Annotated in this window: 216 protein-coding genes and 1 other RNA gene (2 of these 217 running past the window's edge); 117 read left to right on the top strand and 100 right to left on the bottom strand. The window is 37.1% G+C overall.

The features are described from left to right. A protein-coding gene (locus F0Q01_RS05125) for a putative ABC transporter permease (protein WP_090486924.1) crosses the window boundary here: on the bottom strand, positions 1-463 show its 5' portion. 329 nt of this gene lie to the left of the window's left edge; 463 of the gene's 792 nt are visible here — the first part of the coding sequence; the start codon lies at positions 461-463; its stop codon lies off the left edge, out of view. A gap of 149 nt (positions 464-612) precedes the next feature. Between F0Q01_RS05125 and F0Q01_RS05120 the strand changes: the two genes are divergently transcribed. The 8 genes from F0Q01_RS05120 (at position 613) to F0Q01_RS05085 (ending at position 7,365) form a co-directional block, all read left to right on the top strand. Continuing rightward, entirely contained in the window at positions 613-1,122 is a 510-nt protein-coding gene (locus tag F0Q01_RS05120) for a hypothetical protein (RefSeq protein WP_242869191.1), read from the top strand. A gap of 85 nt (positions 1,123-1,207) precedes the next feature. Continuing rightward, on the top strand, positions 1,208-1,450 hold the full coding sequence (gene secG, locus F0Q01_RS05115) for a preprotein translocase subunit SecG (RefSeq protein WP_090149465.1): 243 nt from the start codon (positions 1,208-1,210) through the stop codon (positions 1,448-1,450). Between the two features lie 73 nt (positions 1,451-1,523). Then, positions 1,524-3,779 (top strand): ribonuclease R, encoded by a 2,256-nt coding sequence (gene rnr / locus F0Q01_RS05110; RefSeq protein ID WP_090486921.1) that lies wholly within the window; start codon positions 1,524-1,526, stop codon positions 3,777-3,779. A gap of 25 nt (positions 3,780-3,804) precedes the next feature. Next, complete coding sequence (gene smpB, locus F0Q01_RS05105) at positions 3,805-4,269, top strand: SsrA-binding protein SmpB (RefSeq protein ID WP_090486918.1); 465 nt, start codon at positions 3,805-3,807, stop codon at positions 4,267-4,269. 7 nt (positions 4,270-4,276) lie between these two features. After that, entirely contained in the window at positions 4,277-4,831 is a 555-nt protein-coding gene (locus tag F0Q01_RS05100) for a Maf family protein (RefSeq protein WP_090150009.1), read from the top strand. A 170-nt stretch (positions 4,832-5,001) separates the two neighbouring features. After that, positions 5,002-5,343: a transfer-messenger RNA gene (gene ssrA, locus F0Q01_RS05095) on the top strand. A 75-nt stretch (positions 5,344-5,418) separates the two neighbouring features. Continuing rightward, the gene (gene cobI / locus F0Q01_RS05090) at positions 5,419-6,108 is read left to right on the top strand and encodes a precorrin-2 C(20)-methyltransferase (RefSeq protein ID WP_090486915.1); all 690 of its coding nucleotides are present in this window, start codon (positions 5,419-5,421) and stop codon (positions 6,106-6,108) included. A 126-nt stretch (positions 6,109-6,234) separates the two neighbouring features. Next, positions 6,235-7,365, top strand: a complete 1,131-nt coding sequence (locus F0Q01_RS05085) for a D-alanyl-D-alanine carboxypeptidase family protein (RefSeq protein WP_090486912.1) — start codon at positions 6,235-6,237, stop codon at positions 7,363-7,365. 61 nt (positions 7,366-7,426) lie between these two features. On the opposite strand, the gene F0Q01_RS05080 is transcribed toward F0Q01_RS05085, so the two are convergent. Next, on the bottom strand, positions 7,427-8,077 hold the full coding sequence (locus F0Q01_RS05080) for an HAD family hydrolase (protein WP_090149480.1): 651 nt from the start codon (positions 8,075-8,077) through the stop codon (positions 7,427-7,429). A gap of 142 nt (positions 8,078-8,219) precedes the next feature. Between F0Q01_RS05080 and F0Q01_RS05075 the strand changes: the two genes are divergently transcribed. Both F0Q01_RS05075 and F0Q01_RS05070 read left to right on the top strand, forming a co-directional pair. Beyond that, a complete protein-coding gene (locus F0Q01_RS05075; protein ID WP_090149482.1) occupies positions 8,220-8,747 on the top strand; it encodes a GNAT family N-acetyltransferase in 528 nt (175 codons plus the stop codon). A 3-nt stretch (positions 8,748-8,750) separates the two neighbouring features. Next, on the top strand, positions 8,751-9,761 hold the full coding sequence (locus tag F0Q01_RS05070; RefSeq protein WP_090486908.1) for a glycoside hydrolase family 25 protein: 1,011 nt from the start codon (positions 8,751-8,753) through the stop codon (positions 9,759-9,761). Between the two features lie 46 nt (positions 9,762-9,807). Here F0Q01_RS05070 and F0Q01_RS05065 read toward each other — a convergent pair whose 3' ends face one another. After that, positions 9,808-10,896 (bottom strand): pyridoxal phosphate-dependent aminotransferase, encoded by a 1,089-nt coding sequence (locus F0Q01_RS05065; protein WP_090149489.1) that lies wholly within the window; start codon positions 10,894-10,896, stop codon positions 9,808-9,810. Positions 10,897-11,084: 188 nt separating this feature from the next. Here F0Q01_RS05065 and F0Q01_RS05060 point away from each other — a divergent pair, with 188 nt between their 5' ends. Genes F0Q01_RS05060 through F0Q01_RS05045 form a run of 4 tightly spaced genes read left to right on the top strand, consistent with a single transcriptional unit; the run spans position 11,085 to position 17,939 of the window. Continuing rightward, the gene (locus F0Q01_RS05060) at positions 11,085-14,618 is read left to right on the top strand and encodes a DUF5717 family protein (RefSeq protein ID WP_090486905.1); all 3,534 of its coding nucleotides are present in this window, start codon (positions 11,085-11,087) and stop codon (positions 14,616-14,618) included. A gap of 19 nt (positions 14,619-14,637) precedes the next feature. Next, complete coding sequence (locus tag F0Q01_RS05055; protein ID WP_090486901.1) at positions 14,638-15,870, top strand: DUF5716 family protein; 1,233 nt, start codon at positions 14,638-14,640, stop codon at positions 15,868-15,870. 8 nt (positions 15,871-15,878) lie between these two features. Beyond that, positions 15,879-16,712 (top strand): hypothetical protein, encoded by an 834-nt coding sequence (locus F0Q01_RS05050; RefSeq protein ID WP_143001105.1) that lies wholly within the window; start codon positions 15,879-15,881, stop codon positions 16,710-16,712. A gap of 15 nt (positions 16,713-16,727) precedes the next feature. Further along, on the top strand, positions 16,728-17,939 hold the full coding sequence (locus tag F0Q01_RS05045; protein WP_090486897.1) for a hypothetical protein: 1,212 nt from the start codon (positions 16,728-16,730) through the stop codon (positions 17,937-17,939). Here the strand turns inward: F0Q01_RS05045 and F0Q01_RS05040 are convergent, their stop codons facing one another. Beyond that, positions 17,940-19,025 carry an endonuclease/exonuclease/phosphatase family protein gene (locus F0Q01_RS05040; protein ID WP_090486894.1) on the bottom strand — a complete coding sequence of 362 codons (1,086 nt, stop codon included), beginning with the start codon at positions 19,023-19,025 and terminating at the stop codon, positions 17,940-17,942. A gap of 124 nt (positions 19,026-19,149) precedes the next feature. Between F0Q01_RS05040 and F0Q01_RS05035 the strand changes: the two genes are divergently transcribed. The 14 genes from F0Q01_RS05035 to F0Q01_RS04970 all read left to right on the top strand — a co-directional run bounded on the left by F0Q01_RS05035 (position 19,150) and on the right by F0Q01_RS04970 (position 34,914). Further along, on the top strand, positions 19,150-20,385 hold the full coding sequence (locus F0Q01_RS05035) for an MFS transporter (RefSeq protein WP_090486891.1): 1,236 nt from the start codon (positions 19,150-19,152) through the stop codon (positions 20,383-20,385). A 67-nt stretch (positions 20,386-20,452) separates the two neighbouring features. Beyond that, the gene (locus F0Q01_RS05030; protein WP_090486888.1) at positions 20,453-21,064 is read left to right on the top strand and encodes a hypothetical protein; all 612 of its coding nucleotides are present in this window, start codon (positions 20,453-20,455) and stop codon (positions 21,062-21,064) included. Between the two features lie 36 nt (positions 21,065-21,100). Further along, positions 21,101-21,790, top strand: a complete 690-nt coding sequence (locus F0Q01_RS05025; RefSeq protein ID WP_090149511.1) for a response regulator transcription factor — start codon at positions 21,101-21,103, stop codon at positions 21,788-21,790. 121 nt (positions 21,791-21,911) lie between these two features. Next, positions 21,912-23,279: a sensor histidine kinase gene (locus F0Q01_RS05020; RefSeq protein WP_163927150.1), complete on the top strand. Its 1,368-nt coding sequence runs from the start codon at positions 21,912-21,914 to the stop codon at positions 23,277-23,279. Between the two features lie 83 nt (positions 23,280-23,362). Further along, entirely contained in the window at positions 23,363-24,124 is a 762-nt protein-coding gene (locus tag F0Q01_RS05015; RefSeq protein WP_090486882.1) for a hypothetical protein, read from the top strand. Between the two features lie 33 nt (positions 24,125-24,157). After that, the gene (locus F0Q01_RS05010) at positions 24,158-25,081 is read left to right on the top strand and encodes a chemotaxis protein (RefSeq protein WP_090486879.1); all 924 of its coding nucleotides are present in this window, start codon (positions 24,158-24,160) and stop codon (positions 25,079-25,081) included. Positions 25,082-25,156: 75 nt separating this feature from the next. After that, on the top strand, positions 25,157-27,127 hold the full coding sequence (locus F0Q01_RS05005; RefSeq protein WP_090486876.1) for a hypothetical protein: 1,971 nt from the start codon (positions 25,157-25,159) through the stop codon (positions 27,125-27,127). Then, on the top strand, positions 27,124-27,729 hold the full coding sequence (gene hisH, locus F0Q01_RS05000) for an imidazole glycerol phosphate synthase subunit HisH (RefSeq protein WP_090486873.1): 606 nt from the start codon (positions 27,124-27,126) through the stop codon (positions 27,727-27,729). The genes F0Q01_RS05005 and hisH overlap by 4 nt, the downstream gene beginning before the upstream one ends. A gap of 16 nt (positions 27,730-27,745) precedes the next feature. Continuing rightward, entirely contained in the window at positions 27,746-28,507 is a 762-nt protein-coding gene (gene hisF / locus F0Q01_RS04995) for an imidazole glycerol phosphate synthase subunit HisF (RefSeq protein ID WP_090486871.1), read from the top strand. A 128-nt stretch (positions 28,508-28,635) separates the two neighbouring features. Next, on the top strand, positions 28,636-29,406 hold the full coding sequence (locus F0Q01_RS04990; protein ID WP_090486867.1) for a hypothetical protein: 771 nt from the start codon (positions 28,636-28,638) through the stop codon (positions 29,404-29,406). Between the two features lie 120 nt (positions 29,407-29,526). After that, positions 29,527-30,240, top strand: a complete 714-nt coding sequence (locus F0Q01_RS04985; protein ID WP_090486864.1) for an IMP cyclohydrolase — start codon at positions 29,527-29,529, stop codon at positions 30,238-30,240. Between the two features lie 188 nt (positions 30,241-30,428). Then, positions 30,429-31,607, top strand: a complete 1,179-nt coding sequence (locus F0Q01_RS04980) for a phosphoribosylaminoimidazolecarboxamide formyltransferase (protein ID WP_090149534.1) — start codon at positions 30,429-30,431, stop codon at positions 31,605-31,607. A 217-nt stretch (positions 31,608-31,824) separates the two neighbouring features. Continuing rightward, positions 31,825-33,129: an ABC transporter substrate-binding protein gene (locus tag F0Q01_RS04975; protein ID WP_090486861.1), complete on the top strand. Its 1,305-nt coding sequence runs from the start codon at positions 31,825-31,827 to the stop codon at positions 33,127-33,129. A gap of 15 nt (positions 33,130-33,144) precedes the next feature. Next, entirely contained in the window at positions 33,145-34,914 is a 1,770-nt protein-coding gene (locus tag F0Q01_RS04970; protein ID WP_090486858.1) for a methyl-accepting chemotaxis protein, read from the top strand. Between the two features lie 38 nt (positions 34,915-34,952). Here F0Q01_RS04970 and F0Q01_RS04965 read toward each other — a convergent pair whose 3' ends face one another. Then, on the bottom strand, positions 34,953-36,125 hold the full coding sequence (locus F0Q01_RS04965) for a nucleotidyltransferase family protein (protein ID WP_090486854.1): 1,173 nt from the start codon (positions 36,123-36,125) through the stop codon (positions 34,953-34,955). Between the two features lie 130 nt (positions 36,126-36,255). Between F0Q01_RS04965 and F0Q01_RS04960 the strand changes: the two genes are divergently transcribed. From F0Q01_RS04960 to F0Q01_RS04550, 83 genes are all read left to right on the top strand, one after another. Beyond that, positions 36,256-37,449 carry an acetate/propionate family kinase gene (locus tag F0Q01_RS04960; RefSeq protein ID WP_090486850.1) on the top strand — a complete coding sequence of 398 codons (1,194 nt, stop codon included), beginning with the start codon at positions 36,256-36,258 and terminating at the stop codon, positions 37,447-37,449. A gap of 102 nt (positions 37,450-37,551) precedes the next feature. Then, entirely contained in the window at positions 37,552-38,082 is a 531-nt protein-coding gene (locus F0Q01_RS04955) for a YceD family protein (protein WP_090149546.1), read from the top strand. A 1-nt stretch (position 38,083) separates the two neighbouring features. Continuing rightward, the gene (rpmF, locus tag F0Q01_RS04950) at positions 38,084-38,263 is read left to right on the top strand and encodes a 50S ribosomal protein L32 (protein WP_090149549.1); all 180 of its coding nucleotides are present in this window, start codon (positions 38,084-38,086) and stop codon (positions 38,261-38,263) included. Positions 38,264-38,361: 98 nt separating this feature from the next. Further along, positions 38,362-39,381 (top strand): phosphate acyltransferase PlsX, encoded by a 1,020-nt coding sequence (gene plsX, locus F0Q01_RS04945; protein WP_090486846.1) that lies wholly within the window; start codon positions 38,362-38,364, stop codon positions 39,379-39,381. 2 nt (positions 39,382-39,383) lie between these two features. Continuing rightward, positions 39,384-39,620, top strand: coding sequence for an acyl carrier protein (gene acpP / locus F0Q01_RS04940; RefSeq protein WP_090149554.1), 237 nt, complete (start codon positions 39,384-39,386; stop codon positions 39,618-39,620). A 132-nt stretch (positions 39,621-39,752) separates the two neighbouring features. After that, the gene (gene rnc / locus F0Q01_RS04935) at positions 39,753-40,454 is read left to right on the top strand and encodes a ribonuclease III (RefSeq protein ID WP_090149557.1); all 702 of its coding nucleotides are present in this window, start codon (positions 39,753-39,755) and stop codon (positions 40,452-40,454) included. A 23-nt stretch (positions 40,455-40,477) separates the two neighbouring features. Next, positions 40,478-44,038 (top strand): chromosome segregation protein SMC, encoded by a 3,561-nt coding sequence (smc, locus tag F0Q01_RS04930; RefSeq protein WP_090486843.1) that lies wholly within the window; start codon positions 40,478-40,480, stop codon positions 44,036-44,038. Between the two features lie 12 nt (positions 44,039-44,050). After that, entirely contained in the window at positions 44,051-44,977 is a 927-nt protein-coding gene (gene ftsY / locus F0Q01_RS04925) for a signal recognition particle-docking protein FtsY (protein WP_090149565.1), read from the top strand. Between the two features lie 41 nt (positions 44,978-45,018). Continuing rightward, positions 45,019-46,230 (top strand): threonine ammonia-lyase, encoded by a 1,212-nt coding sequence (gene ilvA / locus F0Q01_RS04920; protein ID WP_090149568.1) that lies wholly within the window; start codon positions 45,019-45,021, stop codon positions 46,228-46,230. A gap of 80 nt (positions 46,231-46,310) precedes the next feature. Further along, positions 46,311-46,646: a YlxM family DNA-binding protein gene (gene ylxM, locus F0Q01_RS04915; RefSeq protein ID WP_090149570.1), complete on the top strand. Its 336-nt coding sequence runs from the start codon at positions 46,311-46,313 to the stop codon at positions 46,644-46,646. A gap of 3 nt (positions 46,647-46,649) precedes the next feature. After that, a complete protein-coding gene (gene ffh, locus F0Q01_RS04910) occupies positions 46,650-47,987 on the top strand; it encodes a signal recognition particle protein (protein ID WP_090149573.1) in 1,338 nt (445 codons plus the stop codon). A gap of 46 nt (positions 47,988-48,033) precedes the next feature. Continuing rightward, positions 48,034-48,276, top strand: a complete 243-nt coding sequence (rpsP, locus tag F0Q01_RS04905) for a 30S ribosomal protein S16 (protein WP_015549838.1) — start codon at positions 48,034-48,036, stop codon at positions 48,274-48,276. Positions 48,277-48,304: 28 nt separating this feature from the next. After that, on the top strand, positions 48,305-48,541 hold the full coding sequence (locus tag F0Q01_RS04900; RefSeq protein WP_033154032.1) for a KH domain-containing protein: 237 nt from the start codon (positions 48,305-48,307) through the stop codon (positions 48,539-48,541). A 67-nt stretch (positions 48,542-48,608) separates the two neighbouring features. Continuing rightward, on the top strand, positions 48,609-49,127 hold the full coding sequence (rimM, locus tag F0Q01_RS04895) for a ribosome maturation factor RimM (RefSeq protein WP_090486840.1): 519 nt from the start codon (positions 48,609-48,611) through the stop codon (positions 49,125-49,127). 1 nt (position 49,128) lies between these two features. After that, complete coding sequence (gene trmD, locus F0Q01_RS04890; protein ID WP_090486837.1) at positions 49,129-49,830, top strand: tRNA (guanosine(37)-N1)-methyltransferase TrmD; 702 nt, start codon at positions 49,129-49,131, stop codon at positions 49,828-49,830. Between the two features lie 105 nt (positions 49,831-49,935). Further along, positions 49,936-50,286, top strand: a complete 351-nt coding sequence (rplS, locus tag F0Q01_RS04885) for a 50S ribosomal protein L19 (RefSeq protein ID WP_028246997.1) — start codon at positions 49,936-49,938, stop codon at positions 50,284-50,286. Between the two features lie 108 nt (positions 50,287-50,394). Continuing rightward, positions 50,395-50,991: a signal peptidase I gene (lepB, locus tag F0Q01_RS04880; protein ID WP_090486834.1), complete on the top strand. Its 597-nt coding sequence runs from the start codon at positions 50,395-50,397 to the stop codon at positions 50,989-50,991. A 6-nt stretch (positions 50,992-50,997) separates the two neighbouring features. After that, complete coding sequence (ylqF, locus tag F0Q01_RS04875) at positions 50,998-51,837, top strand: ribosome biogenesis GTPase YlqF (protein WP_090149587.1); 840 nt, start codon at positions 50,998-51,000, stop codon at positions 51,835-51,837. A gap of 157 nt (positions 51,838-51,994) precedes the next feature. Beyond that, complete coding sequence (gene lepB / locus F0Q01_RS04870) at positions 51,995-52,582, top strand: signal peptidase I (protein WP_090487637.1); 588 nt, start codon at positions 51,995-51,997, stop codon at positions 52,580-52,582. Position 52,583: 1 nt separating this feature from the next. Continuing rightward, positions 52,584-53,348: a ribonuclease HII gene (locus F0Q01_RS04865; protein ID WP_090150012.1), complete on the top strand. Its 765-nt coding sequence runs from the start codon at positions 52,584-52,586 to the stop codon at positions 53,346-53,348. A 19-nt stretch (positions 53,349-53,367) separates the two neighbouring features. After that, positions 53,368-55,233, top strand: a complete 1,866-nt coding sequence (locus tag F0Q01_RS04860) for a flagellar hook-length control protein FliK (protein WP_090486832.1) — start codon at positions 53,368-53,370, stop codon at positions 55,231-55,233. A 2-nt stretch (positions 55,234-55,235) separates the two neighbouring features. Continuing rightward, on the top strand, positions 55,236-55,523 hold the full coding sequence (locus F0Q01_RS04855; protein ID WP_090150017.1) for an EscU/YscU/HrcU family type III secretion system export apparatus switch protein: 288 nt from the start codon (positions 55,236-55,238) through the stop codon (positions 55,521-55,523). Positions 55,524-55,532: 9 nt separating this feature from the next. Further along, on the top strand, positions 55,533-55,892 hold the full coding sequence (locus F0Q01_RS04850) for a YraN family protein (protein ID WP_090149594.1): 360 nt from the start codon (positions 55,533-55,535) through the stop codon (positions 55,890-55,892). Beyond that, positions 55,886-57,205, top strand: a complete 1,320-nt coding sequence (locus tag F0Q01_RS04845; protein WP_090149598.1) for a DUF512 domain-containing protein — start codon at positions 55,886-55,888, stop codon at positions 57,203-57,205. The genes F0Q01_RS04850 and F0Q01_RS04845 overlap by 7 nt, the downstream gene beginning before the upstream one ends. Positions 57,206-57,420: 215 nt before the next feature. Beyond that, positions 57,421-58,746 (top strand): ribosome biogenesis GTPase Der, encoded by a 1,326-nt coding sequence (gene der / locus F0Q01_RS04840; protein WP_090486829.1) that lies wholly within the window; start codon positions 57,421-57,423, stop codon positions 58,744-58,746. Continuing rightward, positions 58,746-59,420, top strand: a complete 675-nt coding sequence (gene plsY, locus F0Q01_RS04835) for a glycerol-3-phosphate 1-O-acyltransferase PlsY (protein WP_090486827.1) — start codon at positions 58,746-58,748, stop codon at positions 59,418-59,420. Before der ends, plsY begins: the two co-directional genes overlap by 1 nt. 16 nt (positions 59,421-59,436) lie before the next feature. Then, the gene (locus F0Q01_RS04830) at positions 59,437-60,444 is read left to right on the top strand and encodes an NAD(P)H-dependent glycerol-3-phosphate dehydrogenase (RefSeq protein WP_090486824.1); all 1,008 of its coding nucleotides are present in this window, start codon (positions 59,437-59,439) and stop codon (positions 60,442-60,444) included. Between the two features lie 154 nt (positions 60,445-60,598). Further along, the gene (locus tag F0Q01_RS04825; protein WP_090486821.1) at positions 60,599-62,638 is read left to right on the top strand and encodes a SpoIIE family protein phosphatase; all 2,040 of its coding nucleotides are present in this window, start codon (positions 60,599-60,601) and stop codon (positions 62,636-62,638) included. A gap of 11 nt (positions 62,639-62,649) precedes the next feature. After that, positions 62,650-64,152: an NAD-dependent dihydropyrimidine dehydrogenase subunit PreA gene (preA, locus tag F0Q01_RS04820; protein WP_090486817.1), complete on the top strand. Its 1,503-nt coding sequence runs from the start codon at positions 62,650-62,652 to the stop codon at positions 64,150-64,152. 42 nt (positions 64,153-64,194) lie between these two features. Further along, entirely contained in the window at positions 64,195-65,322 is a 1,128-nt protein-coding gene (locus F0Q01_RS04815; RefSeq protein WP_090486814.1) for a hypothetical protein, read from the top strand. A 166-nt stretch (positions 65,323-65,488) separates the two neighbouring features. After that, on the top strand, positions 65,489-66,574 hold the full coding sequence (locus F0Q01_RS04810) for a hypothetical protein (protein WP_090486811.1): 1,086 nt from the start codon (positions 65,489-65,491) through the stop codon (positions 66,572-66,574). A 206-nt stretch (positions 66,575-66,780) separates the two neighbouring features. Further along, positions 66,781-68,904, top strand: a complete 2,124-nt coding sequence (gene nrdD, locus F0Q01_RS04805) for an anaerobic ribonucleoside-triphosphate reductase (protein WP_090486808.1) — start codon at positions 66,781-66,783, stop codon at positions 68,902-68,904. A 122-nt stretch (positions 68,905-69,026) separates the two neighbouring features. Further along, positions 69,027-69,518, top strand: coding sequence for an anaerobic ribonucleoside-triphosphate reductase activating protein (gene nrdG / locus F0Q01_RS04800; RefSeq protein ID WP_090149622.1), 492 nt, complete (start codon positions 69,027-69,029; stop codon positions 69,516-69,518). Positions 69,519-69,536: 18 nt separating this feature from the next. Continuing rightward, entirely contained in the window at positions 69,537-69,974 is a 438-nt protein-coding gene (gene dut / locus F0Q01_RS04795) for a dUTP diphosphatase (RefSeq protein WP_090486805.1), read from the top strand. A gap of 77 nt (positions 69,975-70,051) precedes the next feature. Beyond that, positions 70,052-71,977: a DNA gyrase/topoisomerase IV subunit B gene (locus F0Q01_RS04790; protein ID WP_090149628.1), complete on the top strand. Its 1,926-nt coding sequence runs from the start codon at positions 70,052-70,054 to the stop codon at positions 71,975-71,977. Between the two features lie 79 nt (positions 71,978-72,056). Further along, on the top strand, positions 72,057-74,297 hold the full coding sequence (locus F0Q01_RS04785) for a DNA gyrase/topoisomerase IV subunit A (RefSeq protein ID WP_090486802.1): 2,241 nt from the start codon (positions 72,057-72,059) through the stop codon (positions 74,295-74,297). After that, positions 74,294-74,947 (top strand): HAD hydrolase-like protein, encoded by a 654-nt coding sequence (locus tag F0Q01_RS04780; RefSeq protein ID WP_090149634.1) that lies wholly within the window; start codon positions 74,294-74,296, stop codon positions 74,945-74,947. Before F0Q01_RS04785 ends, F0Q01_RS04780 begins: the two co-directional genes overlap by 4 nt. Then, positions 74,934-75,575, top strand: a complete 642-nt coding sequence (locus F0Q01_RS04775) for a CPBP family intramembrane glutamic endopeptidase (RefSeq protein ID WP_163927148.1) — start codon at positions 74,934-74,936, stop codon at positions 75,573-75,575. The genes F0Q01_RS04780 and F0Q01_RS04775 overlap by 14 nt, the downstream gene beginning before the upstream one ends. Positions 75,576-75,584: 9 nt before the next feature. Continuing rightward, positions 75,585-76,307, top strand: a complete 723-nt coding sequence (locus tag F0Q01_RS04770) for a DUF308 domain-containing protein (protein ID WP_090486795.1) — start codon at positions 75,585-75,587, stop codon at positions 76,305-76,307. 190 nt (positions 76,308-76,497) lie between these two features. Then, positions 76,498-76,782 carry a co-chaperone GroES gene (locus F0Q01_RS04765; protein WP_015549795.1) on the top strand — a complete coding sequence of 95 codons (285 nt, stop codon included), beginning with the start codon at positions 76,498-76,500 and terminating at the stop codon, positions 76,780-76,782. 26 nt (positions 76,783-76,808) lie between these two features. Beyond that, positions 76,809-78,443 (top strand): chaperonin GroEL, encoded by a 1,635-nt coding sequence (gene groL / locus F0Q01_RS04760; protein WP_090149643.1) that lies wholly within the window; start codon positions 76,809-76,811, stop codon positions 78,441-78,443. A gap of 262 nt (positions 78,444-78,705) precedes the next feature. Next, the gene (locus F0Q01_RS04755; RefSeq protein WP_090486792.1) at positions 78,706-79,578 is read left to right on the top strand and encodes a DegV family protein; all 873 of its coding nucleotides are present in this window, start codon (positions 78,706-78,708) and stop codon (positions 79,576-79,578) included. Positions 79,579-79,618: 40 nt separating this feature from the next. Beyond that, positions 79,619-80,893 (top strand): adenylosuccinate synthase, encoded by a 1,275-nt coding sequence (locus F0Q01_RS04750; RefSeq protein ID WP_090149648.1) that lies wholly within the window; start codon positions 79,619-79,621, stop codon positions 80,891-80,893. Between the two features lie 191 nt (positions 80,894-81,084). Next, complete coding sequence (locus tag F0Q01_RS04745) at positions 81,085-81,732, top strand: DUF4340 domain-containing protein (protein ID WP_090486789.1); 648 nt, start codon at positions 81,085-81,087, stop codon at positions 81,730-81,732. Between the two features lie 136 nt (positions 81,733-81,868). Continuing rightward, positions 81,869-82,135 (top strand): 30S ribosomal protein S15, encoded by a 267-nt coding sequence (rpsO, locus tag F0Q01_RS04740; RefSeq protein ID WP_090149654.1) that lies wholly within the window; start codon positions 81,869-81,871, stop codon positions 82,133-82,135. Positions 82,136-82,296: 161 nt separating this feature from the next. Next, on the top strand, positions 82,297-84,378 hold the full coding sequence (locus F0Q01_RS04735) for a polyribonucleotide nucleotidyltransferase (RefSeq protein ID WP_090149657.1): 2,082 nt from the start codon (positions 82,297-82,299) through the stop codon (positions 84,376-84,378). A 63-nt stretch (positions 84,379-84,441) separates the two neighbouring features. Continuing rightward, positions 84,442-86,346 (top strand): ABC-F family ATP-binding cassette domain-containing protein, encoded by a 1,905-nt coding sequence (locus F0Q01_RS04730; protein WP_090486786.1) that lies wholly within the window; start codon positions 84,442-84,444, stop codon positions 86,344-86,346. Positions 86,347-86,405: 59 nt separating this feature from the next. Continuing rightward, positions 86,406-87,038 carry a redox-sensing transcriptional repressor Rex gene (locus tag F0Q01_RS04725; protein ID WP_090149662.1) on the top strand — a complete coding sequence of 211 codons (633 nt, stop codon included), beginning with the start codon at positions 86,406-86,408 and terminating at the stop codon, positions 87,036-87,038. An 8-nt stretch (positions 87,039-87,046) separates the two neighbouring features. After that, positions 87,047-87,814, top strand: a complete 768-nt coding sequence (locus F0Q01_RS04720) for a hypothetical protein (RefSeq protein WP_090486782.1) — start codon at positions 87,047-87,049, stop codon at positions 87,812-87,814. A 96-nt stretch (positions 87,815-87,910) separates the two neighbouring features. After that, complete coding sequence (locus F0Q01_RS04715; RefSeq protein WP_090149666.1) at positions 87,911-88,795, top strand: hemolysin family protein; 885 nt, start codon at positions 87,911-87,913, stop codon at positions 88,793-88,795. 61 nt (positions 88,796-88,856) lie between these two features. Next, on the top strand, positions 88,857-89,585 hold the full coding sequence (locus tag F0Q01_RS04710) for a YebC/PmpR family DNA-binding transcriptional regulator (RefSeq protein ID WP_090149667.1): 729 nt from the start codon (positions 88,857-88,859) through the stop codon (positions 89,583-89,585). 136 nt (positions 89,586-89,721) lie between these two features. Continuing rightward, positions 89,722-91,170, top strand: a complete 1,449-nt coding sequence (locus F0Q01_RS04705) for a glycogen synthase (protein ID WP_090149669.1) — start codon at positions 89,722-89,724, stop codon at positions 91,168-91,170. Positions 91,171-91,188: 18 nt separating this feature from the next. Beyond that, on the top strand, positions 91,189-93,888 hold the full coding sequence (locus F0Q01_RS04700; protein WP_242941829.1) for a DNA translocase FtsK: 2,700 nt from the start codon (positions 91,189-91,191) through the stop codon (positions 93,886-93,888). Between the two features lie 16 nt (positions 93,889-93,904). After that, a complete protein-coding gene (locus F0Q01_RS04695) occupies positions 93,905-95,575 on the top strand; it encodes a formate--tetrahydrofolate ligase (protein WP_090149672.1) in 1,671 nt (556 codons plus the stop codon). 6 nt (positions 95,576-95,581) lie between these two features. Beyond that, the gene (locus tag F0Q01_RS04690; protein ID WP_090486779.1) at positions 95,582-96,733 is read left to right on the top strand and encodes a chitobiase/beta-hexosaminidase C-terminal domain-containing protein; all 1,152 of its coding nucleotides are present in this window, start codon (positions 95,582-95,584) and stop codon (positions 96,731-96,733) included. A gap of 214 nt (positions 96,734-96,947) precedes the next feature. Continuing rightward, a complete protein-coding gene (gene rlmH, locus F0Q01_RS04685) occupies positions 96,948-97,427 on the top strand; it encodes a 23S rRNA (pseudouridine(1915)-N(3))-methyltransferase RlmH (protein WP_090486776.1) in 480 nt (159 codons plus the stop codon). Positions 97,428-97,448: 21 nt separating this feature from the next. Then, positions 97,449-98,753, top strand: coding sequence for a pyrimidine-nucleoside phosphorylase (locus F0Q01_RS04680; RefSeq protein WP_090486773.1), 1,305 nt, complete (start codon positions 97,449-97,451; stop codon positions 98,751-98,753). Position 98,754: 1 nt separating this feature from the next. Continuing rightward, on the top strand, positions 98,755-99,744 hold the full coding sequence (locus F0Q01_RS04675) for a PhoH family protein (protein WP_090486770.1): 990 nt from the start codon (positions 98,755-98,757) through the stop codon (positions 99,742-99,744). Continuing rightward, positions 99,741-100,946, top strand: a complete 1,206-nt coding sequence (locus F0Q01_RS04670; RefSeq protein WP_090486768.1) for a hypothetical protein — start codon at positions 99,741-99,743, stop codon at positions 100,944-100,946. Before F0Q01_RS04675 ends, F0Q01_RS04670 begins: the two co-directional genes overlap by 4 nt. Then, a complete protein-coding gene (gene ybeY, locus F0Q01_RS04665; RefSeq protein ID WP_090149687.1) occupies positions 100,930-101,427 on the top strand; it encodes an rRNA maturation RNase YbeY in 498 nt (165 codons plus the stop codon). The genes F0Q01_RS04670 and ybeY overlap by 17 nt, the downstream gene beginning before the upstream one ends. A gap of 20 nt (positions 101,428-101,447) precedes the next feature. Beyond that, positions 101,448-102,593 (top strand): DUF3048 domain-containing protein, encoded by a 1,146-nt coding sequence (locus F0Q01_RS04660; RefSeq protein ID WP_090149690.1) that lies wholly within the window; start codon positions 101,448-101,450, stop codon positions 102,591-102,593. A 5-nt stretch (positions 102,594-102,598) separates the two neighbouring features. Continuing rightward, a complete protein-coding gene (locus F0Q01_RS04655; RefSeq protein ID WP_090486765.1) occupies positions 102,599-104,281 on the top strand; it encodes a putative polysaccharide biosynthesis protein in 1,683 nt (560 codons plus the stop codon). A 4-nt stretch (positions 104,282-104,285) separates the two neighbouring features. Then, positions 104,286-105,503, top strand: a complete 1,218-nt coding sequence (locus F0Q01_RS04650; protein ID WP_090486762.1) for an aminoacetone oxidase family FAD-binding enzyme — start codon at positions 104,286-104,288, stop codon at positions 105,501-105,503. Beyond that, entirely contained in the window at positions 105,503-107,083 is a 1,581-nt protein-coding gene (locus tag F0Q01_RS04645) for an NAD(P)/FAD-dependent oxidoreductase (RefSeq protein WP_090486759.1), read from the top strand. The genes F0Q01_RS04650 and F0Q01_RS04645 overlap by 1 nt, the downstream gene beginning before the upstream one ends. 12 nt (positions 107,084-107,095) lie before the next feature. Further along, positions 107,096-109,705 (top strand): DNA mismatch repair protein MutS, encoded by a 2,610-nt coding sequence (gene mutS / locus F0Q01_RS04640; protein ID WP_330388694.1) that lies wholly within the window; start codon positions 107,096-107,098, stop codon positions 109,703-109,705. Continuing rightward, a complete protein-coding gene (mutL, locus tag F0Q01_RS04635; protein WP_090486756.1) occupies positions 109,705-111,633 on the top strand; it encodes a DNA mismatch repair endonuclease MutL in 1,929 nt (642 codons plus the stop codon). The genes mutS and mutL overlap by 1 nt, the downstream gene beginning before the upstream one ends. Further along, positions 111,633-112,571, top strand: a complete 939-nt coding sequence (gene miaA / locus F0Q01_RS04630) for a tRNA (adenosine(37)-N6)-dimethylallyltransferase MiaA (protein WP_090486753.1) — start codon at positions 111,633-111,635, stop codon at positions 112,569-112,571. Before mutL ends, miaA begins: the two co-directional genes overlap by 1 nt. Position 112,572: 1 nt before the next feature. Next, positions 112,573-113,859: an aminotransferase class I/II-fold pyridoxal phosphate-dependent enzyme gene (locus F0Q01_RS04625; RefSeq protein WP_330388693.1), complete on the top strand. Its 1,287-nt coding sequence runs from the start codon at positions 112,573-112,575 to the stop codon at positions 113,857-113,859. 49 nt (positions 113,860-113,908) lie between these two features. Continuing rightward, positions 113,909-114,922: a rod shape-determining protein gene (gene mreB / locus F0Q01_RS04620; RefSeq protein ID WP_176753650.1), complete on the top strand. Its 1,014-nt coding sequence runs from the start codon at positions 113,909-113,911 to the stop codon at positions 114,920-114,922. 14 nt (positions 114,923-114,936) lie between these two features. After that, positions 114,937-115,800 (top strand): rod shape-determining protein MreC, encoded by an 864-nt coding sequence (mreC, locus tag F0Q01_RS04615; RefSeq protein WP_090149714.1) that lies wholly within the window; start codon positions 114,937-114,939, stop codon positions 115,798-115,800. Then, positions 115,793-116,338 (top strand): rod shape-determining protein MreD, encoded by a 546-nt coding sequence (mreD, locus tag F0Q01_RS04610; protein ID WP_163927146.1) that lies wholly within the window; start codon positions 115,793-115,795, stop codon positions 116,336-116,338. Before mreC ends, mreD begins: the two co-directional genes overlap by 8 nt. Beyond that, positions 116,325-119,174, top strand: coding sequence for a penicillin-binding transpeptidase domain-containing protein (locus F0Q01_RS04605; RefSeq protein ID WP_330388692.1), 2,850 nt, complete (start codon positions 116,325-116,327; stop codon positions 119,172-119,174). Before mreD ends, F0Q01_RS04605 begins: the two co-directional genes overlap by 14 nt. A gap of 19 nt (positions 119,175-119,193) precedes the next feature. Beyond that, complete coding sequence (locus F0Q01_RS04600) at positions 119,194-119,874, top strand: septum site-determining protein MinC (protein ID WP_090149717.1); 681 nt, start codon at positions 119,194-119,196, stop codon at positions 119,872-119,874. Further along, on the top strand, positions 119,874-120,989 hold the full coding sequence (locus F0Q01_RS04595) for an FtsW/RodA/SpoVE family cell cycle protein (RefSeq protein ID WP_163927144.1): 1,116 nt from the start codon (positions 119,874-119,876) through the stop codon (positions 120,987-120,989). The genes F0Q01_RS04600 and F0Q01_RS04595 overlap by 1 nt, the downstream gene beginning before the upstream one ends. Next, complete coding sequence (locus F0Q01_RS04590) at positions 120,990-121,385, top strand: methylglyoxal synthase (protein WP_090149724.1); 396 nt, start codon at positions 120,990-120,992, stop codon at positions 121,383-121,385. Further along, entirely contained in the window at positions 121,369-122,352 is a 984-nt protein-coding gene (locus tag F0Q01_RS04585) for a D-alanyl-D-alanine carboxypeptidase family protein (RefSeq protein WP_242941828.1), read from the top strand. The genes F0Q01_RS04590 and F0Q01_RS04585 overlap by 17 nt, the downstream gene beginning before the upstream one ends. 64 nt (positions 122,353-122,416) lie before the next feature. After that, positions 122,417-122,839, top strand: coding sequence for a twitching motility protein PilT (locus tag F0Q01_RS04580; RefSeq protein WP_090149727.1), 423 nt, complete (start codon positions 122,417-122,419; stop codon positions 122,837-122,839). Positions 122,840-122,893: 54 nt separating this feature from the next. Next, the gene (locus F0Q01_RS04575; RefSeq protein ID WP_090486742.1) at positions 122,894-124,300 is read left to right on the top strand and encodes an HlyD family efflux transporter periplasmic adaptor subunit; all 1,407 of its coding nucleotides are present in this window, start codon (positions 122,894-122,896) and stop codon (positions 124,298-124,300) included. A 10-nt stretch (positions 124,301-124,310) separates the two neighbouring features. Then, positions 124,311-125,015 carry a YggS family pyridoxal phosphate-dependent enzyme gene (locus tag F0Q01_RS04570; RefSeq protein WP_090486739.1) on the top strand — a complete coding sequence of 235 codons (705 nt, stop codon included), beginning with the start codon at positions 124,311-124,313 and terminating at the stop codon, positions 125,013-125,015. Between the two features lie 20 nt (positions 125,016-125,035). Further along, a complete protein-coding gene (locus tag F0Q01_RS04565) occupies positions 125,036-125,548 on the top strand; it encodes a cell division protein SepF (protein WP_090149737.1) in 513 nt (170 codons plus the stop codon). A 68-nt stretch (positions 125,549-125,616) separates the two neighbouring features. Further along, complete coding sequence (gene aroB / locus F0Q01_RS04560) at positions 125,617-126,708, top strand: 3-dehydroquinate synthase (RefSeq protein ID WP_090486736.1); 1,092 nt, start codon at positions 125,617-125,619, stop codon at positions 126,706-126,708. Beyond that, positions 126,708-127,232: a signal peptidase II gene (gene lspA, locus F0Q01_RS04555; protein ID WP_090486733.1), complete on the top strand. Its 525-nt coding sequence runs from the start codon at positions 126,708-126,710 to the stop codon at positions 127,230-127,232. Before aroB ends, lspA begins: the two co-directional genes overlap by 1 nt. A gap of 1 nt (position 127,233) precedes the next feature. After that, a complete protein-coding gene (locus F0Q01_RS04550; protein ID WP_090149746.1) occupies positions 127,234-128,154 on the top strand; it encodes an RluA family pseudouridine synthase in 921 nt (306 codons plus the stop codon). A gap of 38 nt (positions 128,155-128,192) precedes the next feature. Here the strand turns inward: F0Q01_RS04550 and F0Q01_RS04545 are convergent, their stop codons facing one another. From F0Q01_RS04545 to F0Q01_RS04525, 5 genes are all read right to left on the bottom strand, one after another. Then, the gene (locus tag F0Q01_RS04545) at positions 128,193-129,257 is read right to left on the bottom strand and encodes a tyrosine-type recombinase/integrase (RefSeq protein ID WP_090486731.1); all 1,065 of its coding nucleotides are present in this window, start codon (positions 129,255-129,257) and stop codon (positions 128,193-128,195) included. Between the two features lie 243 nt (positions 129,258-129,500). Next, entirely contained in the window at positions 129,501-129,716 is a 216-nt protein-coding gene (locus F0Q01_RS04540; protein ID WP_090486729.1) for a PF20097 family protein, read from the bottom strand. 87 nt (positions 129,717-129,803) lie between these two features. Continuing rightward, the gene (locus F0Q01_RS04535; RefSeq protein ID WP_090486724.1) at positions 129,804-130,112 is read right to left on the bottom strand and encodes a hypothetical protein; all 309 of its coding nucleotides are present in this window, start codon (positions 130,110-130,112) and stop codon (positions 129,804-129,806) included. 206 nt (positions 130,113-130,318) lie between these two features. Continuing rightward, the gene (locus F0Q01_RS04530; RefSeq protein WP_090486721.1) at positions 130,319-130,513 is read right to left on the bottom strand and encodes a hypothetical protein; all 195 of its coding nucleotides are present in this window, start codon (positions 130,511-130,513) and stop codon (positions 130,319-130,321) included. Positions 130,514-130,524: 11 nt separating this feature from the next. Beyond that, positions 130,525-130,746: a hypothetical protein gene (locus F0Q01_RS04525; protein WP_090486719.1), complete on the bottom strand. Its 222-nt coding sequence runs from the start codon at positions 130,744-130,746 to the stop codon at positions 130,525-130,527. Positions 130,747-131,033: 287 nt separating this feature from the next. Between F0Q01_RS04525 and F0Q01_RS04520 the strand changes: the two genes are divergently transcribed. Continuing rightward, positions 131,034-132,008, top strand: a complete 975-nt coding sequence (locus F0Q01_RS04520; protein WP_090486716.1) for a bile acid:sodium symporter family protein — start codon at positions 131,034-131,036, stop codon at positions 132,006-132,008. A 45-nt stretch (positions 132,009-132,053) separates the two neighbouring features. Here the strand turns inward: F0Q01_RS04520 and F0Q01_RS04515 are convergent, their stop codons facing one another. The 5 genes from F0Q01_RS04515 to F0Q01_RS04495 all read right to left on the bottom strand — a co-directional run bounded on the left by F0Q01_RS04515 (position 132,054) and on the right by F0Q01_RS04495 (position 135,160). Further along, positions 132,054-132,245: a PspC domain-containing protein gene (locus F0Q01_RS04515; RefSeq protein ID WP_090486713.1), complete on the bottom strand. Its 192-nt coding sequence runs from the start codon at positions 132,243-132,245 to the stop codon at positions 132,054-132,056. Positions 132,246-132,301: 56 nt separating this feature from the next. Next, a complete protein-coding gene (locus tag F0Q01_RS04510) occupies positions 132,302-132,754 on the bottom strand; it encodes a GAF domain-containing protein (RefSeq protein ID WP_090486707.1) in 453 nt (150 codons plus the stop codon). Positions 132,755-132,936: 182 nt separating this feature from the next. Further along, a complete protein-coding gene (locus tag F0Q01_RS04505; RefSeq protein WP_090486704.1) occupies positions 132,937-133,812 on the bottom strand; it encodes a Gfo/Idh/MocA family protein in 876 nt (291 codons plus the stop codon). Between the two features lie 176 nt (positions 133,813-133,988). Further along, positions 133,989-134,738 carry a lysophospholipid acyltransferase family protein gene (locus tag F0Q01_RS04500; RefSeq protein ID WP_090486701.1) on the bottom strand — a complete coding sequence of 250 codons (750 nt, stop codon included), beginning with the start codon at positions 134,736-134,738 and terminating at the stop codon, positions 133,989-133,991. Between the two features lie 92 nt (positions 134,739-134,830). Further along, the gene (locus F0Q01_RS04495; protein WP_163927142.1) at positions 134,831-135,160 is read right to left on the bottom strand and encodes a LysM peptidoglycan-binding domain-containing protein; all 330 of its coding nucleotides are present in this window, start codon (positions 135,158-135,160) and stop codon (positions 134,831-134,833) included. Positions 135,161-135,330: 170 nt separating this feature from the next. On the opposite strand from F0Q01_RS04495, the gene lexA reads away from it, so the two are divergent. Continuing rightward, positions 135,331-135,945: a transcriptional repressor LexA gene (gene lexA / locus F0Q01_RS04490; protein WP_090149778.1), complete on the top strand. Its 615-nt coding sequence runs from the start codon at positions 135,331-135,333 to the stop codon at positions 135,943-135,945. Between the two features lie 187 nt (positions 135,946-136,132). On the opposite strand, the gene rsfS is transcribed toward lexA, so the two are convergent. From rsfS to F0Q01_RS04340, 30 genes are all read right to left on the bottom strand, one after another. Beyond that, the gene (gene rsfS / locus F0Q01_RS04485; RefSeq protein WP_090149781.1) at positions 136,133-136,480 is read right to left on the bottom strand and encodes a ribosome silencing factor; all 348 of its coding nucleotides are present in this window, start codon (positions 136,478-136,480) and stop codon (positions 136,133-136,135) included. Position 136,481: 1 nt separating this feature from the next. Beyond that, on the bottom strand, positions 136,482-137,675 hold the full coding sequence (nadD, locus tag F0Q01_RS04480) for a nicotinate (nicotinamide) nucleotide adenylyltransferase (protein ID WP_090486696.1): 1,194 nt from the start codon (positions 137,673-137,675) through the stop codon (positions 136,482-136,484). A gap of 9 nt (positions 137,676-137,684) precedes the next feature. After that, positions 137,685-137,972, bottom strand: a complete 288-nt coding sequence (locus F0Q01_RS04475; protein ID WP_090149787.1) for a YhbY family RNA-binding protein — start codon at positions 137,970-137,972, stop codon at positions 137,685-137,687. A 13-nt stretch (positions 137,973-137,985) separates the two neighbouring features. Then, positions 137,986-139,269, bottom strand: coding sequence for a GTPase ObgE (obgE, locus tag F0Q01_RS04470; protein ID WP_090486693.1), 1,284 nt, complete (start codon positions 139,267-139,269; stop codon positions 137,986-137,988). Between the two features lie 171 nt (positions 139,270-139,440). Beyond that, on the bottom strand, positions 139,441-139,725 hold the full coding sequence (gene rpmA / locus F0Q01_RS04465) for a 50S ribosomal protein L27 (protein WP_015549701.1): 285 nt from the start codon (positions 139,723-139,725) through the stop codon (positions 139,441-139,443). Between the two features lie 3 nt (positions 139,726-139,728). Next, on the bottom strand, positions 139,729-140,055 hold the full coding sequence (locus F0Q01_RS04460; protein WP_090486690.1) for a ribosomal-processing cysteine protease Prp: 327 nt from the start codon (positions 140,053-140,055) through the stop codon (positions 139,729-139,731). A 2-nt stretch (positions 140,056-140,057) separates the two neighbouring features. After that, complete coding sequence (gene rplU / locus F0Q01_RS04455) at positions 140,058-140,366, bottom strand: 50S ribosomal protein L21 (RefSeq protein ID WP_090149795.1); 309 nt, start codon at positions 140,364-140,366, stop codon at positions 140,058-140,060. A gap of 183 nt (positions 140,367-140,549) precedes the next feature. After that, positions 140,550-140,918, bottom strand: a complete 369-nt coding sequence (locus tag F0Q01_RS04450) for a hypothetical protein (protein WP_090486687.1) — start codon at positions 140,916-140,918, stop codon at positions 140,550-140,552. A 33-nt stretch (positions 140,919-140,951) separates the two neighbouring features. After that, positions 140,952-141,557 (bottom strand): thermonuclease family protein, encoded by a 606-nt coding sequence (locus F0Q01_RS04445; RefSeq protein WP_163927140.1) that lies wholly within the window; start codon positions 141,555-141,557, stop codon positions 140,952-140,954. A gap of 30 nt (positions 141,558-141,587) precedes the next feature. After that, complete coding sequence (locus tag F0Q01_RS04440) at positions 141,588-142,472, bottom strand: ribonuclease E/G (protein ID WP_090486680.1); 885 nt, start codon at positions 142,470-142,472, stop codon at positions 141,588-141,590. Continuing rightward, the gene (locus tag F0Q01_RS04435; RefSeq protein ID WP_090486677.1) at positions 142,462-143,178 is read right to left on the bottom strand and encodes a TIGR03936 family radical SAM-associated protein; all 717 of its coding nucleotides are present in this window, start codon (positions 143,176-143,178) and stop codon (positions 142,462-142,464) included. Before F0Q01_RS04435 ends, F0Q01_RS04440 begins: the two co-directional genes overlap by 11 nt. After that, entirely contained in the window at positions 143,168-145,036 is a 1,869-nt protein-coding gene (locus F0Q01_RS04430) for a TIGR03960 family B12-binding radical SAM protein (RefSeq protein ID WP_090486674.1), read from the bottom strand. Before F0Q01_RS04430 ends, F0Q01_RS04435 begins: the two co-directional genes overlap by 11 nt. 4 nt (positions 145,037-145,040) lie before the next feature. Continuing rightward, on the bottom strand, positions 145,041-146,321 hold the full coding sequence (gene hisIE / locus F0Q01_RS04425) for a bifunctional phosphoribosyl-AMP cyclohydrolase/phosphoribosyl-ATP diphosphatase HisIE (protein ID WP_090486672.1): 1,281 nt from the start codon (positions 146,319-146,321) through the stop codon (positions 145,041-145,043). A gap of 18 nt (positions 146,322-146,339) precedes the next feature. After that, entirely contained in the window at positions 146,340-146,936 is a 597-nt protein-coding gene (gene hisB / locus F0Q01_RS04420) for an imidazoleglycerol-phosphate dehydratase HisB (protein WP_090149814.1), read from the bottom strand. Positions 146,937-147,047: 111 nt separating this feature from the next. Continuing rightward, positions 147,048-148,340, bottom strand: a complete 1,293-nt coding sequence (hisD, locus tag F0Q01_RS04415; protein WP_090486669.1) for a histidinol dehydrogenase — start codon at positions 148,338-148,340, stop codon at positions 147,048-147,050. Continuing rightward, entirely contained in the window at positions 148,327-148,983 is a 657-nt protein-coding gene (gene hisG / locus F0Q01_RS04410) for an ATP phosphoribosyltransferase (RefSeq protein WP_090149821.1), read from the bottom strand. The genes hisD and hisG overlap by 14 nt, the downstream gene beginning before the upstream one ends. Next, the gene (gene hisZ, locus F0Q01_RS04405; RefSeq protein WP_090149827.1) at positions 148,973-149,968 is read right to left on the bottom strand and encodes an ATP phosphoribosyltransferase regulatory subunit; all 996 of its coding nucleotides are present in this window, start codon (positions 149,966-149,968) and stop codon (positions 148,973-148,975) included. The genes hisG and hisZ overlap by 11 nt, the downstream gene beginning before the upstream one ends. A gap of 76 nt (positions 149,969-150,044) precedes the next feature. Further along, on the bottom strand, positions 150,045-150,581 hold the full coding sequence (locus F0Q01_RS04400) for a Holliday junction resolvase RecU (RefSeq protein ID WP_090486667.1): 537 nt from the start codon (positions 150,579-150,581) through the stop codon (positions 150,045-150,047). Beyond that, positions 150,568-151,503 carry an RluA family pseudouridine synthase gene (locus F0Q01_RS04395; protein ID WP_090486665.1) on the bottom strand — a complete coding sequence of 312 codons (936 nt, stop codon included), beginning with the start codon at positions 151,501-151,503 and terminating at the stop codon, positions 150,568-150,570. Before F0Q01_RS04395 ends, F0Q01_RS04400 begins: the two co-directional genes overlap by 14 nt. Beyond that, a complete protein-coding gene (locus tag F0Q01_RS04390; protein WP_090486661.1) occupies positions 151,472-153,415 on the bottom strand; it encodes a YgiQ family radical SAM protein in 1,944 nt (647 codons plus the stop codon). Before F0Q01_RS04390 ends, F0Q01_RS04395 begins: the two co-directional genes overlap by 32 nt. Positions 153,416-153,486: 71 nt before the next feature. Next, complete coding sequence (locus F0Q01_RS04385) at positions 153,487-154,197, bottom strand: ATPase (protein WP_176753653.1); 711 nt, start codon at positions 154,195-154,197, stop codon at positions 153,487-153,489. A 5-nt stretch (positions 154,198-154,202) separates the two neighbouring features. Continuing rightward, positions 154,203-154,691 carry a pantetheine-phosphate adenylyltransferase gene (gene coaD / locus F0Q01_RS04380; RefSeq protein ID WP_090486658.1) on the bottom strand — a complete coding sequence of 163 codons (489 nt, stop codon included), beginning with the start codon at positions 154,689-154,691 and terminating at the stop codon, positions 154,203-154,205. Position 154,692: 1 nt separating this feature from the next. Continuing rightward, positions 154,693-155,244, bottom strand: coding sequence for a 16S rRNA (guanine(966)-N(2))-methyltransferase RsmD (rsmD, locus tag F0Q01_RS04375; protein ID WP_090149843.1), 552 nt, complete (start codon positions 155,242-155,244; stop codon positions 154,693-154,695). A gap of 3 nt (positions 155,245-155,247) precedes the next feature. Beyond that, positions 155,248-155,721: a CinA family protein gene (locus F0Q01_RS04370; RefSeq protein ID WP_090486654.1), complete on the bottom strand. Its 474-nt coding sequence runs from the start codon at positions 155,719-155,721 to the stop codon at positions 155,248-155,250. Continuing rightward, positions 155,721-156,272 (bottom strand): CDP-diacylglycerol--glycerol-3-phosphate 3-phosphatidyltransferase, encoded by a 552-nt coding sequence (gene pgsA, locus F0Q01_RS04365; RefSeq protein WP_090486651.1) that lies wholly within the window; start codon positions 156,270-156,272, stop codon positions 155,721-155,723. Before pgsA ends, F0Q01_RS04370 begins: the two co-directional genes overlap by 1 nt. Further along, the gene (gene rimO / locus F0Q01_RS04360) at positions 156,269-157,597 is read right to left on the bottom strand and encodes a 30S ribosomal protein S12 methylthiotransferase RimO (RefSeq protein WP_090486648.1); all 1,329 of its coding nucleotides are present in this window, start codon (positions 157,595-157,597) and stop codon (positions 156,269-156,271) included. Before rimO ends, pgsA begins: the two co-directional genes overlap by 4 nt. Before the next feature lie 3 nt (positions 157,598-157,600). After that, positions 157,601-157,843 carry a DNA-directed RNA polymerase subunit omega gene (rpoZ, locus tag F0Q01_RS04355; protein ID WP_090149852.1) on the bottom strand — a complete coding sequence of 81 codons (243 nt, stop codon included), beginning with the start codon at positions 157,841-157,843 and terminating at the stop codon, positions 157,601-157,603. A gap of 2 nt (positions 157,844-157,845) precedes the next feature. Next, the gene (gene gmk, locus F0Q01_RS04350) at positions 157,846-158,481 is read right to left on the bottom strand and encodes a guanylate kinase (protein ID WP_090150035.1); all 636 of its coding nucleotides are present in this window, start codon (positions 158,479-158,481) and stop codon (positions 157,846-157,848) included. Beyond that, positions 158,474-158,737 (bottom strand): extracellular matrix/biofilm biosynthesis regulator RemA family protein, encoded by a 264-nt coding sequence (locus F0Q01_RS04345; protein WP_090486645.1) that lies wholly within the window; start codon positions 158,735-158,737, stop codon positions 158,474-158,476. The genes gmk and F0Q01_RS04345 overlap by 8 nt, the downstream gene beginning before the upstream one ends. A gap of 2 nt (positions 158,738-158,739) precedes the next feature. Next, complete coding sequence (locus F0Q01_RS04340) at positions 158,740-159,651, bottom strand: YicC/YloC family endoribonuclease (RefSeq protein WP_242941827.1); 912 nt, start codon at positions 159,649-159,651, stop codon at positions 158,740-158,742. A 96-nt stretch (positions 159,652-159,747) separates the two neighbouring features. Between F0Q01_RS04340 and F0Q01_RS04335 the strand changes: the two genes are divergently transcribed. Beyond that, complete coding sequence (locus tag F0Q01_RS04335) at positions 159,748-161,499, top strand: Rqc2 family fibronectin-binding protein (RefSeq protein ID WP_090486642.1); 1,752 nt, start codon at positions 159,748-159,750, stop codon at positions 161,497-161,499. Here the strand turns inward: F0Q01_RS04335 and recG are convergent. From recG to rsxC, 21 genes are all read right to left on the bottom strand, one after another. After that, positions 161,467-163,518 (bottom strand): ATP-dependent DNA helicase RecG, encoded by a 2,052-nt coding sequence (recG, locus tag F0Q01_RS04330; protein ID WP_243150646.1) that lies wholly within the window; start codon positions 163,516-163,518, stop codon positions 161,467-161,469. The two genes, F0Q01_RS04335 and recG, sit on opposite strands and share 33 nt — an antisense overlap. 1 nt (position 163,519) lies before the next feature. After that, a complete protein-coding gene (locus tag F0Q01_RS04325) occupies positions 163,520-165,031 on the bottom strand; it encodes a DAK2 domain-containing protein (protein WP_090486636.1) in 1,512 nt (503 codons plus the stop codon). Positions 165,032-165,045: 14 nt separating this feature from the next. Next, positions 165,046-165,405 carry an Asp23/Gls24 family envelope stress response protein gene (locus F0Q01_RS04320; protein ID WP_090486633.1) on the bottom strand — a complete coding sequence of 120 codons (360 nt, stop codon included), beginning with the start codon at positions 165,403-165,405 and terminating at the stop codon, positions 165,046-165,048. A gap of 191 nt (positions 165,406-165,596) precedes the next feature. Continuing rightward, positions 165,597-165,782 carry a 50S ribosomal protein L28 gene (rpmB, locus tag F0Q01_RS04315; protein ID WP_015549663.1) on the bottom strand — a complete coding sequence of 62 codons (186 nt, stop codon included), beginning with the start codon at positions 165,780-165,782 and terminating at the stop codon, positions 165,597-165,599. A gap of 104 nt (positions 165,783-165,886) precedes the next feature. Beyond that, positions 165,887-167,320, bottom strand: a complete 1,434-nt coding sequence (locus F0Q01_RS04310) for a peptidoglycan D,D-transpeptidase FtsI family protein (protein WP_090486630.1) — start codon at positions 167,318-167,320, stop codon at positions 165,887-165,889. Further along, complete coding sequence (locus tag F0Q01_RS04305) at positions 167,310-168,641, bottom strand: FtsW/RodA/SpoVE family cell cycle protein (protein WP_090486627.1); 1,332 nt, start codon at positions 168,639-168,641, stop codon at positions 167,310-167,312. The genes F0Q01_RS04310 and F0Q01_RS04305 overlap by 11 nt, the downstream gene beginning before the upstream one ends. A gap of 2 nt (positions 168,642-168,643) precedes the next feature. Then, positions 168,644-170,755, bottom strand: a complete 2,112-nt coding sequence (locus F0Q01_RS04300; RefSeq protein ID WP_090486625.1) for a peptidase U32 family protein — start codon at positions 170,753-170,755, stop codon at positions 168,644-168,646. 44 nt (positions 170,756-170,799) lie between these two features. Beyond that, positions 170,800-171,225 carry a cell division protein ZapA gene (locus tag F0Q01_RS04295; protein ID WP_090149874.1) on the bottom strand — a complete coding sequence of 142 codons (426 nt, stop codon included), beginning with the start codon at positions 171,223-171,225 and terminating at the stop codon, positions 170,800-170,802. 108 nt (positions 171,226-171,333) lie between these two features. Then, positions 171,334-172,347, bottom strand: a complete 1,014-nt coding sequence (gene ruvB / locus F0Q01_RS04290) for a Holliday junction branch migration DNA helicase RuvB (RefSeq protein WP_090149876.1) — start codon at positions 172,345-172,347, stop codon at positions 171,334-171,336. 15 nt (positions 172,348-172,362) lie between these two features. Next, the gene (gene ruvA, locus F0Q01_RS04285; RefSeq protein WP_090486623.1) at positions 172,363-172,977 is read right to left on the bottom strand and encodes a Holliday junction branch migration protein RuvA; all 615 of its coding nucleotides are present in this window, start codon (positions 172,975-172,977) and stop codon (positions 172,363-172,365) included. A 25-nt stretch (positions 172,978-173,002) separates the two neighbouring features. Beyond that, positions 173,003-174,433, bottom strand: coding sequence for a tRNA (N6-isopentenyl adenosine(37)-C2)-methylthiotransferase MiaB (gene miaB, locus F0Q01_RS04280; RefSeq protein WP_090486620.1), 1,431 nt, complete (start codon positions 174,431-174,433; stop codon positions 173,003-173,005). A gap of 18 nt (positions 174,434-174,451) precedes the next feature. Further along, positions 174,452-175,696 carry a glutamate-5-semialdehyde dehydrogenase gene (locus F0Q01_RS04275; protein WP_090486616.1) on the bottom strand — a complete coding sequence of 415 codons (1,245 nt, stop codon included), beginning with the start codon at positions 175,694-175,696 and terminating at the stop codon, positions 174,452-174,454. After that, complete coding sequence (locus tag F0Q01_RS04270) at positions 175,693-176,286, bottom strand: 5-formyltetrahydrofolate cyclo-ligase (protein ID WP_090486610.1); 594 nt, start codon at positions 176,284-176,286, stop codon at positions 175,693-175,695. Before F0Q01_RS04270 ends, F0Q01_RS04275 begins: the two co-directional genes overlap by 4 nt. Further along, the gene (locus F0Q01_RS04265) at positions 176,267-176,488 is read right to left on the bottom strand and encodes a DUF896 domain-containing protein (protein WP_205467949.1); all 222 of its coding nucleotides are present in this window, start codon (positions 176,486-176,488) and stop codon (positions 176,267-176,269) included. The genes F0Q01_RS04270 and F0Q01_RS04265 overlap by 20 nt, the downstream gene beginning before the upstream one ends. A gap of 2 nt (positions 176,489-176,490) precedes the next feature. Beyond that, on the bottom strand, positions 176,491-177,324 hold the full coding sequence (gene proB / locus F0Q01_RS04260; RefSeq protein WP_090149890.1) for a glutamate 5-kinase: 834 nt from the start codon (positions 177,322-177,324) through the stop codon (positions 176,491-176,493). Between the two features lie 252 nt (positions 177,325-177,576). After that, positions 177,577-178,368, bottom strand: a complete 792-nt coding sequence (locus tag F0Q01_RS04255; RefSeq protein WP_090149893.1) for an RnfABCDGE type electron transport complex subunit B — start codon at positions 178,366-178,368, stop codon at positions 177,577-177,579. 13 nt (positions 178,369-178,381) lie between these two features. Then, entirely contained in the window at positions 178,382-178,966 is a 585-nt protein-coding gene (rsxA, locus tag F0Q01_RS04250) for an electron transport complex subunit RsxA (protein ID WP_090149896.1), read from the bottom strand. Beyond that, positions 178,966-179,832: an electron transport complex subunit RsxE gene (gene rsxE / locus F0Q01_RS04245; RefSeq protein WP_090486607.1), complete on the bottom strand. Its 867-nt coding sequence runs from the start codon at positions 179,830-179,832 to the stop codon at positions 178,966-178,968. Before rsxE ends, rsxA begins: the two co-directional genes overlap by 1 nt. Beyond that, entirely contained in the window at positions 179,832-180,449 is a 618-nt protein-coding gene (locus tag F0Q01_RS04240; protein WP_090486603.1) for an RnfABCDGE type electron transport complex subunit G, read from the bottom strand. Before F0Q01_RS04240 ends, rsxE begins: the two co-directional genes overlap by 1 nt. Continuing rightward, positions 180,442-181,398 carry an RnfABCDGE type electron transport complex subunit D gene (locus F0Q01_RS04235; RefSeq protein ID WP_090486600.1) on the bottom strand — a complete coding sequence of 319 codons (957 nt, stop codon included), beginning with the start codon at positions 181,396-181,398 and terminating at the stop codon, positions 180,442-180,444. The genes F0Q01_RS04240 and F0Q01_RS04235 overlap by 8 nt, the downstream gene beginning before the upstream one ends. 17 nt (positions 181,399-181,415) lie before the next feature. Further along, the gene (gene rsxC / locus F0Q01_RS04230; RefSeq protein WP_090486597.1) at positions 181,416-182,735 is read right to left on the bottom strand and encodes an electron transport complex subunit RsxC; all 1,320 of its coding nucleotides are present in this window, start codon (positions 182,733-182,735) and stop codon (positions 181,416-181,418) included. Positions 182,736-182,923: 188 nt separating this feature from the next. On the opposite strand from rsxC, the gene F0Q01_RS04225 reads away from it, so the two are divergent. Then, positions 182,924-183,985 carry a ribonuclease H-like domain-containing protein gene (locus F0Q01_RS04225; RefSeq protein ID WP_090486594.1) on the top strand — a complete coding sequence of 354 codons (1,062 nt, stop codon included), beginning with the start codon at positions 182,924-182,926 and terminating at the stop codon, positions 183,983-183,985. Positions 183,986-184,057: 72 nt separating this feature from the next. On the opposite strand, the gene F0Q01_RS04220 is transcribed toward F0Q01_RS04225, so the two are convergent. From F0Q01_RS04220 to F0Q01_RS04125, 20 genes are all read right to left on the bottom strand, one after another. Continuing rightward, entirely contained in the window at positions 184,058-184,831 is a 774-nt protein-coding gene (locus F0Q01_RS04220) for a CheR family methyltransferase (protein ID WP_090486591.1), read from the bottom strand. 183 nt (positions 184,832-185,014) lie between these two features. Further along, the gene (gene rpsA, locus F0Q01_RS04215; RefSeq protein ID WP_090486588.1) at positions 185,015-186,133 is read right to left on the bottom strand and encodes a 30S ribosomal protein S1; all 1,119 of its coding nucleotides are present in this window, start codon (positions 186,131-186,133) and stop codon (positions 185,015-185,017) included. Beyond that, positions 186,121-186,966 (bottom strand): 4-hydroxy-3-methylbut-2-enyl diphosphate reductase, encoded by an 846-nt coding sequence (ispH, locus tag F0Q01_RS04210; protein ID WP_090486585.1) that lies wholly within the window; start codon positions 186,964-186,966, stop codon positions 186,121-186,123. The genes rpsA and ispH overlap by 13 nt, the downstream gene beginning before the upstream one ends. Positions 186,967-186,993: 27 nt before the next feature. Beyond that, positions 186,994-187,653, bottom strand: coding sequence for a (d)CMP kinase (gene cmk / locus F0Q01_RS04205; protein WP_090486581.1), 660 nt, complete (start codon positions 187,651-187,653; stop codon positions 186,994-186,996). Positions 187,654-187,673: 20 nt separating this feature from the next. Continuing rightward, positions 187,674-188,903 (bottom strand): NAD(P)/FAD-dependent oxidoreductase, encoded by a 1,230-nt coding sequence (locus F0Q01_RS04200; protein ID WP_090486579.1) that lies wholly within the window; start codon positions 188,901-188,903, stop codon positions 187,674-187,676. Next, entirely contained in the window at positions 188,903-189,817 is a 915-nt protein-coding gene (locus F0Q01_RS04195) for a MurR/RpiR family transcriptional regulator (protein ID WP_090149931.1), read from the bottom strand. The genes F0Q01_RS04200 and F0Q01_RS04195 overlap by 1 nt, the downstream gene beginning before the upstream one ends. An 88-nt stretch (positions 189,818-189,905) precedes the next feature. Continuing rightward, positions 189,906-191,324: an oxaloacetate decarboxylase subunit alpha gene (locus F0Q01_RS04190; RefSeq protein WP_090486576.1), complete on the bottom strand. Its 1,419-nt coding sequence runs from the start codon at positions 191,322-191,324 to the stop codon at positions 189,906-189,908. A 13-nt stretch (positions 191,325-191,337) separates the two neighbouring features. Further along, entirely contained in the window at positions 191,338-192,486 is a 1,149-nt protein-coding gene (locus F0Q01_RS04185) for a sodium ion-translocating decarboxylase subunit beta (protein ID WP_090486573.1), read from the bottom strand. A gap of 14 nt (positions 192,487-192,500) precedes the next feature. Beyond that, entirely contained in the window at positions 192,501-192,854 is a 354-nt protein-coding gene (locus F0Q01_RS04180) for a biotin/lipoyl-containing protein (RefSeq protein WP_090149940.1), read from the bottom strand. A gap of 22 nt (positions 192,855-192,876) precedes the next feature. Continuing rightward, positions 192,877-193,803, bottom strand: a complete 927-nt coding sequence (locus tag F0Q01_RS04175) for an OadG family protein (protein ID WP_090486570.1) — start codon at positions 193,801-193,803, stop codon at positions 192,877-192,879. Between the two features lie 18 nt (positions 193,804-193,821). Continuing rightward, positions 193,822-195,147, bottom strand: a complete 1,326-nt coding sequence (locus tag F0Q01_RS04170; protein ID WP_090149946.1) for a carboxyl transferase domain-containing protein — start codon at positions 195,145-195,147, stop codon at positions 193,822-193,824. A gap of 141 nt (positions 195,148-195,288) precedes the next feature. After that, a complete protein-coding gene (scpB, locus tag F0Q01_RS04165; protein ID WP_090150046.1) occupies positions 195,289-195,861 on the bottom strand; it encodes an SMC-Scp complex subunit ScpB in 573 nt (190 codons plus the stop codon). A gap of 98 nt (positions 195,862-195,959) precedes the next feature. Further along, positions 195,960-196,715, bottom strand: coding sequence for a segregation and condensation protein A (locus F0Q01_RS04160; RefSeq protein WP_090149949.1), 756 nt, complete (start codon positions 196,713-196,715; stop codon positions 195,960-195,962). Positions 196,716-196,836: 121 nt separating this feature from the next. Further along, entirely contained in the window at positions 196,837-198,042 is a 1,206-nt protein-coding gene (locus F0Q01_RS04155) for an NADP-dependent isocitrate dehydrogenase (protein ID WP_090486567.1), read from the bottom strand. Between the two features lie 47 nt (positions 198,043-198,089). Then, a complete protein-coding gene (locus F0Q01_RS04150; RefSeq protein ID WP_090486564.1) occupies positions 198,090-200,525 on the bottom strand; it encodes a hypothetical protein in 2,436 nt (811 codons plus the stop codon). Positions 200,526-200,581: 56 nt separating this feature from the next. Further along, positions 200,582-202,987, bottom strand: a complete 2,406-nt coding sequence (gene leuS / locus F0Q01_RS04145; protein WP_090486561.1) for a leucine--tRNA ligase — start codon at positions 202,985-202,987, stop codon at positions 200,582-200,584. A gap of 98 nt (positions 202,988-203,085) precedes the next feature. Then, positions 203,086-205,521 (bottom strand): hypothetical protein, encoded by a 2,436-nt coding sequence (locus F0Q01_RS04140; RefSeq protein ID WP_143096635.1) that lies wholly within the window; start codon positions 205,519-205,521, stop codon positions 203,086-203,088. 73 nt (positions 205,522-205,594) lie between these two features. Then, positions 205,595-206,410, bottom strand: a complete 816-nt coding sequence (locus tag F0Q01_RS04135) for a hypothetical protein (protein ID WP_090486555.1) — start codon at positions 206,408-206,410, stop codon at positions 205,595-205,597. A 46-nt stretch (positions 206,411-206,456) separates the two neighbouring features. Further along, entirely contained in the window at positions 206,457-207,332 is an 876-nt protein-coding gene (locus F0Q01_RS04130; RefSeq protein ID WP_090486553.1) for a hypothetical protein, read from the bottom strand. A gap of 126 nt (positions 207,333-207,458) precedes the next feature. Further along, positions 207,459-209,555 (bottom strand): elongation factor G, encoded by a 2,097-nt coding sequence (locus F0Q01_RS04125; RefSeq protein WP_090149964.1) that lies wholly within the window; start codon positions 209,553-209,555, stop codon positions 207,459-207,461. Positions 209,556-209,746: 191 nt separating this feature from the next. Between F0Q01_RS04125 and F0Q01_RS04120 the strand changes: the two genes are divergently transcribed. Both F0Q01_RS04120 and aroA read left to right on the top strand, forming a co-directional pair. Beyond that, a complete protein-coding gene (locus tag F0Q01_RS04120) occupies positions 209,747-210,847 on the top strand; it encodes a prephenate dehydrogenase (RefSeq protein ID WP_090486550.1) in 1,101 nt (366 codons plus the stop codon). Further along, positions 210,847-212,127: a 3-phosphoshikimate 1-carboxyvinyltransferase gene (aroA, locus tag F0Q01_RS04115; RefSeq protein WP_090486546.1), complete on the top strand. Its 1,281-nt coding sequence runs from the start codon at positions 210,847-210,849 to the stop codon at positions 212,125-212,127. Before F0Q01_RS04120 ends, aroA begins: the two co-directional genes overlap by 1 nt. A gap of 51 nt (positions 212,128-212,178) precedes the next feature. Here the strand turns inward: aroA and F0Q01_RS04110 are convergent, their stop codons facing one another. The 14 genes from F0Q01_RS04110 to F0Q01_RS04045 all read right to left on the bottom strand — a co-directional run. Next, positions 212,179-212,808, bottom strand: coding sequence for a hypothetical protein (locus F0Q01_RS04110; RefSeq protein ID WP_090486544.1), 630 nt, complete (start codon positions 212,806-212,808; stop codon positions 212,179-212,181). A gap of 1 nt (position 212,809) precedes the next feature. Beyond that, complete coding sequence (locus F0Q01_RS04105; protein ID WP_090486541.1) at positions 212,810-213,571, bottom strand: WG repeat-containing protein; 762 nt, start codon at positions 213,569-213,571, stop codon at positions 212,810-212,812. A 20-nt stretch (positions 213,572-213,591) separates the two neighbouring features. After that, on the bottom strand, positions 213,592-214,773 hold the full coding sequence (locus F0Q01_RS04100) for an esterase/lipase family protein (RefSeq protein ID WP_090486537.1): 1,182 nt from the start codon (positions 214,771-214,773) through the stop codon (positions 213,592-213,594). Between the two features lie 125 nt (positions 214,774-214,898). Then, entirely contained in the window at positions 214,899-216,101 is a 1,203-nt protein-coding gene (locus tag F0Q01_RS04095; protein WP_090486534.1) for an XAC2610-related protein, read from the bottom strand. A gap of 47 nt (positions 216,102-216,148) precedes the next feature. Beyond that, the gene (locus tag F0Q01_RS04090; protein ID WP_090486531.1) at positions 216,149-218,359 is read right to left on the bottom strand and encodes a hypothetical protein; all 2,211 of its coding nucleotides are present in this window, start codon (positions 218,357-218,359) and stop codon (positions 216,149-216,151) included. A gap of 43 nt (positions 218,360-218,402) precedes the next feature. Then, positions 218,403-220,925: a WG repeat-containing protein gene (locus F0Q01_RS04085; RefSeq protein WP_090486528.1), complete on the bottom strand. Its 2,523-nt coding sequence runs from the start codon at positions 220,923-220,925 to the stop codon at positions 218,403-218,405. A 32-nt stretch (positions 220,926-220,957) separates the two neighbouring features. Further along, on the bottom strand, positions 220,958-223,480 hold the full coding sequence (locus F0Q01_RS04080; RefSeq protein ID WP_090486525.1) for a DUF1287 domain-containing protein: 2,523 nt from the start codon (positions 223,478-223,480) through the stop codon (positions 220,958-220,960). 36 nt (positions 223,481-223,516) lie between these two features. Beyond that, entirely contained in the window at positions 223,517-224,722 is a 1,206-nt protein-coding gene (locus tag F0Q01_RS04075) for a 2-hydroxyacyl-CoA dehydratase (protein ID WP_090486522.1), read from the bottom strand. A gap of 6 nt (positions 224,723-224,728) precedes the next feature. After that, positions 224,729-226,225 carry a hypothetical protein gene (locus F0Q01_RS04070; RefSeq protein WP_090486519.1) on the bottom strand — a complete coding sequence of 499 codons (1,497 nt, stop codon included), beginning with the start codon at positions 226,223-226,225 and terminating at the stop codon, positions 224,729-224,731. Between the two features lie 213 nt (positions 226,226-226,438). Then, positions 226,439-227,419, bottom strand: a complete 981-nt coding sequence (locus tag F0Q01_RS04065; RefSeq protein WP_090486516.1) for a hypothetical protein — start codon at positions 227,417-227,419, stop codon at positions 226,439-226,441. Between the two features lie 137 nt (positions 227,420-227,556). After that, the gene (locus F0Q01_RS04060) at positions 227,557-228,333 is read right to left on the bottom strand and encodes a hypothetical protein (protein WP_090486513.1); all 777 of its coding nucleotides are present in this window, start codon (positions 228,331-228,333) and stop codon (positions 227,557-227,559) included. A gap of 232 nt (positions 228,334-228,565) precedes the next feature. Further along, positions 228,566-229,075 (bottom strand): SEC-C metal-binding domain-containing protein, encoded by a 510-nt coding sequence (locus tag F0Q01_RS04055; RefSeq protein WP_090150914.1) that lies wholly within the window; start codon positions 229,073-229,075, stop codon positions 228,566-228,568. Between the two features lie 170 nt (positions 229,076-229,245). Next, positions 229,246-230,316, bottom strand: a complete 1,071-nt coding sequence (locus tag F0Q01_RS04050; protein WP_090486510.1) for a C40 family peptidase — start codon at positions 230,314-230,316, stop codon at positions 229,246-229,248. 121 nt (positions 230,317-230,437) lie between these two features. Beyond that, positions 230,438-230,686: the 3' portion of a bifunctional riboflavin kinase/FAD synthetase gene (locus F0Q01_RS04045; protein ID WP_090486507.1), read on the bottom strand. 672 nt of this gene lie beyond the right edge of the window; only the last 249 of its 921 coding nucleotides appear in the window; the start codon falls outside the window, past its right edge — the gene reads right to left on this strand; it ends in the stop codon at positions 230,438-230,440.

Raw genomic sequence — 230,686 nt, 5'->3', positions numbered from 1 at the left:
ATAGTAAGGCTAAAAGCTCTACCAATAATTGAGGTATCATATCAACTACATGAATTACTGGAGGTTCAATAAATTGAGTAACTATGATTCCTGCAATTCCAAAGCATACAGTAAAGATTAGACATACTCGTCCGTTTATGTTCAGTGGAAGATGAGAATAATCCCACCATCTAGCATGAAATCTTTTTTCTAATAAATATGAAGTGGAATATTCAAGTATGAATGAGCCGATAGCACATCCTAAAAAGATAGTAAGATAGGATGGGTGTGAAAAGCGCTGGATTGGCAAGTCCACAAATAAAAACTGGGCAGATATTGCGCCCACTCCGTATAGTGGAATACATGGGCCATAGAGGAATCCGCGATTCTCCCAGGCCTTTTCACTGACTGTGCAGTAGATAGTCTCATAAATCCATCCAAAGAAACTGTATATTATAAAACAAACAAAATATTTACTTAGCATTTTTCTCCCCGCTTTGATTAGTTAAATAATTTTACGCATTTATGTTAGTATAAATTACATTGTTATAAAATTAAAGATGTTCATAGTTTTTTCTTATTAAGATGATAAGATAATACTAACTGTAGGCTGCATTAAAGGGTGGTGTTAATATGCTAGGTATTAATTCAGCATATAATGTAGTAGGTCAGCCAAATGGACTGACATTCAGCGAGAATAAAGTTGCAAAAGAAATAAAGCTACAAGGTGGAAATGAGGCTTTAGCCAAGAACTATGCTTCCGAAAAAGCGGCAAAGAGAGCTGGAGTCATAGAGTGCGAAACATGTGCAAACAGAAAATATCAGGATGGCAGTGATGAAAATGTTTCCTTTAAATCGGCACAACATGTTTCGCCTGAGGCTGCAGGCGCTAGGGTTAGAGGTCATGAGCAGGAGCACGTAAACAATGCTTATGACAAGGCGGCAAAAGAAGGTGGCAAAGTCATCAATGCCTCTGTAGCCATTCATACTGCTATATGTCCTGAGTGTGGAAGAACCTACGTGTCTGGTGGTACTACAACCACTCAGATTAAATATCCTAATGAGGATAATCCTTATCAAAAATCAAGAAAAGCAGCAGATGAAGGTGCCCTTGCAGGAATGAATTTTGATGCTAAACTTTAAGGGGTTGAAATACTCGAAACGCTATGATATACTTCAAATGTTGCGAAAGATGTAGCAAATAATTAACCCCTAAATAGGAGGCAATATGCAGACTTTAAGATATGTTTTAATCGGTTTATTAATAGCAATTTGTGTGGTACTCACAGTTATAATATTATTCCAAGAAGGAAAGCAGAATGGACTTGGCTCATTATCAGGCCAGCAGTTCGATTCATACTGGAGCCGTAATAAGGGACGTTCTAGAGAGGGATTACTTGTTAAACTTACAAGTGTTTGTGTTATCCTTTTCTTCGTTCTTTCAGCAGTTCTTAATATTAAGAGTTTTTAATAACTAAGTATGTTATGCCACCCTGTTGGGTGGCTTTTCGTGTTTTATTAGAGGGTAATTACTAGGAGATTATATGAACGAATTTGAAAAACAAAAGCATTTTTTGATGGATGTCTTTAAGAGTCAGGCTTATATCCCTATGAAGAAAAAGGATTTAGAGATATTGCTTGATGTACCTAAGGACAAGAGGGCTGAGTTCGCTATGGTTCTCGATGAACTTGTAGGTCAGGGGCAGGTGGAGATTACAAAGCGTGGCAAGTATCAGATACCTGAAAATCGACCAAAGTTCATTAAGACGAAGGATCATCGTTCCAAAAAGCCTACTAAGGCTGAGCAGGCTTCTAAAAAGCAGTCATTAAATGCAGTTGCAAAAAAGGCTAATCAGCCTAAATATGACAATATAGAACCAGACATTATCGGTAGATTTATTTCTCACAAGGATGGCTTCGGCTTCATAGAGGTTGAGGGTCAGGAGGAAGATTACTTCGTTGGTAGAGATAATACTGGCTTTGCTATGCAAGATGACATAGTTGCTGCGGTATTGACTTTTGGAGCACCTGGCAAGCGTCAGGAGGCCAAGGTCATTAGGATTATCACCCACGGCTTTTCGGATGTTGTTGGTACATACGAGAAGAGTGAGAATTTTGGATTTGTTATTGCAGATAGTCAAAAGCTTGGAAGAGATATTTTTATCCCGGCAGGTAGAGATTTAAATGCTGTCACAGGTCACAAGGTAGTATGTCACATTGATGACTATGGTGATGATAGCCACAAGCCTGAGGGACACATCACTGAGATTTTAGGTCACAAAAATGATCCGGGGGTTGATATTTTATCTATTATCCGTAGCTTCGGCATTGAGACAGAGTTCCCTGATAAGGTGATTAAGCAGGCTTCTACTGTAGCTAAGCCAGTTTCCGAGGCTGATATGGCTGGGCGTAATGATATTAGAGATTTGTGTGTCATTACTATTGATGGCGAAGACACCAAGGACATTGACGATGGAGTTTCACTTGTTAAGGATGGTGATAACTACGTATTAGGAGTCCATATTGCTGATGTTACCAACTATGTGCAGGAGTCTTCGGCACTTGATGTGGAGGCTCTAAAGCGTGGTACTTCCGTTTATCTGGCAGATAGAGTTATACCAATGCTTCCACATACTCTTTCCAATGGTATGTGTTCCCTTAATGAGGGGGAGGATAGACTAGCCCTTTCTTGTATCATGACATTTAATCCTAAGGGAGAGCTTGTTGATCACGAGATTTGCGAGTCGGTTATCCATAGCAACCATCGTATGACTTATACGGATGTGTATGCTATGATGACAGGTGATGAGGATACTAGAGCAAAGTACTCTGATATAGCGGAGATGATTGATGAGATGGCTCAGCTTTCAAAGATTCTCAGGGCTAAGCGTAAGAAGAGAGGGGCTATCGACTTTGATTTTCCAGAGACTCATATTTTAATAGATGAGAATGGAAAGGTGGTTGGACTTGCACCATATGAGCGCAATGACGCTCACAAGCTTATTGAGGATTTTATGCTTGCAGCCAATGAAACAGTTGCCGAGCATTTTCAGCTTATGGAATCCCCATTTGTTTATCGTGTTCATGGTGCGCCAGATCCTGAGAAAATGCAGACATTAGGTAGATTCCTTGGCGCATGTGGCTATGCTCTAAAGGGTAAGACTGACAATATTCATCCAAAGGAAATCCAAAAGATGCTGGAGTCTCTTTCAGGCCATGAGGATGAGGCTGTCATTACAAAGATGACTCTTCGCAGTATGCAACAGGCTAAGTATGATACAGAGTGCAAGGGCCACTTTGGTCTTGCGGCAAAATACTATTGTCATTTTACTTCGCCAATCAGACGCTATCCTGATTTGCAGATTCACAGAATTATTAAGGATCATCTTCGAGGTCGCATGAATGAGAGAAAGATTTCTCATTATGAGTCTATTTTGCCAGAGGTTGCAATGCAGACCAGCAAGCTGGAGCGTAGAGCAGAGGACTGTGAGCGAGAGGTGGACAAGCTCAAGATGGTTCAGTTTATGAAGGAATTCATTGGAGAAGAGTTCAATGGTACTATTTCATCAATAACAGGCTGGGGTATGTATGTAGAGCTTGAGAACACAGTTGAGGGACTTGTGCATGTTTCTACTCTCTATGATGATCATTATGAGTTTATAGAGGAGAATCTCACCTTAGTTGGAGAACGCACAGGTCGTATATTTAAGCTAGGACAGCCAGTACGAGTGATACTTGACTCTGTAGATGAACAGGCAAGGACAATCGATTTTATTCTTGACGAATTCAAGAGATTTTAATAACTGACGGACTTGGAGATTATGTATGAATAAAGAAGGCAGAAAGTTAATTGCAAATAATAAAAAGGCCTATCATGAGTATTTCATGGAGGAAGAGTATGAGGCAGGTATTGAGCTTCATGGCACTGAGGTTAAGTCCATGAGATTAGGACAGTGCTCCATTAAGGAGGCCTTTGTAAGAATTGATAATGGGCAGATTTACATCTATCAGATGCATGTAAATCCTTACGAAAAGGGAAATATTTTCAACAGAGACCCACTTCGCCCTAGAAAGTTGCTTATGCATAAGGCAGAGATTAATCGTCTTTTCAGCAAGATAAAAGAAAGTGGATATACAATAGTTCCCCTTGAGGTATATCTTAACAATGGCCTTGTTAAGGTGAAAATCGCTCTTGCCAAAGGTAAAAAGCTTTATGACAAGAGAGCTGATATTCAAAAGAAGGATATGAAGCGAGAGGCTGAGCGAGACTATAAATTGTCTTTAAGATAAGGTGAGGATTATGGAGATTATTTTGGCATCAGGTTCACCAAGACGACGTGAGCTACTTTCACAGGCTGGAATTGATTATATTGTTAAGCCTGCAGATATAGATGAAAATACAAAAGAGACTTTACCATCAAAGGTGGTAGAGGATTTAAGCAAAAGTAAGGCTATTGCAGTGTCTAAAGACAACCCAGGACGTGTTGTTCTGGCGGCAGATACAGTAGTTGCTTTTGACAATAGGATTCTTGGCAAGCCAAAGGATGAGGAGGACGCTTTTGAGATGCTTTCAGCCCTTTCAGGCAGGACTCATCAGGTTTATACAGGAGTGACTATTATTGATGAAGCTGGAAATGTTAATACATTTTCTGAGTGTACAGATGTGGAGATGTATGAGAATTCACCGGAGCTGATTCGCTCATACATTGCATCTAAAGAACCAATGGATAAGGCTGGTGCTTATGGCATTCAGGGGCTAGGGGCTATTCTGGTCAAGAGTATTTCCGGAGACTACAATAATGTGGTTGGATTGCCTCTTGCTAAAGTTTATCGCGAGCTTTATAATAAATAACGCTTATGTTTTGGGCATTAGAGAAACTTGCTCAGCATAAAGAATTTATTTTGGGCTAGTCATGGTTTCGACAAATGTGCCACAGAACTCGAACAAAGTGAGAGGAATGTGGTGCTAGTATCCGAAGGATACATTAAGGAGAAACCAGCTTAGTTAAAAATATTTATTTTGGGCTAGTCATGGTTTCGACAGGGGTCATGCAGCGGAAGAAGCGAGTCCCACGCTAATGGGTTAAATGGGCAAACTTAAAATTAAACGCTGATAATAAATTAGCATACGCTGCCTAAGCGCAGCAGTCTGACCTAGGGCACCTACACCTTAGGACCCAGACTTCGACTTTGTAGGAAACGACGTTATCAAAGCTTTGCGATAGCGGGCGTATCATGAAGCTACTAAAGCACATATCCTGTTTGTAGGAGCTGTGTGGAGGGAATGTAAAAATACAAACTACACTCGTAGAAGGGCCGGGAATTGGCTTTTGGACACGGGTTCGACTCCCGTCTAGTCCACTATTTTAAAAGATCAGATACATTTGTGGTATCTGATTTTTTTTACATGTAGATTATTAAAATGGAGGATAGAAAGAAATGAAGGGAATAGCTTATGGCGTAGGAGTAGGACCAGGAGACCCTGAGTTAATGACACTTAAGGCCATTCGTATGATTCGTGAAAATGATATTATAGCGGTTCCAGGAAAGAACCCTAAGGAGTCTGTTGCATATAAAATAGCCGAGGCGGTTGTTCCTGAAATTTCTGAGAAAACACTTATCCCTATTTATATGCCTATGGTAAAGGATAGGGAATTAATAAAACAAGAACATGAAAAAGGTGCCAAATTAATAGAGTCATATCTTGACCAAGGGAAGAACGTTGTCTATCTAACCCTTGGGGATGTGACAATCTATTGTACTTTCAGTTATTTGCAGCATATTCTAGAGGACGATGGTTATGAGGTGAAACTTGTCAGTGGCATACCTTCATTTTGTGCGGCTGCCGCAAGACTTAATTTGCCACTTGTTGAATGGGATGAGCCTCTTCATATAATTCCGGCTGTTCATAAAGAGGATGAATCTCTTGAATATGAAGGCAACTACGTTCTTATGAAATCTGCAAGTCATATGAAAGAAGTTAAGGAGCTATTGTCTGCAAAAAATATGCAGGTTCAGGCCGTAGAAAACTGTAGTATGGATAATGAAAAGATATATAGAGAGCTTTCTGAAATACCTGATGATACAGGATATTTTTCTCTTATTATTGCCAAGAATCAATCAGTCTAAAATAGATAAAGAAGATTATATATTTAATTTATACAAATGTTACGGAAAGTCTGTTCTGAATTGAAGACATGATGCGTCAATGTTAAAATTTTTTATAAGTTAGGGGAGAGGGAGAAGTTTTTTGTTATGAGTAATTATAGAAGACGAAGTACCATGTCTTACGAAGAGCGACGAGTATATCGTAGACGTAAGAGATTAATACGAAGAATACAGGTTTATGCTGAAATAGCATTTATTTCTATAGCAATTTTTGTGGTTGGCAGTTTCATTGTTTCTCATATAAAGGGCAATAACAAGACTATGACAGTGGCAGCCGAGGAAAAGGCAGCTGCTGAGGAGAAAAAAGAAAAAACTGGTCTGAAGGTATCTTCAGGTGATGTGGATCCTGATGCAGCCAAGGAAGATGCTTCTGCCGAGGAAGCGGAGGAAGTTAGCGGTTCTGTTGGTGCATATAGCGCAAAAGAAACAGGAGATACTGTTCAAATTAGCGGCGATGTTGTCAGTGAGTATGCCATTTTGATAAACAATAACACCAAAGAAATCGTCGGTGAAAGAAATGGTAATGAAAGAATAGTGCCAGCGTCTATGACGAAGGTAATGACTGTTCTTGTTGCATCAAAGCATATTTCTCCAGACAAACTGGATGATAAGGTGACTATGTCTCATGAGGCAGTTGATTATTCTTATGCAGGCGAGGGCTCAACATCTGGATTTGTTGAAGAAGAGGAAATGACGGTTAGAGATTTGTTCTACGGAACTATTCTTCCTTCTGGTGGAGATGCTGCTGCACAGCTTGCAATGTATGTTGCAGGTGATATTGACGGTTTTGTTGATATGATGAATGAAGAAGCTAAAAATATGGGACTTAAGGATAGTCATTTTACTAATCCAGTAGGATTCCATGCTGATGATCACTATAGCACTCCATACGATATTTCAATAATCATGATGGCGGCTCTTGATGATGAATTTTGCAGAGAGGTTTTAACTACTAAGGTTTACAATTCTACTGCTACTAACGTTAATCCTGAGGGAATTACAATTTCTAACTGGTTCCTTCGCCGAATTGAGGACAAGGATATTGGCGGTACAATTCTTGGTGCTAAAACGGGATACGTAGATCAATCAGGAAGCTGCGCAGTTAGCTCCATGACTTCTGAAAGTGGAGCGGAATACATCTGCTGTACAGCTAAATCAACTAGCTCTTGGCGATGCATCGATGATCATGTAGCTATTTACAAGGCTTATGCTAAGTAAGGCCATTATTTAATTACAATATTTGAACACTAAAATAGGCACTGAATTCAGTGCCTATTTCTTATTTGATTACATCTAATAATTTGTCTATTGAGTCTATGAATGCCACCGGCTTAAATTCTTTTAAGTCTTCCATATCTCGAAAACCGTAAGTGCATAGTACATAGTCTAGTCCGGAGTTTTCTGCAGTTGTTGCATCTACATCAGAGTCCCCTACATAAAGAACTTTTGATTTATCATTTGCACCAAGTGCTTTTAGTGCCATGTTGATTGGCTCAGGATCTGGCTTTCTTGCGTGATTTCCATCATCTCCAATTGCAATTGTTATATGTGGCTTGAAGTAGTCCTCTAGTAGAGAATTGGTGGCTGTCTGACCTTTGTTAGTTACAATGGCCATATTAATTCCCATAGAAGCAAGTTTTTCGGTGGTTTCAAGTATGCCTGGGTATGGCTTGGTTTTGATTCTGTTATGGTGATTATAATAATCGATAAATTCATTTAAAAAATCATCGAATCCTTCCTGATTTTCTCCATTTGGAAGGGCTCGTGTAACTAGCATTCTAAGTCCATTTCCTACAAATTGCCTAACGCTTTCAATTGGATGTGTAGGATAGTTATATTTTGAAAGCATGTAATTAATGCTGTCGGTAAGATCCTCTAGGGTATATAAAAGAGTTCCGTCTAAATCAAAGAGTATAGTGTTATATTTCATTTTTTACCTCGTGCTTCTTTTGGATTATCCTTAATACTTATAAGACTATTTGCTATTTTTGTAAAGTCATAAGGGTTCTTCCATTGACCCTATTTTTAATATTTGTTAGAATTTTTTTATCGTTTTATTTAGGAGATAAGCAATGGAATTTACCATTAGAGAGGCTGAGATTAGTGATGCCTCAGCTATCAGAGATATTTATGGTTACTATGTAGCCAATTCATTCGTTACTTTTTCAGAGGTCAATGGTTCTATTCAGGACTATGAGGATTCAATAGTTGAAACAAAAAAAGCATATCCTTATATTGTGGCATGTGATGAATCAGGCAAGGTCATTGGTATGGCCTATGCTGGTCAGATTAGACATCACGATGCCTACAAGTTTTCTGTAGAATCTACTATTTACACCTCACCAGAGGTTCCTAAAAAAGCTGGGATTGGACGTGCATTGTACGAGGAATTAGAACGCAGATTATCAGCTATTGGTTACAAGTATATGTACGGTGTAATCACAGATGATAATGTTGCAAGCATTGCTTTTCACAAGGCTCTTGGCTTTGAAGAAGTAGGACATTTTACTAACATAGGTTACAAATTCGGAGAATGGAAGGGGATTGTGTGGTATCGCAAGCAGATAGGTTCGCTTGATGATATGACATTAAAATTATAAGTTATGAGAAGAGCATTTCGTTATTTCTTGGTATCAATTCTATCTATTATTTTGACATTGGTTGCAGTTGGGGTAATTTATATTGTCGCAGACACTCACAACCGTATTCAGGTTAAGACTGGCAAGTCATACACTAGCGAGGAAGTTGAGGCTCTCATTGAAGAGGCCAAGGAAGAGGGCATAGATCAGGGTAAAATATCTGTTCTTGCCAATCTTAAGGGCTCACTTGAGGATGGTTCATCAGTTATTGCAGTTCTCAAGTCATTTTATCCTGATTATATAGTTGTAGCAGCTAATAATAGATACAATTTCGTAGAGATAGATGATTCATTGGCTAAAAATGAATATAAAGTTGAAAATTTGTCGGTAGATGAGACTACTGGTAGATACTCTTATTCAGATGGACAGACTGTTTCTAGATTTGGAATTGATGTGTCATCCCATCAGGGAGATATTGATTGGGAGGCAGTTGCTGCTGATGGAGTAGAGTTTGTTTTTGTCAGAGCTTTGTATAGGGGCTATGGCACAGGAAAGCTCATGGTTGATGAGAAATGTGTAGAGAATATAGAGGGAGCACAGGCTGCCGGACTTGATGTTGGCGTATATGTTTTTTCTCAGGCCATCAACGAGGCTGAGGTAGTGGAAGAGGCTGCCACAGTTTTAAATATACTAGATGGTTATGAGCTACAATTACCTATAGTGTTTGACGTGGAAAAAGTTGCTGCAAAAGATGCTCGTACTAACATTCTTTCTGTTGATGAACGTACAAATCTTACAAAAGTATTTTTGAATACAGTTGAGGGTGCTGGTTATGACACGATGATATATCATAACACTGAAATGGGGGCTATGCTTTTAGATTTGAACCAGCTTACTGACTATAAAAAATGGTTTGCGGGATACAATCAGGAGTTTTATTGGCCTTATGAATTTGATCTCTGGCAGTATACAGAGTCAGGCCATGTAAATGGTATCGAAGGAAGCGTTGATATGGATATTTGGCTTAAGCCTTAATATGAAAAGACCTTTTGTGAAAACAAAAGGTCTTTTTTAGTGCTATTTAATTTAAAAGTAAGTCTACAAGACGGTCATTGTCTTTAGGATTCATAAAGCAGAATCTAATGTAATTCTCGCCTAGATAAGGGAAAGTAGAACAGTCTCTTATCATAAGACCGGCTCTAATGCATTTATCAAATAAGTCATTGCTGGTAATTCCATCCTCAAGAATTTTCAATAGCATAAAATTACCATGTGGCCAATATGGCTTGAATCTAGAGCTCTTTTCAAAAATATCGTATAGACGATTTCTCTCTGATGCGATAAGTGAACGAGTGGCCTCTATGTATTTGGTATCTGAAAACATAAGTGTTCCAGCAATAACAGCAATAGAGTTGATTGTCCAAGGATCTTTTCTTTGGTTCATAACTGACATCAAATCTGAATTAGAGCAGATGGCGTATCCAAGCCTAAGACCTGGAGCTGCAAAAAACTTCGATGTACCGCGAAGTATTGCAATATTGCCGTAGGTGCGAGTGAGGCTCACCGATGAAACTTCTTTTATGTTTTCAGCAAACTCAACATAAGTTTCATCCACCATTACAAATATGTCGCATTCCTTGCAGGCATCAAGTATTTTTCTCATGTCATGATTGTTAATTGCAGTACCTGTAGGGTTATTTGGATTACATATAACAAGCATATCAATATCCTCTGACAGCTTGCTTATAAAGTGGTTAACATCTAAAACAAAGTCGTTTTCCTCTCTGAGAGGGTAATAGATTGTCTTGCCTCCCTCTAGAGCAATTTCACGTTCGTATTCAGAGTAGGTAGGGCCTAAGATTAATGCCTTCTTTGGCTTTTCAATTTGGATGAAAAGGGAAATAAGCTCTGTAGAACCATTTCCTACAATGATATTGTCTGTCTCTGTGCCGCAGTACTCTGCAATACATTTTCTAAGCTGAACATAATCTCTGTCAGGATATGTAGTGATGCAGTCAATATTTTTAGCAATGCCATCTCTAAGGTTAGGAGAGATGCCAAGTGGATTTACATTAGCAGAAAAGCTTATGATGTCCTCTTTTTTTATGCCATAAATTTGCTCAATTTTTTCTAAGTCACTTCCGTGAAAATGATCCTTGTGTTTTATCATGATTTCTCCTTGAAATATAAGCATTTTTTTAAACATCTACATAATAGCACCGACTAGACTAAATATCCATAAGTTTGTTATGGATAACGTTTGAAAACACAACATGTTGTGCTATAATTGACTATGAATATGCTAGGATTAGTGTGCAAAGGCTTATTTTTGCAAACTAATATGAAAGAGGTAATGTTTTGAGAAAAAGAATCTATCGAATTTCAGAGGATAAATTCGGCGACTTAAAACCAAATATTGAGTTTGATGTTGAGCAAATCCATGAGACTTGCTTTATTCATGATTCTTTTTCAGGGGAGATTTCTTTTAAGAGTCTTAATGATGTAAAAATCAGAGGTGTAATTTATTGCACCAATCCATACATCAAAATCCAGGAACCTTTATTTGACAGTGTTAATGTTAAAATTCACTATACAGTTGATGATTTAAATTTTAAAGTTGGGGAGGAATTAAAGGGTGATTTTGTAATTGTTGCGGTAGGAGTTGAAAATTATATTCCTTTTACAATTAGCTATATTAAGCCACCTCTTATTTCCTCAAATGGAGAGATTCGTACTCTTCAAGAATATGCAGACTTTGCTCAGAATAGATTTACAGAGGCTGTTTCTCTTTTCTATTCAGATCGTTTTGCTAATTTTATATTAGATATGGACAAGCGTACCCGTCTTTTGTACAGGGGATTTAAGGCGGCGCCTATTTCTGCTATCAATGTTGACGAGTTTTTAGTTTCATGTGGACTCAAAGAGAAGATGACCTTTGACCTAGATGAAAGATGTGATAAATACTACGAGATTAATGAAAATATAAAAGGTGAAATAGAGATTACCAGATCTACTTGGGGCTATATTGATATTGCTGTTTCTTGTGATGCTGACTTTGTGTCTATTGATAAGAGCCATATTACATCTGACTTTTTCTTGGGCTCTATCTTTACCATGAATTACTATGTTCACAAGGAAAAGATGCATGCTGGTCTTAATTACGCACGCATTTCATTTGATTATCGTAATATTCATAGGGAGATTACAATCCTTGCCACTGCGGACAAGGAAGGCACTGTCCTTGATACAGTTTCCCATGAGACTAATCTTATCAAGCTTAATGCATGTCGTCTCTATGAGGATTTCAGACTTAGAAATATTACTACAGGCCAGTGGTGCACTAAGACTCTTGAGATGATTGATTCATTGGCACCAGATCTTGCAGATGATAATTATATCCTTCTGATGAAGGCTCTTTTATACGTGACTAACAATCAAAAGCAGGAGGCCCTTTGGATTATTCAGGATCTAAAGCGTACAATCGAGGATAAGGGCAGCGGTGACTGGGCGTTTTTGCTTTATATTTGCACTCTTATTGAGCGTGAGGAAGGTTATGTAGATAGGCTTACTGAGACTATTGAGTCTATTTTTAGAGAGCATTATGACGATGTTAGGATTTTTTGGTTCCTCCTTTTCCTCAGAAAAGAATACATTAAAAATCCTACAGCCAAGCTTCGAGATATAGGAGAGTGGATTAGCGATGGCTATGATTCGCCTCTTTTGTATATTGAGGCATACTATATATTTGTTCAGGACCCATATTTGATTTCTGGGTTTGACGAGCTTACTGTCAAAATACTTAACTGGGCGCGGAAGAAAAAGGCTATTAACAATGACATAGCTATTCAGATGGTTCATGTTCTTGAAACTGAGCGCACATATAACCCAATGGTGCTTCCTATTTTGGAGGAGTGCTACAAGGTATATCCTGATTTGAAATTATTGCTTGGCATTGTTACATATTTGCTTAAGGCCAACTATGTAGAGGATAGATTCCTTAAGTGGTTCAAGCTGGCTATAGATTCTAATTTGCATGTGTCTGGCCTTTTTGAGGCTTACATGGAGAGTCTTCCAGACTATTCAGTTGATAAGCTGCCTAAGCTTCTCACCATGTTCTTTAAATACAATAATGAGCTTTCACCTGAGAAAAAGGCTCTTTTGTATGCCAATATTATTTTGCACAAGAGCGAGGATCCAGAGACCTATGAGCAGTATGAGTCTGCCATTGAGACATTTGCGCTTGAGCAGTTAAAAATAGGTCGTCTTGATGATAATCTGGCAGTTTGCTATCAGCGCCTCATGGAGATGGGAATATTTGATTCTGAGATTGCTCGTCTTGTTTCTGAACTTGCATTTAAGAAAAAGATTGCAGTTATCAATTCTGATGTTAATAGAATTTTTCTCTATCAGGATGAGTTTAAGGCGCCTACTATTGCCAATATTTCCGACCACAAGGCATATTTTCCTTATATCGGGAAAAAGGGTGTTATTTTCCTAGAGGATGAAAATGGATTTTTGTTTGTGGATGAGGATGCCTATTTGATAGAGGATGTTATTCATCCAGAAGCTTACATGGGTACACTTAGAAGCCTTACTCCTTTAAATCTTCCTTATGCCATTATGGATTTGGAAAATAAGGGTGAGATTAATGAAAAATCAGAGCAGGATGCAGATGAGGCGGAGTTACTCATTAACGCTAAGCAGCTTTCTGCTGATTATCTTAGAAAGCTTTATCCTAAGATTATCGAGATTCTTCGTTTTAATGACCGAGAGGCTGTCATTGAAAAGCATTTTATGAATGAGGCAGATCTTACCTCTTTAGATGCAGCCACAATAGCCTCTGTGCTTGAGGTATTTATCTATAGAAGCAAGTACGAAGAAGCTTACTATATGATTAAAAACACCAATGCTACCTCTCTTGATAATGGGGCAGCGAAAAAGCTATGCCAGTTTATGATTAATCAAAATCCTGAAAAGTTAGATGACTTCTTAGTTGGGCTTGTAGCTCATTTAACAGAAGAGGGATTATATCATAGTGATATGATTCGTTATCTAATTCGTTTTTACGTAGGTCCTACAAAGACTATGATGAAGGTTTTTGATAATGCCTACGAAAAGGGCGAGGATGTGGTTGAGTTTGCTGAGCGAATTATCACCCAGGTTCTTTATAGAGATTTCCTTCCAGAAGGAATAATGGATATTTTTGAGGCTTATGCTGCTCGCAAGAACAATAAGATGATTGTGGAGGCATTCCTTACTTACCAGGCACATGCGTACCTTTCTGATGGACAGGAGATTCCGGAGATTATTTTCTCTTATATTTACAATAGATATAAAAAGGGACTTGCTGTCAATGAGAGTATGAGAATTGCCCTTTTGAAATATCTATGCACCTCAAAGGATTTGGATGAGGATGATATGGAGATGCTTGATATCCTCCTGGCTGACGCAATCCTTAGAAATCAATATTTTGGTTTCTTTGCAGGATGCAATCAGGAGCTTAAAATCAAATATCATCTCTATGACAAGCATTTTATTGAGTTTAACAGTGACCCACGTCAGTCAATTACCATCGCCTACTCTGTAAATGGTGGTCAGGCAGTGGAAGAGGATATGATAGAGATGTACGATGGCTTGTACGTAAAGCAGTTTATTCTGTTTTATGGGGATGAGCTTAAATACGAGATCTATTGTGACGAACAGTCGGAGGAGCCTCTTAAGAGTGATACATTTGTAGCTAGTGATGAGTTAGACAACACAACTGGCAGATATGCTCTGATGAATGACATTTCTCGATATAGCCTGTATGGAGAAATGGAAGCTCTTGCAGCTTCAATGAAGAAATATCAAGGGCTTGAGACAGTTACCAATAATATTTTCTCAATATTATAATATTGAGTGAAGGAGTTTTATGAGTTCAGAGGGAGCTTTTTTAGGAATTGATATAAGCGCTAAATCTACCGTCGTTAGCCTTTATAAGGCCGATATGGCAGAGCCTTCTACTGTTAGTACAGTACTTGGAGAAGAATGTTATTCTATTCCTACTACTGTGGCTAAGAGAGTTGGCATGAGCCAATGGTTTTTCGGTGATGAGGCCATCAAACGCAGTCGCACAAAAGAGGCTGTTTTAGTTGAAGACCTTTTTACTCTTGCGCTGAAAAAGGATATGGTTTTTATCGATGATTCTTCCTATGAAGCCCAGGATTTACTTGTTATTTTCTTCAATAAGATTTTTTCTATTCCAGGTCCTATGGCTGCGATGGACAGTATCGATAAGCTGATAATTTGCGTCGAGCAGGTTAGCCTTGAAATCATGGAGCTTATGAATTATGTGGCATCTAAGCTTGGCTTTTCATCTAAGCAGCTGATGTTAATTGATAGAAATGAGTGTTTCTATTATTATGCTCTTTCGCAAAAGCCAGAATTATTCTTATACAAGGTGGCCCTTTTTGATTATAGTGGCTCCAATGTTGTCTCTTGTGTTTTAAACAGAAATCAAAGTACAAGACCACAGCTTATTACGCTTGATGTGGCCAACCATGGTGATATCATAGACAACCGTGACGAGCTTTTCGAGAAGATTGTTACAGATACAATTGGCAATGAGCTTTACTCAGCCGTCTATCTTGTCGGAGATGGTTTTGATGGTGATTGGATGAAATCATCTCTTACCAAATTGTGCAAGGGACGAAAGGTATTCTTAGGTAAGAATCTCTATTCAAAGGGAGCATGTTACGCAGGGTACATAAAAGAAGGAAATAGAGATTGGCCATTTATATTTATTGGCGACAACGACCTTAAGATGAATCTTTCAATTAAGATTCTTGATAACAATGTGATGAAGTTTTATACACTCATAGATGCTGGACAGAGCTGGTATGATGTAAAGGGTGAGTGTGAGGTTATCCTTGATGGAGAGCCAGAAATAGAATTTTTCATTCAAAGACCTGAGTCTAGAGAGGCTCATACAGAGGTTCTTGAACTTACAGATATGCCAAAGAGAGAAAATAGAACTACTAGACTTCGTATTGAGGCTAGTCCTATTTCTGATGTTGCTGTTTCTATCGCAATTACGGATTTGGGATTTGGGGAGATATCTGCAGCTTCTGGTAAAAAATGGGAGCATATTATATCTATTAAGTAGGGTGTTTTATGAGTACATTAATTATTTGCAAAAACTCAATAGCGGCTTCACCTTATTACATTGAGGAGGCGTCCTTGAATGTATACTCTTTGGAAGAACTTAGTTATTATATTTTAAACAATGTATATCTATTATCTTCCAAGTTGATGAGCCCAGAACTATGTAATTGGATTGGTCGAGAGCTTAAGAATCAGACTCTTTCAAAAGAGCTTCTTGGACTAGTTCAAAGCAATGCACCTTTACATATTTTTGTAGGACACATACTAAGCGCCAATGGTTATTCTTCAAATAAGGAGATTAAGGATGTTTTATCTATTATTTCCACATTCGAGAATAAATCAGAACCAGAGCGAAGAAAGCTTCGCGCTGATAGGCTAATGGCTGGAGACAAGCTTATAGATGCAGTATATGAGTATGAGACGCTTCTTGCTGATGATTTAACCAAGCAGATGTCTGCAGTGACAGAGGGAGATGTGTACCACAATTTAGGTTGCGCTTTTGCTAAGCTGTTTCTGTTTGATGAGGCTATCAAGTGTTTTGATGAGGGATACAAGAGAAATCATAAAAAACAGACATTATATTGTCTTTTGTATGCCAATAAATGTGCTCACAATGAAGAAGGCTTTCAGGAGTTTGTAAAGAAATATCAGGTTCCTAATGATGAAATTTATGAGGTTAACAATATTATCTTAGGGGCTACCAACAACGAAAAGATAGTAGATTTTGACAGGGCTATTAATGATTTACTTTCAGATGATTCCAATCGCCAGTCCTCTAGGGAGGTAATGACTAATATAATTAATAGTTGGAAGAAGGAATATATTAAGCTTTGTAAAATATAATTCGGGAGAGTCTAAATGGGTTTATTTACAAATCGTAAAAAGAAAAAGGAACTTAAGGCAGCTAAAATCGATGATGCTTTCAGCAGAGTCTATTCTCAAATTGAAGGCATTGACACTTGGAATCCTAAAAAACTTGAGCACTATATTTTGGATTCCTGTGAGCAGATTATTGCCTCCACCAAAGAATTAGAGAAGCAAAAGACAGAGTATAGAATTGTCACTCAGTATCTTAACGACATCAAAGCTATCGAGAATATGCCTAAGGAAGAGGCGAAGATACTTAGGAACACAGCTTCTAAAATCTGCGAGCTTGAGGAAAGCATTCTCAGTTCAAAGGGTGTTTCTCGAAACATTACCGAGGAACAATTCGAGGTGATTTCCAGCGATGAAAAGGATATGCCGGAGATTATTAATCGATATATAGATAACGAGATTTATCAGGCTAAAATCAAGCGAAGCCTTTCATATATGGAAGGGGAGAAGAGCCGTTGGGAAATCGAAAGAGAAGAGCTTAGAGAGCAGAAAAAGCTATTTAAGAAAATGGCCTCTATCATTATGGTTAGTTTTATGGCGCTTTTAATGCTACTTTACGTTATGTACAATGCAGCTCAGAGCTCTGCCAAGGCAGATATTTATATATGGGTGTATATAGTATTATTTATATGCGCTACCAGCGGTTTTATTGTATTCCTTAGACAAAACTCCATTGTTAAAGGAAACCACCAAGCGATAGTTCATCTCAATCAGGCAATAAGCGTATTGAATGTTGAGAGAATGAAGTACGTTAATGTCACCAATGGCATTGAGTACATAAAAGACAAATATCACGTTTCTTCAGCTGCTGAACTACAGTATGTTTGGGAACAGTATCAGGACAAGATTCGAGATCAAAAGAGATATATTCAAAACAATTATGATCTTGAGTTTTACAACGATAAGCTTGAGAGAATTCTTTCTGAGATAGGTCTTGCTGATGACAAAATATGGCTTAATCAGGTAAATGCTTTGATTAACCGTCAGGATATGTCAGAGTGTCGTCATAGACTTGTTATGAGACGCAAGAAAATCAGAGATAGAATAGAAGATCATAGAAGAATTGTCCAAGAAGAAAGAGATGAAATAGATAGGCTCATGACTGAGCATGAGCACTATCTTCCTGAAATTCAGGAAATCATCAAATCTGTTGATAAGCTATGTGGCACTAGCCCTAAGGCTAGCCAAGCTTAATTATTTCAAAATGAAGTCCATGTAGACTGGATTGTGGTCTGAGTATTTAAACTCTGCATTTAAAACATTTGCATCAACGAGTTCTACGTTTGATGAGATGATAAATCCGTCTACAGTTAGTACAAATGTATTCTCAGTATATGGTGCATCTGCGTTACGGCAAGATGGAGCTGGATTGTATTCATCAATTGGACCTACTATTTCAAATGAATCTGGCAAGAGCTCAGTTGGGAATGTTTTTGCCCAAGGATGGCTTTCCTTATCGCCTCCGAAATATTCAGAGGAATCACCTAATAGATCCTTATTCATGTCGCCACCTACTATTACGTAGTTGCCAGCATCATATTCAGCTTGCATATCTTCTGTAAGCATTTTGATTTGATTTACAGCAGTACTTGGGTCGGTTGTATATGCAGAAAGATGTACGTTGAAAAGGACTAGTTGTTTACCGTTATCTACGTCTATATAGTTTTTTGCGTAGCAGCGATCTAAATCTAAGAATTTAGAGAATCCAGTTTCAATAGGAAGCTGTCGGCGAACAGAATCATTTATTGTGACACTGCTCACTGTTAAAAGTCCTGATTTTGACTTGCCATGTGGTTGAGTCAATGGATACATTAAAAATGGACTATCGTAGTTTACAGCAAATGTACAGCTTGTATCTTTTGTGTTTTCAGATATTACCTGTGTGAGAAGCGCTGCTTCGTCTACATGGTATGAGCGAGTGGAATCAATATCCACTTCCTGAAAGAGATAAAAGTCAGGTTCTAAAGACTGACAGAGTTTAGCTTCATTTGTGATATTGTTGTTTACTGCCTCTTTTGAGAAGGCCCATGACTCTGTGCCTCCATCCATGAAAAATGAAAAGTCATCGGAGTAGGCACCAAATCCTACATTTGCAGAGGATACTCTATAGGTTTGACCGACATTAATTTTATCTGTTGGATTGCCACTGTTTGAAATATCAAGAGATAGATTGTCATCTATCCTGTGGTATGCGATAAATAAGTAAGCAAAATAACCTAATACAATCAATATAAGTGAGAGTAATAGAATTAGTAACGATTTGATTGTTTTTTTCATCATAAGTAATAATTTGTGTTCCTTTCTAAAAATTGATTGTTACATTCTATCACATTATACACGTATAGTGAATTTTTGATATATTTCTACAGATTTACTATAATGTAATAAAAGGAGAGTTAATATTATGCTAGAAAGATTAAAGACATCAAATGACTTCCGATTAAATTTCCAGTATTTTTTATTACAGGGATTTTATTGGATGATAGTGTGCTGTGCTATTAGTTTGGGCTCAGCTTACCTATCGGACAGAGGGTATTCTACTGCAGGAATAGGAATACTTTTTGCACTTGCTTTTGCAATGGCTGCTATTTTACAGCCAATTATTTCAATTAATACAGATAATTCTAGCCGCTATACAGTAGTGGATGTACTTACAGTTCTTGGTATTATTGTTACTATTGATATGTTTCTTGCTTGCACTACATCAGGAAAGTCTATAGCTACAGGGCTTACATTCTTTATTGGTGTTATGTTTGCACAGCTTGTACAGCCATTTCTAAATGCTCTTAATTTCTTCATCGAAGACCGTGGCGTTGAGATGAATTATGGCGTTGCTAGAGCAAACGGTTCGTTGTTTTTCTTTGTCATTAGTTTGGTGGCAGGAAATTTAATGAAGGCTTCTTCGGAGCGTGTTCTTCCAATACTTGGATTTATTGCTTCAGTTGGATTTATGTCTATACTCATTTGGCTTAGATATACTCTTAGTAAATCATCTAAGTCTTTCGCAAAAGAATACGATCCATTTGAGAAAAGACAGGTTGGAGAGGAAATCACAGTTAAGACAGTCAAGAAATTTATTTCAGATAACATGGCTTTCTTTGTAATCATGATTGGTGTTACATGCTTTTTCTTCGGACATGTTTTAATTAATAACTTTGTTTATCAGATTACAAGTCACGTAGGTGGAGATGAGGCTGATACAGGTGGAATCTTAGCACTTGCTGCTTTGGTTGAACTTCCAGCAATGATTTTATTCAACAAGATAAAATATAGATATAGCACTAAGCTTTTATTTGGAATTTCAGCATTTTTCTTCTTTGTTAAGATTTTATTTACAGCATTAGCTTCAACTGTTGGCATGCTTTACTTTAGTATGATTTTCCAGGCCCTTGCTTTTGCACTTTTCATTCCAGCATCTGTTCATTTTGTCGATGAGTTTATGCCTGCTAAGGATTCAGTTAAGGGACAGGCATTCCTTGTAGTTGCCATGACACTTGCTAATGCTCTTGCAAGTTTTGTTGGAGGCGGCTGCATGTATACCTTCGGTGTCACATTCTCATTATGGTTCAGTACAGTTATTACATTGGCTGGCGTTGTGGTTTGTATTTGCGGACTTTTCAGAATAAATGCAAAAAAATAAAGATATTGATAGATTTTTTTGTCTATAATTGCTAATATATTAATATAATCATTTTCAGGTAAAAGATATGGCAAAATATAATATAGGTGGATATATCTTTAACGATGAGGAAAGCGCAAAGAAGGCAGCTAAGGAGCTTAAGACTGTAGAGTATATTCTTGGTCAGATAAAAGAAGCTGACGAGAAGACAGTTCTTCAGATTTACAACAAGCTTCTTAAACAGCGCTTGTTTTCAACTGAAATTGGATTGGGGTTTTTATCTCAACTTCGGCAGAATTTATTAGTTTCAGGGATGTTTGCTGAAGATGAGGTTGAAGATGTATATACGATAGGGGAACAAGAGTTACAGTCAGAATCTGATGAAAAGGGTGATGATGATTCTGATGCTCAAGAAAAAAATAGGGTGCTTTCTAAATCTGATACTAGTCCAGAGCTAAAACAGATTAGAAAGTTAAAAATCATTAATAGCGTACTTATAGTTGTTTCGCTTACACTTCTGTTATGTGTCATAGGTATGTTTTATGTCAGTAGCACAATTAACAGTCCTACGATACTTAATTACGAAGAGACTATTACTGATCAGTATTCTACCTGGAAGCAGGAGCTTGATGAAAGGGAAGCCGAGTTAAAAGCTCGTGAGAAGGCTCTTGAAGAAAGGGAAAACTCTTCAGTTCAATAGAGGAACAAATAATTATTCAAGGATGGGGTTGGTGTTATGTCGAAGAACAAAATTCTTGTGGCTGATGATGAGAGCCGAATGAGAAAGCTCATCAAGGATTATTTAGTAAGAGAGGATTACGAGGTAGTAGAGGCTGAAAATGGAGAACAAGCTCTTGATATCTTCTACATGGATAGTGACATTTCACTTATCATATTAGATGTCATGATGCCGAAAGTTGATGGCTTTGCTGTACTCAAGGAAATCAGAGAGACGTCTTCAATTCCTGTTTTAATGCTTACAGCCAAGGGCGAGGAGAATGATGTCCTTAATGGATTTGAGCTTGGTGCAGACGAGTACATTAACAAGCCATTTTCTCCAAAGATTCTTATGGCACGTGTTAATGCAGTGCTTAGAAGAAGCGCAGATGAGTCTGTAGGCAAGAAGGTTGTTGAAGCAGGCGGTATTCAGCTTGATGTGGATGCACATGTAGCTACTAATGATGGAGCTCCAGTTGAACTTTCTGTTAAGGAGTTCGAGCTTCTTTATTACTTCATCAACAACGAAGGTATTGCTCTTTCCAGAGAGAAAATCCTCAATCATGTATGGGATTATGATTACTTCGGAGATGCAAGAACTATCGATACACACGTTAAAAAGCTTCGCAGCAAACTAGACGACAAAGGAAATTATATTAAGACTATTTGGGGCATGGGGTATAAGTTTGAAGTCGATGCAAAGGTCTAATAAAATTAATCGCCAAATTGTAGGATTGATAGCAACTATATTTCTAGGAACACTAGTATTAATTAGTCTGCTAACAGCCTACTTTTTAGGCGATTATTATTTGCGCCAAAAAAAGAAGGATATGCGCTCAGTTTTTAATGAGCTTAAGGTAATGCAAGAGGATGGCAATCTATATGAAGAGGATAATCAGATGCCCTTGACTGCATTATTTGATAGATATTCTGTTTACGTAATTATATTAGGACCTGACGGTGAATCTCTCGTAAAATCTAATTCTGATCCTGAGGTGCTTAGCCAGCAACTCAGCTTTTCTATGTATTCAAAAGATGATTCTGTCAAGATTCTTCAGACCACAGATGAATATCAGATTTTTACCTGTAAGTTTCCAGGAGCAGATGATAGGTATTTAGTTTTTAGAGGATGCCTTCCTGATGGAAGTATTGTATTTATGCGTACTTCATACGCTGGAATATCTCGTACATTACACATTACCAATAGATTTTTCTTATTCATGGTTGTGGTTGCTCTTGGTATTTCCACTGTAATTAGTCATTACGTAATTAAGAGCTTTTCAAAGCCTCTTTATGGGATTATTGATATTACTAAAAGAATTTCCAACTTTGATTTTCAAGCTAGATACTATCCGCAAAGGGTCTACAATGAGCTTGATGATTTGGGCGAGCATATAAATGAAATGTCCACAACCCTTAAGCGTGCTATTGAGCAACTTAGGGATGCCAATGAAAGCTTAAAGCATGATTTGGAAGTTAGAGAAGAGACAGAGAATATGCGTAAGGAATTTGTCTCAAATGTTTCCCATGAGCTTAAGACTCCAATTGCATTGATTCAAGGTTATGCTGAGGGCCTCCAGGAAGGTATTATGGAGGATGAAAATAGCCGTCAGATTTATCTTGATATCATTATCGACGAAGCCAACAAGATGAATAGACTTGTTCGAGAGATGCTTATTTTGAATCAGCTTGAAGCTGGACAGATGAATATCGATTATGTTGATTTCAACCTTACTGAGATGATTGATAGCGTAGTGGATAGCAACAAGATTAATTTTGAAGCTCAGAATATTACCTATTCATTTATTAATAAAGAAGAGTGCTATGTCCATGCTGACGAGTTCTTGGTAGAGCAGGTTATTACCAACTTTATCAGCAATGCCATTCACTATGTTTTGAATGAGAATGTTATAAATGTTAAGTACGAATTTGTAAAAAAAGGAAAAGTTCGAATTAGTGTATTCAATTCAGGCAATAATATTTCCAAGAAAGATATTAAACATATTTGGGAAAAATTTTACAAGGCTGACAAGGCCAGAAGCCGTGAATATGGCGGAAGTGGTATAGGTTTGTCAGTAGTAAAAGCCACTATGGATTTGCTACACGAAAAATATGGTGTGGATAATTTGGAAAATGGTGTGGAATTTTGGTTCGAATTATCTCTTGCAAAAGATACAAAAACCACCAAAAATTCATAGAATTTTCTGATTTTTCATGTTGAACAATACACATTTTAATGCTAACATACCATTAATGATTAGTTTATTATTGGGAGTATGGCATGAAAATTAAAAGATGTATGCTTTTGATTTGTGTAAGTTGCATTTCTCTTTTAGCAACAGGCTGCGGTGAGCCTCTTTATACTATGACAGCGGAAGAGGAATCAATTATTACCCTATATGCATCTAAAACTGTTTCGAAATTTAACAAGAATCAGACTACTGGTATCTGTAATGCAAGAGTTAAGGCTGGAGAGCTTGAAGAGGGATACGAGGCAGCGGTAGACGAGGAAAATCCTTCTGAAGAACATCCTGTAGATGAAGAAAATGTACAGATTGATCCAGAGACTGGTGAGCCTATAGAGACACCTGATGACACTGAATCATCCACTTCTGAAGATGGGGGTTCAGATGCCGGTTTGTCATTTACCGATGCAGTAGATATTGAAGGAGTTACATTTGATTGTTCATCCTTTGATGTAGCTACCGAATTTAAGCCTTCACAGAGTTTTGTGCTCACTGAGGTAAATGGCAAGAAATACGTTATTTTATACGTAACTGCGACTAATACAACTGATTCGGCAGTAGATTTTTCAAATTATACGGATAGGGAATACAGCCTATCCATAAATGGAGGAGAAAAGGTTTCCACCCAATTTACTCCAGTATCTAATGATTTAGCTAGATTTGATGGTTCTCTGGCGGCTGGTGCATCAAAAGATATGATTTTGGTGTTCTCATTCAGCAATTCGTCAGTAGAAGATATATCATCACTTGAGCTTTATGTTACAAGCGATGGCACAACAAGAGGGACAACAATATAAATCTTTTTGATTTATAAATGAGAGGAGATTTGCATGGATACTAATATTTTATTGGAATCAGGCACTAATGAGCTGGAGGTTCTCGAGTTCAAAGTTGGCAAAAATTTCTACGGAATTAACGTTGCCAAGATCAGGGAGATTTTGTTATATCAACAGGTTACGCCGTTGCCAAACGCGCACCCTTGTATTGAAGGAATCTTCATGCCTAGAGATATTATGATTTCTGTCATTTCTCTTCGCAAATGTTTAAATATTACTGATGAAGCTCCTAATGATGGATTGTTCATCATTACTAACTTCAACAGTTTAAACACTGCTTTCCATGTTGATGAGGTTCTTGGAATTCATCGTGTATCATGGGAAGACATCATTAAGCCAGATGCAACTATTAGCTCTGATGAATCTGGAGTTTCTACAGGTGTTATTAAGCTTGAGGATAGACTTGTTGTTATCCTTGACTTCGAGAAGATCGTTACAGACATCAATCCAGAGACTGGTCTTAAGGTTTCCGAGATGGATGATTATGAGACTCGTGATAGAAGTAAATCACCTATCTTACTTTGCGAGGATTCACCACTTCTTTCAAAGCTTATTGTTGAGTGCTTGAAGAAGGCTGGTTATACCAATCTTATTGTCAACATGAATGGTCAAGAGGGTTGGGATAAGCTGGTTGAATTCCATCAGAGAGGTACAGTTCTTGATGATGTCCACCTTATTATTACTGATATTGAAATGCCCCTTATGGACGGTCACAGACTTTGCAAGCTTGTAAAGGAAAATGACACATTAAAGAATATACCAGTTATCATTTTCTCATCTCTTATCAATGATGAGATTAGAAGAAAAGGTGAAAGTCTTGGTGCTGATGCGCAGCTTACAAAGCCTGAAATTGGAAAATTGATTGCAGTTGTAGATGAGCTTGTTGCTAAGTACGAGGATGCTCGAAAGGGCAAATAATTTAATTTCTCAGGGGTATGCCAAGCATACCCCTTATTTTAAATAAACAAAATCCTTGTTTTGGGAGGATATATTATGTCTCAGTCAGAAGACTACCTTGATGGACTATTAAATTCAATAAATAAAGCAAAGACTGATGCAGATGAGGTGCAAGAGAGAGTTACAAGCACTAACCAAAAGATTTTGGAAAGCCGTAAAGCTGTTGCACCAGAGGAGGATTTCTTTACTGCTACGGGAATAGATGCCAGTGCCCTTGAGGACATGAAGCCTAAGAGTTCCCATCCTTACCTCAGAAAAGTATTATCTGAGGAGGATTTTTTGCGCCAATTTGAGGAAGAATTAGGTGTTGATGATGCCGATTCATTTATAAGTGATTTTGAACAGGAAATAGATGAGGAGGAGCGTATTTTCCAGGAGACAGGACAGATACCTGAATCGGAAAATGTGGTTGGAGCACTCCTTGATAATATAAAAACAGTCGTATCAGATGCCCATAAGCAGATGGATGAAGATGATGCTGTATCTAATTACGACACAATAGCAGAAGAAACTGAGGCTTCATCAGCGGATGATTCTACTGATGATAGTGCTGATGATTCTATGATTGGCGGATTTGATTTAGAGGCACTTATGAATGCGGATGACTCTGAGGAACCGGCTGATTCGGATAATGGTTCAGAGGCTGAAGAGGGCTCTTTGGACGGAGTAGATTTAGCTGGAGACGAGCCAATTAAATTAGCAGATGATGACGAAATAGACTTGTCAGAGTTTATGACTGAGGATTCGACAGAAGAGGAATCTGATTTAGGTGGCCTTGAACTAGAATCTGAGGAATCTTCTGACGAAGACGACTTTGGATTTTCACTTGATGATGCTACCTCTGATGTTGAGGAGGAGCCTCTTGATGATTCACTTAAGGAGTTTTTACCAGATGAGATGGATGCTTTAGATGAGGCTCTTTATGGAGACGGAGAGGAGCCTAATCTTTCTGGCGAAGATGATATGGATTTGGAGAATCTTCTAGATGGAGATGACGAAGATCTTCTTGATATTCAATCCCTTTTAAGTGGCGACGAAGAAGGTGCTGCTGAGGGCGCTGAAATTGATGAGTCGGCAGAAGCATCTGCGGATGAACCTGCTGATAATGGCGGTAAAAAAGGCAAAAAAGATAAGAAGAAAAAAGAGAAAAAGAAAAAGGGTGAGAAAACATCAAATCCATTTTTACAGAAGTTAGCACTTCTTATTTTTGGAGCTCCAGATGAGGATGAAATAGCAGAGATGGAGGCCGCTGCAGCTACTTCCTCTACTGTTGAGATTACCTATGATGAAGATGGTAATCCTATAATTCCTGAGGGTGGCGCAGAGGACCCTAAGGCCAAAAAGAAGCGAGAAAAGGAAGAAAAGAAAAAGGCTAAGGAAGCTGCTAAAAAGGAGAAAGCTAAGGAAAAGGGCGACAAAAAGGAAAAACCTAAGAAAGAGCCAAAACCTAAAAAAGAGAAAAAGCCAAAGGAGCCAGATAATTCTCCTAAAATTCCTATTTCCATTATTGCAACATTTTTGGTATTATCTATATCAATAATTAGTGTAGTAATGGTTGGAATGACTTTTACAGGCTTGAAACGTCACATGGCAGAGGCCAAAGATGACTTTGCTGCTGGCAATTATATTTCAGCATACGAAAAGCTTAATGGTTTCCCTATGGATGACGAAGAAGTTATCCTCATGAGAAATCAAGCGCGTACTCTTGCTGATTTACAGCAGTGTCAGGATGAATTCGATACATTTATTATGTACAAGCAGTACAATTACGCGTTGGATTCACTTATAAAGGGCGTTGGTCGTTATGACAAGTACAAGGATAATGCTGTTGAATATGGCATTTCCGAGCAGTACGATGCATACGGAGAAAAGCTTATTCAGGAGCTTGCAGACAATTTTGGATTGACTGCTGAACAGGCCCTTGAGATTTATAAACAGCCTAACAGACATTACTATACTATAGAACTTAGAAAGGTGCTGAGAGGCTTAGGGTTACCGGATTTATGATAGCAATACTAGATTATGATGCAGGAAATATTAAAAGTGTAGAAAAAGCATTTAAAATCCTTGGTGAGGAAACTATCCTCACCAGGGATTTTAGTGTAATTGAAAGAGCTGACAGACTGGTTCTTCCAGGGGTTGGCTCTTTTGCTGATGCTATGGGACATTTAAAGAAATATGAGCTTGATAAGGCTATTGAAGAGTTTGTTGCTAGTGGCAAGCCATTTATAGGTATTTGCCTTGGCCTTCAGCTTTTATTTGATTCCTCAGAAGAGTCACCTGGTGTTGAGGGACTTCATCTCTTGGATGGCGTGGTTAAAAGAATCCCTGATGGAGAGGGAATCAAGGTTCCTCACATTGGCTGGAATTCTCTTGATTTTCCAAATGAAGGCCGTCTATTTAAGGGAATTGATGAGGGCTCATTTGTTTATTTCGTTCATTCATATTATTTGGAGGCTGCTGACCCTTCTATAGTTAAGGCTACAACTGAGTACGGCTGTCATATACATGCTTCAGTTGAAAAAGATAATGTCTTTGCTTGTCAGTTCCATCCAGAAAAGTCCTCAGCTGTTGGACTTCAGATACTTAAGAATTTTGCCAATGTTTAAAGGTTGAGGTGTTAATATGTTTACAAAAAGAATTATCCCATGTTTGGATGTAAAAGATGGGCGTGTTGTAAAGGGCGTTAATTTTGTTGATTTAAGAGATGCAGGTGATCCTGTTGAAATTGCTGCAGCATACGATAAGGCTGGAGCAGACGAGGTAGTATTTCTTGATATTACAGCATCTTCTGACCATAGAAATACAGTTGTAGATATGGTTCGTCGTGTGGCTGAGCAGGTATTTATTCCATTTACTGTTGGTGGCGGAATTCGCACTGTTGATGATTTCAAGGCACTACTTAGAGAGGGAGCTGACAAGATTTCAGTTAACTCAGCAGCTATAGATAATCCTAGACTTATTTCAGATGCTGCAGACAAGTTTGGCAGCCAGTGCGTTGTGGTTGCTATCGATGCTAAAAAGCGTGCTGATGGAAGTGGATTTAATATTTTTAAACATGGCGGACGCTTGGATTGCGGTATTGACGCAGTGGAGTGGGCTATAAAGTGCGAGAAGCTTGGAGCAGGAGAGATTCTTCTTACATCTATGGATCAGGATGGTACAAAGGCAGGATTTGATTTGGAATTGACCAAGGCGATTTCTTCATCTGTAAATATTCCAGTTATTGCTTCAGGTGGTGCAGGAGAAAAGAAACATTTCCTAGAGGCTCTTACAGTAGGTGGTGCTGAGGCGGCTCTTGCAGCTTCATTGTTCCACTATAAGGAGCTTGAGATTAATGATTTAAAGGCATACTTACGTGAGAATAATGTACCAGTACGCTTGTAGATGTTGATTTGAGCATAACAGTTTCAACACAAATATATAGTATTATAATTACAAGTATAAACAAAAGTGGGTTAATAGACATAAGGAACAGGGAAGTTCGAGGTTTTATTGTCAAAGGAGTGATGTATATGTCTCTAAATATTAATTCAAATAACAATTCTTTTTATTCACTTTTTGGAGGAAGTTCTTCTAATTCCAACACTATTTTTGGCGGTTTGGAAGGTTCCATTGGTAGTTTGTCTCAGCTTAGATCAGGTTCCTATGGGAAGTTGATTAAGTCTTATTATGCCAAATATGATTCTGATGGAAATTTAAAGAGTGAAGGTTCAAAGAAATCAAAAGCAGAGACTGGTAATTTAGGTCAGATTAGAAATGAATCTGCAGCTTTAAATAAGGCTACAGATAAGCTCTTGTCTAAAGGCAAGGATTCTATTTGGAACAAGGTAGAGACCAAAGATGAAGATGGCAAGGTAACATCTGATTACGACAAGGATAAAATATATAACGCTGTTAATGACTATATTAAGGCGTATAATTCCCTTGTTGATATAGGAAAGAATGCTGAGGGTACAGGCGTATTGACTCAGCTTGCTTCAATGGTTACTACAAGTGCCAAGGCCGTTAATACTCTTGGTAAGGTAGGTATTTCAATTGATACTGCAAATCATCTTAACATCGATGAGGATTTCTTCAAGAATAAGGCTAACATGACTTATGCTAAGGATTTGTTTAATGGAACAGGAAGCTATGCATATCAGGTAGCAACCAAGGCATCAATGGCTAATTCATACGCAAGCAATGAACTTGCAAGTATTACTGGCAAGAAGTCATATACAGACCAAGGTTCATATGCAATTTCTGCAGATGACGTAATTAGAAAATTTAATGAAACTACATAGATATTTTGGAAGTTAGCATTTATTCCCCTGGTTAGATTATTAACCGGGGGATTTTTATGTGGACTTATTTCATGGGTTCGGTTATAATTTTGTGCGGAAAATGTAATTAAGGAGGAACCCATGGTAGTAAAATCTTTAGCAAGAGAATTATCAGAAACCAGTTATCCGGGCAGAGGCATTGTCATTGGTAGATCATCAGATGGTACCAAGGCTGTCGCTGCCTATTTTATTATGGGACGTTCTGAGAATTCGAGAAACAGAGTATTCGTAGAGGATGGTGAGGGCATTAGAACACAGGCCTTTGACCCATCAAAGCTTACCGACCCTAGTCTTATCATTTATGCGCCTGTACGCGTGCTTGGTAATGACACAATTGTCACAAACGGTGATCAGACTGATACTATTTATGATTATATGAAGTCAGGTGAGACATTTGAGCAGACACTTCGCAGACGCGAGTTTGAGCCAGATGGTCCTAATTACACACCTCGTATTTCAGGTCTTCTTCACGTTGAAAACGGTGAGTTTTCTTATTTAATGTCTATTCTTAAATCTAACATGGGTGACGCTGATTCATGTAACAGATACACCTTTGATTATTCTAATCCTAAGGCTGGTTCAGGCCGTTTTATTCACACATATATGAATGATGGAAATCCACTTCCTTCATACGAAGGCGAGCCAACTCCAGTTGAAATTTCAGGAGATATCGATGAGTTTACCAATATGATTTGGACAAACCTCAACGAGGATAACAAAGTATCTCTTTTCGTAAGATATATCGATATCGCTACAGGCATGTACGAAACAAGAATTATTAATAAGAATAAATAGAGATGACGTGTTAGCCGAGTGGAACAATATCCAAGGCTTGAGAGCGTGATGGAATTATGTAGTAAGACATAATGTAAGATTTATATTAAGCCAGTAGCTATCAATCTCTATGTGTTGCCGTAAGGAACATGTAGTGACTGTAGGCAATATCATAGGATTGAGAGCGTAACTGGCTGGATTGGAGAATTATGAAAGAATTAGAGTTAAAGTATGGCTGTAACCCAAATCAGAAGCCAAGTAGAATCTATATGGAAGAAGGCGACCTTCCAATCGAAGTTTTATCTGGCAAGCCAGGTTACATCAATTTTTTAGATGCGTTTAACGGCTGGCAGCTTGTTTCAGAGCTTAAGAAGGCTACAGGTCTTGCAGCTGCAACTTCATTTAAGCATGTATCACCAGCTGGCGCAGCTGTGGGACTTCCTCTTTCAGATGTAGAGCGCAAGATTTACTGGTGCGATGACCTTGATATGGAGTTTACTCCACTTGCTAATGCTTATGCTAGAGCTAGAGGCGCTGATAGAATGTCTTCATTTGGTGATTTTATTTCCCTTTCAGATGTTTGTGATGTTGCTACAGCAAAGCTTATTAAGCGTGAGGTTTCTGACGGTGTTATCGCTCCTGGATATGAGCCTGAGGCACTTGAGATTTTAAAGGCTAAAAAGAACGGCAACTACGCAGTAATCAAAATTGATCCAAATTATGTTCCAAAGCAGCTTGAGAGAAAGGAAGTATTTGGTATCACATTTGAGCAGGGTAGAAACGAGCTTGTTATCAATGATGATTTCTTTGCTAATATTGTTACTGAGAACAAGGATCTTCCAGAACAGGCTAAGATTGATCTTGCAATTGCAATGATTACTCTTAAGTATACACAGTCAAATTCAGTTTGCTATGTAAAGGATGGCCAGGCAATTGGTATCGGTGCTGGACAGCAGTCTAGAATTCACTGTACTCGTCTTGCTGGACAGAAAGCTGACAACTGGTGGCTTCGTCAGTCTCCAAAGGTTCTTGGCCTTGATTTTGTTGATGGAATTAAGAGAGCTGATAGAGACAATGCTATCGACCTTTACATTGGTGATGAGTTTGAGGATGTTATCGGTGATGATGTATGGGCCAAGACATTTAAGACTCGTCCATCAGAGTTCACAAAAGCTGAGAAGCGTGCTTGGCTTGATAAGCTTACAGGAGTTTCTGTAGGTTCTGATGCATTCTTCCCATTCGGTGACAATATTGAGCGTGCTCACAAGTCTGGTGTACAGTATGTTGCACAGCCAGGTGGCTCTGTTAGAGATGACAATGTTATCGAGACTTGTAACAAATATGGAATGGTTATGAGTTTCACAGGTCTTAGATTATTCCATCACTAAAATTAATTTATAAGAACTTCGCTTTTTAAGCGGGGTTCTTTTTTATTTGCTACAAACTATCACTTTATCCACACATCAACAAAATTCTCAATTTATTCACAGATATCTTTGAATGTCTTCACAACTAAAGAACGAGGGTCTTGTAAAATCTATATTAGATAATTCTAACTGCTTTTATAGTTTTAGCAGATATAGATATGTATTGGAGGGGACATTCATGAAAAGATTTTACGTATTATTTTTATCGCTAATATTAGTATGTGGACTTTTTGCTGGATGCAAGAAATCAGGAGGAGCTAAAGAGGCTGCCCAGGATAATTCTGAGAAACACATTACATTGTTTAATGTAAAAAGTGAGGTTAATACTCAGATTGAAGAATTAGCTGCAGCCTATACTGCAGAAACTGGTGTAGAGGTTACAGTGCTTTCTGTGCAGGCAGGCGTTGATGCATCAGCCACTATCAAGGGATATTATCTATCAGATCAAATGCCAGATATCATAGCCTGCGAGGCTTCCGGCTTTGGTAACTGGGAAGGTCTGCTTGTTGATATGAGTGATCAGGATTGGGCTAGCCGTACTAGTGCAGCTTATGTTGATGCAAATTATGGAACAATTGGATTCCCATATACAACTGAGGCAATTGGACTTGCATACAATGCAGATATATTAAGTAAATGCGGAGTGGATCCAGCTTCTATAACAGGGCCTGATGCCTTAAGATCAGCATTTGAAAAAGTTGATGCAAACAAAGAGGCTCTTGGACTAAAAGCTGTGGTTGGATATTATGCAGAACCAAAAGATTTGGGATGGTCTGCAGGAAACCATATTTTTGGCGCGTATTTAGATTCCGGATTGGGACGAGATGATAGCACATATATTGATGGATTAGCTGAAAATAATAAAGTTGATTCTTCTAGATTCATGGATTATGCAGCTATGATTGGTATGTTTAATCAATACTCAGATCCTGAATTTGTAACAACAGGAACTTATGACCAGCAGGTTGAAAATTTTGCTGCAGGTAAGTATGCGTTCATTACACAGGGGTCTTGGATTGGTGCATCTTTAACAGGAAATTTCTCTTCTCAGTACCAAGCGGCAGGAAGCTTTAAAGTGGGTATGGTTCCTTATGCATTTGAAGATGGCATGGACACAATTATGACCTCAGCACCTCAATGGTGGGCAGTTCCAAAGGAAGGAAATGTGGAAGAGGCACTTGCATTCTTGCAGTGGTGTTCTGAGGATAAAGGACAGCAGATGCTTGTTGAAAATGCAGGATTTGTAAGCCCGTTTACAGATTGCAAGTATGTGGCTAATGATCCATTTGCTCAGACAATTTCAGATTATATAGCTGCTGATAAAACTTCTAATTGGCACTGGATGCAATTACCAGAAGGCTGTGGAAATAGTGATGATGGACTTTGTTACTGTTTCTATGAATATGCTGCCGGAGAGGTAGATGCTAATGGATTTATGAATAGAGTAAACGGCGTTATTGCTGATTACTATGCTAGACAGTAGAAAGGGGGAAATGAAATGGCTAAGAATTCTAATAACAATGCAAAAGTAAGTGGTATTAATTCAATCGTAGTTCAAATTTCAGCCCTCAATTTAGGAATGCTAATTGCTTTCCTTATTGTCATGGCACTTATTATGAATGCTATGAATAAATCTACCACAAGCAGTATTGAGATGTTTGATTCTATGATGGAGCTTACATCTCATGAGGCTAATTTAAAGACTGACATTATGTCATACTACGATCAGGTTACAGGATATGTTGCTTCTAATTCTGTTGAAACGCAAGGAGCATTACTTCCTCAGCTTGATGTAGCTAAATCTGCAATAGAGCAGGATATTGCTGATTTGAATAATGATTTTAGTACTTATAATAATGAGTCAGCAAAAAATCAGATGCTTGAAATTGAAGAGCAGTATAAGAAGTTGTGTGAGTATATTGATAATGCTATAGCAAAATGTGATGCGGGAGATCAGACTAATGCCTATAAGATTTTATTTGATAAGGCAGAGATTCAAAAGGTCGCAATAATTCATTCTACAAAGGTTCTTGATACTGCTGTTCAAGATAATGCTAAAAATACAAAGACAATGATGAATGATTTGCTTTCTAGCGGAACTATTGTTTCCATTATTGGTACAGCAATTGTTCTTATTCTTATTGTTCTTAACTTCATCATTACTTATGTTACAGTAGTTAAAAGGATTAAATCTATTAGTGATGAGGTTAATGGAATTATTAGAAAGATTGAAATGGGTGAAGGCGATCTTACAGCAAGAATCAACACTAAGACAAAGTCAGAGCTTATGTATATCAAAAACGGTATCAATCTTTTTATTGCTACATTGCAAGGCATCATGAAAGATGTGAAAGATGGTACTATAGTTCTTTCTGAAAGTTCTGAGCAGGTTAGCTCACAGCTTCGAATTGCAGATGATAATGTAACCAATTCATCTGCTGCACTTGAAGAGCTATCAGCAAATATGGAGTCTGTTGTTGGTATCCTCGAATCAATTAACGAGCGAGTTGATGATGTAAAACAGGCAGCACAGAGAATTACAGACCAGGCTAATGTTGGAACTGAAACTGCTAACGAAATTAAGCAAGAAGCAGACGAGCTTCAGGTTAAAGTTAATGTTAAGAAGGCAGATGCAGGCGATAGAGTTGCTATCCTTTCTGAGACACTTACTAAGTCGGTTAAGGAATCTGAAAAGGTTAGTCAGATTACAGATCTTACAGATGATATCTTAGATATAGCTAGTCAGACAAATCTTCTTGCTCTTAATGCTTCGATTGAGGCGGCTCGTGCCGGTGAGGCAGGAAAGGGATTTGCTGTTGTAGCAGATGAAATTAGTTCCCTTGCTGCAAATTCAAGACAGACAGCTGCAACTATTCAGGATATTGCTAACGAGGTTACTGCCGCAGTTAACAATCTTGCTAAGAATGCCCAAGAAGCTCTTGATTTCATTAACGGAACTGTTATCGGTGACTACAATGAATATGTAGACACTGGCGAGAAATATGGTAAGACAGCTGATGTAATGAATGAGATGCTTACAGAGTTTAGCGAAAAAGCTGATAGCCTTAATGAAATCATGCAAGCCATGGTTGAATCTGTTGACACTATCACAAATTCAGTTCAGGAAAGTTCTCTTGCAATTAATATGAGTGCTGAAAACTCAACTGAAATCGTTACAGGTATCAAGAAAATCTTTGATGCCATGGACAGAAATACAGAGGTTACAGAGCAGCTTAACGATACAACCCAGAAATTTAAGTCATTATAAAACAAAAATGCCGGCATCTTTTGAAGGTGCTGGCATTTTTAAATATTTACTAATTCGAATTTTCTTGTGTATTCTGTAGGGGAAGAAGTGCATGTTTTTGAGGTCACTATTGCCCTTAGAATATCGCTGGAAAGAATATCATATTTATTAATTATAGAATTATCAGGAGCTGTTAAAAGAGGTGCAGCTCCTTTTTCTTTTATTTTAGAAAGGATAGTGCTGCCATTTTTGCTGAACCCAAGCATTCTTATATAGGTGCAATATCCCTTTTCTTTGGCAGCCTTAAAATCTGAATCTGTAATTCCTATAAGTATGTGGCATAGAGCACGGCTTATGCGAGAATACTCCATATTCTTGCTTTTAAGTAACTGACAGAAGGATGTGAAATCAGTATAGTCATTAAGTTTGTTTTTTATTCTATCGGATAGGTCACTATTGCAATCCAAGTATTCATCAAATGAGTCAGTTGTAATAAGTTTATAATGTAACATTTCAGAAACGTCCTCTGAATAGATAAAAGTGCTGTTTTCATAAAGGTTTTTTGCCTCCAGGGGGATGGCTTCGTACTCCTTGTGGAGCTTGTAATGCTGGCGTATAGAGCTAGCTGAGCTTAAATCTCCAGATAGACTTAGGTCTTCGTATTTGTTTCCTTGTCTTTTCATTACAGCAACATCCATAGAAAGGCTATGCTCATTGATATATCTACAATATTCAAGTCCTAAAATATTATTAGGAGATGATATTAATTCTTCATCTAGAAATGTCTTTAATGCTTTTGCTCTTGCAGTGGCATAGCTAATGCCTTGGGACATGAGGCTGTTTACTTCATTATTGAAATCGCCAGATTGCTCTAGCTCAAGAAGTTTTCTGCTTTCGCTAATAAATAATTCCCTATTGTCGCACTCACCGGAAAATAAAAGGGTATCTACGACGCCAGAGCTTGCAAGGAGCTGTACACCTGCTGATGCAAATTCTCGTGCAGAAGATGTGGCAAAAATGGTTGGAATTTCAAGTACGATATCGGCACCACATAATAGGGCAGCCTTAGCTCTCGTGTATTTATCGAAGCAGGCTATTTCGCCTCTTTGAGTAAAGGAACCGGACATGGCAACTATAATCTGGTCAGCTTTTAAAACAGATTTAGCGTATTCGATTTGAAGTTTGTGACCATTGTGAAATGGATTGTATTCTGCCACGATTCCAACTACCATTTTTGTTCCTCCGAAAATACTTTTTATAGGTGAATTATACTATAAAATTCTATTGTTATGTATTTTTTTAGTGCTATAATATTAAATGTATTTTTTTGTATTTTAAAGAAAGAAAGGAATATATATTATTATGAAGATTTTAGTTATCAACTGTGGTAGCTCATCTCTTAAGTATCAGGTAATTGACTCAGAGAGCGAGCAAGTACTTTGCAAGGGCCTTTGCGAGAGAATTGGTATCGATGGTCGTATCGTATATCAGAAGGCTGGACTTGATAAGGAGATTACAGACATTCCAATGCCTACTCACAAAGAGGCTGTAGCAGCAGTTATTGATGCTATTACTAATGCTAGTACTGGTGCTATTGCATCACTTGACGAGATTGATGCTGTAGGTCACAGAGTTGTACATGGCGGTGAGAAGTTCGCAGCTTCAGCTCTTATCACAGATGAGATGATTAAGGTTGTAGAAGAGTGCAATGACCTTGCTCCACTTCACAATCCAGCAAATATTATTGGTATTAATGCATGTCGTGAGCTTATGCCAGGTAAGCCACAGGTAGGCGTATTCGATACAGCTTTCCATCAGACAATGCCTCAGGAAGCATACATGTATGCTGTTCCTTACAAGTATTATGAGCAGTACGGAGTTCGTCGCTACGGTTTCCACGGTACTAGCCATAGCTATGTATCAAAGAGAGTATGCGAGTTCGCTGGTGCAGATATCAACAACTCTAAGATTATTGTATGTCACATTGGTAACGGTGCTTCTTGCTGTGCAGTATTAAATGGCAAGTCAGTAGACACTTCAATGGGTCTTTCTCCACTTGAGGGCCTTGTTATGGGTACACGTTCTGGTGATATCGATCCTTCAGCTGTTGAGTACATGGCTAAGAAAGAGGGACTTGATTTTGCAGGTGTTATGAATGTTCTTAACAAGGAGTCTGGTGCACTTGGTATTTCTGGTCTTTCATCAGATTTCAGAGATCTTCTTGCAGCTTCTGCAGAGGGCAATAAGAGAGCACAGCTTGCTATGGACATGATTGCATATCGTATTGCTAAGTATGTCGGTGCATATGCTGCAGCTATGAATGGTGTAGATATGATTTGCTTCACAGCTGGTCTTGGAGAGAACAATGCAGGCCTTCGTCAGGCTGTATGTGATCACCTTGGATTTATGGGTGTAGAGCTTGATGCTTCTAGAAATGATGGCCCTTCAGAGGACAAGCTTATCTCTTCTGATTCTTCAAAGGTTAAGGTATTCGTTATCCCTACAAATGAAGAGGTTATGATTGCAAGAGATACAGCAGCTATCGTTTCTAAATAATTGTTAAATGAATTTTTAAATAATGTGTTAAAATTTGCAGAAAGTGTTTGACAAGCATATTTTAGCTATGTATAATTGACAAAGTGTGGATAGGAGATATTTATGAAGATTTCTATTAAGGATATTACTTCATTACCTGATCAAAATAAGAAATTTACTGGAGTTTGCGACATACATGAGTTTTCTTATCTTGGCAGTGATTTTTCTATCAGTCACGTAGAGCCATTTGATGTAGTTCTATCTATGATTGGCACAGGCAAGCTTCATATTACCTTTAGTACTAAATGTACTATCGTAGGTGCTTGTGATAGATGCTTGAGTCAGGTATCATTTGATATTCCTGTTGTGGCTGATGAGACTGTTGAAGTTTCAGAAGGACAGGTAGTTACTGATGATGATATTGGTCCTTACTCATTTGTTGATGGTGAGGAGATTGATATAGATGAACTCATTTTAGACGAGATCTTAGTGAATTTCCCGGCAAAGATATTGTGCCAGGATGACTGTAAGGGTATATGCCCAGTCTGTGGTAAGAATCGCAACTTAGAGCCTTGCCAGTGTGATGATACAGTTTTAGATCCTAGAATGGCACAATTTTTAGATGTCTTTAATAGCTTTAAGGAGGTGAAATAGCATGTCTATTTGTCCAAAGAACAAATCTTCTAAGGGAAGAAGAGATAAAAGAAGAGCAAACTGGAAAATGAGCAACCCAACACTTGTTAAGTGTTCTAAGTGCGGTGAGCTTATGGTTCCACATAGAGTTTGCAAAGCTTGCGGATCATACAACAAGAAAGAGATCGTAGCAGTAGATTAATTCAAAGCCTCTCGGTTATGCCGAGAGGTTTTTATTTGAATTGAATTATTCTTTTATATAAAGTATACTTTTATAAGTATGTTAGAAAGGATAATAGTATGAGCAATTTGACTGTTGTTGCACTTGATGCAATGGGCGGTGATAACGCACCTTCAGCTATGGTTCAGGGTGCTGTTAATGCCGTTAATGAGAGTAAAGAAGTTAAGGTTGTTCTTGTTGGTAAGGAGGACGTGATTAAGGCTGAACTTGCTAATCATTCTTATCCAGCAGAGCAGATTGAGATAAAAAATGCTACAGAGGTTATTGAGACTGCAGAACACCCAGTTATGGCCATAAAAAAGAAAAAGGATTCCTCTATGGTTGTAGGCCTTCATCTTGTTAAGGAAGGTCAGGTAGATGCACTTGTTTCAGCTGGTAATTCTGGTGCACTTCTTGTAGGTGGACTTGGTATTGTTGGACGTATCAGGGGTATTGAGCGTTCTCCATTCGGAGCTCTTATTCCTACTAAGACTGGTGTTACACTTCTTGTAGATTCAGGTTCTAATGTAGATTGTCGTAGCAGCCACTTAGTACAGTTTGCTAAGATGGGCAGCATCTATATGGAAAAGGCACTTGGCATTAAAAATCCTAAGGTAGCCCTTGTTAACAATGGCGCCGAAGAGGAAAAGGGCAATGCTCTTGTTAAGGAGACTATGCCTCTTCTTAAAGAGTGCGATAGTATTAATTTCGTAGGTGGCATTGAGGCCAGAGAGATTCCAGCAGGTACAGTTGATGTTGTAGTCTGCGATGGATTTGTAGGCAATGCTATTCTTAAAACTTTCGAGGGTGTGGCTAGTACACTTCTTTCTGTGTTTAAGGAGGGATTGACATCTAATTTATTGTCAAAGATTGGTGCGGCACTTGCGCTTCCTTCACTTAAAAACAAGCTTAAGGCTTTTGACGCCACACAGTACGGTGGAGCTCCACTTCTTGGACTTAATGGTCTTGTTGTTAAGACTCACGGTAGTGCCAAGGCTTTAGAGGTTAGAAACACTATTTTCCAGTGCGTGACTTTTAAGGAGCAAAAGATTAATGATCATATCAAAGAAAATATAGTTATAGAGAAAAAGGAGGACTAGAAATGGAATTCGATTTATTAAAGGAGATTATTGCAGAGGTTCTTAATGTAGACACTGCAGAGATCAAGGAGAGCACTACATTTGTAGATGACCTTGGAGCTGATTCTCTTGATGTATTCCAGATTATCATGGGTGTTGAGGAGAAACTCAATATCGAAGTTGATACAGACGCTGCTGAGAAGCTTTCTACAGTTGGTGATGCTGTTGAGCTTATCAAGAAGACAGTTGCAGAAAAATAAGAATTAAATATATGCGCATTGACGATTTTTTTCGTTGGTGCGCGTGTTTTTGAGTATCCAGTTATCTGGATGCTTTCTTTAAACTCAAAAGGTTTTACCTTTTAGGTACCTTAATGAAATGGAGAGATTATTTTGAAGGATTTAAAAGAATTTCAAAAGACAATCGGCTATGAGTTTAGAGACGAAAGCTTATTACGACAGGCCCTTACCCATAGCTCATACGCTAATGAGCATCATTTGAAAAAGTTCTCTGACAATGAGAGACTTGAGTTTTTGGGAGATGCGGTTCTCGAGATAGTATCGAGTGAGTTTTTGTATCTAAATTACACCGATCTCAATGAAGGTAAACTATCAAGACTTAGAGCTAGTATTGTCTGCGAGCCTACTCTTGCCTATATATGTAAGGAGATTAATCTAGGGGATTATGTCCTTTTATCAAAGGGAGAGGATATGACAGGTGGCAGAAATCGTAAGTCTATTCTTTCAGATGCCTTTGAGGCTACAATCGGTGCTATTTTCTTGGATGGCGGTATGGAGCCAGCCTCTAAATATATTCACCGTTTTGTTTTAAATGATATTGAACATAAGCAGTTGTTCCATGACAGTAAGACTAGATTGCAGGAAGTAATTCAGGCTAATTACAAAGAGCAGATTACATATAGACTTGTATCTGAGTCTGGTCCTGATCACGCCAAGGAATTTAAAGTGCAGGCCCTTGTTGGTAAGCGTGTACTGGGCACTGGTGTTGGTGGCACCAAAAAGGCTGCAGAGCAGGAAGCAGCCTACGAATCACTTATGATGCTTCATAAGGAAGATTCTATAAATATTATTTAATTATAAGTATTAGGGAGAATTGAATGTATCTTAAAAGTATCGAGTTATACGGATTTAAATCTTTTGCTCACAAGATGAAATTCGAATTTCATAATGGAATTACAGGCATTGTAGGTCCGAACGGTTCCGGAAAAAGTAATGTAGCTGATGCTGTTCGCTGGGTTTTAGGCGAGCAGTCTGCTAAGCAGCTTCGTGGTGCATCTATGCAGGATGTAATTTTTGCTGGTACTGAGGCTAGAAAGCCACTTAGCTATGCCTACGTAGCACTTACAATGGACAATTCCGACCATGTGCTTCCTGTTGATTTTGAGGAAGTTACTATTGCACGTCGTGTTTATCGCTCAGGTGAGAGTGAGTATTTACTTAACGGCACACCTTGCCGCCTTAAGGATGTATCTGAGCTTTTCTACGATACTGGTGTAGGTAAAGAGGGTTACTCTATTATTGGACAGGGTCAGATTGAGAAGATTCTTTCTGGTAAGCCAGAAGATAGACGTGAGCTTTTTGATGAGGCTGTTGGTATTGTTAAGTTTAAAAAGAGAAAGGCTGCATCTGTTAAGAAGCTTGAGAGCGAGAGAGAGAATTTAGTTCGTGTTAATGATATTTTATCAGAACAGGAGCGTAGAATTGGACCTCTTGAAAAGCAGTCTGAAGACGCTAAACAATATTTAAAATACAAAGAAGAGCTTAAGAGAATTGATGTTAATTCTTTCATGCTTGAGGTTGATAGATTACAGGCCAACTTAGACGAGGTTGAGAAGAATGCTAGCATTGCCAAAGAGAATATGGAATCTAGCAAGGCTGCCCAGGAGGAGATTCGCGTAAAGTACGATTCTTTAGAGCAGCAGATTACAGAGCTTGATACTCAGATTGAGAATTTAAAGCAGAACCAGTCTGAGTCTACCTTACTGAAGGGCAAGCTTGAGAATGAAATCCTTCTTTTAGAGGAACAGATTCGTTCTGCCAATGTTACAGATGAGAATTTGGCTAGTCGTGTAGCTGAAATCGAAGCTGAAAAGGCTGACAAGGAAAAGCAACTTGCAGAATATGCTCAGGAGAAGACTTCTCTTGATAAGACATTGGAGGAGGCTGTTGAACGTCTTGCTTCTGTTAAAGGTAATTACAGTGAGCTTCAGTCTGCCATTGTTTCTAACAACGAGAAAATCGAGCAGAATAATCAAGCTATTATGGAGCTTCTTAATAATAGAGCTTCTATCAAGTCTAAAGAGCAGCGTCTCGAGACAATGCTTGAACAGACTAATATTCGCAAGGCTAAGCTCAACCAGCGACTTTTAGAGCGCAAGACTCGTGAAGAGGATTTGGATGTTGCTGTAGCTCTTGCTGAGGATGATTTTAAGAATGCTCAGACTCTTTTATTAGAGCTTCAGGACAAGGATAAGGAATTTTCTGAGAAGGCTGCTGAGTGGAAGAGAAAATCTCAAGAGACTTCTGAAAAATTACAGGCTAAAAAGGATGAGTTTGCCCGTGTTCAGACTCGTCTTGAATCTGTTAAGAATATTGCTGAGAGATACGAGGGATATGGTAATTCTACTCGTAAGGTAATGGAGCAAAAGGGCGTTATCGATGGTATAGAGGGTGTTGTTTCTGATCTTATCCACGTAGAGAAGAAATACGAGATGGCTATCGAGACAGCTTTAGGCGGTAACATCCAAAATATTGTTACTGCAGATGAAGCTTGCGCTAAAAAGCTCATTAATTATCTGAAAGAGAACAAGCTTGGTCGTGCTACATTCTTGCCACTTACTTCTGTAGATGGCAGAGGCAATTTCAAGAAGACAGAAGTTTTAAAAGAAAAGGGTGTTTTAGGACTAGCTTCAGAGCTTGTAGATTGCGATAGCAAGTTTGATGGTGTTATAGCATATCTTCTTGGCAGAGTTGTTGTTACTGATCATATTGACTCAGCTATTGCTCTTGCTAAAAAGAACAATTACAGCATTCATATTGTTACTTTAGATGGTGAATATCTGGCCCCAGGTGGTTCTATGGCCGGTGGTCACTTCAAGAACAAATCTAATCTTTTAGGACGTAATCGTGAGATTGAAGAGCTTGATGAGAAGCTAAATGCTATTTCCAAGGAAATGGATGAGCTGAAAAATAGAGCTGATGATATTGAGGCAGCTGCAGCTCTTCTTGATAGCGATAAGGAAGAAAATACTGCTAAGTTAAATGAGGCAGCTATTGCCCTTAATACAGCAAAGCTTGGCCTTGATAGAGCTAACGAGCAGAAGAAAGAATCTCTCACAGCTTACGAGGGTCTTTCTAAGGAATCTGAAGAGTTAGAAGCACAGCTTACAGAGATTGCCTCTGGCAAAAAGGACATCGAATTCGAAAAGAAGGAAAGCGATGATAAGGAAGCCGAACTTAAGGCTGAGATTCAGAGACTTTCTGATGAAGTGGATGAGAAGACCTACATGGAGACTTCTGTTAACAGAACCATGTCTGAGGTTCAAATCGAAGAGGCTAATGCTAGACAGAAGGTTGATTTCGTTCAGCAGAACATTGACCGTATCAATTCTGAGATTGAAAAGGCTGATGCTGATATTGCCTCATTAAAGGAAAATGCGCGTTCTACCAAAGAAGAGACAGAGGCTAAGAAGGCTCGTATTGAGGAGATTAAGAGTACTATTTCAGCATCTGATGAGACATTTGGTCAGCTTGAAGCTGAAATTAAAGAGACTATTGAAAAGCGTGATGCCCTCAATAATTCTCACAAGAATTTCTTTGAGCAGCGTCAGGAGATTTCTGATAGAATCTCAGATTTAGATAAAGAAATATTCCGTCTTGATTCTCAAAAAGAGAAGATTAACGACGCTATTTCATATCAGAACAATTACATGTGGAATGAATATGAGCTTACATATCATTCAGCAGAAGAACTTAAGGATCCTGAGTACAATGATTTAGATCAGATGAAAAAGGATGCTAGCAAGATTAAAAATGCTATTCGTGCAATGGGTAATGTTAATGTCAATGCCATTGAGGAGTTCAAGGAGCTTTCTGAGCGCTACAATTTCCTTAAGGGACAGCACGACGATTTGGTTGAGGCAGAAGCTTCACTTGTTCGTATCATTGATGAGCTGGATGAGGGAATGAGAAAGCAGTTTGCTGAAGGCTTCAAGGATATTAAAAAGCAGTTTGATGCTTCATTTAAGGAGCTTTTTGGTGGCGGTCACGGTACACTTGAGCTTGTTGACGAAGATGACCTTCTTGAGACAGGTATTATTATCAATGCTCAGCCACCTGGAAAGAAGCTTATCAATATGATGCAGATGTCCGGTGGTGAGAAATCACTTACTGCTATTGCACTTTTGTTTGCAATCCAGAATCTTAAGCCTTCACCATTCTGTCTGTTAGACGAGATTGAAGCGGCTCTTGATGATGCTAACGTAGACCGTTTCGCAAATTATTTGCACAAGCTTACTAAGAATACTCAGTTCATTGTTATCACTCACCGTAGAGGTACAATGAATGCAGCTGATAGACTTTTCGGTATTACTATGCAGGAAAAGGGTGTATCAGCACTTGTATCAGTTAACCTTATTGAAGCACAGTTAGATGACTAGTAGAGATTAATTATGGCAGAGAAAATTCCATTTTGGCAGCGCCTTATTAAGGGCCTGACCAAGACAAGAGACAACTTTATCAAATCCATGGATTACATATTTAATGGATTTACAAATATTGATGAGGACTTCTACGAGGAGCTTGAAGAAGTCCTTATCATGGGCGATATAGGCGTACGCACTACTGAGACTATTATCGACGATCTCAAGGACGCTGTTAAAAAAGAGCATATTAAGGAGCCTACCGAATGCAAGGAGTTTCTTATTAATGAAATCAAGCAGCAGATGGCTCTTGATGCCACATCTTATGATTTTGAAAATAAGACAAGTGTGGTACTTGTTATTGGCGTCAATGGTGTTGGTAAGACTACGACTATTGGAAAGCTAGCTGGCAAGCTTACAGCTGCCGGTAAAAAAGTTATGGTTGCTGGAGCGGATACATTTAGAGCAGCTGCTTCCGACCAGTTAAAGGAATGGGCTGATAGAGCTCATGTTGATTTTGTCGGTGGACCTGAGGGTTCTGACCCAGCGGCTGTTGTATTTGACGCTGTTCATGCTGCTAAGGCTAGAGGAGTTGATGTTCTTTTGGTTGATACAGCTGGACGTCTTCACAACAAAAAGAATCTTATGAATGAGCTTTCTAAGATAAACAGTACTATTTCAAAAGAATTTCCAGAGGCATATAGAGAGACTCTTATTGTACTTGATGGTACTACAGGTCAAAATGCCCTTGTTCAAGCTAAAGAATTTTCTGAGGTTACGGATATTTCTGGCATTGTACTCACAAAACTTGACGGAACAGCCAAAGGAGGTATTGCAATTGCAATACAATCTGAGTTAAAATTGCCAGTAAAATATATTGGTGTCGGTGAAACAATAGATGATTTGGAGAAGTTTAATCCAGAAGAGTTCGTCAATGCGTTGTTTTACTCAGAATAGACACTTGTAATCATATAGCAATACAATAGGGAGAAGAAATCATGCTTACATTGGACAAATTTGAAGAAGCCTCTAAGATTGTTACAGAGGTTACCCACGAAACAAAGCTTGTTTACAGCGATTACTTCAGTGAAAAGAGCGGCAATATGGTTTATCTTAAGCCTGAGAATATGCAGCTTACTGGAGCTTATAAGTTAAGAGGTGCTTATTACAAAATTAGCACACTTACTGATGAGGAGAGAAGTAAGGGACTTATTACAGCATCTGCTGGTAATCACGCACAGGGCGTTGCTTACGCAGCATCTAAGTACGGAGTTAAGGCTACAATCGTTATGCCAACAACAACACCTTTGATTAAGGTTAATCGTACAAAGAGCTATGGTGCTGATGTTGTTTTATACGGAGATGTTTACGACGAGGCTTGCGAGTATGCTTACAAGCTTGCCGATGAGCATGGTTATACATTTATTCATCCATTTGATGATTTAGCTGTGGCTACAGGACAGGGTACTATTGCAATGGAAGTATTTAAGGAGCTTCCACTTGTAGAATATATTCTTGTTCCAATTGGTGGCGGCGGTCTTGCTACTGGTGTTTCTACATTAGCTAAGCTTCTTAACCCTAAGATTAAGGTTATCGGTGTTGAGCCTAGCGGAGCAGCTTCCCTTAAGGAGTCATTTGCAAAGGGAGAGGTTTCTACACTTTCTTCTGTTAATACTATTGCAGATGGTACTGCAGTTAAGACACCAGGAACAAAGATTTTCCCATATCTTCAGAAGAATATTGATGAGATTATCACTGTTGATGATGATGAGCTTATCGTAGCTTTCCTTGATATGGTAGAGAATCACAAGATGATTGTTGAAAATTCTGGACTTCTTACAGTTGCGGCATTAAATCATCTTGGATTTAAGGACAAGAGAGTTGTTTCTATTCTTTCTGGTGGTAACATGGATGTTATTACAATGTCATCAGTTGTTCAGCAGGGACTTATCTTTAGAGATAGAATATTTACAGTTTCTGTTCTTCTTCCTGATAAGCCAGGTATGCTTGCAAAGGTAGCTCAGGTAATTGCTGACAATCAGGGTAATGTTATCAAGCTTGAGCACAATCAGTTTGTTACTACAAACCGTTCGGCAGCTGTTGAGCTTCGTATTACTCTTGAGGCATTTGGCCCAGATCACAAGCAGCAGATTCTTAATGCTTTGGATGAAGGCGGCTACAAGCCAAAGATTGTTAGAACTTCATTATAAAAAATATTGGGTGTCAAGTAATTGTACTTGACACTTTCTTTTTTATATAGTATATTAGTCTCCGGTGATAAAGGAGAGTCATGGAAGATAAGATTAAATCAGGATTTTTATATGATTTCTATGGCGAGCTTCTAACGGAGCGTCAGCGTAGTGTTTATGAGATGAGTGTTTTAGATGATTTGTCTTTATCAGAGATAGCTGATACTCTTTCTATTTCTAGACAGGGAGTTCACGACTTGCTTAAGCGAGTGGACCATCAGCTAGAAGAGTATGAAGCGAAGCTTCATTTAGTTGAAAAGTTTATGAATATCAGAAGTGATGTCATTTCTATTAATGAATTGACAAAGGGACAGGCGGATGCCCACACCATGGCAGAGATTTCCCGACTTTCTAGTTTGATTTTAGAGGAATTATAATATATGGCTTTTGATTCACTTTCAGAAAAGCTTCAAGGGGTTTTTAAAAATCTTAGAAGCAAGGGTAGACTTAGCGAGGCTGATGTCAAGGCAGCTCTCAAAGAAGTTAAGATGGCCCTTCTTGAGGCGGATGTTAATTTTAAAGTTGTAAAGCAATTTACAAACACTGTTACAGAGAGAGCTATTGGCTCAGATGTAATGAATGGCCTTAATCCAGGTCAGATGGTTATTAAGATAGTTAACGAAGAGCTTGTTAATCTTATGGGCTCGGAGGTTACTGATATTACTTATGGAACTGGTGGTGCCATCACTACTATTATGATGGTTGGTCTCCAGGGTGCTGGTAAGACTACCACCACAGCTAAGCTTGCTGGTAAGGTCAAGCAGCGCGGCAAAAAGCCACTACTTGTTGCATGTGATATCTACAGACCTGCCGCTATTGAGCAGTTACAGGTCAATGGTAAAAAGCAGGATGTGGAGGTTTTTTCACTAGGACAGGAAAAGCCACTTAAGATTGCCAAAGAGGCAATGGATTACGCTAAGAAGAACGGATTTGATGTGGTTATCTTCGATACTGCCGGCCGTCTTCATATAGATGAGGATATGATGAATGAGCTTGAGTCAATCAAGAGCAATATTGATATCCTTAACACAATTTTAGTAGTTGATGCCATGACTGGTCAGGATGCTGTTAATGTATCTCAGACATTTGATGAGAAGATTGGCATTGACGGTGTTATCATCACAAAGCTTGATGGTGATACACGAGGTGGTGCAGCTCTTTCAATTAAGGCTGTCACTGGCAAGCCTATTTTGTACGCTGGTATGGGCGAGAAGCTTTCTGACTTGGAGCAGTTCCATCCAGATCGTATGGCAAGCCGTATCCTTGGAATGGGAGATGTCCTTTCTCTCATTGAAAAGGCAGAGGCAGAGATTGATAAGGATGCAGCTATTGCCCTTTCTAAAAAGGTTAAAAAGGCTTCCTTTGATTTCAATGACTATCTCACATCTATGGCTCAGATGAAGAAGCTTGGTGGACTTACTTCTATACTTGGTATGATGCCTGGCATTAATTCATCTCAGATGGCGCAGCTTGAGAATGCAGTAGACGATAAGAAGCTTGCTCATATAGAGGCAATCATTCTTTCTATGACACCTGCAGAGCGTGAGAATCCAAAATTACTAAATCCTAGCAGAAAGCACAGAATTGCTGCTGGAGCTGGTTTAGATATAGCAGAGGTAAATCGTTTCATCAAACAATTTGAACAATCAAAGAAGATGATGAAGCAAATGCCAAATATGATGGGCAAAGGTAGACGCGGAATGCGCTTCCCATTTTAGTCCATGACCATTTATTTTATATTTATTGTTTTAGGAGGAAATAAAAATGGCAGTAAAGATTAGATTAAAGAGAATGGGTCAGAAGAAGAGACCAATCTACAGAATCGTTGTAGCAGATGCAAGAGCACCACGTGATGGTAGAAACATTGACGAGATCGGTACATATGATCCAAATCAGGAGCCAGCTGAGGTTACAGTTGATGCTGAGGCAGCTAAGAAGTGGATTGCTAATGGTGCAAAGCCAACTGAGACAGTAGCAAGACTTTTCAAGCAGGCAGGCGTTCAGTAAACATCTCGAAAGGAAAAGGATAATAGTGATGAAAGAATTAGTTGAAGTAATTGCTAAGTCACTTGTAGACAATCCTGAGGAGGTTGTAGTTTCAGAAAAGGAAGACGCTAAGTCAATTGTTGTTGAGCTTCGCGTTGCCCCTTCTGATATGGGTAAGGTTATTGGAAAGCAGGGCAGAATTGCCAAGGCTATCCGCGCTGTGGTAAAGGCTGCAGCCTCAAAGATTGACAAGAAGGTTATCGTTGATATTGTAGACGTTGACTAGTTATTTGGGCCTGATTTTTATCAGGCCTGTTTTACTTAATAGGAACTCTATTATACAGGAGTAGAATTTGGAAGATTTATATCAAGTAGGATCAATTACACAGACACACGGTATTAGAGGAGAGGTTAAGGTATTCCCTCTTACTGATGACATATCCCGTTTTAAGAATATGAAGAACTTGCTTTTGGATGGAGGCAAGGATGGTTATATTAGCCTTGAGGTTGAAAATGCTCGTCCTCAAAAGAATCTTGTTATTCTTAAATTCAAAGGTATTGATAATATCAATGATATTGAAAAATACAAGGGACAGGGACTATACGTAACAAAGGAAAACAGAGTTGAACTTAAGGACGACGAGTACTTTATTGCTGATTTGATTGGCTGCGAAGTATATGTTGATGCAGACTCTGATAAAAAGTTCGGTACTATTTCTGATGTTATGGAAACAGGTGCTAACGACGTATATGAAATCACTCTGGAAAATGGAAAGACAGTTTTAGTTCCAGCTATTAAGGAGTGCATTTTAAATGTTGATATCGAAGGCGGCAGAGTTGATATTCATTTATTGGAAGGATTGATGGACTAATATGAAGTTTTATATTTTAACATTATTTCCTGAGATGATTGAAGATGCCTTAAATACCAGCATCTTAGGTCGTGCTAAAAAAGCAGGCTCTATTTCCTTTGAGGCTATTAACATCCGTGATTATACACTTGATAAGCATAAAAAGGTTGATGATTATCCATACGGTGGAGGTGCTGGAATGGTTATGCAGGCACAGCCTATATACGACGCTTATCAGGCTGTTTGCCAAAAGGCAGGCCACAAGGTTCACTGTATATATTTGACACCACAGGGCAAGCTTTTTAACCAAACTGACGCCAAGGAATTAGCCCTTATGGAAGATATCTGTCTATTGTGCGGTCACTACGAGGGCATTGATGAGCGAGTTTTAGAGGAAATCGTCGATGAATATTATTCTATAGGTGATTATGTTCTCACTGGCGGTGAGCTTCCAAGTTTAGTTATGATAGATGCTATATCTAGAATGGTTCCAGGTGTTCTTACAAATGCTGAATCAGGCGAGGATGAGTCATTAGAGAACAATTTGCTTGAGTATCCTCAGTATTCTAGACCGGAAGTTTGGAATGACCGAAGGGTACCGCCTATTTTGCTTTCTGGAGACCACGCTAAAGTAGATGCTTGGCGTAAGGAGCAATCTATTGAGCGAACAAAAGAAAGAAGACCTGATTTATATCAAAAATATTTGGAAAATTCGGTTGATTAATAAGATTAACCGTGTTATTATACTATAGTTGCTAAAAGAAGAGATGGTCCGCTGATCTACAATAAAGTATTTCAAGAACGTCGCGAGTGTTTAGGAGGATTTAAAATGAACGCAAACGAGATTATTAGAAACATTGAAGCTGCTGAGCTTAAGGCAGAGTTACCTGAGTTTCAGGTAGGTGACACTGTAAAGGTTTACGGCCGTATCGTCGAGGGTAACCGTACTCGTACACAGGTATTCGAGGGTACAGTTATTAAGAGACAGGGTGGAAGCAACCGTGAGACATTCACAGTTCGTAAGTCATCTAACGGTGTAGGCGTAGAGAAGACTTGGCCACTTCACAGCCCTAACGTTGAGAAGATCGAAGTAGTTCGTAAGGGTAAAGTTCGTAGAGCTAAGCTTTACTACCTCAGAGATCTCACAGGTAAGAAGGCAAAGGTTAAGGAGAGAATCTAATCTCGAAATAAGTAGGACAGTCACCTTGTGTGGCTGTTCTTTTATTTTTAATGGAAATTATATGCAAAGTGCGGTATATTTATACTATAAATTATAAAGGAATTTTGTATGTTTTTATCAATTAAGAGATTCTTCAGTAGGATTTTTTCCAGAAGAAAAGATGGACTGAATTTCAACAGACGTCGTAGAAAAATTAATTTCGAAAAATTGAGATATGTTCTCATCTATGCATTGGAACTTGCTTGTGTAATTGGACTTGCTTATGGTGTGGTATTGGCATTTGGCAAACAGGTGGAATGTTCTAACTCATCTATGGAGCCTACCTATAATACATCCGATAAATTACTTGTAAATACAATTGCTTACAATTTATCTAGTCCAGAGTCCGGGGATGTAATTGCGTTCAAACCAAAGGCTAATGTTAATGCTAGTTATTCTGTTAAGCGCGTAATAGCAGTTCCTGGTGATACGATTTATATCAACAAGGGTCGTGTCTACATTAATGATGAATTATACAAAGAGGCTATAGAAGTTGAGAGAATAGAGAATCCAGGTATTGCTGCATCGCCTATTACACTTAGGGATGACCAGTATTTCGTACTTGGAGACAATCGTAATTCTTCTGAGGATTCTCGTTATGAGAGTATTGGCTTTGTTTCTTCAGAAGATATTTTAGGAAAGGTATGGATTAGATATCCATTTTAGGTGATTATGGAATTTCAGTGGTATCCAGGGCATATGACCAAGGCAAAGCGTCAGATGCAGGAAGATATTAAACTTATTGATTTAGTAATAGAGGTTATTGATGCCAGATGTCCTGTATCTAGTCGTAATCCAGATATTAATGGACTGGCTTCTGGCAAACTTAGACTTATTTTACTTAATAAATCAGACTTAGCTGACAAGGAAGCTAACAAAAAGTGGGTTGAATATTTTAAAGGTCAGGGCTTCTATGTAGTGGAGCTTGACTCTAGAGACAGAAAGAATATGAAGGGCGTACAGGCTACTTTAGATGAGGTCTGCGCAGCCAAATTTGAGAGAGATAGAAAGCGTGGAATTAAGAATCGTCCAGTTAGAGCGATGGTTGTAGGTATTCCTAATGTAGGCAAGTCTACATTTATCAATTCTTTTGCAGGTCGTTCTGTTGCTAAGACTGGCAATAAGCCAGGTGTTACAAAGGGCAAGCAGTGGATTAAGCTTAATAAATCAGTTGAGCTTTTAGATACTCCAGGTATCTTATGGCCAAAGTTTGAGGACAATACAGTAGGTTTACATCTTGCATTTATTGGCTCTATCAATGATGCCATTATTGAGACTAGAGAGCTTTCACTTGAGCTTGCTGATTTCTTAAAGGAGACTTATCCTGGCATTCTCAACAAGAGATATGAGGTGGATGAATCGGCTGTTAATCATGAGATTATTACGGAGATTGCAGCTAAGAGAAACTTTGTAAAAAAGGGTTCGGAGTTAGATTTTGATAAGGCGGCAGCGGTTTTAATTGACGAGTTTAGAAGTGGTAATTTAGGAAATATTACACTGGAGAGGCCATAAAATGAAGGTTATTGACTTTAACGAAGAAGAACAACTTATAAAAAAGGACATCGAAAGGGCTAGAGCCAATATGAAGGACGTAGAAGACCTTTCTGATTTTGGTTCCACAAAGGAAAAGAAAACGCCTGAAAAAAAGACTTCTGATTCAAAGAAGAAGATGAAGAAGGAAGAGGAAGAAGAGCCTTTGACTTCAAAGGCTATTATCAAAGAGGTCATAAGTGTCATTTTAAATGTACTTATTTGCTTTTTGGTGGTTTTTTTAATCACTCAGTTTGTAGGTCAGAGAACTGTTGTAAGTGGCAGATCTATGGAGGATACACTTCAGGATAGAGACAATCTTATCGTTGACAAGATTAGCTACAGATTCCATGATCCTAATCGATTTGATGTGATTATTTTCCCTCATGATGAGTCTGGCATTGGTGGAGAGGAAAAAGATACTTTCTATATCAAGCGTGTTATAGGTCTTCCAGGTGAGACAGTTCGTATAGATGGTTCCGGTAACATTTATATTAACGATATTCTTCTTGAGGAGACATATGGTACAGAGGTTATGGCTAATCCGGGTATGGCCAGTAATGAGATGATTCTAGGACCTGATGAATATTTTGTCCTTGGAGATAATCGTAACAATAGTACAGATTCTAGAATGATTGGACCTATTAACAGGGATATTATTGTGGGAAAGGCATGGCTAAGAGTATATCCATTTAAATCATTTGGCTTAGTCGACAACATTGAATAACATGAGCGAGAAGAAGATTTCAGAGATTCAAAAGGAATATAAGGATGCCAGCATAGATTTTCTTCCAGATTTTATAGAAGAATACATCAATGATGGCAGACCAGGTGTTTCCAAAATTATTGGACAGGCTCAAAAGAAGATGGAAAAGCTTCGATTAGAGCGTGAGCGTATTGAAAAGCTCAAAGAGTTTGAGAAAAAATACTGGGAAAAATACGATTATATTGGAGGCATAGATGAGGTTGGAAGAGGTCCACTTGCTGGTCCTGTTGTAACTGCCTGTGTAGTGCTTCCAAAGGATTGTGATATCTTATACATTAATGATTCCAAAAAGCTTACAGCTGCTAAGCGCGAAGAGCTTTATGACGAAATAATGGAAAAGGCAGTGTCTGTTTCCATTGGCGTGGTTTCTGAAAATAGAATCGATGAAATTAATATTTTACAGGCTACCTATGAGGCTATGAGACAGGCAATTAAGGAAAGCAAGGTACAGCCGCAGCTTTTACTTAATGATGCTGTTACAATTCCAGAGGTGGATATTCCACAGGTGGCTATTATAAAGGGTGATGCAAAGTCTATTTCTATTGGGGCAGCAAGTATTATTGCTAAGGTCACTAGAGATAGGATGATGGTTGATTACGATAAGATTTATCCAGAATATAATTTCGCATCCAATAAAGGATATGGCTCAGCGGAGCATATAGCGGCTCTTAAGGAGAATGGACCATGTCCAATTCATAGAAAATCATTTATTGGAAATTTTGTTTAGTTCTATATATAGGTGAGTTATGAATATTAACACTGGATTTAATCCATACAACTCAAACTATGTTAATAATGCGGATTTGACCAAGATGAGTCAGAGTCAATCATTGACAGGTTCTCCTCAGGATTCTCTCAAAGAGGGGGAGATTTTTGAGGGTTCTGTTAATAGTATTGATAATGGCAAGGTTACTATTGGCTTAGCCAATGGTCAGACTATGACTGCTAGATTGGATAGCGGCGTTAGTCTTTTGGAGGGGCAATCCGTATTTTTTCAGGTAAAGAGTAATGATGGTAATCTTATTCAGATTCGCCCTGTATCTCTTGGTTCATTAGATGCTAATCCTACACTTCTCAAGGCCCTAGATATGGCCAATATCGCAGCCACAGAGCGCACAATAAATATGGTAAATTCCATGATGCAACACTCTCTTTCAATTAGTCCGGAAAGTCTTGCTGCCATGAATCGTGCCATGATCAACAATCCTGGTGTAGATCCACAGACTCTTGTTACTATGTCAAAATATGGCATGGAAATGACTCCTGAGAATGTAAACATGTTCCAGAACTATGCTAATGACAAGGCTCTTATTATTGATAATTTCGATACTATTTCTGAAATGCTCCCAGAGCTTATGTCTTCAAAAGAGCTGTCAGCATCAGATGTTATTAGCATTAATAATTCTATCAGAGAGATATTTATTCCGGAGGTTGCAGTTTCTGAAGAGGCTGTGGTTGCTTCTGAGCAGGCCAATCCTCAGGCAGGACAGACTCCGGTTGTAGATACTGCGGTTACTAATGAGGCAAATACTAATCAATCAAACAATATAGAAGTTAATCCTCAAAGTGCTGCCCAGGTCAAGGATGCTGTTATTAATAATGCTCAGGATGAAGTAATTGATATAGTTAATCAGAATCCTAATTCGGAGCAGGCAGCAAAGGCACAAGGAATTGTTCCTGAAAGTGAAATCCTTACTAATTCAAAAGTTGATATCAACCAGCAGGTTATTATCAATGAAAATGAAGCATCTAATCAAGTGCTAAATAGTTTTGCTGGAGAAAAGCAGATTACATCTTTTAATACCTTGCTTAATTCACTTCCTGATTTTCCAAAGGACAATTTGCAGATATTCAGTGAAGATGGAAGCCTTAGAGCTGATGCAGACATTAATCAAGTTTTTAAGGAGATTACTGATTACTTTAATAATCATCCTGATATTCCAAAAGAGACTTTAAATGATATAATACGAGAGCCTCTTTACAAGGGAATTCTTAAAAATATTATTGCCAACAGTTTTGCTATGGAGCCTAAGGATATTACAAAGCCAGGTGAGATATCAAAGCTTTATGAGCGAGTCTTAAAACAGACAGAAGCTTTAGAGAGACTTATGGCATCATTTTCCGGGAAGGCTGCAGAGACAATTAAGAATCAGACTGCAGAGATTCGACAGAATATTAATTTTATGAATTCTGCAAATGAAATGTATAATTTCGTTCAGATTCCTCTTAAGATGTACAATCAGAACACTGACAGTATGCTTTATGTTCGACAGAACAAAAAGAGCAGCTATGAGGCTGGTGAAGAGATTACTGCATTTTTGCATTTTGATATGGAACATTTAGGTTCTACAGATGTTTTTATTCGTTTGAAAGAGAATAATGTAGGTTGCAAATGGAATTTGGCTAGCGAAGAGTCAATGAAGCTTATTGAGGATAATCTAGATATTCTTACAGCTAGACTTGAGGCTAAGGGCTTTTCTGTCAAATCAGAAGTCACTTGTGGTGAGCCAAAGACCTCCTTTGTAGAGGATTTCTTGGGTGCGCCTCCTGTTTCTACAGAGGACAGGGCTGAGGGATTAGTGCATAGATATAGCTTTGATATGAGGGCATAATGATGGCTGAAAAAAAGGAATTCGACAAAAATAAAACAGCGGTGGCCCTTGCCTATGAGGCTGGAGATAGTGCTCCTAGAATACTTGCTTCAGGCAAAGGATATGTTGCTGAGCAGATAATTGAAGAGGCTAAAAAAGCTGATGTTCCTTTTTATCAGGACAATGAATTGGCTGAGACCCTTAGCAAGCTTGATATAGGAGATGCGATTCCTCCGGAGCTGTATGAGGTTGTTGCAGAGATTTTGGTCTTTGTTAACGATATGGAAAAGATAAAATCTAAGTTAGGATAGAGGTAAATATTGAATTATAGAAGGCAAGGAAATGCTTTTGAAAAGCTTGCTGCAGAATATTTAAAAGAACAAGGTCTTAAGATAATTAAGCTTAATTTCTATTGTAAAATGGGAGAAGTAGATATAATTGCTATGGATGGCGATTATCTAGTTTTTATAGAAGTTAAGTATCGCAAGTCATCTTCCAAGGGTTCTGCACTTTCTGCTGTTACTTTTGGAAAGATGAAAAAGATTTCGAGAGTGGCTGATTTTTATATGTATAGCCACAAAATAAGTGGCGACACGCCAGTTAGATTTGATGTAGTTGCAATTGAGGAAGGACATTTGACGCACCTTAAAAATGCGTTTGAGTATATACCGGTATGTTAAATAGTAGTCATAAAATTAAAGAGATAACGCCTGGCAGTCCAGCTGATTTGGCTGGGCTTAAATCAGGAGACATTATCACTAAAATTAATAATGTAGAGCTGGTGGATATTTTTGACTATCATTATTATTCTGATGATGCCAATATCACGGTTGAGCTATTGCATGAGGATGGCACCACAACATCAGTACTTGTTCCCAAGGAAGATGGTGAGGACCTTGGAGTTATCTTTTGTAATGGTCTTATGGATGATTACAAATCATGCTCCAATAAATGTGCTTTTTGCTTTATTGATCAGATGCCACCGGGCATGCGAGAGACTTTATATTTCAAAGATGATGACACACGTCTTTCATTTTTGCAGGGTAACTATGTTACTTTGACAAATATGAAGATGGCTGATTTAGATAGAATTATTGCCTACAAGTTAGGCCCTATTAATATTTCTGTTCATGCAACCAACCCAGAACTTAGGGTTAAGCTTTTACATAATAGATTTGCAGGAGATATTCTTGAAAAAATAGAAAAGCTTTACCATGCAGAGATTCCTATGAATGCCCAGGTTGTTTCCTGCCCAGGGCTCAATGACGGGCCAGAGCTAGATAGGACTATTTCAGATTTGCTTCAGTTTGCCCCTGTTATGGGCTCTATGTCAGTTGTTCCTGTGGGAGTTACTAAATTTAGAGAGGGACTTTTTCCACTTCGCACATATACAGCTGAGGAAGCAGGAAGGGTTATTGACCAGATTGAGCATTGGCAGAATGTGGCAATGGAGCGTGTGGGCAATCACTTTGTCCAGGCTTCAGATGAATGGTATATATTAGCAGGACGACCACTTCCTGAGGCTGATAGATATGATGGATTTATTCAGCTTGAAAATGGCGTTGGTATGCTTAGGCTTTTAAAAGAAGAGGTTCTTGATGCCTTAGAGGATATAAAAAAGCCACTGTTTATGAAAAAGCGTCATGTGACTATTGCTACAGGAAAGCTTGCTGCACCTTTTATGAGGCAGCTTGCTGATTTAGTTACTGAGAAGTTTAATAAGGTTACCGTTGATGTTGTCTGCATTAGAAACGATTTCTTCGGTGAAGAAATAACTGTATCAGGTCTTATAACTGGGCAGGATTTAATCGCTCAGCTTAAGGACAGAGATCTAGGAGATAATCTTTTGCTGTCATGTACAATGCTTAGGGCTCAAGAGGAGGTTTTCCTTGATGATATAACACTTTCTGAGCTTGAGTCGGCTTTACAAGTTAAGGCTCGTATTGTACAATCAGACGGTCGCGATTTAGTTTGTGCAATTATTGGACGATAGTTTTTGTAATCATGGGACTTTAGGTTGAGAAAAAATCTTACGTTAACAATGATTAGTCATTCACCGCTCGACTAACACGTCTCGCTCGAGAATGCTAATACATTGTTAACTAGATTTTGTCTTAGATATATTGCAATTGATAAATAAATCGCTGTTTCGATTTTTGGATTATAATGTAAGAATTTGATTATGATTTTTTAGAGGAGATATAAATTATGGCAAGACCAGTTGTGGCTATTGTTGGCCGCCCAAATGTTGGAAAATCTACGCTGTTTAATGCCCTTGCTGGTGAGCGTATTTCTATAGTTAAAGACACTCCAGGTGTTACAAGAGATAGAATCTATGCTGATGTTAGTTGGCTTAATTATGATTTCACTATGATTGACACTGGAGGTATTGAGCCAGATTCTAAAGATATTATTCTTTCTCAGATGAGAGAGCAGGCTCAGATTGCTATTGATACAGCTGATGTGATTATTTTCCTTGTGGATGTTAAGCAGGGACTTCAGGATAGTGATTCAAAGGTAGCAGATATGCTTCGCCGCAGTCACAAGCCAGTTATTTTAGTTGTCAATAAGGTGGATAGTTTCGAGCGAGATATGGCTGATGTTTATGAGTTCTATAATCTCGGTATCGGCGATCCAATTCCAGTTTCTGCATCATCTCGCCTTGGCTTTGGTGATATGCTTGATAAGGTTGTTGAGTATTTCCCCGAGCCATCTGAAAATGAGGAAGAGGACGATACTCCTAGAATTGCAGTTATTGGTAAGCCAAATGTAGGTAAGTCATCTCTTATCAACAAGCTTTGCGGTGAGGAGCGTGTTATTGTATCGGATATTGCAGGTACTACTAGAGATGCTGTAGATACAAGGGTTCGTTACAATCATAAGGACTACATTTTCATTGATACTGCAGGACTTAGACGTAAGAGCAAGATAAAAGAGGATCTTGAGAGATATTCTATAGTTAGAGCTGTTGCATCTGTTGAGAAGGCTGATGTAGTTATCATTATGATTGATGCTACTGAAGGTGTTACTGAACAGGATGCTAAAATTGCAGGTATTGCCCATGAACGTGGAAAGGGTATAATTATTTGTGTAAATAAGTGGGATGCCATCGAGAAGAATGACAAGACCATGAAAGAACATGAGACTAAGATTCGTCAGATTCTTTCGTTTATGCCTTATGCATCTATTCTTTTTATTTCGGTCAAGAGCGGTCAGCGTCTTGGTAAGATATATGAGACAATTGATGCAGTTATCGAGAACAACTCTATGCGTATTGCCACTGGTGTTCTCAATGAAATTGTTACTGAGGCAGTTGCTCTTCAGCAGCCACCTACAGATAAGGGTAAGAGACTTAAAATTTTCTATACAACACAGGTTGCGGTTAAGCCTCCTACATTCGTTATATTCGTAAATGAGAAATACTTGATGCATTTCTCATACGTACGATACCTTGAGAATCGAATCAGAGATGCATTCGGATTTGAAGGCACATCTTTGAAATTTATAATTAGAGAGAGAAAGGAAAACGAATAATGACAAGTGGGGAAATAATTGGAAGAATTGTAGCGGTAATTATTGGATATTGTTTTGGAATGATCCTTATGGGATATCTTATTGGCAAGTCTAAGAATATCGATTTGACAAAAGTCGGAAGTGGTAATGTTGGTTCTACTAACACTATGAGAAATTTAGGTGTTCCAGCTGGCCTTATTACTCTTTTATGGGATTGTACAAAATGCATTGTTGCTGTTGTTTTTGTATGGCTGACATTCCATAGATTTTTTGAAGATACAAATATTTACATGGTTTATGCAGGACTTGGTACTGTGCTTGGTCATGATTTTCCATGCTATATGCATTTTAAGGGCGGCAAGGGAGTTGCATCTACACTTGGATTTATTATTGCATTATTCCCAATAGGTGTGCCTATTCCAGCGGTTATCTTCATTGGAATAGTAGCAATCACTAGATACGTATCACTTGGCTCTATTATTGGAGTACTTTCATTTGCTGCTGAGATGATTGTGTTTGCTCTTTGCGATGTTAAGTCTGTCACTGGCAGATTCCAGGGTAGAGAGTTGACAGAAGTGCTTGTTATTTGCTGTTTTGTTTCAGCTCTTTCAATAGCACTTCATCATGCAAATATTAAGCGTTTACTTTCAGGCAATGAAAATAAATTTTCATTCCACCCAGAAACTAGAGCATAGAAACTAGAGGTATTTAATGGCTAGAATTAGTGTAATTGGAGCTGGTAGCTGGGGTGTAGCCCTTGCTGTTATGCTCAACAAAAACGGTCACGATGTTAAGGTATGGTCACATCGTCAGTCTCAAGTAGACCAGATGAATGATACCCATACTAGCGACAAAATAAAGGGAGTGAGACTTCCTGATTCAATGAGCTTTACTGCTGATATAGAGGATGCAGCTAAGACAGCTGATGTTATTTTAATGGCAGTTCCATCTAAGGCTACTCGCGAGACAGCAGAGAAGATCAAGCCTTTTGTCAATGACAATCAGATTTTCATCACTGTAACAAAGGGTATCGAGGAAGAGACTCTTTTTACGCAGACAGAGATTTTGGAAGACGTTCTTGGCAGTGAGAAACGTATATGCGTACTTTCTGGACCAAGCCACGCTGAGGAGGTAGTTACTTTCAAACCTACACTTGTGGTGGCAGGCTCTACAGATCGTCAGACATCTCTATTTGTTCAGAACTTATTTATGAACAAGTACTTTAGAGTTTATTCATCCCCTGATGTTAAGGGAATTGAAGTTGGTGCTGCGCTTAAGAATGTCATTGCTCTTGCTGCAGGTATGTCAGATGGACTTGGCTTTGGAGATAATGCTAAGGCAGCTTTAATTACTCGTGGTATCAAGGAGATTTCAGCTCTTGCAGTGGCAATGGGCGGACAGGCAGAGACTCTTTCAGGCCTTACTGGTGTAGGTGACTTAATTGTTACATGCTCATCTATGCATTCTAGAAATAGAATGGCTGGTTTTTACATTGGCCAGGGTATGACAAAGGACGAGGCTATGGAAAAGGTTGCCATGGTAGTAGAGGGTGTGTTCTCTGCAAAGGCAGCTATGAAGCTAGCTAAAAAATATGATATTGAGATGCCAATCGTAGAGGTTGTTAATGCTGTTTTATTTGATGGTATGTCTGTTAAGGATGCAGTATACGAGCTGATGACTAGATCTAAGAAGGATGAAACCGACGAATTAGAATGGTAATTATTTTGGGCAGGCCCTTTAGGGCTTGCCTTTTTTATTAGGAAACAATAGAGTTTTGCAAGACAAAACTCTATTGTGTTACATGGAATGTTAATGGAATTTTCACACAATTCAATAATAGAGAATGATAATATAAACGTATGAGGTAGAGTATATGTTTATAATGATATTGAAAATGTCTGGTCTGACTATACTCTATCTATTTCTTACGGCAATTCTTTGGCGTTGGACCAGAATCAGGGGGTTAAATAAGACAAGAAAGCTTATTGTAGGTGTTGCATTTGGAATAAGCTCAATTTTGTCTACTCATTTTGGCGTACCCTATGAACATATGGTTATTAATATAAGAGATGTTGGCCCGCTTGCCGCCGGATTATTCTTTTCTCCTGGGGCAGGTATACTTGCTGGTCTTATTGGCGGTATTGAAAGATATATCGTTGGTACGTTTTTGGGTGTGGGTTCATATACAAGGATTGCTTGTAGCGTATCTACATGCCTAGCAGGCTTTGTTGCACTGGGGATGAATAGTGCTGTCTTTAAAGGCCGTAAGCCTTCTCCATTCTACGCATTTTTTATGGGCTCTGTTATGGAAGTTTTCCATATGTATGTGGTTTTCTTAACTCATAGAGACGATATGAGAATGGCTTTCATGGTTGTCGATACCTGTTCTATTCCTATGATTATTTTCACTGGTATCTGCCTTGCTCTTATATCTATTATGCTTCAGGTTTTTACAGGAGAGTGGACCAATCCTCTGAAAAAACAAGACGAAGAGTCTATTTCTGTTTCACAAAAGTTCCAGCGTTGGCTTTTTATAATTACATCTATTGTTATACTTGGAAGCTTTATTATTACATTTTTGATTCAAAATCAGGCAGCATTTCAAGATGGTAAAAATACACTTATTTCAAACGCTCAGTCCATAGGAACCTCTTATATGGAAAATAGGCTGGTGATTGAACATGATAGCAATGTTCAATTCCAGATAATAGCAAAGGATGGTGTGGTCTTAAGAGGAGAACATACTGGGGAAGCTGTACCGTCCAATGAATTTGAAAAATATAAGGCGAATATTGAAAAAATATATTCTGGGAAGTTTTGGGGAAAGAATAGTCTCATCTATATTAGCCAGGTTTATGATGGGGATTATGTTGTTGCTGCAATGGAAAAAGATGAGGTTTATTGGCATAGAAATGCAGAAGCTTACGAAATCGCATTTGCGGATATTCTTTTGTTTACCGTTATTTATGTGTTGATCGCTTTTCTTGTAAATCAGATAGTAGTAAACAATATTAGGCTTATTAATGCATCTTTAAGCAAGATTACAAACGGTGATTTAAATGAGGTGGTTACGGTCAGAAGTTCCTCTGAGTTTGCTTCACTTTCAGACGATATCAATCAGACTGTTTTGACTCTAAAAGGCTATATAGCTGCTGCAGAAAAAAGAATAGAAAGAGAGCTGATTCTTGCAAAAACCATTCAGGAATCCGCCCTTCCTAAAGTATTTAATTTTCCTGGTGAAAAGAAATTTGATTTGTTTGCATATATGAAAACAGCAAAGGAAGTAGGTGGGGATTTCTACGACTTTTTCCTTGTAGATAGAGATAAGCTTTGTCTTGTGATTGCTGATGTTTCTGGAAAGGGAATTCCTGCAGCCTTGTTCATGATGCGAAGCAAAACTGCAATCAGGAGTTTGGCAGAGTCTGGTTCATCTCCTGAAGAAATTATATATAGGGCTAATAATACCCTTTGCGAAGGCAACGATGCTGAGATGTTTGTGACAGTTTGGATTGGAATTATCGATCTAAAGACTGGTGTAATGAAATGTGCCAACGCAGGTCATGAGTTTCCGTTTATCAAGCGGCGTGGTGGCGACTATGAGGTAATAAAAGACAAGCATTCTCTTGCAATAGCTGCTATGCCTAATACTAGAGCAACGGAATATGAAATTGTCTTAGAGCCTGGCGATAGGATATTCGTATATACGGATGGAATTCCTGAGGCAGTAAATAATAAATTTGAACAGTTTGGAGTGAAAAGAGCTGTTGACTGTCTCAATTCCTTTAAAGGAGTATCTGTCGAAGAATCTCTTAAGAAACTGGCGGATGAAGTGATTTCATTCCAGGGAGATGCAGAGCAATTCGATGATATTACAATGTTAGGCTTTGAGTTTGTTATATATGCTGAAGACTAAAGGAGGCTTGTATGATTTTCAAAAATGTGCTTAGTCGTTCTGATATGATTTCATGCCTTTTGTGCTTGGACCCACCTTGTTCAGAAGCTTGTCCTAAAGGTGATCCTGCAAAAATGCTTAAAAATGTTTGGTTTGACAATCAGGACATTGCAGCAATGAGTCTTCCCTGTATTAATCCCTGCGTAAAGTGTGACGCACCATGTGAGAAGGCCTGTATAAGTAAAAGGAATGTGCAAATTAAAAATATAATTACCAGGCTATCTGATGAAGTTAGACCTGTGGCAGAAATAGAAATACCAGAAAATGAATCTGCCCTTAAATGCGATATTTGCGGTGTGCCTTTGGAAAATCCATTTTTGCTATCTTCATCTGTTGTTTCTTCAACTTATGATATGTGCGCTAGGGCATTTGACGCTGGATGGGCAGGAGCTTGTTTTAAAACCATTTGTTCCTTTGATATTCATGAGGCTTCTCCAAGATTTTCAGCTATTTCTGGAGACAATGGTAGCATAATTGGTTTTAAAAATATTGAGCAGTTATCTGACCATAGTGTTTCTGAAAATATGGAGATATTCAGGAAGCTTAAGAAAAATTATCCTAACAAGGTTATCTTAGCTTCCATAATGGGACAAAATGAGGCTGAATGGGAGTCACTTGCCAAGCTTTGTGAGGAAAATGGTGCTGATGCTATAGAGCTTAATTTTTCATGTCCTAATATGCAAGAAGATGGACTTGGTTCTGATATAGGACAACTTCCGGAGTTGGTTGAGAGATTTACTAAGGCAGCTAAAAGGAGTACTACTATTCCTGTATTTGCAAAGCTTACACCTAATGTGGCAACTATGAGCCCTGCTGCAGAGGCTGCACTTCGTGGGGGCGCTGATGGAATAGCTGCTATTAATACAATAAAGAGTATCACAGGTGTTAATCCATATACTTATGCAGGAGATGCTTCTGTAAGAGGAAAGTCGGTTATAGGTGGTTATAGTGGTAATGCGGTAAAACCCATTGCCCTTCGTTTTATGGCTGAGCTTGGTAAAAACGAAAAGCTTAAGGGCATGCATATTAGTGGTATGGGAGGAATTGAAACTTGGCGAGATGCTCTTGAGTTTATTCTGTTAGGCGCTGGTTCTATTCAGATTACTACAGCGGTTATGCAATATGGATACGGAATTATTGATCAGTTAAAGACTGGACTAAACTATTATTTGGTTCAGATGGGGATTAAATCTGTTAAGGATATTATAGGAGCTGGAATCGATAGTGTAAGTAATACTACAGATGATTTAGAGAGAGATACAGTTTTACTGCCAAAATTTGCTCTTGATAAATGTGTCCACTGTGGTCGATGTGTAGTTTCCTGCAACGATGGCGGACACCAGGCTATTAGTTTTGAAGATAGAATCCCTCATCTTGATGGAAGTAAATGTGTAGGCTGTCATCTGTGCTTACTTGTGTGTCCTGAACACGCAATTTCACATAGTAAGAGAAGGATTAATCGAGGGGATGGTTGATTGTTAATAAGTGTAGGCCGTTTGGGCGATGGAGGGTTTAGTATGAAAAAAAGGATGGCTTTTGTTTTGTCCCTATTAATTTTGTCATTATCAGTGCTTGGTTGTGGCGCTAAAGAAACAGCTGCACCAGCCACAGATACACCAGATGGAGATGTAAATGGTAGCGCAGTAGAGGATGTGGCAGAAGAGCCTGTCGAAAATGCTTCAGTGTCATTGCCACTACCGGCATATAAATATACTGGTGATGAAGAATATTTAGCTGAAATAAGTGATTATCTCATTGACTATTTTGGTAAGGAGGCAGGACTTGATGATTTAGACGTATTGATTCCATATAGTATCATTGTTCAAACTGATGAGAACAGTGACGATGATATTGTTGTATATGGTTCTTTCAATATTGATGGCTACACACTTAGAAACACTACACTTTGCTCAGGTCCTGGAGCTAGAAGCTATGGTATTTTCCATATAAGCAAGGCTGATGGAAATGTTACTATAACAGACGGGCAATTATCTCAGACTTATTACGATATGCAGGATATGTTTAGCCCTATTGAAGGTATGTTGGACAAGATTAATGCATTGTCTGATGAGGATATCGAAAAGGCTCGCGTCAAGTCTATTGAAGAATATGTTACATTAAATAATCTTGGCATTACACAGTGGCAGGACTTTGGTAGAGCTCCTGAGGCAATTGCTGGTGCTACCACATCTGATGAAGATGAGATGTATACATTTAAGAGTAATTTCGATTATGAGATTACTTACGACTTAAGGAAGATAACTCTTTCTTCTATAGGTGAAGAGGGGGATATGTTTGGTAGAGTGGAAAGCGGAGATTTCTATTCTGGTACTTTTATGGTTATCTGTACATCTGCTTATTCAGACCCAGAGAAGGCTGTATATGAAAATAACACTGACATAAATCCTAAGGATTTAGAATTTACAGATACAACAATTGGTTCTTATCCTGCCAAAAGAGCTGAGTGGATTGAAAGAACTGATGATGGCAGTGAGATGAGATATGTGTTATACGGAATTGATGTAAAAGAAACTGTCATTACAGTAAAGCTATCTACTACCCATTCTGAGCATGTTCCAGAGATGAGCATCGAGGAGCTTGATGAGTTCTTTGCAGATACGCTTGCTACCTTTAAATATAACTAGTTACTGCGTGTTTCCTAATTCTTATATTGGATAATAGAATATAGTTTAATTCGTCTAGCTCATTAGAGAAATCTAATGGGCTAGATTTTTTATTTTTTCTATTGATTTTTGTTTACCCGAGTAGTAATATACTACCTAGCTGAGGGAGATATTATTTCTCTACTATATGAATTGTGAAAGGGTTAGAAAATTTATGAATAACAATGAAAAGGTTTTAAAGAGAGCACATAGGGCAAAGATTTTTGCCATTATCAACATTTTGCTTTTAATTGCAATGTTTGTATATGTAAATGTGACAGGGGCGTTTGATATCCAGTGTTTATGGTTTAATAAAGGGTATGATGCTTCAAAGTACGCTTTTTATGTTGCTGCATCAATTTTTGCTATTTCTGCAATTGTAGGATTTATAGTTTACCTGGGTTCAAAGAATTCTCCAGACTGGGAAGGATTAAAGTCAAACGACCCATATACTTTAGAGGACCAGGGTAATAGTATCCGTTCACTTGCTAAGGCAAACGGTGTTAAACTTCCAGTGGTTTTCCCTAGCATGCTTATTTTAATAGTTCCTATTGCAGCATTTCTTTTAATTAATTTTAATGTTATGGGATTTGCTTGGCTTCATAATGGAGGCGATGATGTAGATGTTGATGCCATTCTTGCCAGACAGGAAAAATTAGAAAAAGAAGATAAGGAAGATAAGGACGATAAAGAGGACAAGGACGATTCTAAAGTAGATGAGAAAATCGATCAAAAGGATGTGGATGCAAGGATTGATGCAATGATTAAAATTGGTGAGAAAAGAGGATATAATTGCACATCTGACTTTCTAGATGATACCTATTTTGTTGATTTTCGAACAGAAAATATGCTTGAAGATGAGTCTCTTATGATAATGATAGATGAAGATGGCGAAATTGATATGATGGATTATTCTTGCTATTTCCTTAAGGATCTTTCAAGTGAGGCTAATATTAGAAGATGTGAAGATAAAATAGCTAATTTAACAGATATGGTTGAAGAATTCTATGAGAAAGGATTAATAGATGCCAAAGAATACTATACTAAAGTAGAAGTGTCTGATGAATTTAAGGAAAAAATCGAAAACCATTCCTCTGATGGTGAAGATTTTATTTCTGATTATAGTACTGTGGATACTAAAGACGACTATAACGCGTCTGCTAGTTGCATGTTCCTAGATGACGGAACGGCAATGTTTAATGTTTCGGTATCATATTTTAAATCCAATTATTAATAAATCTCATAGGTATTGCTAACAGATATTTGAATCTTTTGTGAAACTTCATTTAGTGGTGCTGTAATCTATTGACTACTAGATAGTGTGGTGGTAGTATAATTCTATCAACACAATATCTAGTAGTTTATTTGTTTAAAAATCTATATATTGACTGAATTTTTAAAAATTATGTGATATTTTCAATAAATTTCGGAGGTCTGTAAATGGAAAGGTATGTAGTAAAAAAGGACGGGGCGTTAGAGCGGTTTGATGTACAAAAGGTGGTTGAGGCTGTAGGAAAGTCTGCCACACGTGTGCTAGTTAAATTTACTCCTGAGCAGGAGCGTTTCATTTGTCAATTTGTTGAGGAAAGAGTGGAGGAGCTTGGCCTTGAGAAGATTGAGATTGCACAGATGCACAATATTGTTGAGGGTGCTTTGGAACGTGTTAACCCTATGGTGGCGAAAAGTTACAGGGATTACCGCAACTATAAGCAGGATTTCGTCCAGATGTTGGATGATGTTTATAAGAAGTCTCAAAACATCATGTACATCGGTGATAAGGAGAATTCTAATACCGATTCAGCGCTTGTTTCTACAAAGCGTTCATTGATTTTCAATGAGCTTAATCGAGAGCTTTACAAGAAATTTTTCCTTACTACAGAGGAAGTTCAGGCAATCAGAGATGGCTATATTTATATCCATGATATGAATGCTAGACGCGATACCATGAACTGCTGTCTTTTCGATGTTAAGTCAGTTCTTGAGGGCGGATTTGAGATGGGCAATATTTTCTATAATGAGCCTAAGAGCCTCGATGTTGCCTTTGACGTAATCGGAGATATTGTACTTTCGGCAGCAAGCCAGCAGTACGGTGGATTTACTATTCCTCAGGCAGACCAGATTTTGGAGAAGTACGCTCAGAAGTCATACGATAAATATTTGGCTAAATATTTAGATTTAGGCATTGATAAGGATAAGGCTCATGAGGTTTCCATGAGCGAGGTTGAGCGAGAGATGGAGCAGGGCTTCCAGGGCTGGGAGTACAAGTTCAACACAGTTGCATCTAGCCGCGGTGACTATCCATTTATCACTGTTACTATTGGTCTTGGCACATCAGTATTTGCAAAGATGGCTTCAAAGGCTTGTCTTAAGGTTCGCTCAATTGGACAGGGTAAGCCTGGATTTAAAAAGCCTGTTTTATTCCCTAAGATTGTCTTCTTGTATGATGAGAATCTTCACGGACCAGGCAAGGAGCTTGAGGATGTTTTCGAGGCAGGAATTGACTGTTCTAGAAAGACTATGTATCCTGATTGGCTTTCTCTTACAGGTGAGGGTTACATTGCCAGCATGTACAAAAAATATGGCAAGGTTATCTCTCCAATGGGATGTAGAGCCTTTCTTTCTCCTTGGTATGAAAGAGGCGGTATGAAGCCAGCAGATGATAATGACGAGCCAGTATTTATTGGACGTTTCAATATTGGAGCTGTTTCACTTCATCTTCCAATGATTCTTGCTAAGTCTCGTCAGGAATCTAGAGATTTCTACGAGGTGCTTGATTATTACCTTGAGATGATTAGAAAGCTTCACATCCGTACATATGCTTATCTTGGCGAGATGCGTGCATCTACCAATCCACTTGCATATTGCGAGGGCGGTTTCTATGGCGGACATCTTGGATTCCACGACAAGATTAAGCCACTTTTAAAGGCTGCTACAGCTTCATTTGGCATTACAGCTTTTAATGAGCTTCAGGAACTTTACAATGGCAAGTCTCTCGTTGAGGATGGAGATTTTGCAATTGAAGTACTAAAGCATATCAATGAAAAGGTAAACCAGTTTAAGGAAGAAGACGGCAATCTCTACGCTATCTACGGTACACCAGCTGAGAATTTATGCGGACTTCAGGTTAAACAGTTTAGAAATAAATACGGTATTATCGAGCATGTTTCTGATAGAGACTATGTTTCAAATTCTTTCCATTGCCATGTTTCCGAGGATATTACTCCTATTGAGAAACAGGACTTGGAGGGAAGATTCTGGGAGTTGTCTAACGGTGGCAAAATCCAGTATGTCAGATATCCAATTAACTACAATCGCGACGCTGTTAAGACGCTTGTTCGTCGTGCAATGGCTAAGGGCTTTTACGAGGGCGTTAATTTATCGCTTTCATATTGCGATGACTGCGGTCACGAGGAGCTTGAGATGGATGTTTGTCCAGTTTGCGGCAGTAAGAACCTGACCAAGATTGACCGAATGAATGGATATCTTTCATATTCTCGTGTAAAGGGAGATACACGTCTTAATGAAGCAAAGATGGCTGAAATAGCCGACCGTAAATCCATGTAATTTACTAGATTGAGCAAATTCTAGCTAACAATCTATTTGTTCTCTGAAAGTGACATTTTAGTCACTGGAAGAGAATCTAATGATTATGAGCGTAAGGATTTGCGGACTGGAGAATAATAAAGATGAATTATCATAATATAACAAAAGATGACATGCTAAATGGCGACGGCTTGCGCGTTGTTTTATGGGTGGCCGGATGTGACCATCACTGTAAGGAATGTCAGAATCCAATCACGTGGGATCCTGATGGAGGCCTGAAATTTGATCAGGCGGCAAAAGATGAATTATTCGAAGTCTTATCTAGAGATTATATTTCTGGAATTACATTTAGTGGAGGTGACCCATTGTTTCCAGGAAATCGTAGGGAGGTGACGGAGCTTGCCCGGGAGATTAGGGAGAGATTTCCCGGCAAGACCGTCTGGCTCTATACGGGCTTCACTTATGAGGAAATTAAATCTCTTGAAATAATGGAATATTTGGATGTTCTGGTTGACGGAGAATTTGAAATTGATAAGATAGATTTACAGGCAAAATGGAGAGGTAGTATTAATCAGCGGGTTATTGATGTACCTCAGACTAGAAAGCTTAATCAAATAGTTTTGCATGTAGATTAAAAGGGAGATTTTTGAATAATGAATATTAACATAACTAAGCTTACAGATTCTGCAAAGCTTCCAGAGAGAGGTTCTGAGTATGCTGCAGGATATGACTTATTTGCAGATATCACAGAGGAGGTTAAAATCGCTCCACACCAGACTCTTATGATTGGTACTGGTCTTGCTATGGAGATTCCTGTGGGATATTTCGGAGGAGTTTTTGCTAGATCTGGTCTTTCAGCTAAGGAAGGACTTAGACCTGCTAACTGCGTAGGAGTAGTTGACTCGGATTATAGGGGAGAAGTTAAGGTAGCTCTTCACAATGATAGTGAAGTTGAAAGAGTTGTAACACCTGCTGAAAAAATTGCTCAACTTGTAGTTGTACCATTTCTTTCAGTAGAGTTTTCTGAGGTATCTGAGCTTTCAGATACAGCCCGTGGTGAGGGCGGATTTGGTTCCACAGGAAAACATTAGAATGATACTTTGGCGCCTGGCTTTTGTCAGACGCCTTTAGTGCGCTTTATACATATTATTTGAAAGTGAGAAGTTTTATGGCAAAAAAGGTTACCTATGATGAAAGCAGTATATCTGTTTTAGAGGGGCTTGAGGCTGTTAGAAAAAGACCTGGAATGTACATTGGTTCCACCTCTAGAAAGGGCTTGAATCATTTAATTTATGAAATTGTAGACAACTCTGTAGATGAGCATCTAGCAGGAGAGTGCGACACTATCTATGTCACACTTGAAAAGGACGGAAGCTGTACTGTTGAGGATAATGGACGAGGTATTCCAGTTGGAATGCATGCGAAGGGACTTCCTGCTGCACGTTTAGTTTTCTCTACACTTCATGCAGGTGGTAAGTTCGATGATAGTGTATACAAGACTTCCGGCGGTTTGCACGGTGTTGGTTCTTCTGTTGTTAATGCACTTTCAGAGTACATGGACGTAAGTATTTCTCGTGAGGGATATGTACACCATGATAGGTATGAAAGAGGTGTTCCTACAGAAAAGCTTGTAGATGGCTTGCTTCCAAAGATTTCAAAGACTACAAAGCATGGTACAAAGATTAATTTCCTTCCTGATGCTGAGATTTTTGAGAAGACTAACTTTAAAGAAGATGAGGTTAAGTCACGTCTTCATGAGACAGCTTATCTTAACCCAGGACTTACTATTCATTATGCTGATTTGCGTGGTGAGGAGCCTGAGTACCTTACATTTCATGAGCCAGATGGTATTAAGGGCTTTGTTAAGGAGATCAATAAGACAGCTGAGACACTTCATGATGTTATTTACTTCAAGGGCAGTGCTGATGGTATTGAGCTTGAGATAGCTTTCCAGTACTGTAATGAGTTCAAGGAGAACATCCTTGGATTCTGTAACAATATCTATAACTCTGAGGGTGGTACTCATATCACAGGATTTAAGACTGTTCTTACAACAGTTATCAATAATTACGCTAGAGAGCTTGGTATCTTAAAGGAAAAGGATGCCAACTTTACTGGTGCCGATGTTAGGAATGGTATTACCGCTATTGTCAGCATCAAGCATCCTGACCCACGATTTGAAGGACAGACTAAGACAAAACTTGATAATCCTGACGCAGCAAAGGCTACAACAAAGGTTTGCCAGGATGAATTTATCCTATACTTCGATAGAAATTTAGAGACTCTTAAGGCTATTATTTCATGTGCTGAAAAGTCAGCTAAGATTCGTAAATCCGAAGAAAAGGCTAAGACTAATCTTTTGTCTAAGCAGAAGTTTTCATTTGATCAAAATGGTAAGCTTTCTAATTGTGAATCAAGAGATGCTAGCAAGTGCGAGATTTTCATCGTAGAGGGAGATTCCGCTGGTGGTTCAGCCAAAAAGGCTAGAAATAGAATGTATCAGGCTATTATGCCTATTAGAGGTAAGATTCTCAACGTAGAAAAGGCTTCAATGGACAAGGTTCTTGCCAATGCAGAGATTAAGACACTTATCAACGCTTTTGGTTGTGGTTTCTCTGAGGGTTACGGCAATGACTTTGATATTTCAAAGCTTCGGTATGACAAGATAGTAATCATGGCTGATGCCGACGTGGATGGTGCTCATATCTGTACCCTTCTTTTGACATTCTTCTACAGATTTATGCCTGAGCTTATTAGAGAAGGTCATGTTTATATTGCAATGCCACCTCTTTACAAGGCTATTCCTACTAAGGGCGAGGAAGAATATCTTTATGATGATGTTGCCCTTGATAAGTATCGCAAAAAGATGAATGGTAAATCATTTACTCTTCAGCGTTACAAGGGTCTTGGTGAGATGGACGCAGAGCAGCTTTGGGAGACAACTCTTGATCCTGATCGTAGAAAGCTTAAGCTTGTTGAAATCGAGGATGCTCTTATGGCATCAGAGGTTACAGAGCTTCTTATGGGCTCAGATGTTGCTCCACGTAAGGAGTTCATATACAAGCATGCTAGGGAGGCTGAGATTGACGTATAGTCAATTTATATCTCATATACACGCCTTAAAATAAATTGCGTGTTTTCCCGTATAGTATTTAGAAAGGGTTTAATTACTTATGGCACAAGATATTATTAGAACAGAATATTCTGAGATAATGCAAAAATCCTTCATAGATTATTCTATGTCAGTTATTCTTGCCCGTGCAGTACCTGATGTAAGAGATGGTCTTAAGCCAGTACAGCGTCGTACTCTTTATGACATGTACGAATTGAAGGTTGATTATAATAAACCATACAAAAAATCTGCTCGTATCGTGGGTGATACAATGGGTAAATATCACCCACATGGTGATAGCTCTATTTATGAATCACTTGTTGTTATGAGTCAGGACTTTAAAAAGAGTCTTCCACTTGTAGATGGTCATGGTAACTTTGGTTCTATCGAGGGTGATGGAGCTGCTGCCATGCGTTACACTGAGGCTCGTCTTGCTAAGGTGGCTCAGGAAGTTTACCTAGGTGATTTGGATAAAAATGTAGTAGATTTTGTTCCTAACTATGATGAGACTGAAAAGGAGCCAGAGGTACTTCCTGTTAGAGTTCCTAATATTTTAATTAACGGCTCTGACGGTATCGCTGTAGGTATGGTTACATCTATTCCACAGCATAATTTAGGCGAGGTTGTTGATGGCGTTATTGCCTACATGAAGGATCCTGACATTAATACAGCCCAGATGTTATCAATCATCCATGGTCCTGATTTCCCAACAGGAGGAATCATCACCAACAAGGATGATTTGATGGAAATTTATTCTACTGGTGTTGGTAAAATCAAAATTCGTGGTAAGGCTGAGATTGAGAAAATCAAGGGTGGCAAGGAACAGATTGTCATTACAGAGATTCCTTACACTATGATAGGTGCTAATATTGGTAAGTTCCTTAACGATATTTACTCGTTAGTAGAGACTAAAAAGACTAACGACATTACTGATATTTCTAACCAGTCAAAGGGCGAGCAGATTAGAATAATTGTAGAGCTGAGAAAAGGTGCAAACGCTGAAAACGTATTAAATCTTCTTTACAAGAAGACTCGTCTAGAGGATACATTTGGTGTCAACATGCTTGCTGTTGCTGATGGCAAGCCTGAGACTCTTGGCATTGTGCCTATTATCAGACATCATGTTAATTTCCAATATGAGCTTTGCACTAGAAAGTATACTCATCTTCTTGGCAAAGAGCGTGAAAAGAAGGAAATCCAGGAGGGCTTAATCAAGGCTTGTGATGTTATTGATTTGATTATTGAGATTCTCAGAGGCTCAAAGGATGTTAAGCAGGCTAAGGCTTGCTTGGTAGAGGGTATCACTGATGGAATCAAGTTCAAATCAGAGCAGTCTAAGAAGGACGCAGCTCTTCTTAAATTCACAGAGCGTCAGGCCCAAGCTATTCTTGATATGAGATTGCATCGCCTTATCGGTCTTGAAATTGAGGCTCTTAGAGCTGACTATGCCGAGACTATGCAGAAAATCTCTGATTACAACAAGATTCTTGGCTCTCGTGCTGAGATGGCAAAGGTAATCATTAAGGATTTACAGGCAATAAAAAAGGAATATGCAAGAGAGCGCCGTACTGTCATTGATAATGTGGAAGAGGCAGTTGTTGAAGAAAAGCCAATTGAGGTTATTGATGTAGCAGTGCTTATCGACAGATTTGCCTATGCTCGTGTCATTGATATGCCTACATTTGAGCGTAATAAAGATGCTGCAGAGACAGAATCTAAAAAGATTGTATTCTGTAAAAATGTAGACAAGATTTGCCTTTTCACAGAAAAGGGTGATATGCACGCTATAAAGGTTCTTTCCCTTCCATTTGGTAAGTTTAGAGATAAGGGGCAGCCAATTGATACTGCTGAAAAGGGCTCAAAGATTGACCTTACAAAAGAAAACCTTATCTTTGCAGATGCTATGGAAAACATAAAAGATAAAAAGCTTATCTTTGGTACAAAGCAGGGCATGATCAAGGTAGTAGATGGCTCTGAGTTTGATGTTTCTCGTAAGCTTATTGCAGCCACCAAGCTTAATGACAAGGATGAAGTAATCTGCGTTAAGATATTAGAGCCTACTGATACTGTGGTTATGCAGTCAGAAAAGGATATGTTCCTTAGAATCGATGGAGCAACCATCCCTGAAAAGAAGAAAACTGCTGTTGGTGTTAGAGGAATGAAGCTTGCTAAGGGCGATTACCTTACACAGATTCATGTACTTGCTGATGGAGAGGCAAAAGACGTGAAGGTAAAGGGTAAGCCTGTTGCTCTTAATAGACTTCATGTAGGCACTCGCGACACTAAAGGTGTAAAAAAATGATAAAAAATGTTTATTTTGATTTAGATGGAACATTAATTGATTCAGCCCCTAGTATTATTACGGGGCTGAAACTTACTCTTGAAAAGTTTGGGTATGACATACCGGATTTTGCCACATTAAAAAAATGTGTTGGACCACCTTTTACCTATTCTTTTCCAAATTATTTGCATGTTCGTGATGAAGATTTCAAAGAGGCTGTAGCTACTTACAGACATTACTATGACAAAGAAGATGGATGTCTTAATGCCGATGTATTTGAGGGCGTTGAGGGACTTTTGGATTCTTTAGTAAAAAGAGGTTATTGTCTTTTTGTGTGCACTTCAAAACCGGAACCTACAGCACGTAAAATACTTTCCCATCTTGGTATCGATAAGTATTTTACCGAGATATGTGGTGCTACTATGGATGCTAAGATAGATACTAAGGCTCAGGTTATTAATCTATGTTTTGAAAGAGCGCCTTGGCATTTAAAAGAGGAGACTGTTTTGATTGGTGACACAATGTTTGATGTGGATGGAGCTAATCAAGTTGGCATTAAATGTATTGGAATTACTTGGGGCTCTGGTACTAGAGATGATTTATATGAACATGGTGCTATAGAGGTTTTTGATTATCCAGATGAGGTTTTAGATTACATTGAAGGAAATTAAGACTAATCGTTTATTTCAAGTTATATATCCTATTGTTGTTTACTTCCTAGTTTATCAGGTGGGCGTTTCTTTTTTGATTCAGATCTTTGGTGCTAGAATTGGAAAAGTGACTTGTTTGCTGATTGCAGGACTAGTATGTATTATACCTATTTATGCCTTATACAAGAGATATCCTAAATTAATTCCTGAGGATAATTTGGATAGGAAGACTTTGTTTTCCTATGTGATTTGGGTAGTTGGTGTAGTGGCGTTTTCCATAGTACTTAACATTCTATTAACCCATTCATCACTTATTAATTCATCTGAGGGATTTAAGAGAGCAAGTGCCACATTAACTGATGGAAGCATACTTATTAAACTGCTCTGTAGTGGAATAGTAATTCCCATTTTAGAAGAGATTTTAATCAGAGGAATAGTAGTTGGACAGCTTTATTTATGGATTGGAAGATGGCCTGCTATTGTCATCTCTTCAATTTGTTTTGGTATTCTCCACAATAATATAGTACAATTTATTTATGCAATAGCGATTGGCTTTGTGTTGAGTATTATGTATACCAAGCATAAAAGACTTTCTCTTTGTATCATTGCTCACGGATTAATTAATATTATCGTGATTTTATTCAGTTAGGAGGGACCTATGTCTAATTACGAAGAAACTAAACCAGCAAAAGGCGGAGTTATTGCTAATATTTTCGCCGCACTAGCATTTTTAGCATTAGGTATTTGCCTACTTGTTTTGAATGCTGACTCAGTTAGCGATATGATTTATTCATTTGCTTCAATTGCTGTTGGGGCATGTTTTATCTGCTTTGGCGCATATTACATGATTAAATACTTTTTCAAGCAGGAATATAAAAGCATCTGCAATTATGGTTTTACCATGGGTGTTATTTTAGCAATTATTGGTTCTGGATTTTTATTCCTTTCCAATGTTGTTGTAGTATTCCTTGATTTTATTATTATTTTTGCAGGAGCATTGCTTGGAACAATTATGCTTCAGCAGTCATTTGCGCTATTTTACATGAGAAAGGCCACATGGTTCTTAAGCTTTCTCTTTGGAGCATGCTCTATAGCTGCTAGTATTTACTTTGGATTCTTTGAAAAAATAGTATTTTTCTCAGGAAATCTGATTCCTTGCCTTTATTTCATTATTATTGGCGGATTATCACTTCTTTCAATGTTACTTATGGTTATTGGCGTTCATGGTCATAAGAAGGAGGCTAATGTTAAGCCAGCTAAGCATACTGAAGAAGTATCTGCTCCAGAGGATAGTATATTTGAGGACGAACCATCATTTGAAACTCCAGTTGTAGAAAAGGTTGAATTGGAGCCTGGTTCAGATGATTTGTTTGATGAATAATATATATTCATGAGAAAAATAGAGTAAAAAAGAGAAAAAACGAGAAAAAAGTAGGATTCTGTAGAAAATAGCTAAAGTATTTTACTTGCAACTATTAATACAGAATCCTATTATACTTTTTGTGGTTAGCACTCGAAACATTAGAGTGCTAACAGATGAAAATGATTATTATTTTAGGAGGTAATATAAAATGAAGTTAGTTCCATTAACAGATCGCGTTGTATTAAAGCAGTGCGAGGCAGAGGAGACAACTAAGTCTGGAATTATTCTTGCTTCAGCAGCACAGGAAAAGCCACAGGAGGCTCTTGTTATCGCTGTAGGTCCTGGTGGGGTCGTAGACGGTAAGGAAATTACTATGCAGGTTAAAGAAGGTCAGAAGGTTATTTATTCAAAATATGCTGGCACAGAGGTTAAGCTTGAGGGCGAGGAATACATTATTGTTCGCCAGAATGATATTCTTGCAGTAGTTGAATAATTAATATAGAAGAGAGGTAGATTGAGATGGCAAAAGAGATTAAGTACGGCGCAGAGGCAAGACAGGCTCTTGAAGCTGGCGTTGATAAATTAGCAAACACAGTTAGAGTTACTATTGGACCAAAGGGACGTAATGTTGTTCTTGCAAAGTCTTATGGTGCTCCACTTATTACAAATGATGGTGTTACAATTGCAAAGGATGTTGAGCTTGATGATGCATTCGAGAACATGGGAGCTCAGCTTGTAAAGGAAGTTGCTACAAAGACTAACGATGTGGCAGGTGACGGTACTACTACAGCTACAGTTTTAGCACAGGCTATGGTTAAGGAAGGTATGAAGAACCTTGCTGCAGGTGCTAACCCAATCGTTCTTAGAAAGGGTATGAAGAAGGCTGTTGATTGTGCTACAGAGGCAATTCTTGCTATGTCAAAGGCAGTAGATGGCAAGGAGCAGATCGCTAGAGTTGCAGCTATTTCTGCAGGTGATGATGAAGTTGGTCAGATGGTTGCTGATGCAATGGAGAAGGTTTCTAACGATGGTGTTATCACAATCGAAGAGTCTAAGACAATGCAGACAGAGCTTGACCTTGTAGAAGGTATGCAGTTTGATAGAGGTTATATCTCAGCATATATGTGCACAGATATGGATAAGATGGAAGCTAATCTTGATGATCCATATATTCTTATTACAGATAAGAAGATTTCTAATATTCAGGAGCTTCTTCCAGTTCTTGAGCAGATTGTACAGTCTGGTGCTAGACTTCTTATCATTGCTGAGGATATCGAGGGTGAGGCCCTTACAACTCTTATTCTTAACAAGCTCCGTGGTACATTCAATGTAGTGGCTGTTAAGGCTCCAGGTTATGGTGATAGACGTAAGGAGATGCTTCAGGATATTGCTATTCTTACAGGTGGTCAGGTTATTTCTGAGGAAGTTGGTCTTGAGCTTAAGGATACTACACTTGAGCAGCTTGGCCGTGCTAAGTCAGTTAAGGTTAATAAGGAAAACACAGTTATCGTTGATGGTGTAGGCGATAAGGCTGCAATCGAGGCTCGTGTAGCTCAGATTCGTGGTCAGATTGATGAGACTACATCAGAGTTTGATAAGGAAAAGCTTCAGGAGAGACTTGCTAAGCTCGCTGGTGGTGTTGCAGTTATTCGTGTAGGTGCTGCTACTGAGACAGAGATGAAGGAAGCTAAGCTTCGTATGGAGGATGCTTTAAATGCTACACGTGCAGCTGTAGAAGAAGGCGTTATCTCTGGTGGTGGTTCTGCTTATATTCATGTTCAGAAGAAGGTTGCAGAGCTTGCTGATACACTTACAGGTGATGAGAAGACTGGTGCTAATGTAATTGTTAAGGCACTTGAGGCTCCACTTTTCTATATCGCAGCTAATGCTGGCCTTGAAGGCTCAGTTATCATTAACAAGGTTCGTGAGTCAGAAGACGGAATCGGATTCGACGCTTATAATGAGGAGTATGTAAACATGGTTAAGGCTGGTATCCTTGATCCAGTTAAGGTTACACGTACAGCTCTTCAGAATGCAGCTTCTGTTGCATCAACACTTCTTACAACAGAGTCTGTTGTTGCTGACATCAAAGATCCTGCTGCTGACGCAGCTGCAGCCGCAGCCGCTGGGGCAGGAATGGGAGGCATGTATTAAAATCGAATAGGTAGTCATGCTTGCAATAAAAGTAGCTCCTTTCAAAGTTTTTTGAAAGGAGCTACTTTTTTGCTGACTACCTATTCGATTTTAATACATGCCAATAAAACATCATAGTGGCTAAAGCCTCTAGTTTACGTAGTTTCCAATACCACCAAAAAACTTCTTTTTATTGGTGTTAAAGGTTTAAATTAGTTTTCAACTATGTTAATATAATCGTCGGTGCTTTTATTTTAATAGCCAATTTTAATAGAGGTGATTTATGAGCAAAGTAGCAATACTTACAGATAGCAATAGCGGCATTACTCAGGCTGAGTCCAAAGAACTTGGCGTTTTTGTTGAGCCAATGCCTTTTTATATTGATGGTGAATTATATTACGAAGATATTGATTTGACTCAGGACGAGTTTTACCAGAAACTTACTCAGGGCGGAGAGATTAAGACTTCTATGCCTATTACCGGCAATCTTATGGACACTTGGGAGAAGATCCTTGAGGACTATGATGAGCTTGTATATATTCCTATGTCATCAGGTCTTTCTTCATCTTGCGCTACAGCTAAGATGCTTGCAGATGATTATGATGGCAGAGTTGTAGTAGTTGATAATCAGCGTATTTCAGTTACTCAGAAGATGTCTGCATTAGAAGCTAAGAAGCTTGCAGATATGGGTAAGAGTGCTCAGGAGATTTGCGATGCACTTATGGAGATTAAATCCTTATCGACTATTTATATTACTGTAGATACACTTGAATATTTGAAAAAGGGTGGCAGACTTACTCCTGCAGTGGCTGCTATCGGTTCGTTACTTAAGATTAAGCCAGTTCTTTCTATCTATGGAGAGAAGCTTGATAAATATGCTATGGCCCGCACTGTTAAGGCTGCTAAGCAGACTATGATTGAGGCCTTGAAAAAGGACATGGTAGATGTTCTTAAGACTGACAATTTTGATGAGGTGCAGATTTCTATAGCCCATACTCAAAATGAAGAGGCAGCCATAGCTTTTAGAGAAGAACTTCTCAAAGAATTCCCTGTTAAGGATATTTGGATTGATCCGTTATCATTATCAGTTTCATGTCATATTGGACCAGGCGCTCTTGCTTGTACAATTACTAAGAAGCTGGTTGATATAGATTAGTGATTATTTTTAATCATAGGCATTTTCTAGGAGGATAATTATGGTAAAAGCGGTTGTAGGTGCCAATTGGGGCGACGAAGGAAAAGGTAAGATTACTGACATGATGGCTGCAGATGCAGACATTATTGTACGTTTTCAGGGAGGAGCCAACGCAGGACATACTATTAAGAATCATTATGGTAAGTTTGCTCTTCATACATTACCTTCAGGTGTGTTTTATAATCACACCACAAGCATCATTGGCAATGGTGTAGCTCTTAATATTCCTATTCTTATTAAGGAAATTAATTCTATCGTTGAGAAAGGTGTTCCAGCACCAAAGATTTTAGTTTCTGATAGAGCTCAGATCGTTATGCCATATCACATCCTTTTTGATCAGTATGAGGAAGAGCGATTAGGAAAGGCTTCATTTGGTTCAACAAAGAGCGGTATCGCTCCATTCTACTCAGATAAATACGCTAAAATCGGTTACCAGGTTCAGGAACTTTTTGATGAGGACCTTCTTAAGGAAAAAGTTCTCCGTACATGTGACCAGAAGAATGTTCTATTAGAGCATTTATATCACAAGCCACTTCTTACTCCAGAAGAGCTTCTTGATACTTTACATGAGTATAGAGATATGATTGCACCTTATGTATGCGATACTTCTGCTTATCTTTGGAATGCAATCAAAGAGAACAAGACAATCCTTCTTGAGGGACAGCTTGGTACTCTTAAGGATCCAGATCATGGTATTTATCCTATGGTTACATCTTCATCTACACTTGCTCCTTATGGATGCATTGGTGCAGGTATCCCAGCTCAGGAGCTTAAGCAGGTGGTTACTGTATGTAAGGCATATTCTTCAGCAGTTGGTGCTGGTGCATTCGTTTCTGAAATTTTCGGTGATGAGGCAGATGAACTTAGACGTCGCGGTGGTGATGGCGGTGAGTTCGGTGCTACAACAGGTCGTCCTCGTCGTATGGGATGGTTTGACTGCGTCGCTTCTAAATATGGATGTAGAATGCAGGGTACAACAGATGTAGCATTTACAGTAGTTGATGTTCTTGGTTACCTTGATGAGATTCCAGTTTGTGTAGGTTACGAGATTGATGGAGAGGTTACAACAGACTTCCCAGTTACATCTAAGCTCGAGAAGGCTAAGCCAGTGCTTAAGACACTTCCAGGATGGAAATGCGATATTAGCGGTATCAAAAAGTATGAGGATCTTCCTGAGAATTGTCGTAAATATATCGAGTTTATTGAAAAAGAGATTGGATTCCCTATCACAATGGTTTCTAATGGACCAGGTAGAGATGATATCATCTATAGATAATTTAAATATTTTGCCCTGTGGGATTTACCTGCGGGGCTTTTATTATTAGCAGATTGGCAAATTTAAAAGTTTTGTGAAACATTTCGTAAATGACATGAAATAACATAGCTTTTAGTTATAATCATTTTAGTTATTAATTAATTTTACCAGTTTATGTCAGTTGCTATTGTTTTATACATTGGGAGAGTATGATGCTTAAGAACAAAGAAAAAATCTTAAAAATATCTTTATTAACAGTTGGTGTCTTGCTGATTGTTTTGTTTGGAGTATTTATTTTTAAAAAGACTCACACAGAAAATGATATGGATGACAAACAGCCTGTTTCTTCTGAAGAGACAGAAGAGGTTCTTGAAGATGTAGAATTTCCACATGCTGCAGAGCTTGATCAGGCTAGTGAGATTACTGATGATGGAGAACAAATTTTATACCTTCCAAAGGAAGAAATCTATGAATTTTCTATTACTGATGCTAACAACATCCTTTTGAATTTTGAAAAGAAGGATGATAAATGGATTTATGTTGATGATCCTTCTATGGAGATTAATGGGGACAGAATCGACAAGATTCTTAATTATCTTTGCGACATAAGAGTTGTGGATATAATTGAGCTTGATGACGAAGCTGATGCTATGGAGTACGGTCTTAGCCAAGAATCTCCTATGTGCATTATTAAGGATGCTGGAGGTAATGAGATTCTTATATCTATTGGTAATTGCAGTGATGAGAATTGTAATGTGTATTTTGCGTTAAATTATGATTTCTCTACTGTTTATGTTAATAGTGGTAAGCTTTCCAATGTTCTTCAGTACTCTGTTGAGGAGTTACTTAGCCTTTCATAATTTATGAAAGACTTTATTTACAAGAATAATATACTGTGTTAATATATTTCAGGTATTATTTTTACTGTGACTCAGGTTTAGGACACTCCGACCTTCACCTTAGTTACGGCATATTTACAATTTAGGAGGTAATAAAATGATTACAAAAGAGAAGAAGCAGCAGATTATCAATGAGTATGCTAGAACAGCTGGTGATACAGGTTCTCCAGAGGTTCAGATCGCAGTTCTTACAGCTCGTATTTCAGAGCTTACAGAGCATCTTAAGGCTAACCCAGGCGATCATCACAGCCGTCGTGGTATGATGAAGATGGTTGGTAAGAGAAGAAACCTTCTTGCTTACCTTAAGAATACTGACATTGAGAGATATCGTTCAATCATTGAGCGTCTTGGCTTAAGAAAGTAATCTATATGAGCGGAGTAGTTTTACTCCGCTCGTTTTCTAATGTTTAGCGTAAAAGCCCAATCCGAAGCCACTGAATTCTGAGCGAAAGATATAGGAGTCGCTTCGTTTTCAGTAGTTTCGGGTTCGAGCTTAAATATAAAGTATATTTAAAGGAGAAAACCATGAAGACTTTTACAATGGAATTAGCTGGTAGAACACTTCGTGTTGATATCGGCAGAGTTGCAGCTCAGGCTAATGGAGCAGCATTTATTCAGTATGGTGACACAACAGTTCTTTCAACTGCTACTGCATCAGATAAGCCACGTGATGGTATCGATTTCTTCCCACTCTCAGTTGAGTTCGAAGAGAAGACATACGCTGTTGGTAAGATTCCAGGGGGATTTAACAAGAGAGAGGGTAAGGCATCTGAGAATGCTGTTCTTACTTCTCGTGTTATTGATAGACCTATGCGTCCACTTTTCCCAAAGGATTACCGCAACGACGTAACACTTAACAATATGGTTATGGCTGTAGACCCACAGTGCCGTCCAGAGCTTGTTGCTATGCTTGGTGCTGCTATTTCTACATGTATTTCAGATATTCCATTTGATGGCCCTTGTGCTATGACTCAGATGGGTATGGTTGATGGTGAGCTTATTGTCAATCCATCACAGGAGCAGTGGGATAAGGGTGACCTTAAGCTTACTGTTGCTTCTACAAAAGAAAAGGTTATCATGATTGAGGCTGGTGCTAATATCATCCCTGAGGACAAGATGATTGAGGCTATTTACAAGTGTCATGATGTTAACCAGACAATTATTGCATTTATCGAGCAGATGGTTGCCGAGTGTGGCAAGCCAAAGCATGAGTATACATCATGTGCTATTCCAGAGGAGCTCTTTGCAAAGATGAAGGAGCTTGTTCCTCCAGCAGAGATGGAAGAGGCAGTATTCACAGACGAGAAGCAGGTTCGTGAGGAGAACATCCGTCAGATCACTGAGCGTCTTGAAGAGGCATTTGCTGAGAATGAAGAGTGGCTTGCAGTACTTGGTGAGGCTATTTACCAGTACGAGAAGAAGACAGTTCGTAAGATGATTCTTAAGGATCACAAGCGTCCAGATGGACGTCAGCTTGATCAGATTCGTCCACTTGCAGCTGAGGTTGATATTATTCCACGTGTTCACGGTTCTTCAATGTTTACTCGTGGTCAGACACAGATTTGTGATGTTGTAACACTTGCTCCACTTTCTGAAGCACAGAAGATCGATGGACTTGATGCATTTGTTACAGAGAAGAGATATATGCACCACTACAACTTCCCTGCTTATTCAGTAGGTGAGACAAAGCCATCTCGTGGTCCAGGACGTCGTGAGATCGGTCATGGTGCACTTGCTGAGAGAGCACTTCTTCCAGTACTTCCTTCAACAGAGGAGTTCCCATATGCTATTCGTGCCGTTTCAGAGACATTTGAGTCTAACGGTTCTACATCAATGGCTTCTACATGTGCTTCATGTATGTCACTTATGGCTGCTGGTGTTCCACTTAAGGCTATGGTTGCTGGTATTTCATGTGGTCTTGTTACAGGCGATACAGATGACGATTTCGTTCTTCTTACAGATATTCAGGGTCTTGAGGACTTCTTTGGCGACATGGACTTCAAGGTTACAGGTACAAAAGAAGGTATTACAGCTATCCAGATGGATATTAAGATTCATGGTCTTACACGTCCAATCGTTGAGGGCGCTATCGCAAGATGTCGTGAGGCTAGATTCTTCATCATGGACAACTGCATGAGCAAGGCAATCGCTGAGCCACGTAAGGAAGTTGGCGAGTATGCTCCAAAGATTATCCAGCTTACAATTGATCCAGAGAAGATTGGTGATGTAGTTGGACAGCGTGGTAAGACAATCAACGAAATCATTGCTAGATGCGATGTTAAGATTGATATCACTGATGAGGGCAATGTTTCTATCTGCGGTACAGATGCTGCTAAGATGGAAGAAGCTAAGAAGATGATTGAAATCATTACAACTGATTTTGAGAAGGATCAGATCCTTACAGGTAAGGTTGTTAGCATCAAAGAGTTTGGTGCATTCGTTGAATTTGCTCCTGGTAAAGAAGGAATGGTTCACATTTCAAAGATTGCTAAGGAAAGAATTGATAGAGTTGAGGATGTTCTTACACTTGGTGATACTGTTAAGGTTGTTTGCCTTGGCAAGGACAAGATGGGACGCATCAGCTTCTCAATCAAGGATTGTCAGTAATTAATTATTTAGATTTATTGGCGCCTGGCTTTTGGTCAGGCGCTCTTTTTTAGGAATAATACTATGTTATTAAACGTATCTCATATATATAAATCATACGGTGAAGACAATATAATAAAGGATGCGACATTTACTGTTGATGAGGGCTCTAAGGTAGCTATTGTAGGTAACAATGGTACAGGTAAATCTACTTTACTTAAAATTATCATCGGTGAAATAATGGCAGATGATGGTGAAGTTACTCTGAAAAAAGATGCTACAATGGGCTATCTTGCTCAGTATCAAGAGGATGCCTTTAGTTCTAACATTTTAAATACAGTTCTTAGCGCTAGAGAAGATTTACTTTCCATGGAAAAAAGACTTTCTGAAATGGAAAGTATGATGAGTTCAATTGATAATTCTGAAATGGCTAAATTCATGGATGATTATCATAAGTTGCAGCATCAGTTTGATTTGCAGGGTGGGTATACATTCCGCTCTGAGGCTATTGGTATTTTAAAGGGATTAGGCTTTGAACAAGATGATTTTGATAAGAGCATGAACGAGCTTTCAGGTGGTCAAAAGACAAGAGTTTCTCTTGGTAGACTTCTGGCTTCTTCACCTGACTTATTGCTTTTAGATGAGCCTATTAACCATTTGGACTTAAAATCTATTATGTGGTTAGAGGGGTATCTTTCTTCTTACAAGGGAGCAGTGATTATTGTAGCGCACGATAGATATTTCCTTGATAAGATAGCTGACCATGTGGTTGATTTGTCTTACGGTAGGACTAGTGTCTATACCGGTAATTATACTGCCTTCATGCAGCAAAAAGAGATTTATATGATTTCTTATGAGCGCTCTTATGAGAAGCAGCAAAAAGAGATTGAACATCAAAAGGCTGTTATCGATAAGCTTCAGTCTTTTAACAGAGAAAAATCAATCAAGCGAGCAGAGAGCCGCAAAAAGCTTTTGGATAAGATGGATGTGATGGATGCTCCTGATAAGGACATGCCTAAGATGCGACTTACTCTTGAAATAGAAAAAGAAAGTGGTAAGGATGTTCTTGATTTTTCTCATGTGACAAAATTCTACGAGGATAAAAATATCTTCACTGATTTATCATTTGAGGTACACAAAGGTGATAGGATTGCTATTTTAGGTGATAACGGAACAGGTAAGACAACCATCTTAAAGTGTATCAATGGTCTTACTGATTTTGAGTCAGGAGAAATTCGCTTTGGTGCCAATGTTACTGTTGGTTACTATGACCAGGAACAGCAGGGACTCACTGAAACTAATACTATTTTTAGCGAGCTGCATGATGCATATCCATTCTTGACTGAAACAAAGGTAAGAAATACCTTGGCTGCCTTCATGTTCACTGAAGATGATGTATTCAAGAGGATTAGTGATTTGTCCGGTGGAGAAAGAGGACGTGTGTCTTTGGCAAAGCTTATGCTTTCCAAGTCTAATTTACTCATTCTTGATGAGCCTACCAACCATCTTGATATGGATTCTAAGCAGATGCTAGAAGAGGCTCTTAATGAATATGACGGTACACTTTTGTATGTCAGCCACGATCGATATTTCGTAAATAGAACTGCAAATATGATTCTTGAGCTCTCTGATGGAAAGCTTATAAAGTATTTGGGCAATTACGATGATTACATTGCTAAAAAAGAACAGCTTTATGGCACACAGACTGAGTCTGTATCCCTTGGGGCTTCAGAAGAGACTGCAGCTAAGCTTGACTATAAGGAACAGAAGAGAATAGAAGCTGAAAAAAGAAAGCTTCAAAACAAGATTTCTAAAATTGAAGAGGAAATCGAGACCCTTGAATCCAAGAAGGCAGCTATAGAAGAGGAGTTCTTAAAGCCTGAAAATATGACCAATTCTGCCAAGCTTAACGAGCTTACTGCTAAGCAGAAAGAAATAGATTCTCGCCTAGAAGAATTGTACGATGAGTGGGGATTGTTAAATCCTTGACATGCTTTTAGACAGATTTTATAATTAATTTATTGAATAGATTTTAGGAGGCTTACGCTTTGGATAAAAAGATTTCTCAGGCTGTCATCAGGAGATTGCCTAGATATTATCGCTATTTAGGCGAATTATTAGATGATGGTGTGGAAAGAATTTCTTCTAATGATCTAAGTAAGAGGATGCATGTTACCGCATCTCAGATTAGACAGGATTTGAACAATTTTGGTGGCTTTGGTCAGCAAGGCTATGGCTATAATGTTGCTTATCTCCACGAGGAAATTGGAAATATACTTGGTGTTCATGACACCCACAATGTTATTGTTATCGGTGCTGGTAATTTAGGCCAGGCCATAGCAGGATATGTTAAATTTGAGCGAGTTGGATTTAAAATAATTGGACTTTTTGATGTTAATCCAGAGCTCAAAGGCAAAATGGTTAGAGATCTTCCTGTTCAGATGCTAGAGGATCTTCCTGAATTCATTAAGAATAATGATGTTGAGATTGCGGCGCTAACCCTTCCAAAATCAAATGCTAAGGCTACAGCTCTCAAGCTTGTATCTCTTGGCGTCCATGCAATTTGGAATTTTGCCCATGTTGATTTGGATGATATTCCAGATGTGGTTATCGAAAACGTTCATTTGTCTGATAGCTTAATGCAGTTGTCTTATAATATTACTCAGCATAAGAATAAGTAGGTGATTTTATGGGGGAGCATGATTATTCTGCAGCAATTGCTAAAACAAAAGTTCCAATGCTTATATTGGATCAAAAGTGGCATAGATTGTTTGCTCTAGGCGGCAAGCCTAGCAATGTTAAAGAATTAGAAACTAGAGAAAATGACCTTTTAAAGAGAGAGGCAGAGCTTAAAAAGGAGCTGAAAGATTTAAAGAAAGTCAAAGAGAATCTTATGTCTTCTGTTATGTCTAACATGGAAGGCACTTCCGATTTGGTTTCTAAGAAGCTTGATGATGACAAGCGTCTCTTGGAAGAGTGTAAAGAACGCATAGCTTCTGCAGAGGATGAGCTGATGGATATTCCTAATCAGACAGAGGAGGTCAATAAGCAGCTTATGCTTGCCTCCATGGATTATTGCTATGATAAGCTTCGCACTAATTCTCAAGAGGCTGAGGAGATTACCAACTGGATAAAGGATATCCGTGTCCAGCTTAAGAAAAATGTCATTAGAAAGCATAATCGAGAGATTAATAATAAAGAGATTTACTCATATATGCATGATGTTTTTGGTATGGAAGTCCTCAATTTATTCGACTTACAAAATGGGGATTTCTATCTTGGTACAGCTGATGACAAAGCTGACGATAAATCAGCTAAGAAATCTTCTGAGGAGGAGGCCGCAGACCTATCTAATGTTAACTTAGAAGATGTAGATTTAGATGCGGTTTCTAAGGAGACAAAAGAGGATTCTGATGAAATAGATGAGTCTATTGAATCAGCTGAAGAAAATCAATAAATCTATAAAAGACTAGACTTTATAAAGTTTAGTCTTTTTTTATGACTTATGGTAAAATATTAGTGTTAGATTAACCTATTTTTGAAAGGAGTTTATATGGAAGACGGGTCGAATCCCTATATTTTAATTACTGCTTTAGCAGTATTTGCAATTGTTGAACTTATAGGACTTATTATTCTATATCGACGTTCAAAACAGGAAAATGTCACCGAGGAAGATGTTATTTCACTAGTTAACGAGGGCCATGAGGATGGTAATATTCTAGCGTCTGAGGCTGTGATGATTCAAAATATTTTTGAGTTTTCGGATACTGATGTTAAGGATATAATGACCCATCGCAAGAATATAGTTGCCATTGATGGTGAGTCCACATTACGTGAGGCTATTTCATTCATCAATGATAACAATATGAGCCGTTATCCTGTTTATATTGAGGATTTAGACAATATTATAGGTATCTTACACATAAAAGATATCTTAACCTACTATGACAAAGACATTGACAACCTTAAGGTTAAGGATTTAAAGGATTTGATGTCTGTTGCTGAATTTGTGCCTGAGACTCACGGAATCAACACGCTATTTGCTAAGATGCAATCTAAAAAGCGTCACATGGTTATTGTTTTAGATGAGTATGGACAGGTGTCTGGATTGCTTTCTTTAGAGGATATCCTAGAAGAAATCGTAGGTGATATATCTGATGAACATGATGATGACGAGGCGTCCATCGAGGTGAGACCAGATGATACATTTATTATGGATGGTGGCTGCAGTCTGGAGGAGGTAGAAGAGAAAATAGGCGTTAAGCTTTCAGATGATTTCGAGACACTTAATGGCTATCTAATTTCTTTATACGGCAAGATTCCGGAGGATGGCAAGAGTTTCAAACTTGAAGATGATAATTTCGTTTATTTCATTAAAAATGTCACTGAAAAAGTCATTGGAGAGGTTTTTGTTAGAAGGAAAAGTCACGTTGAATAAGTACCCGTGATTTGATATAATTTTTTGAGATTTATTTATAGAAGAGAGGTAAAAGAATTTTATGTCAGGACATTCAAAATTTGCTAACATTAAGCACAAAAAAGAGAAGAATGATGCTGCAAAGGGAAAGATTTTTACAATAATTGGTCGTGAGATTGCTGTAGCAGTTAAGGAAGGCGGTCCAGACCCTAATAATAATTCTAAATTACGCGATGTTATCGCAAAAGCTAAGGCTAACAACGTACCAAACGCTACAATTGAAAATGGTATCAAAAAGGCTGCTGGTGACCAGAATTCAGTTAACTGGGAGTCAGTATCATACGAGGGATACGGTCCAAATGGTACAGCTATTATTGTAGATTGTCTTACAGATAACCGTAATCGTACAGCTGCTAATGTTCGTTCAGCTTTCACTAAGGGCGGCGGAAGCATTGGTACTCCTGGTTGCGTTTCATTTATGTTTGATAAGAAGGGTCAGATTATCATCTCAAAAGAGGATTGCTCTATGGATGCTGATGATCTTATGATGATAGCACTTGATGCAGGTGCTGAGGATTTCTCAGAAGAGGATGACTGCTTCGAAGTTTACACAACTCCAGAGGATTTCTCTGCAGTAAGAGAGGCTCTTGAGGCTGAGAATATTCCTATGGCTGATGCCGAAGTTACAATGGTTCCTCAGACTTATGTTGAGCTTACTGATGAGCAGGATCTCTACAAGATCAACAAGATTCTTGATCTTTTAGATGAAGATGATGATGTTCAGAATGTATATCATAACTGGGATGAGTAAATGATTTTTAACACGAAGTGTTAAAATATCGTTTACCACGACGCAGCTTATTTGCGAAGCAAATCCTGGATGCTGCGTCTTCCATTAAATGAGTGGGTTTCCCAACTAATATAAAGATTAATTGAGGGGTTAGTCGATGAACAAAATACTTTTTGCATCTAGTGAGTGCGTTCCATTTGTTAAAACCGGTGGTTTAGCAGATGTTTGCGGTGCTTTACCTAAAGAATTTTCTAAGGAATATTTTGATGTTAGAGTAGTTTTGCCTTATTACACATTTATTCCTGAGAAATATAAAAAGGATTTTAAATATCTTACTAGTTTTCAAATGAATATGGGACCACTTGTTGGGACAAAGTATGTTGGGGTTTTTGAGTATGAATTAGATGGAGTTATTTTCTATTTCATAGATAATCATGATTATTTTGACTGCTTCTATCCATATTCAGAGGATAGATGGGATTTAGAGAAGTTTATATTTTTTGACAAGGCTGTACTTTCTATGCTTCCACTTATAGGATTTCAGCCTAATCTTATTCATTGTCATGATTGGCAGACAGGCTTCATTCCAGTATACCTTAAGAATGATTTCCAAGGAGATCAGTTCTTCTGGGGGATGAAGTCGGTTATGACTATTCACAATCTTAAGTTTCAGGGTATGTGGGACACTAAGACCGTAGCTGGTATCTCTGGTCTTTCTTATAATTTATTTACCCCTGATAAGCTTGAGTATAAAAAGTGCGGAAACATGCTTAAAGGCGGACTTGTATACGCTGATTATATTACAACAGTTTCTGCTAAATACTGTGACGAAATTCAGATGCCATACTATGGCGAGGGATTAGATGGGCTTCTTAGAGCTCGTCACTATGATATGCAGGGCATTATTAATGGTATTGATAATGAAGTATACAATCCTGCCACAGATTCTAAAATCTACAAGAATTTCGATGTTTCTAATTTTAGACAGAAGAAGAAAATCAATAAGACTAAGCTTCAGGAGGAGCTTGGGCTTGAGGTTGATTCTAAAAAATATATGATAGGTCTTATTTCTCGTCTTACTGACCAAAAGGGATTAGACCTTATTAATTACTGCATAGAAGGCATTGTTGATGACTTTACACAGCTAGTAGTAATTGGAACTGGCGAATCCAAGTATGAGAATATGTTTAGACATTATGCTTGGAAATATCCAGAAAAGATTTCTGCTAATATTTGTTACGATGATGCGCTTGCACACAAGCTTTATGCAGCTGCGGATGCATTTTTAATGCCATCCAGATTCGAGCCTTGTGGCTTGACACAGCTTATTTCATTTAGATATGGAACAGTTCCTATTGTCAGAGAGACTGGCGGTCTTAGTGATACTGTTGAAGCATATAACGAATACATGAAGACAGGAGACGGATTCTCTTTTGCCAATTACAATGGTGACGAGCTTCTCAATACTGTCAACTATAGTAAGTTTATATACTTCGAAAAAAAGGCTCAATGGAATAAGATGATTGAAAGGGGCATGAGTAAAAATTATTCATGGGCCGTACAAAAGGAAAAATACGAGAATATTTATAACTATTTAATTGGTTAATAAATATGAGGTTTTATTTTGGCAACAAAAGGGAAGAATAATTCTACAAGAAAATCAAATACAAAACGTACTAGTTCTAAAAAAAGCAACACTAGGGCAAAATCAAAAAAGGTTGAGGAGAATGAGTTCGAAGACCCATTTTTCCAGGATTCCACTAGAGAGATAATTCTTTGGGGATCCATAGGAATGTGTATTTTGCTCTGTGTTAGCAATTTTGGAATTGGAGGATTAATTGGTAATGCTATAGCTAATTTCTTCTTCGGAGTATTTGGCATTATCCAATATGTTTTACCATTCATGGTAGCATTTTCAGCATTCTTTATAATTTCAAATTATGGTAATAAGGTCGCAATTGCAAAGGTTGTGGCTGGTTTTATTCTGCTTATTTTCATAGCTACATTTGTTGAATTGTTAATGAATGGGCAGGAGATTAAATTGCCACTTGATGCTTTTGCTGCTTCAAAGGAAAGCCACAATGGTGGTGGCCTTATCGGTGGACTTATTGTCTATGGTATTTATGATAGTTTTGGTCTTCTGGGGGCTTATCTTATTGATTTAATCGTTATGATTGTGTGTGTAATCATCATAATCGAAAGATTCGCCTTTGATAGAGTTCAAAGATCCTCTCAATACCATGCTGATAAAGCGGCAGCTAAGCGAAGAGCTAGACGCGAGCGCATGATGATGGAGCGCGAGGCTAATCAGACTCGATTTAATTCAGATAGACAGGCTGTTTTAAATAGAATTCAAGAACAAAAAGAACTTGAGCGTCAACAGATGAATCAAAAGGATGGACCTAGACGTGAGAGAAAATACACTGGTATTACTAGTGATACTACTCTTGCTTCTGATTCCTTTGAATCAGCTGCTTTAGGTGATGGCGTAGACGAGATTCGATTTAATATGGCCGAGGGTGAAAGTGACCTAGAGATTACTAAGACTAGTCGTCACAAGCTTCGTGCTGGAGAAAAGAAGAAGAGCAGCCATAGATTCTCTTCTGAGCAGGAAGCGCCAGCTATTGCTGAGCCAGTACCTCCAGTAGTGTCTACACCTGTAGAAGAGCCTGTAAAAGAGGCGCCTTTTGTTATTAATACACCACAGCCTTCGGAACCGGCAGCTGTTACTTCTGCGCCTGTTGCAGAGGCACCGGTTAAGAAAGATAGAGCATCAGCTGAAGATATTAATAAGACAGCTGACACTATTAGAAATACTATCTCAAGCAGCAGTAATAAGCCTAAAAAGGCCTTTAAGCTTCCGCCTATTTCACTTCTTAAGGATGCTAAGAACACCGGAGGAGATTCGAAAGAATATCTTGCTGAGATGGCAGGCAAGCTTCAGAGGACGCTCAGTAATTTTGGTGTCCAGGCCAATGTAACGGAAGTTACTTTAGGTCCTTCTGTTACCCGTTATGAACTTGAGATTGCAGAGGGGACTAGAGTTTCTAAGGTACTCAATCTGGAGGATGATATTAAGCTTAATATGGCAGTTACTGACGTGCGTATAGAAGCACCTATTCCTGGTAAATCTGCTATTGGTATTGAAGTTCCTAATAAAGTTAAGTCAATGGTTTCATTTAAGGAACTTGTATCTTCTAAGGAATTTAAGGCTGCTAAATCTAAGATATCTTTCTGTGTAGGTAAGGATATTTCAGGTAAGGTAATAGTTGGCAATATTGAGAAGATGCCACATTTACTTATAGCAGGTGCTACTGGATCAGGTAAGTCTGTATGTATTAATACTATTATCATGAGTATTCTTTATCATGCTACTCCTGAAGAAGTTAAGATGATAATGGTTGATCCTAAGATGGTTGAGCTATCTGTTTACAATGGTATTCCACATTTGCTTCTTCCGGTTATTACTGATGCTAAAAAGGCAGCAGGAGCACTTCATTGGGCAGTAAAGGAAATGACAGATAGATACGAGCTTTTAGCGGCAGCTGGAGTTCGTAACATAGAAGGTTTCAATGAAAAGGTATCAACGGATTCTCTTCCTGATTCAATTTCTGAGGATAAGAGACAAAAGATGCCTCAGATTGTAATTATATTGGATGAGGTTGCTGACCTTATGATGGTTGCGGCAGCTGATGTAGAAGATTCTATTGTTCGTTTGGCTCAGCTTGCACGTGCAGCTGGGATTCATTTGATTATTGCTACACAGAAGCCTACTGTTAATGTTATTACAGGCTTAATTAAAGCTAATGTCCCTTCTCGAATTGCTTTTTCTGTTTCATCAGGAAATGATTCGAGAGTTATTCTCGATATGAATGGAGCTGAGGACCTACTTGGTAATGGCGATATGCTTTATGCTCCTCAGAACCTTTCAAAACCTGTCAGAATCCAGGGCGCTTTCGTCAGCGATGACGAGGTAAGTTCCGTTGTTGATTTCCTCAAATCTAATAACGAAGCAGCTGATTATGATTCTGATATTGAGGCTCAAATTCAAAACTCTGAGGCTGCTAGCTCAGCGGTTTCTATCACTGGAGAAATAGACAACTCCAGAGATGCTTTGTTCGCTGAAGCTGGTCGTCTTGTTATAGAAAATCAAAAGGGTTCTATTGGTTACCTTCAAAGAAACTTTAGAATTGGTTTCAATAGAGCGGCTCGTATTATGGATCAACTAGCAGAAGCAGGGGTTGTTGGTCCTGAGATGGGTACTAAACCAAGAGAAATACGTATGTCTATATCAGAGTTTGAGGAACTATTAAAAGCACAGTAAGGGAGTCTATTAGGAAATGAAGTCAGACATTCAAATCGCACAGGAAGCAAAGATGATTCATATCAAGGAGGTTGCTAAGAGCCTTGATATACAAGAGGATGATTTAGAGTTATATGGTAAATATAAAGCTAAATTCTCTGATGAGTTGCTTTCTAAAATCCAAAGCAACAAGGATGGTAAGCTTGTTCTTGTTACTGCCATCAATCCTACACCAGCCGGAGAGGGTAAGACTACAACATCTGTTGGTCTTGGACAGGCTATGGGTGTTCTTGGAAAGAAAGCTTGTCTTGCTCTTAGAGAGCCTTCACTTGGACCTTGTTTTGGTATCAAAGGTGGAGCAGCAGGTGGCGGATATGCCCAGGTTGTACCAATGGAGGATTTAAACCTTCACTTTACAGGCGATTTTCATGCTATTACATCTGCTAATAATCTATTGGCAGCTATGCTTGATAATCATATTCAGCAGGGAAATTCACTTGGAATCGATCCTAGACAGATTGTTTGGAAAAGATGCCTTGACATGAATGATAGAGTCCTTAGAAATATCGTGGTTGGACTTGGTTCAAAAATGGACGGAATGGTTCGAGAGGATCATTTTGTTATTACAGTTGCATCTGAAATTATGGCTATTCTTTGCCTTGCAGATGATATGCATGACCTTAAAAAGCGTCTAGGAAGAATCATCGTTGCATATTCATTTGATGGCAAGCCAGTTACAGCTGATGATTTACAGGCAACTGGCGCTATGGCAGCTTTATTAAAGGATGCCCTCAAGCCTAACCTTATTCAGACACTTGAACATACTCCAGCTATTGTTCACGGTGGTCCTTTTGCAAACATTGCTCATGGATGTAATTCAGTTCGTGCTACTAAGGCATCTATGAAGCTTGCTGATATTACTATTACAGAGGCTGGATTTGGTGCCGATTTAGGTGCTGAGAAATTCTTTGATATTAAGTGTAGAATGGCTGGCCTTAAGCCTGATGCCGTTGTACTTGTGGCAACAATCCGTGCTCTTAAGTACAATGGTGGCGTTCCTAAGGCTGATCTTACTACAGAGAATTTAGATGCTTTGAAAAAGGGTATTGTTAACCTTGAAAAGCACATTGAAAACCTTCAAAAGTATGGAGTTCCAGTAGTAGTAACTCTCAATTCATTTATTACTGATACTGATGCAGAGACTAATTTCGTTAAGGATTTCTGTCAGGAGAGAGGCTGTGAGTTTGCTCTTTCTGAAGTATGGGAAAAAGGTGGAGAAGGCGGTGTTGAACTTGCCAAGAAAGTTCTTTATGTTCTTGAGAACAAGGAGAGCAACTTCAAGCCACTTTATGAGAATAATCTTTCTCTTGAGGACAAGATTAAGACTGTTGCTACTGAGATTTATGGAGCTAGTGATGTTACATATTCAGCTGCAGCATTAAAAGAGCTTAAGAGAATTCAAGAGCTTGGAATGGGTGATTTCCCAGTTTGTATGGCAAAGACTCAGTATTCACTTTCTGATGATGCTTCAAAACTTGGAAGACCTACTGACTTTACAATTAATGTTCGTGAGGTATATGCATCTGCAGGTGCAGGATTTGTAGTTGCTGTTACAGGAAGTATCATGACAATGCCTGGTCTTCCTAAGGTTCCAGCTGCTAATAATATCGACGTTACAGATGACGGAGTAATTACAGGACTTTTCTAATCAACTATGAAATGTAAAAAATGCGGAGAAGAAATTGAATCAAAGCTTTTATACTGCCCAAAATGTGGGGAGCCTATTCAGCTTGTGCCTGATTACGATGTTTTAGAGGAAGAATTATTATCTAGAGTTGTAGAAGATAAGAAAAAAGCCAAAGAAGAAAAGTTTGCTACAGGTGTATATAAAAACACTCCTGAGGCTCCTGAGGCTAAAAAGCTTCCTAAAATCACCACTAAAAAGGTAAACTATTTCGACAAAAAGCATCTTATCCTTTATACAGGTGCATTCTTTGTGGTTTTTATTTTGTTGTTCTGTGTGTTTGGCTCCTATATGGGCAAGCACACATACAACAATTTGATGAATAGTGCTGTTGAAGCAGAAGAGAATGGCAATTATGGCAAGGCTCTTAACTTTTACGAGGAAGCTTATACCATAGATGATGATTCTTTTGAGGCTATTTACGGCTTGGGACGTATGTATTCTCGCCTTAATGAGCATAAAAAGGCTGTAGAGTATCTTTCTAAGGCTAGAGAATTAGACCCTACCAATACTAAGATATACACTTATCTTTTAAACTCATATTCAGCGCTTAAGGATTTAGATAGTATTCACGCATTGGCGGAGCTTGCTCCTAACGATGAAATACGTCAATTGGTTAGCAGTTATTTCGTTACACCACCTACATTTTCTGAAGAAAGTGGTGTTTATGAGGATGATTTGACTATTTTTATTTCAGCTGCTAAAGATTGCCAGATTTTCTATACTGTTAATGGCAAGAATCCAATTACTTCCGGCAAATTATATACCAAAGGAATCACTTTAAAAGAGGGAACTATTGAAATAAAAGCTGTTGCGTTAAATAGTGATGGTGATTACTCAGATGTAGTAAGTGCTTCATATACTGTAGAATATGTTAAGCTTTCCACTCCTGAGGTTACTCCTCAGGCCGGAACTTTCGCTGGCCAGCAGACTATTTCTATTAATGTACCTGATGATTGCACTGCTTATTATTCCCTTGATGGCACTAATCCTCGTGATAATGGTATTCAGTATTCTGGACCGTTTACTTTGACAACTGGTTCCTGTGTTTTATCAGTAATTATTGTTGATTCAAAGGGCAACGAAAGTCCTCTTTACATGGGAGGATATTATATTAATTAAATTTTAGGGATGAATTGATGTTTCACAATTTGTTCACAATTAGCACGTTTTTTAAACATAATTTAATTGTAATATAACATCATCTCGATAAGAGATACATTTTTCATAACATTATTCTCCCTTTGAAAGACACGTCACCGCAGGCGTGTCTTTTGCTTTTTCTTTTATCTATATTTAGTTGTTTAATCCCCCTAAATAGTCTAAAATAAATAGCATGAATGTAAAAATTCTATGCGTAGGAAAAATAAAAGAAAAGTTCTATACACAAGCAATTGATGAGTATGCTAAGCGCCTTTCAAAATACTGTTCTTTAAGCATAATTGAGGTGCCAGATGAGAAGACTTCGGAGAATGCATCTGATACAGAGATGGCTATTGTGAAGGACAAAGAAGGCCAGCGTTTACTTAAGCATATTAATGATAGGGACTTTGTTATCGGTTTAGCAATTCTTGGGCAGCAGTTAGATTCTGTTGCTTTTTCAAAATATATTGAGAATCTTGGTATACAAGGAAATAGTTCCATAGTTTTTGTTATTGGAGGCTCTTTAGGGTTGTCTGATGATGTTTATTCTAGATGCGATTACCAGATTTCTTTTTCAAAGATGACTTTCCCTCATCAGCTTATGCGAGTTATTTTATTAGAACAGATATATAGGGCTATGCGTATTATGAAAAACGAGCCTTATCATAAATAATTACTCTCGGGGGTATAAATCATGAGAATGTATGATTTGATTGAAAAGAAAAAGCTAGGTCAAGAGCTTTCTACAGAAGAAATAAAGGACATTATTGACGGCTACACTAGAGGCGATATTCCTGATTATCAGATATCAGCTTTACTTATGGCCATTTGTTTTAATGGCATGAATGTGAGAGAGCGTTATGACCTTACTATGGCTATGCGCGATTCAGGTGATATTTTAGATTTATCGTCTATAGATGGCGTTAAAATTGACAAGCATTCTACTGGAGGAGTAGGTGATAAAGTTACACTTGTACTTGGACCTATCATCGCTTCAATCGGTGTTCCTGTGGCTAAGATGTCTGGTCGTGGTCTTGGACATACCGGCGGTACTATAGATAAGTTAGAGGCTTTTCCTGGATTTAATGCTTCTCTGTCAGAGGAGGAGTTTATTGATCAGGTTAATTCCATAAAAATTGCAGTTACTGGCCAGTCTAAGAACTTGGCACCAGCAGATAAAAAACTATATGCTCTTCGCGATGTTACAGCTACTGTTGATGAGATTTCTCTTATTACAGGCTCGATTATGTCCAAAAAGCTTGCTGCTGGAACAGACGCAATCGTTCTTGATGTTACAGTAGGTGATGGCGCATTTATGAAAAATAAAGAAGATGCCCTTGAACTTGCTAAATCAATGGTTGATATCGGTAAGAGAGCTAACAAGAAAATAGCAGCTTATCTTACTAATATGGATGAGCCTCTTGGATATGCAGTTGGAAATAATCTTGAGGTTATTGAGGCTATTGAAGCCCTTAAAGGCAATGGACCAGAGGATTTAATGGAAGTTGTTTATGCCCTTGGCTCTCAGATGGTTGTTTTTTCTGGTATTGAAACAGACAAGGCTAAGGCTAGAGCTTTAATGGAAGAGGCTGTTAAAAATGGCAGCGCTTATGCTAAATTTATTGAGTTTATAGAGGCTCAGGGCGGCGATGCTACATATGCAAAGGACATTAACAAGTTTTCTCCAGCAAAATACGTTATTCCGGTTAATGCTGAAATAGATGGATATGTTCATGCTCTTAAGGCAGAGTCTTTTGGACTTGCATCTATGTCTCTAGGCGGTGGTCGAGAGACTTTTGATGATGTTATTGATATGTCAGTAGGCATTATTTTAAATAAAAAGGTAGGAGATTCTATCAAGGCAGGAGAGCCAATTTGCTATATCCATGCAAATGATCAGACAAAGGCGGAACATGCTAAGGATATGATTCTTAAGGCTACTGTTATTTCACCGGATAAATGTGACCACATGAAACTTATTATTGATATTGTTGAATAGTATGAGCGATTTTTCTTTAAATATAAATATTCCAGCTGAGCATATAGATAACATATTTGGCCATTTCGACAAAAATATTAAGGCTATTGAAGATGGCATGAATATTTCCTTTATTCTTCGAGATGACAATATTAAGCTCACTGGAGATAAAGAGCATGTTGAGCATGCCAACATAATTGTCAATGAGCTTTTAGAGTTATCTAAAGCAGGAAATATTATTACAATACAGGATGTAAATTACGTTATGTCAATCGAACAGGAAAAGTTAGAGAATCATGATGTGTCTGAGGCCAGAGGCGAGATTATTTGTCATACCACAAATGGCAAGCCTGTAGCACCTAAGACACTTGGACAAAAGAAATATGTTGATGCAATCACTAATAACATGATTGTATTTGGCGTTGGTCCTGCCGGTACAGGTAAGACTTATCTTGCTATGGCCAAGGCGATTACAGCCTTTAAGAATGAAGAGGTATCCAGAATTATCCTTACTCGACCAGCTATCGAGGCAGGAGAAAAGCTTGGATTTTTACCTGGAGATTTACAGAGCAAGGTTGATCCATACTTGCGTCCACTTTACGACGCTTTATATCAGATTATGGGTGCCGAGGCTTTTCAGCGCAATATGGAGAAGGGGCTTATAGAAGTAGCTCCTCTTGCATACATGAGAGGTCGTACTTTGGATAATGCTTTTATTATCTTAGATGAGGCTCAAAATACTACACCTGCTCAAATGAAGATGTTTTTGACAAGAATCGGATTTGGTTCCAAGGCAGTTATTACTGGTGATCAGACTCAAAAGGATTTACCTAATGGTCAGAAATCTGGTCTAGATGACGCCATGAAGATTCTTAAAAATATTGAGGATATCAAGGTATGCACTTTAGATTCTAAGGATGTTGTTAGACATCCACTTGTACAGAAAATTGTTAACGCCTATGAGGTATATGAAAAAAAGGCTGAAAATAAATCAAGAAGGGCCAAAAAATGAAATATACTAACAGATTCTCTGCAAAACGACTAGGATATTCCCTTGGCATGACAATGATGTTTATTATCGCTAATACTTTGCTTTGTATTTTTTCAGGGGTGTTAGTTGATAAGTATATTTGTCTTGCAGCTATCAATATTTGTTTCTTTCTTCTTTTTATGCTTTTGCTAGCAGATAGAAGATTAAAGGGACATCTTCCAGAGTTCAATTATATTACCTATGGAAAGATTACAGCGGCACTTTTTATAGACTGGATTATAGTGTTTTTATGTGCTTTTTTTGCTCCAGATTTCTTTGCGCCACTTATTATTATTCCGCTTGTCTCTGGATGTGTTTTTGATGATGGATTATCCAATGTTTTAAGCACTTATTTTGTTATTATTATTTCACTTTGCTGTGATTACAGCTTGTACATAGTTCTTTGCTATGTGACTTTAGTATTATTTGGTTCTATTCTCTCTAATTTCATTAAGAGAGAGGAGAATATATATAAGCTATATTCCATAATTTTGATATTCGCTGTTACTACGCTGATATCAACAATCTTTTTCTACTTTAATTTTCTTGAACTTAGGATGACAGATTTTATCTATGGTATCTTTGATGGATTGATTTCTGCTGTTGTGACTATTCTTATAGTTCCTTTGTTCAATAGATTTGTTGTAGAATCACAGACTGATTCTTATGAGGAGTTTCTTAGCCCTGACTATTCCCTTTGTCAGGATATTAGAAAGTTTTCTTATATTGAATATACACATGCACTTAGGGTTTCGCACCTTTGTCGCAAGTGCGCTTCAGCTATTAATGCTAATAGCCAGCTTGCTGCATGTGGAGGTTTTTACTATAGGCTTGGCAAATTAGAAGGGGAGCCGGTTATTGATAATGCAATTAAGCTTGCTAATGACAACTGTTTTCCTGGAGATTTGATTCAGATTTTAGCTGAATATGGTGGTATTGTATTTTTGCCTAGCTCTAAGGAATCAGCTATAGTTCATATGGTAGATTCTGTAGTTACTAAGGTAGAGCTTTTTGATTCGGATTCAATGAGTAGTTCCTGGAATCAAAATATGGTTATATATCAGACAATCAATGAACTTTCTCAGAAGGGTATATATGACAATTCTGGTCTTACAATGAATCAGTTCCTTACCATTAGAGAAATTCTTGCAAATGAGGATATTTTAAATGACAATCTTGATTGAAAATGAAGTAGACGCAAAATTTGATTTTGATTATGAGGATATAGCAAAAAAGGTTATTAACACTTCTATGGATTTACTTAAGTTTCCATTTGAGGCAGAGATTAGCCTTACAATTACTGATGCCAACGGGATTCAAGCTATCAACAAAGAATTCCGTGACATAGATTCAGCTACAGATGTTTTATCTTTTCCAATGGTAGAGTATGAATCTGCTGGAATTTTTGATAAAATAGAAGCTGATGAGGATTTATTCAATCCTGAAACTGGAGAGGTTATTCTTGGGGATATAGTTCTTTGTAAAGAAAGAATTTATTCACAGGCCGAAGAATACGGTCATTCTGTTCTTCGAGAATATGCTTTTCTCATAGCCCATAGTATGTTACATTTATTTGGGTTTGACCATATGACAGAGGATGAAGCCGCTGTCATGGAAGAAAAACAAAGAGAGATTCTAGATGCTCTTGGGATTTCTCGAGACTAAGAAAAGGAGAGACTAATAGTATGAAGAAAAAAATAGTATCAACAATGCTTGTATTTTCTTTGGCTCTTTCATCATTTATTGCTTGCGGAAAGAAGGACGAAGAAGTTGCAGAGAGTGGTCAGACAACTGTTGACGACCAGGAGGGCGTAGAAGCTGTCGATGATTCTGTTGCATTTTGGGAGCAGACATCAGAGGACGGACGTGTAAGAAGTTATCTTACTGGTGAGTGGGTTGATCCTTCTTATGGTAGACAGCGTCCAGTTGCAGTCATGATTGAGAACACTAAGGCTTGCTTACCACAGTATGGTATTGAAAATGCCGGTGTAATCTATGAGTGCGTTGTAGAAGGTGGCATCACTCGTATGATGGCTATTTTTGATGATTATTCTGGTTTAGACCAGATTGGTAATATTCGAAGCTCAAGACCATATTTCGTATATTTTGCTAGTGAATATGATGCAATTTACATGCATGCAGGTGGTAACCCAGCAGCTTTCGAGCTTATCGATGACAAGAATCTTGTAGACAACCTTAATGCTCTTACTCTTGAGGGTTCAAAGGGCAAGGCTGCCGCATATAGAACAGGAAAGTCAGAGCATACTCTCTATACCAATTCAGAGGGTATTGATATAGGTATTGAGAAGCGCAGTTATGATCAGACACTTCCTTCTGATTATGAGCCACACTTTAAGTTTGCTGCCGATGGTAACAATTTAGAGAACGGTGAGGATTGTCAGGCTGTTCAGCTCTATTACTATACTAATAAGCCATATTGGATTTACAACGAGGATGATGGATTATATTACAGATATGAGTTCAATCAGCCACAGGTAGATGCAATTTCTGGTAATCAGCTTACAGCTAAGAATATTATTCTTCAGGATGTTGCATGGTTTACATATCAGGGTTCACAGTACTTAGGATATTTACTTTCATTCAACACTGGTACAGGTAAGTACATCACAAATGGTAAGATGGTAGATATCGTTTGGTCTAAGGATGCTGATACAGAAGTTACTCATTACTACTATGCAGACACCAATGAAGAGATTCAGCTCAATGTTGGTCAGACATGGATTCAGGCTTGTCAGGCTAGTGGCGAGGGTGATTTCAGAAAAGACAACGAGTTTTACGCAAAGAAATCAGATTTTAGCAAGGCAAAATAATACTCATGGCAAGAAGAAGTAAAAATGGCGATGCTAGTTTTATAATGCAAGGTTCCATCCTTGCAATTGCTTCGATTGTTAGCCGTATAGTGGGACTTTTATATAGAGTCCCACTTACAGCTACTATTGGTGATTCAGGAAATGGTTACTATGCAGCCGCCTATGAAATTTATAATATAATATTACTTATTTCATCCTACAGTATACCGCTGGCTGTTTCTAAACTGGTATCTGCTAGAATTGCTAAAGGGCACGTTAAGGACGCAACGAGAGTGTTGCACGGCGCCCTTATTTTTGCGTTTATCAGTGGTGGGTTAGCTGCCGGTGTAGTTTATTTCGGTGCAGAATTTTTTACAGGTGTTATATTAAAGAAATCTTTAGCAGCTATAGCGCTAAAGGTTTTAGCTCCAACCCTTTTAGTTGTAGCGATTTTAGGTGTGTTTAGAGGCTTTTTCCAGGGACTTGGCACTATGATTCCTAGTGCTATTTCCCAGATTGGAGAGCAGATTGTAAATGCTATTGTTTCTGTGGTAGCAGCTAATGCACTTTTTTCTTATGGCAAAAAAGTTGGTGGCGTTTTAGGAGATGTAGACGAATATGCTGCAGCATTTGGCGCCGCAGGTGGTACCCTTGGTACATCCACCGGAGCTTTCTTTGCATTAATTTTTATTCTCTTCATTTTCTATGCCTTTAGCAAGATGCTAAAGAAAATGGTGAAGAGAGATAAGCATAGATCCACAGAGAGTTATTTTGAGATTTTCTCTGTTTTGATTTTGACTATTTTACCAGTACTCTTGAGTACTACGGTTTACAATATTAGTTCCCTAATTGATCAGGGTATTTTTAATAATGTGTCTCTGTTACAGGGATATTCCGAAAAGGAGAGCAATGCGCTTTTTGGTATTTTTGCAGGTAAATATCGAGTCCTAATAAATGTACCTTTGGCGATAGCTTCCGCCATGGCTACGTCTATTGTGCCTAGTCTTACCTCTGCTTTTAACTCAGGTGATGAAAAGCTTGTGAGAAAGCAGGTTAACATGGGTAATCGTTTTGTAATGATAGTTGCTTTCCCATGCGCAGTTGGAATGATGGTTCTATCTAGTCCGATTATGCAGTTATTATTTAATGACAGTTCTAGGACTGCATCAATGATGTTTGTAATCGGTGGATGCTCTATTGTTTTTTATTCACTTTCGACTTTATCCAATGCTATTTTGCAAGGTATTGATAGAATGATAATCCCTGTTAAAAACGCATTTATTGCTCTTGTAGCACATGTTTTAGTGCTTCTTGCGTTGATGTTTATATTTGATTTAAATATCTACGCTGTTGTTGTTGCAAATGCATTTTATGCGCTTATGATGTGCTTTTTAAATCAGTCAGCTGTTTTGAGATATTCAGGAGCCTACATTGATATTAGAAGAGTGGTTTTAGCGCCTTTTGAAGCTTCGGCTATTATGGGAGTTATAGTTTTATTGATGTATAAGACCTTTAATGCGTTATTTGCACTTGCTCTTTCGGTTCGTATAGCTAATGCTATAGCTTGCCTTCTTTCGATTTTAATTGGAGCAATTGTATATTTCCTTGCTTTATTCTTCTTTAAGGGAATAGACGAAGAAACATTACTTAAGTTCCCTGGAGGAGCTAGATTATGCGACATTGCTTACAGCTTACATTTATTGAGGTAATCCAATGAAAGACGAAGAAAAGATCTATGACATTTGCATAGTTGGTGCAGGATTTTCAGGACTTGTTCTGGCGATTAAACTTGCCAGGGCAGGTCTTTTGGTATGTTTAGTAGAATTAAATAGAGTTGTTGGTCGCAGAATCTTATCTACAGGAAATGGTCGCTGCAATTTTACTAATAGTCGTATGGGCAAGGATTATTATTACAGCGAGAGTTCTCTTGATTTTATTGGGGATACTCATGAGAGTCTTAGGACTTTTCTTAGAGAGATAGGTGTTATCGACAAGGCATTAGACGGTTATTATTATCCATTTACTAATCAGGCTAAAACAGTTAGAGATTCACTTGAGGCGGAAATTAATTCGCTTGGTGTGACAGTTCTTCTTGATAACAGGGTTACTGATATATCTAAGGATGATGTTTTTACTGTTACAACCAATAGGGATTCAATTAAATCTAAATACGTTTGTGTTGCTTCAGGTGGTCTTTCTGCAGCTACTCTTGGTTCTTCTAAAATCGGATACAAGATGGCTCAGAAATATAAAATGCATGTTACAAAGCTCGCTCCTTCCCTTGTTGGAGTTCTTTCAAAAGATATCTGTCTCAAGGAATTAGCTGGAGTTAGAGCAATAGGTAATGTTGCTTATAGGGACCACTCGTGTGAAGGCGAGATTCAGTTTAATAAAGACGGTGTTTCTGGTTATCCAGTTATGTGTATTAGCCGTTTTATCGGATTTGATGAGCTTGATAAACGACTTTCAGATATAAAGCTTGATTTCACGCCATATATGAGCGAAGAGGAACTTACATCTGAAATCAGAGATAGATTCAGTAGAAATCCTAGGGCAACTGTAGAAAATGCACTTCTTGGCTTATGCAATGAAAAGATTTTATCTATTGTTATCAGTTATTCAAGGATTTATGGTGATACAGTAGTTGATAAATTAGACGATGAAGATATCGCTAATCTTGTCTATAATTTCAAGTATTTTTCTATTAATGTTACTGGCACCAAGGGATTTGATAGCTCTCAAGTTACTGCTGGAGGTGTATCGCTTCAGGACATTGATACTAATACAATGGAATCCAAGACCTGCAAGGATTTATTTTTTACAGGTGAGGTCCTTGATGTTGATGGTATTTGTGGAGGCTATAACCTGACTTGGGCTTATACATCTGCGGATATTGCGGCTAACGAAATATTAAAAAGGTATAAAAATTAATGTTAAAAGTTGATCAGCTAAAACTTGATATTTCTCATTCTTCAGATGATTTGCTAAGTCTTATTTCAAAAAAGCTTAGGGTTAAATCATCTGATATAACATCTTGGGCTATTCTCAAAAAATCTGTGGATGCCAGGAAAAAGCCGGATGTTTATTTTGTGTACTCGGTTTCTGTTGAACTTGCTGGGAATTTAGAAAAAAAAGTTTTAGATAAGAATAAAAAAGACAATAATATTAACCAATATTCTAAAAAGGAGTATGCGCTTCCAAGGCTTGATAAAGAGCTTCGCCCTATTGTTATTGGGGCCGGTCCGGCAGGTCTTTTTGCAGCCTATGTCTTTGCTCTTAACAATATGCAGCCTATTATTTTTGAACGAGGCAAAGAAGTTGACCAGCGCACTACAGACATTCTTAAGTTTTGGGAGACAGGCGTTTTAGATACTAAATCCAATGTACAGTTTGGAGAGGGTGGAGCAGGTACATTTTCAGACGGTAAGCTTAATACCCTTGTAAATGATAAGCTAGGCAGGAATAAATTTGTTCTTGAGACATTTGTTAAATTTGGAGCTCCTTCCAATATTCTTTATGACTACAAGCCACATATTGGCACAGATGTTTTAAAGGATGTTATTAAGAATTTACGAAATGAGATTATTCGCCTTGGGGGAGAGTTTCATTTTAATTGCCAGGTAACGGATTTCCTTATAGAAGATGGAAAAATAAAGGGAGTATTGGCTGGCGATAAAAAGTATCTTAGCGAAAATGTTGTGCTTGCTATTGGACACAGTGCAAGAGATACCTTCAAAAAGCTTTATGATTTAGGCTTTGATATGGAGGCCAAAGATTTTGCTGTTGGTTTTAGAATAGAACACCCACAGGCCATTATTTCTCAGTCTATGTATGGCCCTAGATTTGACGAATTAGAGCCTGCTGCATATAAGTTGGCTTGTAATCTTGATAATGGAAGAGGTGTATACTCATTTTGTATGTGTCCTGGAGGATATGTGGTCAATTCCTCGTCAGAGGCTAATCGCCTTGTAGTTAATGGAATGAGCTATTCAAAGCGTGATAGCAAAAATGCTAATAGTGCCATAGTTGTTACTGTTGGTGGAAGAGAATTTGATAAAACGAATCCACTTTCCGGTATTGAATATCAGCGTGCTATTGAGAATAAAGCCTTTGAGCTCTGTAATGGTAAAATTCCTCAACAACTTTTTGGAGATTATAAAACCGGCAAGATTTCCTCTAATTATGGGGATTTTGATAGTGTTACAAAGGGCCTTACAGATTTTGGACCATTACATGAGATATTTTCTCAGGAAATAAGGGATTCAATTATTGACGCAATGGGGTTCTTTGGTACTAAAATAAAAGGGTTCGATAGATTAGATTCTATCTTATCTGGTGTTGAAAGTAGGACTTCTTCACCAGTTAGAATCAAACGTAATGAGCTGTTTCAATCAAATGTTAGCGGACTTTATCCATGTGGCGAGGGCGCCGGTTATGCTGGCGGAATTACATCTGCTGCAATGGATGGATTGAAAGTAGCAGAAGCTGTTATAGCAAATAATAAAGAATAGGTGGGAATAATTGTGGCAGAATACACTCCAATGATGCAGGAGTATCTTAAAACTAAATCTGAATATGAAGATTGCATCTTGTTCTATAGATTGGGAGATTTTTACGAGATGTTTTTCGAGGATGCCAAAACTGCTTCTCGAGAGCTAGAGCTTACTCTTACAGGTAAAGCCTGCGGTGCTGAGGAGCGAGCTCCAATGTGTGGAGTTCCTTTTCATGCGGCAGATTCTTATATTAATCGCCTTGTCAGTCGTGGATTTAAGGTGGCTATTTGTGAGCAGGTAGAAGACCCTAAGGAGGCGAAGGGTCTTGTTAAGCGTGAAGTGATTCGTGTAGTTACACCTGGTACCAATATAGACCAGATGGCGCTTGATGAGACTAGCAATAACTATATTATGGCTCTTTTTTATCAAAGAGGCGTATTTGGCGTTGCTGCTTGTGACGTATCTACAGCTGATTTTTATCTTACAGAGGTTGATTCAGTTCGAAAGCTTGTGGATGAGATTTTTAGATTCAATCCTGCTGAGATTATTTATTCTAAATCAATTTTTGAATCTGGAATGGATATTTCTGGTATCACAGAAAAGCTTTCTTGCGCTAGCTCTCTTCTAGATGAGTCTATGTTTGATGATGTTCTTTGCACTAGAGAGATTCTTAGACATTTTAAGGCTCATTCTCTTGAAGGCCTTGGTCTTATGGATTTTTCTATTGGCAAGATTTCTGCAGGAGCTCTTTTGTCATACTTAAAAGAGACTCAGAAATCTGATTTAGCGCATCTTACCCATATCACACCATACACAGACGGTAAGTTTATGCTTCTGGATAATTCCACCAGGAGAAATCTTGAGCTTACTGAGACAATGAGAGATAAGCAAAAGCGCGGTTCTTTATTATGGGTATTAGACAAGACTAAGACAGCTCTTGGTGCTCGTCAGCTCAAGGCATATATAGAGCAGCCACTTATTTCTGTTGATGAGATTATCAAGCGTCAGGATGGAATAGAAGAGCTTAAAAACATGATGATTGATAGAGAAGAGCTTCGTGAGTATCTATCATCTGTTTATGATTTAGAGCGTCTTATTACCAAAATAACTTATCAATCAGCTAATCCTAGAGATTTGATTGCATTTAAACAGTCTATTGGTATGCTTACGCCTATAAAGACTATTTTAAATGGTCTTCATTCTAGAATTCTTTGTAATCTCAATGATGATATTGATGATTTAAAAGATTTGTATGTTCTCATTGATGAGGCCATTATGGAAGAGCCACCTATTTCTTCACGTGATGGTGACATTATTAAGACTGGCTATAATGACGAGGTTGATAGACTTCGAAGTGCTAAAATTGATGGCAAGAAGTGGTTAGCTGACCTTGAGGCTAATGAGAGAGAAAAGACAGGTATCAAAAATCTTAAGATTAAGTTTAACAAGGTTTTTGGATTCTACCTTGAAGTTACTAATTCCTACAAGGATTTAGTACCTGATTATTACGTTAGAAAGCAGACCCTTGCCAATGCAGAGCGTTATTATACGCCTGAGTTAAAGGAACTTGAGGATAGTATTTTAGGAGCAGAGGATAGACTCAATACTATCGAGTATGAGTTTTTCAAGACTGTTAGAGATACCATCGCTTCTCAGGTTGATAGGATTCAAATTACTGCCAAGGCTATAGCAAACCTTGATGCGCTTATTTCTCTTGCTGTTGTAGCAGACAAGAATCACTATATTCGTCCTGTCATTGATAATAGAGGAATAGTTGATATTAAAGAGGGGCGTCATCCTGTTGTTGAGCAGATGATAGATGATGATCAGTTTATTTCAAACGATTGTTACCTTGATTTAGACACTAATACAATCGCTATTATTACAGGTCCTAATATGGCTGGTAAGTCCACCTATATGAGACAGGTGGCACTTATTGTACTCATGGCCCAGATTGGAAGCTTTGTTCCAGCTACAGAGGCTAGAATTGGCGTTGTTGACCGTATATTCACTCGTGTTGGTGCATCAGATGATTTATCTACCGGCCAATCTACTTTCATGGTAGAGATGAATGAGGTTGCTAATATTTTAAATAATGCCACCAATAAATCTCTTTTGATTTTGGATGAAATAGGCCGTGGAACATCTACCTATGATGGACTTTCTATTGCCTGGTCAGTTGTGGAGCATATTGCTTACAATATTGGAGCCAAATCTCTTTTTGCAACCCATTATCATGAGCTTACTGAGCTAGAGGGTCAGATAAAGGGCGTTCATAATTACTGTATTTCAGTTCAAGAGATGGGCGAGGATATTATTTTCCTCAGAAAGATTATTCCAGGTGGTGCAGATCAAAGTTATGGTATTCAGGTAGCTCGTCTTGCAGGTTTACCTGAGGAGGTACTTACAAGAGCACGTACTATTGTTAATTCATTAAATGAAAATGATATTGCTGCGGTAACAGATAAAATTGCTATTCAGGAACATATAGAAGAGAAAATTAAGAATATGTCAGGGGTTACTTTCTCAGAAAAAGAAGCTGATATTATTTCTGAGCTAAAGAATCTTGAAATAACTCAGATTACCCCTCTTGAAGCTATGAATATTCTCTTTGAGTATCATAATAAGGTGAATGAATAATGGGAAAAATTAATGTATTAAGCCAAGAGACAATTGATAAGATTGCTGCAGGAGAGGTGGTTGAAAGACCAGCTTCCGTTGCCAAGGAACTTATTGAAAACAGTATCGACGCTGGTGCTACAGCTATTTCTGTTGAAATAAAAGGCGGAGGTATTGAGTATCTTCGAATTACAGACAATGGAGTCGGCATAGAAAAGGACCAGATTCCGGTGGCATTTCTTCGCCATTCTACCAGTAAAATCAAAGATGCAGAGGACTTAAATAACGTCCATTCTCTTGGATTTAGAGGAGAGGCTCTTTCCTCGATTTCGGCAGTATCAAAAGTTGAGCTTATTACAAAGACTAAAGATAATTTACTTGGTGCAAGTTACATTATAGAAGGAGCCAAGGAAGTATCACTTTCTGATGTTGGCGCCCCAGATGGAACAACATTTATTATTAGGCAGCTATTCTACAATACTCCTGCTAGAAAAAAGTTTTTAAAAGCAGAGAGCACTGAGGGCAGTTATGTTTTTGATGTTGTAGAACATCTTGCTTTATCCCATCCAGAAATTTCATTTAAGCTTATAATTAACGGCAAGGAAAAGCTGATGACATCAGGCAACGGTTCCCTTTCGGATACTATCTACCAGATATATGGTCGCCAGATTGCAGCAAATATTTTAGATATTAGTTATGAGGATGAGCTTTTTTCTATTACAGGATATATTGGCCTTTCTGTTATAGCTAGAGGAAATAGAGCTTTTGAGCATTTCTTTGTAAATGACAGATATATCAAAAGTAATAATCTTTCTCGCGCCTGTGAGGAGGGCTACTACGGATTTTTGATGGGTCATCAATATCCATTTTTTGTATTAAACATCGATTGTATTGATGGTGCTGTGGATGTTAATGTTCATCCTACTAAACAAGAAGTTCGTTTTGAAAACGAATCAAAAGTATGCGAGATTCTTACAAAGGCTATTAATAGCCGCCTCAGAAGAAGAGAAGATGTTGTTGAGGCTAAGGTAGAAGAGGAAAAGCCTAGATTTAACAATACTTTCAATACAATTATTCCTGAGCCAATTGAAAAAACTTCATCTGTAAATAAGAGTTTCTCAGTAGAGAAAGCTACCCCTCTTGATACCAGTAGCGATGAATTAATTGGCGATTATAAATCAGAATCATCTTCTGAACAGGAAATCAAACCAGTTAAGCTACCGGAACCATTTGAAAAGAATAGACTTGAGGCAATCAAGGCAAGTATCACTAGTCAAATCAGAAAAGATACTCCTTATGAGAAAAAGTTTGCTGAGAAGAATAGTGGCGGTGAAAAGTACGAACAAATTAGTTTTCTTACTAGAGAGGCAGTTAAGGAACATAAAATTATCGGTCAAGTTTTTGATACATATTGGATTATTGAATACGATAAAAATATGTATATAATTGACCAGCATGCTGCCCATGAAAAGGTTTTATTTGAAAAAACTATGGCTCGTTTGAAGAATAAAGAAATGACTTCTCAGATGGTTAGTCCACCAGTTATTATTTCTCTTTCACAGCAGGATATTCTTTTATACGAAAGATATCATGAAGCCTTCGAGAGTCTTGGATATAGAGTAGAGTCATTTGGTGGTAATGAGCTTGCAATCACAGCTGTTCCAGGTAACTTATTTAGCTTGGATCCAAAACAGTTTTTCTTGGAGGCACTTGCTGATTGTCAGTCATACAAGGCTTCTGATTCTTTTGATATAATAGTTGAGAGAGTTGCGTCTATGTCTTGTAAGGCTGCTGTTAAGGGTAATAACAGATTATCATTACCTGAGATTAAAACTCTTATAAATGACCTTTTGGAGCTTGATAATCCATATCATTGTCCACATGGTCGACCAACTATGATTTCATTTTCGGAATACGAATTAGCAAAGAAATTTAAAAGGATTGTTTAATGAAAAATTTAGTTATTTTAACAGGTCCAACTGCAGTTGGTAAAACAGCCCTTTCTATTAATCTCGCCAAGGCTATTAATGGCGAGATTATTTCTGCTGACAGTATGCAGGTTTACAAGAAAATGGATATTGGTACAGCTAAAGTTACTCCAGAGGAAATGGACGGAGTTAAGCATTATCTTATCGATGCTATTGAGCCTACAGAAGATTTTCATGTTGTTAGATTTCAAAAGATGGTTCTTGAGGCAATGGATGAAATCTACAGCAAGGGCAAAATTCCAATTATCTGTGGAGGAACAGGCTTTTATATTCAGGCTATTCTATATGATATTCAGTTCACAGAGCAGGAAATTGATGAAAGTTATCGTAAATCGTTAGAGGATTATGCTAATGAATTTGGCAATCAGGCTCTTCACTCAAGGCTTAATGAAGTGGACCCTGAGTCAGCGTCTACAATTCCTGAGGCTAACAGAAAGAGAGTTATTAGAGCAATAGAATATTTCCATCAGACTGGTGAGAAATTTTCGGTTCATAATGAACGTGAAAAACAAAGGACAAGCCCTTACAATTTTGCATATTTTGTGCTAAATGATGATAGAGGATTGCTTTATAATCGTATTGATAAAAGAGTTGATATTATGATGAAAGCAGGTCTTTTAGATGAGGTCAAAATGCTTTTGACCATGGGATGTAAGCCTGGCATGACATCAATGGATGGCATTGGATACAAGGAAATCATTTCTTATCTTGATGGTAATATATCTCTTGAAGATTCTATTGAGCTTATCAAGAAAAACTCTCGCAATTATGCTAAAAGGCAGTTGACATGGTTTAGACGAGAAAAAGAAGTTACATGGCTAGATAAAACAGTTTTAAAAGATGACAGACAGCTTTTGGATTATATTTTGTCTCAGCTTAAAGAGAAAGGAATTATTTAAAGTGTACGAGATTTACAAGGAATTTGGTATTTCAAAGGAAGTATATGAATACGGCAAGGCTATTATTAGTGATTTAGAGCCTAGATTTAAAGAAATTGATCAGGTCGCAGAGTACAATCAGCTTAAAGTTTTAAAAGCTATGCAGGAGCATAAAGTAGCTGCAGAGTGTTTTAATGCATCTACAGGCTATGGATATGATGATGTTGGAAGAGACACACTTGAAAAAGTTTACGCATCTGTTTTTAAGGCTGAGGATGCTCTTGTAAGACCTCAAATTACCTGCGGAACTCATGCACTTGCCCTTGCTTTAATGAGTAATTTGCGTCCAGGAGATGAGCTTTTATCTCCAGTAGGCAAGCCATATGACACTTTAGAAGAGGTAATTGGTATCAGACCATCTAATGGTTCTCTTGCAGAATATGGTATTACATATGCTCAGGTAGATTTACTTGCTGATGGTGGCTTTGATTACGATGGAATTAAGGCAGCTATCAATTCAAAGACAAAGCTTGTTACAATTCAGCGTTCAAAGGGATATGCAAATCGTCCTACACTTTCTGTAGAGCAGATAGGAGAGCTAATCTCATTCATAAAAGGAATTAAGCCAGATATTATTTGCATGGTTGATAACTGCTATGGTGAATTTGTAGAAAAGATTGAACCTACAGAAGTTGGGGCTGATATGTGCGTTGGTTCTCTTATTAAAAATCCAGGTGGTGGACTTGCACCTATAGGCGGATATATTGTTGGCAAAAAAGAATGTATTGAAAATGCAGCACACAGACTTACAAGTCCTGGCCTTGGCAAGGAAGTAGGTGCTTCTCTTGGTATAATGCAGTCATTCTATCAGGGATTTTTCCTAGCACCTACTGTTGTAGCTGGTGCACTTAAGGGAGCTATTTTTGCAGCTAATGTTTATGAGAAGCTTGGCTATTTATGTATACCAAATTCTACTGAACCTAGATACGATATCATTCAGGCGGTATCATTTTTAAAGCCTGAGGGACTTATTGCTTTTTGCGAAGGTATTCAGGCTGCAGCTCCAGTTGATTCTTATGTGACTCCAGAACCATGGGATATGCCAGGTTATGATAGTCAGGTTATTATGGCTGCAGGCGCTTTTGTACAGGGCTCATCTATTGAATTATCTGCGGATGGTCCACTTAGAGCACCATATACTGCATTCTTCCAGGGAGGCTTAACTTGGAATCATGCAAAAATAGGAATCCTTAAGTCCCTTCAAAAACTGGTAGATGCTTGCCTTGTGAACAAAAGTCAACTGTGTTAAACTTTTAAGAGGTTTGTAAAAAGGATTAATAGACATATGGAGGATAATCATGGCCAATTCATTTGGTATTGATATAGGAACCCAGAATCTTAAGATTTTCAGCGGTTCAAATAATCATATCACTAACATTAAGAACACAATTGCAATCGTTAATAAAAATCAGATGTATTCATATGGTGACAATGCCTATTCAATGTTTGAAAAGGCACCTGACACTATTGATGTATCTTTCCCAATCATTTCAGGAGTTATCGCTGATTTTGATAATATGCAGACAATGCTTTTTGAAGTTCTTGAAAAGGACTTAAAAGGCAAGATTAAAGGGGCGGATATTGTTGTAGCTGTTCCTACAGACATTACAGAGGTTGAAAAAAAGGCATTCTCAGATTTATTCAGCAAGTCTAAGAACAAGCCTCATTCAATTAGAGTTTGCGAGAAGCCTATCGCTTGTGCTATAGGAATGGGACTTGATGTTTCTGAACCAACAGGCGTTATGATTGTTGATTTGGGAGCAGATACTACAGAGATTTCTGTTATTTCTTTAGGTGGTCTTGTGCTTTCAGAGCTTCTTCCTTTTGGTGGTAATCAAATTGATGAATCTATCGTTACCTACATGAAGAGAAACTTTAATCTTGTTATAGGTCAAAAGACAGCTAAGCAGTTAAAAGAGGAGATTGGTTCTGCTCAGCCAGGCAGAGGTGAGAAGCTTACTGTTGTAGGTCGTGATGTTGTCAGTGGTCTTCCTATCGAGATGGAAGTTGAGAGTGATACTGTATATAACGCTATGAAGGCTGATTTAGAGAGCTTTTGTACAAATGTTAAGCTTATCCTTGAAAAGGTTCCACCAGAACTTGCAAAGGATATCGTTCATTCAGGAATTTACCTTACAGGTGGTACATCACAGTTACACCAGCTTCAGGATTTATTCTCTGAAGTTACTAATATTAAAGTTAATGATTATGAGGATCCAGAGGAATCATGCGTAAGAGGACTTGGTTCTGTTCTTGCTGATAATAAATATAAGCAGTACGGATATAGCATGAAGACTCGCATCTTTAAATAGAATTTAGAGGTATTATGAGACAAAGAAAATCAGGCGGGGGCCTTGCAAGTAAATATCTACTTACAATACTGTCTATTTTTTGCATTATGCTTTTGTTTGTTAGCTATTCTACTGGTTTTTCCGGTGGTCCACTTGAGACAGTTGCCAATCATCTCTTTATACCTATGCAAAAGGGTATCGATTATATTGGCAGCAGCATTGCTTATTCTTCTGCAGACACCAAGTCAAAAGAGGAACTCATAAAAGAAAATGAGGAGCTTCAAGCTCAAGTAGAATCACTTAATGCACAGATTGATAGCATGGAGCTGAAGCTCAAGGAATTAGATGAACTTCAAGAACTCTATGATCTTGATAAGTCATATTATGATTACGAGACTACAGGAGCTCGAATTATTGGAAGAGGAACAACTAATTGGTTCAATACTTTCACTATTGATAAAGGCAGCAAGGATGGTATTAAAGTCAATATGAACGTTATCGCTGATGGCGGCTTGGTAGGAATCGTTGTATCTGTAGGCGATTCGTATGCTGTAGTACGTTCTATAATCGATGATACATCCAATGTAAGTGCTACAATTTCATCTACTGATGACAATTGTATCGTGTCAGGTTCTCTTGAAAATATGGCATCAAACAATCTTATCAATTTTTCTAATCTATATGATGAAGAGGATAAGGTAGCTATAGGAGATGAGATTGTTACATCTAATATTTCAGATAAATATTTACCAGGTCTGACAATAGGTTATGTGTCATCTGTTACTCCTGATGACAATGATTTGACCAAGTCTGGTACTTTGACTCCAGTGGTTGATTTCAGACATTTGTCAGATGTTTTAGTTGTATTACAACTTAAGGAGTCTTACAAAGTTGAATGATTTTAAGAAACATTTACGAAGAATATCAATCATCGCACTTATAATTTTTATCTGCTATATTTTGCAGACTAGTGTGTTGTCTAGATATCCACTTTCCGGTGTTACCCCTAATATTCTTATTTGCGTTGTAGCTACTTATGGCTTTATGAAGGGTAGACGCTATGGTATTTTAATTGGTTTTTGCACAGGCCTTCTTTTAGATATATATTCAGGTGTCCTTTTTGGATTATATGCTCTTGTATATATGTATATTGGTCTGTTAAATGGTTTATTTAAAAAGCAGTTTTTTGGAGACGATTTAAGACTTCCTATGATTCTCATAGGGACAAGCGACTTGATTTATGGCGTTTTGTCTTATTTCGTCCTGTTTACTATTAGATCTCAGAAGGACTTTTCATTCTACTTTATGAATGTTATTATGCCCGAGGTTGTTTACACACTTGTTGTTTCTATCTTTGTGTATTATGCAATACTGCATATTAACAATTGGATAGAGAAATTTGAGAAGAAAGGTTCTGATAGAATTGGAAATTATTAAGGACTTTTTTATAAATGCATTTTCTTCACGTATTCGTGTCGTTATGGTAGCAATGGTATTTTTTGCTACCGTTCTTGTTTCACGCCTTTTTTATCTTCAGATAATCAATGGTTCTGAATATCAGGACAACTATAATCTGAAGCTCGAGAAAACTGAGTCTATCCCTGCTACTAGGGGCAATATCTATGATAGAAATGGTAATTTGCTCGCTTACAATGAGTTAGTTTATGCCGTAACAATCCAAGATAATGGTACATATTCCAGCAAAACAGAAAAAAGCGAGTCTTTAAATACTGAGATAGCTCAGATTATTTCAAAGCTTGAGGGTAACGGCGATAAAATAGACAATGATTTTGGTATTTATATCGATTCCTCTGGAAATTATCAGTTCTTGTACACTAGCGATACTTTGATTCAGAGATTTAGAGCTGACGTTTTTGGCAAGGCTAATATAGATGATTTGGCCTACAATGAGAAGCTTGGTTTTGATGAGGCTACTGCTACACCGACACAGATTGTTAATTATCTTCAGGGCAGTAGAGTATATAACATTTCTGAAGAGTATGGCAAAAAGCTCAGATATGAAATAATGGTTGTTCGTTACAATATGGGACAGAATTCATATCAAAAATACATTTCGACAGTCATTGCATCAGATGTTTCACAGGAATCTGTAGCCTATATCAAGGAAAATATCAACGAGCTTGTTGGTGTAGATGTAGAACAGCAGTCTGTTAGACGTTATGTTGACAGTGAATATTTTGCTCATATTATTGGTTATACAGGTCAGATTTCTACTGCAGAGTATAAAGAACTATCCGCTAAAGATGATTCAGTAGAGACTACTGATGTTATTGGTAAAATCGGTATCGAAAAGGTGATGAACGATACTCTTGCCGGCAAAAAGGGATATGAAACCCTGTATGTAGATAGTGTTGGTAACACTATAGCTGAAGGTGATCACGTTGCTGCTGTTTCAGGTGACGATGTATATCTTTCTATTGACTATGATTTACAAAAAGCCTCTTATATTTTGCTTGAGCAGGAGATAGCGGGTATTTTATATTCAAAGCTTCGAAATATTAAGAGCTACAAAGTTGAGTCAGACGACGATGTAATTGTGCCTATTTACGATGTCTATTATTCATTTATTAAAAATGGAGTTATAGATATTAATGCTTTTAAGGATGAGTCTGCAAGCGCTACAGAAAAGGCTGTATACTCCGCACATGAATCTAAGCAACAATACGTCTTATCCACTCTAAGGAGCCAGCTCAAGGTAGGAAATGAGACTATCTATAAAGATTTACCTGAAGAATATCAGGCTTATTCTACTTATATTGTCACAACTCTTAAAGCTCTTGGCGTTTTTGATGCCTCTGCTATTGATGCATCTTCTGAAGTACAGATTAACTGGACCAAAGAAGAGATGGCTGTTAATAAATATTTGCTCTACGCCATTGAGAACAACTGGATAGATATTACAAAATACGAAGTTGAGAAGAAATACGCAGATACAGAAGAGCTTTACAATGATTTGATTGATTATGTAATTGATTATCTTAACACTGATGTTGGATTCCAGAAGCTTATTTACAAATATTTGCTTTTAGATGATGGAATAACTGGTAATCAGATATGCATGATTTTATACGATCAGGGTGTTCTTGAAGAAGATGAAGATATGTATTCACGTCTTTCATCTGGCGGTATCACAGCATATGATTTTATGCGTCAAAAGATTAAGTCGCTTGAGATTACACCTGGTCAGATAGCTTTAGATCCTTGTTCAGGTTCTACAGTTATTTTGGATTCAAAAACAGGCGAAGTCTTAGCCATGGTTTCTTATCCTGGCTATGATAATAACAAGCTTGCTAATTCAGTAGATGCTGATTATTATTCATATCTTAATAATACTGCGTCTAATCCGCTTTATAACTATGCAACCCAGCAGCGTACTGCTCCAGGTTCTACTTTCAAGATTGTCAGTGCAACTGCAGGTCTTTCAGAGGGCGTTATTACAACCACCTCAGAAATCGAGGATTTAGGTAAATACATGAAGGTTTCCAACCAGCCTGAATGTTGGATTTATCCTAGTGGCACCCATGGTAGCATTAATGTGTCTGAAGCCATTAGAGATTCTTGTAACTATTTCTTCTACGAAGTAGGTTATAGGCTTGCAGATGGATATAATAAATATGACGATCCTACCGGTATTAAAACAATTACTGATTACGCGTCACTTTATGGTTTGAATGAAACTACAGGTATTGAGATAGAGGAAAATGATCCTCATATTGCGACAGAGTTCCCTGTCATGGCTGCCATTGGTCAGTCTGATAACAACTTTACTACTGTAGGTTTAGCTCGTTATGCTACAGCTATAGCCAGCAGCGGTACTGTATATAATCTTACACTTCTTGATAGTGTAAGAGATTCAGATGGAAAGGTCCTTGAGAGATTTAGTCCATCTGTTAGAAATCATGTAGATGTACTTGATGGTTCTCAATGGAATGCTATTCATTATGGTATGAGAATGGTGTGTGAAAATCTTCATTCCTTTGATAATTTTCAGGTTGAAGTTGCTGGTAAGACTGGTACTGCCCAGCAGTCAAAGACTCGTCCTAGCCACGCTTTATTTATTGGATATGCACCATATGATGATCCTGAAATTGCAATTGCAACTCGTATTGCGTTTGGTTATACATCACATAATGCAGCTGAGGTTTCTAAGGATATTTTGGCTTATTACTTTGGAGTATCAGCTACTGAGGACTTACTTAATGGTGAAGCGACCATGGTTTCAGACTCCTCAGATGAATTTGTACAAGACTAACTAAGGAGTATTTATTATTATGAGTAACGACCCTGTTGTTTTAAAAAGTAATAAATATGGATTATCACTACAATTAGATGCGACTATACCTTTCGAGGAATTAGTTCGAGAGATTTGCAAAAAGTTTGCTCAGTCTGCAGATTTCTTCGGCGAATGTCAGATGATTCTTGAGACTATGGGTCGCGAGCTTTCTACCGAAGAGGGCCTTGTTATAATACAGGCTATTGAGCTTAATTCTAAAATTAAAGTTATACTTTTAAATGAGAATAACGAGCTTAAAGATACTAGAATGCTGGACCAGGTGGACAGATTCTATACAGATGAAATTTTTGAGAATGCTAAGATCATTAGAGGCTCAATTTACAAAGATGATATTGTTACTTCTGATTCTAGTGTAATAGTTCTTGGAGATGTTAAATCTAAGGCAACTATTCAGGCAAAAGGCAATATTATTGTAATGGGCTCTTTACTGGGAACTGCCTACGCTGGATATCCTGATAATACTGGATGTTATATAGTTGCAGGGCAGCTCAATTCTCACAACATTCATATTGGAACTGTTTCTGGTGAGGTTACAGTACAGGAAAAATGGTCTCTTAGAGTTCATAAGAGAGAAGAGGAGCCAGTAGGTATTTCTGTTTGGAATAGAGAGCTTTTAGCAGAGCCTTTAAGTAGTGGTTTATTAAAAAGGATAAAATAATGTTTCATAATTATAAATTTAAGAATCTAGATTTCAAATTAATAATTGCAGTCATAGCCCTTACAATAATTGGCATTTTTGTTATTGGTTCCGCCAATGAGTCCAATCAGCAAAAGCAGATTATTGGTATGATTCTTGGTGTAATTGTTATGAGCGTCATGGCACTGGTCGATTATGATTTTATTCTTCATTTTCACTGGCTATTCTATGGCTTGGTTATTGCTTTGCTTTCATTAGTTCTTTTGGTAGGTGATAAGTCGGGTGGAGCAACAAGATGGATTGAAGTTGGTATCCGTTTTCAGCCTTCTGAGCTGGGTAAGATTCTTCTTATTTTGTTTTTCTCTTGGTTTCTAATGATGCATGAAGAAGATATTAATAAGCCTAAAATTTTAGCTTTTACATTACTTTTATCTTCGGTACCATTATTATTAATAGAAAAAGAACCAGATTTATCTACTACAATTGTCACAATGATGATTATTTGTGTTATGATGTTTGTAGTAGGATTAAGCTATAAATTGGTAGCGATTGTACTTGGTATTTCAATACCTTCTATTGTTATTCTTTTAATACTTGTTTCTAGAGAGGGACAGACTATTTTAAAAGAGTATCAGGGCAATCGAATTCTTGCTTGGCTTAAGCCAGACAAATATCCTTCTAGTTCTTATCAGCAGCAAAATTCTATCATGGCCATAGGTTCAGGTCAGTTATTGGGCAAGGGCTTAGGTAATGATGCTTTTGATTCTGTTAAAAATGGTAATTATATTTCTGAGCCTCATACTGATTTTATTTTTGCAGTAGCAGGAGAGGAACTTGGTTTCTTAGGTTCTGTACTTATAATTGCACTTATTTTCTTTATTACAATTGAGATATTGCTTATTGCAAAAAGGGCAAAGGATATTTCGGGGAAATTGATATGTGTTGGTATGGCTACACTTATTGGCTTCCAGAGCTTCGTTAATATCTGCGTTGTTACTGGTTTATTGCCTAATACTGGTTTGCCATTACCATTTGTATCTTACGGATTGACATCGCTTGTTACCGTATATTTTGGAGTTGGTATTGTGCTTAACGTTGGTCTTCAAGCGAAAAATATAAACGGGAGGCTTTTTTAGATGAATATAGGTTTAGTTGCGCACGATTCTAAGAAGAAGCTTATGCAAAATTTTTGCATAGCTTACCGAGGAATACTTAGCAAGAATGAGATTTTTGCTACAGGTACAACAGGTAGACTTGTTGAAGAGGTGACTAATCTTAGCGTACATAAGTACTTAGCAGGTCACTTAGGAGGCACACAGCAACTTGGTGCACAGATTGAGCAGAATGAGATTGATTTGGTCATTTTCTTGAGAGACCCATTGACAGTTAAGTCTCATGAGCCTGATGTAAATAGTATTGTTCGCATTTGTGATGCGCATAATATACCATTGGCAACCAATCTTGCCACAGCAGAATTATTAATCAAATCATTAGATCGAGGAGACCTTGAGTGGCGTGAAATGTATAAGTAAAGTTTTCAAAATAATTATTACTTGCAGTTTGTGCCTTTCATTGATCGGATGTGGTTCTAATACAAAAGACTCTGTTGCAACATATGATATTTATAATTCGTCTTTTGTATACGGTATTACAAATAATGGTTCTAATTCTAATATACAGTTTTTCAGCGATGGATTGTGTGTAGCAGGAAAAGATGATTTAGGGACATCTGGAGTTGATTCTCAAGTAGCTCAGGCAGGAGGCGCTTTTAATGCAACAGAACAAAGCGTTATATATGCTCAGAATATGCATGAGAAGATGTACCCTGCATCTACTACCAAGATTCTTACAGCATATGTTGCTTGTCTATACGGAGATTTAGATAGCTATGTTACTGTGAGTGAAAATGCCTGCAAACAAGAATCAGATTCTTCCGTAATTGATCTAAAGCCAGGAGATGTTATGTCTCTTAGGGATTTATTATATGGTTTGATCTTGCGTTCTGGTAATGATGCGGCAGTTGCAATAGCAGAATCAATGTGCGGAAGCGAAGAAGAATTTGTAGCTAAAATGAACGAGACTGCTAGAGCACTTGGAGCTACTAATTCCAATTTCGTAACTTCCAATGGATTGCACGATGATAATCATTACACTACAGTCTATGATATGTATTTGATTTTGAATAAAGCTATTCAAAACGAAGAGTTTTATAAGATTTTTACATCTACTAATTACACATGCAATTATACTTCAGGTGGTGAGCCTAAGACTGTTGAATGGAGTACAACTAATCAATATTTAACAAATAGTGTTACTACACCTAGCGGGTTTACAATTTTAGGGGGTAAAACAGGTACAACCGGAGCAGCAGGCTATTGTCTGGTATTATTATCAGAAAACGAAGATAAAGACACAATTATCTCAATTGTATTCAATGCTGACTGCAGATCCAATTTATATCTGTTAATGAGTGAAATTCTTAGTAATTATTGTGTATAATTGTTTAGGTTTTCCTCTTAATATGATATGATATATATATCTTAATAAAGGGAGGTATTTTGCTATGGTGGAAATCATTTCAGGAGAAAAAGGCAAAGGCAAGACAAAGTATTTACTCGACAAGGTAAATACAGACATCAAAAAAGTTGATGGTTCTATTGTCTACATTGACAAAAACACTAAGCACATGTACGAGCTTGATTCCAAGATTCGATTGATTAATATGGGGGATTATCCAATCGATTCTACTGATGAATTTTTAGGTTTTCTTAGTGGTGTGTTATCTCAGAACTCAGATATTCAAGAGGTTTTTCTTGACAGTTTCCTTACAGTATCTTACGTAGATACAAATGAAGGCTTTACATCTGCGATGAATAAGCTGGATAAAATTTGTAATAACTACGACGTTAAATTTGTTATTTCCGTTAGCAAAGATGAAAAAGACCTGCCTGAAAGCGCCAAAGGCAAAATCGTCGTTTCATTATAATAAAAGTAGATATGAGGGGCACTTAAGAGTGTCCCTTTTAATTTGTTTGTTCCTATGAGTAAAAATAGTAAAAAATCTTCACAAAAAGCAACTAAAACAATAATTAGATATCCAAAGCAGTATCATTTTTCAATTGGAATGATAGTTATTGGGGTAATGTGCGTTTACATGGTATATCATTTGTTTACGTATCTTACATCTAATAACGTTACTATATACGAGGTTTCTCAGGGTTCTATTTCATCTAATTTAGAGTATAATGCCCTTGCTATTAGGCAAGAGCAGATTGTCTATGCGGATAATACTGGAGACATTCTTTATCTTTCCGAAAATTTTGGAAAGGTTGGTGCTAAAAGTCAAGTTTATGCCCTTGATACTTCAGGCGAGATTCTTTCTTCAATTGAAGAGGCTAATGAAAATGCTGAAGTAACTCTGGACGAGTCAGACTATGAGAAGCTCCAAAATGTCGTTTCCACTTATATGGTTGATTACGACAATCAGCGCTATGGAAAGACATATGCCTTTAAAACAGAACTAGAGTCACAAGCTGAACAATTATACGCCGTCTCTGCTATTGAAAATATGGGAGATAGCCTAACTGCAGCTATGAATTCTGGAACCTTTAACATTTATTCAAGTCCCACACCAGGATTAATTGTATATTCTATTGATGGATTTGAAGATTTAACTACTGATTCTTTTACTTCTGAATCATTTGATACATCAAAATATACTTCTACTAATCTTAAAGCACAGAAATCTGTGGAGGCAGGCGCGCCAGTTTATAAGCTTATCACATCAGATCACTGGAATCTTATTTGTGAGATTGATAATGACCTGTACGAAGCTCTAAAAGAAGAAACATATTTACAAATTAAATTCTTAGAGGATGATGTTCAAACATGGACTACAATAGCTTTTTCCGAAAAGGCTGGTAAGAGATATATCATTTTATCATTAGATGATTCCATGGACAGATATGCGGATTCCAGATTTGTTCATATTAAATTTATTAATAATAATATTTCTGGTCTTAAAATCCCTAACTCATCTATTGTTGATAAGGATTTTTATAAGATTCCTAAAGCCTATATGGTTCAGGGTAATAATAACGATGATCCTGGATTTATTTTGCAGTCTGATGCAGACAATATTTACATTAATCCTACAATATATTATGAGGATGAGGAGTTCTATTATGTTGATGAGGGTGTTCAGCGAGGCGATAAGATACTAAAGCCTAATTCCAACGAATATTACGTAGTTGGCGCTGATATGGGTACACTTCAAGGTGTTTACAATGTAAATAAAGGATATGCAGTATTTAAGCAAATAGAAATTCTATATCAAAACAATGATTATTCTATTATAAAAACAGGTACTAGCTACGGAATTTCAATGTATGACCATATCGTCTTACAGGGAGATGAGGTAGAAGAGAATACAATCATTAATAATTAGCGAGGTAGTCATGAGAGCAGAAGAATTAAAAGAGAACTTAAAAAGTGTCGAAGAGAGAGTAGCAGCAGCTTGTAAGAGAGCAGGCAGAGATAGAAGTGAAGTTACTTTAATTGCTGTTAGTAAGACAAAACCTGTAGAAGATTTACAGGTTATTTACGATCAGGGAATTCGACAGTTTGGTGAAAATAAAGTTCAGGAGCTTACTGGTAAAATTCCTGAAATGCCAAATGATATTGATTGGCATTTAATTGGGCATCTTCAGAGAAATAAAGTTAAATATATCGTAGATAAAGTTAAGCTTATTCATTCTGTTGATAGCTATCGACTTGCTGAGGAAATTAATATTCAGGCTAAAAAGCATGGTGTAGTTGCTGATATCTTGATTGAGGTTAATGCAGCTAACGAAGCTACAAAGTTTGGAGTTAAGCTTGAGGAAGCAAAAGAACTTTGCAAAGAAATTTCAGAATTAGACGCTGTTCACATCAGAGGTTTGATGACTATCGCACCAAATGTTGTGGTTCCAGAGGAAAATCGAGGGATTTTTCACAAAATAAAGGATTTAGCGGTTGACATAGCCAGCGAAAACTACCATAATATAGATATGGATTTTATATCTATGGGTATGACAAATGATTTTGAAGTAGCCATAGAGGAAGGTGCTACTCATGTAAGAGTTGGCACAGCCATTTTCGGGGAAAGAAACTATGCTTTATAGTTTAAAAGAAGGAGTATGTTATGTTTGAAAGAATGCTTGACGCAATGCATCTTAGCGACGACTATGACGATTACGACGATGATGAATTATATGATGAAGAGGAGAAATCATCCTTCTTTAACAAGTTCTCTAAGAAAGATGATGAGGACAGACGACCAGTTCTAAATAAGCCTTCTGAGAGGGAGACTAGAGCGTCTAAGCCAGCGCCAAAGATTACACCTATGAGAAATAAGGGGAAAGGAACTGTTATGGAGGTATGTGTTATTAGACCATCTTCATTTGAGGATGCTCGAGAGATATCAGAGACACTACTCGCTGATAGAACGGTTCTTCTTAACATGAAGGGCTTAGATTTAGGAGTAGCACAAAGAATCATTGATTTCACTTGCGGTACATGTTACGCAATAGATGGTAACCTTCAGAGAATTGAGGATTACATTTTCATCATTACCCCTGCAGGAGTTGAGTTATCTGGTGATTTAGCAGGAATCGTTGATGCTTTTGACTTTACAGGGATTCAGACAGGATTTTAGTTTATAAGCACCAGAGTCAATCTGGTGCTTTTGTTTATGTGTTGTTTTGACTTACTATAGGAGACATCATGGCAAAAGATATTAATGTAAATTACAACGGACAGTATAGCTATAGCATTTGTATTAGATCTGACTTTAATGATCTTATACCTATGCTTAATGAAAAAGTAAAAAAATCATATGATAAAGTCTGCATAGTTACAGATTCTATTGTTGCTTCTCATTACTTAAGTGATTTGCTAGAGATTTTTAAGAATAATGGTGATGAAGTATATTCTTTTAGCTTTGAAGCAGGTGAAGCATCGAAAACACTCGATACTGTCAGATTCTTATATGAACATTTAATTACTAAGAAGTTTACTCGTAAATCCCTTCTTGTAGCTTTAGGCGGCGGTGTTGTAGGTGATTTGACTGGCTTTGCTGCCAGCACTTTCCTTCGTGGAATTGATTTTATCCAGGTTCCTACTACATTGCTTTCTCAGGTAGACAGTTCTGTTGGTGGTAAGACAGGTGTTGACTTTGACGGCTATAAAAATATGGTAGGAGCATTTTACATGCCTAAGCTTGTATATATGAATCTTTCTACCTTGAAGACACTTGATGACTATAATTTTGCATGTGGTATGGGCGAGGTTATTAAGCATGGTCTCATAGCGGATGCAGATTTTTACAGATGGTTAAGTGAAAATTCAATCAAGCTTAAAGAAAGAGATTTTGATGCTTTAGAATATTGTGTATACACTAATTGCAATATAAAGAGACATGTTGTAGAAATAGATCCTACAGAAAAGGGAATTAGAGCTTATCTCAATTTTGGACATACACTAGGACATGCAATTGAAAAGCATTCTAATTTTACTTTAGGCCATGGTCAGTGCGTTTCTCTTGGAATGATTTGTGCAGGTTATCTATCAGAGAAATTGGGATATATTACAGCAAAGGATAATGAGGAAATCGCTAGAATTTGCCAGTTATATGACTTACCTATTAAGGTAGGAAATATGACTAAGGAACAGGTTCTTGCAGCATCTAAATCTGATAAGAAGATGCAGGGCTCAAAAATCAAATTTACCATTTTAAAAAGTATTGGTGCCGCAGATTCTTATTTAGATTTTACTGATGAAGATTTGCTAGAAGCTATTGAAAAGGTGTTAGAATAATGTTTTACAAGGTTAATAAATGGATATCAATTGTATACAGTCTCATTCTTGTAGGCTTATTAGTTTTACTTGATCAATGGACTAAGCATCTTGCTGTTAGTCACCTGATGAATAAAAGCGATATTATTCTTATACCAAATGTACTACAGTTACATTACTTGGAGAATACTGGCGCAGCTTTTTCTATGCTTGAGGGTAAGCAAACATTCTTTGCAGTGGCAACGCCTGTATTATTAATTCTACTTTTAATAATACTTTTTAGGATGCCACGAGAGAAAAAATACTTATATCTAGATTATATTATTGTCCTAGTTGTTGCAGGTGCAATAGGTAATCATATTGATAGAGTTATTAATAACTATGTAGTAGACTTTATCTATTTTTCTCTTATTAATTTTCCGGTATTTAATATTGCAGATTGTTATGTAACTGTATCCATGATATTATTACTGATATTGATTTTGTTCTATTATAAAGACGAAGATTTAGAAGAAATTAAAAAGAGTATTTTATCAAGAAATTAGTATGGATGAAAGTTTAATCGTAATTGAAGAACCTTCTGATGCAGGCATTCGTATTGATAAATTCCTTGCATCAGCTATACCAGACAAATCACGGAGCCATTATCAAAAAGCTATTGATAATGGCCTTGTTTTGGTTAATGGCAAAACAGTTAAAAGTAAATATCAGACTCGACTAGGTGATGAAATTGTAATTAGTATTGAACCTGTTAAGGAAATAGATATTTTACCTGAGGATATTCCTATAGATATTCTCTATGAAGATAATGATGTAATTGTAGTTAACAAACCAAAGGGCATGGTTGTTCATCCAGCACCTGGTCATTATTCTGGAACTCTTGTCAACGCTTTGATGTTTCATTGCAAGGATTCTTTGTCAGGTATCAATGGTGAGATTAGACCAGGAATTGTTCATAGAATTGATATGAATACAACTGGATCACTTTTAGTTTGCAAAAATGACAAGGCCCATAATGATATAGCAGCACAAATCAAGGTACATTCGGTTAATAGAATCTATAAAGGAATAGTTATTGGTAATTTTAAAGAAGAAGAAGGCACCGTAGATGCCCCAATTGGTCGTAATCCAAAGGATAGAAAGAAAATGGCTGTTGTACCAAACGGACGAGAGGCCGTTACTCATTTTACTGTTTTAGAGCAGTTTAAAGGCTATTCTTATGTACAGTTTAAGCTAGAGACAGGCAGGACACATCAGATACGTGTGCATATGGCTCATATAGGACATCCTCTTTTAGGTGATGATGTCTATGGCAAGCCTGTTAAAAATCTTGAGGGGCAGACTCTTCATGCTCAAACACTTGGGTTCAAGCAGCCTACAACAGGGGAATATGTTGAGGTTAACGCTCCATTGCCTTCTTATTTTGAAGAATTACTTAATAAATATCGTAAGATGACAATTAATTAAAAGGTATAAGCATTAATTTGCTTAGACCCTTATTTTGCTTATTTATCTTTATTTTTAAAATTTACAGCATTTCTCGCCTGTTTTTTGTGTTCATCCTCGATAGCAGCATAGTAATCAATAGTTGTATTTATATTTTCATGTCCTAATACGTCAGCAACTAAGCGAATATCGCCTGTTTCACGATAGAGGGCAGTACCATAAGTACTTCTAAGCTTATGTGGCGTAATTTTCTTGTTAGGAACCACCATTTTCGCGTATTTTTTAACTAAATTCTCAATAGCATCAATACTAATACGCTTGCCCTGGAGAGAGTAGAAGAGAGCGCTTTCGTGGCCTTCTACAGGGTTAATGTATTCTCGTTCGCCATTAATATAGTCTTTTAAAGTCTCTGCAACATCATCATTGAAGTAGATAATATCTTGCCCGCCTCCCTTTCGAACAATTGTTAAAGAATTAACAATAAAATCTACATCGTTTAAATCAAGTCCATTGCATTCGCTGACACGAATTCCGGTATTAAGCATAAGTGTTAATATGGCTAAATCACGACCGCGAGTCTTTTGATTGTATTTTCTTTGACGTTCAGATGTGTAACAATTTCCGTTATCAATTGCATCTAAAATTGCCTGAACCTCGTAATTATTCATACGAACAATGTTTTTATCCTTTTTAAGCTTTGGCAAAGCAACCAGCTGGGTTGGATCCTTAGAAACAAATTCTCTTTGCAATAAATACTTGTACATACTGCGTAAAGGAGACATTTTTCGCGCTATGGCTTTTTTACCATTTTCATGTTGCTCACCAATAACATTTAACTCTAAGTATCTTTGATATTCTTCAAGATCATCTGGAGTAATTTTATCAAGGACGCTGTATTCGATTTTTTTGATGTCCATACCTGTAATTGTAGGGTTGGAGCTCTCTAAAAATCGAAAGAAGGTCAATAAATCATAGCAATATGAAATCAATGTACTTGGTTGCGTAGTTTGTTCCTTGGAATGAATAAAATCAACAGCAGGCTTAGGAAGTTGGAGAATAAGCTCGCGTAATTTTAATTTCTGTTGTTTTGATTTATTTTTATAGAATTCTGAATCCTTACCCATGAAAAACCTCCAAATATCAATGTTTACAACGATTATAGGATTTCCCTGTTTTTACTATTATAACATACTTTCTATCGGAAAAACAGATATTTAACCGATAGATACATATCTTTTTTACACTACTCTTTTTCGAGTAGATTTTAATAAAATACCGTAACTTTTTTTAGTAAATGCAAATTTCTTAAACTTAATGTAAGTTTCTACAGATAAATGCAAAACTTATCCTCTATATAATCCGATTCTTTATCTCTGATTAAAACTTGCAAACACAGTCATGCACTCATCACAATATTGACCTTCCGCTTGCAATGAAAGTGTTACTGGTTCCCTCTTAATAAATTTGTCTTTATATTCCTCAGGATACCAGGTAACCTGTGTAAAAGCTTGCGTAAGACTTCCTGCACTCTTTGCCTCGACAAATCCTGTTCTCATTTCTTTTCCGCACTTAGGACAATTCATAACTATTCTTCCTCCAAAAAACACTCATAATCAAGCATCACTAGTTTTTCCATGGATTCATTACTTATTAACCCTTCTAATCCGAATTTATATTATTCCCTTCACCCAAAAGCATGCTACTAAAATTATGCAGATAATAGAGGGAATGAAGATAAACAGTCTATTTTTCTTATTTCCAAATTGAATAAATCCATAACCTAAGATGTTTGCTATTATTAGCGGAATCATTCCAATAGTAAGTAGCCAACCTCCTCTTTCCCATCTTTCCATCGGCAGCATTGCATCTGGTGCATCAACTATACTGCCTCCGAAAAGAAACAAATAAATGCTATAAGTAAGGCATAGGCAGCCAATCGCATTTAACAAAATTAACAGCAAAGATAATGCGTTTTTCATATTTATAATCCTTTCAAACTCCGATTTATCAATGTCTTTATTTTAGTTGATTTAACAGCCTAAAGACAGCTTTAATTACCATATTTTCAATATTTGTTCAATAGAATTATACTTATATTGTTCTGCAAATCGATTACCTATTGAAGATCTACTAAATAAGGGAGAAAAAATCCATACGATAGCCAAAAGCTTGGTTTATTGCCAAATTATCTTCTATAGTCAGTAGAAACATCCATGAATGAACGCTTACCAGTTATATAGTCATCATAGGCTGTTTCTGCATCTTTGCCATGGAAAACCTGACATAGCCCACACATATCACAATCAGCAATACATGGATAGGTTCTTTTTATATATTCTCGTCGTTCTTCAACTGTAGAATTTGATATGTCTGGTGCCATAGTAGCTTCTCCTATTTTATCTGCCTATCCTGACGGTATGTAGACATGTAATCAGCGTTAATATCAGCTATTTCTCGTCTTCCATCAATGTAATCCTGATAAATATCCCAAGGACTTCCGCCGCCCAGCCAACAAGAAGAACAATTTTCGCATCCACCTCCGCAATCAAGGGATGCTCTGATTATTTCTTCTCGTTCTTCTTTTGTAGTGTCTTTTATAAGAATAGATTTCATAGCGGACCTCACAATTCTTTACAACACTATTAATTATCTCGTATATAAGTATATTATACAGTACAAAAGCTATTTAATATACTCTTCTATCCAATTCATGCAGTCCTTATTTAGCTGAGCAAGCTGGTCTCTACCATTATAAACTCAAAACTCCTTTTAATATTGGTATATAAAATTTACCATAATTCATATTTATCTATTGAATATTCTACATCCTAGTGCTATTGTAATCATAGCTTTATCGCTTTAACGTACTAAACTCTATTTATGAAAGGAAGGATATTTTTATGAAAAAAATCAGTGATTTTATCGGAAAGTACATGGCGATTATCGTTCTAGTTGTGGCAGCACTGGCTTTATTTAAACCGGTTACATGTCTTTGGATTCAAACAACATGGATTAACTATTTATTAATGGTTGTAATGTTTGGCATGGGTCTGACAATTAAACCAGAAGATTTCGTATTAGTGTTTACACATCCAAAGGATATCTTACTTGGATGCCTGGCTCAGTTTACTATCATGCCTCTTCTTGCTTTTATCTTAGGAAAGACATTTGGTCTTGAGGCTGGATTACTTGCTGGTGTAATTCTTGTAGGTACATGCCCAGGTGGTACATCTAGCAATGTTATTACCTATCTAAGCGAAGGTGATGTAGCACTGTCTGTAGGTATGACAAGCGTTAATACTCTTCTCGCACCATTCCTTACACCACTAATTACATATTTATTCTTACATACTTCAGTATCAGTTGATATAAAGGCAATGTTCTTATCAATAATCAAAGTTGTAATTGTACCAATCGCACTTGGATTTATTATAAATCATTTCTTTGGTAAATATACTCAGAAAGTAAAGGAAGCTCTTCCACTTATCAGCGTTCTTGCAATCACAATGATTGTAGCTGCTGTAGTATCTCACAACTCTGAGCAGATTCTTTCAACAGGAGCAATTATATTTGTAGTGGTAATCCTTCATAACTTACTTGGTTATGCATGTGGTTTATTATTAGGAAAAGTTCTTGGTCTTCCACTTGCTAAGAAGAAAGCATTATCTGTTGAGATTGGTATGCAAAACTCTGGTCTTGCAACATCTCTTGCTGGTACAGCATTCCCTGATCTTGCAATGGCTACAGTACCTGGAGCTATTTTCTCAGTATGGCATAATATCTCAGGTGCATTACTTGCAAATCTCTATAGAAGAATGAAATCAGAGGATAATAATTCAAGTCAGCTTGAAGTTAGTCTTGATTCTACAAATTAAAAAATTAAGGTTGCAGATTATTCTGCAACCTTTTATTTTTAATGTTTAAAAACTGCCTGGCTCATCTTCCATGATGATGGCTGCTATAATATATGCTAAAATTCCACAACCAGCGCAGCAGGCAAATATAACCCAAAGTAATCTAATAAATGTAGGATCTACATCAAGATATTCTCCTATTCCGCCGCAAACACCGCAAATTTTTCTGTTATTACTTTTATAAAGTCTTTTATTCATTTTCATCCCTCCATTTATCTATAATCTTAATTTATAAAGATTAATAATACAAGAGACTAGAATTGAATGACATCTTCTAATGTTCTAACAAAAAGTTCAAGCCCTTCTTTGTCTGTCTGTGAAAATCTATTTAGACTAGGGCTGTCAATATCAAGTACACCCACAATCTTACCATTTTTATGAATAGGAACTACTATTTCTGAGTTAGAAGCGCTATCACATGCTATATGACCAGGAAATTCATGTACATTAGGAACTACTATAGTCTCATCATTTTGTACAGCTGTACCACATACACCCCTGCCTAATTTGATTCTAATGCAAGCGACCTTTCCTTGAAATGGACCAAGCAATAAGGAATCATTGTCTATTAAATAAAAACCAGCCCAATTTAAATCATCTAAGTTTTGATTAATTAGGGCAGACGCATTAGATAATACTGGAATATAGCTTGGCTCATCCTCTGCTAGTGCCTTTAACTGTTCTGCAAGTAGCTTATAATCTGTCATTTATACATCCTCTCTTTATGCGAATCCGAAAATGCGAATTCTATTGTAGTTTCCTGTTGAGTATATAATAAATTTGCTAGTTATAGTAGCCTATTTTACGAAAAACTTCGTCCATAAGCTCTGCATTCTTAATAGAAAAATCAGGAGTAATATGCTGAGTTTCGCCATTTAAAATGCAGCTATTAAGCTGAAGCAATCTCAAGTGAATAATTCTGTGGAACGGATATCTTTCGGTCTATTATTTCCTTATCCAGGTATATTTTATATGATAACTCTCCAGATTGATTGAACTCTACATCAGAGCGAATTGCCCCCTTTGAGCCGTGTATATAAAGCTTATCAAAGCGACTACCACTATCCTTGCCAAGTATCATACCAACAGTAAAAGTAGCATTAACACCATTTTTTAATTTGATAATAGCATTAGTAAGCTCATCAACACCAAGTTCTGTGTATCTTGCGTTGGCAATAACAGATGTAGGTGTAGAATCTATCAAAGATAAAATCATGGTAGTGCAATAGCATCCTAAATCATACATTGCACCACCACCCTGGTCTTTGTATAATCGTATATCTTCACTATAGCCCTGAGTTAAAAACTCTGATTCAATATAATCAATTTCTCCGATTAATCCTGAATCTATGTCTGCCTTTAAACTTTTAATATATGGACTATGTAGATATGCATATGCCTCCATAAGTACTACACCATTAGCCTTGGCTGTTTCAAACATATCTCTAGCGGCACTTGCATTAAGAGCAAGAGGCTTCTCACAGATAACATGCTTTTTATGCTGTAGGGCTTCCTTAACCCATTTTAAATGAAGGCCATTAGGCAGAGGAATATAAATTGCTTGTACCTCAGAATCTTCAATTAATTCTTCATAAGAACCATACGCTTTTTGAAATCCAAAATCATCCTTAAACTTAAGGGCCTTATTAATATCTCTTCCTGCAATAGCATAAAGCTCACAAGTATCAACTTGCTGCATTCCAGGAATAGTACAAACCTTTGCAATATTTGCTGTTCCTAAAACACCCCATTTTACCTTTTCCATAAATAAAAACCTCACAAAATATTATTTGATAAAACTATATCAATAATAACAAGTCTTCTATAAAGGAACTAATTAATCATTGGTAAAGGATTAATCAATTTTTGTCATTAATAAAAATAGGAACAAACCAACAATTAAAGGTGATCTGTTCCTATAATATAACTAAATAAATCCTACTAAGTAAGTAAATCTGGCGAATTCTGAGAGTTAACATATACGCCATGCTCTTCCATGGTAGTAATAATTGTATTTCTCACTAAATCTGCCACCTCGTGTGTCTTCATATCCTTGTATGTATCATAGAGGATAGGCTTACCAAATATTACTTTAGTAGTAACAGGACCAGGCTTAAGGCTATTAAATGCAATATAGGAATCTATTAAAGTAACAGGAATAATAGGAACCTGAGCCTTCATAGCGCATTTAAAACTGCCGGGCTTAAATCTCTGAACTATATTACCATTTCGATCATATCCGCCCTCGGAAAAGAGGATAAATCGTGTGCCTTCTTTAACTTCTTTTGTAATCTGGTCCATAATACGGATATTCTGTCGTACGTCATCAAGGGCTAAACGCTTGGCACCAAGCAAATCAACTAATTCTCTAACTAAAAAGCCATATGACTTAGCCTTATCCATAACAAAGGTACAAGGATTATGATGGGCATACATAATACCTAAAGCATCGTATTTGCCCTGATGATTAGGATACATAACATATCCGCCCTCTTCTGGAAGGTTCTCCGTACCGTACACTTCTGTGGTAATTCTAGCACTCTTCTTTAAAAATCTAATAAGTCTAAGAGCGTAAGCATATCTAACCTTCTCGGGATACCTATCCTTGTGTTTGGTCATCTTACGCATGTGGGATACTAAAGATGGTCCACGTTTTAAATTAAAAATAATAGCGATAAAAAATCTAATCATTTACTCTCCTAAAATACAAAATATAGATATGTTATCAAATATATAATCTATATGTATGTATTCTAACACAAGAGAATAAAGTATGTGAATACTTAAAGTTCCTCATATGAGGAATATTCAATAACTAAGTAATTTCCGGCGGTAATATCGTCCTTTGATAAATGATTCAGTGACTTAATATTATCAATGAACTCCCTCTTATCAGTAAAATCTGGTCCCATGAACTGATCTGCTATAGTCCAAAGGGTATCACCATCCTGAACCTCATAGCTGGTGTAATATGTATATACCTCTCTGCTATCCTCTGCAGAAGCATTAATACTAAAAGAAATCATCCCAACAAGAATAGCTGCAACAACCCCAATAAATAACATCATCTTGCGTCTCTTAACAATTAACTCTGCTTTAGTAACTGCTCTCATAATTCTCATCCTCCAAAAAGATGTTCGAAAACGTTTGTTCTGAAAACAATATAATTCACGAACAACCGTTTGTCAATACTTTTTACGAACAAAATTTCGGAAAATTTGTTTGCAAAAATATGTTCTTTATGCTATTGTAATTTTAAGAAAATGAAAGGAGTGTTTTCACTATGGCATACGGAAAAATATCTGCTAAGCAAAGAGAAATACTTGAAGTTATAAAAAGCGAGATTTTAAATAGAGGTTATCCGCCTACAGTGCGTGAGCTTTGTGATGCTTGTAATCTTAAGTCCACTTCTTCTATTCACTCACATTTAGAGACATTAGAGAAAAATGGTTATATTAAGCGTGACCCTTCCAAGCCACGTGCTATTGAGATTGTAGATGATAATTTTAATATGATTAGACGCGAGGTAGTTAATGTACCTGTTGTTGGTAATGTTGCTGCAGGACAGCCACTACTTGCTGTACAGAATATTAATGAGTACTTCCCTATTCCAGCTGAGCATATGCCTAATCAGCAGTCATTTATGCTTCGTGTTAAGGGAGAGTCTATGATTAATGCTGGTATCTTAGATGGTGACACTATTATTGTTATGCAGCAAGATACTGCTAGAAATGGTGATATGGTAGTAGCTCTCGTTGATGATAGTGCTACTGTTAAGACATTCTATAAAGAGGATGGACATATTCGTCTTCAGCCTGAGAATGATAATATGGACCCAATCATTGTTCCTGATTGTCAGATCCTTGGTAAGGTATTCGGAGTGTTCCGCTTCTTCTAACCACCGTAACATTTTTATTAATGCAACGCATATAAATTTAAAAATATAATTTGAATATGTAAAAAATAAAGCCATCTGTAGCTATCAAGCTCTTAGTGTTACTTAAGCGCAGCTTTCCATGCTGAGCGAAGCAATACTAAGACTTGATAGCGTAACAGATGGCTTATTAATTATTAATTACTAATTATTAAAGTTCCTTGGCATCAATAAGAATGCCGTCTTTCCATATACGCTCTAAGTCGTAGAATAATCTATCTTCCTCAGAGAATAAATGAACAATCACATCTTCATAGTCCATAAGTACCCAAGTACTTTGTCTATTTCCCTCGATTGATTTAGCGTGAATTCCCTGCTCGTAAAGAAGACGATCTACTTCGTCCTGCATTGCGTTAAGCTGACTCTGATTCGAAGCTGAAGCTACAATAAAGTAATCAGCCATAATGCTTATATTGGAAATATCGATAGCTTTTACGTCGATGGCTTTTTTATCATCAAGTGCTTTGCAAACAATCTTTGCCATTTCTCTAGATTCCATTTTAAACCTCGCCTTTCATCTCATTTAAATAATAATTGTATGTATCTATTGTGGTAGAATCTACCATTTCAGGATTTTCGTTTAAATAATTAACTGTGTCTTCTAAAATCATGAAAACGCATTTATCTAAATCCTCATAAGCAACAGACCTAAGAATATCAAGTCTTGGCTGTTTATCACGTCCTGGCTCAATATAATCTGCAACGAAAATAATTTTATCAAGCAGATTCATTCCAGGACAGCCTGTTGTATGAACCTCTATTGCATGGGCAATTTGGTCATCAAAAACATCATATTTGCTTTTACAATAGAAGGCTCCTACTTTGCCATGTAAAAGATGAGGATATTTGTATTCAATATCTCTGATAGGTATATTGTTTTTCTCACATACAGATATACGCTTTTCGTCTGATATACATTTGGCACAATCGTGTAGTATGCCTGCTACCATAGCCGTATAAGCCGGATAATTCCATTTTAAGGCCAATGAATAGGCTGTAGTGGCAACACCTAGGGTATGAACATATCGGCTGGATTTGAGCTCTTTATTCATCTCCTGAGACAGTCTCAATATATCGTCATAATGGTATGAGTAAGGGCTATATAAATTATGCTCTATAATATACTCTTCTACTTTTGAATCAAGCCATTCACGAACGCTTTTATCTGTGTAAAAATCCTGTCTTATAACTGATGAAGCTAAACCATTAGCCTTATAATCAATTAAAAAGAAATCACCTGAGAATAAATCTTTACATTCATTGATTGCGTCATTAAGAACATCCATATCATCTCCGAGTCTAGGTGCAACCAATATAGTGGCACAATCAGAGATAACATCAGGCTTTACCCAGTTCTTAAAATAAAGCAAACTGTCACTTCCCATTATAAAGAAGATATCATCAGTAGGATTTTCTTTTTTTATTTCGGTTAAAGAAATATATGAGTAACTCTTACCAGTACGATAAATCTCTCGCTCATCAATAGCTATTTTAGGCTGGTTTGCGATGGCAAGCTTAACCATTTCAAGTCTGCATGCATCAGGAATATTCTCCGCAGTATCCTTGTGTGGTGGATTCCCAGCAACTAAAAAATAAACTTTATCAAGTGAAAATTGCTCTAAAGCAGCCCTTGTTATATCAATATGTGTGTTGTGAATTGGATTGAATGTCCCGCCATATATACCAATTCTCATGTAGTCTCCTTACTGAGGAAGCTTAATAACTGGCTTCTTCGCTGGTCTATAAAGAATAATTTTTCTTCCGATAACTCTAACAACCTCAGAGTGAGTACGCTCAGAAAGGACCTGAGCCATCTCCTTTGGATCGTCAAAACAATTCTTTAATACGTTGATTTTAATAAGCTCTCTTGCCTCAAGAGCCTCATCTACTGCATTGGTATACTCTGGAGTAAGTGAAGCCTTGCCAATTTGAAGAATTGGGCTCATATCTGAAGCAAGTGATGATAAATATGCTCTTTGTTTGTTAGTCATCTATAAACTCCTATTATTTATAATAATCAAATACTAAACCGTACATTCTAACGGTATCACCTTCTTGAATTCCTTTTTCTTCAAGTTCCTTGAGAATACCCTGCTCCTTAAGGAAGTTCTGGAAGAATAAAAATCCTTTTTCAGACTCAAGATTAGTGTAACCAAGCATTTTCTCAATACGAGGTCCTTCTACGACATAGTCGCCCTCGTCATTGATTTCAACTGTGTAAGGCTCCTCTGAGAATGCTCTGATTGTAGGGTCAAACTCCTGCTCATAAACTATTGGAGCATCGTCACATGTTTCAAGGAGTCTAACAACCTCGTATAAAAGGTCTTTAAGGCCCTTTCCTGAAACAGCTGATATAGGGAATACCTTGATTCCCTTTGGCTCGAATTCTGCCTTTAATGCTTCGATAACTTCGTTAGAATCTTCACCAATTACATCCATTTTGTTAGCTGCAATTACCTGTGGCTTCTTAAGAAGCTCTGGGTCATAAGCTGCTAGCTCACCAGATATTGTCTTAATATCCTCAACTGGGTCACGACCCTCTACTGAAGCTCCATCAACCATATGGATAATTACTTTTGTACGTTCAATATGACGAAGAAACTCATGTCCAAGTCCGATTCCCTCAGATGCTCCCTCGATAAGACCTGGGATATCTGCAATAACAAATCCGTTTATATCGTCAACATCCACAACACCAAGGTTTGGCGAAAGTGTTGTGAAATGATAATTTCCAATCTTTGGCTGTGCATTTGTAACCCTTGAAAGGAAGGTTGATTTACCTACGTTAGGATATCCAACAAGTCCCACATCTGCAATAACTTTAAGCTCTAAAAGTACCTCAAGCTCGATGGCATCAATACCTGGCTTAGCATACTTAGGAGCCTGCATAGTAGATGTAGCAAAATGCTGGTTTCCAAGGCCGCCCTTACCTCCTGGAAGAACTATCTGACGCTTATTATCACCAGACATATCTGCGATGACACGTCCTGTCTCAGCGTCCTTTATTACAGTTCCTTCAGGTACTTTTAAAATAAGGTCCTCTCCGTTTTTACCATGACAGTTGTCCTTGCCGCCTTCTTGACCATTTTCAGCAGCAAATTTACGTCTATGTCGGTAGTCAACTAATGTATTAAGGCCTGGATCTACTTCGAAAATAACATCTCCGCCCTTACCACCATCGCCACCATTTGGGCCACCGTTAGGAACATATTTCTCGCGACGGAAACTTACATGACCGTCTCCACCTTTACCTGATTTTATAATAATTTTTGCTCTATCGGCAAACATAAATTTCTCCTAAATAATCAAATCCGCTGGTTACGACTACAAGCCTGAGAGTTTCTCAGCTCATCTAAAACGATTCGCTTAAGAAACCTCAGAGCTTGATGTCTACCAGCTCTTTTAATTGTTCTAAAATTAAATTTGACCCGACATACGATTCGTAGTCGGGTCAATAAATTACTGTTCTACTGGATAGACAGAAGCCTGCTTCTTGTCTCTACCTTTTCTTTCGAAACGAAGTACTCCATCTACTAAAGCAAAAAGTGTATCGTCTCCACCGAGACCTACATTGTTGCCTGGAAGAATCTTTGTACCACGCTGTCTGTAAAGAATATTGCCAGCCTTAACGAACTGACCGTCTGCTCTTTTAGCGCCTAATCTCTTAGACTCTGAATCTCTACCGTTCTTTGTAGAGCCTACACCCTTTTTATGAGCGAAGAACTGAAGGTTCATCTGTAACATGTCTTACACCTCCTTGTATGTGAATGAAATATATTCATCACCGTATTGTTTGTGAATTTCGTCCAAACCTAAAACCATGGAGTCCAATAATAACTGTGACTCACTAGAAATATCATCATTGAATGTCATGCTCATATAGCCGCCATCCTCTGCTGCGTCACACGAGAAAGCATCATCTGTAAATCGCTCAATACTATTAAAAGTATTAATCACAAGAACTGATACTGCCGAACACACTATATCCTGACCGTGGTCAGCATAACCTGCATGTCCCTTAAGTGTAACATTGATATATTTATTCTGGTGTTTGGAAATTACTACGCTAATCATAATTAGCCGTTAATCTTCTCAATCTTAACCTGAGTGAAAGCCTGTCTGTGGCCATTCTTGTTGTGGTAACCTGTTTTTCTCTTGTACTTGTATACGATTACCTTCTTACCTCTGCCTTCTTTAACAACAGAAGCCTCTACTGTAGCACCCTTAACTGTTGGGTCGCCAACCTTGAGATCCTTGTCGCTAACAGCAAGAACCTGATCAAAAGTAACCTTCTCACCAGCTTCAACGCCAAGCTTTTCAATGGTAATGATATCGCCTTCAGAAACTTTGTACTGCTTACCACCTGTTGCAATAATTGCGTACATGGTTGCTCCTCCTTTTTATCATTACTCGCCAGTTTCGGTGGTGCTTCGGTATGAAACACACTTAAAAAACCACACTGAGCGGCATACTCATGTATATTAACACAGCTTTTTTTGTGCGTCAACTGATATCTGAATAAATTGTATAAAAAAATATGAAAATTTAGAAGAATCTAGATTGTTAAGCTAATCTATTTCATGTATGTCCCCAAGGTGCTTCTTCAAATACATATCTAATGAACTTAGATTTTTGCTCCCTGCTTCTCTAATCTTTTTAGCTTCAGCCTCAAGACAGTGCCTACAGGCTTTTCTTAAATCCTCTTCTTCGTTTGATGCAAACCAGTTATTGAATAGCTCATCAGGATCTTCCCCTTCTTTAAATCTACACTTGCTTAGTTGAAGTGTTAACTGAGAGGTGGAACATACTCTGACAGCTTCTTTAGCTTCATCAGTAAGAGTAATCTCCGGAAAATCCTTATTGTATTTTCTGATTTCCTCATCTGCAATCTCTACAGCTTTTGCTTGTACTACTTGGATCATCTCGCCTATTTCCATGGTTGATACCCCCATATAACAAATAAAAACGAATTATTTCCAAAGGTCTCTAAATTCTTGATATTGCCATAGGCCAATATTATTTTCTTCAGCCTCTGCCATCAATTCAGCTAAAATATCATCATGGGCTACTGTAGGCTCGTATTTTTTAGCAATCCCATAACCATTCTCGACAATTATAGCATTAACCATTGAATTTTTTATGTTTTCTACATTAAATGTATCATCCACATCTTCTAACCAGACGTAAGCTAAAATTCTATCGTATTGGTCGTCTGCATCTACATCATATTCTAGATAGAGGGTACCGGCATTTGACAGTAATTCCTTAGTATAGTCGCTTGCCATTACACCGTATTCATTGTTGCGCTCTTCTTCTTGAGCAACGGATTCTGGCGTATCGATTCCAATCATGCGAACTCGCTTATGCTCTCCATTTGAATCCTCAACAATAATAGTATCTCCATCTACAGTTCTAATGAATTTAACAGCATCCAATTTACTCTCCTGATTATCCACTGTATTATCTGCATCTATCTCAGTTACATTTTGATTGTTAATAAATTCTGATGATGCAACACATAGAATTATGGCTACAATAATCCCTACTATACGCTGCCATCTATTATTATTTTTCATATTATTCATCCCATATAATTTTAATTTATTCTAAAAAACAGATGAGAAATTTCTGCTTCTTGTGATTTCTAGTAAACCTAAATGAGTGAAGCCATGGACTGATACGTTAGAAATATCATCATTAGAATTGTCTTTGAAATATCTAATTAGCTCTTGCTCCTCATCTTTGGATACCTTAAGCATATCGATTATTATTATACCAGAAATAGATCTAAGCCTAATCTGTTTTAATACTTCATCAATTGCTTGTTTATTGGTGTCAAAAGCTGTTCCTTTGCCATGATTTTTAGATGAATTGACATCAATAACTGTAAGTGCTTCTGTAGGTTCTATTACAATATTGCCACCATCTTTTAAATGGCAAACATTTGATGTGATATTCTTTAAAAGTTTAGTAAGGTCATATAGATTCCATAAACTATAGGATTCATCAGTATATGCCCTAACATTAAGGTCCATATTGATTACTTCTTCTAGATCTGAAACTATTTCATAATCAGATGAAGCATACTCATTTATATAGTGATAAACAAAACCATTATTCTTATAATCATCAATTAAATGCTTTACAAAGTTACACGAAAATGGCTTGCTTCCTTTTTTATCCTGGGTAATTACAACGTAAAATTGATCTCCCTGACAAACCTTCTTTTTATCTGAATGACGAACCAAATAATATTCAGGAAATAGCTTTTTTGATTCGATAAAACCCTTTTCACCAATAGAAAGCTTACATATACAAGAATCAATGTCAGAAATAACCTTTTCAACTGTGGCAGTGCAGACTGTGCCAATCTGTGTATTATCCAGGTTGATAATATCTAGAGGGCTATCATTTTCATCAAATGAAACAAGGAGCCTAAGCTCCTTATTCTCATATATTCCCTTTGTAATTACTATTTTTTTAATGCTCATCCCCAATTTCTCCAAGAGAGATAAAGTTATCTGGCAGTCCAGTAAACATATCTACTCTTTTAATATCAAGCGATAAATCATCAAATTCAGGTAGACCTATAAATTCATGGAAAGCCTTTACTACAAGCTCTGGCTTAATATTATCTGTACTACCGCTAGAAAGAAGAAAATCATACACAGGTACTTTATCTTCTATTGTAAGGTTAAAGCGGTAAATAAGTGGCTTTAAATCAAGCTCTCGTTCACCCTTTTTTGTCTTTTTAATAATGTTAATAGAATGTGCTTCATCAAAAAATTTCAATTTTAAATCTAAAATATTATCTATGTAACAAGCATCATCCTTTGAATCCTTATATGTTACGATGTAACTTGCTGCAGTAACGGCAGACATACATTTTTCAGCATCATCTGGTAGGTATTTAAAGCATGTTATGTCAAGCCCCTCTACCATGTTGTCATTAAGAGAATTAAGGGCAGCGACGGGATCTACCTTTTCCTTTAAATCGATATCCATATATTCACCCTCAGATGTAAGGCCTACACCAAGTGGTGATGCAAATGACATAATCTGGTGAGGATTAAATCCTTCTGAATATCTAATAGGAAGATTAGAACGCTTTACAGCTTTCTGGAAAAATCTCATTAAATCTAGATGGCCCACATATCTCATTATGCCTGTCTTGGCAAATTTAACTCTAGCGCGCATTATGACATACCCCCGATCCAATTTTAGCAGAGCCACAACCGCTACAAGCCATCTTGCAATTTGGTGTTACCTTAGCTTCCATAGCGTTGTTCCACTCTCTCTTTAAGAATTCTTTTGTTACGTGACAATTGATGAAATCCCAAGGAAGGAGCTCATCTAAATCACGCTGACGGTATGCATAATAATCTATAGAAATATTATTCTTTTCAAAGGCTGCAAGCCATTTGTCAAAGTCAAAATATTCACCCCATGCATCAAAGAAACAGCCGCTCTTATATGCATCCAAAATAGCAGGACAAAGTCTTCTATCTCCACGGGCAAACACCCCCTCAAGAACTGTAACATCAGAATGATGCCAATTGTACTTAAGAGACTTTTGGTTAAGCTGTGCCTTCATCTCGTCGTTAACAACTTTGGCACGGCGTAAGTATTCTCCTGCCTCATACATAGGTGCCCACTGGAAAGGTGTAAATGGCTTTGGTACAAAGAATGAAGTAGAAATAGTAATCTGGCATCTACCCTGACGCTGTTCCTTAGGAACGGTATCATAGTAAGCAGCAGCAACTTCATTGGCAAGCTGTGGAATGGCCTTCATATCCTCGTCTGTCTCTGTTGGAAGTCCCAGCATGAAATAGAATTTAACCTTATTCCAGCCACCCTTAAATGCAAGTGTTGCACCACCAATGATATCCTCAACTGTAAGGCCCTTATTGATTACATTTCTCATACGCTGGCTGCCAGCTTCTGGAGCAAAAGTAATACTTGATTTTCTAACGTCCTGAACCTTTGACATAACATCAAGAGAAAATGCATCAATTCGTAAAGACGGTAACGACACATTAACACCCTCAGAAAGACAATCATCAATAAGGAAATCCATAAGTTCTCCAAGTGCATGATAATCACTGGATGATAGTGAACTAAGGGAAATCTCCTCGTGACCTGTTGAAGCTAAAAGTTCTTTGGCTTGAGCCTTTAAAACATCAACAGACTTCTCTCTGTTTGGTCGGTAAATCATACCAGCCTGACAGAAACGACATCCTCTAATACAACCTCGCTGGATTTCGAGAACTACTCTATCTTGAATCGCTCTAACAAATGGAATAAGCATCTTAGTTGGGTAAGAAGATGAATCCATATCTGTCACAACCTGTCTATCAATTACAGAAGGTACATCATCATAAAGAGGTCTAAAATACTCTAAAGTTCCGTCACTTTCCTTATAGCCAACCTCATATAAAGAAGGAACGTAAATCCCTGGAATATGGCAAGCTTTTCTAAGGAAATCCTGTCTATTAAATCCACTTTTTCTACATTTTTTATATAAGTCTAAAAGATCACCGTAGCTTGTTTCGCCCTCGCCTACATATACAATATCTACAAAATCAGCTATAGGCTCAGGATTAGTAGCACATGGACCACCTACTACAACTATAGGGTCATCATCGTCTCTATCTTTTGATTCTAGGGCAACTCCTGCCAAATCAAGAATCTGTAAAATGTTGGTATAACACATCTCATACTGGAGTGTCATACCGATGAAATCAAAATCCTTGATGGCATCCTGGGATTCAAGCGCAAAAAGGGGTATATTACGCTCCTTCATCAGATTATGTAAATCTGGCCATGGCGAATATACCCTTTCACAATATGTGTCCTCACGCTTGTTAAGCATATCGTAAAGAATAGCTATACCAAGATGAGACATACCTACTTCGTAGACATCAGGAAAGCACATAGCAAATCTGATGTCTACCTCTGCAGGATTCTTTTTTACACTATTAAATTCATTGCCGATATAACGTGCAGGCTTATCAATCTGCATTAAAATATCGTCTGGTAACGCAAGTTTTTTCATTTAATTATCTTTGAGCAAGCTCAGAAGTAACGTCCTCCCAAGTAACACCCTTTTCTACCATAAGAACCATCATGTGATACAAGAAATCAGAAATCTCGTATTTGGTCTCCTCTGACTCAGGGTTCTTAGCTGCAATAACGATTTCTGTAGCTTCTTCGCCCACCTTTTTAAGGATTTTATCAATGCCCTTGTCGAAGAGGTAGTTAGTATAAGAACCCTCTTTTGGATTCTTCTTTCTGTCCTCAATAACAGCGTAAACATCCTCAAATACCTTAAGTGGATTTCGCTCAATATACTCCTTTTTTACTATCTCGTTGAAGAAGCAGCTAGGTGCGCCAGTGTGACATGCTACTCCTACCTGAGAAACTTTCGCCAAAATAGTATCAAAATCGCAATCGGCAGTCAATGACTTTACATACTGGAAATGACCGCTTGTCTCGCCCTTTACCCAAAGGCTCTGTCTTGAACGAGAGAAATAAGTCATCTTACCTGTGCGAATTGTAGCATTAAGGGACTCCTCATTCATGTAAGCCACCATTAATACTTCGCCAGTCTGGAAATCCTGAACAACTGTAGGAATAAGTCCATCTGAATTTGGCTTCAAGTCTGACCATTCAAGCTTTGCTTCGAAGTTGTCCATTTTGATACCCTGATCAGAAAGCTCACTCTTCATGCGCATAGCATCAAAAGCTGTATTATTTAAAAACTGACCAGAAATACCTCTGATTTGCTCTGACTTTAAGATTCCTAAAATATAATCAAAATCATATTCATCAACCTGAACAATGTAAGGGATATTAGTAATATTCTCAAGACCCTCTAGAAGGCTTGTATCCATAATGAGAAGCTCGTGAACATTATCTGCAAGGAAATCCTTGGTCTTAAAGAGAAAATCTACTGTAGCAAGGCTGACAAGCATTTTCTCCGCACCAAATCGTGCACTTGCCTCTTTGATAAGGTCGATTGTCTCTGGCTTAGAACCATTTAAGATAACCTCAACGCATCCTGCGTATAAAAGCTTCTTAACATCCTCAAGACGCTTGATATTGCCGCCACCTGCTGTCTTAACCTGAATGTTGCGGTTAATCTCTCTGATAGCAAGAATATTTTTCTCATGCTCTTCATCATCTGTAGATAAATCATAGCAAATAATTTTATCAATACCACTATCATCATAAACTGATGCAAGTTCTAAAACGTCACTCTTATCATCAAGCTCTGTAGGACTCTTTACTGCCATACCATCTTTGATGTAAATGGTAGCAACTATATTTTTGTGTTCCATACTAAGTTGTACTCCTTTTTAGATTGAACCCTTTGTAGTCATAGTCTGATTATTCAGTCTAGGGTCAATAGTTGTGGCTTCATCTAAAGCCTTAGCGAAAGCCTTAAACATGGCCTCGCACATATGGTGTGAATTACCTGGTGTAAGAACCTTGATATGAAGGTTCATACTAGCTGAATAAGAAATGGCATAGAAAAATTCCTTAACCATCTCGGTATCCATATAGCCGATTTTCTCTGTAGGAAACTCGGCCTCAAAAGATAAATAAGGTCGGTTGCATAAATCAACTGCAACTAATACTAAAGTCTCATCCATAGGAAGAATACAGCTGCCATATCGCTTGCATCCAAGCTTAGGTCCACAGGCCTTTTTAATAGCATTACCAAGAACAATGCCCGTATCCTCGATGGTATGGTGACAATCAACCTGTAAATCGCCCTTAATGGAAGCATCCAAATCAAAAAGTCCATGTCTTGTGAAGGCATCAAGCATGTGATCAAAGAAACCTATACCTGAGTTAACCTGACAAAGACCACTTCCATCTATAGAAAAGTCAATTGTTATATCTGTCTCTTTAGTTTTTCTAGCAACCTTTGCTCTACGTTCTTCTGCCATAATCCCCGCCTATTATTTCAATAACCACCTTTCTCATTATACAAAATATGAGTAGGTATTTAAAGTTTAATCGTCTCTTTGCACTGATAATTAAGATATATAAATAAATTATTAAATATCTTCAAATCTTACTCTTATAGAATTAGCATGTGCTGTAAGTTGTTCATTCTCAGCAAACTTAACAATATCAGGATATACTGTTTCAAGTGCCTCTCTCGAATAAGAAATAATGCTAGACTTCTTAATGAAATCATCAACAGAAAGTGGTGAGAAAAATCTAGCTGTTCCATTTGTTGGAAGCACGTGATTTGGTCCAGCGAAATAATCTCCAAGAGGCTCTGATGAATACTGTCCAAGGAATATCGCACCAGCATTCTTAATGTATGTCATATCCTCAAATGGATTAGCTGTAACAACTTCTAAGTGCTCAGATGCAATGGCATTAACGCAATCGATTGCATCTTTTTTATTGTCAGCAACAAGTAAATAACCAAAGTTATCAAGTGATTTCTGGATAATATCTTTTCTAGATAAAATCTTTACGAATCTCTCGATTTCCTTTTCTACTTCGTCTGCGATTCGCTCAGATGTAGTAACAAGAATTGCGCTGGCAAGCTCGTCATGCTCAGCCTGTGAAAGTAAATCTGCTGCCACGTATGTTGGATTAGCTGTCTCATCAGCCAAAACTAAGATCTCTGAAGGACCAGCAATAGAGTCGATTGAAACATATCCAAAAACAGCCTTTTTAGCAAGAGCAACAAATATATTACCAGGGCCAACAATCTTATCAACCTTTTCGATTGACTCTGTTCCAAATGCAAGTGCTGCAATAGCCTGTGCGCCGCCACACTTATAAATTACATCTACACCAGCCTCATTAGCTGCAACAAGAGTACTAGGATTAACCTTGCCCTCTTTGTTACATGGAGTAGTCATAAATACCTTGCCAACTCCTGCTACCTTTGCAGGCATAACATTCATAAGAACAGATGATGGATATACTGCCTTGCCACCTGGTACGTATACACCTACCTTTGCAAGTGGGGTAACCTTTTGTCCTAGAATAATGCCGTCTTCTGTAGTAAACCAGCTATTCTGTCTCTGCTTAGCGTGGTACTTTTCAATATTTACAAGGGCTTTTCTGATAACATCTACAAGTTCCTTAGGAACAAGAGTATATGCCTCTTCTATTTCCTCTTTTGTAACAACAATATTGCTAGCATTAATATCTGCACCATCGAATTTCTTCGTATATGCGAATATTGCCTCATCGCCCTTTTCTCTAACCGTATTTACGATTTCGGTAACTGTAGACTCATATTCTGTATACTGATTAGGGCTTCTTTTTAATAATGATTCTAAAATATTATCTATTGTGTCGCTTGTAAGCTTAAGCTTTTTCATTTTCAAGTGCTCCCTTCAACTTCTCAATAAGAGCTGTGATTCTCTCATATTCCATTTTCATAGAAACTTGGTTAACAACCATACGAGCAGAAAGTGGACAAACTTCTTCGAGAACAACAAGTCCATTTTCTCTAAGTGTAGAACCAGTCTCAACAATATCTACAATAACTTCTGAAAGACCAACAATAGGTGCAAGCTCTATTGAACCGTTGAGCTTGATAATCTCCACCGTCTGATTCTTCTTGTTGTAAAAATAATCCTTAGCAATTCTAGGATACTTGCTGGCAACTCTGATAAGCTCATGATGCTTAAGTAACTCAGCTGCCTCTGCAGGACCGCATACGCACATTCTGCACTTTCCAAAACCAAGATCTAATACCTCATAGATATTACGATTCTCTTCTAAAATAGTATCCTCTCCAACAACACCAATATCGGCTGCACCATACTCTACGTAGGTAGGTACATCGGGTCCCTTTGAAAGAAAAAATCTAAGTTTTAATTCTTCGTTAGTAAAGATAAGCTTTCTGGTATCTGGATCCTTCATCTCTTCGCAAGTAATACCGATGCTTTCAAATAAAGCAAGTGTCTGCTTTGCTAAACGCCCCTTACCAAGGGCAAAAGTTAAATATCTATCGCTCATTACATCTCTCCAATGCTAACATCAATTGATCAACAGTTATCGCAAAACCAATAGCAGGTGAATCCTTGCCAAAATGTCGCAGAAGCGAATCATATCTACCACCCTTAACTAGTGGCTCACCTACTCCGTAAGAATATCCAGTAAATATAATTCCAGTGTAATATCTATATTCTGAAATCATACCAAGCTCAAATGAAATATAATCCATCACACCGTTGCTCTTAAGGATTTCATAAAGCTTTGTCAGGTATTCAAGAGCATCATATACTTTTTTGTATTTCTTAGCCTTTTCAAGATAATTCTTCCATTCTGAAGGAGAATTAAGAATCTTGCCTGTTAAATCAAAAAGCTCGATAAGGCTCTTATTAACTCCTGCAGATTCAAGTAAATCCTTGGCACCAAAGAAGTTTTTATTAGAGATAAGATTAAGTAATCTCTCCTCATCCTCTGCCTTAAGTGAAGCAGCCTCTACAAGGCCCTTTACAATATCAATATGTCCTACTCCAATCTCGAATTCCTTGAGACCGATCGACTTTAATGAATTGACAACAATTGTAAGAATCTCAGCATCTGCATCTACTGAACTATCGCCAATAAACTCACATCCTGCCTGAGTACTCTCCTTAAGGCGTCCCTGAAGGCTATGATAATTAATAAATACATTGCCTTCGTAAGAAAGCTTAACAGGCTCATCTGTATCTGAAAAATACATAGCTGCTGCTCTACCTACAGATGGAGTAATATCTGGTCTAAGTACAAGAGTATTGCCATCTCTATCAAAGAACTTGAACATCTCATTAGACTTACATGAACCTACTTCCTTAGAAAATGTATCAAAGTACTCAAAAGTAGGTGTTGAAATAGGCGTATATCCAGATGCCTTAAAGTCCTTTCTGAGATTGTAAAGAACATCTAATCTACGCTCATATTCGCTGTTATAAATGTCTCTAACACCCTCTGGAGTGTGTAATGTAAGGTTTTTCATTCTCGTCTCCTAATCTATTAAAACACTTTAGTCCGCTAACGTAATAAAGTGATTATAACGAATAAAAGCCGGAAAGTCAACTTTCACGGCTCTTTAAATCAATATTTATCATGTCTAGATATGGAACTAATAGATTTGGCTTCGTCTCAAAAAAGTATTTTTTATCTAATTCGTCTATACGAAAGCTCTTTCTCCCACCATCTACCATCCTATCCCAGAAGGTCTTCAGCTGCACAAATGGAAGGTAATAATAGAGATCCCTCTCACTAAAGAAAATAAGAATAAATGCTATTCCATCTTGCTTTTCCCATTTTTCCATGAAATCTATCTGGTGCTGATGGATGTTCTGAAGAGGAAAAGTGTCCTTATTGCACTCCTTAGCATCGAAACAAACTGGGATTCCTTGTATTGCACCAACATAATCAACAGTTGATTTCTGGTCGAAATATGCAAGCGTAATATGACCCTTTTTGCTATCCATGTCAATAGGTGTAATAGGTGTGGGAATCTTTTGGATAAGTGCTAACCCATTTTCCTCGTATACTAAATTTGTTTTATTTATAAATTCTTCAAAAGTGGAACCTCTAAGGCCTCTTGACTTAAATGTAGACATTAAATTCCCCCGGTAAATCAGCTACATATTTTTCTCCATCTTCAAATTCAATAGAATATGCATGAAGAAGCTGTCCTTTTATTTTATATTTTTTATTAATTATCGCATTTCCGTATTTATTATCACCTAAAATAGGATGACCGATTGATGCTAAATGAGCTCTAATCTGATGAGTTCGACCAGTAATCAGATGAATCTCAATAAGGGTCATATCATTAGCAAGTTTTTTAATAGGTCTGTAGGCTGTCTGTATAGGTTTTGAATCATCAAATGGTTTTGATGAAATGGTTACTTTGTTGGTGGCCTCATCTTTAGACAGGTATCCGTCTATTTCCTGAGGTTCCTTAATATCACCTAAAACTATTGCTCTATACATTTTTATACAGCTTCGCTCCTTAAGAGCCTTGCCAAGCTTTTGAGCGCAAGGTAAATTCTTTGCGAATAAAATAAGCCCAGATGTATTTCTATCAAGTCTATTACAAATGCTAGGATGAAAATGTTTAAAGGATTCTTCTGAAAGCTCTCCTTTTTTAATCATATAAGATATAGCCATCTCGTTAATAGAAATATCATCCTCTGAATCTTTTTGGGACTTGATGCCGGATGGTTTGTTAATAATAATCATGTCATTGTCTTCGTGAATAATATTAATATCCGACGCAATAGATTTAAGGGAATGATAAAGGGGATCTGATTTTTCTCCTCCAGACATCTTTTCAAATGTCTCATCGGAAAACCATATCTTTACAACATCTCCCGTATTAAGTTTTTCTGAGCCGTCAGCCTTCTTGTCGTTTAGAGTAATATTTTTCTTGCGAAGCATCTTATAGATAAAAGATGTACTAGCCTCTGATAATACTCGTTTTAAAAACTTATCAAAACGCTGATTACTATCGTTTTCGTTTATTTTTAGTTCTTTCATTTGATTTGTTTTGCTTAGTAGAGTTCTTTCCTCTACTGTAATTATTGTTTACTGAATTGGTCTTTTTACCATTGTGTTGTTTATTAACATTCTTGCTACCAGAATGGTTTCTAGTAATCTTTCTAGGTGGAATAAGACACTCTTCTCCAAAGCCAATCAAATCCTCTCTACCAGCCTTAACAAGTGCCTCTCTTACCAAATCATAATTCTCCGGCCTCTTGTATTGAATAAGAGCACGCTGCATTGCCTTTTCGTGAGGATTCTTGCATACATATACTGGTTTCATATCTCGTGGGTCTATTTCTGTGTAATACATTGTTGTAGAAATAGTACTAGGTGTAGGATAGAAATCCTGTACCTGCTCAGGAGATAAATGATGGTCTCTTAAGTATTCTGCCAAAGCTATAGCATCATCAAGAGTAGAACCTGGATGTGAACTCATAAGATATGGCACTAAATACTGCTTAAGACCAAGTTCCTTATTAATCTTCTCGTATTTCTTGCAGAAATCGTTATATACGGATATATCCGGCTTTCCAAGATAAGACAACACATTATTTGAAATATGCTCAGGAGCAACCTTTAATTGGCCGCTGACATGATATTTGCATAAATCTCTAAGGAATGTATCATCCTTATCATACATTACATAGTCAAAGCGAACACCGGAACGGACAAAAACCTTTTTTACTTTAGGTAATTTTCTAAGTTTGGTTAGTAAAGCAACATAATCCTTGTGGTCTACTTCTAGATTCTGGCACTTAGTAGGAAACAGACACTGTCTATTCATACAAACGCCCTTTGTCATCTGCTTTTTACAAGAAGGATTTCTGAAATTAGCAGTCGGACCGCCTACATCGTGTATATATCCTTTGAAATCAGGATCCTCTGAAATCAATTTGGCCTCGTTTACAATGGAATCATGACTGCGGGATTGAATGATTCTTCCCTGATGGAATGTTAATGCGCAAAAATTACATCCGCCAAAGCAGCCTCTATTGCTAATAAGAGAAAACTTAACCTCTTTAATAGCAGGAATACCACCGTCCTTTTCATAAATTGGATGATAGGTACGCATGTAATCAATTGCATAAATATCATCCATTTCCTGCCTAGTCAGAGGCTTTTGTGGTGGATTTTGAACTACAAACATAGCTCCATCATAAGTCTCTACTAGCTTTTTTGCAGTAAACGGATCCGTATTTACGTATTGAGTGTAAAAACTCTTAGCGTAGGCCACCTTATCGCTTTTTATTTCCTCAAAAGTAGGAAGTATAATACCATCCTCAGTAAAGTATTTATCTCTTGTTTTAAAAACTGTTCCAGCTATAAATGTAATATCCTTTACATCCATACCAGAAGCAAGACAGTCAGCTATTTCTATTACAGAGTGCTCTCCCATTCCGTAAGAAATAATATCTGCTCCAGAATCCAAAAGAATAGAACGACGTACCTTGTTAGACCAATAATCATAGTGGCCAAGTCTTCGTAAAGAGGCTTCTATTCCTCCGATAATAATTGGCTTATTTTTATATGTATGTCTAATTAGATTGCAATAAACAACTGTAGCATAGTCTGGACGAAGTCCAATTTTTCCACCTGGAGAATAGTTGTCAAAATCTCTTCTATGCTTAGAAACACTATAGTGATTAACCATAGAATCCATATTGCCTGCGCTAACAAAGAACCCTAGCCTAGGTTCTCCTAAAACATTGATTGAATTATCATCCTTCCAATCTGGCTGTGGAATAATACCTACAGAATATCCGTGTAACTCAAGAAGTCTACAAATAATAGCCGCGCCAAAAGATGGATGATCTACATATGCATCACCACAGACATAAACAAAATCAAGTTGTTCAATTCCTCTTTCCTGTAAATCTCTCTTGGAAATTGGTAAAAACTTTTGCATAAATACCTCTAAAAATAATTTAGCCAACTTGCGTTTACAAGTTGGCTACTTATCAAATTTCAAAAAAGAAATTATTCCTTGTTGAAAAACTGCTCTGGAATATCAAGTGCAGGTACTTCATCGTCTGAAGAAGCTGCGCTTGCAACCTGTGGAGCCTCAACTCTTGGCTCTTCTGGAACTGATACATCTGCAGAAGGCTCAAGGCTTGATGCAGGGTCTGTAGCTCCGTCATTAAGTGAATCAGGAACAAGAGATGCACGATTGGCATCAACAGTATCTAAATAAACCTGCATTGTGCTAAGGAATGAATCTGTGCGTGTACGTGTAGTCTCAATAGAATTAGCAAGTATAGTCTGAATATTTGCTAAAAGCTCATCCGTATATGCGATAGCGCCCATTCTGATATTGTTAGCGTCTTCTGTAGCTCTATCGATCTTCTCCTGAGCGTTTTTCTGAGCAATGAGAATAACCTCATTGGCCTGTGCATATGCCTGTTGCATAATCTGGTGCTCAGAAACAAGCTCATTAGTCTGAATCTGTGCCTGACTAATAATCTCATCTGCCTTAGCACGAGCATCTGCAAGAATCTGCTCGCGGTTAGCAATCATTCTCTGATATTTTCTAATCTCATCAGGTGTCTTTGTACGAAGCTCCTGAAGTAAAGATTCAATTTCATCTTTGTTAACGATTATTTTACTTGTAGAGAAAGCTGAAGGCTTACAATCATCAATATAAGCTTCAATTTCATCAATAATGTCTTCTATTTTGCTTGCATTTGCCATGTTGCTTACTTCTCCTTGTCTTTAAATTTTGCTTCTATGAGGGGTATAATCTCCTTAGGAACAAACAGGCTGATATCTCCCCCATACGACGCAAATTCCTTTGCGACTGTAGAACTTAAATAAGAATACTTTAGAGATGTTGTCATAAACAATGTCTCTAACTCAGGATACTGGACTTTATTAGACTGAGCCAACTGAATTTCGTTTTCGAAATCAGTAACAGCTCTAAGTCCTCTGATAATAACCTGAGCATCTTTTTTCTTGGCGAAATCGACTAGTAATCCTTCGAAACATTCTACTTTTACATTGCCTAAATTTTCAGTCAATTCCTTTATCATGTTAACACGTTCCTCAATGGAAAACAACGGATTTTTTTGTTTGTTATTGAGAACGCCAATGATTAACTCATCACATAATTTGCTAGCTCTTTTGATAATATCCAAGTGTCCAAATGTGATTGGATCAAAACTACCAGGATAAATTGCTCTATTCATTTTACGCCTTCTTTATAAATAAATGCTTATTTGTCTTATATATTTTTTCTTTGGTGATTTCATACCCCAAATCACCAACATAATCAAAATCAGTTTCTAAAGATGCCTCAACTATAATCAATGTATCCTCTGATACACTCTTAAGATTTGATAATGTCTCAAGAACCTGTTTTTCGATTAATTTATTGTAAGGAGGATCCATAAAAATCACATCGAAAACTTCGTGATTATTTAATCTGTTCAAAACAGAAAAAACATCCTCTTTATACAATGTACAGTTATCTCCAAATTTTGCTTTGGAAATATTTTTCTCTATGCAAGCTATTGCTTTTTTATCTTTTTCTACAAAAATAGCTTCTCTAGCACCGCGGCTAAGAGCCTCAAGACCAATCTGACCACTTCCAGAAAATAAATCCAAGAAATATGAATCATATATTTCTGGAGCAATCATATTAAACAAAGTCTCTTTTATTCTGTCTGATGTAGGGCGAGTATCTAAGCCTTCAGGAGTCTCTAAAAGCATTCCTCGCTTACTACCTGAAATTATTCTCATTTATTATCCTATCTCATCCATGCAATCTGATAAAAGCTGAAGTGCTTCATCTGCTGCCTGATGTCTAACCTGGCTTCTGTCACCTGATAAATTAAGCTGTCTAACCTGACATTTATCATCGTATGCGCAGGCTATATATACAAGTCCAACAGGCTTCTCAGGCGAGCCACCTCCTGGCCCTGCAATTCCAGTAGATGCAATACCAAAATCCGCGTGAGCTTTCTTTCGAACGCCCATAGCCATCTCTTTTGCTGTCTGAGTACTAACAGCCCCATACTGCATCAGAGTACTCTCTTTAACAGAAAGATTTCGCATCTTAGCCTCGTTGGAATAAGTGATATATCCCTCGTTGAAGCAATCAGAAGCACCTGCAATGTCTACAATACTGCTAGCTATCAAACCACCAGTACAAGACTCAGCAGTTGCAACAGTCATTTTCATTGATGCAAGTCTATCAACTATTACAGATGCATCCATTAGTTCTGCTCCTTAAGAACAGCGCTATTCTGATAAATATAAATTACAAGTGAAAGAATTGTCATTACAAGTGCAACCCACTTAAGGATTTCTCCAACTATCTGAAGTGGAGCAAATGGAATATTTGCAACAAGAATGATAATCATAAACATCTGTGTAACTGTCTTAATCTTGCCAAAGATGTTAGCTGCAATAACAATACCATTTTCAGCAGCAATAAGTCTGAAACCAGAAATAATAAACTCTCTAGCAATAATAATAATTACGAACCAGCTGTAAAGTTGTTTTGTCTCGATTAAGCAAATCATTGCAGAGCAAACAAGAAGCTTGTCTGCAAGTGGATCCATAAACTTGCCAAAGTTGGTAACTAAATTGTACTTGCGTGCAATCTTACCATCTAGCATATCTGTAAGGGATGCAATAATAAATATAACGTCTGCAATAATGCGGAGTGTCATATCATCATTATGAGCATGTCCTAGTAAAAGTAAAACTACAAAAAATGGAATTAATAGTACTCTTACGATTGTTAATTTGTTAGGTAAATTCATAACTTTACATCTCCTATTAAATCATATTCATCAAAGCTAGTAACGGTAACATCAACAAACTGACCGCTAGTAAGCTCAATGTCACTATTAACAAATATAAATCCATCAACAGATGGTGTATCTCTATAAGTACGCCCTATAAATACTCCATCCTCCGGTAACTTACCTTCTATGAATGTAGGAATAGTACGACCTACGTATGTTTTATTATTTGAAAGACAAATATCTTTTTGAGCAAGCATAACCTCGTCTACCCAGCGATGCTTAAGCTCCTCATCAACTTGATTAGGCCATGCAGCTGCTACTGTTCCATCTTCTGGAGAATATGCAAAAGCACCTAATCTATCGAATTTCATATCGGCAATGAAATCAAGGAGCTCCCTATGCATCTCTTCTGTCTCTCCAGGAAAACCACAGATAAGTGTAGTCCTAAGAGAAATATCCGGCATAGCCTGACGAAGTCTAGATGCAATTGCCATAATATCTGCTTTGTTAGTCTTGCGGCCCATTTTCTTAAGAATATCATCATTGCAATGCTGGATTGGCATATCTATGTAATGACATATCTTAGGCTCGCTGGCCATACAGTCGATAAGCTCATCAGTAATCTCCTCTGGATAAGCATATAAAATACGAATCCACTTAATTCCATCGATTTCACAGAGCTTATGCAATAAATCTGGAAGTGATTTTTTGCCGTAGAGATCAACGCCATAAACGGTAGTCTCCTGAGCAACAACAATCAATTCCTGAACGCCGTCTGCAGCAAGCTGCTTAGCCTCTGCAATAACCTGTTCCATAGGAACCGAACGATAATCACCTCGAATATAAGGGATAATGCAATATGTACAGCGCTTATTGCAACCCTCAGCTATTTTTAGATAAGCAAAATGGCCACCAGTTGTAAGAACACGTCTACCATCTCTAGGAAGGCCAACTAGATCCTTTTTAACAACTGGCTTAATTCCTTTATTCTCTAAAACTTTATCGATTGTATTCAAAAGCTCATCGTAGGAATTGGTGCCGATGATTGCATCAACCTCAGGTAAATCAGCTAGTATCTCATCTGTAAATCGCTGTGCGAGACAGCCGGTCACAATGAGAGCCTTAAGATTACCCTCAGTTTTGTAGGCACCCATATCGATAATATTTTGAATACTCTCCTCCATTGCATCTGCAATAAAAGAGCATGTATTAACAACAATAATGTCTGCTTCAGCCTCGTCATCACAAATTGTATATCCGTGATCAATCAAATCACCAAGCATATGCTCAGAGTCTACGAGGTTCTTGTCGCAGCCAAGAGAAACAAATAAAACTTTCATAAATTAGTTGTTTGTATCCTCGTTGATAATCTTGATTGCGCCTTCATTTAACTCATTAACAGCAATAGAAAGTGGCTTGTCGCCTGGCTTATGATTGATAAGTGGCTCTGCACCGTCGATGATCTGACGTGCTCTCTTAGATGTTGCAGCAACGATTGTATAACGGCTATTTACAACTGGCTCCTCACCAACCTCAACATTCTCATTAACCTTTTCCATAAGCTCTACATAAGATGGATGTATCATAATTAATTACTCCTTTCAAATACCTTTAATTGTTCTTTCATCTCGTTGATTGTCAAAGTATTTCTGCATACTCTGAAATGTTCAGCTTGAATTATATTATGAACCTGATCAACTGCCTTTTCTAAGGAATCGTTGATAATCAGGTAGTCATAGCTATCCATGATTTCAGCCTCTGTGTTAGAAATAGCAAGTCTCTGTGCAATAACATCATCAGTCTCTGTGCCTCTTCCAACAAGTCTGTTTTTAAGCTCTTCAGCAGATGGTGGCATTGTAAATAACAAAAGCGCATCTGGATACATTTTCTTAACCTGAAGTGCACCGTGGGTGTCAATCTCAAGAATGACGTCCTTCCTACGGTCTATTAATTGTTCAACGTAAGCTCTTGGTGTACCGTATGAATTGCCATTGAATGTGGCATATTCAAGGAGCTCGCCTTTTTTAATCATCTCTTCAAACTCTTCTTTTGTCTTGAAGAAATACTCTCTGCCCTCTTTTTCACCTGCACGCATGTCACGAGTAGTGGCAGAAATAGATAGATTATAATCTTGTGGATGTGCTTCAAGCAAATGCTTCATGATAGTGCCTTTGCCAGCACCTGAAAAGCCAGATAATACAACCACCAGGCCTTTGTCATGCATCATAATCTAAATCCTCCTTTATGAAATTGTCGCTAATTCTAGCGGAAATTGTCTCAGGCATAAGGGCTGATAAAACAACATGTGAATCACACACAATAACAGCTCTTGTACGTCTACCTTGTGTAGCATCAATAATATTGCCCTTTTCCTTGGCACCAGCAACAATTCTCTTAGCTGGTGCGGAATCAGAGGTAAGCATAGATACTATCTTTTTGCTATTTATAATATTTCCAAAACCTATATTTACAAATGCCATAATTACTCTATGTTTTGAATCTGTTCTCTAACCTTTTCAATAAGTGTCTTTAGGGTAATGCCAATATCGGCAATCTCTACATCTGTAGACTTAGAAAGGATTGTGTTGGCCTCTCTATTAAGCTCCTGTGCAAGGAAATCAAGCTTGCGACCAACCTCCTTATCAAGATCAAATACTCCTCTAGTCTCTGAAACGTGGCTCTTAAGACGAACCATCTCCTCGTCAATGCAAATCTTATCAGCGTAGATGACAACCTCTTGGGCAACCCTTGCCTCGTCTATATGGGTATCCTCTAATAGCTCTGATACCTTGGTCTTAAGACGAGCTCTATACTCCTCGATAATCTGAGGGCTTCTAGCCTCTAATCTATCAACAAGGACAAGCATCTCGTCCATCTTAGCAATAAGGTCAGTCTCTAGTCTGTTACCCTCAGCAATACGGCTATCAACAAACTGAGCAACACAAGCATCAAGGGCCTCGAGAACTAATGTCTTAAGACTATCCTCATCTGCCTCCATCTCCTCAAGCTCAATAACATCTGGAAGACGAGAAATGCTGCTAGCTTTCATGTCATTATCGATGCCAAGCTTGTCGGCCATTGCTGAAATTGAATCGTAGTATTTTTGAGCAATAGCATCGTTAATTGAAACCTGATAACAAGCATCTGAATGCTCGTTTAGAGTAATATAAACGTCGACCTTGCCTCTAAATACGCTTTCGCTGATTTTATTACGAATTGTGCTCTCTAAAAAATTGAGCTTCTTAGGAAGTTTGATATTCAAATCTAGATATCTGTGATTAACAGATTTCATTTCAATTGTGACACGAGCGTCTGAATTTTCGGCAATTCCCTTGCCATATCCCGTCATGCTACGAACCATGTGAGTATCCTCTTTCTCTATGTAACTTTGCATAATAATCCACTTTTACATAGTTGTTTTTAATTATAATTAAATGTATCATAATAGTCAATTAAATCCGCATTAGAATAAGAAAGGAATACTAGATTAATGGCACTAGACGGCATATCTATTCATGCCCTTGTGGATGAATTTAATAACCTACTTTTAAATGGAAAAATAAATAAAATTTCTCAGCCTGAGCGAGAGGAACTTTTAATAACAATCAACACTCAAAATGGAAATAAGCGCCTTTTGATTTCTGCTAACGCTTCTCTTCCATTTATCTACATAACTGATGAAAACAAGCCAGCTCCTGCAACAGCTCCAGGCTTTTGTATGTTGCTAAGAAAACACATTGGAGCTGGACGTATTATTGAGATTCAGCAGATGGGTCTTGAGCGAGCTATTCGCTTTAAGATTCAGCATTTAAATGATATGGGGGATATCACCTTCAAATACCTTTATGTAGAAATAATGGGCAAGCATTCTAATATCATTTTCTGTAATGAAGAAAACATGATATTAGATTCAATTAAGCACGTGCCTTCATCTGTAAGTTCTGTCAGAGAAGTTTTACCTGGCCGAGATTATTTCATCCCAGCTCAGGAAGGAAAAATCAATCCTTTAGAATCTACAGAGGATTATTTCAAAAATCAGGTTTTAAAGAAAAGTAACTCCATTTATAAGGCATTAATCTCCTCATTTATTGGATTAAGCCCTACTATTACAAATGAAATTTGTTATCGAGCTGGAATAGATTCTGATGCTGCCTGCGCTTCTCTCTTTGATGAGCACAAAGACAGACTTTATAAGGCATTTATAGAGCTAATCGATGACGTAAAAAACAACAAATACAATTTTAATATTTACATCAATCCGGCTAACAACGAGCCAGTTGAATATGCGCCTATAGAACTTAAAATGTATCAGGACATGTCGTCAAATAGCTACGAAACTATGTCTGAAATACTTGTTCAGTACTATGCAAAGCGCAACAAATACACTAATATTCGACAAAAGTCATCAGATTTAAGAAAAATCATTTCAAATCATATTGAGCGAGCTTCTAAGAAGCTAGATCTACAGTCTAAACAGTTAAAAGATACTGAAAAACGTGATAAATATAAGATATATGGCGAGCTACTTCACACCTACGGTTACGAAGCTAAGCCAAATGATAAATCAATCACAGTAATTAATTACTATGACAACAAGGAACTGACTATTCCTTTGGATCCGGATTTATCTGCATCTGATAACGCTAAAAAGTATTTTGATAAATATGCCAAATTAAAGCGTACCGCCGAGGCATTAGACACATATATTGAGCAATCTAAAACTGAACTTGAACTTTTAAAATCTATCGAGACAGCCCTTAACATTGCCGAGACTGAAACAGATCTGGCTGATATTAGACGAGAGCTTTCTGACCATGGGTTTATCAAAAAACACACTGGTAACAAGAAAGAAAAATCAAAGAAAAGCAAGCCTCTACACTTTGTAGATGACAATGGGTTTGATATATATGTAGGTAAAAATAATTATCAGAATGACGAGCTTACATTCAAGTTTGCAACAGGAAATGACTGGTGGTTTCATACCAAAAAGATACATGGCAGTCATGTCATTGTTAAAACAAATGGAAAAGAACTTCCTGATAGTACCTATGAGCACGCTGCTGAACTGGCCGCTTATTACTCTTCTGGAAGAGATACTGACAAAGTTGAAATTGATTATCTCCAAAAGAAGAACGTAAAAAAGCCCACTAGCGCTGTAGCAGGCTTTGTAGTATATTACACTAACTATTCAATGGTTGTCACACCTACACTAGAGCACGTAAAACTGGTTAGTGAGGAATGAATTTAATGTGGACCTTAGCTTAGGATGATTATCCAGGCTAGGGTCTTTTTTTAACAGCTCTTCTACATCCTGGCTGGCCATCTCTAGCTCATCAGCATCCTGATAGATATCAGCCACTTTAAAGCTAAATTCACCGCTTTGTCTTACGCCAAACATATCTCCTGGGCCTCTTAATTTAAGATCTTCTCTAGCTATGAAGAATCCATCGTTTGATTTAAGCATTATATTTAGTCGCTCAGACTCTCTATTATCAGAGCTAGAATTCATTAGGATACAGTAACTTTGAGCACTGCCTCTTCCCACTCTGCCCCTGAGCTGATGAAGTGCTGCAAGTCCAAATCTATTGGCATTTTCTATCATCATAACAGTTGCATTGGGAACATTAACACCTACTTCTACAACTGTTGTAGACACAAGGATTTGAGTCTTATGATTAGCGAAATCCTCCATTACCTGGTTCTTATCAGCTGGCTTCATTTTTCCATGTAAAACACCAATGGAATAAGCACCGTCAAAGTATTCGTTAAGCTTTTTACTGTAGTCAGTAACATTTTGTGCTTCTGTTGTCTCTGAAGCCTCAACCAATGGACAAATAATATATACCTGATGTCCCTTAGCAATTTCATCGCTGACGAATTTGTATGCAGTCTTTCGCATACTTTCTTTGATAACACAAGTTTTAATAGGCAATCTATTTGCTGGGAGTTCTTTTATAGCAGAAACATGCATATTGCCATATAAAATCATAGCAAGCGTTCTTGGAATAGGTGTAGCTGACATAACAATAATATGAGGATGCTCACCTTTGGAAGAAAGCTTATCACGCTGCTGAACTCCAAATCTATGTTGCTCATCAGTTATAACAAGTGCTAAGTTTCCGAACTCTCGCCCCTCAGAAATAAGAGCATGGGTTCCAACAATTAAACAAGAGTCATTCTCAGCCACTAGCTTTGCCATAGCCTTTTTTTCTGAGGCTTTCATAGAGCCTGTAAACAGGGCTACAGGAATATTAAGGCCTGCATTTTCAACCCATTTTACAAATCCCTCATAGTGCTGCTTGGCAAGTACCTCTGTTGGAGCCATAATAGCTGCTTGATAACCTGATAAGGCAACATCTAACATGGCAAGAAATGCCACTATTGTCTTTCCGGAGCCTACATCTCCCTGAATAAGTCTCTGGGTAACATACTCGCCTTGAATATCAGACAAAATATCATTAAATACCTTATCCTGATCTCTAGTAAGGGCAAACTGAAGAGAGTTTCTAAAATCATCAGTCTGACTATGATGAGAAATCCTAAATTTATTGGGATAAGATACACTTTTATCTTCTTGAAGCCTTGAATTTAAAATAAAGAAAAACATCTCTTCATAGGCAAGACGCTTCCTCGCCTTTACAAGCTCATCAAAATTTTCAGGAAAATGATAAGTCTTTAGAGCCTGACTATAAGTTAAAAAATTGTTCTTATCTTCTATTTCATCAGGAAGTCTTTTCTCTGGCAACTTACAATTATCAAGTGCTGCCTTTACTGATTTTAGAACCAGATTATTGCTAAGTCCCTTTGTTAAATGATAAATCGGTTGAATTTGATTTCTCAGTTCCTCATACTTTTCTGTCTCAAATATAAGTGGTTGAGATATTTTATATCGATTTTTATCAAAAACAAGCCTTCCATAGAATACATATACTTTCCCAGGCTCAAGAGAGGATTTTAAATAATTTGAGTTAAACCAAACTAAATCAACTGGTATATCTCCCACAAATGCCGTAGCTGAAAGCACATCTATCCTGCTCTTTGAACGAAAAACCTTTGGGCTAGTTTTAATTCTACCTGCAATACTTATTAAAGAATTAACGTTATCTGGATTAGGTGTAGAAACTTCCGGATAAATCAGATATGTGCGCGGAAAAAAAAGGAGTATATCCTCTATGGTATATACTCCTAATTTGTTAAGTAATTTAGTTGTCTTTTCTCCGACACCCTTAATAGTGTCTATAGGCGACAACAGTTCCATCATTTTACTCCACTGAAACGATATATGCATAAACGGCCTGACCACCCTCAGAGATCTCAATCTCAAGATCTGGGTATTTAGCCTCTATAGCAGCGCCAAGCTCTTCTGCCTTGCTCTGATCACTTCCCTCGCCCCAATAAATTGAAACAACAGAAGAATCTTCAGATACCATAAGGTCAATCATCTCTTTAAATGCAACTGAAATATCAGCATTAACTGAAAGAAGACCTGAATCTCCCATTCCCATCCAGTCACCATTCTTGATTTCCTTATCATCAATCATAGTATCACGAACTGCGTATGTAACCTGACCTGTCTTTACATTAGCGATTTCCTCAGTCATAGCTGCCTGATTGTCCTCAACTGATGCATCAGGATCAAATGTAATAAGTGCAGTAATACCCTGAGGAATTGTCTTTGTAGGAATAACTACAATCTGCTTGTCCTCACAGATATCAGCTGCCTGATTAGCAGCAAGGATAATATTTTTATTGTTAGGAAGAACAAATACTGTCTTCGCATTAACCTTTTCAACAGCGCTAAGAATATCATCTGTAGAAGGATTCATTGTCTGACCACCTGGAATCATGTAGTCACAACCAAGCTCTGTGAAGATAGATGTAAGACCCTCACCTGTAGCAATTGAAACAAATCCCATTTCCTTTGCAGGCTCAGCTGGCTCTTCCTTCTTAGGTGCTTCAACAGCAACTGTCTCAGCTCCCTCTTCTGCTATCTTGATATCAGAAATCTCACCAACTGCAATCTTTTCGATTTTAGCCTGGATTTCCTTGAGCTGATATGAAGCAAGTGGTGCATCAGCCTCAACCACAAACTCAACAATATATTTAGTCTTAATAGGTGCAGGAGCAGCCTCAGCCTCAGAAGCATAGTCTACATCCTTACCAATAAGAGCATCATAAGCACCCTGAAGTACGCATACAAGACCCTGTCCACCAGAATCAACTACGCCAGCCTGCTTAAGTACAGGAAGCATATCTGGAGTCTTAGCAAGTGTAGCCTCAGCCTCAGCAATAACTGCCTCGCAGAATGCTACGATATCTTTTGTTCTGCCCTTCATCGAAACAGCCTTGTCAGCAGCTCCTCTAGCTACTGTAAGAATAGTACCTTCCTTAGGCTGCATAACTGCCTTGTAAGCTGTCTGAACGGCCTTCTCAAAAGCCTCACTTAAAATATCAACTGTAACTTCATCATAACCCGAAACAACCTTGGCGAAGCCACGGAAAAGCTGAGATAAAATAACACCTGAGTTACCTCTGGCACCTCTAAGTGAACCAGAAGAAATAGCCTTAACTACTGTCTTCATATCTGCATTATCAAGCTCCTTAACAGCATTAGCTGCAGACATGATAGTCATTGTCATATTTGTACCTGTATCTCCATCAGGAACAGGGAAAACGTTTAATTCATTTATCCACTCTTTTTTGGCTTCGAGATTCTTTGCTCCCGAAAGAAACATCTTTGCTAACAAAGACGCATCGATAGTTTGGATCTCCACTATAAATTGCCTCCTTAGTCAATAACTCTTACGCCTTCAACGTAAATGTTGATAGTATCTACAGTCAAACCAGTAAATGAAGATACCTTGAATTTTACTGTCTCAATAAGGTTTTCTGCAACAGCTTCGATGCTTACACCATAAGAAACAATAACATGAAAATCAATAGAAATAACATTGTCATCTGAGATAACAGCATTAATTCCATGATTTAGATAATCTTTTTTCAAAAGCTTAACCAAGCCGTCCTTCATATTAACAGCTGCCATACCAACAATGCCAAAGCATTCAACAGCAACTGAACCAGCATAAGTTGCGATTACATCAGTGTCTATTACAATCTTACCAAGTTCTGTTTCCATTTGACCTTGCATAAAATTATACCTCCAAATTCGCATATTTAGTCATGATGACTCATTATATACTAAATGACTAAAAAATGAAAGTAAGTATTGGTACATCCTATCAACATCTAGCGAGAAAATTCACACATCTAGAAATTTATACCCTAAATCTTGGCATAAAAAAAGTCACCCTTCCGAGTGACTTTCAATATCGTGTAAGATTAAGCACGCTCAACCTTGCCAGAACGTAAACAAGAAGTACATACATATAACTTCTTAGGTGTTCCATTCACATTACACTTAACGGACTTCACATTAGACTTCCACATATGATTGGATCTTCTATGAGAATGGCTCACATTGTTACCGAAATGAGCGCCTTTTCCACAAACTGCACATTTTGCCATGATTGCACCTCCTTGTAAAAATATTTCAAAAACCAAGTGTGCGTTTTACGCAACAAATGGATTATAGCAAAGCAAATAGTAAATTGCAATGATTTTTTCAAGAATTATTGAAAATAAGCCTCAAACACCTTGGCTGCCAAAGGGGCTGCGTATTTGCTTCCATATCCTGCACCTTCCATGATAACAGCTACAGCTAGCTTATTTCCATTATCGTCTACCGCGTATCCAACAAACCATGAATGAGTAACGCTTTTATCTTCTGTATACTCAGCTGTACCAGTCTTACCATATACAGTCAGTTCCTCGCCAAAATTAACTTTTTCAGCAGTTCCCTCCTCTACTACAGCAGCCATATAGCTTTGTAATAACTGAGACTCTTCCTTAGTAAGTAACTGGCCATATTCTACTGGCTCTGTCTGACTTACAAGCTGTCCATCGGCACTAATAAGCTTATCTGCCAAATATGGTTCCATAAGCACGCCATCGTTAGCAATAGCAGAAACAATCATACACATATGAAGAGGAGATACTGTAGTACTGCCCTGTCCTATGGCTGTTTGTGCCACTATACTATCCTTTGTTTTGTCATCAATTTTAAAGCTAGATTTCTTTGTAGTATCTAATAAAGTAGGAAGCGTAGTGTTAAACAGCAAATCCTCTGAAGTGCCTATAAATGCATTTCTATCAAGCTCTAATCCCATATAAGCATAGGCGCTGTTACATGAATTAGAAAAAGCCTTTAAAAGGTCCTCACTACCGTGCTTTTTATTGCCGCTACAGTGAATAGTATAGTCATCTATTTCGAACTTACCGTTGCAGCTATAAGAAAAAGTGTCATCACCATTATTGGCTCTTAAATAAGCTAATGTAGTAACTATTTTAAATGTCGAACCTGGTGGGTAAGCACCAGAAGTAGCTCTGTTCAAAAGTGATGACTTATTCTTAGTACTATCAGTGATATCATCCCAATATTTCGCGATTGTATTAGGATCATAATCAGGCTTAGATACCATGGCAACTATTCGACCAGTATCAGGTTCAATAGCAATTACAGCGCCATCAAACATTCCAAGGCCGTCAAAAGCAGCAAGCTGTGTATCATAATCAAATGTAGTATACAAACTATCCCCAGGGCTCTTTTGGCCAGCTAAATTATTATTAATCTGATCCTCTAGAGTAATATTGGATTTAAGTAAGTCAAATGAATACTGAGCCTCTAACCCAGCCATGCCCTGTCCAACATACCCTACAGCATGACAAAAAAGTCTCTCATCAGGATATACTCTGACTTCATTATCCTCGCTGTCGTATGCGGTCTTTGCAATGACCTTGCCATCGGCAGTATAAATATTACCCCTGACAACATCATCACTAAAGACTGAGAATCGTGAGTTGTAAGCATTATAAATAAATTCTTTGGAACCGTTGTTCACATAGTTACAAAAATAAACAATCATAGCGATGAATAGGCCAAAGAATAGAATTCCAACGATATATATTTCTTTTCTAATTAGTCTGTGTGTCTTTTTATCGATCATGTCGTCTACCCTGTCTAGAATCAAAATAAAGATTGTTAGAACAACTAACTATCAAAAAGCATAACATAAGTGATAGTAATGAATTGCCTCCGTAACTGATAAATGGAAGTGTTACACCAGTGGATGGAATAAACTTTATTACTCCGCCAATATTTAAAATGGTCTGAACTGCAAAAAGAACTGCAATTCCACTACTTACAAGCATATAAAAACTGTTATTACAATTAAAAGCAGCGTTTAAAATCAACATAACAGTACATGCAAAGCAAACAATAAGGCAAACTCCTACAATTGCACCCATCTCCTCGGAAATAGCCGCAAAAATAAAATCCATAGTAACAACAGGTATTTTGTTAGGCATACCCTTGTTAAGACCTGAACCAAGCCATCCACCAGTACCAATTGCAAATAAAGACTGAGATATCTGATACCCCTTATCATCTACAACTGAAAGAGGATCTGTCCAAGCGATAAATCTAGTCTGAATATGTGGAAAATAATGATATGCCAATATACCGCCTATTGTAGCCACACCTATCTCAAGGGATAAAACAATATAATTTTTGTATGCAATAAACATAACAAAAACATATGCCGTTAAGAATATAAGGGCGGTTCCCAAATCTCTTGCCAAAACAAGAGCAACCACATGCACAGCAGAACCTATAGATGCAATTAAAAATCCTCTCATATCTTTAAAAGTGACAATGCATCCACTTATAAAAAACAAAAATGAAAGCTTAATAAATTCACTAGGTTGAAATCTAATTGGTCCTGCAGCAAATGATAATTTAGCTCCATTTTCAACCTGTCCAAAGAAGGCAACTATCAAAAGAAGAATAATACCAACGATGGCGAAAATATACATAAAACGCTCTATTCTATCAACATATTTCAGGCCCATAATAACAAGCAAGGAAATAACAAGCGTTATAAATAAAAAAATCATATGCTTTGCTGCAAACTCTGTTTTAAGTCTAGCAAGAGCTATAATTCCAAAGGAAATAAATAAAAACATGTTATTTATAAGAGCTCTTGGTACAAAAACTGATAGCCTGTACACAGCTACATAAAAGCCTACAAAGAAAATACAAGTAAATATACCAAGCATTATCATGCCAGCATCTTCTTTTGCCATAAATAGCACGAAAGTTCCATTAAAAAGAAACAGAACAACCATAACTGATTGAATAGTTGAAAGTATGCTATATACAGCCTCATTAAGCTTGTATTCAAAAATCTGAACAAGGTCAATGAGGGTAAAAATAAGCACAAAAGATAAAATTGTAATTCGTGAAAATGATGTAATAACGTTAACCAAAGCTATTCCACTCCTCGCTTTAAATGCCCCTTTGTATAGTTATCATGTAGATGAACAGGTTTATTATCAATAAAAATACCCTTATAGGCATCAAGAACCTCTTTTGTCTCTTTATAATTCTCAATAGTAAAATCAAGCCTATATTCCGTTACACCAAGCATATCAAGTTCATCTTTCAAATCAAACGCAACGTACTTTTTACTGTTATAAATAGTGTTATAGCAATAATCACAGTTGCAGGCTACTGAAAATGATTCATTTTTTCTGTCAACAATAGTGATAATGTCATTAGACTTTTTGCAATCCACCGTGTTTTTAACTGTGCAATTTGCAGTTATCATCATTGGAATTCTGCTATAGACAATCATCTGAGAGCCCCGATTATCTCTATGTTTAAGCTCCTTAAGGGAAAGCTCATATGGGATACAGTTCAAAGAATATCCTATCTCCTTAAAAAGCTTAATGCTTCTATTGTTAAATGTATAAAGTCTATGGTCTATAATCACCTTATCTAGTGGATAATCTATTTTATTAAGGTATCCTAACTCATCATAGGAACAAGCAATTACACCTGCCGCCTTATCTGGAATAGTAATATTTGAAACATATTCCTCTCTTAGAATAGATGGCAAGGAAATATATACTCCCCCTGAAAATACCTGAGATGCCTTTTCAAATAGATGAATTGGAACGGCAATTTCATCCACAAAATCACTACTGCAGACAGCATCCAATTGTTCTGCTGTAGAAATACTTACAAAGCATCTAGTAGCAGTCCTTCGATTGGATATACTCTTTAATTCTTTAAACTCTACTACAGTCTTAGGCAGTTCATCTACCATCTGACTGGTCGATAGAATATCAATCGCTTCTCTTCTAGCATTTTTAATAGCGGATACAGGAAGAAAAATATCATCGTCATAATCCACATGAATATTGCCCATCACATACTGTGTATTGCCTAGACCAGAAGCAGCCTTAATAATATCTTCTCTAGTAGTAGGCTTATTTTTAGCCTCCTGAACAGTATCCCCAGCAACAATAGCTTCTCTTCCATCTTCTGAAATAAATTTAATAGAAAAATCCTTGCCTTTTAAGGCCTTAATATAACAATCAACAGACTTTTTCTTCTCTGATATATCAACAGTGGCCCCCTCCACCTTCTTATGAGATGGCGCCTCAAAAGTAATCATCTCCGGGCCATTATGTTTGTGAAGATATAAATCCGTAAATCCGCTTCTATTTCCATAGTCTAAAAGCTTTTGAATATCAGACTCTGAAACACTGTAATTCTTAGCTCCTCTATAGAGATATTCATCAATGTAATGACGATATACATTCACAACACCTGTTGCATACTCAAGCTGTTTCATACGGCCTTCAATTTTAAATGAATTAACTCCAGCTTCAATCATTTCAGGTAAATGATTAATAGTGCAGAAATCCTTAGGGCTAAGTATATATTGTCCCTTTTTATTGAGCTTGTTTCCAGCGTCATCAAAAGCATCGTAAGGAAGTCTACATGGCTGAGCGCAACGGCCTCTATTACCAGAACGGCCTCCTAAAATAGATGACATAAGGCACTGACCAGAATAGCAAACACAAAGTGCGCCATGAATAAATGACTCAATCTCTAAATCAGGACAATACTCATGAATAGCACTGATTTCAGAAGTAGAAATCTCCCTGGCTGTAACGATGCGCCTTGCTCCTAAATCCTCAAAAAATTTAGCTCCATATTTAGTACAAAGACTTGCCTGAGTGCTAATGTGAATATGTGTATCAGGAAAATATTCTCTTATAAATGAAAAAACTCCAAAATCCTGAACAATAAATGCATCTATCCCAGCATTTACATAGTCCTTCAAATATGTATAAAGACTGCGCTCTATTTCTGTATTCTTAAGCAATGTATTGACGGTAAGATATGCTCTAGCTCCATGAATATGGGCATAGCGAATAGCCTCTGCAGCTTCTTCCATTGTAAAATTCTTAGCATAAGCTCTGGCACCAAATAAATCGCCGCCAAAATAAACTGCATCTGCTCCTACATTTACCACAGCCTTAAATATTTGCAAATCACCTGCAGGTGAAAGTAATTCCAATTGATTCATAAATAATTCCTTTATAAAAATATAGAGTCCCTTGATTGGGACTCTTAATCATCTGATAATGAACCTAGAAGTGCATCCTCTAAGGAAGCCTCAAGCTTTGTCTTATTGAGAAGGAGCTCTTTGTTTTCCCTCTCTAGCTTTGAAATTGTCTCTTCTAGAGTTTCTGTTTTTAATTGAGCTGAAATCAAATCATGCTTAAGATTATAAATCTCTTGATCACGAATCTGTAGGTCTGATTCAAGTGATTCAACTTGATTTTTGGCTTTAAAATAATCATCTGCAATATTCAACTCTAAAAGTGTTGCCTTTAGGTCAGCCGAAATACGCTTGTAATCATCAATAGCATTAAACTCATCAAGTTTTGAATTGATATAATTCGCTACCTTTTGAAGATATTCTTCTGATTCGTAGCCACTTAACGTATAAACTTTTCCGCCTATAAGCACCTTTGCGCTCTTTTCGGAAACCATAACGTATCCTCCCTAAAGAAATTCATGATTTATTATAACTTTCTTCACATCTAAAAACAAGTATTATAGCCCAATTACAGCCCTGTTAGATGGATTTTTAAAGGGATTTTATGACAGGTTTTCCGGAACAGGCATATTAAAATGCTCATAAGCAACTTTAGTTGCAACCCTTCCCTTTGGAGTTCTAATTATAAGTCCGTGTTGAAGTAAATATGGCTCGTAAACATCCTCTATAGTACCGGAATCTTCACCAACGGTAGCAGCCAGATTATCAAGGCCTACTGGGCCTCCATTAAATCGCTCTATAATAGCAAGCAATATATTTCTATCGTTGTTATCAAGCCCTAAAGTATCTACTTCAAGTGAATCCAAAGTAGCCGCAGCTACTTCCTTTGTAATCTCACCATCATATCTAACTTCTGCGTAATCTCTCACTCTCTTTAGATATCTATTGGCAAGACGAGGGGTGCCTCTAGAACGAAGAGCAATCTGATATGCTCCCTCGTAATCAATCGGTGCATTAAGCTTACTAGCAGATGCAGTAACAATTGTAGAAAGCTCCTCTGGTGTGTAGTAATCCATGTGTCCAATTATTCCAAATCTATCTCTAAGAGGTGCCGAAAGAAGTCCTGGTCTTGTAGTTGCTCCAATTAGAGTAAATCTAGGTAACTTAGTATGGATAGAACGGGCAGTTGTATCCTTGCCCATTACTATATCTACTGCAAAGTCTTCCATTGCAGAATATAAAGTCTCTTCAACAGGCTTAGAAAGACGATGAATCTCATCAATAAAAAGAATATCTCCATCTTTTAATGTCATAAGAACTGCCACTATCTCACCTGGAATTGTAATAGCAGGTCCGGAAGTAACTTTTATATTAGAGCCCATCTCCCCAGCTACGATACCTGCAAGTGTTGTCTTGCCAAGTCCCGGAGGTCCATAAAGCAATACATGGTCTAAGGCATCTCCACGATTTTTGGCAGCCTCAATATATATTTTCATATTTTCCTTAACTTTTGACTGACCAATATATCCATCAAAAGTCTTAGGTCTGAGAGCATTGTCATTAACTAAATCTTCATGACTAGCTATTGTTGATGTGATTTGCTTATTAGTTAACATTTTATTCCCCATTTATTATAAAAATGACATCTGTTTTAAAGTATCAGATAAAAGCTGTTCTGTAGTAGTAGAGTCTGTAATAGTCATCTTATCAAGAGCTCTAGCTGCATTGCTTGCTGAATAACCAAGTGCAACAAGCGCTTCAAGCACCTCTTCTTTTACAGAAACAGCAGGTGAAACTTTCTTACCAGATAAATCGGCAGTGATTTTAGCTTCAAATGCACCTATAATATCTACCTTATCCTTTAAATCTATAATTGCTCGCTCCGCTGTCTTTTTTCCTACGCCAGGAACAGCAGCAAATGCCTTGGCATCAGAGCCTGCAACAGCAAACTGGATATCACTGACTGTCATAGAACTAAGAATGGAAAGTGCACCCTTTGGGCCAATTCCACTAACAGAAAGAAGAAGCTCAAACATCTTAAGCTCCTCCTTATCATAAAATCCATATAAAGTAAGAGAATCTTCCTTTGGAATGAGCTTTGTCTCAAGTTTTACTTCTGAACCAATTGCAGGAAGCTGCCTGATTGTGTTCATAGAAGAACTGACGCCATAGCCAATCCCATTATTCTCAACAATTACAATATTCTCATCAATATCTGAAAGTGTGCCGCGAATATAGGTAATCATATTATCCTCCCTAAAGGGCCCTTTCTTAATTTATTTCTCCAATAAAATAGAACCCTTTACAACAGTTTAACCTAACATCGACAATTTTGCCAATCATAGATTCATCACCTGGGAAGTGAACTGTTACATTATTTTCGAGCTTTCCTGAAACAAGATTTTTATCCTGTTCATTGACCTCTTCAACAAGGACCTTTTGTACTGTACCCTCAAGGGATTTAACCTTTTCATGACCGTGCTTTTGAACTAGAGCAAGAAGTCTATCAAATCTATCCTTAACAACATCATCTGGCACTTGATTTTCCATTGTAGCAGCAGGTGTTCCAGTTCTCTTGGAATAGATAAATGTAAAAGCACTATCATAATGAACCTTGTCTACTACATCCATAGTGTCAAGGAAATCCTCCTCTGTCTCACCTGGGAAGCCAACAATAATATCTGTTGTAATAGCAACATCAGGAACACGAGCACGTAGTTTTTCAACTAATTCAAGATAATGCTCCTTGGTGTATCTACGATTCATTTTCTTTAGAATCTCAGTACTTCCAGATTGAAGTGGTAAATGCATATGATGGCAGACCTTTGGAAGTGTAGCCATGGCCTCAATTAAATCATCGGACAAATCCTTTGGATGAGGTGTCATAAATCTAATACGCTCAAGGCCTTCGATATCATTAACCATTCGAAGCAAATCTGCAAAAGTAACCTTTTCCTCAAGGCCTACCCCATAGGAGTTAACATTCTGGCCGAGAAGCATAATCTCTACAACGCCATCAGCAACAAGCTCTTTAATCTCAGCTACGATATCCTCAGGCTTTCTAGAACGCTCTCTACCGCGAACATAAGGAACAATACAGTATGTACAGAAATTATTGCATCCAAAGCTAATATTTACACCTGACTTGAAAGGATATTTACGTGAAATAGGCAAATTCTCAACGATTTTGTCTGTATCCTTCCAAATATCAATAATCATGCCCTTTTTATTAAGAAGAGCTGTTGTAAATAATTCTGCAAATTTATAAAGGTTGTGTGTACCAAAAATAAGATCAACAAACTTATAATTCTTCTGAAGATGTTCAATAACAGTAGGCTCCTGCATCATGCAACCACAAAGTCCAATCATCATATCTTTATTCTTTTTCTTGTATCCATGGAGAATACCAAGGTGACCATAGACCTTATTGTTGGCATTTTCTCGAACAGTACATGTGTTATAAATTACAAAATCAGCATTCTCGTCTGTTGTTTCAACATAGCCAATTTCCTTAAGTACACCAAGGAGCTTCTCAGAATCTCTAGCATTCATCTGGCATCCAAAAGTAGTAACACAGCAAGTGAGCTTTCTGCCCTTCTCCTGCTCTTTTAAAGCAACTATTTTCTTTGCCTCTTCGATGAAATAATATTGACGCTCTGGCTCCTCAGTTGGAGCATTGTTTAATAAATCTGTAATACTCATTTTAAATCCTATCTAATTCTACTTTCTAATCTGGCCATTGCCAAAGATTGTGTATTTGTAGCTTGTAAGAGCAAGAAGGCCCATAGGTCCTCTAGCGTGAAGCTTTTGAGTGCTGATTCCAATCTCTGCACCAAATCCAAACTCAAAACCATCAGTAAATCTAGTTGAAGCATTGACATATACACAAGCAGCATCAATCCCCTCTAAGAACTTATCAGCATTTTTCTCGTCATTGGTGACAATAGCCTCAGAGTGACCTGTATTGTACTTGTTAATATGCTCAATTGCCTCTTCAACTGATGAAACAGTCTTAACGGAGATAATATAATCTAAATATTCTTTTGCAAAATCTTCCTCAGTAGCATCTTCTGAGCCTTCCATTAAAGCCTTAGCTTTAGCGTCTGCAAAAATCTGTACACCCTTTTCTCTAAGAGCTTTGTTTAATTTTGGTAAAAGAGAAGCTGCAATATCCTCGTGAATTACAAGAGATTCAGCTGCGTTACATACACCGATACGCTGTGTCTTGGCATTAACGATAATATCAATAGCCATATCAATATCAGCATCATGATCTACATATATATGGCAGTTTCCAGAGCCAGTCTCTATTACAGGAATAGATGCATTCTCCACAACAGACTTAATAAGACCTGCGCTACCTCTAGGGATAAGTACATCAATATAACCATTGAGACGCATCATCTCCTTTGCAGTCTCTCTAGAAGTGTCATCAATAAGAGTAATTGCATCAACTGGATATCCACCTTTTTCGAGGGCTGATTTAATAACCTTTACAATAGCCTTATTTGACTCAAGAGCATCAGAACCGCCCTTTAAGATAACCGCATTACCTGTCTTAAAACAAAGGCCAAAAACATCGGCAGTAACATTTGGTCTAGCCTCATAAATAACACCGACTACACCGATTGGAACAAGTCTCTTTTTAATCTTCAATCCATTAGGACGCTCAAATTCCTCTGTAATCTGACCTATAGGATCATCAAGCTTAACAATCTCACGAAGTCCATCAGCAATACCCTTAATTCTTGACTCATCAAGCTTAAGTCTATCTAAAAGACCCTGTGAAAGCCCCTTAGTCTCGCCATTTTTCATATCTATTGCATTGGCTGAAATGATATCGGAAGCGCTTGCCTCTAATGCATCAGCTACAGCCATAATTGCTGAATTTTTGTCTTCTGTGGAAAGAGCTGCCACAGTGTATTTAACGTCTCTTGCTTTTGTTGCTAATTCTAGTAATGTCATTGCCTACTCCTTTTTATAAGTCTGTTATTAGTTACAACATAATCTAAAGGCACATCATATGCCCCTACATTCAATTTATTAATTATTTGTTCTTCAAACCCGACTCCCACTTTAAAAGTATCTGGATGAGACGCGAAAAATCTATCATAATAGCCTGCACCATAACCAATTCGATTACATCTTTCATCAAAGATTAATCCTGGTGTAATGACCACTGTAGAACTATCATCCCCATTAAACTGCTCTAAATTAGTGTTGGGCTCCATTATACCGTAAGCCCCCTCATGAAAATCATCCTTTAAATCATTAATCTTGTAAAATGTAAGTTCATGAGTATTTATATTTGATACTGGAAAATATAGGTCTTTATCAATATCTAGAAGTCTCTCATAAAGTCCTAATAAATCCACCTCGGAACCGTAGGGATAAAAGCATAAAAAAATATTAGCCCCTTTAAAATCAGATTCTAAAAGAGCCAAAAAATTTTCTGTAATAGCAAGCGACATATCTTCTCGAAGCTGTGAAGAAATAGCATTTCGCTTAGCTTTAAATTCTGTTCTAAGTTCTTTATTATTTAGAGACTTTTCCATATTTTTCGCCAAGGTTTTCTACCCTGCCATCTTCATCTACAATATCAATATTATTAAGCTGAGCTCTAACATTACCTTTTATTGCATCAATATAAGCACGTCTAAGCTTAGCCTGTTCTGCCTTTTCTGCATCAGTAAGGCCCTCTCCCTTACTCTTGTGATACAACTCATTGATTCTTGCGATATCTTTTTCTGTAATCATAATTAATCCTCTAATAAATCTAATACCCTTACATCGTCACGCTTGTTTGCAACAAATAGGGTACCCTTATCCTTATTTTCAAAAATACGGTGAATATTACCAATATGAGCGCCATTAGTGATAACCATATCAGCACCGCTGTATGTAGCAATCTGGGCTGCACGAAGCTTTGCAGTCATACCGCCTGTTCCCACATCAGATGAGCTATCAGAGCTAGCCATATCCATAACATCCTCAATGCTCTCAACTACAGGCACAAATTCAGCATCTGGATTAGTATTAGGATTGTCTGTGTAAAGACCATCAATATCTGATAAAAGAACTAATGCATCTGCCTTTGTAAGGGCTGCAACAATAGCTGAAAGTGAATCATTATCACCAAACTGAATCTCGTGTGTGGCAACAGTATCATTTTCATTAACAACAGGAATAACTCCAAGGTTAAACAGCTGCTCAAATGTATTTCTAGCATTTTCTCTAGATTCTGGGTCAGTCATAGTCTTTTTAGTCATAAGAATCTGACCAGCCTTTTGATTGTATTCAGAGAAAAGCTTCTGATATACGGACATTAAGTAAGCCTGACCAATTGATGCGCACGCCTGCTTTGTAGCCAAATCCTGTGGACGTTCCTTTAAACCAATTGCATAACGACCTACTGCAATAGCACCAGATGAAACAAGACATACGTCCTTACCCTGGGCTCTCAAGTCGCATAACTGACGAACAAGTCGCTCTAATTTTGTGTAATCAATATTTCCAGTTGCATCATGTGTAATAGTAGATGAACCTACCTTAACAATGACTCTCTTCTTTTTAGTAAAATCGTGTCCGTACATATCATTCTCCTGTTTATTTTCCGCAATATCATACCACTAAATACACTAATATAGCAAGAGCCAAACTGTTACGCCTACAAGCCTTGGAGTCTCTTCGCTCATCTAACACGATTCGTAGGAAGTATGCAAGAAAAATAGAGACAATAAAAAACCAATCTGTAGGCATCAAGCTCTTTGGTCTCCCAAGGGAAGCTTTTTATGCTGAGTCTGGGAGACTCTAAGGCTTGTAGCCGTAACAGATTGGTAAGTTACTTATAAAATGATTTTACGAGGACATGCTTCCGCGCACTTGCCACAGCTAGTGCATTTTTCCTGATCAATATGGGCGAAGAATCCATCTACATGGATGGCATCGCTCTCACATACTTTTTCGCACTTGTGACAGCCGATACATCCTACCTTACATACCTGCATTACATCCTTGCCCTTGTCATTATTGTGACAACGAACAGCATGTCCAAAATCATAAGGAATAAGCTCAATAAGATGATTAGGACATGTAGCAACACATTTGCCGCAGGCCTTACATGCTTCCTTATCAACCAATGCTACACCATCAATAATGTGAATAGCATCAAAAGGACAAGCCTTAACGCAGGAACCAAATCCCATACATCCATAAGAGCACGCCTTTGGTCCACCACCAGGAACAAAAGCCATTGCCTTACAATCCTCAACACCGGTGTAATCGTACATCTGCTTAGCATTCTCGCAAGTACCGTTACACATAACAAATGCAACTTTGCGAACGCCCTCTTCTGCAGCTACGCCCATAATCTCTGAAATCTGAGCTGCAACAGGTGCACCACCAACAGGACATTGGTTAACAGGTGCCTCTCCCTTTGCAATGGCAGCGGCAAGACCAGAACAGCCTGCATATCCACAACCACCACAGTTATTTCCAGGTAAAACTCCAAGTACAGCCTCTTCCTTTGGATCAACCTCAACCTTGAACTTCTCAGCTGAGAAACAAAGGAAAAATCCAATTACACAACCAGTAGCGCCAACAATAACAGCTGCCAGTAAAATTCCTGTTATACTCATTTGTCAGCCCTCCTTATATTACTCCTGAGAATCCAAGAAAAGCCATTGCCATCAATCCTGCAGTAATGAGGACTATAGCAGAGCCCTTAAATGTCTCAGGGATATCGTTGTATTCAATCTTCTCACGAATGCCAGCCATGATTACGATTGCAATTGTAAAACCAACTGCTACGCCAAAACCATTAATGACACTCTCAAGAATATCGTAATTGTTAGTAACGTTGTTAATGGCAGTACCAAGAACCGCACAGTTTGTAGTAATAAGTGGAAGGTATACGCCAAGTGACTTATACAGAGATGGAATACTCTTCTTAAGGAACATCTCAACAAACTGCACGAGGGCTGCAATAACAAGAATAAATACTATTGTCTGCATGTACTGGAAACCAGTAGGTGCAAGAACATATTTGTAAATAACTGATGATACAAATGAAGCAATTGTAATTACGAAAATTACAGCACCACCCATACCAGCAGCAGTCTCTACCCTCTTAGATACACCAAGGAATGGGCAAAGGCCAAGGAACTGAGAAAGAACAACGTTATTTACAATAGCTGATGAAACAAGTAATAGAATCAATCCTGTAACATAATTCATTATTTATCTTCCTCCTTTCCTACAATATCATCATCTGCATAAGATGAATCAGAACCAGATTTCTCAACATCCTCTGTGTTCTTAGCATTAGCAGTGTGCTTAACCTCTATCTTTGTCTCAGGCTGAGGCTTAGCAACATCCTTAGGATCAACCGGAATCTCTTCAGGAGTGTTATGTACAAGTGACTTACCTGTACATGAGCTTGAAAGTCCGCAGCTAGAACAATCTCCACTTAAGCAACCCTGCACTGCAGGAAGTGGCTTGCCAGCTGCTTCCATTTTACGTCTAACAACATTCATAATAGCAACTAAGAAGCCAAGAACTATGAATGCACCAGGTGCTAGTCCAAATAAAGTAATATGGTAATCATTAAGTGCCGGAATATTTACTCCAAATGCAGAACCATTACCAAGAATCTCTCTTACTACACCGATAAGTGTAAGACCAACTGTAAAGCCAAGACCCATACCAATACCGTCAAACATAGATGGAATAACAGGATTCTTAGATGCGTAGCTTTCAGCACGTCCAAGAATAATACAGTTAACTACAATAAGTGGAATATAGATTCCAAGTGATGCATACAAGGATGGAGTAAATCCCTGCATCAAAAACTGCACGATTGTAACGAATGAAGCAACTACTACGATAAAAGCAGGCATTCTCACTCTATCTGGAATAATATTTCTAAGTGCAGAAATCATCATATTAGAAAGAACAAGAACCACTGTTGTAGAAAGACCCATTCCTATACCATTGATTGCCGATGTTGTAACAGCAAGTGTTGGACACATACCAAGCATCAATACAAATGTAGGATTCTCTTTCCAAAGTCCATTATATAAACGCTCTATATTTTTATTCATTATTTTGCACCTCCTACCAGATAATTGAAGTAGGTGACGCCTGCATTCACACCATTTGTTACAGCCTTAGATGTGATTGTCGCTGCAGAAATGGCATCTATTTCTGATGATTGAGTCGCACCAGTTTTTGTTACTGTAAATATCTCTGACTGACGATTGATGAACTGAGAAGAAAATGTCCCCTCTCCTGTATCTCTGGCTTTCATTCCAAGACCAGCTGTCTCAGAGATTGTGGTAATAGAATAACCATTTAACACTCCGTCATTTGTAATGCCAAGTGAAAATGTAATCTTGCCACCATATCCAGCTGATGATGTAACAGTAATAACATAGCCAAGTGGATTACCAGAACCATCAAGGGCTACTACACAGTTATCAATTGTATCATCAGTATATCCAGCCTTTTGAACTACATCTGTAGCAGCTGCAGAATCAAAACCATCTAAATCCTTAAATGATGCTGCGTCTGCGAAAACTGTCTGATATGCAGTCTGAAGTGCATCGGCCTCTGCCTTAGCAATAGGAGCTTTTGTAATCTCGTATACAAGACCAAGGGCGAATCCGGCAATAACTGTAATACAAGTAAGGACCAAAGCGTCTTTAACTAATTTATTCATCAGCCTTCACCTCCTTTGGTTTTCTTTCTCTTACAACACCAAAAGCACGAGGAACTGTAACCTTTTCAATAAGTGGAACAAGAAGGTTACTAAAGATAATTGCAAAGCTGACTCCCTCTGCACTATTTCCAAATATTCTAAAGATACCAGTAAGTACACCTAGGCAAATACCAAAAATAACTTTGCCAGCAGGTGTAATTGGAGATGTAACATAATCTGTAGCCATAAAGAATGCACCAAGCATCAATCCACCACCACAAAGGTGAGCCACAAGATATGATGTATCAAATCCATGACCACCGAAGACACATACAAATATTGCAAATGAAACTATATAAACGCCAGGAATAATAAGATCAATAACTCCTAGAAGAATAAGAATAATAGCTCCAATCAAAATACAAATGGCAGATGTCTCACCGATTGTACCTCCGGTACGACCAATAAGCATGTCAAGAGTATTTACTGCCTCGCCACTCTTTAAAAGTGCAAGTGGTGTAGCACCTGCTACTCCGTCATATTCAAAATGTGTCATAGTTGCAGCAAATGAAATCACAAGAAATGCTCTACCACCAAGTGCTGGATTCATGAAATTCTGACCCAAGCCGCCAAAGAGCATCTTAACAACAACTATAGCAAAAATAGAACCAAGAACCGCCTGCCAAACAGGAAGTGTAAATGGTAAATTAAGAGCAAGAAGAAGGCCTGTAACAGCGGCACTTAAATCGCCAATTGTGCTCTTTTTACCTACAGCTTTTTCAAATAACCATTCTGAAATCACACATGTAAAGATACAAACAAGTACTAAAAGCAAAGCTCTGTAACCAAAATTGAAAATACCAAATACAGTAGTTGGCATAAGAGCAAGAATCACATATAGCATGATTCTAGAAGTATCATCCTTTGCTCTAACATGTGGAGATGAAGAAACTTTTAATAAATCGCTCACTTTAGTTACTTTCCTTTCTACTTTTTTCTCTTATCTGCAAGAACCATCTTTTTCATAGTCTTAATAGATTGTGCTAGTGGCTTTCTGGCTGGGCATGCAAAACTACAGCTACCACACTCGATACACTCAAGTCCATACCACTTTTCAAATGTTTCCTTGTCCCCGTGATCTGCGAACTTAGATAATCTAGAAGGGATAAGATTCTCAGGGCAAGCATCTACGCAACGGCCACAGTTGATACAAGCAGTAGTCTCGTACTTAGATACTTCATCCTCTGATAAGCAAAGAAGTGCACCTGATGTCTTGGTTGTAGGAACATCCACATCCAAAAGAGCAAATCCCATCATAGGACCACCAGATATAATCTTCTTTGGCTCATGGATATATCCACCTGCAGCCTCAAGAATCTCCTTGCAGCTAGTACCGATGCAAATACGGAAATTGCGTGGTTCCATAACAGAATCACCTGTTACTGTAAAAATACGATCCATAACAGGCTTGCCCTCAACAACCGCAGTGTAAACAGCATTGATAGTGGCAACATTATCTACAATGCATCCAGCATCAGCAGGAAGCATCTTTGAATTAATCTCACGTCCTGTACAAGCTTTAATGAGCTGACGCTCACCACCCTGAGGATATTTTGTCATAAGAGGAACAACCTCAATACGTGGCTCATGCTCACACAGTTTTGAAAGAGATGCTATAACATCGCTTTTATTATCCTCGATTCCCAAAAGTCCCTTAGCCTTAGGGAAAAGCTGAAGAATAATTTTCATTCCAGTAATTAACTTTTCAGGCTCCTCTACCATCGATCTGTAATCAGATGTAAGATAAGGCTCACATTCTGCACAGTTAGCAATAATAAATTCGATGTTCTCTGGCTTGTTAGGTGAAAGCTTTACATGGGTAGGAAAACCGGCACCACCCATACCAACAATACCTGCATTCTGGATTTTAGAGATAATCTGGTCATCAGAAAGCTCAGTATAATCATCACAAGCTTCAAAACCAGTCTCAATGAATTTTCCATCACTCTCAATTATGATAGAATTAACCATGTCGCCTGTGGCAACTCGTCTTGGCTCGATTGCCTTGACTGTTCCAGATACAGATGCAAAAATAGGCGCAGAAACAAATCCGCCAGCATCTGCTATCTTCTGGCCTCTGAGCACTGTGTCACCAACGGCAACAATTGCAGTAGCTGGTGCACCAATATGCTGAGACAATGGATATACCATTTCACCCTGTGGCTTTAATTCTTTGATAGGCTTTTCCTTTGAAATAGCCTTGCCATCATAAGGATGAACACCGCCCTTAAAAGTCCTAAGACCCATTAGCATTACCCCTCTTTCTTTAGAGAATTTAGCTATTTATTCAACAAAATAGCATTTCATGTATAAATTATATCATTTTGGTCATATCAAAAGAGAAAATTTATCACTTATTTTGTACATTTTTAAGTACCAAACAATTTTATATGGTGTAAAATTTAACAATAAACAACTTAAGTTAGGATTTGATTATGGAAATTATTAATAACAGTTACCAACTAGATCATGTAAGCTACTCAACTGCCAAGTATTTTGATGAAAACACCTTATTTTTTGATATTGAATGCACCGGACTTTCTCCTAGAAAATCCTTTATCTATTTAATTGGCTATGCCACCAGATGCGAAAATAAAATCACGATTACACAGTTGCTAGCTAATAATGAATCTGAAGAAATTGAGATTTTAGAGGAATTTGAAAAAGTTATAGCTGGATATGACAAACTACTAGGATTCAATTCTACCCGATTTGACGAATCCTTTATCATAGAAAGATGTCGTAAATATCACATTTACACTAAAATCAAATCAAAAAATCATACAGACATGTATTTGCAGTCTACAAAAGCAAAATGCATGCTTGATTTGCCCAATTACAAGCAAAAATCAATCGAAGAATTCCTAGGATTACACAGAGATGACAAATATAACGGTGGTGAACTGATTCCTATATATCAGCATTATTCAATTACCGGAGATTTAGAATCAAAAGAACTGATTCTACTTCATAATTTCGAAGATGTAAAAGGGATGATTTATATCACTGATATACTGTGCTATCCCAATTTACTCAATTCGGAAATTCGATATATAAATCACGAAATTGAAGAAGACAAAATACGCATAGAACTTGAAACAGATATTGAACTACCAAAATCAATCAATAAACAACGAGATTATGGACTTTATATTATAAAAAACAATCGTATATACGTTACTTTAAATCTATACCAAGGACAGCTTTTTACATATCTACCAGACTATAAAAACTATTACTATCTCATAGATGAAGACAGCATTATCCCAAAGTCATTAGGCGAAAGCATTGATAAAAGCTGCCGTCGACCAGCTACCAGACGAGATTGCAAGATATCATTAGAGGGAACATTCCTAAACATTCCAGAGCGTCTTGACATCGGAAGTTCCCTTCGTACATTCCGCTCATCATACGAATCAAAGGATAGATTCCTTAATATAGCAGACATCAGGGATGATATCCTTGTAAAAATAACAAAATATATGTTAAAGCATTAAAAAATCAAGCCATTTACAATCGAATGAATCGTAAATGGCTTGATTTAATAGTCTAATAAGTAAACAATCTAATTATACTTTCTCATAATAGAAGGAATATCTTCTCTTATATCCCAACTCTTTATAATCAATAACCTGTTCAGTAGAACCAATAAAGAGAATACCTCCCTGTCTAAGTGACTTGCAGAATTTATCATATACTTCTGTCTTAGCCTCATCTGTAAAGTAAATAAGAACATTGCGGCATACAATCATATCAAAATTTGATGGATATGAATCGCGAAGTAAGTTATGCTCTTTAAATTCAACACACTTCTTAACATCTTCACTAATCTGGAAAGAATTTCCAACAGGAGTAAAGAACTTTTTCTTTAAATCAGCAGGAACATTAGCTATACTCTTCGCACTGTAAAGTCCTACTTTAGCGGTTGCAATAACCTGTTTGTCTAAATCAGTAGCAAAAATCTTGATTTTGTTAAGTGGAACTAATGTAGAAAGTGCCATTACTAGAGAATATGGCTCATCACCTGTTGAACATGCTGCACTCCATATTTTAAGTGATTGACCAGAATGTGCTATCAATTCTGGTAAAAATTCCTTTGTTAATAGTTCCCACTGCTCAGGATTTCTATAAAACTCAGAAACATTGATTGTAAGAAAATTAACAAATTCATCAAAGACTTCCTTATTAGTCTTTAGCAAAGCTACATATTCTGCGTATGTCTTGCACTTATTCTTATTAACTAAAGAATCAATACGACGGCGCATCTGTTTTTCTTTATACGCGTCTAAATCGATTTTTGTAAGAGAATAGACGTCTTTTTTGAAACCTTCGTAGTTTTCCATATAATAAGCTCCTATCAATATTTTTAATACCTATCTCGATAAAATACATTTTACAAAACATTTGTGTATTTATTGTTATCTTTTTAAGTATAAATAAAATAGAGTTTTGCTTGGCAAAACTCCGAATTTCCAATTAAGAAAAAAACAGGTCTAGCATTAGCTAGACCTGATAAATTCAATGAATTACTCTTCAGAAGCTGCAACTTCATCGATGTTAACATCAGCAACCTCAGCATCATCAGATGCCTCTGGCTCAAGAAGTGCCTTGATTGAAAGGCTAATCTTCTTCTCTTCATCGTTGAACTCAACAACCTTTGCCTCGATATCCTGACCGATTGAAAGCACATCAGATGGCTTCTCAATACGCTCCTTAGAAATCTGTGAAACATGAAGAAGTGCATCAATTCCAGGAGCAAGCTCTACGAAAGCACCAAAGTCTTTCATACGAACAACCTTACCCTTAACAACTGTGCCAACTGCATACTTATCAGCTGCACCATTCCATGGGTTCTCATTGTCGAACTTGCAAGAAAGTGCAATCTTGCCGTCCTTGATTTCCTTAACAAATACCTTAATTGTATCGCCAACGTTAAGAGTCTTAGAAGGATTCTCAACACGACCCCAGCTCATCTCTGAGATGTGAAGAAGTCCATCAGCACCACCTAAATCGATGAATGCACCAAAATCCTTAACATTCTTAACTGTACCTTCAAATTCCTGCCCAACAGCAATCTTAGCCATAAGCTCTTCCTGAGCCTTAGCCTTATCTGCAACAAGAAGTGTCTTTCTGTTACCGATAATTCTACGACGCTTTGGATCGAATTCTGTAATTACGAAGCTGATCTCCTGTCCCTGATACTTAGTAAGATCCTTTTCGTATACATCTGAAACAAAAGAAGCTGGGATAAATACTCTAGCCTCATCAACAACAACTGTAAGTCCACCCTTAAGAACCTTATCAACTGTAGCTGTAAGAACCTCTCCCTTCTCAAATGCTTCTGCAAGTCTCTCGTTGCCCTTTTCCTGAGCGAGTCTCTTGTAAGAAAGAAGAACCTGACCCTCACCGTCATTTACCTTAATAACGATAGCTGATAAAGGATCACCAACATTAACAACAGTAGTGAGATCAATGTTTGACTCATTTGTGTACTCTGAACGTGTAATAATACCATCTGACTTGTAACCGATATTCAAAACGATCTCATCTGGCTTTACGCTAATAACAGTACCGTCTACTACCTCTCCATTGTGTATAGTTTTAAATGATTCCTCCAACATTTGTTCAAAACTCATTTCTGACATTTCTTTTGAACCTCCTCGATAATATTGTTTGGGGTGGAAGCCCCTGCGGTAATACCTACACTTTCAATGGAACCAAGGTCAGAAGGCTGTAAATCATCAGCCGTCTGTATATAGTAAGTATCTTTGCATCGTGTTTTGCATATCTCATACAACTTTTGTGTATTGGAAGAATTTTTGCTTCCAATAACGAGCATAGCATCAACTTTTGATGCTATTTCAGCAGCCTCTACCTGCCTTTTGTTAGTCGCATCGCATATTGTATTCAAAACAATAATATCATAACCTTTTTGCTTTATAATTTCAACTAATTCTTGAAATTTATTATGGTTAAAGGTGGTTTGAGATACAATACAAATGTTAAACCCTGAATTAACTGAAAAATCACACGCAGCCTGCTCATCGGGTATTACGCAATAATTTTCTCCATTTATCCATCCAACTATGCCTCGAACCTCAGGATGTTCAGGATTTCCAATGATTACAATGTACTCTCCAGCCCTAGAATGTTCGTCCACAGCCCGATGAATTTTCTTAACAAATGGGCAGGTTGCATCAATTATTTCATGGCCCTTTGATTTTAATAATTCTTCCACTTGTCTTGTGACACCGTGTGAGCGAATTATAACTGTCCCTGCTGGATAATCCTCAATATGATTCTCATCCATAACCTGAACACCGTGGGCCTCAAATTGACGAACAACCTCTTCGTTATGAATAATTGGTCCATATGTATAAAGAGGCTTATGTCCCTCTTCTATTTGTTTTTTTACTACATCAACAGCTCTCTGCACACCAAAGCAAAAGCCTGCTGATTCAGCTAATGTAACTTTCATAAAACCTCAAAATAATTATTATTAAAATTATTTGTTGCAGTAACCAATGATAGTGTTAACAACCTCATCAATAGTCATATCAGAGCTATCTACTAAAATAGCATCCTCAGCCTGCTTAAGTGGGCTGATTTCTCTGTGAGAATCGCGATAATCTCTCTCCTCAATATCCTTAGCAATTTTATCAAAATCAGCTTCCATTCCCTTTGCTACAAGCTCATCGAAACGACGCTTTGCACGACACTCAACAGATGCTGTAAGGAAAATCTTAACATCTGCATTAGGAAGGACAACTGTACCTATATCACGACCGTCCATGATAACATCAGTAGTTTTGGCAAGCTCCTGCTGTAAAGCAACAAGCTTTGAACGAACCGGAGCGTAAACTGATGAAGCACTAGCCATATTTCCAACTTCCTCAGTACGGATAAGGCCTGTAACATCCTCGCCATTTAAAATAACGTGCTGTGCACCATCCTCATATTTAATAGATACAGAAATATCATCTACCACTGAGCTGATTTTCTCCTCATCATTAGAAGCAATACCTGCTCTTAAGAAATAAAGAGCCATTGCTCTATACATTGCTCCTGTATCCACATAAACGTATCCCATTTTAGCTGCAATAGCCTTAGCTATTGTAGACTTTCCTGCACCTGCAGGTCCATCGATTGCAACATTCATTGCCATAATATATATCCTCCAAAAAATTAAATACTAAGTCCTGCCAAATAACCGGTAGACCATGCTATTTGCAAATTAAATCCTCCGGTAAAGGCATCTAAATCAAGAACCTCTCCTGCAAATGAGAGTCCTTCTATATTTTTACATTTCATTGTAGATGGGTCAACCTCTTTCACCGATATTCCGCCCTGGGTGATTATAGCTTCTTTGTACTCCCTAAGACCTGTTATAGTGAAAGGAAATGCCTTTAACAACGCTATAAGATTAGCCCTCTCCTCTTTTGTTATAGAATTAATCTGTCGACTATCATCAAAATCCATAAGTTTGATAAAAACAGGAACCATGGATGAAGGAAGTAGCCCTCTAAGAACAGAGCTTAAATGCTTATTCATATTATCATTAAAGTCTCTTAAAACTCTATTTGACAGCTCATCTACAGAAAGTGCTGGCTTTAAATCAACTAAAGCCTGTAGCTCACCGGTCTCCTGCAGTCTCTTACCTATAATGGAGCTAGCGGATAAGACAAGAGGTCCCGATACACCAAAATGGGTAAATAGCATTTCTCCGAAACTATCATATAATTTCTTTTTGCCATCCTTGATAGTAAGATTAACATTTTTAAGGGCAAGTCCTTGCATTTCAGGTATATAGGACTCTTTGCAATTTAAAGGAACAAGTGCTGGTCTACAATCTGTAACCTTGAGTCCTAATTTTCGAGCCCACTTTAGTCCATCACCTGTAGAGCCAGTAGTTTGATAAGATAATCCTCCAGTACAAAGAATCACATTATCGCAGTTAATAATAGACCCATCTGAAAGCTTAACTCCAATAACCTTATTATCTTCTCTTAAAATGTCTTTTACTTCTGTACGAAGCCTTACATTAACACCGTATTCCTTAATGGCCTTTTCAAGAGCCTTAGTAATATCCGAAGCATGATCAGATTCAGGAAAAGCTCTATTTCCTCTTTCCACCTTAGTAGGTATACCTTGGCTTTCAACAAAACCAATCATTGAATCAGGGCTAAATGTATAAAGGGCACTGTATAAAAATTTAGGATTTGAAACTACGTTTTTAAAGAAATCCTCTGTATCACAAGCATTAGTAAAGTTGCATCTGCCCTTACCTGTTATATATATCTTTTTACCTAGCTTTTCATTTTTCTCAAGAATAGTGACCTGATGACCACATATTCCTGCGGCATAACCAGCCATCAATCCAGCCGCGCCACCGCCTATTACTATTACATTGCTCATTAAGACTCTCCTGGGTAAGTCATTTTAATAGAATCATCTACCAAATCTATCTCATCATTTTCATAGAACTGGTACTCATTCCAAACATTTTCAATCATATCAAGTGTCGCTGCCACATCAGACTGCTTGCGATTACAAAGCTCAACCACAAGTGCATTAATAACAGAAAGTGGTGCCACAAGAGAATCAACAATAGAATGCATATCTGATTCAGCAATCAAGTTACATGAACTATAAAGATTCATAGGTGAATGAATAGAGTCAGTAATAGTGATTACATTGGCAAGTCTATTATTAGCAAATTCTAACGCCTTTAGTGTACGCATAGAATATCTAGGGAAAGAAATACCGATAATAACATCCTCTTTACTGATATGAATCATCTGTTCAAATAGCTCTGATGTAGAACTGGTCTGCACATTTATAACATTGTCAAAAATCATATTAAGATAGAAAGCCAAAAATGAAGCAAGAGGTGCACAGGTACGAATACCTACTACGTATATACGTCTTGCATTTAAAATTGCCTCTACAGCATTCTCAAAGGCTGCCTCATCTATACTTTCCATAGTATTTTTAATTTTAAGGGCATCGGATGATAAAACAGTACGAAGCACACCGTTTTGCTCTATTCCGCCATTTGTAATCTCAATCCTATCTGAAGAATTAAGCTTATTCCTAACAAGCTCCTCCAAGGCAGATTGAAACTCAGGATATCCACTATAGCCAATAAAGGCAGCAAATCTAACGACTGTGGATTCAGATACCCCAATAATCTCGCCTAACTTTGCTGCAGTATAAAATACAGCCTTATCATAATTATCAATGATATAGTTAGCCAAAAGCTTTTGTCCCTTTGACATCTTGCCGTAATTTTCGTTAATCTTTGTAATCAAATCAGTTGTAGTGGCCATAGTTTCTCCTTTCTTTATTGGAAATTTAATTATAGACAAAAAAAGGGAGCGATGCAAGATTTCTTGCATCACCCCTCTGATTGATTTATTAAACTGGATAAGCTTTGTTTTCCTTATCTGCCTTTGTTGGATCAACCTTTGTCTGCTGAGCTTCACGATACTCGAAGAACTCTGTAGCAACCTTTGGGAAAAGAGCGTATGAAAGAACGTCCTCATCTTGCTGCTTCCAGCGCTTGCACTCTTCTTCGAACTTAGCAAGACCTGGCTCAATCAAGTCAGCTGGACGGCATGTGATAGCCTTATCCTTATCAGCACCAAGAACCTTCTCAACAACATCTGGGTTGAAAGGCTTAACTGTCTGACCGTACTTACCAAGTAAGATATCCTTTGTCTGCTCTGTAGCAACCTTGTATCTCTCACCCATAAGTACATTAAATACAGCTTGAGTACCAACAATCTGTGATGAAGGTGTAACAAGTGGTGGCTCACCAAGATCCTTACGTACACGTGGTACTTCCTCAAGAACCTCACGAAGCTTATCTTCCTTACCCTGCTCCTTTAACTGGCTGATAAGGTTTGAAAGCATTCCACCTGGAACCTGATAACGAAGTGTATTGATGTTAACACCAAGTACCTTTGTAGAAAGAAGACCGTTCTCAATACACTCTTCTCTATATGGTCTAAAGTAATCAGCAATTTCAGAAAGAAGTTCCTGATCAAATCCTGTATCGTATGGTGTGCCCTCGAAAGCTGCAGCCATAACTTCTGTAGCTGGCTGAGATGTACCAAGAGCAAATGGTGACATAGCACAGTCAATGATGTCTGCACCAGCTTCAACTGCCTTAAGATATGTCATTGAAGCAACACCAGATGTGTAGTGAGTATGCATCTCGATAGGAAGCTTTGTTGACTCCTTAAGAGCTGTAACAAGCTCATAAGCCTTTGCAGGAACAAGAAGACCTGCCATATCCTTGATACAGATAGAATCTGCACCCATATCCTCGATACGCTTTGCAATATCCTTCCAGTAATCAAGTGTATAAGCTTCACCAAGAGTATAAGAAAGAGCAACCTGAGCGTGACCCTTTTCTTTATTTGTAGCCTTAACAGCTGTCTCAAGGTTTCTAATATCGTTTAAGCAGTCAAAAATACGAATGATATCAATACCATTAGCAATTGACTTCTGAACGAAGTACTCTACAACATCATCCGGATACTGGCTGTATCCTAAAATATTCTGGCCTCTGAAAAGCATCTGAAGCTTTGTATTCTTGAAACCATCACGTAGCTTTCTAAGTCTCTCCCATGGATCTTCCTTGAGGAAACGAAGTGAAGCATCGAATGTAGCACCGCCCCAGCACTCTACTGCGTTGTATCCAACCTTATCCATCTTGTCAATGATTGGAAGCATCATAGAAGTTGGCATTCTGGTTGCAATAAGAGACTGATGTGCATCTCTAAGTATTGTCTCAGTAATTTTTACTGGCTTTGGACTAATATCTGCCATTTATTTTACCCTCCTAAACTCCGAAAATAGCCATAAATACACCGGCTGCAACTGCTGTACCAATTACACCAGCAACGTTTGGTCCCATAGCGTGCATGAGAAGGAAGTTTGTAGGATCCTCTTCTGCACCAACCTTTTGAGAAACACGTGCTGCCATAGGAACAGCTGATACACCAGCAGAACCGATAAGTGGATTAATCTTTCCGCCAGTAACATGGCAAAGAAGCTTACCAAATAAAACTCCGGCTGCTGTACCGAAAATGAAAGCAACAAGACCAAGAGCTACAATCTTAAGAGTAGCCACATTGATGAATGCCTCCGCAGATGTTGAAGCACCAACAGATGTACCAAGTAAGATAACTACGATGTACATCAATGCATTTGATGCAGTCTCAGTAAGCTGATTAACAACACCTGACTCCTTAAATAAGTTACCTAACATAAGCATACCAACAAGTGGAGCTGTTGTAGGTAAAATTAAACATACAATAATTGTAACTACGATTGGGAAGAGAATCTTCTCAAGCTTAGAAACTGGACGAAGCTGAGCCATCTTAATAGCACGCTCTTCCTTTGTAGTAAGTGCCTTCATGATTGGAGGCTGAATAATTGGAACCAATGACATATAAGAATATGCCGCAACAGCAATAGGTCCCATTAAAGCAGACTGTCCTAACTTACCTGCTAAGAAGATAGATGTAGGACCATCAGCACCACCAATAATTGAAACTGCAGCAGCAGCCTGATCTGAGAATCCTAAAAGGATTGCAAGCAGATAAGCTGAGAAAATACCAATCTGTGCAGCTGCGCCAAGCCAAAAGCTGATTGGGTTAGCAATAAGTGGACCGAAGTCTGTCATAGCACCAACACCCATAAAAATAAGTGATGGAAGAATCGAATACTCATCAAGAGTATAGAAATAATAAAGCAAGCCGCCTACTCCATTAGAGGTTTCTTCAGGCGATGCAATAATATCAGGGTAAATATTTACAAGCAACATACCAAATGCAATAGGCAAAAGTAAAAGTGGCTCATACCCCTTTTTAATTGCAAGGAATAGGAAGAAACAAGCAACCGCTATCATGACAAAGTTACCCCAGGTCAGATTGAAAAAAGCAGTCTGATGAGCTAGGTTCAACAATGTCTCTCCAACGTAACTCATGTTAAATCCTCCTATTAGTTCATAGTTGCAAGTAATGCGCCAGCATCAACCTGCTGACCTTCGTTGCAATTGATAGATGCAACAGTACCATCCTGAGGTGCAACAACAGGTGTCTCCATCTTCATAACTTCAAGAACTACTACAGGATCACCCTTCTTTACAGAAGCACCAGCAGCAGCTGCAATCTTAACAACCTTACCAGCAGCACCTGCTTCGATTTTAACGCTACCAGCAGCACCTGAGCTTACAGGAGCTGCAGCTGCCTTAGGAGCAGCAACTGGAGTAACTGGTGAAACGCCAGAACCTCCCTTATCTTCTACAGTTACATCATAAACTGTTCCATTAACAGTGATAGTATAATTTTTCATGGAAATTTCCTCCTAAAGTTGATTATCTTTTCTTAATTGAACGTACTACAAACGAATCTGTAGAAGCTCCTGTGCTAGCAGCGATTGCTGCAGCGATAACAGCTACAAGCTGCAAATCATCTGTATCATTATTTGATGAAGAAACTGGAACTGCAGCAGCAACAGGTCTAACATCCTCTGCGGTCTCTTTGCTCTCCTTAAGCTTCTTCTCAATCTTTGGAATAATTTCAAATCCCTTAATGACAGCAGACATAACAACTAACATTGCAAATACAATTAAGATACCCATAACTGTATTAAGCGCTGCCTTCTTCATAATCTCGCCAAGTGTATAAACAGGCTCTACATTCATAGCTGTTGGAACAGACGAATCGAGAGTTGAATATACAAATGTCATCTTTAAATCTCTCTTTGAAAAGTCACCAACAATAGTAGATGTAATTGTCTTTCCTGACTTTTCGATATTATAGTCTTTTATACCTTTATACTTGCCTGCTTTTGAACTACAATCTTTGAAATCGTTGTAAAGAGTTGCGCCTGTAGATTTTTCGTCAGATAAATCAAAACCAAGCTTTGTAGATATATATTCATCCACAGCATTAGCGTCAACATCTACAGCTTTTTCCATTTCATCTAATTCATAATCACGAGTAAACTGTTCAGCTACAACGTATGGGTCAATGCCATACATACCTGCTAAATCATCTACAGTCATGCCACCAGCCTGAGGAGTTATCGATAATAGATAGTTTGCAAATTCATATCTAATAAGATCCTCAGGAGTACCATCTGTTGTTCCAGCAAGAGTTTCCATATAGTTTGTAATTTCTGCTCGATATGAACTAACTTTACGTCCTGCCAACTCATCAGAATTCTTGAGTTCACCACATGAAGTAACCCCAAGAGCAAGTGCTAAGGTACATAAAAGTAATGTTAATTTCTTCTTCATATGTTCACCTTCCTGCTCTTAAAAAAACATCTCAAATCCTGCAATGATGTACTTTCTAGCATCTGCAGTAGAAACAATTCTGTCGATATGACCATGGGCAGCAGCTGTAAGAGCGCTATCCTGAAGCTGAGCGTAATCTTTTTCGATTGCAGCAGCATCTGTACCATTATCAGAAAGGATTCTAGCAGCCTTAGAAGCTTCCATTGCACCAACTGAAGCATTTTCAAAAGCATATACTAAATCAGCACCAAGTGACTTAGAGTTCATGAGAACATAAGCACTTCCGTATGCCTGTTTTGTAATAAGATTGATCTTTGGAATGCTAGCATCAACAAATCTCTGTGACATCTGAGCAAGAGCGCGTGGAAGACGCTTCTCCTGGCATGTGCATGACTTGAATGCTGCAACATTTGTAATAGAAAGAACAGGAATCTCATACATATCGCAAAGCTCAACAAAATCAGCAGCCTTCTCGCAACCGATAGCTGAAAGATATGCTTCTCCATCAACTTCTCTATTTCCAACTACACCGATGGTAACGCCATCAAGCTTGATAAGACCAGTAACCATCTCCTTAGCATATCCAGCTTTAAGCTCGATAAACTCTCTATTATCTGCAATCTCAGTAGCAATTGCAGCTGCATCAGATACCTTAGAATCAAGGCCTTCTGAAGCACGATTAAGATCATCTGTAGCCTCTACGATATCATTAGGAATCATAGAGATAACCTGGCGCATTGAAGCAACAACTTCTTCAAGTGAGCCATACATATCAACTGTACCAGCCTCTTCGAACTGGAACTTTGCAGATGATGTATCTTTATCATTACCTGTAATAGTATCAGGTGAATTAACAAACAATGAAGCGCCATCAACCATAAATGTGAAATCAGCAATTGCTGGAAGAACTGAAAGTCCACCGCCACACTGACCAGCCACACAAATAAGCTGAGGAATAACGCCCTTAACATCTGCTGCTCTCTCGATAACTGCACCTAGAGACTCAAGAGCATCAAATGACTCTTGTAAACGAACTCCACCGCAATCAATAAATCCAATGACAGGAGCACCAACTTTGAGTGCCATGTCATAAAGCGACAGAATCTTCTTCGCATGCATCTCACCAATAGTACCGCCCAATACCTCGGCGTTCTGGCTGAAAACGAACACTAATGTGCCATCCACGAGACCATGACCAATAATTACTCCGTCTGATGGTTCTTTCTTTGCATCAAGGTTAAAATCTGTGTTGCGAGCAACTACTAATGACTGAAGCTCAACAAAGCTGTTGTCATCAAGCAATGCGTTAATTCTAGCCTGAGCCTGATTTAAATCATTACCCATCTCATACCTCCATTTATATAAATATTTCAAATTTCTCGCAAGTATAATGATACCCTTTATTTAAGCCCTTTTCAACGAAATCGTGTTAAAAAATTGTCATAAAAAAACCACCCAAAATTTGGGTGGTTTTTTGTATAAAAATTATATTGTAACCTCTACATTATTAGCCTCATTTTCGGCCTCCATTTTGAACTCCTCAATCTGAGTCTGAGAAAGCTCTGGAAGTTCATCAATTGAGCTAACACCAAATGAGCGTAAAAACTCCTCTGTAGTACCAAAAAGCATAGGTCTACCAGGGGCATCAAGACGTCCAAGCTCCGTACATAAGCCGAACTCAACAAGCTTTGAAACCGCAAAATCACAGGAAACGCCTCGGATTTTTTCAATCTCTGATTTAGTGATAGGCTGCTTGTATGCAATGATTGAAAGTGTCTCCAAAAGCACATCCGTAAGTACGTATTTTTTAGGCTGCTTAGCAATCCTAATAAGATACTCATAAATATCAGGGCTAGTGCACATCTGATATGCACCATCTATCTCGGTAATTGTAATACCTCTATTATTGTCCTCGTATGATTTCTTAAGAGACTCAATAGCCTCAACAACTTGCTTATCTTCTATTTCAAGAGCCTTAGCAATCTTAGATGGCTCAACTGTGCCACCCATAGCAAAAAGAATGCCCTCGACTATATTCTCTATTTCTTTAATATCCATATTCCCTCCAAATTCAATAAGGAAAAAATGCCATCTAATAATTGCCTCCGGCAATGGCACTTCTTGAGCATATTCTTTGCCTCGCAAAAACATGCATTTTAAGCAGCAATCTTACTCTCAATAACAATATCAGTAAATGTATCCTCTTGAGTAATATTAATCTGTCCAGCCTTCATCATTTCCAAGATACAAAGGAATGTAACGATAACCTCTGTCTTAGAATGAGCAGCTTCTAATAAGTTTCTGAAACTAAATGTATTGTGAGCCTTGGCAAAAGCGATAGTCCACTCCATCTTCTGTTCCAATGAAACCTCTTCCTTTTTAATCTTACCAAATGTAGAACGGATTGGATCTCGTCTATTATCCTGACGCTTAAGAACCTGGTTAAAAATATCATTAAGCTTGTTCAAAGTAAGGTCAGACATAAGCTCTTCTAAGTCAACTGGCTGCTCATACTTTAAAACCTCATCAGGGATGGTAGGCTCCTTGTAAAATACAAGGCTGGCATCCATCTGTCTATCTCGAAGCTGATAAGATATAGTCTTGTACATTTTGTACTCAAGTAACTGCTGAACAAGCTCTGCACGTGGATCCTCAGCCTCTTCGCCGTCCTCTTCCTTTTCCTCTCTAGGAAGAAGCATACGACTCTTAATATCAAGAAGTGTGGTAGCCATAAGCAGAAACTCAGACATAATATCCAAGTCACTATTATCCATAGCTCGAACATATTCCATATATTGATCAGTAATCTCAACGATTGGAATATCGTAAATATCAACTTTATTCTTATCAATCAGGTGAAGAAGCAAGTCTAATGGCCCCTCAAATACCTGAAGCTTAACATTCATCTCCATGAATTTTCTCCTACTTATGGGCAAAAAAATAATCTCATGCCTATTAACATGAGATTATTATATTAGACTATATTGTGTATGTCAATATGATTAACCACTATATATAGTTATCTGACAATTATTACATTGTCTCAAGAGTCTTACGAATTTCTACGATGAAATCGCGAGAATTGAGAACTGTAGGATTCTCGATAGATGTGATAAGAGCTAAATCCTTAGTCATCTTTCCATCCTCGATTGTCTTAACGCAAGCCTTCTCAAGCTTATCAGCAAACTTGGCAAGCTCTGGAATATTATCAAGCTCGCCGCGCTTTCTAAGAGCACCAGTCCAAGCAAAAATTGTAGCTACTGAGTTTGTAGATGTCTCCTCACCCTTAAGGTGCTTGTAGTAATGACGCTGAACTGTACCGTGAGCAGCCTCATACTCGTAGTAACCAGCAGGGCTAACAAGTACTGAAGTCATCATAGCAAGTGAACCAAATGCAGATGAAATCATATCAGACATAACATCACCATCGTAATTCTTGCATGCCCAAATAAATCCACCCTCAGACTTCATAACACGTGCCACAGCATCATCGATAAGTGTATAGAAATACTCGATACCAGCCTTATCAAATGCATCCTTGTATTCCTTATCAAAGATTTCTTGGAATACATCCTTAAATGTATGATCATACTTCTTTGAAATTGTATCCTTTGTAGCAAACCATAAATCCTGCTTTGTATCTAAAGCAAATTTAAAACAGCTATGAGCAAAACTCTCAATAGAATTATTGATATTGTGCTGACCCTGAACAACACCAGGACCATTGAATGTATGAACTAAAGCACGCTCTTCCTTGCCATCCTCAGTTGTGTAAACAAGCTCAACCTTACCAGCTGCAGGGATTACCATCTCAGTGTTCTTGTAAACATCACCGTATGCATGACGAGCAATTGTAATAGGCTTCTTCCATGACTTAACATTTGGATCAATTCCCTTTACAACGATTGGAGCTCTAAATACAGTACCATCAAGAATAGCTCTGATTGTACCATTTGGGCTCTTCCACATCTCTTTAAGATTATACTCAGTCATACGTGCAGCGTTAGGTGTGATAGTTGCGCACTTTACAGCAACACCATATTTCTTTGTAGCCTCTGCAGACTCCACTGTAACCTTATCATCTGTCTCATTTCTGTGCTCAAGACCAAGATCATAATACTCTGTCTTTAAATCAATGAAAGGAAGCAACAGCTCATCCTTAATCATCTGCCAGAGAATTCGGGTCATCTCATCTCCGTCCATCTCTACAAGTGGGGTTGTCATTTGAATTTTGCTCATTAATAGTTCTCCTTTTCTATACTTAAATAAATTTAAAACAATAGTAATTACCAAACTTTCACAAATGATAAATCAGTGATAGTTCTTATATATTCTCCTTTGGAATCATAAAGATCATATGAGCCAAGTTCATTCTTAATCCAGAAAAATGCTGGACCATATTGCTCGATATTTTCATCTTTATCTAAAAATTCGATTCCAAAATCTACATCCTTTGTCGTTCCCAAAAGGAGGTATTCTGAAAAAATGTAATTAAAGTTTTCATTGTACCAATGAAGACGTTTTTCATTTTTATCATCTACTTTGATTTCATAATAATAAGTCAAATCAGAATAGGTGTATTCTCCTTTATCTATATGCCAATCATCTAAAATGTCACCATTAGAATCTATATAATTATATACAATTAAATAAGAATCGCTACCTATATTTTTAGAAACTTTTAAATTTATATCACTATCTTCGTCTTTTTCTTTACCAGCAGACACAAATTCAAGGCCTGTATATTGAATATTGCCATCGATATCAGCTATTATTGCTTCACCAAAGTGCTCTTTATCAGCACTCTTTAAATAAAATCGGCCATCTCCAATGTATACATAATCACTGTAATTTCCTGGTATTAATACATTTTCATTTACGTCAATTATATTAATAAACCCATCTTGTTTTTGACAAGCAAAAATATAATTCTCAATGAATGGTTCTACTAATGATAATTTTGTATATTCATCAGATTCTAATACTATTTCACCATCGGAAAAGACCACTTGTAAATTTCGACCTGAAGTTCTGGTTAATACAAATACATCCTGTTTCAATAAGAGGCGCCAGTACTTATAATTGTAATCGCCCTCATAAATATAAGAATCTATATACTGATAATCATCATCAGCATCTACTACATATAAACAAGAATCATTGATATCAGAATCAGCTGAATCTATAAAGAATGCTGTCCCCTTATCTGGATACATTTTTTTAATGTTAACATAATCATAACTAGTTGAAGGAATTAAAAATTCTCCATTTGAATCGATAACATTATATCCATTCTTTTCTTGATATACACCAATCAATCCATATCCATTTTCAAAAGAGATTTTTTCAAAAATAGGATCTATCAGTCGATTACCATCCTCAGTAATTATTCCAAAACAATTATTTACTTCAGAATAGTAGACTGCAATCCCTTTATCAAAATAATGTCTTTCATAATCTCTATCGTATCTGCGATTATAATCACGATTGTTGAACTCATAGCATAATATCAATCCATCATATTCCCAAAAATGATCATTAAAACCTGATGTACTAAAACTTCCATTACCTAAACTATTTTCAAAAAGAATATTCTTATCATAGATATCAGCTAAATCATTATCTAAAATTCTCTGTCTAACAGATTTTTTTCTTGTAACAAATGATGGAATATCAAAAACAACATTTCCATCCAAATCTATCATATGACCTTTGTAATCAGGCGATATCCCATCACTATCAAACATTGGACATTCATCATAAACAGGACCTGAATTATAGTTTGTTTTTATATTTATAATTCCATATTTCTCATCATAGAAACAAGAATTTACTGGCATATTATTATGTACTTTATAGGTATAGACATCTTCTGATTGTTGCACAATGCTATAGGCTTCTCCAAATCTATCTACAATATCACTTGGATGATCAGCTAGAAAATTTAGATTAGAATCAAATTGATTCTTTTTAATTAAAATAAATATCGCAAATACGATTAATCCTATCCCAATTATCATCCTAAGGATATAAAATGCTTTACAATGTTTATTAACAATATCAAAAAATGAATATTTACCAACAAAATAATCATCGCTATCTACAGGACCCAAAACTCCAACTAAAGAGCGAGAATTATAAATAATAGCTATACCAAGAATAAACCTTACTAAAATAAACAAATATACTAAAGTCAAAGTATTCTTATTTAATCTGAACCAAAAAACAACAAGTAAAATTAGAAATAAGACATTAAAAATCATCCAGATATCTTTGAATTTTTTAAATCTAAAGTAAAAACGATATGATAGTTTTCTTGTATTTGCTTCACCATACATAAAATCCGAGAAGCAATAAACAGCTAAATACTCTATAACAAATCGAACTATAAAAGTAAGTTTAAAAAACAAAGAAAGAAATGTATGATGGCTCGTATCAACAGCAAATATCACAAACCATAATTCAATCACATCCAATATGATAGTCCAACTTATAAACGTTGAAAAAACATATATTTTATCACAATGACTAATCCTAATTCTTATAATCAAATATAAGAAAAGTACAATTTCAACTCCATAAAAAACATAGTCAATGCCCTGAGACATAAATGGGCAATAAAAGCTAAAAATATGGGAAACCAAATTTATAAAATTCCAGATAATAAATGCATAAAACACTTTATCTATTTCTACTGTATTTGTTTTAAGTAATTTTTTCACAACCCCTTCTCCTTACAAAATAAGCCTGCCAAAAGGCAGGCTCATTAAACACCATATTATTTAACAACTAAGTTAACAATCTTGTTTGGTACATAGATTTCTTTAACAAGGTTCTTGCCTTCAAGAGCCTTTGCTACTGCCTCGTCAGCCTTAGCAATAGAAAGAGCATCATCCTTTTCACATCCGTTAGGGATTTTGATTGTAGCCTTGAGCTTGCCATTGACCTGAACAGCTATCTCGATTGTAGACTCTACAATCTTGTTAGGATCAAATTCTGGCCACTGAGCAAGTGAACAATATCCCTCACCTCCGAGCTCTGCGTACATTTCTTCACAAAGATGTGGAGCAAATGGGCAAAGAATCTTTACAAGTAAGATAAGATTCTCTTTTGTAATATGTCCCTCTGCAACGATATCGTTAAGAAGTCCCATCATAGCTGCGATAGCTGTGTTGTACTTCATAGCCTCGATATCCTCAGATACCTTCTTAATTGTCTTATGAACACCAGTCTCGATTGACTCGCTGTTAGGCTCATCAGTAACAATATCTGTAAGACCTGCAAATCTCTCAAGGAATCTCTTACATCCACGAACAGAAGCATCTGACCAAGGAGCAGCTGCGCCATAGTCACCCATGAATAATACGTATGTACGAAGTGTATCTGCACCATAAGCATCTACAATATCAAGTGGATCAATAACATTACCACGAGACTTTGACATCTTCTGTCCATCCTCACCAAGAATCATACCCTGGGCACTTCTCTTCTTGTATGGCTCTGGAGTATTAACTACACCAAGGTCATAGAGGAAATGATGCCAGAAACGTGAGTAAATCAAGTGACGTGTAACGTGCTCCATACCACCATTATACCAATCAACTGGCATCCAGTAGTTGAGCTTGTCCATTGATGCAAACTCTTTATCATTGTGTGGATCAATGTAGCGAAGGAAGTACCAAGAAGAACCAGCCCACTGAGGCATAGTATCTGTCTCGCGCTTAGCATCACCGCCACACTTAGGACACTTGCAATTAACGAAGCTATCAACCTTAGCAAGTGGTGACTCTCCATCAGTACCTGGCTCAAACTTCTCAAGTACAGGAAGCTTAAGTGGAAGCTGATCATAAGGAACTGCAACATCACCACATGTAGGACAATGTACAATTGGAATAGGCTCACCCCAGTAACGCTGTCTATTAAATGCCCAATCCTTCATCTTGAACTGAACACCAGCCTTACCACAACCAAGCTTCTCCAATTCCTGAATCATTCTATCGATAGAGTCCTTTTTGTTGTTAAGACCATTAAGGAACTCTGAATTAATCATGTTACCCTCGCCTGTATAGGCTTCTTTTGTCACATCTCCACCCTCAATTACAGGGATAATATCAATACCAAACTTTGTAGCGAAATCCCAGTCACGTTGATCGTGAGCAGGAACCGCCATAATAGCACCTGTACCATAACCCATCATTACGTAATCAGAGATAAATACAGGAATCTTCTTGCCAGTGATTGGGTTGATAGCATCAAATCCCTCAACTCTAACACCAGTCTTGTCCTTAGAAACAAGCTGTGTACGCTCGAACTCAGACTTCTTCTGGCACTCAGCTCTATAAGCCATGATTGCATCCATGTTAGAAATCTTATCAGCATACTTATCAATGTATGGATGCTCAGGAGCGATAACCATAAAAGTTACACCACAAAGTGTATCTGGTCTTGTAGTATAAATCTCAAGCTTATCCTCTATTCCTTCGAGTGTGAAATTAACGAAAGCACCCTTAGATTTACCAATCCAGTTAACCTGCTGCTGCTTAATATTCTCAGGGAAATCTACCTCATCAAGGCCCTGAAGAAGCTTATCAGCATACTCAGTAATACGAAGGTACCAAACGTCCTTCTCTTTTTGAATAACATCACTGTGGCAGATATCGCACTTACCACCCTGTGAATCCTCATTTGAAAGGACAACCTTACAATGTGGGCAATAATTTACAAGAGTCTTGTCTCTGAAAACAAGTCCCTTCTCAAACATCTTAAGGAAAATCCACTGTGTCCACTTGTAGTAATCCTCCTGAGTTGTGTCGATTGTACGGCTATAATCAAAAGAAAAACCTACGCTCTTAAGCTGTGTTGTGAACTTTTTAATATTGTCATCTGTGATTTTTCTAGGATGTGTATTAGTCTTAACAGCGTAATTCTCTGTAGGAAGACCGTATGCATCAAATCCGATAGGGAATAATACATTGTATCCCTGCATACGACGCTTTCTTGAAACTACTTCTACTGAAGAATATGCCTTGATATGACCAACATGCATACCAGCGCCTGATGGATATGGAAACTCTACAAGACCGTAGAATTTTGGCTTATCAGAACCATCAACAGCTCGGAAAATGTCGTCCTTTTCCCAGGCTGCCTGCCATTTTTTCTCAATTGCTTTAAAATTGTGCTTCATTTTTCTCACCTCGTAATTTTACAACTCACAAAATTATAATCAAAGCGCCCTATTTTTGCAATAAATCAATAAAATTTCCTTATAAATCATATGTGTCTCTAATGTTCTTGTATGTATTCTGAATAATCCACTACAGAACAACGGAAATTAGCCTCACCAGTTATATTATCATAATGATAAATATCATATTCGCCTTCCTGATTTCTAAACCAGAAATATCGAGAATAGCCACCATATGCATCGCATACTCCGAAGAAATATGATTCATTGGAATTTTCATCTATGTCACCATAAAAATGTCCCGACATTATTTCTACATCATTTCGATACCAGTGAACAGTTGGAATTCCTTCATCATCGCAAGTAGCAATATAATTTAATGTTACAGAATTACCGAGGTTTTCAGTGCCCTTAAAAATAAACCAATCGCCCAAAAGCTCTCCTTGATTATTAATATAATTGTATAAAGTAATTCCACTCTCAGTTATTTTAGAAACTTTTATATACGATGGCTCTTCTTTTTTGTGGTCGCCTTCATAATATTTCTCAAATTTAAAGCCAGTATATTTAATATTACCATCAAGGTCAGCCAAAACCGCTTCCCCTTCATGACCTTCATCTGCACTTTCAAGATATAAAATCTTCTCAGAATCTACTTTGCAATGAGTGTATTTACCGGGGATAATTTCATTACCATCAAAATCAATAATGTGATAGTAATCCGAATCATCTTGAGCCAATATAAACAAACCATTATTTTCAGAATCTGTTTTAGCAAATACAGCCTTATACTCTTCGGTTTCAAAAATAATCTTCCCCTTATAGATTATGACAGGAGTTTCTTTGCCATTAGAGCATTTAATTAAATTCATATATACATCAAGTTGACGATCAAAAGGTGTATCTTCAAGAGGGTTCTTATAATATCCTTCTAGTTTATTCCCATCAAAATCCTTAATATAAATTTTTGAATCTCCATTATCCCACGTCGTTATACATAATAATTCTAAATTATAATTTATATCATTAAGCCTAGCATGCTCTTCATCTATTAAGGGTTTCATATCTGAATTGATAACATTAACACCTTCCTCTTCGTTTGATACAGCAATCGCTTTATACCCATAATTATTAGGCTCAACGCGAGTGTAGATTGGATCAGTTAAAATAGTTCCATTTTCAGATATGAATCCGTATCCATTATCCATTTCAGAAAAATATATTGCGATTCCTTCATCAAAATAAGCTCTATCCGGTATATTCTCCCAATCAGCGCTGAATATAGGCGCCACGACAAAACAATCATTTAATTCGGTATCCAATGATAAAAAGAAAACCGATTCTTCATATTTATTTGAATAATATGAGTCATCTCTTCTTACCGAATACTCATTGAAAAGAATTCTCTTGTCAAGAATCGATGCAAGGTTATTATCTATAAGCTTCTGACGAGAAGATTTTTTTCTATAAATACTTGTTGGTATATCAAAAACAATTTCACCTTCGTAATTTATAAAATGTCCTTCATGATCTGGACTAATACCATCTCTATCAAAATATAAAGGTCCATTATAAATAGCCTCAGTATATTCACCTGTTTCAACATTAACTAAACCATATTTATTATGATTAAAGCCTGACCAATCTGGCATTTCATTTTTAATGCCATATCTATAATACCCATTCCCTTCAAATAAAAAATCCAGAATAGTTTCTCTCTTGGAAGATGTGATTTGTTCCTTAGTCATTGATTTTATATCTAGGGTTTCATATGTATTTCTCTTCTTAAGAACTACAACACCTAATACTGCAATGCATAATAAAAATGAATACTTAATTATTCTCACGCTATTCTTAAATATATTTGAGTCAAAAAAATCTATTGGTCCAAACACACCTTTAAAATAAAATTTATCATTTGTAGGCCCTATATTATTAAAAAAGCCTCTTAAAGCAAAACAACAATACAATAAAAAAGCTACGAATAATATGCATAAAGGATACGTAAAAACAAAAAAATCTTTATTAAAATGAACTGAAATTAAAAGAATAGCAAAAACAATTACAAAATAAATACAATATACTTTCAAACTTTTAGGTGTTATAGCCTCTTTAGAAATATGATAAATTTCATCTTGATATGTAGCTTCATCAAAAAAGAAAATATAAATGCACACATTAACAAAAACCCTATAAACAAATGAAATCATAAAAATAATTGTTATAAATTGTGTCGCAGTATTATAGGCAAAAATAGAGATATAAAGTTCAACCACATTAAAAAAAATAATGCTATTAATTAAAGATGATATAATATGAATTCGTTTATTGGGATTATATCTAGATATTAAACTTAAAACAGTAAGCAATACAATTTCAAACCCATAAAACAAATAATCAACTTTATCTGTTATAAATGGATGATAAAAACTAAATATATGAGATGCAACATTAAAGAAATTCCAAAGAGTAAGCACAAAAATAACAAATGAGATATTAATCTTACTTAACTTTGCCTTAACCGATAATTTCAAATCCATCATTCTCCTCTACATAACATGGAATAAACCCGCCATATGGCAGGTTTATTAATTATTTCAAATAAGTCTATGCCTTCTCGACAGTATTTTTTACATTTTTCTTTTTCTTATTTTTCTTATTAATGGCAGAAATAGAAGCACCTATCACGGCACCAAAAACAGCTCCATAGGCTGATTTAGATCCTACCTTCTTCCAATCTATACCACCAGAAATGTTAGCATTGGATTTAATATTCTTATCATAAGTAATCTCAACGCCCTCAACCAATTCCTGCGAGTCCTTTAACAAAGAATCCGCATCTACTGAAGGTGCATAAGAGCGAGTATAGAAATAGTAATAGTTATTATTAGCTATTGTAAATAAATATCCAGATGTGTAATCACCATCTGTATTAGTTCCAGTAATTACGAATTGGAAATATGGCAAGCCACCCTCTGTATAGAAGATATCCTTGTATTCAACGCTTTTAATTCCATCCTTTCCTACTCCATCTTCCATTTCTTTAACAAAATTTTCCCCACATTTGGCCAAATCCTCTTTTGAATAATCCTTTAAGTGACCAAATTTATCCTCGCCTTCTATAAAACTCATATAAGATTCTCTAAAATAATTATTATCATCTACATATAATGCTTTAAAATATACGCCTGGTGTGGATTTAATACTTTTTACAATGGTATCAGGATTGATTCCGTATTCAGAAATATCATCTCCATAAATATTTTCTGCATCGTATACATAATTGTACTTATCGCTAAGAGTAATAGACACACCAACATCCTCATAATTAAGTTCAATACCTGATGCGGCCTTAGATACAGTCGAAGTCCCCACTGTAAACACCGTTGCCATAGCAAGCGAAAGCATAATACCTTTTTTCATAACAATTCTCCTTTTTCACTAACATTTTTCACTAACTCAGAACTTATCATTTATCATTCTTTTTTCTTTTCACAGCATTAACCAAAAAACTTGCACCAACAAGAATCGCAGCTCCCGCAGCACGACCTAAAGTGCGAGAAGCAAATGCGTTCTTACTAGCTCTTGTCTTATTAGTTTTTGATCCTGTAATTATGTTGGAATCACTTGCAATATTGCTTGAATCAGAAATATTAGAAGTATCCTCCACCTTTTCTGGTCTACCAGTAAATTTAACACCCTCTACAAAAACTTCTCCATCCTTAACCAAATCATCAATTAAAATATTTGGATTATATGATCTAAAATAGAAATAATAACTATCTCCGTTAACAATTGTAAAATAGCAAGCCGAACGAAAATCGCCATTTTCTTTTAAACTCTTCATATCAAAAACAAAGAATACTTCTCCATCTTCAGTATGATAAGAATCTAAATAATCACAAGAAACACCATAAAGAGAAGAAACGGAAAAACCTGTTTTTACCTTAGTTAACAAATCTTCTAATTCGTCATCAGAACAATCTTTCAAATCCCCTGAAACACCAAATTCATGACCATATGACATATAAGCTTCGTTAAGATATCCTTCATCATCAATATAAAATGCATCGTAGGACATACCATTTTCTTTTATTGTTGATGTAATTTCATTTGTGTGAATACCAATGTCAAGAGCCTCATCCCTGTATCCTTGACTCTCATCATAGATATATCTGTATTTTTCAGGGAAGCTTGCTTCTATACCAAACTTTGATAATACAAAATCATCTTTATCCTCTGTAACCTGATCAACCGACTCTGCTTCAGAAGCCCTAGCAACAACAGGTGTTGCAATCAAAAGCACAAGCATTAAGGCAAGCAAATTTAAAATCTTCTTTTTCATATACATTTTTCTCCAATTTATTTAAGCGCATATTATAGGTAGTATATTAATACCCTCACTTGTTTTTGTCAATACTAAATTAAAAAGGAGCTACCCAAAGGTAGCCCCCATTAATATTAAAAATATTTATTCTTCTTCTACATCTTTAAGCTTATTTGCTCGTCTCTCTACCTCCTTAGCCTGAACATCAGATGGAACCTGCTCATATCTAGCTAACTCATAAGAGAATGTTCCATATCCACCAGTCATAGAACGAAGCTGCGTATCGTATCCATAAAGCTCTGCCATAGGTACTTCTGCAAGCACTTCTGTCTTGCCTCCGGTCTCTGTAGGATTCATACCAAGTACACGACCACGTCTCTTGTTTAAGTCACCCATTACATCACCAGTATATGTATCAGGTACAACAACTTTCAGTGTCTCAATAGGCTCAAGAAGAATTGGATTGGCCTTCATAATACCGTCCTTGAACGCCCCCTTGGCAGCAACTTTAAATGCCATCTCGGAAGAATCAACTGGGTGATAGCTTCCATCATAAAGATTAGCGTGAATACCAACTACTGGATATGCTGCAAGAGGTCCAGCAAGAACAGCTTCCTGCAATCCCTTTTCAACAGCAGGGAAATAATTCTTAGGAACAGCTCCACCAACAACTGACTCAGTAAAATTATAATGCTCTTCCATATTTCCAGATGGCTCAAATGTCATCTTTACGTGTCCATACTGTCCATGACCACCAGTCTGCTTCTTATATTTGTACTCAACATCGGCCTTTCCACGGATTGTCTCTTTAAATGCAATCTTTGGCTGGCTAAGCTCAATATCTACTTTATATTTTTCATTGAGTTTCTGAACAAGCATATCAATATGTCTATCGCCAATACCATAGATAAGTGACTGGCTATTTTCACCGTCATTAACAGCCTTAATAGTCAAATCCTCAGCGCAAAGCTTTGCCATAGCCTGAGCAATTTTATCCTCATCACCCTTATTCTTTGCCTTATATCTCTTGTATGTATATGGCACAGAAAGAGGTGTTCTAATGTAAAGAATAGGATTAGCCTTAGTAGAAAGTGAATCTGTAGTAGCAACTTTCTGTAGCTTAGATAGAGCACAAATATCACCTGCATGTACCTCAGGTACTTCCTCTGGCTTGCTGCCTGTTAAAATATAAAGCTTACCAATTTTCTCTTCAGATTCCTTGTGCTTGTTATAAAGCAAATCATCTGTCTTTAATACGCCTGAATTAACTTTTATAAGAGAATATTTACCTACAAATGGGTCAACAATTGTCTTGAATACATAAGCTGACTTAGGCTTAGAGAAGTCATAATTTGCCTCATAAACCTCATTAGTATTTGCGTTAATTCCTGTAATAACACAATCAGCTGGTGATGGTAAATACTTAACCACATCAGTAAGCATTGTATACTGACCTCTATTAGTAAGATTAGAACCCATCATAACAGGAACAATATCACCAGAAGCCACATTTACACGAAGTGCCTGTCTGATTTCATCCTCAGAGAACTCCTCGCCGCCAAAATATCTATCCATAAACTCTTCCGATGTCTCAGCAACAGACTCCATAAGAGCTTCACGATATTTCTCTAAGTATTCCTGATTGTAGTCTGGCACATCACTATGCTCAACAGTGCCATCAGCCTTCCAGCGCTTACCCATCTGCTGAATAACATTTACATAGCCAACAAATTCGCCATTTTCTCTAATTGGAAGATGGAAAGGAGCAATCTTTTTACCATAAAGGCTTTGGAGCTCCTCAACTATTTCTCTATAGCTGGCATCATCTATATCCATGTCAGTTACAAATACCATTCTAGGAAGATTGAATTTGTCGCACATCTCCCAGGCTCTCTTTGTACCAACCTCAATTCCGCTTTTACCTGAAATAACAATAATAGCTGCATCAGCTGCAGAAACAGCTTCTTCAGCCTCTCCAACAAAATCGAAATATCCTGGTGTGTCTAGGAAATTAATCTTAGTATCGCCCCAAATGATCGGAACTAAAGATGTGTAAATAGAAAACTTGTTTTTCTGCTCCAATTTGTCATAGTCACTAATGGTATTACCAGCCTCGATAGTGCCTGGCTTGCTGATCTGACCAGCCAGAAAAGCCATAGATTCGATGAGACTGGTTTTGCCCGCCCCGCTGTGACCAAGTAACACAACGTTTCTAATTTTGTCCGTAGTAAAAACCTTCATGTGTCTTACCTCCCAATAATTATTTGACGCCTTAACCCCGCCGCGCCTTGCTGTGTAAAAACTTAATTTTATTTTAATCAATATTCAGACTATTTACAATGAAAATATATGCTATTATATAAATATATTCTTACTTTAAAGCGTTGAAGTGAATCCGTATTTTCCATTTCAACCACAGGGGGATAATTCTTATGAAAGCAAAAACAATCGGCTTTGTTGGCCTAGGATTAATCGGCGGAAGTATTGCAAAAGCCATTCTAAAAAAATATCCAAATACAAAGATTCTTGCCACAGCTTCCAGAGAATCCACAGTGGAAGCTGCCTACGAGGAGCATCTTATTGATAATAATGGATTACTAAAAATCCATCAGTTCGGTCAGTGCGATATCATATTCCTTTGCAGTCCAGTTAAAATCAACTGTGATTATTTAAAGCAATTAAAGGACGTTGTTAAGCCAGACTGCATTATTACTGATGTTGGCTCAGTTAAGGGAGATATTACTGCTGTTGCAAGAGAGCTAGGTGTCACAAGTCAATTTATTGGTGGACATCCTATGACCGGCTCAGAGCTTACTGGTCTAGAGCACTCAGATGCCAGACTTCTCGAAAACGCATATTACATTCTCACTGCTGATGCTGATATGAATCAGGATACTTACAACGAATTTGGCGAATTCATCAAATCACTTGGTGCTATTCCTATTAAGCTATCTTCTGAGGAGCATGATGAGGCCACTGCAGCTGTATCACATCTTCCACATGTAATTGCAGCTTCCCTTGTTAATCTTGTTCAGGACAATGATGATGAGCGCACCACTTGCAAGACTATTGCAGCAGGCGGTTTTAAGGACATTACAAGAATCGCATCTGGCTCACCTACTATGTGGCAGCACATATTCCTTAGCAACCGTCAGGCTATATTAAAATTACTTGATGCTTATAAGGAAGAGCTTGAGACATTTAGAAAAGCAATCGATGAATCTGATGCAGACCAAATACTTAAGCTTTGGTCAAAGGCTAAGGACTATAGAGACTCTATTACTATTCCAGAAAATGCGTTAATTCGTTTTTACGAATTATACTGTGATATAGATGACAAGCCTGGTACATTAGTTGGAGTACTTCAGCTCCTTGCCGAAGTTGATATCAGCGTAAAAAATATCGACATCATTCACAATCGAGAATTTGAGCCTGGTGTACTTCGAATTGAGTTCTACACAGAAGATGCTATGAAAAAGGCTCAGACCACTCTCACACACAATAATTATTACGTAAGACAGAGGACAAATTAATGGCAATAACAAAAGCAAATAGCTTAAAAGGTGAAATAAAAGTTCCAGGAGACAAATCTATCAGCCACCGCGGTGTTATGTTTGGAGCTATTTCAGAAGGAACTACCGAGTTAACTGGATTTTTAGATGGTGCAGACTGCCGCTCTACTATAGGTTGTTTTAGAGCTATGGGTATTGATATTTCTCAAAATGCAGATCACGTCATTATCCACGGAAAGGGACTTCACGGACTTAAGGCACCTAGTCAGATGCTGGATGTGGGAAACAGCGGAACTACCACCCGTCTTATATCGGGTATACTTGCCGGTCAGCCATTTGTATCTTCTCTCAACGGCGATGAATCAATTCAGAAAAGACCAATGGGCAGAATCATCACTCCTCTTACTCAAATGGGTGCTCATATTCGCTCAATTAAGGATAACGGATGCGCACCACTAGAAATCGGCGGTTCACCATTAAAAGCAATCCACTACGATTCTCCTGTTGCCAGCGCACAGGTTAAATCATGTGTATTACTTGCTGGATTATACGCAGACGGTGTTACTTCTGTCACAGAGCCTGTAGTATCCAGAAATCATACAGAACTGATGCTTTCTGGATTTGGTGCAGATATTAAATCAGAAGGTCTTACTGCTTCTATCGTTGGCAACCCAAAACTAATCGGCCAAAATATAGAGGTTCCTGGAGATATATCATCCGCAGCATATTTTATAGTTGCAGGATTAATCTGTGAGAATGCTGACTTGCTTATCAAAAACGTAAATACGAATCCAACAAGAGCCGGCATCATTAAAGTTGCTCAGGATATGGGTGGAAATATTGAATTATTAAATGAAAGAATTGTATCGGGAGAGCCTGTTGCAGATATTCATGTAACTAGCAGCAATTTGCACGGCTGTGAGGTTTCTGGTGACATCATCCCTACTCTTATAGATGAGCTTCCAGTTATTGCTGTAATGGCATCATGCGCATCAGGTACCACTACTATCAAAGATGCCGCAGAGCTTAAAGTAAAAGAAAGCGACCGAATCGCTACTGTCACCGAGAATCTTAAAAATATGGGATGCGATATCACTCCTACTGATGATGGAATGATTATAAAGGGAGGTCAGCCTCTTAAGGGAACTACCATTAAAACATATCTAGATCATCGAATTGCAATGTCATTTGCCATAGCAGGCCTTGTAGCCAATGGAGAAACTACCTTTGACGACGAAAGCTGCTGCTGTATTTCATATCCTAAATTCTTTGAAACACTTAGCTCAATTGTAAATCAATAAATCTTAATAGCATCGAATCATCAAGCTCTATCGTTAATTGGTAGAGCTTTTTTAATCCTTTCTATTACTTTCTAACTCCTCCTCAGGCAGATATATTATTCCTAAATCATAGCTATAAAATAAATGAACTATAAGCACTATAGCACTAGTAAATATAAAATATCTAAACCAATTCTGTTTATCACTTTGATATTTTTCAACAATATAAACTATATTCATCACAGCATAAATTATTAATTGAATAGAATGAACCAACACCCAAAAAGCAACACCTTTGTCTCTATACATTTGCAAAAACAATACACCTATAAAAAACAAAAGGTGCTCAATTATAACAACCCAAATATAAATCTCTGCAAATCCATAGAATGAAAAAATAGTTGAAAATGCAGAAACTAAGCAATCAGTTAAAGAAACAAACGATAAAACTCCAAAAATTATAGAAGCATTATTTACACGATTATTAATCGCTTTAATATCATTGTATTCTTTTGTGCGAATACAGATTAATGCAGCAAAACAAGTCCTAGCAATATTCAAAAGAAAAAAAACATTCTGTCCAATATATACCATTGGATGCGTATTGATTGACTCTAAAAGAAATATAATCGATACAGTAATTGCGTAATTAAAAATGGGATTAATCAAAAGTTTATTTTTTAGATTAAGCAAAAATGTCATTTTATTGACCTCCGAAATCTATTTGATTAACAAAATCATCTAAACCATCATAATTAATTGAGTACTGATAATCTGCCATGTGCTGCAGGAAATGTCTATTTACACAATTATTAAAATCATCGCTAGTTAGCTCTTGGCTTTTTTCCCCATCAAGGCTATAAACAAAATATTGTCCACCATTACCATTATAATACTCAGCAAAAATAAGATCATATTTAGGGTCAATTATTAAACCAAAGGGGGACTCATCTGGATTGGCTGGATTAATTATAAATTCACCCCTTTGATTAACAACTCCACTACGTGGGTGTACATATTTTTCACCTTCTTCGTTATAACAAGTCATTCTGACTCTGGCACAGCCTTCTGAATAGAAATCATCCGCTGAATAAAACTGGGGCTCAAAAAGTATATTTCCATTAATATCCATATAACCATACAAGTTTAATGAATCGTTATAAAATACTATAGGTAAAGATCCATTAATATTTTGTACATCAAAAGTGGGTTCTCTGAATGATATATCTTCTGTAAATCCATAATCAACATATTTTCCAATAGCAGCGGTGTGTAATGAAGTATAGTTACCTCTTAATGGATTATCTTCCTTAACACTAATAGTGACATATTTCTGCTTTTGCACATCGAAAAACTTCATGACATTCTTTTGGCCTTTATGAATAAAAAACATCATCACAAGAACCACAACAAAAGCAACACCATATATTATTTTTTTAATAGTATTGTTTTTCATACTTTTCATAAAAAATTCTCCAATAATATCTAAAACCCTTTATTCTTCAGGTTGGCTACAAGCTGCACATAAAATTCTCTTACATCAAATTCAGATATATTCTCACGATTTAAATCAATAACATCACCATGTGAAATACCTCTCTTACCTTTGACAGTTAAAAACTGGAAATTATCTCCCCACTGACAAGATTTTTCTCCCACTAAACCATCATTACTACCATCAAAATATTTAACTAAATGAGTAGAAAAATTTAGCGGAAAACGACCACCCCTTGCCACATTCATTTTTGAACCCACACTTTGATAATAGACTCCAGGGACATTCTTACATTCTGTATTAAATTTCTCGCAAGAGCTTGCTGTTAAATCATATACGGCCGACAAAAAATCCGGATTATAATCGCCCAATTTACGTAATGTAGAATTGTATGCCTTGGCCAAAGATTTCTGAGTCTTTTCACCAATATTATCTAGTAAATAATCAGCAAAAACACATCCTCTATGAGGCGTATTTATAGTAGTTAAACTTGCCACATGGGATGCAGTATCTCCAATTGTAAGAGCAAAACGACTATCTAGTCCCCCCTTTGAATGCGCAATAATATTTACTTTATCTAACCCTGTTTCATTGCAGATTTCTTTTATTCTATCTGCCAACTCTTGCCCGCACTCTTTAACTGATGCAGCAGACTGCTGATATCCATAAAACACTTTAGCGCCATTTATCTCAAGCTGCTCTGGAATTCTTCCCCAGTAATTTAAATATCTGTAGTCTCTAAAGAATACACCATGAACCATAAGAATTGGATATTTAGTATCGCATATACGGTCAATTAATCTATATTCATTTACCTTAATCTTTTTCTTTTCAAAAAAATATTCTCTAAAGGAAATAGTCAAAATAATACCAAGGGCAATTAAATTAACCCCCGGAATCCATCCACAAATAGCCCCGATAATTCTCCATCTAAGGCCTAATTGCACAGAGTATCTATATAAGTAGTAAATACCAATCCAAAAGACTACTGAGAGTACTAAAACTAATATAATTATGTGAGCAGCTTCTATATACCAGGCAACTTCTTGCCTAATAATCTCTTGAGCAACATAATAAATTGAAATTGCACATGAAAATAAAAATACAACTAAAATAAGACAACCAAGCCATAGTTTACTTAATCTCTTTTTTTCTTTTTCAAGCTCATACATTTTAATTCTCCCGCTTAATGCATTACCACTGAATTATAGGTTTTAAAGTAAACATAAGGTATATTAATCTTAACCTCAATTAAATTCACCATAAAGTCTTCTATAAGAACACAAACAATGCAAATTTATTCATCATAAACTGTTTCCTGAGTATCCGTATTTACGAAATCACCATCGATGTATTCGTAAACGTAGTCGTAGTATGTTACTGCATTTCCACGTGAAGAACCTGTTATGCATTGATTTACTTCATCGATAGCGTAGTTTGGAATTTCCTCAAACGATTTCTTGTAAACGTAATCTCCGTCTTCATAGACATAAACACAATGTCCTGCAGCACCTTGAGCACCAAAATTGCCTAATGAAATTACTAAGTCTTTATGGCCATCAAAAGTGACATCTACAAACTCTGCATCAAAGTCACAGACATCTCCAACATACCTATCCGAATCCAAGTCATCATCCTTTGATGGATAATCAACTTTTATGGTAATTACGGAGCCATCCTCTTCTTGAAATAAAAAATAATCCATTAAATGCGAATATTCATCTGAATCTTCCTCTGTTCTTTGCAGCGCAACTCTGTATACAGTGTGTTCAGGGTCAACCCAATCTTCATATTCTATTTCTGCACCATCAGGAACATCTAATTCCGCATCAACTTCCTCAAGGGACTTATCATAAGTTTTATAACAGGCATCCTTTATGTACCACTGTCCATCCAAGCAGTAAGCTGTTGCTGTATATGATTTATATGCTGTAGGAGTATCTATAATAAAAGCCTTATCAATTACAGATACTTGTATCGCATTTACGATATTATCATTTTCGTAGTCGGAAGGAACCTCTATTTCCTTCTTTTCACAATATAGCAAACTATCTCCCGCCTCCTCACACAATTGAGTAAATGGGAATATCTGATCTAGTTCACCATCATTGAAGCTATAAGCATAAATTAAATTATATTCAGTAGCCGTATTAAGAAAATAGCATTGAAACACGTAATCATCTATACCATCATTATCAATATCAAGCATCTCCATGGAATCCACAGAACATGGTACATTAAGTTCAAATTCTTGTGATGTACCATCTGAAAAATCAAATGTTATAACTGTATTTTCCCCTGTATAATCCTTATCTTCATCCTTAGAATCAAAAGACCAGGAGACATTTCTTATTTCCTTTGTAGAATTTGGGTCATTATTATCCTCTATTTTAGACTGTTCTAATTTAGTATTGTCTTGACCTTTATCCTCCTGTTTACAGGCTGAAAAAACAAGAGAACAACAAACTAATACTAAAAAATACTTATTTATATTATGCATAAATTAAACCTCAAGTAATTTTATTTATATGATGTAAATGATATATATTAACGATTCTCACTAACCAAATAAACATCAATAAGATTATAGTCATCTTCGTAATATCCATTGTTATACTTTCTTACATGACCATACTGCCTAACATAATCATATTGGGCCTCTAGCTTTTTAATCTCGTCAGTACTAACATCACGAGGATTTCCTTCTTCATGATTATTAATGTAATCATCCACATTATCTACCGTATTTTCCAGATTTTCGCAAAACTCTGAAAGCAAAAGGTTACCATGGGAATCTATATAGTTATATTTATTTTTACCATCAACAGATTTAGAAACCATAAACAAGTCATCTTCCTTTAATGACTCACTATAATAATAATCTGTGATAGTAAGATTCCCATTGTAATCAGCAAATGCTATACAACCATTGAAATCTTTACATAATACAGAATCATCTAATACCTTTATTACATCATAATTATCCGGAAGAAGTGAATGACCTTTTAAATCCAATAATTTATACTTATCTTCATTTCCCAACTGACTATTAGCAGCTATTAAACATCTTAAAGTGCCATCATTGTCATAAACTCCCTGGTAGTAAGAATAATGTGTATTGGATTCAAAAAGAATCTTTTTATCAAAAACAACATTATAAGAATGTTCATTTTCATTACTATAATAGCAATGATTCGCAATATCAAAATATAATGATGAACTCCATATTTTACCGTCAAAATCAATGATATTATCTCTTCCTATAGATATTAGCTTGTTGTCAATATCTACAGTTGGCTTATATTCTAGAGATCTATATATCAAGTCGCCTTTCGAATTATAAATATCAATAAATTCATCAGCACGTGCTTCATAAATCTCATAATTACTATTAGAAATGTAATAATAAATCGGCTTAGCTACAACATTTCCCTTATCATTCAAAATGCCATGTCCATCATATAATTGACTATAAAATTCCGCCATTCCATTAACAAAATAAGTACCTTCATCGGAAATATCTAATTGGCAATCATAATCAGTAATTCTCCTATAATAAAAGATATCTGCAAAATCATAATCATGATATTCACGATCTTCATCTGTCAGAATCTCTTTTATATTATCAATGATTACCTGTCTTCTAGATTTCTGCTTTGTTAACGCAGGAGAAGAATAAGTAATAACCTTATTGCCATTAACATCTACAAAATATCCATCAGAACACCAAGCAATTCTATTCTCAGAATGGTCAAACTCCAAACTGTGATCAAAAATTGGCCCTGTATCCTCTCCCGTTTTAATATTTACAAGACCATATTTAGACCTAGAAAAAGGATCCGGCATATGGTTGGAAACACCATATTCATAAATATCATCTGTTATAATTGTAAATCCTTCGTCTGAAATCCTTTGTGTCAATAAATTACCTTCACTATCAATCAAGTAATAACTATGACCACTAAAAGTAAAATAATTAATTAAAAAGAACACAAATAATCCTATAGATGCAACCACCGTAATTGAGGAAAGACATTTTTTTAAGGTGGAATTATTTTTTTCTAAATTAATATCCTTGTCTACAATTGCATACTTAAAGACAATTCCTGCCTTTCTAATAGTATAGATACCATAGATATATATATAAAAGACTAACCCCAACAATAGATACAACAGAAATCCTTTGCTACTGAAAAAAAGGATGAGTGCAATAGTGAAAGTCAAAATATAAATATTGCGAAGTCTTTTAATATATTTTAGGAAATCCTCTTCCTTTTTTGCCATCTTAATACGCTGACTGGTTTTATATGAAATAGATAAAACATCATAGATAATCAGAAACTCCAACACAAACTTTATAAGAAAAGAAAGTAAAATTATAATCCCAATAAATCCAACCGATCTAAGACGATAAGAATCCTCTACTTCTACATAATGGTACCAATCGCCTACTGCAAACATATAAAAGAACAGCTCAATGCAGTCGCATATTATGGTTATAAACACAAAAATTCTTTCTCGTATAAAGGCATTATTATCATCTTTTTTCAAAGCGAAAAGTATGTAAATGAATAAAGCTATTTTCACAAAATATAAAAAATAATCCAATTTGTCCGTCATAAAACAAACATATGAGGCTAAAATATGAATTAAAAAATTAAACAAATTAAATCCCAATAATAGCAACAAAGCATGCTTAGCATCTATTTCATTTATACTAAACCTTTTTAATACATTTACTGCTTTATCAAATGTCATAACGAATTATTCCTACCTTAAAGTTAATAAAAATAATATAGCTTTATTTCACTGATAAATCATGATAATCATATGGCCCAGCGCCAAAGAAAGCGCCGAAAGAATGATAAAATGCTGGTTCATCAAAGACTATATTATTTTCAGTTATCTCATAACCAGTAAAATTCTTATTAATCATTGATTCATAATCAGCTCTTGATTCTAAAATATTACCTACAAAATCAGTGTAAATATGTTGAACAGTATCCCCCTCAACTAATATTCTTTCACTTCCTAGTTTTTGGCAAACAACTTTGTTATTAACCAAATATATTTTGTATGAAAAAATTTCCGTATCCTTCTTTGCATGTTTAACGTAATCAGGAGCTAAAAGAGCATACTGATTAGAGGAATTTTTATATAAAACAATACCTGTTCTATTATATTTCAAGTCAGGGTCAATAGATAAACAATACATATCAGAATTATCAAGTTCCGTAAGGCTTCCATCTTTGGTTACTTCAAAAAATTGATTTTCTGATTTATAAGACTCTTCTTTTGTCACTGCATTTATAACTTCTAGTAAACCATCATTATCAAGATCGCATACAGCATATTTATAATTATCAGAAACTTCCTCATCTTCCGGATTTCCCTTATACCAAAGATTTTTATTATCATATATAATTTGCATTTGCCCCATTGCTGATAGATCTATTTCAATATCTTCATTATCTTCATTGGTAAGATAGTCTTCAGCATCAATTATTGTTCCATCCAATAAAACAACTAATTTTTTATCTTCTGAAACCGTAACTAAATAATATTTTTCTTTAGTAATTTCATTAATCTCGACTTCAATATCATCGATAGACTCTTCAAGTACCTTTGACCCATCCATATTTAATAAATATGATTTATTATCTGACGATGTAGAAGCAATTATCATATTAATATTTCCTTCAGCATCAGCAAGGGCATAATAGCCACCGTCATACAAATCACTAGAGAATATTTCATTTCCATTTTCCCCTATAGCAACATACTCTCCCGTAGATTCTTTCATCAATGAAAGAATATCTCCCGCTAATAATGGAGATCTATCTGCAGACCAATATCCTGCTTTGTCTCCTAACGAATTACCGTGACAATCAAATAAATATACATAATCATATAAATCTTTTCTTCCCCGAATGCTTATAGCTAAAGTATTTAACTCAGAAAAGCTTTCAATTTCCCTAATATAATCCCTCTCGTTCACTTCAAAATCTAGCTCGCATTTATTTGCTTGCTCATCAATAAGGTAATACTTATCATCAGATATATTATTAAAGATAATTACATCATTACCATAAAGCCTATCAGGGATTTTATAATTAGGTTCAATAAGAACCTTTCCATTATTATTGACAAGCCCCCAAGCACCATAAGCCTCAGAATAAAATGGACAATAATCATTCTTAAAATAATTATCTATTTCTCTATTAATTGCAGGTCCAGTTTCTCCAATTAAATCATACGCATAATGATAGTAACCTGGAAAATGGTCTTTAACATAACCATTAATAATTCGCTGACGATAAGAATTATTAATTGTAATATTACTCTCAACAGTTATTACTGTATTCCCATGATAGTCAATAAAGTGGGAATTATAATCCCAAGCAATCCCATTTGAATCAAATCGAGGCGCTTCATCATAAATAGCACCAGTATCCTTATTATTTTTTAAATCAAGAATTCCGTATTTTCGTTCATAAAAAAAAGAATCAACTGGCATTCTATTGTCAACAGAATAAACATATACCTGATCACCAACATCTTGAAAATTTGTTGATGAATGTACTTCAGAAATTACATCACCCTTAGAATATTGAATTTTCACTCCTCCCGAAGCTTTACCAAATCTAAAAATTAAGCACGAAAAAAATGTAAAAGCAAAAAGAAAACTAAATAACAATAATCTTGATATACTAATCTTCTTTTCCTCAAAAACAGTTTTGGCATCTTCCTTTACTTCATCAAATTCCGTAATACTTGTTTTAATTATAAATAAAACATAAAGCTGTCTTAGTAAATAAGCGAAAAAAGGAACAAAAATAATAGCATTTCCTTTGTAGTGTTTTATAAAAGCCAGCGCCAATAAAAGCAAAGAATTAAAAAAGCCTAATCCAAGTAATCGAAAATTCAGAGTCTGTTCACTTATTATGCAATAATATGCATCATGACATGAAATTAATAATTTTCTCCAAAACAAAGAACCAATAACAAGCTCAATAAATATGCAAATAACAAAATATTTATAAAAGTCATAGCTATAAATTGTACCGTGAAACATTGATAAAATAGTCTCAATTGCTAAAGCAAAAATATAAATCTTCATGAACCAATTTAAGGATGTAAAACGATAATCTTTCTGCATTTTTATAGCAAAATATATCCCAAGACTTATAGAAAGCTGCAAGATATATATAAAGTTATCAATCCCTTCTCCAAAGAAAGGTCTAAAGCAATTCAGCACATGTGCGCTCACATTTATCAAATCAAATATCGCAAATACGTATAATAATTTCTTTAATAACTTCATGTCTATGTATTTATAATCTCCTTACTATAAAACTAATTTTCTAAGTGTAAATCTTTAATATATAATTCTTCCCCATCAGAATAATTTGAAAGCAAATTATCATCACGTACAAACTGATTGTCTCTATAAAGAAATGATAATTCAATCATGTAGCCATCTTCAGAAATCAAAAAAACTTTTTTAAATAGATGCTGATCCTCTTCGGCTTTATAAAGATAGAATCTTGTTCCTTTATTAAATCTAATGTATTCCTCTTCCTCAACCATATAATCTTTGTAAATGGAAATATATGTTTTGCTATAATTCTTTGTCCCTACAGTAGAAAAAGATTTATCACAGACAATTACATCTCCATATTTTGATGATTCTTTAGATTCCTCATCAGTGCCGTTTACAAAGCTTAATTCTTTAAAGTAAGAAAATCTATCGGTAGAATAAGGCTCTCCACCTTCACTAATTGCAAAATTCTTCTGAGCTACACAGCCAAATACATCCTTAACATATGTTTGCATGCCAAAACAGTCAGAATCAGTAATTTCGCCTGCATAAAGAGAATACTGACCATTATATAAATGAGGCGCACTAACATCCTTTAGATTTAAATTCAAATTATAAATATAGAGATTGGAAATATCTTTTTCCTGTGCAAAAACATACAGGAAAGCTCTATCATTTTTTCTATCAAATAAATATGACTTTATACTAGTAGCATGGATTTCGTTTTTTACCATATTAGTGCCATCAGAAAGACAAATGAACATCTGATTATCATCAATTGCCCCACTAACAAAATGGTAATCTATTCCATTAGCTGAAAAATCAAATATTGTGCTATCAAATTTTGTTACATCATAAGACTCAATACCAAGTTGATCCAAAATCTCAGTAGCATTATATTCACCGGATAAATATTCAAATTCTAAATCTTCAGTCTCATTAAACTTAGCAATAATTTGAGATTCAGTTAGATTATTGCCACTATAATCAAAATAACTCACATCATCACTTTCAGCAAAAGTTTCCCGGCAATAGAGTAATTCAACTTTATCATCAACTAGGCGACCGATTGAATAGTATCTATATTCTCCCCCACCATCTTGATCAAAATTATTTACCCAATTATGTTTAGGAGCATATTCGTAGCCAGCATTTCCTCCTGCACCATATGGCCACCAATCCATTATGCAGATTAACTTGCCATTCCTAAAAGAATACATATTTAATCCATATCCAGATTGGTCCACAACAAGCTCCGGAATATCATCCTCGTCAAAGTATATTAAGTTGTATTCTAGATGACCTGGACTAACAACTTCATTTCTAGAAATAATTATTTTATACGCTTCTTGATAGCTTTCAAAGCTACTCTCTTTTTGACTGCCAACAAAATAGTCTTGAATATCCTCTATTGTTAAGTCAGGCGTAAAAATTTCATTTAAAAGATTGTTATCTACATCATTATCAGAGAATAGTGTAAAAATGGGCTCATCATCATAAGAGAAACTCTCACTCCCCCAGAATAACCAATACTCATACTCATCATCCATATATCCTGTAATGAGAATATCAGTATAACCATCAATATTAATATCAGAAAACTCTATTCTATTAATCGTATCGGGCAATTTTTCTACACTATCTTTTATATATTTTTTATCCTCTACAAAAAGCAGAATATCCCTATTTTCATAAACTCCATCAGCGGTGTATGAAACATAAATGTCTTCAGATTCATCGGAAGGACAATGTAAAGTATAAGTTCCTTTACATTCTTCTATAGTAAACTCATAGTTGTACTCTTTCCCACTATTTTTAGTCCATAAAGCTTCAGGTATTTTTGGAGTCTCTCTAGTATTAAAATACGTATCAATAGCCTCTCGCTCAGTGTCTTTCAAACGATAATGTCCAACGATTTTGCCATAGGCCCCTAAAATATCCTCCTCATATGAAGCCTGGATAGGATTTGCATTATGTAGCACAAATGGAACACCATTTTTATTCCTATGATCTGAAATAATTCCAATATGTCCCGTCCATACAACTATATCTCCAGCCTGCCATTCCTGATATTTATTTATATCCCTAGTTAAGGAATCTGCCGTGTGATCAAAATATACTTTCAAATTAACGACACGTCTAAAATCAATATTGGAATCAGGCTCATCGATTGCATAATCTTGAGAGTTAACCTTAATATCCTCATCAACTAAAGCCTGTAAATCATAACCAGCGTCCAAAAAAGCAAATGCGACCACATCTGTGCATACACCATACTCATCATCTGGGTATCCACTCTCATAATATTTACTCTTATATTTTGGCTTCGTATTTACGTATTTTTTAGCAGATTCCAAAATATCTTGATAATCATCTACTCCATCTCTATCCGCATCAGAAGTACTATGAAGAAACTCTATTCCGAAGTCTTTATCCTCAAATTTTCTATGAGGAATATAATTGAATTTATAGGCAAAATAAATACCAACTACAACAAGAATCAATGCAACAGCCAGCAATACTATCTTTATACTTTTTTTACTTATAATATTTTTCATATGTCTCGCGATATTAATCTATTTATAATCTAATAATCAGTTTTGATGAATTAACAAATGAACTCTGTTGTAATAATTCATCCTTGAACCACTTGTATCTATATCCGCATTTGCGATATGACCTTTCCCTGATAGACGACGCTCAATAACGGAATACATACCCTTTCCACAGGTCTGCATTACCATACAGCAAAAGCTTTGAACTGACATAACTTTTCTGCAGTCAGAAAGCAAGTATCCTGCGCATTCCATGCCTACAAGCCATCCATCACCCATTGCATAATTCATGCTAATGTAAGGTCTAACCTTTTCTTTTAGAGTCATAAAATCATCTAGGGTAAAGAATCCATTTCTTCTAATCTCATCTATCATCTTCTTTTGTATGTTTGCTAAAATTCTCTGAGCAATTCTACAAAAAGGTGTAATAATAGATTTCTTGTTCAGCAAATGGGTATCCATGTAATACAACATATACCAGGTCACTCCATTGGTATGGGCCTGGCAATTATTATCCTGAAGATATTTTTCCAAATCCCAATTACCTAGATGGCAATACTTCATATATATCTCACCAGCAATTCCTACAATCTGCTTTTTATCTGGATTCTGTTCAATAGTAGCAAAATCATCTGATATCTGCTTGAAGCGCTTTTTCATCCATCTAACTGATAAATGTCTCCCCTCTTTTAAATCAGTTGCTAATATGTCCATCCAATAGTCATATTTAACCCTTGCCTCACCGGCATTCTTTGCATTAGGAAGAACATTGTTATATAGAATCATAAGGATGTCGCCATAATATACAGACACTAAGGCTCTGATGGCCATGCCAATATCAACTTTCATGGTCTCTTCTTTGGCAATACCCTGTACATTAATATTTAATACAGGAACGTCCTCAAATCCCGCTTTTTTAAGACCTCTTTTCAATGTTCCAATATAATTAGAGCCTCTACAAGCATCGCCTGCTGTAGCCATCAAGACTCTAGTTCGCTTCAAATCATATTTGCCAGATTGAAGAGCTGCTATAATCTGACCCACATTCATGATGGCTGGATAACACATATCATTGTTCACATACTTAAGTCCAATATTCTCAACATTATCTTCCAAATCAATAATTACAGGATGATAATTCTTTGAATAAAATGCATACTTCATCAATGGAAAATGGTAATCAAGCATTGCAGGTATTAACAATATATACTTTTCTCTGTCCTTAGATTCATCTATCTTATACATACCCTTTTATACATTATGAATATCTTCTTCTGTTATACGTTCACCTGTCTGTAAGTCATAGTAGAAGGATTCTTGATCTCTCCATGGAGCTGGTGCAGATGCTAGCTGTGTCATGTACGACACATCTATTTTTAAATATCTGGTACTATCCACAAGACTATAATCAGAAATCATGCAATAGTATTCCGTATATTCGGTACTATGAGAACCACAAGGTGCACTGTAATCATTGTAAATATATGGCAAACCATCTATTGTCAAATCTTCTAATATAAGTTGATTAATCTGCTCTGTATACTCAGAATACCCCTCATTTAATACAAAAACTTCCTCATATGATCTGCACATTACTTCGCCGCATTCATCACATGTGTATTCCTTGATAACAGGCACATAATGACCTAAGAATTCATGCCACTGTCCATCTGCAAAATATATAGTGCTACCATAATTATCATAAAAATTATATACAGTTGGTTCACTAGGAGAAGTTACAGCAAGTGCGTTATATACATTACCGTAGTAATAAACACTATCATAATTAGCTGTATATACAGCAGAATCTCTAATACCATCTATGCTAGATTTATAATCTATTTGTGTAATACTTCCATCTACTAGTTTGTAAATGAAAGCTGCAACATTATAAGATTCACTACCCAAGGCTCCATATATAATAAACTCATCAGCTCCATCATTATCAATATCAGCTAGGTCTAATTTCTGAACGCCGAAAGCATGACCTGTATCAATATCTTGAGATGAACCATTATCAAATGTAAAAGTAATTACAGTATTATCGGCATATCCTTCACCAGAAGGCTCATAACTATTGTTCCATGCCACGTCTCTTATACCGTTATTTTCAAGCCACTTTACAGGGTGAGTAAACGGAGCATAATTTTCTACATAATTGTATATTCCACCAGCCTTGCTTTTCCAAGTAGGCTCATCTACTGGAGTAGAGTCATCTGCATCAACATAATACATATCAGCTTCATCAAATATACCGTTATCATTAGCATCATATCTAGATGCAAATGCTTCACTAACAATGTTGCCCTCATCGTCTATTTCAGTAAATTTAAATTGCTCACTTTCTGGAGCTGAACCTTTTATATACTTATAAAGTCCATGTTTTTCAGGAGCATCTACTGGATCTTCATATACACTGCCTTCATAGATAACTTTATAGTCTCTATCTTTATAATTAATAACATATAAAGTATTAAGAGTCTTAACGCAAAGTTCTACTTCTTCATCTCCATCCACATCTGCTAATGTAAAATAATATTTGTCACTATCAGGCAAGGTGGTGATATTATAGGCTTTTTCATCTAATCCAATAAACTCTTCTTTTCCGTCTAAGACAGCATTCCAATCAGCCTCTTTAACAACTACAGGAACATCTTCATCATCCTCCTCTTCTTCAACAACAGGCTTCTTACCACATCCTGTTAAAGCAAGTGTCAGTATAAGGAAAAAAGCAACCTTCCTCTTCATAAGTATCCTCCTACTTAAAAGTGAATAATTCCCAAAACTAGATTTCTATTACATTAATTTAATTCTATATATCCCCTAATATATAAATGTATTCTAGGTAGTATTGTAATACTTTCTACATTATAAATCAATAATAAAAACAAAAAAACGCACCCTTTCGGGTGCGTTCAAAATAATCATCAAAATCAAGCATCAGCATAAAAATATTTGCTTTTATTCTTGTAAAAAATCCCACACATTTGTAAATTCAACTGGATCAATAAGGTAATATCCTTTTATATAATCATCAGATTCCCACTGGCCATTATCCTGTAAAAAGTATGAATAACATATAAATTCATAGGATTCACCATCATCATTAAATGAAGGCTCACAAGCAGTAGCTATATTTACATCCAGTTGATTGTTATCACGTAGTATAAATTCATATTCTGTAGCATCAGAGAGGATATCCGAAAAATCAAGACCAGTAATCTCTTCTGCCTCCTCTAGGGATATCTCCTTGGCTCCATATAATTTAAAAGTATAATCGGAATCATCCAAATATAAATGATAAGGAATAAAGCAATGTCCCATTGTAAGACCTGAATCTATTAATGGCAAATCATCCTCTCTATCAATCTGCATGCCATACATTTCCTTATACCAGACCACATCACCATCAACAAAATATTTAGAACCATAACAAGGTAAGTCAGTTGCATTAGTAATTGCATTGTATTTTTCTGTGTATATAACTGTCTGGTCGTATGCAGCCATCTGACCATATGCAGAAACAAAAACATAACTATTATCCCCTATTGTTACTAACTGAAGTGTTTCATGAACACTAACTGGTCCATCTTTTGCAAAATCAGTCAGATTTGTTGCATCTCCTTTTTCATCAACAAACCATAGACGTGTAGCCTCAAATGTGGAATCTTCGGTAAGTGGTGAATTGTTAGTCTCATTCCAATAAACTTCTAGAACAAATGCCTCATCAGTCCCATCATTATCCAAATCCACCACATAACTTACCAATGTATAATCACCGGTAATATCATTTGCCATAGAGACTATATGTGTATAGTCATTTGGATTTAAATCCGCTGTAACTACATCATCAATATAATCTGTAGATTTCTCTACCTCAGGTATAATCTCTACTTCTGCATCCTCAGTCTCCCTTGAAATTTCCACTGAATCTTCTTTCACTTCCCCCTTCACAGCTTCGGTATTTTTTCCGCAGGAACACAAGTATATTCCCATGATCGTGCAAAAAAATAGTATTCTTATATTTCTTTTTTTCATAATCTCATTCCCTTTCTATGTATAAGCTCTATCGCAATTTATTAATTACTGAAATTAGCTTTTATTTCTTCAGAAGTATATATCTCTAAAGCCTCACCTACATAATCTATAATTAATTCTGGAACATCATCACCGTCCAGAAAATGTAAATCATATTTCACACCATCTTTATAACAAATAACATAGTAATCTACTATCGAAGAATACGCTTCTTGATATGATTTAAATTTTCCATTCAAATAATCTTTAGTAAAATAGTTAACAACATCATCCGCCTTATAATCTGACTTTAAATACTTCATAACGGCATCTGACGCAATTTCACTTAGTAGAAAAGTAGGATAGTCCTTATCATAATCCAATTGACCTTCAAAACACCATATTTTCTCTGCCCTGTCTTGAAATCCAATTATTATAAGATCAGGTATCTTATCAAAATTAATATCTGAAGATTTAATTTCGCTTACATAATCTGGCAAATAATCCCACATCTCATAAGGGGAATATTCCTCACTACCCGCAAAAAGAATGATTGAATCATCATAATCTTTATATGAAATATAAATATTTTCACTGCAATCACCTGGAAAACAAATTTTAAAATCACCTTCATAACCGGTAATAGCTAAATCATATTCTAATGGCTCGCCATCGACAATAGTCCATATTGGTTTTTCTCCTGTAAATGCAGCATTTATAAATCTGTGATTATCAATATATTTTAAAAGAATAATAACCGCCACCAAAATAAAAAAAATAATAACTACAAATATTATTTTTTTAATCTTTAATTTTCCTTTTAACTCATTAAAAAACATATAATTATCCTCTTTCTAAATGTAATATACAAATATGCCCGCGAATAATTATTTTAAACTCCCAATAAATAAAATCTTCTTATAAATCCATAAATATCCTCCTTTATACAATATTCTAGATATAATTTTATATAGTATTGGTAGTACTATAATACTCTTACTCAGTAATGTCAATGTTTATTCAGCCATTAAAAAACGCACCCATAAGGGTGCGTTAATTTCCAAATATAGATTATTTCTTGTTCATGCAGCAGTGCTTATACTTCTTACCAGAACCACATGGACATGGATCATTACGTCCTACCTTTTTCTCAGTGCGGACGATTGTGTGCATGTTCTTAGCTTCCTTTGTAAGGGCCTTTAACTGCTCCTCATCGAATATCTTCTCCCACTGTGGAAGACCGTATAACCAATCAGCCTTAGCATCAATCATATTCTTGTAAAGCTTTTCCTTGTCGAACTTAAGAGAAACTACTGTATCCTCTTCCATAGTCTCGATAGGATTTGGTGTAACAAGGGAGTCATTAATACCATCAAGGAAACCAACCATTGGCATAATCTCTAATTTATATTTATCAGCAAGCTCCTTAACAGTGCCTTTAACCTCTGTGTCAGGGTCATCTAGAAGCTGCTCGTAAACTCCTTTTTCAAGCAAAAAGTAATTCTGCCAAAATCTCTGTAAATCAGCCTGTGACTGATTTTGGTTGTAGGCAATCTTCTGCCATTGTTCTAATAAACTCATTTTAAATTCCTCTCCAATAAATAATCAAAATTGTGTGGCATGCCACGAAGAAAATTATAACATAACCCATAATAAAAGGCTAGATAACATAAGTTTTCTAGCCTTTAACATTTCATTTAATACGGGAAAATTCACCGCCCTTTTACCAGGGGCCCCCCCGATAGCTTTAATTAATCATAAAGAACTCTGACACACTTAATTGGTGTACGGTACATGTAGTTTGAAATCTTAATACCGTCACGCTTGTTAGACGCGTGAACAATCTGACCACCACCAATGTAGATAGCTACGTGATTGATAGAACCGCCTCTACCGTAGAAAATCAAATCGCCAGGCTTAAGCTCTGATGTAGAGATTGTAGTTCCTTCATTAGCCTGTGCTCTAGATGAATGTGAAAGTCTAACACCATACTGAGCCATAACCTGCATTGTAAATCCAGAACAATCAATACCATTAGTAAGTGATGTACCGCCCCACACGTATCTATTACCAACATACTGAAGAGCAAAATCACAAGCTGCCATACGCACATCTGATACGCCAGCACCATAGCGAGCCTCTGTAAGTGTCATAGCTGTAGTAAGTGATAAATCAACATCTACATACTCTGAAGATACATAACCAGTATCACCATCTACGTCAACCTCAATCCAATCATCTTCCTGAGTATTGTTAAGGATAGGAACTTCCTCACCATCAGCAAGCTGATAAATGATCTCGCAATCTGTATTAGGCTCTACTCTAACTCTAAGACCACCAGTAGTAGATGTTGCTACATACTCCGCAAGCTCTAATGCCTTGTCCCATGCATCATCACCTGTAATAAGGTACTCAGAAAGTACATAACCCTCTACCTCGCCAGACTTGATGTAGCTCCACTCGCCCTCAGTCTTAAGAATCTCGCAGGCTGCATTAGCTGGAAACTTACCAACAAGCTTACCATCTGTAGATGCACTCTCACGAATGTTAAGGTTACCCTCAGAAACATTACAGATACCAATATTATCGTATCCGTAGATATCACCAAGTGACTTAGCAGTGGCAATAGCCTGAGAATCTGTCACTGAAATAGAAGTAAGTGCATCTTCGTCAAAGGCTGCTGCTGAAATAACACCAGCTGTAGCTGAGTAATCACCATCTGTAGAATTATCAATTATTTTATTTTTAGAATCGATGCTATGATCGATGATAAGTGCCAAAGCGCAAACAATAGAAAAAGCTGAAATAATGCGTTTCTTCATAAAACCTCCAATTAAAAAATACTAATAAACGCAACTAAGTAATTATATCAACTCATTCGATACTTGTCAATGTTTTGTAACAATAGCTGTAACATTTGCGTAACAATTGCCACCAAAAATCTTATCTTTTATTAAAGAAATCCTTGGCAATAGTCTTATCCTTACTCATCTGAGCCTTTAATTCATCTATAGAATTAAACTTCATCTCAGGTCTAAGGAATGAAACAAATGTTACCTTGACAAATTTACCGTATAAATCCCCGTTGTAATCCAAAATATGTGTCTCTATTCCCACTATATTAGCATCCGAAACAGATGGCTTAGTGCCAACATTGGTCACACCATGATAAATCCTACCATCAAAATCTAT

This window comes from Pseudobutyrivibrio xylanivorans, assembly GCF_010906925.1.
Taxonomy (GTDB): Bacteria; Bacillota; Clostridia; order Lachnospirales; family Lachnospiraceae; genus Pseudobutyrivibrio.
This window is presented reverse-complemented; position numbering and strand designations above follow the sequence as displayed.

Excerpts from the sequence above, each read along its gene's own strand:
- F0Q01_RS04240 (WP_090486603.1), bottom strand. The coding sequence starts at position 180,449 with ATGAATAAATTAGTTAAAGACGCTTTGGTCCTTACTTGTATTACAGTT.
- nrdG (WP_090149622.1), top strand. The coding sequence starts at position 69,027 with ATGAATTATCATAATATAACAAAAGATGACATGCTAAATGGCGACGGC.
- F0Q01_RS04335 (WP_090486642.1), top strand. The coding sequence starts at position 159,748 with ATGGCACTAGACGGCATATCTATTCATGCCCTTGTGGATGAATTTAAT.
- F0Q01_RS04080 (WP_090486525.1), bottom strand. The coding sequence starts at position 223,480 with ATGAAAAATATTATAAGTAAAAAAAGTATAAAGATAGTATTGCTGGCT.
- F0Q01_RS04060 (WP_090486513.1), bottom strand. The coding sequence starts at position 228,333 with ATGTTTTTTAATGAGTTAAAAGGAAAATTAAAGATTAAAAAAATAATA.
- rsfS (WP_090149781.1), bottom strand. The coding sequence starts at position 136,480 with ATGGAATCTAGAGAAATGGCAAAGATTGTTTGCAAAGCACTTGATGAT.
- F0Q01_RS04650 (WP_090486762.1), top strand. The coding sequence starts at position 104,286 with ATGAAAGACGAAGAAAAGATCTATGACATTTGCATAGTTGGTGCAGGA.
- F0Q01_RS04130 (WP_090486553.1), bottom strand. The coding sequence starts at position 207,332 with ATGAAAAAGAAGATTTTAAATTTGCTTGCCTTAATGCTTGTGCTTTTG.
- plsY (WP_090486827.1), top strand. The coding sequence starts at position 58,746 with ATGACAAGTGGGGAAATAATTGGAAGAATTGTAGCGGTAATTATTGGA.
- F0Q01_RS04690 (WP_090486779.1), top strand. The coding sequence starts at position 95,582 with ATGAAATGTAAAAAATGCGGAGAAGAAATTGAATCAAAGCTTTTATAC.
- F0Q01_RS04125 (WP_090149964.1), bottom strand. The coding sequence starts at position 209,555 with ATGAAGGTTTTTACTACGGACAAAATTAGAAACGTTGTGTTACTTGGT.
- rplU (WP_090149795.1), bottom strand. The coding sequence starts at position 140,366 with ATGTACGCAATTATTGCAACAGGTGGTAAGCAGTACAAAGTTTCTGAA.
- der (WP_090486829.1), top strand. The coding sequence starts at position 57,421 with ATGGCAAGACCAGTTGTGGCTATTGTTGGCCGCCCAAATGTTGGAAAA.
- F0Q01_RS05035 (WP_090486891.1), top strand. The coding sequence starts at position 19,150 with ATGCTAGAAAGATTAAAGACATCAAATGACTTCCGATTAAATTTCCAG.
- plsX (WP_090486846.1), top strand. The coding sequence starts at position 38,362 with ATGAGCAATTTGACTGTTGTTGCACTTGATGCAATGGGCGGTGATAAC.
- F0Q01_RS05055 (WP_090486901.1), top strand. The coding sequence starts at position 14,638 with ATGAGTTCAGAGGGAGCTTTTTTAGGAATTGATATAAGCGCTAAATCT.
- F0Q01_RS04200 (WP_090486579.1), bottom strand. The coding sequence starts at position 188,903 with ATGAGCAATGTAATAGTAATAGGCGGTGGCGCGGCTGGATTGATGGCT.
- F0Q01_RS04540 (WP_090486729.1), bottom strand. The coding sequence starts at position 129,716 with ATGAATTGTCCTAAGTGCGGAAAAGAAATGAGAACAGGATTTGTCGAG.
- ylqF (WP_090149587.1), top strand. The coding sequence starts at position 50,998 with ATGGAATTTCAGTGGTATCCAGGGCATATGACCAAGGCAAAGCGTCAG.
- F0Q01_RS04720 (WP_090486782.1), top strand. The coding sequence starts at position 87,047 with ATGGGGGAGCATGATTATTCTGCAGCAATTGCTAAAACAAAAGTTCCA.
- rnr (WP_090486921.1), top strand. The coding sequence starts at position 1,524 with ATGAACGAATTTGAAAAACAAAAGCATTTTTTGATGGATGTCTTTAAG.
- aroB (WP_090486736.1), top strand. The coding sequence starts at position 125,617 with ATGGCAAAAGATATTAATGTAAATTACAACGGACAGTATAGCTATAGC.
- F0Q01_RS04670 (WP_090486768.1), top strand. The coding sequence starts at position 99,741 with ATGAAATATACTAACAGATTCTCTGCAAAACGACTAGGATATTCCCTT.
- F0Q01_RS04190 (WP_090486576.1), bottom strand. The coding sequence starts at position 191,324 with ATGGCAGATATTAGTCCAAAGCCAGTAAAAATTACTGAGACAATACTT.
- F0Q01_RS04110 (WP_090486544.1), bottom strand. The coding sequence starts at position 212,808 with ATGACATTTTTGCTTAATCTAAAAAATAAACTTTTGATTAATCCCATT.
- F0Q01_RS04050 (WP_090486510.1), bottom strand. The coding sequence starts at position 230,316 with ATGAAGAAACGCATTATTTCAGCTTTTTCTATTGTTTGCGCTTTGGCA.
- F0Q01_RS04370 (WP_090486654.1), bottom strand. The coding sequence starts at position 155,721 with ATGGATGCATCTGTAATAGTTGATAGACTTGCATCAATGAAAATGACT.
- F0Q01_RS04530 (WP_090486721.1), bottom strand. The coding sequence starts at position 130,513 with ATGGCACCAGACATATCAAATTCTACAGTTGAAGAACGACGAGAATAT.
- F0Q01_RS04340 (WP_242941827.1), bottom strand. The coding sequence starts at position 159,651 with ATGCAAAGTTACATAGAGAAAGAGGATACTCACATGGTTCGTAGCATG.
- F0Q01_RS04730 (WP_090486786.1), top strand. The coding sequence starts at position 84,442 with ATGTTATTAAACGTATCTCATATATATAAATCATACGGTGAAGACAAT.
- rpsO (WP_090149654.1), top strand. The coding sequence starts at position 81,869 with ATGATTACAAAAGAGAAGAAGCAGCAGATTATCAATGAGTATGCTAGA.
- ispH (WP_090486585.1), bottom strand. The coding sequence starts at position 186,966 with ATGAAAGTTACATTAGCTGAATCAGCAGGCTTTTGCTTTGGTGTGCAG.
- F0Q01_RS05030 (WP_090486888.1), top strand. The coding sequence starts at position 20,453 with ATGGCAAAATATAATATAGGTGGATATATCTTTAACGATGAGGAAAGC.
- lepB (WP_090487637.1), top strand. The coding sequence starts at position 51,995 with ATGAAGAAGGAAGAGGAAGAAGAGCCTTTGACTTCAAAGGCTATTATC.
- F0Q01_RS04790 (WP_090149628.1), top strand. The coding sequence starts at position 70,052 with ATGGCAAAAAAGGTTACCTATGATGAAAGCAGTATATCTGTTTTAGAG.
- F0Q01_RS04070 (WP_090486519.1), bottom strand. The coding sequence starts at position 226,225 with ATGAAGAGGAAGGTTGCTTTTTTCCTTATACTGACACTTGCTTTAACA.
- gmk (WP_090150035.1), bottom strand. The coding sequence starts at position 158,481 with ATGCATGACAAAGGCCTGGTGGTTGTATTATCTGGCTTTTCAGGTGCT.
- rsxE (WP_090486607.1), bottom strand. The coding sequence starts at position 179,832 with ATGAATAAAAATATAGAGCGTTTATATAATGGACTTTGGAAAGAGAAT.
- hisG (WP_090149821.1), bottom strand. The coding sequence starts at position 148,983 with ATGAGCGATAGATATTTAACTTTTGCCCTTGGTAAGGGGCGTTTAGCA.
- F0Q01_RS04595 (WP_163927144.1), top strand. The coding sequence starts at position 119,874 with ATGTTTCATAATTATAAATTTAAGAATCTAGATTTCAAATTAATAATT.
- cmk (WP_090486581.1), bottom strand. The coding sequence starts at position 187,653 with ATGGCAATGAATGTTGCAATCGATGGACCTGCAGGTGCAGGAAAGTCT.
- F0Q01_RS04135 (WP_090486555.1), bottom strand. The coding sequence starts at position 206,410 with ATGAAAAAAGGTATTATGCTTTCGCTTGCTATGGCAACGGTGTTTACA.
- F0Q01_RS05010 (WP_090486879.1), top strand. The coding sequence starts at position 24,158 with ATGGATACTAATATTTTATTGGAATCAGGCACTAATGAGCTGGAGGTT.
- F0Q01_RS04155 (WP_090486567.1), bottom strand. The coding sequence starts at position 198,042 with ATGAGCAAAATTCAAATGACAACCCCACTTGTAGAGATGGACGGAGAT.
- F0Q01_RS04170 (WP_090149946.1), bottom strand. The coding sequence starts at position 195,147 with ATGGGTAATGATTTAAATCAGGCTCAGGCTAGAATTAACGCATTGCTT.
- F0Q01_RS04535 (WP_090486724.1), bottom strand. The coding sequence starts at position 130,112 with ATGAAAAACGCATTATCTTTGCTGTTAATTTTGTTAAATGCGATTGGC.
- hisH (WP_090486873.1), top strand. The coding sequence starts at position 27,124 with ATGATAGCAATACTAGATTATGATGCAGGAAATATTAAAAGTGTAGAA.
- F0Q01_RS04400 (WP_090486667.1), bottom strand. The coding sequence starts at position 150,581 with ATGTCTACATTTAAGTCAAGAGGCCTTAGAGGTTCCACTTTTGAAGAA.
- rsxC (WP_090486597.1), bottom strand. The coding sequence starts at position 182,735 with ATGGGTCTTAGGACTTTTAAGGGCGGTGTTCATCCTTATGATGGCAAG.
- F0Q01_RS05025 (WP_090149511.1), top strand. The coding sequence starts at position 21,101 with ATGTCGAAGAACAAAATTCTTGTGGCTGATGATGAGAGCCGAATGAGA.
- F0Q01_RS04985 (WP_090486864.1), top strand. The coding sequence starts at position 29,527 with ATGGTAGTAAAATCTTTAGCAAGAGAATTATCAGAAACCAGTTATCCG.
- F0Q01_RS04100 (WP_090486537.1), bottom strand. The coding sequence starts at position 214,773 with ATGTATGAGCTTGAAAAAGAAAAAAAGAGATTAAGTAAACTATGGCTT.
- F0Q01_RS04385 (WP_176753653.1), bottom strand. The coding sequence starts at position 154,197 with ATGGCAAATGCAAGCAAAATAGAAGACATTATTGATGAAATTGAAGCT.
- F0Q01_RS04645 (WP_090486759.1), top strand. The coding sequence starts at position 105,503 with ATGTTAAAAGTTGATCAGCTAAAACTTGATATTTCTCATTCTTCAGAT.
- ilvA (WP_090149568.1), top strand. The coding sequence starts at position 45,019 with ATGCTTACATTGGACAAATTTGAAGAAGCCTCTAAGATTGTTACAGAG.
- F0Q01_RS04845 (WP_090149598.1), top strand. The coding sequence starts at position 55,886 with ATGTTAAATAGTAGTCATAAAATTAAAGAGATAACGCCTGGCAGTCCA.
- F0Q01_RS04965 (WP_090486854.1), bottom strand. The coding sequence starts at position 36,125 with ATGGTAGTTGGAATCGTGGCAGAATACAATCCATTTCACAATGGTCAC.
- F0Q01_RS05015 (WP_090486882.1), top strand. The coding sequence starts at position 23,363 with ATGAAAATTAAAAGATGTATGCTTTTGATTTGTGTAAGTTGCATTTCT.
- F0Q01_RS04510 (WP_090486707.1), bottom strand. The coding sequence starts at position 132,754 with ATGACAGATTATAAGCTACTTGCAGAACAGTTAAAGGCACTAGCAGAG.
- F0Q01_RS05120 (WP_242869191.1), top strand. The coding sequence starts at position 613 with ATGCTAGGTATTAATTCAGCATATAATGTAGTAGGTCAGCCAAATGGA.
- smpB (WP_090486918.1), top strand. The coding sequence starts at position 3,805 with ATGAATAAAGAAGGCAGAAAGTTAATTGCAAATAATAAAAAGGCCTAT.
- F0Q01_RS04295 (WP_090149874.1), bottom strand. The coding sequence starts at position 171,225 with ATGGTTTCCGAAAAGAGCGCAAAGGTGCTTATAGGCGGAAAAGTTTAT.
- F0Q01_RS04655 (WP_090486765.1), top strand. The coding sequence starts at position 102,599 with ATGGCAAGAAGAAGTAAAAATGGCGATGCTAGTTTTATAATGCAAGGT.
- F0Q01_RS04195 (WP_090149931.1), bottom strand. The coding sequence starts at position 189,817 with ATGGCCACTACAACTGATTTGATTACAAAGATTAACGAAAATTACGGC.
- F0Q01_RS04735 (WP_090149657.1), top strand. The coding sequence starts at position 82,297 with ATGAAGACTTTTACAATGGAATTAGCTGGTAGAACACTTCGTGTTGAT.
- F0Q01_RS04460 (WP_090486690.1), bottom strand. The coding sequence starts at position 140,055 with ATGATTAGCGTAGTAATTTCCAAACACCAGAATAAATATATCAATGTT.
- F0Q01_RS04780 (WP_090149634.1), top strand. The coding sequence starts at position 74,294 with ATGATAAAAAATGTTTATTTTGATTTAGATGGAACATTAATTGATTCA.
- F0Q01_RS04120 (WP_090486550.1), top strand. The coding sequence starts at position 209,747 with ATGAAAGCAAAAACAATCGGCTTTGTTGGCCTAGGATTAATCGGCGGA.
- hisD (WP_090486669.1), bottom strand. The coding sequence starts at position 148,340 with ATGAAAAAGCTTAAGCTTACAAGCGACACAATAGATAATATTTTAGAA.
- F0Q01_RS04160 (WP_090149949.1), bottom strand. The coding sequence starts at position 196,715 with ATGGAGATGAATGTTAAGCTTCAGGTATTTGAGGGGCCATTAGACTTG.
- acpP (WP_090149554.1), top strand. The coding sequence starts at position 39,384 with ATGGAATTCGATTTATTAAAGGAGATTATTGCAGAGGTTCTTAATGTA.
- trmD (WP_090486837.1), top strand. The coding sequence starts at position 49,129 with ATGAAGTTTTATATTTTAACATTATTTCCTGAGATGATTGAAGATGCC.
- F0Q01_RS04320 (WP_090486633.1), bottom strand. The coding sequence starts at position 165,405 with ATGCAAGGTCAAATGGAAACAGAACTTGGTAAGATTGTAATAGACACT.
- F0Q01_RS04495 (WP_163927142.1), bottom strand. The coding sequence starts at position 135,160 with ATGAGAGCAGTTACTAAAGCAGAGTTAATTGTTAAGAGACGCAAGATG.
- F0Q01_RS05020 (WP_163927150.1), top strand. The coding sequence starts at position 21,912 with ATGCGCTCAGTTTTTAATGAGCTTAAGGTAATGCAAGAGGATGGCAAT.
- F0Q01_RS04300 (WP_090486625.1), bottom strand. The coding sequence starts at position 170,755 with ATGAATCAATTGGAATTACTTTCACCTGCAGGTGATTTGCAAATATTT.
- F0Q01_RS04090 (WP_090486531.1), bottom strand. The coding sequence starts at position 218,359 with ATGACATTTGATAAAGCAGTAAATGTATTAAAAAGGTTTAGTATAAAT.
- mreC (WP_090149714.1), top strand. The coding sequence starts at position 114,937 with ATGAGACAAAGAAAATCAGGCGGGGGCCTTGCAAGTAAATATCTACTT.
- F0Q01_RS04830 (WP_090486824.1), top strand. The coding sequence starts at position 59,437 with ATGGCTAGAATTAGTGTAATTGGAGCTGGTAGCTGGGGTGTAGCCCTT.
- F0Q01_RS04955 (WP_090149546.1), top strand. The coding sequence starts at position 37,552 with ATGAAGATTTCTATTAAGGATATTACTTCATTACCTGATCAAAATAAG.
- F0Q01_RS05075 (WP_090149482.1), top strand. The coding sequence starts at position 8,220 with ATGGAATTTACCATTAGAGAGGCTGAGATTAGTGATGCCTCAGCTATC.
- F0Q01_RS04545 (WP_090486731.1), bottom strand. The coding sequence starts at position 129,257 with ATGGGTAAGGATTCAGAATTCTATAAAAATAAATCAAAACAACAGAAA.
- rimO (WP_090486648.1), bottom strand. The coding sequence starts at position 157,597 with ATGAAAGTTTTATTTGTTTCTCTTGGCTGCGACAAGAACCTCGTAGAC.
- rpmB (WP_015549663.1), bottom strand. The coding sequence starts at position 165,782 with ATGGCAAAATGTGCAGTTTGTGGAAAAGGCGCTCATTTCGGTAACAAT.
- F0Q01_RS04810 (WP_090486811.1), top strand. The coding sequence starts at position 65,489 with ATGAATTGTGAAAGGGTTAGAAAATTTATGAATAACAATGAAAAGGTT.
- F0Q01_RS04675 (WP_090486770.1), top strand. The coding sequence starts at position 98,755 with ATGAGCGATTTTTCTTTAAATATAAATATTCCAGCTGAGCATATAGAT.
- rsmD (WP_090149843.1), bottom strand. The coding sequence starts at position 155,244 with ATGAGAATAATTTCAGGTAGTAAGCGAGGAATGCTTTTAGAGACTCCT.
- F0Q01_RS04590 (WP_090149724.1), top strand. The coding sequence starts at position 120,990 with ATGAATATAGGTTTAGTTGCGCACGATTCTAAGAAGAAGCTTATGCAA.
- F0Q01_RS04865 (WP_090150012.1), top strand. The coding sequence starts at position 52,584 with ATGAGCGAGAAGAAGATTTCAGAGATTCAAAAGGAATATAAGGATGCC.
- F0Q01_RS04980 (WP_090149534.1), top strand. The coding sequence starts at position 30,429 with ATGAAAGAATTAGAGTTAAAGTATGGCTGTAACCCAAATCAGAAGCCA.
- F0Q01_RS04435 (WP_090486677.1), bottom strand. The coding sequence starts at position 143,178 with ATGCGCGCTAGAGTTAAATTTGCCAAGACAGGCATAATGAGATATGTG.
- F0Q01_RS04525 (WP_090486719.1), bottom strand. The coding sequence starts at position 130,746 with ATGAAATCTATTCTTATAAAAGACACTACAAAAGAAGAACGAGAAGAA.
- F0Q01_RS04680 (WP_090486773.1), top strand. The coding sequence starts at position 97,449 with ATGAGAATGTATGATTTGATTGAAAAGAAAAAGCTAGGTCAAGAGCTT.
- rpsP (WP_015549838.1), top strand. The coding sequence starts at position 48,034 with ATGGCAGTAAAGATTAGATTAAAGAGAATGGGTCAGAAGAAGAGACCA.
- rlmH (WP_090486776.1), top strand. The coding sequence starts at position 96,948 with ATGAATGTAAAAATTCTATGCGTAGGAAAAATAAAAGAAAAGTTCTAT.
- leuS (WP_090486561.1), bottom strand. The coding sequence starts at position 202,987 with ATGAAGCACAATTTTAAAGCAATTGAGAAAAAATGGCAGGCAGCCTGG.
- aroA (WP_090486546.1), top strand. The coding sequence starts at position 210,847 with ATGGCAATAACAAAAGCAAATAGCTTAAAAGGTGAAATAAAAGTTCCA.
- hisF (WP_090486871.1), top strand. The coding sequence starts at position 27,746 with ATGTTTACAAAAAGAATTATCCCATGTTTGGATGTAAAAGATGGGCGT.
- F0Q01_RS04860 (WP_090486832.1), top strand. The coding sequence starts at position 53,368 with ATGAATATTAACACTGGATTTAATCCATACAACTCAAACTATGTTAAT.
- F0Q01_RS04755 (WP_090486792.1), top strand. The coding sequence starts at position 78,706 with ATGAGCAAAGTAGCAATACTTACAGATAGCAATAGCGGCATTACTCAG.
- F0Q01_RS04095 (WP_090486534.1), bottom strand. The coding sequence starts at position 216,101 with ATGCATAATATAAATAAGTATTTTTTAGTATTAGTTTGTTGTTCTCTT.
- F0Q01_RS04505 (WP_090486704.1), bottom strand. The coding sequence starts at position 133,812 with ATGGAAAAGGTAAAATGGGGTGTTTTAGGAACAGCAAATATTGCAAAG.
- F0Q01_RS04440 (WP_090486680.1), bottom strand. The coding sequence starts at position 142,472 with ATGAGCATTAAAAAAATAGTAATTACAAAGGGAATATATGAGAATAAG.
- F0Q01_RS04185 (WP_090486573.1), bottom strand. The coding sequence starts at position 192,486 with ATGAGTTACGTTGGAGAGACATTGTTGAACCTAGCTCATCAGACTGCT.
- recG (WP_243150646.1), bottom strand. The coding sequence starts at position 163,518 with ATGATGGAACTGTTGTCGCCTATAGACACTATTAAGGGTGTCGGAGAA.
- miaA (WP_090486753.1), top strand. The coding sequence starts at position 111,633 with ATGAAAAATTTAGTTATTTTAACAGGTCCAACTGCAGTTGGTAAAACA.
- F0Q01_RS04900 (WP_033154032.1), top strand. The coding sequence starts at position 48,305 with ATGAAAGAATTAGTTGAAGTAATTGCTAAGTCACTTGTAGACAATCCT.
- rpmA (WP_015549701.1), bottom strand. The coding sequence starts at position 139,725 with ATGTTACAGATGAACCTTCAGTTCTTCGCTCATAAAAAGGGTGTAGGC.
- ffh (WP_090149573.1), top strand. The coding sequence starts at position 46,650 with ATGGCTTTTGATTCACTTTCAGAAAAGCTTCAAGGGGTTTTTAAAAAT.
- F0Q01_RS04705 (WP_090149669.1), top strand. The coding sequence starts at position 89,722 with ATGAACAAAATACTTTTTGCATCTAGTGAGTGCGTTCCATTTGTTAAA.
- ruvA (WP_090486623.1), bottom strand. The coding sequence starts at position 172,977 with ATGATTACCTATATTCGCGGCACACTTTCAGATATTGATGAGAATATT.
- F0Q01_RS04815 (WP_090486814.1), top strand. The coding sequence starts at position 64,195 with ATGAAAAAAAGGATGGCTTTTGTTTTGTCCCTATTAATTTTGTCATTA.
- F0Q01_RS04990 (WP_090486867.1), top strand. The coding sequence starts at position 28,636 with ATGTCTCTAAATATTAATTCAAATAACAATTCTTTTTATTCACTTTTT.
- mutL (WP_090486756.1), top strand. The coding sequence starts at position 109,705 with ATGGGAAAAATTAATGTATTAAGCCAAGAGACAATTGATAAGATTGCT.
- proB (WP_090149890.1), bottom strand. The coding sequence starts at position 177,324 with ATGTACGGACACGATTTTACTAAAAAGAAGAGAGTCATTGTTAAGGTA.
- pgsA (WP_090486651.1), bottom strand. The coding sequence starts at position 156,272 with ATGAATTTACCTAACAAATTAACAATCGTAAGAGTACTATTAATTCCA.
- groL (WP_090149643.1), top strand. The coding sequence starts at position 76,809 with ATGGCAAAAGAGATTAAGTACGGCGCAGAGGCAAGACAGGCTCTTGAA.
- F0Q01_RS05080 (WP_090149480.1), bottom strand. The coding sequence starts at position 8,077 with ATGAAATATAACACTATACTCTTTGATTTAGACGGAACTCTTTTATAT.
- F0Q01_RS04055 (WP_090150914.1), bottom strand. The coding sequence starts at position 229,075 with ATGAGTTTATTAGAACAATGGCAGAAGATTGCCTACAACCAAAATCAG.
- F0Q01_RS04270 (WP_090486610.1), bottom strand. The coding sequence starts at position 176,286 with ATGGAAAAGTCTCTAAATAATAAAGAACTTAGAACAGAATTTAAAGCT.
- miaB (WP_090486620.1), bottom strand. The coding sequence starts at position 174,433 with ATGAGTATTACAGATTTATTAAACAATGCTCCAACTGAGGAGCCAGAG.
- lexA (WP_090149778.1), top strand. The coding sequence starts at position 135,331 with ATGGCATACGGAAAAATATCTGCTAAGCAAAGAGAAATACTTGAAGTT.
- F0Q01_RS04105 (WP_090486541.1), bottom strand. The coding sequence starts at position 213,571 with ATGAAAAGTATGAAAAACAATACTATTAAAAAAATAATATATGGTGTT.
- F0Q01_RS04310 (WP_090486630.1), bottom strand. The coding sequence starts at position 167,320 with ATGATCGATAAAAAGACACACAGACTAATTAGAAAAGAAATATATATC.
- F0Q01_RS04570 (WP_090486739.1), top strand. The coding sequence starts at position 124,311 with ATGAGAGCAGAAGAATTAAAAGAGAACTTAAAAAGTGTCGAAGAGAGA.
- F0Q01_RS04430 (WP_090486674.1), bottom strand. The coding sequence starts at position 145,036 with ATGAAAAAACTTGCGTTACCAGACGATATTTTAATGCAGATTGATAAG.
- obgE (WP_090486693.1), bottom strand. The coding sequence starts at position 139,269 with ATGTTTGCCGATAGAGCAAAAATTATTATAAAATCAGGTAAAGGTGGA.
- F0Q01_RS04445 (WP_163927140.1), bottom strand. The coding sequence starts at position 141,557 with ATGAAAAATAATAATAGATGGCAGCGTATAGTAGGGATTATTGTAGCC.
- F0Q01_RS04575 (WP_090486742.1), top strand. The coding sequence starts at position 122,894 with ATGAGTAAAAATAGTAAAAAATCTTCACAAAAAGCAACTAAAACAATA.
- F0Q01_RS04715 (WP_090149666.1), top strand. The coding sequence starts at position 87,911 with ATGGAAGACGGGTCGAATCCCTATATTTTAATTACTGCTTTAGCAGTA.
- F0Q01_RS05045 (WP_090486897.1), top strand. The coding sequence starts at position 16,728 with ATGGGTTTATTTACAAATCGTAAAAAGAAAAAGGAACTTAAGGCAGCT.
- F0Q01_RS04450 (WP_090486687.1), bottom strand. The coding sequence starts at position 140,918 with ATGGAAATAGGCGAGATGATCCAAGTAGTACAAGCAAAAGCTGTAGAG.
- F0Q01_RS05085 (WP_090486912.1), top strand. The coding sequence starts at position 6,235 with ATGAGTAATTATAGAAGACGAAGTACCATGTCTTACGAAGAGCGACGA.
- F0Q01_RS05005 (WP_090486876.1), top strand. The coding sequence starts at position 25,157 with ATGTCTCAGTCAGAAGACTACCTTGATGGACTATTAAATTCAATAAAT.
- F0Q01_RS04175 (WP_090486570.1), bottom strand. The coding sequence starts at position 193,803 with ATGAAGAAGAAATTAACATTACTTTTATGTACCTTAGCACTTGCTCTT.
- F0Q01_RS04750 (WP_090149648.1), top strand. The coding sequence starts at position 79,619 with ATGGTAAAAGCGGTTGTAGGTGCCAATTGGGGCGACGAAGGAAAAGGT.
- F0Q01_RS04975 (WP_090486861.1), top strand. The coding sequence starts at position 31,825 with ATGAAAAGATTTTACGTATTATTTTTATCGCTAATATTAGTATGTGGA.
- F0Q01_RS04660 (WP_090149690.1), top strand. The coding sequence starts at position 101,448 with ATGAAGAAAAAAATAGTATCAACAATGCTTGTATTTTCTTTGGCTCTT.
- F0Q01_RS04390 (WP_090486661.1), bottom strand. The coding sequence starts at position 153,415 with ATGCAAAAGTTTTTACCAATTTCCAAGAGAGATTTACAGGAAAGAGGA.
- smc (WP_090486843.1), top strand. The coding sequence starts at position 40,478 with ATGTATCTTAAAAGTATCGAGTTATACGGATTTAAATCTTTTGCTCAC.
- F0Q01_RS05070 (WP_090486908.1), top strand. The coding sequence starts at position 8,751 with ATGAGAAGAGCATTTCGTTATTTCTTGGTATCAATTCTATCTATTATT.
- F0Q01_RS04255 (WP_090149893.1), bottom strand. The coding sequence starts at position 178,368 with ATGAGTATAACAGGAATTTTACTGGCAGCTGTTATTGTTGGCGCTACT.
- F0Q01_RS04085 (WP_090486528.1), bottom strand. The coding sequence starts at position 220,925 with ATGAAGTTATTAAAGAAATTATTATACGTATTTGCGATATTTGATTTG.
- rsxA (WP_090149896.1), bottom strand. The coding sequence starts at position 178,966 with ATGAATTATGTTACAGGATTGATTCTATTACTTGTTTCATCAGCTATT.
- ylxM (WP_090149570.1), top strand. The coding sequence starts at position 46,311 with ATGGAAGATAAGATTAAATCAGGATTTTTATATGATTTCTATGGCGAG.
- F0Q01_RS04500 (WP_090486701.1), bottom strand. The coding sequence starts at position 134,738 with ATGATTAGATTTTTTATCGCTATTATTTTTAATTTAAAACGTGGACCA.
- F0Q01_RS04960 (WP_090486850.1), top strand. The coding sequence starts at position 36,256 with ATGAAGATTTTAGTTATCAACTGTGGTAGCTCATCTCTTAAGTATCAG.
- F0Q01_RS04180 (WP_090149940.1), bottom strand. The coding sequence starts at position 192,854 with ATGAAAAATTATACTATCACTGTTAATGGAACAGTTTATGATGTAACT.
- F0Q01_RS04565 (WP_090149737.1), top strand. The coding sequence starts at position 125,036 with ATGTTTGAAAGAATGCTTGACGCAATGCATCTTAGCGACGACTATGAC.
- rpmF (WP_090149549.1), top strand. The coding sequence starts at position 38,084 with ATGTCTATTTGTCCAAAGAACAAATCTTCTAAGGGAAGAAGAGATAAA.
- ftsY (WP_090149565.1), top strand. The coding sequence starts at position 44,051 with ATGGCAGAGAAAATTCCATTTTGGCAGCGCCTTATTAAGGGCCTGACC.
- F0Q01_RS04770 (WP_090486795.1), top strand. The coding sequence starts at position 75,585 with ATGTCTAATTACGAAGAAACTAAACCAGCAAAAGGCGGAGTTATTGCT.
- scpB (WP_090150046.1), bottom strand. The coding sequence starts at position 195,861 with ATGGATATTAAAGAAATAGAGAATATAGTCGAGGGCATTCTTTTTGCT.
- F0Q01_RS05050 (WP_143001105.1), top strand. The coding sequence starts at position 15,879 with ATGAGTACATTAATTATTTGCAAAAACTCAATAGCGGCTTCACCTTAT.
- F0Q01_RS04580 (WP_090149727.1), top strand. The coding sequence starts at position 122,417 with ATGGTGGAAATCATTTCAGGAGAAAAAGGCAAAGGCAAGACAAAGTAT.
- mreB (WP_176753650.1), top strand. The coding sequence starts at position 113,909 with ATGGCCAATTCATTTGGTATTGATATAGGAACCCAGAATCTTAAGATT.
- F0Q01_RS04345 (WP_090486645.1), bottom strand. The coding sequence starts at position 158,737 with ATGGCATTTGTAAATATAGGTTTTGGAAATATTATAAATAGCAAAAAG.
- rpoZ (WP_090149852.1), bottom strand. The coding sequence starts at position 157,843 with ATGATACATCCATCTTATGTAGAGCTTATGGAAAAGGTTAATGAGAAT.
- lepB (WP_090486834.1), top strand. The coding sequence starts at position 50,395 with ATGTTTTTATCAATTAAGAGATTCTTCAGTAGGATTTTTTCCAGAAGA.
- ybeY (WP_090149687.1), top strand. The coding sequence starts at position 100,930 with ATGACAATCTTGATTGAAAATGAAGTAGACGCAAAATTTGATTTTGAT.
- rpsA (WP_090486588.1), bottom strand. The coding sequence starts at position 186,133 with ATGTCAGAAATGAGTTTTGAACAAATGTTGGAGGAATCATTTAAAACT.
- F0Q01_RS04075 (WP_090486522.1), bottom strand. The coding sequence starts at position 224,722 with ATGTATAAGATAGATGAATCTAAGGACAGAGAAAAGTATATATTGTTA.
- F0Q01_RS04785 (WP_090486802.1), top strand. The coding sequence starts at position 72,057 with ATGGCACAAGATATTATTAGAACAGAATATTCTGAGATAATGCAAAAA.
- F0Q01_RS04855 (WP_090150017.1), top strand. The coding sequence starts at position 55,236 with ATGGCTGAAAAAAAGGAATTCGACAAAAATAAAACAGCGGTGGCCCTT.
- F0Q01_RS04970 (WP_090486858.1), top strand. The coding sequence starts at position 33,145 with ATGGCTAAGAATTCTAATAACAATGCAAAAGTAAGTGGTATTAATTCA.
- F0Q01_RS04265 (WP_205467949.1), bottom strand. The coding sequence starts at position 176,488 with ATGATTACAGAAAAAGATATCGCAAGAATCAATGAGTTGTATCACAAG.
- F0Q01_RS04550 (WP_090149746.1), top strand. The coding sequence starts at position 127,234 with ATGGATGAAAGTTTAATCGTAATTGAAGAACCTTCTGATGCAGGCATT.
- F0Q01_RS04225 (WP_090486594.1), top strand. The coding sequence starts at position 182,924 with ATGGAAATTATTAATAACAGTTACCAACTAGATCATGTAAGCTACTCA.
- F0Q01_RS04695 (WP_090149672.1), top strand. The coding sequence starts at position 93,905 with ATGAAGTCAGACATTCAAATCGCACAGGAAGCAAAGATGATTCATATC.
- F0Q01_RS04825 (WP_090486821.1), top strand. The coding sequence starts at position 60,599 with ATGTTTATAATGATATTGAAAATGTCTGGTCTGACTATACTCTATCTA.
- nrdD (WP_090486808.1), top strand. The coding sequence starts at position 66,781 with ATGGAAAGGTATGTAGTAAAAAAGGACGGGGCGTTAGAGCGGTTTGAT.
- F0Q01_RS05065 (WP_090149489.1), bottom strand. The coding sequence starts at position 10,896 with ATGATAAAACACAAGGATCATTTTCACGGAAGTGACTTAGAAAAAATT.
- F0Q01_RS04710 (WP_090149667.1), top strand. The coding sequence starts at position 88,857 with ATGTCAGGACATTCAAAATTTGCTAACATTAAGCACAAAAAAGAGAAG.
- F0Q01_RS04600 (WP_090149717.1), top strand. The coding sequence starts at position 119,194 with ATGAGTAACGACCCTGTTGTTTTAAAAAGTAATAAATATGGATTATCA.
- rplS (WP_028246997.1), top strand. The coding sequence starts at position 49,936 with ATGAACGCAAACGAGATTATTAGAAACATTGAAGCTGCTGAGCTTAAG.
- F0Q01_RS04475 (WP_090149787.1), bottom strand. The coding sequence starts at position 137,972 with ATGACTAACAAACAAAGAGCATATTTATCATCACTTGCTTCAGATATG.
- F0Q01_RS04275 (WP_090486616.1), bottom strand. The coding sequence starts at position 175,696 with ATGACATTACTAGAATTAGCAACAAAAGCAAGAGACGTTAAATACACT.
- preA (WP_090486817.1), top strand. The coding sequence starts at position 62,650 with ATGATTTTCAAAAATGTGCTTAGTCGTTCTGATATGATTTCATGCCTT.
- F0Q01_RS05040 (WP_090486894.1), bottom strand. The coding sequence starts at position 19,025 with ATGATGAAAAAAACAATCAAATCGTTACTAATTCTATTACTCTCACTT.
- F0Q01_RS04765 (WP_015549795.1), top strand. The coding sequence starts at position 76,498 with ATGAAGTTAGTTCCATTAACAGATCGCGTTGTATTAAAGCAGTGCGAG.
- F0Q01_RS04515 (WP_090486713.1), bottom strand. The coding sequence starts at position 132,245 with ATGAATAAAAGACTTTATAAAAGTAATAACAGAAAAATTTGCGGTGTT.
- hisB (WP_090149814.1), bottom strand. The coding sequence starts at position 146,936 with ATGGCAGAAGAACGTAGAGCAAAGGTTGCTAGAAAAACTAAAGAGACA.
- coaD (WP_090486658.1), bottom strand. The coding sequence starts at position 154,691 with ATGAATAGAGCAATTTATCCTGGTAGTTTTGATCCAATCACATTTGGA.
- cobI (WP_090486915.1), top strand. The coding sequence starts at position 5,419 with ATGAAGGGAATAGCTTATGGCGTAGGAGTAGGACCAGGAGACCCTGAG.
- ruvB (WP_090149876.1), bottom strand. The coding sequence starts at position 172,347 with ATGTTAACTAATAAGCAAATCACATCAACAATAGCTAGTCATGAAGAT.
- hisZ (WP_090149827.1), bottom strand. The coding sequence starts at position 149,968 with ATGAAAAACCTTACATTACACACTCCAGAGGGTGTTAGAGACATTTAT.
- F0Q01_RS04745 (WP_090486789.1), top strand. The coding sequence starts at position 81,085 with ATGCTTAAGAACAAAGAAAAAATCTTAAAAATATCTTTATTAACAGTT.
- nadD (WP_090486696.1), bottom strand. The coding sequence starts at position 137,675 with ATGAGAATTGGTATATATGGCGGGACATTCAATCCAATTCACAACACA.
- dut (WP_090486805.1), top strand. The coding sequence starts at position 69,537 with ATGAATATTAACATAACTAAGCTTACAGATTCTGCAAAGCTTCCAGAG.
- secG (WP_090149465.1), top strand. The coding sequence starts at position 1,208 with ATGCAGACTTTAAGATATGTTTTAATCGGTTTATTAATAGCAATTTGT.
- F0Q01_RS04395 (WP_090486665.1), bottom strand. The coding sequence starts at position 151,503 with ATGAAAGAACTAAAAATAAACGAAAACGATAGTAATCAGCGTTTTGAT.
- hisIE (WP_090486672.1), bottom strand. The coding sequence starts at position 146,321 with ATGGAACACAAAAATATAGTTGCTACCATTTACATCAAAGATGGTATG.
- F0Q01_RS04220 (WP_090486591.1), bottom strand. The coding sequence starts at position 184,831 with ATGGAAAACTACGAAGGTTTCAAAAAAGACGTCTATTCTCTTACAAAA.
- lspA (WP_090486733.1), top strand. The coding sequence starts at position 126,708 with ATGTTTTACAAGGTTAATAAATGGATATCAATTGTATACAGTCTCATT.
- F0Q01_RS04520 (WP_090486716.1), top strand. The coding sequence starts at position 131,034 with ATGAAAAAAATCAGTGATTTTATCGGAAAGTACATGGCGATTATCGTT.